The organism is Pseudomonas sp. BJa3 (assembly GCF_026343815.1).
Classification (GTDB): Bacteria; Pseudomonadota; Gammaproteobacteria; order Pseudomonadales; family Pseudomonadaceae; genus Aquipseudomonas; species Aquipseudomonas soli.
Genome location: NZ_JAOXMC010000006.1, coordinates 1 through 230,686, shown reverse-complemented (window position 1 = coordinate 230,686; position 230,686 = coordinate 1). Strand labels below are relative to the sequence as shown.

General features: G+C 63.5%; 191 protein-coding genes, 1 tRNA gene and 4 pseudogenes (1 of these 196 cut by a window edge). 92 read left to right on the top strand and 104 right to left on the bottom strand.

Translation table 11 applies throughout. The features are described 5' to 3' along the window. Positions 1-1,257, top strand: partial view of an OprD family porin gene (locus OH705_RS09345; protein WP_023630145.1) — the 3' portion only. It extends 63 nt beyond the left edge of the window; the window shows 1,257 of its 1,320 coding nt (coding positions 64-1,320); its start codon lies beyond the left edge, outside the window; the stop codon is at positions 1,255-1,257. 30 nt (positions 1,258-1,287) lie between these two features. Here OH705_RS09345 and OH705_RS09340 read toward each other — a convergent pair whose 3' ends face one another. The 15 genes from OH705_RS09340 to tssA form a co-directional block, all read right to left on the bottom strand. Continuing rightward, positions 1,288-2,955, bottom strand: a complete 1,668-nt coding sequence (locus OH705_RS09340) for an FMN-binding glutamate synthase family protein (protein WP_038707171.1) — start codon at positions 2,953-2,955, stop codon at positions 1,288-1,290. A gap of 164 nt (positions 2,956-3,119) precedes the next feature. Next, entirely contained in the window at positions 3,120-4,274 is a 1,155-nt protein-coding gene (locus OH705_RS09335; RefSeq protein ID WP_104444624.1) for an ankyrin repeat domain-containing protein, read from the bottom strand. Next, entirely contained in the window at positions 4,274-8,647 is a 4,374-nt protein-coding gene (locus OH705_RS09330) for an RHS repeat-associated core domain-containing protein (protein ID WP_267301979.1), read from the bottom strand. Before OH705_RS09330 ends, OH705_RS09335 begins: the two co-directional genes overlap by 1 nt. Positions 8,648-8,656: 9 nt before the next feature. Beyond that, positions 8,657-9,091, bottom strand: coding sequence for a DcrB-related protein (locus OH705_RS09325; protein WP_104444622.1), 435 nt, complete (start codon positions 9,089-9,091; stop codon positions 8,657-8,659). A gap of 12 nt (positions 9,092-9,103) precedes the next feature. Further along, positions 9,104-11,041 (bottom strand): type VI secretion system Vgr family protein, encoded by a 1,938-nt coding sequence (locus tag OH705_RS09320; RefSeq protein WP_038707173.1) that lies wholly within the window; start codon positions 11,039-11,041, stop codon positions 9,104-9,106. Between the two features lie 11 nt (positions 11,042-11,052). Then, complete coding sequence (gene tssH / locus OH705_RS09315; RefSeq protein WP_038707174.1) at positions 11,053-13,728, bottom strand: type VI secretion system ATPase TssH; 2,676 nt, start codon at positions 13,726-13,728, stop codon at positions 11,053-11,055. Then, a complete protein-coding gene (gene tssG / locus OH705_RS09310; RefSeq protein WP_038707645.1) occupies positions 13,721-14,770 on the bottom strand; it encodes a type VI secretion system baseplate subunit TssG in 1,050 nt (349 codons plus the stop codon). The genes tssH and tssG overlap by 8 nt, the downstream gene beginning before the upstream one ends. Beyond that, positions 14,734-16,596: a type VI secretion system baseplate subunit TssF gene (gene tssF / locus OH705_RS09305; RefSeq protein WP_267301974.1), complete on the bottom strand. Its 1,863-nt coding sequence runs from the start codon at positions 16,594-16,596 to the stop codon at positions 14,734-14,736. The genes tssG and tssF overlap by 37 nt, the downstream gene beginning before the upstream one ends. Beyond that, entirely contained in the window at positions 16,593-17,108 is a 516-nt protein-coding gene (gene tssE, locus OH705_RS09300; RefSeq protein ID WP_038707176.1) for a type VI secretion system baseplate subunit TssE, read from the bottom strand. Before tssE ends, tssF begins: the two co-directional genes overlap by 4 nt. Beyond that, positions 17,102-17,512, bottom strand: coding sequence for a hypothetical protein (locus OH705_RS09295; protein WP_038707177.1), 411 nt, complete (start codon positions 17,510-17,512; stop codon positions 17,102-17,104). Before OH705_RS09295 ends, tssE begins: the two co-directional genes overlap by 7 nt. Then, entirely contained in the window at positions 17,509-17,943 is a 435-nt protein-coding gene (locus OH705_RS09290) for a type VI secretion system amidase effector protein Tae4 (RefSeq protein WP_023632509.1), read from the bottom strand. Before OH705_RS09290 ends, OH705_RS09295 begins: the two co-directional genes overlap by 4 nt. Positions 17,944-18,018: 75 nt before the next feature. Continuing rightward, on the bottom strand, positions 18,019-18,507 hold the full coding sequence (locus tag OH705_RS09285; protein WP_023632508.1) for an Hcp family type VI secretion system effector: 489 nt from the start codon (positions 18,505-18,507) through the stop codon (positions 18,019-18,021). Positions 18,508-18,596: 89 nt separating this feature from the next. Then, the gene (gene tssC, locus OH705_RS09280; protein WP_023632507.1) at positions 18,597-20,090 is read right to left on the bottom strand and encodes a type VI secretion system contractile sheath large subunit; all 1,494 of its coding nucleotides are present in this window, start codon (positions 20,088-20,090) and stop codon (positions 18,597-18,599) included. Positions 20,091-20,101: 11 nt separating this feature from the next. Continuing rightward, positions 20,102-20,617 carry a type VI secretion system contractile sheath small subunit gene (gene tssB, locus OH705_RS09275; RefSeq protein ID WP_023632506.1) on the bottom strand — a complete coding sequence of 172 codons (516 nt, stop codon included), beginning with the start codon at positions 20,615-20,617 and terminating at the stop codon, positions 20,102-20,104. 72 nt (positions 20,618-20,689) lie between these two features. Then, positions 20,690-21,730, bottom strand: a complete 1,041-nt coding sequence (tssA, locus tag OH705_RS09270; RefSeq protein WP_160291015.1) for a type VI secretion system protein TssA — start codon at positions 21,728-21,730, stop codon at positions 20,690-20,692. Positions 21,731-22,126: 396 nt separating this feature from the next. On the opposite strand from tssA, the gene tagH reads away from it, so the two are divergent. The 15 genes from tagH (at position 22,127) to OH705_RS09195 (ending at position 41,129) form a co-directional block, all read left to right on the top strand. Next, complete coding sequence (gene tagH, locus OH705_RS09265) at positions 22,127-23,494, top strand: type VI secretion system-associated FHA domain protein TagH (protein ID WP_094011583.1); 1,368 nt, start codon at positions 22,127-22,129, stop codon at positions 23,492-23,494. A 49-nt stretch (positions 23,495-23,543) separates the two neighbouring features. Beyond that, a complete protein-coding gene (tssJ, locus tag OH705_RS09260) occupies positions 23,544-24,038 on the top strand; it encodes a type VI secretion system lipoprotein TssJ (RefSeq protein WP_094011582.1) in 495 nt (164 codons plus the stop codon). A gap of 15 nt (positions 24,039-24,053) precedes the next feature. Further along, the gene (gene tssK, locus OH705_RS09255; protein WP_094011581.1) at positions 24,054-25,388 is read left to right on the top strand and encodes a type VI secretion system baseplate subunit TssK; all 1,335 of its coding nucleotides are present in this window, start codon (positions 24,054-24,056) and stop codon (positions 25,386-25,388) included. 6 nt (positions 25,389-25,394) lie between these two features. Next, positions 25,395-26,711, top strand: coding sequence for a DotU family type VI secretion system protein (locus OH705_RS09250; RefSeq protein ID WP_038707182.1), 1,317 nt, complete (start codon positions 25,395-25,397; stop codon positions 26,709-26,711). Then, positions 26,708-30,214 (top strand): type VI secretion system membrane subunit TssM, encoded by a 3,507-nt coding sequence (gene tssM / locus OH705_RS09245; protein ID WP_267301965.1) that lies wholly within the window; start codon positions 26,708-26,710, stop codon positions 30,212-30,214. Before OH705_RS09250 ends, tssM begins: the two co-directional genes overlap by 4 nt. Beyond that, positions 30,211-30,867 (top strand): type VI secretion system-associated protein TagF, encoded by a 657-nt coding sequence (gene tagF, locus OH705_RS09240; protein WP_094011578.1) that lies wholly within the window; start codon positions 30,211-30,213, stop codon positions 30,865-30,867. Before tssM ends, tagF begins: the two co-directional genes overlap by 4 nt. After that, entirely contained in the window at positions 30,864-31,583 is a 720-nt protein-coding gene (locus tag OH705_RS09235; RefSeq protein ID WP_094011577.1) for a PP2C family protein-serine/threonine phosphatase, read from the top strand. The genes tagF and OH705_RS09235 overlap by 4 nt, the downstream gene beginning before the upstream one ends. Before the next feature lie 7 nt (positions 31,584-31,590). Then, positions 31,591-34,593 carry a serine/threonine-protein kinase gene (locus OH705_RS09230; RefSeq protein WP_267301963.1) on the top strand — a complete coding sequence of 1,001 codons (3,003 nt, stop codon included), beginning with the start codon at positions 31,591-31,593 and terminating at the stop codon, positions 34,591-34,593. Next, on the top strand, positions 34,593-35,297 hold the full coding sequence (locus tag OH705_RS09225; protein ID WP_038707186.1) for an ABC transporter ATP-binding protein: 705 nt from the start codon (positions 34,593-34,595) through the stop codon (positions 35,295-35,297). The genes OH705_RS09230 and OH705_RS09225 overlap by 1 nt, the downstream gene beginning before the upstream one ends. Beyond that, entirely contained in the window at positions 35,297-36,499 is a 1,203-nt protein-coding gene (locus OH705_RS09220; protein ID WP_160291016.1) for an FtsX-like permease family protein, read from the top strand. The genes OH705_RS09225 and OH705_RS09220 overlap by 1 nt, the downstream gene beginning before the upstream one ends. Continuing rightward, entirely contained in the window at positions 36,492-38,258 is a 1,767-nt protein-coding gene (locus OH705_RS09215; protein ID WP_038707188.1) for a formylglycine-generating enzyme family protein, read from the top strand. Before OH705_RS09220 ends, OH705_RS09215 begins: the two co-directional genes overlap by 8 nt. 78 nt (positions 38,259-38,336) lie before the next feature. Beyond that, positions 38,337-39,263 (top strand): type VI secretion system-associated lipoprotein TagQ, encoded by a 927-nt coding sequence (tagQ, locus tag OH705_RS09210; protein ID WP_267301960.1) that lies wholly within the window; start codon positions 38,337-38,339, stop codon positions 39,261-39,263. Positions 39,264-39,427: 164 nt separating this feature from the next. Next, the gene (locus OH705_RS09205) at positions 39,428-40,288 is read left to right on the top strand and encodes a hypothetical protein (RefSeq protein WP_052062269.1); all 861 of its coding nucleotides are present in this window, start codon (positions 39,428-39,430) and stop codon (positions 40,286-40,288) included. Beyond that, the gene (locus tag OH705_RS09200) at positions 40,285-40,719 is read left to right on the top strand and encodes a hypothetical protein (protein WP_094011574.1); all 435 of its coding nucleotides are present in this window, start codon (positions 40,285-40,287) and stop codon (positions 40,717-40,719) included. Before OH705_RS09205 ends, OH705_RS09200 begins: the two co-directional genes overlap by 4 nt. A gap of 23 nt (positions 40,720-40,742) precedes the next feature. Then, positions 40,743-41,129, top strand: coding sequence for a hypothetical protein (locus tag OH705_RS09195; protein ID WP_123902545.1), 387 nt, complete (start codon positions 40,743-40,745; stop codon positions 41,127-41,129). A gap of 7 nt (positions 41,130-41,136) precedes the next feature. Here the strand turns inward: OH705_RS09195 and OH705_RS09190 are convergent, their stop codons facing one another. Next, complete coding sequence (locus OH705_RS09190) at positions 41,137-42,501, bottom strand: GTPase/DUF3482 domain-containing protein (protein ID WP_094011572.1); 1,365 nt, start codon at positions 42,499-42,501, stop codon at positions 41,137-41,139. Next, the gene (locus OH705_RS09185) at positions 42,494-43,885 is read right to left on the bottom strand and encodes a DUF2868 domain-containing protein (RefSeq protein WP_094011571.1); all 1,392 of its coding nucleotides are present in this window, start codon (positions 43,883-43,885) and stop codon (positions 42,494-42,496) included. Before OH705_RS09185 ends, OH705_RS09190 begins: the two co-directional genes overlap by 8 nt. Before the next feature lie 54 nt (positions 43,886-43,939). On the opposite strand from OH705_RS09185, the gene OH705_RS09180 reads away from it, so the two are divergent. Next, positions 43,940-44,455 carry a dihydrofolate reductase gene (locus tag OH705_RS09180; RefSeq protein ID WP_038707192.1) on the top strand — a complete coding sequence of 172 codons (516 nt, stop codon included), beginning with the start codon at positions 43,940-43,942 and terminating at the stop codon, positions 44,453-44,455. Positions 44,456-44,488: 33 nt separating this feature from the next. Here the strand turns inward: OH705_RS09180 and OH705_RS09175 are convergent, their stop codons facing one another. Then, positions 44,489-45,880, bottom strand: coding sequence for an L-cystine transporter (locus OH705_RS09175; protein WP_038707193.1), 1,392 nt, complete (start codon positions 45,878-45,880; stop codon positions 44,489-44,491). Between the two features lie 244 nt (positions 45,881-46,124). Between OH705_RS09175 and OH705_RS09170 the strand changes: the two genes are divergently transcribed. After that, positions 46,125-47,183 (top strand): phosphorylcholine phosphatase, encoded by a 1,059-nt coding sequence (locus tag OH705_RS09170; protein WP_023629699.1) that lies wholly within the window; start codon positions 46,125-46,127, stop codon positions 47,181-47,183. 65 nt (positions 47,184-47,248) lie between these two features. On the opposite strand, the gene ilvD is transcribed toward OH705_RS09170, so the two are convergent. Continuing rightward, positions 47,249-49,090 (bottom strand): dihydroxy-acid dehydratase, encoded by a 1,842-nt coding sequence (gene ilvD / locus OH705_RS09165; protein WP_094011568.1) that lies wholly within the window; start codon positions 49,088-49,090, stop codon positions 47,249-47,251. Between the two features lie 461 nt (positions 49,091-49,551). On the opposite strand from ilvD, the gene OH705_RS09160 reads away from it, so the two are divergent. Further along, the gene (locus OH705_RS09160; protein ID WP_267301955.1) at positions 49,552-51,228 is read left to right on the top strand and encodes a DUF4153 domain-containing protein; all 1,677 of its coding nucleotides are present in this window, start codon (positions 49,552-49,554) and stop codon (positions 51,226-51,228) included. 55 nt (positions 51,229-51,283) lie between these two features. Here the strand turns inward: OH705_RS09160 and OH705_RS09155 are convergent, their stop codons facing one another. Next, positions 51,284-51,685, bottom strand: a complete 402-nt coding sequence (locus OH705_RS09155; RefSeq protein ID WP_023629701.1) for a lysozyme inhibitor LprI family protein — start codon at positions 51,683-51,685, stop codon at positions 51,284-51,286. Positions 51,686-51,959: 274 nt separating this feature from the next. On the opposite strand from OH705_RS09155, the gene OH705_RS09150 reads away from it, so the two are divergent. The 8 genes and pseudogenes from OH705_RS09150 (at position 51,960) to OH705_RS09115 (ending at position 61,323) form a co-directional block, all read left to right on the top strand. After that, positions 51,960-52,937 (top strand): dipeptidase, encoded by a 978-nt coding sequence (locus tag OH705_RS09150; protein ID WP_094011566.1) that lies wholly within the window; start codon positions 51,960-51,962, stop codon positions 52,935-52,937. A gap of 77 nt (positions 52,938-53,014) precedes the next feature. After that, the gene (locus OH705_RS09145; protein WP_012316656.1) at positions 53,015-53,545 is read left to right on the top strand and encodes a DUF5943 domain-containing protein; all 531 of its coding nucleotides are present in this window, start codon (positions 53,015-53,017) and stop codon (positions 53,543-53,545) included. 15 nt (positions 53,546-53,560) lie between these two features. Next, positions 53,561-55,621 carry a dimethylglycine demethylation protein DgcA gene (dgcA, locus tag OH705_RS09140; protein ID WP_038707195.1) on the top strand — a complete coding sequence of 687 codons (2,061 nt, stop codon included), beginning with the start codon at positions 53,561-53,563 and terminating at the stop codon, positions 55,619-55,621. A 176-nt stretch (positions 55,622-55,797) separates the two neighbouring features. Next, entirely contained in the window at positions 55,798-57,750 is a 1,953-nt protein-coding gene (gene dgcB / locus OH705_RS09135; RefSeq protein WP_267301950.1) for a dimethylglycine demethylation protein DgcB, read from the top strand. After that, positions 57,750-58,982 (top strand): electron transfer flavoprotein subunit alpha/FixB family protein, encoded by a 1,233-nt coding sequence (locus tag OH705_RS09130; RefSeq protein WP_267301948.1) that lies wholly within the window; start codon positions 57,750-57,752, stop codon positions 58,980-58,982. The genes dgcB and OH705_RS09130 overlap by 1 nt, the downstream gene beginning before the upstream one ends. Positions 58,983-58,992: 10 nt before the next feature. Then, entirely contained in the window at positions 58,993-59,763 is a 771-nt protein-coding gene (locus OH705_RS09125) for an electron transfer flavoprotein subunit beta (RefSeq protein WP_267301946.1), read from the top strand. A gap of 735 nt (positions 59,764-60,498) precedes the next feature. Next, positions 60,499-60,798, top strand: a pseudogene (locus OH705_RS09120) (RHS repeat-associated core domain-containing protein); the annotation flags it as partial. 21 nt (positions 60,799-60,819) lie between these two features. Continuing rightward, positions 60,820-61,323, top strand: coding sequence for a hypothetical protein (locus OH705_RS09115; protein ID WP_267302057.1), 504 nt, complete (start codon positions 60,820-60,822; stop codon positions 61,321-61,323). A 191-nt stretch (positions 61,324-61,514) separates the two neighbouring features. Here the strand turns inward: OH705_RS09115 and gbcA are convergent, their stop codons facing one another. After that, positions 61,515-62,807 (bottom strand): glycine-betaine demethylase subunit GbcA, encoded by a 1,293-nt coding sequence (gene gbcA / locus OH705_RS09110; RefSeq protein ID WP_267301944.1) that lies wholly within the window; start codon positions 62,805-62,807, stop codon positions 61,515-61,517. A 297-nt stretch (positions 62,808-63,104) separates the two neighbouring features. On the opposite strand from gbcA, the gene gbcB reads away from it, so the two are divergent. Continuing rightward, entirely contained in the window at positions 63,105-64,205 is a 1,101-nt protein-coding gene (gene gbcB, locus OH705_RS09105) for a glycine-betaine demethylase subunit GbcB (RefSeq protein WP_031314933.1), read from the top strand. Between the two features lie 87 nt (positions 64,206-64,292). Here gbcB and OH705_RS29255 read toward each other — a convergent pair whose 3' ends face one another. Further along, positions 64,293-65,156, bottom strand: coding sequence for a methyl-accepting chemotaxis protein (locus tag OH705_RS29255; RefSeq protein ID WP_371920989.1), 864 nt, complete (start codon positions 65,154-65,156; stop codon positions 64,293-64,295). After that, positions 65,148-65,903, bottom strand: a pseudogene (locus OH705_RS29250) (MCP four helix bundle domain-containing protein); the annotation flags it as partial. The pseudogene OH705_RS29250 and the gene OH705_RS29255, both read right to left, overlap by 9 nt. 291 nt (positions 65,904-66,194) lie before the next feature. Here OH705_RS29250 and OH705_RS09095 point away from each other — a divergent pair. The 4 genes and pseudogenes from OH705_RS09095 to OH705_RS29240 all read left to right on the top strand — a co-directional run bounded on the left by OH705_RS09095 (position 66,195) and on the right by OH705_RS29240 (position 68,798). After that, positions 66,195-66,425 (top strand): hypothetical protein, encoded by a 231-nt coding sequence (locus tag OH705_RS09095; protein WP_011536153.1) that lies wholly within the window; start codon positions 66,195-66,197, stop codon positions 66,423-66,425. Then, positions 66,422-66,724, top strand: coding sequence for a cell division protein ZapA (locus OH705_RS09090; RefSeq protein WP_023630184.1), 303 nt, complete (start codon positions 66,422-66,424; stop codon positions 66,722-66,724). Before OH705_RS09095 ends, OH705_RS09090 begins: the two co-directional genes overlap by 4 nt. A gap of 43 nt (positions 66,725-66,767) precedes the next feature. Continuing rightward, positions 66,768-67,934, top strand: a pseudogene (locus OH705_RS29245) (cache domain-containing protein); the annotation flags it as partial. Between the two features lie 126 nt (positions 67,935-68,060). Then, positions 68,061-68,798 (top strand): methyl-accepting chemotaxis protein, encoded by a 738-nt coding sequence (locus OH705_RS29240; RefSeq protein WP_371920594.1) that lies wholly within the window; start codon positions 68,061-68,063, stop codon positions 68,796-68,798. Positions 68,799-68,868: 70 nt separating this feature from the next. On the opposite strand, the gene OH705_RS09080 is transcribed toward OH705_RS29240, so the two are convergent. Continuing rightward, entirely contained in the window at positions 68,869-69,909 is a 1,041-nt protein-coding gene (locus tag OH705_RS09080) for a low specificity L-threonine aldolase (protein ID WP_094011558.1), read from the bottom strand. A gap of 294 nt (positions 69,910-70,203) precedes the next feature. Here OH705_RS09080 and OH705_RS09075 point away from each other — a divergent pair, with 294 nt between their 5' ends. From OH705_RS09075 to fdhA, 7 genes are all read left to right on the top strand, one after another. Next, on the top strand, positions 70,204-71,457 hold the full coding sequence (locus tag OH705_RS09075) for a serine hydroxymethyltransferase (protein ID WP_094011557.1): 1,254 nt from the start codon (positions 70,204-70,206) through the stop codon (positions 71,455-71,457). 15 nt (positions 71,458-71,472) lie between these two features. Next, positions 71,473-72,723, top strand: coding sequence for a sarcosine oxidase subunit beta family protein (locus OH705_RS09070; protein ID WP_094011556.1), 1,251 nt, complete (start codon positions 71,473-71,475; stop codon positions 72,721-72,723). A gap of 17 nt (positions 72,724-72,740) precedes the next feature. After that, entirely contained in the window at positions 72,741-73,076 is a 336-nt protein-coding gene (locus OH705_RS09065) for a sarcosine oxidase subunit delta (RefSeq protein WP_023631299.1), read from the top strand. Continuing rightward, positions 73,073-76,090 carry a sarcosine oxidase subunit alpha gene (locus OH705_RS09060; protein WP_267301934.1) on the top strand — a complete coding sequence of 1,006 codons (3,018 nt, stop codon included), beginning with the start codon at positions 73,073-73,075 and terminating at the stop codon, positions 76,088-76,090. Before OH705_RS09065 ends, OH705_RS09060 begins: the two co-directional genes overlap by 4 nt. A gap of 144 nt (positions 76,091-76,234) precedes the next feature. After that, the gene (locus OH705_RS09055) at positions 76,235-76,867 is read left to right on the top strand and encodes a sarcosine oxidase subunit gamma (protein ID WP_038707202.1); all 633 of its coding nucleotides are present in this window, start codon (positions 76,235-76,237) and stop codon (positions 76,865-76,867) included. A gap of 11 nt (positions 76,868-76,878) precedes the next feature. Continuing rightward, positions 76,879-77,736 carry a formyltetrahydrofolate deformylase gene (gene purU, locus OH705_RS09050; RefSeq protein WP_023631289.1) on the top strand — a complete coding sequence of 286 codons (858 nt, stop codon included), beginning with the start codon at positions 76,879-76,881 and terminating at the stop codon, positions 77,734-77,736. Positions 77,737-77,942: 206 nt separating this feature from the next. Beyond that, entirely contained in the window at positions 77,943-79,142 is a 1,200-nt protein-coding gene (fdhA, locus tag OH705_RS09045) for a formaldehyde dehydrogenase, glutathione-independent (RefSeq protein ID WP_046787516.1), read from the top strand. 326 nt (positions 79,143-79,468) lie between these two features. On the opposite strand, the gene OH705_RS09040 is transcribed toward fdhA, so the two are convergent. After that, positions 79,469-80,320, bottom strand: coding sequence for an RHS repeat-associated core domain-containing protein (locus tag OH705_RS09040; RefSeq protein ID WP_267301931.1), 852 nt, complete (start codon positions 80,318-80,320; stop codon positions 79,469-79,471). Between the two features lie 496 nt (positions 80,321-80,816). On the opposite strand from OH705_RS09040, the gene OH705_RS09035 reads away from it, so the two are divergent. Both OH705_RS09035 and OH705_RS09030 read left to right on the top strand, forming a co-directional pair. Next, positions 80,817-81,029, top strand: a complete 213-nt coding sequence (locus OH705_RS09035; RefSeq protein WP_267301930.1) for a hypothetical protein — start codon at positions 80,817-80,819, stop codon at positions 81,027-81,029. A 209-nt stretch (positions 81,030-81,238) separates the two neighbouring features. Beyond that, complete coding sequence (locus OH705_RS09030; RefSeq protein WP_267301928.1) at positions 81,239-81,808, top strand: DUF2780 domain-containing protein; 570 nt, start codon at positions 81,239-81,241, stop codon at positions 81,806-81,808. Positions 81,809-81,861: 53 nt separating this feature from the next. On the opposite strand, the gene OH705_RS09025 is transcribed toward OH705_RS09030, so the two are convergent. Both OH705_RS09025 and OH705_RS09020 read right to left on the bottom strand, forming a co-directional pair. After that, positions 81,862-83,211, bottom strand: a complete 1,350-nt coding sequence (locus tag OH705_RS09025; RefSeq protein WP_267301926.1) for an APC family permease — start codon at positions 83,209-83,211, stop codon at positions 81,862-81,864. 171 nt (positions 83,212-83,382) lie between these two features. After that, positions 83,383-84,270 (bottom strand): acyltransferase, encoded by an 888-nt coding sequence (locus OH705_RS09020; protein WP_023630859.1) that lies wholly within the window; start codon positions 84,268-84,270, stop codon positions 83,383-83,385. 182 nt (positions 84,271-84,452) lie between these two features. On the opposite strand from OH705_RS09020, the gene OH705_RS09015 reads away from it, so the two are divergent. The 4 genes from OH705_RS09015 to creD all read left to right on the top strand — a co-directional run bounded on the left by OH705_RS09015 (position 84,453) and on the right by creD (position 88,633). Then, a complete protein-coding gene (locus OH705_RS09015) occupies positions 84,453-84,953 on the top strand; it encodes an ATP-dependent zinc protease (RefSeq protein ID WP_023630860.1) in 501 nt (166 codons plus the stop codon). 108 nt (positions 84,954-85,061) lie between these two features. Continuing rightward, positions 85,062-85,742 (top strand): two-component system response regulator CreB, encoded by a 681-nt coding sequence (creB, locus tag OH705_RS09010; RefSeq protein ID WP_038707205.1) that lies wholly within the window; start codon positions 85,062-85,064, stop codon positions 85,740-85,742. Next, positions 85,742-87,175: a two-component system sensor histidine kinase CreC gene (creC, locus tag OH705_RS09005; protein ID WP_267301923.1), complete on the top strand. Its 1,434-nt coding sequence runs from the start codon at positions 85,742-85,744 to the stop codon at positions 87,173-87,175. Before creB ends, creC begins: the two co-directional genes overlap by 1 nt. A 129-nt stretch (positions 87,176-87,304) precedes the next feature. Beyond that, positions 87,305-88,633, top strand: a complete 1,329-nt coding sequence (gene creD, locus OH705_RS09000; protein ID WP_023632663.1) for a cell envelope integrity protein CreD — start codon at positions 87,305-87,307, stop codon at positions 88,631-88,633. A 177-nt stretch (positions 88,634-88,810) separates the two neighbouring features. Here creD and OH705_RS08995 read toward each other — a convergent pair whose 3' ends face one another. The 5 genes from OH705_RS08995 to aceE form a co-directional block, all read right to left on the bottom strand. Further along, positions 88,811-89,425, bottom strand: a complete 615-nt coding sequence (locus OH705_RS08995; RefSeq protein ID WP_038707207.1) for a glutathione S-transferase — start codon at positions 89,423-89,425, stop codon at positions 88,811-88,813. A 3-nt stretch (positions 89,426-89,428) separates the two neighbouring features. Beyond that, a complete protein-coding gene (gene msrA / locus OH705_RS08990) occupies positions 89,429-90,097 on the bottom strand; it encodes a peptide-methionine (S)-S-oxide reductase MsrA (RefSeq protein WP_023632108.1) in 669 nt (222 codons plus the stop codon). Positions 90,098-90,215: 118 nt separating this feature from the next. Further along, on the bottom strand, positions 90,216-92,909 hold the full coding sequence (locus OH705_RS08985; RefSeq protein ID WP_038707208.1) for a putative bifunctional diguanylate cyclase/phosphodiesterase: 2,694 nt from the start codon (positions 92,907-92,909) through the stop codon (positions 90,216-90,218). 253 nt (positions 92,910-93,162) lie between these two features. Beyond that, positions 93,163-94,794 (bottom strand): dihydrolipoyllysine-residue acetyltransferase, encoded by a 1,632-nt coding sequence (aceF, locus tag OH705_RS08980; protein WP_267301920.1) that lies wholly within the window; start codon positions 94,792-94,794, stop codon positions 93,163-93,165. Between the two features lie 13 nt (positions 94,795-94,807). Beyond that, positions 94,808-97,453 carry a pyruvate dehydrogenase (acetyl-transferring), homodimeric type gene (gene aceE, locus OH705_RS08975; RefSeq protein ID WP_023630463.1) on the bottom strand — a complete coding sequence of 882 codons (2,646 nt, stop codon included), beginning with the start codon at positions 97,451-97,453 and terminating at the stop codon, positions 94,808-94,810. 383 nt (positions 97,454-97,836) lie between these two features. Between aceE and glnE the strand changes: the two genes are divergently transcribed. From glnE to OH705_RS08935, 8 genes are all read left to right on the top strand, one after another. Then, the gene (gene glnE, locus OH705_RS08970; protein ID WP_267301919.1) at positions 97,837-100,770 is read left to right on the top strand and encodes a bifunctional [glutamate--ammonia ligase]-adenylyl-L-tyrosine phosphorylase/[glutamate--ammonia-ligase] adenylyltransferase; all 2,934 of its coding nucleotides are present in this window, start codon (positions 97,837-97,839) and stop codon (positions 100,768-100,770) included. Positions 100,771-100,987: 217 nt separating this feature from the next. After that, positions 100,988-102,037, top strand: coding sequence for a lipopolysaccharide heptosyltransferase II (gene waaF, locus OH705_RS08965; protein ID WP_094011546.1), 1,050 nt, complete (start codon positions 100,988-100,990; stop codon positions 102,035-102,037). Beyond that, a complete protein-coding gene (waaC, locus tag OH705_RS08960; RefSeq protein WP_038707212.1) occupies positions 102,038-103,096 on the top strand; it encodes a lipopolysaccharide heptosyltransferase I in 1,059 nt (352 codons plus the stop codon). Next, positions 103,096-104,220, top strand: coding sequence for a glycosyltransferase family 4 protein (locus OH705_RS08955; protein ID WP_038707213.1), 1,125 nt, complete (start codon positions 103,096-103,098; stop codon positions 104,218-104,220). Before waaC ends, OH705_RS08955 begins: the two co-directional genes overlap by 1 nt. Next, positions 104,217-105,023, top strand: a complete 807-nt coding sequence (gene rfaP, locus OH705_RS08950; protein WP_094011545.1) for a lipopolysaccharide core heptose(I) kinase RfaP — start codon at positions 104,217-104,219, stop codon at positions 105,021-105,023. Before OH705_RS08955 ends, rfaP begins: the two co-directional genes overlap by 4 nt. Then, positions 105,023-105,757, top strand: a complete 735-nt coding sequence (locus OH705_RS08945) for a lipopolysaccharide kinase InaA family protein (protein ID WP_094011544.1) — start codon at positions 105,023-105,025, stop codon at positions 105,755-105,757. The genes rfaP and OH705_RS08945 overlap by 1 nt, the downstream gene beginning before the upstream one ends. Beyond that, positions 105,754-106,506, top strand: coding sequence for a lipopolysaccharide kinase InaA family protein (locus OH705_RS08940; RefSeq protein ID WP_267301915.1), 753 nt, complete (start codon positions 105,754-105,756; stop codon positions 106,504-106,506). Before OH705_RS08945 ends, OH705_RS08940 begins: the two co-directional genes overlap by 4 nt. Continuing rightward, positions 106,506-107,948 carry a lipopolysaccharide kinase InaA family protein gene (locus OH705_RS08935; RefSeq protein ID WP_267301913.1) on the top strand — a complete coding sequence of 481 codons (1,443 nt, stop codon included), beginning with the start codon at positions 106,506-106,508 and terminating at the stop codon, positions 107,946-107,948. The genes OH705_RS08940 and OH705_RS08935 overlap by 1 nt, the downstream gene beginning before the upstream one ends. Here OH705_RS08935 and OH705_RS08930 read toward each other — a convergent pair. The 8 genes from OH705_RS08930 to OH705_RS08895 all read right to left on the bottom strand — a co-directional run bounded on the left by OH705_RS08930 (position 107,909) and on the right by OH705_RS08895 (position 118,934). Continuing rightward, entirely contained in the window at positions 107,909-110,695 is a 2,787-nt protein-coding gene (locus OH705_RS08930; RefSeq protein WP_160291025.1) for a dermonecrotic toxin domain-containing protein, read from the bottom strand. The genes OH705_RS08935 and OH705_RS08930 overlap by 40 nt on opposite strands. Before the next feature lie 65 nt (positions 110,696-110,760). Next, positions 110,761-110,937 (bottom strand): hypothetical protein, encoded by a 177-nt coding sequence (locus tag OH705_RS08925; protein ID WP_167335923.1) that lies wholly within the window; start codon positions 110,935-110,937, stop codon positions 110,761-110,763. Next, entirely contained in the window at positions 110,934-112,046 is a 1,113-nt protein-coding gene (locus OH705_RS08920) for a PepSY-associated TM helix domain-containing protein (protein ID WP_038707217.1), read from the bottom strand. The genes OH705_RS08925 and OH705_RS08920 overlap by 4 nt, the downstream gene beginning before the upstream one ends. A 75-nt stretch (positions 112,047-112,121) precedes the next feature. Then, on the bottom strand, positions 112,122-114,557 hold the full coding sequence (locus tag OH705_RS08915) for a TonB-dependent siderophore receptor (RefSeq protein WP_267301909.1): 2,436 nt from the start codon (positions 114,555-114,557) through the stop codon (positions 112,122-112,124). Between the two features lie 148 nt (positions 114,558-114,705). After that, a complete protein-coding gene (locus tag OH705_RS08910) occupies positions 114,706-115,650 on the bottom strand; it encodes a FecR domain-containing protein (protein ID WP_038707219.1) in 945 nt (314 codons plus the stop codon). Further along, on the bottom strand, positions 115,647-116,165 hold the full coding sequence (locus OH705_RS08905) for an RNA polymerase sigma factor (protein ID WP_038707220.1): 519 nt from the start codon (positions 116,163-116,165) through the stop codon (positions 115,647-115,649). The genes OH705_RS08910 and OH705_RS08905 overlap by 4 nt, the downstream gene beginning before the upstream one ends. A gap of 124 nt (positions 116,166-116,289) precedes the next feature. Beyond that, entirely contained in the window at positions 116,290-117,000 is a 711-nt protein-coding gene (locus tag OH705_RS08900; protein ID WP_094011537.1) for a PolC-type DNA polymerase III, read from the bottom strand. Further along, positions 116,997-118,934 carry a putative nucleotidyltransferase substrate binding domain-containing protein gene (locus OH705_RS08895; RefSeq protein WP_038707222.1) on the bottom strand — a complete coding sequence of 646 codons (1,938 nt, stop codon included), beginning with the start codon at positions 118,932-118,934 and terminating at the stop codon, positions 116,997-116,999. Before OH705_RS08895 ends, OH705_RS08900 begins: the two co-directional genes overlap by 4 nt. A 205-nt stretch (positions 118,935-119,139) precedes the next feature. Here OH705_RS08895 and OH705_RS08890 point away from each other — a divergent pair. After that, a pseudogene (locus OH705_RS08890) lies at positions 119,140-119,596 on the top strand (response regulator). A 67-nt stretch (positions 119,597-119,663) separates the two neighbouring features. On the opposite strand, the gene OH705_RS08885 reads toward OH705_RS08890, so the two are convergent. Further along, entirely contained in the window at positions 119,664-121,841 is a 2,178-nt protein-coding gene (locus OH705_RS08885) for a malate synthase G (protein ID WP_267301906.1), read from the bottom strand. 461 nt (positions 121,842-122,302) lie between these two features. On the opposite strand from OH705_RS08885, the gene OH705_RS08880 reads away from it, so the two are divergent. Further along, complete coding sequence (locus OH705_RS08880; RefSeq protein ID WP_023630882.1) at positions 122,303-122,821, top strand: glycine cleavage system protein R; 519 nt, start codon at positions 122,303-122,305, stop codon at positions 122,819-122,821. A gap of 252 nt (positions 122,822-123,073) precedes the next feature. On the opposite strand, the gene rarD is transcribed toward OH705_RS08880, so the two are convergent. The 4 genes from rarD to OH705_RS08860 all read right to left on the bottom strand — a co-directional run bounded on the left by rarD (position 123,074) and on the right by OH705_RS08860 (position 126,638). Beyond that, positions 123,074-123,961: an EamA family transporter RarD gene (rarD, locus tag OH705_RS08875; protein WP_023630883.1), complete on the bottom strand. Its 888-nt coding sequence runs from the start codon at positions 123,959-123,961 to the stop codon at positions 123,074-123,076. Positions 123,962-124,025: 64 nt separating this feature from the next. After that, on the bottom strand, positions 124,026-125,000 hold the full coding sequence (locus OH705_RS08870; RefSeq protein WP_267301903.1) for a serine/threonine protein kinase: 975 nt from the start codon (positions 124,998-125,000) through the stop codon (positions 124,026-124,028). A 78-nt stretch (positions 125,001-125,078) separates the two neighbouring features. Further along, positions 125,079-125,843 (bottom strand): TOBE domain-containing protein, encoded by a 765-nt coding sequence (locus tag OH705_RS08865; protein WP_267301901.1) that lies wholly within the window; start codon positions 125,841-125,843, stop codon positions 125,079-125,081. 57 nt (positions 125,844-125,900) lie between these two features. Next, on the bottom strand, positions 125,901-126,638 hold the full coding sequence (locus OH705_RS08860; RefSeq protein WP_094011532.1) for a ComF family protein: 738 nt from the start codon (positions 126,636-126,638) through the stop codon (positions 125,901-125,903). Between the two features lie 89 nt (positions 126,639-126,727). Between OH705_RS08860 and bioB the strand changes: the two genes are divergently transcribed. The 9 genes from bioB to OH705_RS08815 all read left to right on the top strand — a co-directional run bounded on the left by bioB (position 126,728) and on the right by OH705_RS08815 (position 137,125). Next, complete coding sequence (gene bioB / locus OH705_RS08855) at positions 126,728-127,786, top strand: biotin synthase BioB (RefSeq protein WP_094011531.1); 1,059 nt, start codon at positions 126,728-126,730, stop codon at positions 127,784-127,786. Positions 127,787-127,788: 2 nt separating this feature from the next. Then, complete coding sequence (gene bioF, locus OH705_RS08850) at positions 127,789-128,961, top strand: 8-amino-7-oxononanoate synthase (RefSeq protein WP_094011530.1); 1,173 nt, start codon at positions 127,789-127,791, stop codon at positions 128,959-128,961. Beyond that, entirely contained in the window at positions 128,954-129,685 is a 732-nt protein-coding gene (locus OH705_RS08845) for an alpha/beta fold hydrolase (protein ID WP_023633172.1), read from the top strand. The genes bioF and OH705_RS08845 overlap by 8 nt, the downstream gene beginning before the upstream one ends. Next, the gene (gene bioC, locus OH705_RS08840; RefSeq protein ID WP_038707226.1) at positions 129,678-130,502 is read left to right on the top strand and encodes a malonyl-ACP O-methyltransferase BioC; all 825 of its coding nucleotides are present in this window, start codon (positions 129,678-129,680) and stop codon (positions 130,500-130,502) included. The genes OH705_RS08845 and bioC overlap by 8 nt, the downstream gene beginning before the upstream one ends. A gap of 1 nt (position 130,503) precedes the next feature. Continuing rightward, positions 130,504-131,184, top strand: coding sequence for a dethiobiotin synthase (gene bioD, locus OH705_RS08835; RefSeq protein ID WP_267301897.1), 681 nt, complete (start codon positions 130,504-130,506; stop codon positions 131,182-131,184). A gap of 109 nt (positions 131,185-131,293) precedes the next feature. After that, entirely contained in the window at positions 131,294-131,590 is a 297-nt protein-coding gene (locus OH705_RS08830; RefSeq protein WP_267301895.1) for a pyrroloquinoline quinone biosynthesis protein PqqE, read from the top strand. Positions 131,591-131,840: 250 nt separating this feature from the next. After that, positions 131,841-133,646, top strand: a complete 1,806-nt coding sequence (locus OH705_RS08825; RefSeq protein WP_267301893.1) for a phenylacyl-CoA dehydrogenase — start codon at positions 131,841-131,843, stop codon at positions 133,644-133,646. A gap of 283 nt (positions 133,647-133,929) precedes the next feature. Beyond that, positions 133,930-135,216, top strand: a complete 1,287-nt coding sequence (locus OH705_RS08820) for a sensor domain-containing diguanylate cyclase (protein WP_267301891.1) — start codon at positions 133,930-133,932, stop codon at positions 135,214-135,216. Positions 135,217-135,346: 130 nt separating this feature from the next. After that, a complete protein-coding gene (locus tag OH705_RS08815; RefSeq protein ID WP_023629201.1) occupies positions 135,347-137,125 on the top strand; it encodes an acyl-CoA dehydrogenase C-terminal domain-containing protein in 1,779 nt (592 codons plus the stop codon). A 379-nt stretch (positions 137,126-137,504) separates the two neighbouring features. Here the strand turns inward: OH705_RS08815 and OH705_RS08810 are convergent, their stop codons facing one another. Further along, positions 137,505-138,428, bottom strand: coding sequence for a LysR family transcriptional regulator (locus tag OH705_RS08810; protein ID WP_023629202.1), 924 nt, complete (start codon positions 138,426-138,428; stop codon positions 137,505-137,507). A 210-nt stretch (positions 138,429-138,638) separates the two neighbouring features. On the opposite strand from OH705_RS08810, the gene OH705_RS08805 reads away from it, so the two are divergent. After that, positions 138,639-139,916 carry an aspartate aminotransferase family protein gene (locus OH705_RS08805; protein ID WP_094011525.1) on the top strand — a complete coding sequence of 426 codons (1,278 nt, stop codon included), beginning with the start codon at positions 138,639-138,641 and terminating at the stop codon, positions 139,914-139,916. 154 nt (positions 139,917-140,070) lie between these two features. Next, positions 140,071-140,229, top strand: coding sequence for a YqaE/Pmp3 family membrane protein (locus OH705_RS08800; protein ID WP_003177654.1), 159 nt, complete (start codon positions 140,071-140,073; stop codon positions 140,227-140,229). 93 nt (positions 140,230-140,322) lie between these two features. Here the strand turns inward: OH705_RS08800 and OH705_RS08795 are convergent, their stop codons facing one another. The 11 genes from OH705_RS08795 to OH705_RS08745 form a co-directional block, all read right to left on the bottom strand. Beyond that, positions 140,323-142,134: an alpha/beta hydrolase family protein gene (locus OH705_RS08795; protein ID WP_267301886.1), complete on the bottom strand. Its 1,812-nt coding sequence runs from the start codon at positions 142,132-142,134 to the stop codon at positions 140,323-140,325. Then, the gene (pqqE, locus tag OH705_RS08790) at positions 142,115-143,263 is read right to left on the bottom strand and encodes a pyrroloquinoline quinone biosynthesis protein PqqE (protein ID WP_038707229.1); all 1,149 of its coding nucleotides are present in this window, start codon (positions 143,261-143,263) and stop codon (positions 142,115-142,117) included. The genes OH705_RS08795 and pqqE overlap by 20 nt, the downstream gene beginning before the upstream one ends. Then, positions 143,235-143,510, bottom strand: coding sequence for a pyrroloquinoline quinone biosynthesis peptide chaperone PqqD (pqqD, locus tag OH705_RS08785; protein WP_023629204.1), 276 nt, complete (start codon positions 143,508-143,510; stop codon positions 143,235-143,237). The genes pqqE and pqqD overlap by 29 nt, the downstream gene beginning before the upstream one ends. Then, complete coding sequence (pqqC, locus tag OH705_RS08780) at positions 143,507-144,244, bottom strand: pyrroloquinoline-quinone synthase PqqC (protein WP_172670943.1); 738 nt, start codon at positions 144,242-144,244, stop codon at positions 143,507-143,509. Before pqqC ends, pqqD begins: the two co-directional genes overlap by 4 nt. A gap of 27 nt (positions 144,245-144,271) precedes the next feature. Then, a complete protein-coding gene (gene pqqB, locus OH705_RS08775) occupies positions 144,272-145,183 on the bottom strand; it encodes a pyrroloquinoline quinone biosynthesis protein PqqB (RefSeq protein WP_267301883.1) in 912 nt (303 codons plus the stop codon). A gap of 73 nt (positions 145,184-145,256) precedes the next feature. Further along, the gene (gene pqqA / locus OH705_RS08770; protein WP_003243383.1) at positions 145,257-145,328 is read right to left on the bottom strand and encodes a pyrroloquinoline quinone precursor peptide PqqA; all 72 of its coding nucleotides are present in this window, start codon (positions 145,326-145,328) and stop codon (positions 145,257-145,259) included. A 170-nt stretch (positions 145,329-145,498) separates the two neighbouring features. Continuing rightward, positions 145,499-147,814: a pyrroloquinoline quinone biosynthesis protein PqqF gene (gene pqqF, locus OH705_RS08765; protein ID WP_267301882.1), complete on the bottom strand. Its 2,316-nt coding sequence runs from the start codon at positions 147,812-147,814 to the stop codon at positions 145,499-145,501. A 52-nt stretch (positions 147,815-147,866) separates the two neighbouring features. Then, positions 147,867-148,649 (bottom strand): carbon-nitrogen hydrolase family protein, encoded by a 783-nt coding sequence (locus tag OH705_RS08760; protein WP_267301881.1) that lies wholly within the window; start codon positions 148,647-148,649, stop codon positions 147,867-147,869. Positions 148,650-148,665: 16 nt separating this feature from the next. Beyond that, on the bottom strand, positions 148,666-150,348 hold the full coding sequence (locus OH705_RS08755) for a flavin monoamine oxidase family protein (protein WP_094011520.1): 1,683 nt from the start codon (positions 150,346-150,348) through the stop codon (positions 148,666-148,668). A gap of 160 nt (positions 150,349-150,508) precedes the next feature. Then, entirely contained in the window at positions 150,509-150,823 is a 315-nt protein-coding gene (locus OH705_RS08750) for a helix-turn-helix domain-containing protein (RefSeq protein WP_267301878.1), read from the bottom strand. Then, complete coding sequence (locus OH705_RS08745) at positions 150,801-151,163, bottom strand: toxin (protein ID WP_094011518.1); 363 nt, start codon at positions 151,161-151,163, stop codon at positions 150,801-150,803. Before OH705_RS08745 ends, OH705_RS08750 begins: the two co-directional genes overlap by 23 nt. A gap of 453 nt (positions 151,164-151,616) precedes the next feature. Here OH705_RS08745 and OH705_RS08740 point away from each other — a divergent pair, with 453 nt between their 5' ends. Next, positions 151,617-151,907 carry a DUF3077 domain-containing protein gene (locus tag OH705_RS08740; protein WP_094011517.1) on the top strand — a complete coding sequence of 97 codons (291 nt, stop codon included), beginning with the start codon at positions 151,617-151,619 and terminating at the stop codon, positions 151,905-151,907. Positions 151,908-151,912: 5 nt separating this feature from the next. Here OH705_RS08740 and OH705_RS08735 read toward each other — a convergent pair whose 3' ends face one another. Continuing rightward, positions 151,913-152,374, bottom strand: coding sequence for an Lrp/AsnC family transcriptional regulator (locus OH705_RS08735; protein WP_094011516.1), 462 nt, complete (start codon positions 152,372-152,374; stop codon positions 151,913-151,915). A 146-nt stretch (positions 152,375-152,520) separates the two neighbouring features. Between OH705_RS08735 and OH705_RS08730 the strand changes: the two genes are divergently transcribed. After that, positions 152,521-153,216, top strand: coding sequence for a CatB-related O-acetyltransferase (locus OH705_RS08730; RefSeq protein ID WP_094011515.1), 696 nt, complete (start codon positions 152,521-152,523; stop codon positions 153,214-153,216). Between the two features lie 54 nt (positions 153,217-153,270). Here OH705_RS08730 and OH705_RS08725 read toward each other — a convergent pair whose 3' ends face one another. Further along, on the bottom strand, positions 153,271-153,642 hold the full coding sequence (locus OH705_RS08725) for a hypothetical protein (protein WP_094011514.1): 372 nt from the start codon (positions 153,640-153,642) through the stop codon (positions 153,271-153,273). A gap of 139 nt (positions 153,643-153,781) precedes the next feature. Here OH705_RS08725 and OH705_RS08720 point away from each other — a divergent pair, with 139 nt between their 5' ends. Beyond that, on the top strand, positions 153,782-157,804 hold the full coding sequence (locus OH705_RS08720; protein WP_267301876.1) for a hypothetical protein: 4,023 nt from the start codon (positions 153,782-153,784) through the stop codon (positions 157,802-157,804). 435 nt (positions 157,805-158,239) lie between these two features. Here the strand turns inward: OH705_RS08720 and OH705_RS08715 are convergent, their stop codons facing one another. From OH705_RS08715 to rpsU, 21 genes are all read right to left on the bottom strand, one after another. After that, positions 158,240-159,037, bottom strand: coding sequence for a hypothetical protein (locus tag OH705_RS08715; protein WP_253167843.1), 798 nt, complete (start codon positions 159,035-159,037; stop codon positions 158,240-158,242). Between the two features lie 433 nt (positions 159,038-159,470). Then, complete coding sequence (locus tag OH705_RS08710) at positions 159,471-159,677, bottom strand: hypothetical protein (RefSeq protein ID WP_125857202.1); 207 nt, start codon at positions 159,675-159,677, stop codon at positions 159,471-159,473. Then, positions 159,678-160,160, bottom strand: coding sequence for a hypothetical protein (locus OH705_RS08705; RefSeq protein ID WP_267301874.1), 483 nt, complete (start codon positions 160,158-160,160; stop codon positions 159,678-159,680). 252 nt (positions 160,161-160,412) lie between these two features. Further along, positions 160,413-160,775 carry a hypothetical protein gene (locus tag OH705_RS08700; protein ID WP_124214394.1) on the bottom strand — a complete coding sequence of 121 codons (363 nt, stop codon included), beginning with the start codon at positions 160,773-160,775 and terminating at the stop codon, positions 160,413-160,415. A 61-nt stretch (positions 160,776-160,836) separates the two neighbouring features. Continuing rightward, the gene (locus tag OH705_RS08695; protein ID WP_267301870.1) at positions 160,837-162,759 is read right to left on the bottom strand and encodes a hypothetical protein; all 1,923 of its coding nucleotides are present in this window, start codon (positions 162,757-162,759) and stop codon (positions 160,837-160,839) included. Continuing rightward, a complete protein-coding gene (locus tag OH705_RS08690) occupies positions 162,756-163,016 on the bottom strand; it encodes a hypothetical protein (RefSeq protein ID WP_043269324.1) in 261 nt (86 codons plus the stop codon). The genes OH705_RS08695 and OH705_RS08690 overlap by 4 nt, the downstream gene beginning before the upstream one ends. Before the next feature lie 162 nt (positions 163,017-163,178). Beyond that, positions 163,179-163,490 carry a hypothetical protein gene (locus OH705_RS08685; RefSeq protein WP_267301869.1) on the bottom strand — a complete coding sequence of 104 codons (312 nt, stop codon included), beginning with the start codon at positions 163,488-163,490 and terminating at the stop codon, positions 163,179-163,181. A gap of 90 nt (positions 163,491-163,580) precedes the next feature. Beyond that, on the bottom strand, positions 163,581-164,528 hold the full coding sequence (locus OH705_RS08680) for a phage integrase N-terminal domain-containing protein (protein WP_221903867.1): 948 nt from the start codon (positions 164,526-164,528) through the stop codon (positions 163,581-163,583). A gap of 9 nt (positions 164,529-164,537) precedes the next feature. After that, positions 164,538-165,548, bottom strand: coding sequence for a phage integrase N-terminal domain-containing protein (locus OH705_RS08675; protein ID WP_061303886.1), 1,011 nt, complete (start codon positions 165,546-165,548; stop codon positions 164,538-164,540). A gap of 1,536 nt (positions 165,549-167,084) precedes the next feature. After that, positions 167,085-167,360 carry a hypothetical protein gene (locus OH705_RS08670; protein WP_126589873.1) on the bottom strand — a complete coding sequence of 92 codons (276 nt, stop codon included), beginning with the start codon at positions 167,358-167,360 and terminating at the stop codon, positions 167,085-167,087. Positions 167,361-167,777: 417 nt separating this feature from the next. Beyond that, complete coding sequence (locus OH705_RS08665; RefSeq protein WP_043269318.1) at positions 167,778-168,698, bottom strand: XamI family restriction endonuclease; 921 nt, start codon at positions 168,696-168,698, stop codon at positions 167,778-167,780. Continuing rightward, on the bottom strand, positions 168,695-170,281 hold the full coding sequence (locus OH705_RS08660) for an Eco57I restriction-modification methylase domain-containing protein (protein WP_267301865.1): 1,587 nt from the start codon (positions 170,279-170,281) through the stop codon (positions 168,695-168,697). Before OH705_RS08660 ends, OH705_RS08665 begins: the two co-directional genes overlap by 4 nt. Continuing rightward, positions 170,278-170,445: a plasmid-related protein gene (locus OH705_RS08655; protein ID WP_267301864.1), complete on the bottom strand. Its 168-nt coding sequence runs from the start codon at positions 170,443-170,445 to the stop codon at positions 170,278-170,280. The genes OH705_RS08660 and OH705_RS08655 overlap by 4 nt, the downstream gene beginning before the upstream one ends. A gap of 246 nt (positions 170,446-170,691) precedes the next feature. Further along, complete coding sequence (locus tag OH705_RS29120) at positions 170,692-171,312, bottom strand: helix-turn-helix domain-containing protein (protein WP_323873487.1); 621 nt, start codon at positions 171,310-171,312, stop codon at positions 170,692-170,694. Then, positions 171,305-171,538, bottom strand: a complete 234-nt coding sequence (locus tag OH705_RS08645) for a DNA-binding protein (RefSeq protein WP_126589876.1) — start codon at positions 171,536-171,538, stop codon at positions 171,305-171,307. The genes OH705_RS29120 and OH705_RS08645 overlap by 8 nt, the downstream gene beginning before the upstream one ends. Before the next feature lie 124 nt (positions 171,539-171,662). Continuing rightward, positions 171,663-172,724, bottom strand: a complete 1,062-nt coding sequence (locus tag OH705_RS08640; protein ID WP_267301861.1) for a tyrosine-type recombinase/integrase — start codon at positions 172,722-172,724, stop codon at positions 171,663-171,665. Between the two features lie 474 nt (positions 172,725-173,198). Further along, positions 173,199-173,275: transfer RNA gene (locus OH705_RS08635), tRNA-Ile, on the bottom strand. Positions 173,276-173,292: 17 nt separating this feature from the next. Further along, entirely contained in the window at positions 173,293-177,036 is a 3,744-nt protein-coding gene (locus OH705_RS08630; RefSeq protein WP_104444582.1) for an EAL domain-containing protein, read from the bottom strand. 120 nt (positions 177,037-177,156) lie between these two features. Continuing rightward, positions 177,157-179,007: an RNA polymerase sigma factor RpoD gene (gene rpoD, locus OH705_RS08625; RefSeq protein WP_094011474.1), complete on the bottom strand. Its 1,851-nt coding sequence runs from the start codon at positions 179,005-179,007 to the stop codon at positions 177,157-177,159. A gap of 67 nt (positions 179,008-179,074) precedes the next feature. Further along, positions 179,075-181,063, bottom strand: coding sequence for a DNA primase (dnaG, locus tag OH705_RS08620; RefSeq protein ID WP_267301858.1), 1,989 nt, complete (start codon positions 181,061-181,063; stop codon positions 179,075-179,077). Positions 181,064-181,341: 278 nt separating this feature from the next. Beyond that, a complete protein-coding gene (gene rpsU / locus OH705_RS08615) occupies positions 181,342-181,557 on the bottom strand; it encodes a 30S ribosomal protein S21 (protein WP_003255575.1) in 216 nt (71 codons plus the stop codon). A gap of 205 nt (positions 181,558-181,762) precedes the next feature. On the opposite strand from rpsU, the gene tsaD reads away from it, so the two are divergent. Further along, positions 181,763-182,788: a tRNA (adenosine(37)-N6)-threonylcarbamoyltransferase complex transferase subunit TsaD gene (gene tsaD, locus OH705_RS08610; protein WP_267301857.1), complete on the top strand. Its 1,026-nt coding sequence runs from the start codon at positions 181,763-181,765 to the stop codon at positions 182,786-182,788. Positions 182,789-182,810: 22 nt separating this feature from the next. On the opposite strand, the gene plsY is transcribed toward tsaD, so the two are convergent. Beyond that, positions 182,811-183,380, bottom strand: coding sequence for a glycerol-3-phosphate 1-O-acyltransferase PlsY (gene plsY, locus OH705_RS08605; protein WP_023629254.1), 570 nt, complete (start codon positions 183,378-183,380; stop codon positions 182,811-182,813). A 74-nt stretch (positions 183,381-183,454) separates the two neighbouring features. Here plsY and folB point away from each other — a divergent pair, with 74 nt between their 5' ends. Continuing rightward, positions 183,455-183,811 carry a dihydroneopterin aldolase gene (folB, locus tag OH705_RS08600; protein WP_023629255.1) on the top strand — a complete coding sequence of 119 codons (357 nt, stop codon included), beginning with the start codon at positions 183,455-183,457 and terminating at the stop codon, positions 183,809-183,811. Then, entirely contained in the window at positions 183,802-184,311 is a 510-nt protein-coding gene (gene folK, locus OH705_RS08595) for a 2-amino-4-hydroxy-6-hydroxymethyldihydropteridine diphosphokinase (RefSeq protein ID WP_023629256.1), read from the top strand. Before folB ends, folK begins: the two co-directional genes overlap by 10 nt. Before the next feature lie 47 nt (positions 184,312-184,358). On the opposite strand, the gene OH705_RS08590 is transcribed toward folK, so the two are convergent. The 11 genes from OH705_RS08590 to OH705_RS08540 form a co-directional block, all read right to left on the bottom strand. Next, positions 184,359-185,453: a multifunctional CCA tRNA nucleotidyl transferase/2'3'-cyclic phosphodiesterase/2'nucleotidase/phosphatase gene (locus OH705_RS08590; protein ID WP_267301853.1), complete on the bottom strand. Its 1,095-nt coding sequence runs from the start codon at positions 185,451-185,453 to the stop codon at positions 184,359-184,361. A 60-nt stretch (positions 185,454-185,513) separates the two neighbouring features. After that, positions 185,514-187,082, bottom strand: a complete 1,569-nt coding sequence (locus OH705_RS08585) for a SpoVR family protein (protein ID WP_023629258.1) — start codon at positions 187,080-187,082, stop codon at positions 185,514-185,516. Continuing rightward, positions 187,079-188,350, bottom strand: coding sequence for a YeaH/YhbH family protein (locus tag OH705_RS08580; RefSeq protein ID WP_023629259.1), 1,272 nt, complete (start codon positions 188,348-188,350; stop codon positions 187,079-187,081). Before OH705_RS08580 ends, OH705_RS08585 begins: the two co-directional genes overlap by 4 nt. 125 nt (positions 188,351-188,475) lie before the next feature. Further along, the gene (locus OH705_RS08575) at positions 188,476-190,398 is read right to left on the bottom strand and encodes a PrkA family serine protein kinase (protein ID WP_023629260.1); all 1,923 of its coding nucleotides are present in this window, start codon (positions 190,396-190,398) and stop codon (positions 188,476-188,478) included. A gap of 282 nt (positions 190,399-190,680) precedes the next feature. Further along, positions 190,681-191,010 (bottom strand): thiosulfate sulfurtransferase GlpE, encoded by a 330-nt coding sequence (gene glpE, locus OH705_RS08570; RefSeq protein WP_094011470.1) that lies wholly within the window; start codon positions 191,008-191,010, stop codon positions 190,681-190,683. 13 nt (positions 191,011-191,023) lie between these two features. Next, positions 191,024-191,881: a symmetrical bis(5'-nucleosyl)-tetraphosphatase gene (locus OH705_RS08565; RefSeq protein ID WP_104444579.1), complete on the bottom strand. Its 858-nt coding sequence runs from the start codon at positions 191,879-191,881 to the stop codon at positions 191,024-191,026. Beyond that, complete coding sequence (gene apaG, locus OH705_RS08560; protein WP_023629263.1) at positions 191,881-192,261, bottom strand: Co2+/Mg2+ efflux protein ApaG; 381 nt, start codon at positions 192,259-192,261, stop codon at positions 191,881-191,883. Before apaG ends, OH705_RS08565 begins: the two co-directional genes overlap by 1 nt. A gap of 137 nt (positions 192,262-192,398) precedes the next feature. Next, positions 192,399-193,190 carry a 16S rRNA (adenine(1518)-N(6)/adenine(1519)-N(6))-dimethyltransferase RsmA gene (gene rsmA, locus OH705_RS08555; protein ID WP_094011468.1) on the bottom strand — a complete coding sequence of 264 codons (792 nt, stop codon included), beginning with the start codon at positions 193,188-193,190 and terminating at the stop codon, positions 192,399-192,401. Further along, positions 193,187-194,176 carry a 4-hydroxythreonine-4-phosphate dehydrogenase PdxA gene (gene pdxA / locus OH705_RS08550; protein WP_094011467.1) on the bottom strand — a complete coding sequence of 330 codons (990 nt, stop codon included), beginning with the start codon at positions 194,174-194,176 and terminating at the stop codon, positions 193,187-193,189. The genes rsmA and pdxA overlap by 4 nt, the downstream gene beginning before the upstream one ends. Next, a complete protein-coding gene (locus tag OH705_RS08545) occupies positions 194,173-195,492 on the bottom strand; it encodes a peptidylprolyl isomerase (protein ID WP_023630735.1) in 1,320 nt (439 codons plus the stop codon). The genes pdxA and OH705_RS08545 overlap by 4 nt, the downstream gene beginning before the upstream one ends. Continuing rightward, complete coding sequence (locus tag OH705_RS08540; protein WP_267301847.1) at positions 195,473-198,283, bottom strand: LPS-assembly protein LptD; 2,811 nt, start codon at positions 198,281-198,283, stop codon at positions 195,473-195,475. The genes OH705_RS08545 and OH705_RS08540 overlap by 20 nt, the downstream gene beginning before the upstream one ends. Positions 198,284-198,415: 132 nt before the next feature. On the opposite strand from OH705_RS08540, the gene OH705_RS08535 reads away from it, so the two are divergent. The 3 genes from OH705_RS08535 to OH705_RS08525 are packed head-to-tail and all read left to right on the top strand — an operon-like array spanning position 198,416 to position 200,869. Then, positions 198,416-199,435 (top strand): aminoglycoside phosphotransferase family protein, encoded by a 1,020-nt coding sequence (locus OH705_RS08535; RefSeq protein ID WP_267301845.1) that lies wholly within the window; start codon positions 198,416-198,418, stop codon positions 199,433-199,435. Then, the gene (murU, locus tag OH705_RS08530; RefSeq protein WP_267301843.1) at positions 199,432-200,103 is read left to right on the top strand and encodes an N-acetylmuramate alpha-1-phosphate uridylyltransferase MurU; all 672 of its coding nucleotides are present in this window, start codon (positions 199,432-199,434) and stop codon (positions 200,101-200,103) included. Before OH705_RS08535 ends, murU begins: the two co-directional genes overlap by 4 nt. 1 nt (position 200,104) lies before the next feature. Continuing rightward, positions 200,105-200,869 (top strand): TerB family tellurite resistance protein, encoded by a 765-nt coding sequence (locus OH705_RS08525; RefSeq protein WP_038707236.1) that lies wholly within the window; start codon positions 200,105-200,107, stop codon positions 200,867-200,869. 51 nt (positions 200,870-200,920) lie between these two features. Here OH705_RS08525 and OH705_RS08520 read toward each other — a convergent pair whose 3' ends face one another. Beyond that, complete coding sequence (locus OH705_RS08520) at positions 200,921-201,925, bottom strand: alpha/beta hydrolase family protein (protein ID WP_094011463.1); 1,005 nt, start codon at positions 201,923-201,925, stop codon at positions 200,921-200,923. A 95-nt stretch (positions 201,926-202,020) separates the two neighbouring features. Between OH705_RS08520 and OH705_RS08515 the strand changes: the two genes are divergently transcribed. The 9 genes from OH705_RS08515 to trpE all read left to right on the top strand — a co-directional run bounded on the left by OH705_RS08515 (position 202,021) and on the right by trpE (position 212,911). Further along, positions 202,021-204,423: a PAS domain-containing sensor histidine kinase gene (locus OH705_RS08515; protein ID WP_094011462.1), complete on the top strand. Its 2,403-nt coding sequence runs from the start codon at positions 202,021-202,023 to the stop codon at positions 204,421-204,423. Further along, the gene (locus OH705_RS08510) at positions 204,417-205,049 is read left to right on the top strand and encodes a response regulator transcription factor (protein ID WP_172670942.1); all 633 of its coding nucleotides are present in this window, start codon (positions 204,417-204,419) and stop codon (positions 205,047-205,049) included. Before OH705_RS08515 ends, OH705_RS08510 begins: the two co-directional genes overlap by 7 nt. Before the next feature lie 224 nt (positions 205,050-205,273). Beyond that, complete coding sequence (locus OH705_RS08505) at positions 205,274-206,386, top strand: ABC transporter ATP-binding protein (RefSeq protein ID WP_046857370.1); 1,113 nt, start codon at positions 205,274-205,276, stop codon at positions 206,384-206,386. Between the two features lie 40 nt (positions 206,387-206,426). Continuing rightward, positions 206,427-207,461 (top strand): ABC transporter substrate-binding protein, encoded by a 1,035-nt coding sequence (locus tag OH705_RS08500; RefSeq protein WP_023630660.1) that lies wholly within the window; start codon positions 206,427-206,429, stop codon positions 207,459-207,461. Positions 207,462-207,587: 126 nt separating this feature from the next. Next, positions 207,588-208,835 carry an ABC transporter permease gene (locus tag OH705_RS08495; RefSeq protein WP_094011460.1) on the top strand — a complete coding sequence of 416 codons (1,248 nt, stop codon included), beginning with the start codon at positions 207,588-207,590 and terminating at the stop codon, positions 208,833-208,835. Between the two features lie 11 nt (positions 208,836-208,846). After that, a complete protein-coding gene (locus tag OH705_RS08490; RefSeq protein WP_023630658.1) occupies positions 208,847-209,674 on the top strand; it encodes an ABC transporter permease in 828 nt (275 codons plus the stop codon). A gap of 195 nt (positions 209,675-209,869) precedes the next feature. Next, positions 209,870-210,544, top strand: a complete 675-nt coding sequence (gene rpe, locus OH705_RS08485) for a ribulose-phosphate 3-epimerase (protein ID WP_031315131.1) — start codon at positions 209,870-209,872, stop codon at positions 210,542-210,544. Then, positions 210,541-211,359 (top strand): phosphoglycolate phosphatase, encoded by an 819-nt coding sequence (locus OH705_RS08480; protein ID WP_094011459.1) that lies wholly within the window; start codon positions 210,541-210,543, stop codon positions 211,357-211,359. Before rpe ends, OH705_RS08480 begins: the two co-directional genes overlap by 4 nt. Before the next feature lie 70 nt (positions 211,360-211,429). Continuing rightward, the gene (trpE, locus tag OH705_RS08475; protein ID WP_094011458.1) at positions 211,430-212,911 is read left to right on the top strand and encodes an anthranilate synthase component I; all 1,482 of its coding nucleotides are present in this window, start codon (positions 211,430-211,432) and stop codon (positions 212,909-212,911) included. A 32-nt stretch (positions 212,912-212,943) separates the two neighbouring features. On the opposite strand, the gene estP is transcribed toward trpE, so the two are convergent. Next, positions 212,944-214,845, bottom strand: coding sequence for an esterase EstP (gene estP / locus OH705_RS08470; protein ID WP_094011457.1), 1,902 nt, complete (start codon positions 214,843-214,845; stop codon positions 212,944-212,946). A 373-nt stretch (positions 214,846-215,218) separates the two neighbouring features. On the opposite strand from estP, the gene OH705_RS08465 reads away from it, so the two are divergent. From OH705_RS08465 to OH705_RS08450, 4 genes are all read left to right on the top strand, one after another. Then, complete coding sequence (locus tag OH705_RS08465; RefSeq protein ID WP_023629300.1) at positions 215,219-215,812, top strand: aminodeoxychorismate/anthranilate synthase component II; 594 nt, start codon at positions 215,219-215,221, stop codon at positions 215,810-215,812. A 9-nt stretch (positions 215,813-215,821) separates the two neighbouring features. Next, positions 215,822-216,871, top strand: a complete 1,050-nt coding sequence (gene trpD, locus OH705_RS08460; RefSeq protein WP_094011456.1) for an anthranilate phosphoribosyltransferase — start codon at positions 215,822-215,824, stop codon at positions 216,869-216,871. After that, a complete protein-coding gene (trpC, locus tag OH705_RS08455) occupies positions 216,868-217,701 on the top strand; it encodes an indole-3-glycerol phosphate synthase TrpC (RefSeq protein ID WP_023629302.1) in 834 nt (277 codons plus the stop codon). The genes trpD and trpC overlap by 4 nt, the downstream gene beginning before the upstream one ends. A gap of 129 nt (positions 217,702-217,830) precedes the next feature. Then, entirely contained in the window at positions 217,831-218,535 is a 705-nt protein-coding gene (locus OH705_RS08450) for a lipoate--protein ligase family protein (RefSeq protein WP_267301834.1), read from the top strand. A 138-nt stretch (positions 218,536-218,673) separates the two neighbouring features. On the opposite strand, the gene crp is transcribed toward OH705_RS08450, so the two are convergent. Next, on the bottom strand, positions 218,674-219,318 hold the full coding sequence (gene crp, locus OH705_RS08445) for a cAMP-activated global transcriptional regulator CRP (RefSeq protein ID WP_267301833.1): 645 nt from the start codon (positions 219,316-219,318) through the stop codon (positions 218,674-218,676). Positions 219,319-219,508: 190 nt separating this feature from the next. Between crp and OH705_RS08440 the strand changes: the two genes are divergently transcribed. Beyond that, the gene (locus OH705_RS08440) at positions 219,509-219,931 is read left to right on the top strand and encodes an OsmC family protein (protein ID WP_023532673.1); all 423 of its coding nucleotides are present in this window, start codon (positions 219,509-219,511) and stop codon (positions 219,929-219,931) included. A gap of 20 nt (positions 219,932-219,951) precedes the next feature. Here the strand turns inward: OH705_RS08440 and OH705_RS08435 are convergent, their stop codons facing one another. From OH705_RS08435 to hemJ, 7 genes are all read right to left on the bottom strand, one after another. Continuing rightward, positions 219,952-220,377: a hypothetical protein gene (locus OH705_RS08435; protein ID WP_267301832.1), complete on the bottom strand. Its 426-nt coding sequence runs from the start codon at positions 220,375-220,377 to the stop codon at positions 219,952-219,954. Between the two features lie 2 nt (positions 220,378-220,379). Next, positions 220,380-221,417, bottom strand: coding sequence for a DUF2157 domain-containing protein (locus OH705_RS08430; protein ID WP_267301831.1), 1,038 nt, complete (start codon positions 221,415-221,417; stop codon positions 220,380-220,382). A 10-nt stretch (positions 221,418-221,427) separates the two neighbouring features. Further along, entirely contained in the window at positions 221,428-222,075 is a 648-nt protein-coding gene (coq7, locus tag OH705_RS08425; RefSeq protein WP_023629307.1) for a 2-polyprenyl-3-methyl-6-methoxy-1,4-benzoquinone monooxygenase, read from the bottom strand. A 66-nt stretch (positions 222,076-222,141) separates the two neighbouring features. Beyond that, a complete protein-coding gene (locus OH705_RS08420) occupies positions 222,142-222,480 on the bottom strand; it encodes a histidine triad nucleotide-binding protein (protein WP_003255518.1) in 339 nt (112 codons plus the stop codon). Between the two features lie 64 nt (positions 222,481-222,544). Next, positions 222,545-223,327 carry an SDR family NAD(P)-dependent oxidoreductase gene (locus tag OH705_RS08415; protein WP_023629308.1) on the bottom strand — a complete coding sequence of 261 codons (783 nt, stop codon included), beginning with the start codon at positions 223,325-223,327 and terminating at the stop codon, positions 222,545-222,547. Between the two features lie 51 nt (positions 223,328-223,378). After that, positions 223,379-224,335 (bottom strand): NAD(P)H-dependent flavin oxidoreductase, encoded by a 957-nt coding sequence (locus OH705_RS08410; RefSeq protein WP_094011452.1) that lies wholly within the window; start codon positions 224,333-224,335, stop codon positions 223,379-223,381. Positions 224,336-224,365: 30 nt separating this feature from the next. Next, a complete protein-coding gene (hemJ, locus tag OH705_RS08405) occupies positions 224,366-224,791 on the bottom strand; it encodes a protoporphyrinogen oxidase HemJ (protein ID WP_023629310.1) in 426 nt (141 codons plus the stop codon). Between the two features lie 140 nt (positions 224,792-224,931). Here hemJ and argC point away from each other — a divergent pair, with 140 nt between their 5' ends. Beyond that, positions 224,932-225,966 (top strand): N-acetyl-gamma-glutamyl-phosphate reductase, encoded by a 1,035-nt coding sequence (gene argC, locus OH705_RS08400; protein WP_023629311.1) that lies wholly within the window; start codon positions 224,932-224,934, stop codon positions 225,964-225,966. A gap of 145 nt (positions 225,967-226,111) precedes the next feature. Beyond that, complete coding sequence (gene erpA / locus OH705_RS08395; protein ID WP_023629312.1) at positions 226,112-226,462, top strand: iron-sulfur cluster insertion protein ErpA; 351 nt, start codon at positions 226,112-226,114, stop codon at positions 226,460-226,462. Positions 226,463-226,508: 46 nt separating this feature from the next. On the opposite strand, the gene OH705_RS08390 is transcribed toward erpA, so the two are convergent. Together OH705_RS08390 and OH705_RS08385 are read right to left on the bottom strand one after the other, a co-directional pair. Continuing rightward, a complete protein-coding gene (locus OH705_RS08390) occupies positions 226,509-227,600 on the bottom strand; it encodes an anhydro-N-acetylmuramic acid kinase (RefSeq protein WP_023629313.1) in 1,092 nt (363 codons plus the stop codon). Between the two features lie 4 nt (positions 227,601-227,604). Further along, the gene (locus tag OH705_RS08385; protein ID WP_267301826.1) at positions 227,605-229,020 is read right to left on the bottom strand and encodes a peptidoglycan DD-metalloendopeptidase family protein; all 1,416 of its coding nucleotides are present in this window, start codon (positions 229,018-229,020) and stop codon (positions 227,605-227,607) included. A gap of 213 nt (positions 229,021-229,233) precedes the next feature. On the opposite strand from OH705_RS08385, the gene tyrS reads away from it, so the two are divergent. Beyond that, entirely contained in the window at positions 229,234-230,433 is a 1,200-nt protein-coding gene (gene tyrS, locus OH705_RS08380; protein WP_023629315.1) for a tyrosine--tRNA ligase, read from the top strand. The last annotated feature ends 253 nt before the right edge of the window (positions 230,434-230,686 follow it).

Here is a 230,686-nt window from a genome sequence, read left to right as displayed (position 1 = left end):
AATGACCAGGCCGAGAGCAAGGGCTTCATCGAGGACAGCCACGCCAACGTCCTTCTGCGCAACGCCTTCATCAACCGTGACAAGAAGCATCACACCAACGACCAGTCTCAGTGGGGCCAGGGTGTCATCGCCAACTTCTCCTCCGGTTTCACCCAAGGCACCGTCGGTGTAGGTGTCGACGCCTTCGGCCTGTACGCCCTGCGCCTCGATGGCGGCAAGGGCCGTAACCAGGGTGGCGGTGTCGACTTCTTCAAGCGTTCCGATCCCACTTTCGATGGTGAAAAGACCAACGCTCCGCACAACCTGGCCCGTGGTGGCGCTGCGGTGAAGTTCCGTGTTTCGAACACCGTACTCAAATACGGTGACCAGATGCCGGCCCTGCCGGTCCTGCAGTACGACGACGGTCGCCTGCTGCCAGAAAGCTTCACCGGCACCATGATCACCTCCAAGGAGATCAAGGGCCTGGAAATCAACGCCGGCCGCTTCACCCAGGAAGCGCGCAAGAGCGCCGAGCGTCGCGATGGCGGCGGCCTGAAGTCGATCAACGTGCTCGGCGGCAGCTACAAGTTCACCGACAACTTCACCGCGTCGCTGTACACCGCCGACAACGAAGACGTGATGAAGAAGCACTACCTGGGCTTGAACTACGTCTTCCCGATTGCCAGCGACCAGTCCCTGACCCTGGACTTCAACGGCTACAAGTCGGACATCGACAACAAGTACGTGCGTGCCGCCAAGCTCAACGGCGACTCCAACACCATCTGGAGCCTGGCCGCCACCTACGCTTACGGCCCGCACTCGTTCACCCTGGCGCACCAGCGCAGCACCGGCAGCACCGGCTACAACTACGGCTGGTACCAGAACGATGGTGGCGTGGGTGACGGTGGCTCGACCATCTACCTCGCCAACTCCTACTGGTCCGACTTCAACGCAGAAGACGAGCGCTCCTGGCAGCTGGGCTACGGCCTGGACTTCGGTGCCTTCGGCGTGCCGGGGCTGACCTACAAGTTTGCCTATGTAGTGGGTGACAACATCAACACCCGTAAAGTCGGCGCCCCACAAGGCTTCGGTGAAGGTAAAGAGCGCGAGATCTTCAACCAGATCCGTTACGTGGTTCAGGAAGGCCCGGCCAAGGACCTGTCCGTCAAACTGCGTAGCTCCTTCCTGCGGACCAACAATGCTGTCCAGCAGAACGGTTACAACGACGACGGCAACGAAGTCCGCGTATTCGTCGAGTACCCGATCAGCATCTTCTGATCCTGATCCCGCGTCACCCGCAGCCCCGGCCTATGCCGGGGCTGTTTCTTTCCGGCGCACGTTAACCGACGCCGCCACCTCGATCTCCCCCGTCTCCGGCGCAAAGCTGTCACTGCGCGCCATCCGCCACATCCGTGCATAGAACTCGCTGTCGATCGCACCGCTGAGCAGCTCGCCCGGCTTGAGGAAGGTGTGCAGCTGCGAGAACAGGCTGATCTCGCTGGCGCTGATACGCCGCGCCAGGTGCTTGGGCTTGAGTTCAGAAGGATGGTCCAGGCCGGCAGCGGCAAGCATCTCGGCCAAGGCGTGCAGGGTATTGCGGTGGAAGCTGGCGACCCGCTCGGCCTTCTCCGGCACCACTAGCGCGCGCTGGCGCAACGCATCCTGGGTCGCCACGCCGGTTGGGCACTTGTTGGTGTGGCAGCTTTGCGACTGGATGCAGCCGATGGCGAACATGAAGCCCCGGGCCGAGTTGACCCAGTCCGCGCCGATGGCCAGCACGCAGGCTATGTCGAAGGCGCTGACCAGCTTGCCCGCCGCGCCGATGCGGATGCGCTCGCGCAGGTTCAGCCCCACCAAGGTGTTGTGCACGAACATCAGGCCCTCACGCAGCGGCACGCCCATGTTGTCGGAGAACTCCCGGGGCGCCGCGCCGGTGCCGCCTTCCTTGCCGTCGACGACGATGAAGTCCGGGGTGATGCCGGTGGCCAGCATGGCCTTGGCGATGCCCATGAACTCCCACGGGTGGCCCAGGCAGAACTTGAAGCCCACCGGCTTGCCGCCAGACAGCTCGCGCAGCCGGGCGACGAACTGCAGCAGTTCCCGCGGCGTGGCGAAAACACTGTGGGCGGCCGGCGAGATGCAGTCCTCGCCCTCGCGCACGCCTCGGGTGGCGGCGATCTCGGCGCTGACCTTGTGCGCCGGTAGGATCCCGCCATGGCCCGGCTTGGCGCCCTGGCTGAGCTTGATCTCGATCATCTTCACCTGGGCGGCACGGGCCTGCTCGGCGAAGCGCTCGGGGTCGAACTGGCCGTCCTCGGTGCGGCAGCCGAAGTAGCCGCTGCCGATTTCCCAGATCAGGTCGCCGCCGTGTTCGCGGTGGTAGGGACTGATGCTGCCCTCGCCAGTGTCATGGGCGAAGCGACCAAGGCGCGCGCCCTTGTTCAGCGCGGCGATGGCGTTGGCGCTGAGGGCGCCGAAGCTCATGGCCGAGATATTGAAGATCGACGCCGAGTACGGTTGGCGGCACTGCGGGCCGCCGATGCGGATGCGGAACGACGCAGGGTCGGGCATCGGCACCGGCAGCATCGAGTGGCTGATGAACTCGAAGCCCGGTTTGTAGGCATCATTGAGCGTGCCGAAGGCTTTCTCGGCACTTTCGTTCTTGGCCCTGGCGTACACCAGCGAACGCTGGGCGCGGGAGAACGGCAGCTTGTCGTCGTCGCCCTCGATCAGGTACTGGCGGATCTCCGGGCGGATGGTCTCGATCAGGTAGCGGATATTGCCCAGGATCGGGTAGTTGCGGCGCACGGCGTGGTGGCGTTGGCGCAGGTCGTTGAGGCCGACCAGGCTGAGCAGTGCGCTGGTGACGGTAAAGGGCCAGAGCCAGGTGTGGGCAAGCAGCAAAGGGGCACTGGCAATCGTGAAGACCAGACACAGGAACAGGCAGGCATAGCGGCTGGGGAGCGAGTCTTTCATGGGTCCATCGCAGGCGGGATGACCCGGCCTAGGATAGGCAAAGGTTGCGCAGGGAAAACCTGGGGTTTCGGTAAAAGACTGTTACTCGACGCGGATGCGCCTGGCGCGGACACCGGCTACCGCGCCGTACCTGCCGGTCCCTCGGCATACAGGTATCCATACCCCTACACAGGGGCTTCAGTCGGCCCCTCCAGCGCCAAGGCCTTCCAGCTCGCCTTGCGTTTACGTTCGATGAGCGCGGCCAGGGCCTTGGCGGTCGGAGCACCCTTGCCGGTGAACTTCACCGGTGCCAGGGTCAGCAGGGTGACCTTGTCACTTTCGGGAATCCGCTCGTCATCACCATGCTTGTTCCAGGGCTTGTCCACCGCCAACAGCGCATCCACCGCGCAAGGCCAGTGCAGGTCGGCAAATTGTGGATCGTCACGCTGGAACAGCATGCCCTCGGCCACCGGGCCGTGCTCGAAGGTTGTGGCGGCGAGGCGTGCCAGCATTCGTACTGGAAAACACCAGGCGTCTGGCACCGGCAATCCGGCCTGGGGCAGTGCCCAGTCACCTGGCAGGCAGAGGAACAACTCGGTCATCGGGGCAACCTGGTACAGGCCGCTGGTGAACAACAGCTTGTAGTCAGTCTTGCTATCGATCAGGCTGACATGCAGCGTGCTGCGGGGGTCTTCACTGGGGGGGCAGAACTCGGTGGGCAGGACCCACCCAGCAGTATTGTGCACGAAGGTGACAATGGCCTGTCCGGCGCCTTCGGCATCGGCACCCTCGACATCGTTGATGCTGCGTGCGCCGTGTTCGAGCAGCAGATCGACCGTGCGCTGATGCCCCCATTCACGCGCAGCGTCCAGTGCGCTGTCATTGGCGCGTCGGTGCAGGCGATTGACCTGTGCGCCTCGAGTCAGCAGCAGTGCGACGACCTCGTTGTGGCCCGATTGGGCCGCTGCGTATAGCGGTGGGCAGACGCTGAGCGGCAGGCCATCGACCCAGGCACCGGCATCGAGCAGGCAAACGCAGGTTTCAAGGTGCCCTTCACTGGCTGCCAGTTCGAGTGCACTGGCATGGCCCTCGTCTACATACGGCTGGTTAGGCGCCAGGCCCAGCTCCAGGAGCAGGCCACAGTTCGCAGTCTGTCCGGCCCGGGCGGCCATATGCAGCAGCCCTTCCTCGTCGGCCTCGCCATAGCGGGGCAGCACCAGCAGCTCGGGGTATTTCTGTGCGAACGCACGTAGCCGCTCCAGCTTGCCCTCTTCTACATCGTCATAGAGGCGGTCGAGCTTGGTCTCATGCTTTTCGTAGAGTTGTTGCCAGTCGATCATCAGATGAAAGTTCCCCGTTTGAAGGCCAGTCCCATGCGTTTTAATTCGCGCTCCACCGCTTTCAATCCTTTGGCATCGGCTTTCTGCAGACGCTCGAAGACTTTCTGGGCCGACGCGACAGTGTGGGTTTTGCCGCCATTGCGCGCCCAGGTGAAATTGCGTAAGTCGGTGTTCAGGTCGATTTTGTGCTTGGCCATGATCGCCTGCGCATTGAGGATGTAGTCACGGTTCTGCTGTTTCCAGTTGCGTGGCGCGTTTTCCCGAACGATGTGGTGCCGGTGCGGGTTTTTCATGTTTTTGGGCGCGCGGCCCATCTTCTTCTTGTCTGCGCTACTCAACCGGCAGACTTCCAGCCCTAGTGGGTCGATCCAGGTGGCGGGTGTCGGGGCGTATTGGTACAAGTTCAGCCCGCCCGCCAGGCCGATCGGATCCGGCTGGGTAAACCGACCCACATCCGGATCGTAGAAGCGGAACAAGTTGTAGTGCAGGCCGGTTTCCCTATCAAGGTACTGGCCCTGGAACCTCAGGTTCTGTTGCTCGACGAGTGCCGGCTCGCGCAGTTCCTGCACCGTATTACCCCAGACCTGATAGCGGGCCTGCCAAACGATGTTGCCAGCTTCATCACTCAGTTGCTCCGCCAGGCCATTGAGGTCGTTGTGGTAGTGATGTATCTGCTGGTACTCGCCCAGGCCGTCGACGCGGGCCAGGGGCTCATGGCTGTCGTCCTCATACAGGTAGAGGCAGCGTTGCCCATGGCGACGCTCTTCGAGCAAGCGGTAGCCGTCCCAGTCGAACCGGGTGAGGCCGAGGCACTGCCCCGTATCATCGTATTCGCTCTTGGCGATGCGTCTGCCAAGGGGGTCGTACTGCATGCGCACCACGCGCTCGCGTCCGCTGTGCTGGGAGCGCACTTCGATCAGACGGTGCTCGGCATCGTAATGCAAGCGCTGCACACCGCGCCGCGCGCTACGCTTCTCGATGAGTCGGCCAAAAGCGTCATAGCGGTAACGCTTGTCCTGGTAAGTCAGCACGCGATTGTGGCGGACCCAGCCACCTTGTGGGCCATCGAGCAGGTTGGCTGCCGCATCATAGGCGAAGGTTTCGCCCGGCTGCATACCGGTTGGCTGGCTGGCGATGATGCGTTCACTGGCATCGTGGCGCAGATGCTGTGCGTGCTGCTCGCCAGGGCTCTGCCGTAAGCGCGTTGTGAGGTTGTCCGCCAGGTCGTATTCGAAGTGCTGCTGCAGGGGGGCTGGCAGCTGCCTGGGCATTCCACGCGGTCGACTTCGACGCGAACGCAAGCGGCCGGATCGGTCGTACTCGCTGTGGGTATCGAGGTTGCCCTGGGTGCGCAGGACTTCGCGGTGCAGGCGGTCACGCTCGAAGTCGCAGATCACCTTGCCATCGAGATTCACCTGATGCAGATAGCCACTGCCGTAGTAAAGCTGGTTCAGCTCGCGGCCGTCCGGTAACTGGGTGCGGATGCGATTGCCCAGTTCATCGTAGTGATGGCGTAAAACACCCGATGTACCGTGCTCCTCGATCAGTCGACCCAGGGCATCGTAGGCAAAGCCAAGCTGTTGGCTATCGCCCTGGTTGTTGGTGAAGCGGACCATGAGCAGTTGGTCGAGTGCATCGTATTGGTGCTCGGTACGTCCGTCGTCGGTCACCTTGGCCAGGAGGCGACCACCGGCATCGCGCTCGAAGACGTGGCTGATCGGCGCCATCGGCGTGCCGGGTACCAGTGCCAGTCCCAAGCCATGGGGTGCAGGCATGTAATCAAGGCGCTGCAGACAGTCGAGGCGGTCGTAATGGTAGCGTCGGGCGCTGCCATCTAGATCACGCTGCTCAACCAACCGGTCGGCGGGGTCCCAGGTAAATCGATAGCTTTCGCCGTTCTCGTTGGCCAGGCTGAGCAGACGACCATAAGTGTCGTAGCGGTACGCGACGGTCCGCCCCAGGGGATCAACCTGCCGTTGCAGGCGGCCGCAAACGTCGTAGTGAAACTCATAGCCATGGCCGGTGGGGTCCTCACGTCGCACCAGCAGGCTGGCGGTATTGTACCGGTAGTGCTCGCTGCGACCATCTGGCGTGCGGACCTCCAGCAGTCGTCCCTGTGCATCATGGCGATAGTCGGTGCGTTCCCCTTGTGCGTCGACCACCGTGGCCAGGTAGCCATGGCGGTCATAGACGAGGCGCGTGGTGTAGCCGGAGCAATCGGTAAATGCACTGATCAGGCCCAGGTCGTTCCATTGCAGTTGTCTGGCTTTACCCATGGCGTCGACGATTTCGACCGTGCGTCCGTGTCCGTCATGGCGATAACGGGTTACCAGGCCTAGCGGATCAGTTTCCCGGACACAATTACCACGCTGATCGTAGCCGTATTGCCAGCAGTTGCCGGCGGCGTCGGTCCAGGCGCGGGGTAGTGCCCAGTGCTCCATCCAGTGTGTCGACTCACTGCGACCAAGAGGGTCGATAGTCTGTGCGAGGTTGCCAGACGTGTCGTAGTCGAACGTCCACAGCCCACCGTCCGGGTCGCTGGCGGCCAGCAGTTGGCGCTCGTCGTTCCAGTCGAAGCGCCAGGTCCGGCCAAGGGCATCAGTGTAGGCGGTGACCTGGTATTGGTTGTTCCAAATGCGGATGCTCTGGCGTTGAAGCCCATCGGTGATACGGGTCACACCTGCGGCTACATCGTACTCAAAAAGGTACTCGTCACCCTCGTCGGTCCAGTGCCGAGCCACGCGCCAGCCATCTTCGGTCAGCACCCACTCGTAATGGCAGCGCAGGCCGGTTGGTAGTTGGTGCTCGATCATCCTCTGGCCCTGGTCATAGGCGAAGCGTCGTTTCACCTGGCCCTGGGCGTCTCGCACCTCGGTGAGGTTTCCTCTGTCGTCGTAGTTGTAACTGACCAGTTGTTCGGTGCTGGTATCGGCGAAGCGGCGTTGCACATGGCTGACACGTTGAGGCCATTGCGGGCTGTAGTGCAGTTCCACCTCGACCAGGCCGAAGGTATCCCGCAGGCCGCGCAGGCGCCCGCGGTCGTCATAGTCCAGGTAGACACGATTGTCGTTGCGGTCGCCGATCTGGCTCAAGCGCAATTTGGCTGGGTTGCCGGGCACCTGCTCAAATAGACGATAGCGGCCATCACGATCTTCGATCAGTACCTCACCGTTGAGTGCTCGGCGCACGCTCAGGCCTTCGCCGGTGCTATAAAGCGCATCTCCCAGCGGAAGATGCCCCATGTCGATTGCTCGGGCCTGCTCATCGTTGAAGACCAGGCTTTCACCGCCATCGGCATGGGGTATGACGTCGATATGGACCTCGTAAGGTACGCTCCAGCCGCTGCCGAGCAGTCCTGCCTCACGCTCCCCATGGCTGTTGTAGTAGCGCTGCCAGTCCAGTGGGATCAGTGCCGGCAGCTCGAAATCCAACTCGGCCTCACCATTGAGGATCTTCGCACCAGTAGGCGCATGCACCGGGTTGGGTGAGCCGGCGATGGCCGAAGTGAGGGCACTGGTGACTTGGCTGGTCACCAAGCTGGTGACGCCCCCGATCAACATGCACCCAAACTTGCTGTAAAACTTTCCCCCCCGCCCTCGCAACATCATCAACGCCGTAATAGCCAGGCCGATCCCCGGCGTCTTGCCGCTGCGGATCTCGCGCACCACGATCGGCCCGCCGCCGATGCGCACGTTGTCCGACACCAGCCCGCCATCGACGATCACCGCCTCGCAGGTGCTACGGTCGCCGCTGCGGCAGGCCGGGTGGCCGTTGATCAGCACCTTGCTCGAACCCTCGGCCAGGTACTGCGGCGGCATCGGCGGGTGCTTGGTGCACAGCACCTTGTCGTCGGGAGCTTCCTGGGTGTTGGCCGCTGGGCTGGCGACGGTCGGCCGCCACATCTGTGAGAAGAAGCCCTTGGCCATGTCAAGGAAGGTCTCTTCCTGCTCCTCGGCCTGCGCGTCACCGCCCTCGCCACTGGCCGGGGCCGAGGGCGCGGTGACCACGCCGGCCGCGCGCGCGGCGCGCTTGCCGTTGGTCTTGGTGTTGGGCGAGCCACTGGCGATGGTGGCTTGCACGGTCGGCGGGAACAGGGCGTTGCCGATGCCTTCGCATAATCGACTGAGCCCGGTGTCGGCGCCGGTCTTGGCCATGACCACGCCGACCACCAGGCCCACCACCGCGCCAAGCACAAAGCAGCCCAGGCCGCCGGTGACCACGGTAATGCCCAGTGCCGCGCCCACCGCAGCGGTGGCCAGGGCGCCGATGGCGACGTTGGCGGCCACTTCCAGCACGCCGCCGATGATGTCGGCCATCACCGAGGTGTGCAGCAGCGCATCGCCTTCGCGGGCGGCCCAGAGTGCGTCGGACATGGTGCGGTGTCAGCCCAGGTTGTCGAAATCGAGGGACTGCTTGAGCGCCGCCCAGTGCGTCGCCTCCGTCTCGCCCAGGGGGGTGGGTTTGACATAGCTGAGGGCGAACATCTTGCGCGTGCCCGGCAGCACCAGCGCCAGCTGGTACTGGTAGACCTTTTCCTGGCCCTTGCTGAACTGGCTGCTCAGCTCGATCGCCTCGATCGGCTGCGCCGCGCCCACCTGGGTGGCGCGGGCCGGCTGGAACTGCAGGTCCTTGACCTGTTGCTGCAGGCGCTGCAACTGGCCGTCAAAGTTGCTCTGCAGCGTCTCGCCCTCTTCGAGCAGGCTGCGGCTGACGATCAGCGAGGTGCCCAGGGCTTCGAAGCGCAGGATGTTGATGCTGGTGTCGCGTACCTGCGCATCGGGCAGGGCGAAGCGGAATTCGTTGAGGCGGTAGCTCATGGTTTGGTCTCGTTACTTGCCGGTACCGGGGAAGAGGGCCTTCACCGCACCGTCGATGGCCGTTTTAACGCCCTGGTTGTTCGGGCCGGTCTGCGCGCCGCTGCCCACGTTCAGGTCAAGGGTGCCGCCAGTGTTGATCTCGGCGTCGGCGTTGGCGTGGAAGCTGAACTGCTCGCAGCTGATGTTGATCTGCCCGCTGGCGTTGAGCTCGATCACGCTCTTGCCGCAGACCAGGCGCAGGTTCTCGCCGACTTCGATCAGGTAGCTGGTGCTGACACTGTCGGTCTTGCTCGCGCCGACCAGCAGCATGTCGTCGCGGCGCACGGCGCGGATGCGGTCCTGGCCGATGGTGATGGTCTCGAGCATGCCGACGGTCTGGGTGCGGTTGATGCCCACCGACAGCGTCTCGCTCTGCTCGACCACGGTGTCCATGTTGCGTTCGGCATGCATGTACAACTGCTCGGCGCCCTTCTTGTCTTCCATGCGGATTTCATTGAAGTTGGCCGGGCTGCCGCCCTTGCTCGAACGGCTCTTCATGCCGCTTTGGGTGGCGCCGCCGGGCAGGTCGTAGGGCACGGTCTGTTCGGCGTTGTACACCCGCCCGGTGATGATCGGCCGGTCGGGGTCGCCTTCGAGGAAGCTGACGATCACCTCCTGGCCGATGCGCGGCACCTGGATCGAACCCCAGTTCTTACCGGCCGTGGCCTGGGACACACGGATCCAGCACGAGCTGTTCTCGTTGGACTGGTCGTGGCGGTCCCAGTGGAAGTGCACCTTGACTCGGCCGTACTGGTCGGTCCAGATCTCCTCGCCGGCCGGGCCGACCACCACGGCGGTCTGCGGCCCCTTGACGATCGGGCGCAGCGAGCTGCTCACCGGGCGATAGCTCTGCTGCGCGTCGATGCAGCTCAGGTTGCTCTCGAACTGCGCCGCACCGCTGCCCCCACCGCTTTCCAGGCGTTCCTGGTGCACGTAGTAGCGGGCGGCGACGATCAGGTACTCGCGGTTCTGGTCCTGACGGCTGAAGTTGCTCAGGCTGAAAAGATGGCCGCTGCCCAGGCCCCGGGCGTTGCCACGCAGCTCGACGCGCTCGTGCAGGCTTTGCAGCGATTCCAGGCGGGTGCGGGCGTAGTGCTCGCCATCCTGGGTCTGTTCATAGGCACCGGGGTAGTCGTACAGCGGGTAGTCGCCGGCCTGGTGCGGCCGGGGCATCGCCGAACGCACGTCGATGCGCGCGCTGGGGCGCTGGAAGTCGTAGTCGTTGAGCTCCAGCGAGCCCGGCTGGACTTCCTGGGCCAGGTGCCAGTCGTTGATATGGTCGCGCTCGCGGTGCTGGCCGTCCGGCGGGTAGTAGGGCACGGTCTCGTAGCCGGGGGCCTTCTGGTGCGCGCCATAGGCGTCTGCGAGCACCAGCACGTGGCGCTCCTGCTCGTGGCGGAAGAAGTAGTAGATGCCTTCTTCTTCCATCAGGCGGCTGACGAAGTCGAAGCTGGTCTCGCGGTACTGCACGCAGTACTCGCGCTCGCGGTAGTTGCGGCTGAGCAGGTCCTCGAAATCCGAGAAGCCCAGGTCGCGAAACACCTGCTTGATGATCTGCGGCGCGCTCAGGTGCTGGAAGATCCGGCAGTCGCTGGTGCGCGTCAGCAACCACAGCCACGGGCGCAGGGTGACGCGGTAGCTGGCGAACTGCCCCTGGTCCACCGACTGGCTGCAGCGGGCGACGATGCCGTGGAAGTGCCGCGATGTGCCGACGCTCTGCTGCACGCTCAGGCTCATCGGTTTGCCCAGCAGCTGGTTGAGGTCGATGGCGGGGTCGTCGCTGGTCAGCTGCAGCTCATAGTCGAACAGGCGGCCAAGCTCCTCGCTGCCGCCCATCTCGGCAAGGATCAGCTTGTCCGGCCCCAGGGGGCTGTTGATCTGCGCCAGGCGCGTGAACTGCTTGAACAGCATGGTCGGTCCTGTCAGTCGGCGGCGCCGAAGTCATAGTGCAAGTCGTTGTCGCGACGGCTGATGCTGACGCTGGCCAGCGGCTTGCCTTCGAGCAGGCGCGTGAGGAACTCGCGGCTCATGTCCGGCAGCAGGCCGTTGGTGAGGATGGCGTCGATCATGCGGCCACCGCTTTCGGTCTCGGTGCAGCGCGAGACAATCAGCTCGACCACCTCGTCGTCGTAGGCGAAGCCGACCTTGTGGGTACCTTCCACGCGCTTGCGAATGCGCTCCAGCTGCAGGCGGGTGATGGCCTTGAGCATGGTGTCGCTGAGCGGGTAGTAGGGGATGGTCACCAGGCGGCCGAGCAGCGCCGGCGGGAAGATCTCCAGCAGCGGCTTGCGCAGCGAGGTGGCCACGGCCTCGGGGTCGGGCAGGGCCTGCGGGTCCTTGCAGGTGTTGGCGATCAGCTCGGTGCCGGCGTTGGTGGTGAGCAGGATCAGGGTATTGCGGAAGTCGATCTGGCGGCCTTCGCCGTCTTCCATCACGCCCTTGTCGAATACCTGGAAGAAAATCTCGTGCACGTCGGGGTGGGCTTTTTCCACCTCGTCCAGCAACACCACACTGTACGGGCGGCGGCGCACGGCCTCGGTCAGCACGCCGCCTTCGCCGTAGCCGACGTAGCCGGGTGGCGCGCCCTTGAGGGTCGAGACGGTATGGGCTTCCTGGAATTCGCTCATGTTGATGGTGATCAGGTTCTGTTCACCGCCGTACATGGCCTCGGCCAGGGCCAGGGCGGTCTCGGTCTTGCCCACGCCGGAGGTGCCGGCGAGCATGAACACGCCGATCGGCTTGTTCGGGTTGTCCAGGCCTGCGCGGGAGGTCTGGATGCGCTTGGCGATCATCTTCAGCGCGTGATCCTGACCGATGATGCGCTTGGCCAGGTGCGAGTCGAGGTTGAGCACGGTCTCGATTTCGTTGCGCGCCATGCGCCCCACCGGGATACCGGTCCAGTCGGCGACCACCGAGGCCACTGCCTGGTAGTCCACGGTTGGCAGGATCAGCGGGCTCTCGCCTTGCAGCTGGCTCAGGCGCTGCTGCAGGTCGACGAGTTTTTCGCGCAGCTCATGGCTGCCCTGCACGTCCACTTCCTGATCGACCACGCCGACCTGTTCACGCAGTTGCGCACGGGTGGCCAGCAGCTCGTCGACCATGGCTTTCTCCTCGGCCCAACGGCTTTCCAGGGCGGCCAGGCGCTCGCGCTCCTCGGCCAGCAGGCTGTCGGCCTGGGCCTGACGTTGCCCGGTGTTGACACCGATGGCGGCTTCGCGGGCGATGATCTGCAGCTCGACTTCCAGCGCCTCGATGCGCCGACGGCTGTCGTCCACCTCCGCCGGCACTGCGTGCAGGCTGATGGCCACGCGGGCGCAGGCGGTGTCGAGCAGGCTCACCGACTTGTCGGGCAGCTGGCGCGCCGGAATGTAGCGGTGCGACAGCTTCACGGCGGCTTCCAGCGCTTCGTCGAGGATCTGTACCTGGTGGTGCTTCTCCATGGTCGAGGCCACGCCGCGCATCATCAGCAGCGCCTTGGCTTCGCTCGGCTCGTCCACCTGGACGACCTGGAAGCGCCGGGTCAGCGCCGGGTCCTTCTCGATATGCTTCTTGTACTCGGCCCAGGTGGTCGCCGCCACGGTGCGCAGGCTGCCACGAGCAAGGGCCGGCTTGAGCAGGTTGGCGGCATCGCCCGTGCCGGCCGCGCCGCCAGCGCCGACCAGTGTGTGGGCTTCGTCGATGAACAGGATGATCGGCTTGGGCGAAGCCTGCACGTCTTCGATGACCTGGCGCAGGCGCTGCTCGAACTCGCCCTTCATGCTGGCGCCGGCCTGCAGCAGGCCGACATCCAGGCTGCGCAGTTCGACGTCTTTCAAGGCCGGCGGCACATCGCCGGCGACGATGCGCAGGGCGAAGCCTTCGACCACGGCGGTCTTGCCGACGCCGGCCTCGCCGGTGAGGATCGGGTTGTTCTGGCGGCGGCGCATGAGGATGTCCACCAGTTGGCGAATTTCCTCATCACGGCCGACGATGGGGTCGAGCTTGCCGCTGCGCGCCTGTTCGGTGAGGTCGACGGTGAAGCGCTTGAGTGCCTCCTGCTTGCCCATCGCCGCTGGTGCCACCGCGCCGCTGGCTTCGCCCGGGGCGGCAGCGCTGAAGCCGTCGCTGGCAGCCAGGTTGTTTTCCGGCGAGTCGCCGACGTACTCGTCGAAGCGCTCGCTCAGGGCCTCGACCTTCAGCTTGGCGAATTCGCTGGACAGCCCCAGCAGGGCGTTGCGCAGGCTCGGGGTCTTGAGGATGCCGACCAGCAGGTAGCCGGTGCGCACCTGGCTTTCGCCGAACATCAGGCTGCCGTACACCCAGCCGCGTTCGACGGCTTCCTCGACCTGGGAGGACAGGTCGGTGATCGACGTCGAACCCCGCGGCAGGCGGTCCAGGGCGTCGGTCAGGTCGCGGGCCAGGCGCGCCGGCTCGACGTTGAACTGGCGGATGATGCGGTGCAGGTCGCTGTCCTGCAGCTGCAGCAGCTGGTGCAGCCAGTGCGCCAATTCGACATAGGGGTTGCCACGCAGCTTGCAGAACACCGTGGCGGCCTCGATGGCCTTGTAGGCGACACTGTTGAGTTTGCCGAACAGCGCGGCGCGGCTGATTTCACCCATGGTCCTGACTCCTTGTTGGCGGGGCGTTGACCGGCCGCTCGGCGTAGTACCGGGCAAGCTTCAGGTCGTTGGCATCGTGCGACGGCCGGCCGAGCCAGGTATCGAACCCCAGGCGTTGGCCGGCATTGAGTTGCAGCGCGGGCACCTGGCCCTGCGCGAGAATGAGGTTGAGGTCCCAGTCCAGTTCCTGGCCCAGGTACTCGGCGACCCACGCGGCCAGCTCGACGAACGCCTGCCCGCCGGGGAGCAGGGCGTGGTACTGGTCGAGGGTCAGCGGGCCCAGGCACAGGCGGAACTTGTGCTGGCGGTCCCAGACGTAGCGGCCCAGGCACAGGTCGACACCCAGGCGGTTGGCGCGCACGCCGAGCTGGCTGCGTTCAGGCAGCTCCAGCCACTGGCCGACGTATTCCTCGAGCTTCACCGGCACGCCGAAGTAGCTGGCCAGGATGCTGCACAGGCCATCCGGGTAGCGGGTCTGCGCCGCCAGGTGGCCGGACCAGTGCAGCTTGGCGGTATCGGCCAGCGGCCCCTGGCCTTGCAGCTCCGGTTGACCGCGGCCGCTGAGGGCGGCCAGGCGCGCGGCCCAGTAATCGTCGCCCGGGCGGTCATGGCTGACGGTCGGCCGGGCCTCGGCCCAGGCGCGATAGAACAGGCTCAGCAGGCGGTGGTGGAAGACATCGAGGAAGCGCTTGCTGGTCGGGTCGGCGTGGTTGCGCTGGCGCTCGCGCATGTACTCGGTCAGGTGCAGCGGCAGCGGGCCGTTGGGGCCGCCGAGGCCGAAGAAGAACTGCTCCAGGCGCGCTGGCTGGTCGTCGTTGGCCGTGACCGAGGCCAGCGTCGCCGGGGCGAAGCCGCAGTCCAGGCGCTGGCCCAGGCGCACCGGTTCGTCGGCCAGGCGCAGCGAGTGGCCGAAGCGGGGCAGCTCGGGGTTCTCCGCCTCGAGGCGACGCAGCGCCTGGAAGAAATCGTATTCCCAGGGTTCGGCCTGCATGGCCTGTAGCGTGTTCACAGGTTCGGCCTGCGCCCGGGCTTGGCTTTCCAGCGCATGATCTCGCCTCTTTCGCTGGTGCGCAGCACGGTTTCGGTGAAGCTGTTGATCGACACATAGCGGGTCAGGAAGCGCTCGAACACCGCGCCCAGCAGGAACACACCGGTGCCGCGGAAGGCGTTCTCGTCGAACGTCAGGGTGATCTCCAGGCCACGGCCGAAGACGATCGGCCCGGGCATCGGCAGGCGCCGCGTGCAGGGTTTGCAGCTGACTTCGCGCAGGCCGTCGATCTGCAGCTGCAGGGCGCTGTCCTGCTGGTCGCCGTACAGGCGCAGCAGCTCGCGCAGGGCGGCGGCGCCCTGGCCTTGCTCGGCCAGTGACAGGTAGTTCAGCGACAACTGGCTGATCAGGCGCCAGGCCCGGTTGTCGTGGGCGTGGCTGGCCTTCGGTCGGCTGGGGCCGGCCAGGCAGCGCACGGCGGATACCGGTGCGCTGTCGGCCAGGCTGAAGTCGCTGCGCCCGTCGCCGACATTCATGAACAGCGGCAGGTCGCGGTTGCTGCACAGCGCGCTGATGCCCAGCTGGCGCAGGTCATGGCGGTACGGCGCCTGGTTGCCATCGACCAGGCTGACGAAGGTCTCGCTGCCCATGTAGCTGGAGCGCGTACCGTTGCGCCGCTGCTCGCTGGAGAGCACGCGCGGTTCGCGGCGCACCAGGTAGTACGCCTGGTCACGGCCATAGCGCGACGGGTCGCGCACCGCGTAGAACGGCAGGAATTCCTGGTCCGGCCCGGTACCGTGGCCGGTGACCCGCTGCAGTGAGTGGATCTCGAAATCGGTGGGCCGGGTACGGTCGGCGATCACATGGTGCTCCTGGACCCGGTCGGTCAGGTGGATGCGATCCACCCGGCGCGGGAACAGGTTGATCGCCGGGGTGCAGAACGGCACGAACTGGGCGGGGCCCACGCTGCTTTCCAGCGCGGCGTCGATACGGTCGAACAGCACCAGCAGCTCCAGCTCCTGGCCGTCGCAGCGCTTGACCGCGCGTTCCAGCCCGGCGAAGTCGACGAACAGATAGCGCTGGGGCAGGGCGAAATACTCCTGCAACAGGCGATAGCCCTGGAAGGCCTGCGGCACCACCGGCAACGCTGCTTCGCGGTCATCGAAGCCACAGGGCAGCAAGGCGTCCTCGACGGGGATGCGTTCGACCCAGTCGGCGCCCGGCTGGCGCACGAACACCGCGCAGGCGCTGCCCAGCAGTTGTTCGTACAGGCGGAACGGGGTTTCGTCGGCACCGTTGAGGTACAGCGGCAAGTGCGTCAGCGGCAGGCTGGAGAACGGAATCTCGGCGCCGCTGCGCAGGGTCAGGCGCAGTCCGGCGCGGGCTTTCGGTTCGCTGGCGGCCAGGCGCCCGAGCACAGCCCCGGGGTTGCCGAAGTACTCGGCCCGGGCAACCTGCAACGGCCACAGGGTGACGTCCTGGGTGCTGCGAAATTCGCAGGGCGTCTGCGAATTGCGCCCAAGATTGGCGCGCAGGACGCTGTCACGGGGTAGCTGGAATCCGGCGGCCAGCGAGCCTTCGTCGGGATCGGTCTGCAGTTGCACCACGGTCATCGATGGCGTCGGCGCCAGGTAGTGCGGGTAGGCGATTTCCAGCAGGTTGTGGGTGAAGGTCGGGTATTCGGCGTCGAGCTTGAGCTGCACCCGCGCGGTGAGGTAGGCGAAACCTTCGAGCAGGCGCTCGACGTAAGGGTCGGCGCACTCGATCCCGGACAGCGTCAGGCGCCCGGCGATCTTCGGGTATTCCTTGGCGAACTCCGCGGCACCCTCGCGGATGTGCTGCAGTTCCTGGTTGTACAGTTCGAGCAGGCGCGGGTTCATGCGCGCCTCCGGCGGTCGGCGGGGGCCACACGCACGTGCCCGGATTCCAGGTCGACGTCGGTCTGGAGCAGCAGCGGCAGGGCTGCAGGCTGGGCCCACAGGTCGCCTTCGATCTCGAAGCTCAGGGCGTTGGCGTTCATCTCGCCGGGTGCGGCCTGGGCGCGTACCTTCAGGGTATGGGCGAGGATGCGCGGCTCGTAGGTGGCGATGGCCTGGTGGATGATGCGTTCGAGCGCGTTGAGGTCGATGTTCGACGCGCTGTTGCCGGCCAATGCCGGCAACCCGTAGTTGATTACCGAGGCGCCGGCCGGGGAGTTCAGCGTGGCGCCGGTGTCGAGCAGCGACGTGGTGTTGAGCAGCCAGGCCAGGTCGCGCAGTACCGAGGCCTTGAGCTGCTGCAGGCTGAGCACGCGCTTGTCGGGGGCTTCCTGTGGGTTGCCCGGGTCATCGTCGGTCAGGCGATCCAGCAGCGAAGGCTGCAGGCGGTCGCGGGTGGCGATTTCGGCTACCACTGGAACATCCCTGTGAACATTTTCTGGTCTTCGAAACCGGTGTCGCACGAGGCGCTCGGCGCCGGCGTTGAGGCTTCCAGGCCGGCCTGGGTCAGGCGCACGGCGCGCGAGGTCTTCAGGCATTCGCCCTTGAGCGTCGGGTGTGGCTGCACATGGGTCACCAGCACGATTGGCGTGCCATTGAACTGCTCGACCCGGGCCTTGCCGGCGCGGTCCGGGCTCAGGCCGCAGGGCCATTGCATGTCCAGCGCCAGGCGCTGTTCGCCGCGATCGAGCACACACTGGCCGGCATTCTCGCTCAGCGTCACGGTCTGCCCGCCCAGGTTGGCCTGGTTCAGCAGTTCGGCGTCGGCGCAAGCGCTCAAGGCCAACAGCAGGGCGCCGGCCAGGGCAGCGCGGGTCATGTGAGCTCCCAGAACCAGACTTGCTTCGACTGGTAGTTGTGGTCGGAGAAACCTTTGGTCAGGCCGCGGTTCCACAGGTCGATATGGTCGCCCGTGCGGTTCTCCTGGCTCTGCCCGGTGCGGGCGAAGCAGTCTCTGTAGAAGATGATCCCGGTCTTGGCCTTGAGCGCTTCGCGGGCCTGGGCGGTACCGGCAATCTTCAGCGGGTAGAACAATCGTGTCTCCAGCCAGTTGGCCAGGGATTCGGCGCCACGGGCATGCTCGTGGGCGCACTTGGGTTCGGTATAGGTCGATTTGTTGACCTTGAGGCTCATCTCGCCGTTGAGCGCGATGCTCATGCGGATGGCGCACTGGTTGTCCCACGGGCCGTCGCAGGGCGAGGACACGCTCGGGTAGGCATTCCACAGGTTGATGAAAGAAGGCTTGGCCATTATGTTCACCGTGAGCGGGTGACGCGTGGGGAGGTGCGCCCGCGCCGCGCCCAGGCGCGGCACGGGCGCGGTCGATCAGATCTTGACGTTCGAGCGGATGTTCCAGCCGTACTTGATCGGGCCGCCTTCCTTGGTGCCGTCGGCTTTCTGCGGCTGGTAGTCGACGGTGACCTTGGCGAAGTTCAGGGTCACGTTCTCGGTCAGGCGGTCGTCGCTGCCCGAACCGCCGGTGCTCAGCGAGCTGATGATCACCTCTTCGAGGTTGATGATCAGGTACTCGACCTGGCTTTCACCGCCGGCCTTGCGCACCGTCAGCTTGACCTTGTCGATGTGCTTGCCGCTGGAGCAGTGAGCCATCAGGTTGGGGCTGGACTTGTCGATGTACTTGGTGATCGACAGGTCCTGGATGTTGACCTTGCCCGAACCGCCGCCGCTGCCCAGGTGCATGTTGCCGGACTGGGACATGCCCCAGCTCCAGTTGAGCACGTCGATTTCGTCCTTGTGGGCCTTGTCGTGGGACTCGCCCTTGATGTCGCCGATCTTGATGAAAATATCTACAGCCATGATGTCCTCGGGATTTCGCGTCGGTTAGCGGTGGTATTGGCTGATCGCGGGGCCCGCCCCCTCTGTGGGCGCGGGCGGCCCCGCGATGATCAGGCCCCTTTGGCCGAAGGCAGCTTCGACACCAGGCGCAGCGACACGGTCAGCCCTTCGAGCTGGTAGTGCGGGCGCAGGTAGAAGCGCGAGTTGTAGTAACCCGGGTTGCCTTCGACTTCCTCGACCACCACTTCGGCGGCCGCCAGCGGGTGCTGGGCCTTGGTGGTCTCGGTGGAGTGCGCCGGATCGCCATCGACGTAGTTGAGGATCCAGTCCTGCAGCCAGCGCTGCATCTCGTCCTTTTCCTTGAACGAGCCGATCTTGTCGCGAACGATGCACTTCAGGTAATGGGCGAAGCGGCAGGTGGCGAACAGGTACGGCAGGCGCGCGGCCAGGTTGGCGTTGGCGGTGGCGTCCGGATCATCGTACTCGGCCGGTTTCTGCAGCGACTGCGCGCCGATGAAGGCGGCGAAGTCGGTGTTCTTCTTGTGCAGCAGTGGCATGAAGCCGTTCTTGGCCAGTTCCGCCTCGCGGCGGTCGGAAATGGCGATCTCGGTCGGGCACTTCATGTCCACGCCACCGTCGTCGGTGGGGAAGGTGTGCGCCGGCAGGCCTTCGACTTCACCGCCCGACTCCACGCCGCGGATGCGCGAGCACCAGCCGTAGTGCTTGAACGAACGGTTGATGTTCACCGCCATGGCGTAGGCGGCGTTGGCCCAGGTGTACTTGCTGCTGTCGGCGCCGTCGGTGTCTTCCTCGAAGGCGAAGGCCTCCACCGGGTCGGTCTTGGCGCCGTAGGGCAGGCGCGCCAGGAAGCGCGGCATGGTCAGGCCGATGTAGCGCGAGTCTTCCGATTCGCGCAGCGAGCGCCAGCCGGCGTATTCCGGGGTGGTGAAGATCTTGGTCAGGTCGCGCGGGTTGCTCAGTTCCTGCCACGAGCCCATGCCCATCACCGTCGGCGAGGCGGCGGAGATGAACGGCGCGTGCATCGAGGCGCAGACCTTGGACACTTCGCCGAGCAGCTCGACGTCGGGCGGCGACTGGTCGAAGTAGTAGTCGCCCACCAGGCAGCCGTACGGCTCGCCGCCGAACTGGCCGTATTCCTCTTCGTAGAGCTTCTTGAACACCGGGCTCTGGTCCCAGGCGGTGCCCTTGAACTTCTTCAGGGTCTTGTGCAGGTCGGTCTTCGAGATGTTGAGCACGCGGATCTTCAGCTGCTCGTCGCTCTCGGTGTTGTTGACCAGGTAGTGCAGGCCACGCCAGGCGCTTTCCAGTTTCTGGAAGTCATCGTGGTGGATGATCTGGTTGACCTGGGCGGTGAGCTTGGCGTCGATGGCGGCGATGATCTGCTCGATCGAGCCGATGGCATCGTTGGACACCAGGCTGGTCTGCGCCAGGGCCTGCTCGGCGAGGGTGCGCACGGCGCTCTCGACGGCTTCCTTGGCCCGCTCGGTCTTGGGCTTGAACTCCTGCAGCAGCAGGCTGGCGAACTCGCTCGGGTCCTGGGTGGCCGCCTGCGGGGCCTGGCTGTCGCGCAACGGATCGTTCATGGTCGGTCTCCTCAGGCCTTCGGCTCGGTGTCGGCGGGTTTCGGCGCGCTGGCCAGGGCCTGCAGCAGGGCCGGGTCCTTGATGGCCTTGAGGATGATGTCCTCGGCACCGGTCTTGCCGTCCATGTAGGTCAGCAGGTTGGCCAGCTGGGTACGGGCCTCGAGCAGCTGGTTCAGCGCGTCGACCTTGCGTGCCACGGCGGCGGGGCTGAAGTCGTCCATGCTCTCGAAGGTGATGTCCAGGCTCAGGTTGCCTTCACCAGTCAGCTCGTTGGGCACGTTGAACGCCACGCGGGGCTTCATGGCCTTGAGGCGCGAGTCGAAGTTGTCGACGTCGATCTCCAGGAACTTGCGGTCGGCCACCGCCGGCAGTGGCTCGGCGGGCTTGCCGGCGAGGTCCGAGAGCACGCCCATGACAAAGGGCAGCTGGACCTTCTTCTCGGCGCCGTACAGCTCGACGTCATATTCGATCTGCACCCGCGGCGCACGGTTGCGCGCGATGAACTTCTGGGAGCTGTCTTTCGCCACGTTGTTCCTCCTGGTCGCCGGTACGGCGGCGTTGCTTGTTGCGGGCGTCGGTGTTGATGCGGTGTCGAGGCGTCAGTTGTCGCCTTCGGGGCCGCGCAGGTTCTCGAATTGCGACAGACCCTCGGGGATCAGGTCGCGGACGATGGTCGCGAAATCGGCGTTGACCAGGTTCTTCGCCCGGCGCAGCAGCACCGGCAACGGGCTCGAGGGCTCGTGGCGGGCGTAGTACTGGAGCAGGCGTTCGAGGCTCTGCAGCACGTCGTCGCGGCTGTTCACTTCGCCGGGCCGCGCCGTCGGGCGGGGGGCGGCGGCGCTGGCAACGGGTTGCCGGTCGTCATCGCTGCTGCTGGCGGGTTGCTCTTCGCCGCTGCCCGAAGGCGGCGCTGCGCCTTCCGGGCTGTAGTCGGCCAGCACTTGCTGGACCTGGCGCAGCGGCTGGCGCAACGCAGACAGATCGACGCCGCTGGACGAGCCGACCTGGTCATTGACCCGGCTCTCGATGACGTCAAGGGCGTCGCGGGCCAGTTGCAGCGCCTGGCGGCACTGTTCGAGCTGCTCGGGGTCGGCATCGCGCAGGGCGGCGGCCAGTTCCTCGGCGCTCAGCTGTTCGCTGGCGAAGTGCTGCACACCGGCTGCATGCAGGGCGGCGCGCAGGGTCACCGGGCCGAACGCCCGGGAGCGCACCAGCACGGCGTCGCGCAGCAGGCCGATGTTGGTGTCGCAGGTAAGGCCGGCGAGGGCATTGATGCGTACGGTAGGGTCGTTGTCGTCGGCGGCGTCCAGCTGCGGGTGCAGGTGCAGCCAGTACTCGCCGAGCAGGTCGCGGATCAGCTCGAGGCTGGCGGCCAGGCCCGGCAGGCCGTGCAGGGCCAGGTTGGCCTGGACCAGGAAGTGGGTGATGCGCAGGTCCTTGCTGCGTTGCAGCAGGTCGGTGCAGGACTGTTCGATTGCACGCCACTGCGGCGGTTCGGCTGCTTGCACGGCATCGCCCATCACGCGCTCGGGGCGGCCCTGGGCATCGCGTTCCAGTTGCAGGAAATCGGCGTCGTATTCGAGGTCGTCGCCGCACGGGAAGTCTGCGGAAATAGCGGCGAGCAGCTGCGGTGAGTTCACCAGAAATCGATCTCCATATCGGCCCTTGGCGAGGGCTTCGTATGCGCCAAGTTACAAATGTGAATTGGCGCACAAACTTGTCAAAGAATGCGAAGTTGATATCACTGTGATATCACTTTGGCACTCTTAAGTTGCGCATTTATGGTTTATTTCCAAATTGCTGTCAAGGTAAGCTACGCGCCGCGCAAGGCGACTGTGAACCAGTTGGCAACCCTTGGCGTCCATTGGTCAGGTGCCATCAAAGTGCCTTGCCGATAGGGTTTAATACGACCTTCCGGGAAGCGTGTTTTGGCATCGGGCCCTTGATTTCAAAGGGTCTGGTCGAAATGCCAGGTCGGGCTCGTTTATCCACTCAAATGGATAGATGAGTGTTTCATATATATGCAAGGAGGCATGATGGCACTTTGCCTGACCATTACCAGTTATCACAAGATCACCCCGGGCCAGTGCCCGGAGAAGTTGCTGGAAAACGGTGCCATCAGCGTCGGTCGGGCTGCGGATAATGATTGGGTACTTCCCGATCCGGAACGCCTTGTTTCTTCGAAACATTGTGTGATCCAGTTCAAGGATGGTCGCTACTATTTGACCGATAACAGCACCAATGGCGTGGAGTTGGTGCATGCCGGTATTCGCCTGCGTCGCGGTAACAGTGAGCCGTTGATGGACGGCGAAGTTATTCGAATTGGCGATTACGAGATCCAGGCACGTATTGATTCCGGCCTGTCGATCCCGTTTGCCGGGCAGCCCGAGGCTCATAGTTTCGAGGCCTTGATGGCCAACCAGGGGGCCACCCCCAATGCGCCCATCGCCGGTGCGCCTGCCGCCTTCCTGCAGGGGGCGTCGAGCCACGACACCCTGCCGGATCTGTTCGATTTCCTCGGCCCTTCCAGCGTGGCGCCTGTCAGCCAGCCGGATCATGTCCCCGCGCAGCAGCATGATTTTCGACCGCCCACGCCGGTAGCGCCGCCGCCCGCGCCGTTACCGGCAGCCACGCCCGGCGCGCCGGGCGTGATCCCGGATGACTGGAACCTGTTCGATGAAACCCCGGCACCTGTTCTCCAGCCCGCCCCGGTACTGGCGCCAGCACCGCCACCGCCGCTGCCGGAGCCGCTGACCCCGAGCGAGCCTGTTGTTCGGCCGCAGCCCGTGGTGACGGCTGCCGCGCCTGCTGACAGCGATGCGCTGCTCCAGGCTTTCCTGCGTGGCGCAGGCATCGAGCACCTGCGCATCGACGCCGTCGATGCCGCCGCGCAGATGGAGGCCATTGGCCGCAGCTACCGGCTCATGGTCGAGGGCCTGATCGATGTGTTGCGCGCGCGCAGCAGCCTGAAAGGCGAGTTCCGCATGCAGCAGACCACCATCGCCCCGGTACAGAACAACCCGCTGAAGTTCGCTCCCAATGCCGACGAAGCGCTGTTGTTGTTGCTGCGCGAGGGCAACCAGGCGTTCATGGCCCCCGACCAGGCGGTACGCGACAGCTTCGACGACCTGCGCGCCCACCAACTGGCGGTGATGGCAGGCATCGAGGCGGCGCTCAAGCACCTGCTCAAACGCTTCGAACCCGCCCGCCTGGAAGAGCGTCTGGCACCTGCCGCCGGGCTGGCCAAGCTGTTCGGCGGTTCGCGCCAGGCCCACTGCTGGCAGCAGTTCACCGAGCTCTACAGCCAGATTTCCCGAGAGGCCGAAGACGACTTCCAGGACCTGTTCGGCCGCGAGTTCAGCCGCGCCTACGAGGCCCACAGCCAACGCATTCAACGTTCCTGAGGCCAGCGCCCGGGATACAGGAAGAACACAAGACGTCATGAGGACGAGGATGAGTGCAACAAGACTGATCGCAGCCCTGGCCATGGTGCTGCTCAGTGCCTGCAGCAAGGACACGCCAAGCGAGCCTGCCCCCGAGGCGGCGCCCGCCACGGGAGTCACCCTGTACTTCAGCGCCGCCGCCGGGCTCAACCCCGGTGCCAGCGGCATGCCCGCGCCGGTACGGGTGCGCATCTACGAGCTGAAGAACAGCGCCGCCTTCGCCCGTGCCGACTATTTCGCCCTGGCCGAACGCGCCCAGGCCACCTTGGCCGCCGACCTGATCGACCAGGATGAAGTCCTGCTCCAGCCCGGCGAGCAGCTGCGCCTGGAGCGCCCGCTCGACCCGGCCACGCGCCAGGTCGGCCTGGTGGTCGGTTACCGCGAGGTCGACCGCGCCCAGTGGCGCAGCGTGCTGCCGGTACCGCCCCGTGACTATCAGATCAGCCTCGATGTGCGCGCCGTGCGCAGCGCCGTGGCCACCCCACAACCTGAGCCTGCCCGCTAGGCAATCGGAGAAAGCATGTCCTGGAACAATCGCGTGGTCTGGTCGGAAGGGATGTTCATCACCACCCAGCACTTCCAGCAGCACGACCGCTACCTGGAAAACTTCGTCGATGCCCGCAGCCGGCCGCTCAGTGCCGCCGCCTGGGGCTTTTCCGAACTGCTGATCGATCAGGGCCTGCTGGCCCAGGGCAAGCTGGCGATCCTCAGCGCCCGTGGCCTGCTGCCGGATGGCACGCCGTTCGATATTCCCCGTGACGACCTGCCGCCCGCGCCGCTGGAGATTCCCGACGACCTGCGCAACGGTGTGATCCACCTCGGTCTGCCGCTCAAGCGTGCCGGCGCCCGCGATACCGTCGACGACGGCGAGGTGCCTGACGGTGCGCGGTACGTTAGCCGCGTCAGCGAAGTGCGCGACGACAACGCCCCGTTCGAAAACCGCGCGCCGCTTGCCCTGGGCAGCCGTGCCCTGCGCCTGCTGCGCGCCGAGGATGGCCTGAGCGACTATGCCGCGTTGGGCGTGGTGCGTATCCGCGAGAAGCGTGCCGACCGCGCACTGGTGCTGGATGACAGCTACATCCCGCCGCTGCTCGATGTGGCCACCAGCAACCAGCTCTCGGGCTTTCGTGGCGAGCTGCTGGGCCTGCTGCACCAGCGCGGCGAAGCCTTGGCCGGGCGCGTGGTCGCCTCGGCCAATGGCGGCGCCTCGGAGATCGCCGACTTCATGCTGCTGCAACTGGTCAACCGCGCCCAGCCGCTGGTCGAGCACCTCAACCAGCTGACGCCGCTGCACCCCGAGCGGCTGTACAGCGAGCTGGTGGCCCTGGCCGGCGAGTTCGCCACCTTCACCCGCGATGGCCGCCGTCCGGAAAGCTACCCGGTGTACCAGCACGACGACCTGGCGGCGACCTTCGCCCCGGTAATGGCCGCGCTGCGCGAGGCGCTGTCGATGCTGATCGACAGCAAGGCCGTGGCCATCCCGCTGGTCGAGAAGGCCTACGGCATCCATGTCGGCATGCTCGCCGACCGCAGCCTGCTCGACAGCGCCAGCTTCGTGCTGGTGGTGCGCGCCGACGTGCCCAGCGAGACCCTGCGCAGCCGCTTTGGCCAGCAGAGCAAGATCGGCGCGGTGGAGCACATCCGCGACCTGGTCAACCTGCAACTGCCGGGCATCGGCCTGCTGCCGCTGCCGGTGGCGCCACGGCAGATTCCGTTCCACGCCGGTTCCACCTACTTCGAACTCGACCGGGGCAGCGAACACTGGAAGCAACTGCAGCATTCCGGTGGTTTTGCCTTCTACGTCGCTGGCGAGTTCCCCGGCCTGAACCTGGCCTTCTGGGCCATTCGAGGATAAGCCGCGATGCAATCGGACGATCCGCTCGCCAACGACCGCACCCAGTTCATGCCGCGCCCCGGTGGCCGTGGCCCGCAACCGGCCGCGCCGGGGCCTGCGCAAGCTGCGCCGCCGCCACCCCTGAACGTGCCGGCCGAACCGCTGGCGCCGGGCCAGGCGGCGGGCCTGAACCCGCTGGAGCAGGCGGCCGGTCCATTGTTGGCGCTGCTCACGCGCCTGCGCAACACCATCGCCCATCCGGCCCCGGCGAGCCTGCGTGCGCAACTGCTGGCCTACCTGCGCCAGTTCGAAGAGCGTGCCGAGGCCGCCGGGGTGCCGCGCAACGAGGTGCTGCTGGCGCGCTATGCCTTGTGCACCGCGCTCGACGAGGCGGTGCTGAGCACGCCCTGGGGCAGCGCCAGTGACTGGGGCAAGCAGAGCCTGCTGATCACCGTGCACAACGAGGCCTGGGGCGGCGAGAAGGTGTTCCAGCTGATGGAGCATTGCCTGCAGAGCCCGCGTGAACGCCTGCACCTGCTGGAGTTGCTGTACCTGTGCACCAGCCTGGGCTTCGAAGGCCGCTACCGGGTGATGAACGGTGGTCGCGCCCAGCTCGAGGCCCTGCGCGAACGCACCGCCGCGACCATCCGCAGCGCCCGTGGCGAGTTCGAGCGCGAGCTGTCGCCGCACTGGCGCGGTGTCACCGTGGCCCGCGATCGCCTGGCGCAGTTCGTGCCGCCCTGGGTCGGCTTGGCGGTGGCCCTGGCGTTGCTGCTGCTGGTGCTGTTCGGCCTGCGCCTGAAGCTGGCGGCCGACGCGGAGCCTGTGTTCCGCGGCATTCATGCCCTGGGCGAGATCCCGGTGCAGGCCATGGATCGTCCGGTGGTGCAGCCCAAGCCCGTGGAGCGTCCGCGCCTGGCCGGTTTCCTCGCCGAAGACATCAAGGCCGGCCGGGTCGCCGTGCAGGACGCGGTGGACCGTTCGGTGGTGACCATCCGTGGCGACGAACTGTTCGCCTCGGCCAGCGCCAGCATCAAGGGCGACTTCGAGCCGTTGATGCTGCGCATCGCCGAAGCCGTGGCGAAAGTGAAAGGCAACGTGAAAGTCACCGGCCACAGCGACAACCAGCGCATCGCCACGCTGCGCTTCCCGTCCAACTGGGCGTTGTCCCAGGCCCGCGCCGAAGAGGTGAAGAACCTCCTCGCCGCCCGCACCGGCCAGCCCGAGCGCTTTACCGCGCAGGGCCTGAGCGACACCGAACCGCTGGCGTCAAACGACAGCGCGCAAGGCCGGGCGAAGAATCGCCGGGTTGAAATCACCGTTCTGGCGGAGGGCGTCGAGTGAAGGCGTTTTTCAGTTTTGTCATTCGCTGGGTAGTTCCGCTGCTGGGCCTGCTGGCCCTGAGCCTGATCATCTGGTTCCTCGGCCCGCTGCTGGACATGCTGGTGCCTGCCGCTCCGCGCCTGGTGCTTATCGGCCTGTTGTTCGCGGTGTGGGTCGCCTACCGCGTGTGGCGCATCGTCCAGGCCCGCCGTCAGGCGGCCAAGGTCATGCAGAGCCTGGCCGCAGAGACCGCGGCGGACCCCGCCAGCGTGGCCACCGCTGAAGAGCTGGCGACCCTGCGCCAGCGCATGGACGAAGCCCTGGTGCTGCTGAAGAAGGCACGCCTGGGTGGCGACGAGCGACGCAACCTGTATGAACTGCCGTGGTACGTGATCATCGGCCCGCCCGGCTCGGGCAAGACCACCGCGCTGGTCAATTCCGGCCTGCACTTCCCGCTGGCGGCGCAGCTGGGCGAGGGCGCCATCCGTGGGGTTGGCGGTACGCGCAACTGCGACTGGTGGTTCACCGACCAGGCTGTGCTGCTGGACACCGCCGGCCGCTACACCACCCAGGACAGTCATGCCCAAGTGGACAAGGCGGCCTGGCTGGGCTTCCTCGACCTGCTCAAGAGCCAACGCTCACGCCGCCCCATCGACGGCGCGTTCATCGCCATCAGCCTGTCCGACCTGCTGCTGGGCAGCGATGCCGAGCGCGCTGCCCACGCGGCGGCGATCCGTACCCGCATCCAGGAGCTGTACAGCCAGCTGGGCGTGCGCTTCCCGATCTACCTGATGCTGACCAAGCTCGACCTGGTGCCGGGGTTCATGGAGTTCTTCGACACCCTGAGCAAGGAAGAACGCGCCCAGGTTTGGGGCATGACCTTCCCGCTCGACGATGGCCAGCAGGGCGACGGGCCGCTGGCGCAGTTCGGCAATGAATTCGCCTTGCTGGAACAGCGCCTGAACCAACGCCTGGTCGAGCGCCTGCAGCAGGAGCGCGATCCGGCGCGGCGCGACCTGGTCTACGGCTTCGTCCAGCAGTTCGCCGCCTTGCGTGGCAACCTGAAAACCTTCCTCGACGGCATCTTCAAGCCCAACGCCTTCGAAGAGCGTGCGCTGCTGCGCGGTGTGTATTTCACCAGCGGTACCCAGGAAGGCAGCCCCATCGACCGCCTGATCGGCAGCATGGCCCAGAGCATGGGCCTGGACCGTGCCCATCTGGCGCGACAGAACGGCTCCGGGCGCAGCTACTTCATCGAGAAGCTGTTCAGCGCCGTGGCCTTCGCCGAGCGTGGCCTGGTTGGCAGCAACCCGAAGATCGAGCAGCGGCGCAAGTGGATCGCCCGTGGCGCCCTGGCCCTGAGCGTGGCCCTGGTGCTGGTGGTCGGTACCCTGTGGACACTGAGCTACCGCGCCAACCAGCAATACATCGCCGAGGTCGACAGCCGCCTCAAGCCGCTGGGCAAGAGCGTGCAGGAGCTGAGCCCGGCGCAGCGCAACGTGGTCGAGGTGCTGCCGCTGCTCAATGGCGTGCGCCGCCTGGCCGAGGATCCGCCCGGCTGGGCCGAGGGCCTGGGGCTGTACCAGGGCGACATGCTCGAAGGCGAGTCGGACAGCGTCTACCGCAAGCTGCTGATCGCCATCTTCGCCCCGCGCCTGGTCACCCGCATCGAGGAGCAGCTGTATGGCGGTGGTCCGTCCGACTACCTCTACGAGGGGCTCAAGGCCTACCTGATGCTGGCCGACGGCGAACACTATGACGCCGAGTTCATCAAGGCCTGGGTCACCCTCGACTGGGAGCGCAGCCTGCCGCGCGACCTGGCCCCGGACCTGCGCCAGGCCCTGGAGCAGCACCTGGCGGCGCTGTTCGACAAGCGTCCGCCGAACGCCCGCCTGGACCAGCGCCTGATCGACGATACCCGCCGCCAGCTGCAGCAACTGCCGGTGGCGCAACGGGTCTACGATCGGGTCAAGCGCCAGAAGCTGCCCGCCGGGGTCAGCGACTTCCGCGTCAGCGATGCCGCCGGGCGTGACGCCGCGCTGGTGTTCCGCTTCAAGGACGGCAAGCCGCTGAGCGAACCGCTGCCGGGCATCTTCACTGTCGAGGGCTACCGCAAGGCCTTCCTCGCCGCCAGCCTGGCCCACAGCGAGACCCTGGCCGAGGAGCGCTGGGTGCTGGGTCGCGAGGCCAGCGAATCGGCCGATGCCAAGCGCCTGGCCGACGATGTGCTGCAGCTGTATTACCAGGACTACATCCGCCATTGGGATGCCTTGCTGGCCGACCTGGACTTCGTGCCGATCACCAGCGTCGGCCAGGCCGCCGATGTGCTGCGGGTGTTGTCCGGGCCGACTTCGCCGATGAAGAAGCTGCTGCAGGCGGTCGCCAAGGAGACCAACCTGGCGCAGCCGACCACCCTCGACAAGGTCCAGGCCAAGGCTGAACAGGCGGGCGTCGATCAACTGCGCCAGCGCCTCGGCGGCCTGCTCGGCGATGCCCCGTTGCCCAGCGACAACCCGGCCGCCCGCGAGGTGGACCCGGTCACCGCGCACTTCGCTGAACTGGCCGCGCTGGTGGAAACCGGCGAAGGCCAGCCTGCGGCCATCGACGGCCTGCTTACCGACCTCAATGCCCTGTACGTTCAGGTCAGCGCCATGGTCGGCGCCACTGGCGATGCGCTGCTGGGCGAGGCCAAGAACCAGGCCCAGGCTGCGGCGCAGCGTGTTGCCCTGGGGGCCGCGCGTCAGCCGAAGGTGGTGCAGAACCTGGTGAGCTCGGTGCTTGGCTCGACCCACAACCTGGTCATGGGCGGGGTGCGCAATCAGCTCAACGCCGCCTGGACCAGCGAGGTGGTGAACGTCTATCGCCAGTCCCTCAGCGGTCGCTATCCGTTGGTGGCCGGCAGCTCGCGGGATGCGACCCTGGAGGACTTCGGCCTGTTCTTCGGCGTCGGCGGGGTGATGGACAACTACTTCCGCAAGTACCTGCAACCCTACGTCAACACCTCCAGCACCCCCTGGAGCTGGCAGCCGGGCGCGGCGCAGAAGCTGGGGATCAACAGCAACGTGCTGTACACCTTCCAGCGCGCGGCGAGCATCCGTGACGCGTTCTTCCGCAACAGCAACGGCGTGCAGCCGGGGGTGCGCTTCGAGCTCAAGCCGGTGGCGATGGACGCGACCATCACCCAGTTCCTGCTCGACCTCGACGGCCAGCAGGTGAGCTACGACCACGGCCCGAGCCGGCCGGTGGCGTTGCAGTGGCCGAACCCCAACAGCATTGGCGTGGTGCGCCTGTCAATCTCGCCGCCCTCGGCCAGCGGTCGTTCGGGGCTGACCGTGGAGGGGCCGTGGGCCTGGTTCCGCCTGCTCGACCAGTCCGACCTGGTGGCCGGTGGCTCGCCGGAGCGCTTCAACCTGCGCCTGCGCGTCGACGGCGCCAGCGTGTCCTACGAGCTGCGTGCCAGCAGCGCCTTCAACCCGTTCCGCAGCCGAGTGCTCAGCGGTTTCAGCCTGCCGGAGCATCTGTGAACGACGTGGGTTTCTACGGAAAGCTGGCCTGCCGCGGCGACTTTGTCAGTCGCGGCCTGCCGCACGGTTTCATCCAGCCCTGGGACCAGTGGCTGGCGGCGGGGCTCCAGGCGAGCCAGCAGGCCTTGGGCGAGCGCTGGCTCGAGGCCTATCTGGTCAGCCCCTTGTGGCGTTTCGCCCTGGCGCCGGGGCTTTGTGGGCCAGAGGCGGTGGTCGGGGTGCTGATGCCGAGCATCGACCGGGTGGGGCGGTACTTCCCGCTGACCGTGGCCCAGGTGCTGGAACCGGGGGAGCCGTTGGCGCCTGTGGTGGCCGGGGCCGAGGAGTGGTTCGAGGCGGTCGAGGAGAGCCTGCTGGCGACGCTTGAGCCGGGTGCCGCCTTCGAGGATTTCGAGGCTGCCTTGCAGCCTTTTCGCGGTGCGAGGCCGCTTGTGCAAGAGCCGCGTGCGACGGTGGGCGGGTTGCAGCGGTTGGATGCGACCACGCCGCAGGGGCGCGCCCTGGCCTTGGCCGAATGCGCCTGTGAAGGCAAGAGCCTTTGGTGGGGCAGGGGTTCCGAACGGATCGCCCCGGGGCTGATGCGCTGCGCGGGCTTGCCGCGCAGCGAGGATTTCGCCGGTTTTCTATTGGGTAGCGAGGCGCGGATCGGATGACCGGCATGCAGTACACAGCGGCCAGCTACAGCCATGTCGGCATGGTGCGCAAGATCAATGAGGACGCCTGCCTGGAGTTGACCTGGGCAGGCCTGTGGGCGGTGGCCGACGGCATGGGCGGCCATGCGGCGGGCGATTATGTCAGCAGCCTGGCGGTCGATAGCCTGCGCAGCCTGCCGAGGCTCGATTCCCTGGACGACTTTGCCGGCGAAGTGCGCGACGGCCTCGCCTGGGTCAACGGCATCGTGCGCGAGGAAACCGCGCGCCGTGGCGTGGCGATGATGGGCAGTACCGTGGTGGTGCTGGCCGCCCGAGGCGACCAGGCCATCGGCCTGTGGGCCGGCGACAGCCGCCTGTACCGCCTGCGCGACGGCCGTATCGAGCGCCTGAGCCACGACCACAGCTACGTCCAGGAGCTGCAGGACAGCGGCCTGCTCAACGAAGCCGAAGCCCGTGTGCATCCTCGCGGCAACATCGTCACCCGCGCCATCGGCGTCGAGAACCACCTCGAGCTGCAGGCCGTCGCCTTGCAGGTGCAGCCCGGCGACACCTACCTGCTGTGCAGCGACGGCCTGAACAAGACCGCCGAGGACCACGAGATCGCCGAGGTGCTCGGCCACGCCGATCCTTATGAGGTGGTGCGCAGCCTCGTACACCTGGGGCTGACCCGTGGCGCCCCCGACAACATCACCGCCGTCGTCGTGAAGGCCAGCTGAAGACATCATGGACATGCAGATTCCCGGATTCGACATCGACAGCGAGCTTGGCCAGGGCGCCATGGCCAGCGTGTACCTCGCTACCCAGCGCTCCCTGGAGCGCAAGGTGGCGCTGAAGATCATGGCGGCGAGCCTGGCCGCCGACCCGACCTTCTGCGAGCGCTTCCTGCGCGAGGGCCGCACCCTGGCGCGGCTGGCGCACCCGAACATCGCCACCATCCATGACATCGGCAATGTCGGCGAGCTGTACTACATGGCCATGGAGTACCTGCCCAGCGGCACGCTGAAGGAGCGGATCGCCGAGGGGCTGACGCCCGAGCAGGGCCTGGCCTACGTACGCCAGATCGCCCAGGCGCTGAGTTATGCCCATGCCCAGGGCCTGGTGCATCGCGACGTCAAGCCTGCCAACATCCTGTTCCGCGCCGATGGCACCGCGGTGCTGTCGGACTTCGGCATCGCCAAGTCGCTGGATGACCGCACCCAGTTCACCCAGGCCGGTTTCGCCGTCGGCACGCCGAGCTACATGAGCCCGGAACAGGCGCGCGGCATGGAGATCGACGGGCGCGCCGACCTGTATGCACTGGGTGTGGTGCTGTACGAAATCCTCGTCGGCAAGCTGCCGTACAACGGCACCGATGCGTTGTCCACGGCGCTGGCACACCTGACCGAGCCGCTGCCGGAGCTGCCCATCGAACATGGCCGCTACCAGGACATCCTGCGCGGTCTGCTGGCCAAGGATCCCAACGAGCGCTTCGCCGACGCGGCGGCGTTGCTGGCCGCGCTGGACCGTCTGACGGTCCAGGCGCCGGCCGAGGACAACGACAGCACATTGGTTCGCCCGCTGCCGATCCCGCCACCGGCCATCCCGCTGCCGGTGTCCATCGATGTTTCGCAGGCCGTTACCGCTCCCGTGAGCGAGCCTGCCCGGCGGTCCGAACCCAAGCCCGCGCCTGCTGTGAAGCCCGCCTCGAACAAGCCGGCCAAGGCCGTGCTGGCGGTGGCGATAGCGGCGGCGCTGGGTCTGGGGGGCGCGTTCTTCTGGTTGCTTGGCGGCAATGACGCGCCCGCGCCTGAAACGCCGGTGGTGCAGGCGCCCGCCGACAGCGTGGTCCCCACCCAACCCAAAGTCACGCCGGTGGCCGCCTCGGACGACGGTCGTCCACTGCTGATGCCCGGCAAGAAGACCCTGTTCCAGCGTGTGCTGACCAAGCCCGATGCCCAGCTGGTTGCCCAGCCCGGCGATGCCTCGGGCGAGACACTGCCGGCTTTCTCCGTGCTCTATGTCTACCAGCGCAAGGACGTCGGCGGCCAGGCCTGGGTCCAGGTCGGCGCCGCCAGCGACGGCCAGCGCGAGGGTTGGCTGCCGGCGGCGCAGACCAGCGACTGGAAACAGAGCCTGGTGCTCAAGTTCACCGAACGCTCGGGCCGCTCGCCGGTGATGTTCATGCGCCAGGTGGACGATGTGCAGCATCTGCTCGACGACACCCCGCTGGCTCGCGACAGCCTGCTCAAGGCGCAGAACAACCCCGACCAGGTGCCCCAGGTGATGGCCCTGGAACCGGCGGCCAGCGCCGTGCCGCAGAACCAGTTCTACCTGATGCCGATCTTCGACTACCGCGAAAGCTTCGACGCCGGTGGCCAGCCGGTGCAACTGCTCAACATCGCCTCCATCGACCCCGGTGCCAGCGCCCGCGACAGCGCGCCCCAGGTGGCCGGCGTCGCGGCGGTCGGCGACAACAGCTTCCGTACCGGCATCGTCCTGGTGGTGGACACCTCGGTGTCCATGCAGCCGTACATCGATCGGGTACGCCAGGTGGTCAGCGAGCTGCAGCAGCAACTGGCGGCCCGTGGCGAGCTGGACAGCGTCAGCTTCGGCTTGGTCGGCTTTCGCAACAGCGTCAAGCGCACCCCGGGCCTGGAGTACCTGAGCAAGACCCTGGTCAGCCTGGAGCAGGGCCGCGACCCGGCGCGTTTCCTCAAGGCCGCCTCGCAGGTCAAGGCCACCAGTGTTTCCAGCCACTCGTTCAACGAGGACGCCTTCGCCGGCGTGATGCAGGCGGTCGAGGGCATGGACTGGTCCGGCTACGGCGGGCGCCTGATCCTGCTGGTCAGCGATGCCGGCGCACTGCGCAAGAACGACCCGTTCAGCAGCACCCAGATGAACGAAGCCGAAGTGCGCCAGGCCGCGCTGAGCAAGCAGATCAAGATCTACGCCCTGCACCTGCGCACCCCCGCCGGGGTCAAGAACCACGGCGCGGCCGAGTCCCAGTACCGCGTGCTTACCGCCGACAGCAACCCGCAGATCGGCGACCTCTACGTCAGCGTGCCGGGCGGTGAAGTCGGTGCTTTCGGCGACCGCGTGCGCGAGATCGGCTCGACCTTCGCCGAGCTGGTGCACCAGGTGCGCAACCAGCAACCGCAACCCGTACCGCTGCTGACCTCGGCCTCGAGCCTGGCGGCCAAGTCGCAGGCCATCGGCTACGCCATGCACATGGACTTCCTGGGCCGCCATGGCGCCAGCCAGGCGCCGCAACTGGTCAGCGCCTGGACCGCCGACCGCGACCTGACCAACCCGACGCTGCCGACCCTGCAGGTGTGCGTGATGCTGACCAAGCTGCAGCTCAACGACCTGCAGCAGTCGCTCAAGCTGATCGTCGATGCCGCGCGCAAGACCCGCAGCTCGCCGGGCGACTTCTTCAACGAAATCGCCAGCGCCAGTGCCTACATGAGCCGCGACCCCGGCGCGTTGCGCAAGGGCGCCAACCTGGCCCAGGGCGGCGTGCTCGGCGAATACCTCGACGGCCTGCCGTACCGCAGCAAGTCCCTGAGCATGACCCAGGACCTGTGGCTGTCGCTGTCGGTGGCCGAGCAGGAGGACTTCATCGACGAGCTGGACTCGAAGATCCGCCTGTACGAAACCTTCCACAACGACATGGCCAACTGGGTGCGCTTCGGCAAGGCCGAGCCGGGCGACGCCCTGTACCGTGTCCCGCTGTCGACGCTGCCGTGATGATCCGTCTGGACGGGGTGCGCAAGACACGCGGGCAGGGTGCCCAGCGTTACAGCCTGGAGATTGACCGGCTGCATCTGGCGGCGGGCGAGCGGGTGGCGCTGGTCGGGCCCAGCGGCTGTGGCAAGAGCACCTTGCTCGACCTGCTGGCGCTGGTGCTGGCGCCGGACGCGGCGCAGGGCTTTGCCCTGGGCGGCGAGGATGTCGCCGGGCTGTGGCGTGCCCGGCAGCTCGACCGCCTGGCCAGCTGGCGCAGCCGTCACCTGGGCTATGTGCTGCAGGCCGGTGGGTTGCTGGGTTTTCTCGATGTGCGCGGCAATATCCGCCTGCCACGCCAGTTGCTGGGGCTCGGCGATGACGGCAGCGTCGAGCGTCTGGCCGAAGCGCTGGATGTGCACGACCAGCTGGGCAAGAAGCCCGCGACCCTGTCCATCGGCCAGCGCCAGCGGGTCAGCTGTGCCCGTGCCCTGGCCCATGGCCCGGCATTGTTGCTGGCCGATGAACCCACGGCGTCCCTGGACCCGGTGAACGCCGATAGGGTGATGCAATTGCTGTTGCGCGAAGCCGAGGCGTGCCAGGTGACCTGCGTGGTCGCCACCCATGACGAAGCCCTGGCTCACAAGGCCGGGCTGACGGTGCTGCGCATGGCCTGCCGGCGCGACACCGACGGCGGCGTCACGGCGAGCCTGGAGAGGGCCGCTTGATGCGCCCGCTGCTGATCGCCGGGCTGGCCTGGCAGGACTTCCGCAACGATGCGCGGTTGTCGGCGTGCGCCGTGCTGGCGCTGGTGGCGGTGATCGCGCCGTTGCTGGTGCTGTTCGGGCTGAAGTTCGGCCTGGTCGGCAGCCTGACCGAGCGGCTGCAGCGCGACCCGGGTGTGCGCGAGATCATTCCGCTGGGCGGTGGACGCTTTCGCGCCGAGTTCATCGAGGAACTGGCCCAGCACCCGCGAGTGGCCTTTGCCATTCCGCGCACCCGGCAGATTGCTGCCACTGCCGAGCTGTTGCTGCCGGCCCATGGGCGTGGCCTGACGGTGGAAATGCTGCCCACCGCCGAGGGCGACCCCTTGCTGGCGCAGGTAGCTCCGCCAGACGGCCTGCAACAGGTGGTGCTGAGCTTTACCGCCGCGGAAAAGCTCGGTGCCAGGGCCGGGGACGAACTGCAGGCCAGCTTCAGCCGCCAACAGGCCGGGCAGATGCAATGGCGACGCACGCGCCTGCAGGTCAGCAGCGTGCTGCCTCTGGCAGCGTTCGAGCGCGATGGCCTGTTTGCCTCGCTGCAACTGCTCGAAGCCGTCGAGGATTACCGCGATGGCCGCGCCGTGGCTGCGCTGGGCTGGCAGGGGGAGGAGCAAGGCAGCGCGTCAGCGCGGGTGTACCCGGCCTTCCGCCTGTATGCCCGCGAACTGAACGATGTCGAGCCGCTTCGCCAGTTCTTCGCCGAACGCAAGCTGCTGGTTTCCACACAGGCCGCGCAGATCGCCCAGGTGCAATCGCTCAGCCGCAATCTCGACCTGGTGTTCTGGATCATTGCCAGCCTGGCCGTGGCCGGCGCCGTAGCGGCAATCGCCGCAGGCGCAGTGGCGGCGGTCGAGCGCAAGCAGCGCGAGCTGGCAGTGCTGCGTCTGTTGGGCTTCGGCACGGCCGCACTGCTGTTGTTCGTGATGCTCCAGGCGCTCTACAGCGGGCTGCTGGCCGCCGCCGTGGCGGGGCTGTTGTACCTGCTGGCCGAACATGGCCTGAACCGACTTTTCATGCAGGTGCCCGGCGAGTTCGCCAGCCACCTGCTGCCCATGCACTACCTCGTTGCGTTGTGTGCCGTGCTGCTGGCCAGCACCGCCGCCGCCGCCTTGGGCGGCTGGCGGGTGGCGCGCATCGAGGCTTGCCAAGGAATACGTGATGTCTGATCGCCGCCTCGGGGCTGCCGCCCTGCTCCTGACCGCTTTGAGCCTGGGCGCCTGCTCCCCGGCCGATGGTGACGACAAAGCCAAGCCAGTTGCCCAGGCGCAGCCGGGGACTGAAAGCAAGTTCGACAACCCCAAGCCGTTGCCGGGCGATGTCAGCCTGCCGCTGCCGTGTGGCGGTGAGCTGGTGCTGCGCAGTGTCTATGTGTTGGCCCAGGGCAGCCTCGACGACCGCGAGGTCAACCTTGGCTACCCGTTCAGCGAAGGCGAGGCCGGCTACAAGCAGTCGTTCATCTCCGGTTACCGACGCGACTTCATCAATGGCCAGTTCAGCCTGCAGGACCTGGCGCCACAGTGGCAGAAGGCGGTTGCGCCAAGCCTGCCGAAGGTCGAGAAAGGTGGCCCGCTCACGCCGATGATGTACTTCATCGGCAAGTACGAAGTGACTGCCCGCCAATACGCCCAGGTGATGGCCCAGGCGCCGTCGCTGGCCGGTGGTGACGCGGCACCGGCCTGCGAGGCGAACAACGACGCGGCGGGGCGTCTGCCCAAGGTAAAACTGTCGCGCTTCGAGGCCGAACGCTTCGCCGCCGTCTACAGCGCCTGGCTGATGAAGCATCACCGCGACCTGCTGCCGGTCAGCGGCCGAGGCAGCAAGGCCGAGGATGGTGGCGTGGGCTTCGTGCGCCTGCCCACCGAGGTGGAATGGGAGTTCGCCGCCCGTGGCGGTTCGGCGGTCAGCCGCCAGGAGCTGGAAGGGCGGTTGTTCCCGCGTAAGGTCGAAGGCGCCGACAGCGAAGGGCCGCTGGGCGACTTCGCGGTATTCAACCAGGTCGCCGGTGGTACCGGGCAGGCGGCGCGGCTGATGCCGATCGGCACCAAACAGCCCAATCCGCTGGGCTTGTTCGACGTGATCGGCAATGCCGCCGAGATGGTCCAGGAGTCGTTCCAGCTGGTCAACGCCGGGCGCCTGCAAGGCGCCTACGGCGGCTTCGTGGTCAAGGGCGGCAACTACCTCGAAGGCGAGGGCACCTTGTTCACCGGCATGCGCCGCGAGTACCCGCTGTTCGGCGTCGACGGCACCGAGCAGCGCAACGAGACCACTGGTTTCCGCGTGGCCATCGGCGCCTTGTCGGCGCCGCGCTCGCGCTACCAGGAACTGTTCGAGCAGTGGCAAAAGGAAGGTCGCCTGGCCGGCCTGACCGACGACATCGACGCCGCCCAGGATCCGACCAAGCGCCTGGACAGCATCATCGCCGCCGCCACCGACCCGCGCCAGCAGGCCGAGCTGGGGCTGGTCAACGAAGAGCTCAAGCGCAATGTGTCGCTGATCGCCCGCCAGCGCGAGGAAGCGGCCGGCAACCTGATCCAGTCCGCCGCCCTGGTGGCCGAAACCGTCAATAACTACAACATTCGCCTGACCAACCTGCAGAACACCCAGGCCAAGGCCGAGGCTGCCGGCGACCAGACCAGCGCGCGCATGTACGGCGCGGCCATCGCCAATGGCCGCGCCGCCCTCGACGGCGCCGTGGCGATCTACATCGACAACCTGGCCAGCGGCACGCGCTACACCGACGCGGTGATCCAGGCGCAGTTCCAGCGGGTCAAGGAAGAGCTCAATCGCAAGCCTGTGCTGGGCAACAGCCTGGTCACCCGCGCCACCCTGTTCGTCCGCCACGTCGGGGAGTACCGCCAGAACCGGCGGGCCGATCCGGCGACGATCCTCAAGGAGCTGCTGGCATCGGCCGCCCCGCGACCCTAAGGACAGCTTCGACAGAAAGGACTCCCGGGTGGCACGAAGCCCCCGGTCACCCAGAAACCCAAGAAGAGAAACCAGACCATGTTCACCCGCAAACCCCTGATTACCGCATCCCAGACCCGTACCGCACTGCTGCTGGCAGCCGGTTTCAGCACCGTGCTGTTGAGCGGTTGCGCCAGCTCGCCGGCGTCCAAGGTTGGCGCCACGACCAAGGTCGAGTACTACCCCAACTGCTACGAGCCGGTGCAGCACCTGCGCTCCACCGACGGCGACATGACCCGCTCGGTCGCCACTGGCGCGCTGCTCGGCGCGGTCGGCGGCGCCCTCACCGGCGCCCTGGTCGACAAGGAAAAACGCGGCCGTAATGCCGCCATCGGTGCCGCTGGCGGCGCCCTGGTCGGTGGTGCCGCCGGTTACTACACCGAGCGCCAGAAACAGATCAGCGACGACAAGCAGCGCATCGCTTCGTACGCCACCGACATCAACAAGAGCGCGGCCGACATGGACCGCACCACTGCCTACGCCAAGTCGTCGCAGAGCTGCTACCAGCGCGAGTTCGCCAGCCTGATCCAGAACCGCAAGGCTGGCCGCATCAACGACACCGAGGGCCGCAAGCGCCTGGCCGAGATCGTCGCCGGCCTGCAGGAGTCGAACAACCTGCTGACTGCCGTGAATGGGCGTCTGGGTGAAAACCTCAACAACTACACCCAGGCCTACGAGCAGGACCTCAAGCAGGTGGGCGTGCAGCGCACCGAAGTGGTCGCCGTGGCCGAGCCGCCGAAGGTGGCGACCACCGGCAAGAAGAAGGATGTGAAGAAGGTCCAGCCGGCCAAGACCAACACCAAGGTGCCACAGGAAGCGGTGGCCACCGAGAAGACCCTGCAGAACGCCAACGGCAAGAAAGCCGAGGCCCAGCAGGTGGCCAAGGCGGGTACCGACCAGGTCAACGCCATGTGCCGCAACCCGGATATGGGTGACTGGGCGCCGGTGCCGTGCCCGAACGTGTGATACCGCAGCAGGGGGCGCTTTGCGCCCCATTCGCTGCGGTTCGTCGCCACGACAAGCCTCAGCGAATGGGCTGCGAAGCAGCCCCGAGGACACCGAGCATTGTGTAAGGAAAACGATTCGTGACAGACCTGCTCTCCAATCCCCTGGGCAGTACTTCGCAATTCATGGCGCGCCAGCGCATGCAGGGCCGCATCGATCAGCAGAAGCTGTTCAAGGCCATCGACGCCGACCCCGGCATCGTCGGCGCAGGTGTCGTGTACATCGATGCCGATTACAACGTCATCACCCTGCGCGAGTTCCAGCCTATCTGCAGCATCAAGCCCAAGCGCATCATTCTGCGCGAGGCGCCTCGCTACACCTCGCCCGAGCAGTTCATGAACCAGTTGCAGACCAACCCACGCGAAGCTCGGGTGGTGAAGGAAGCAGTCAACACCACATTATCCTGCGCCGGCGCCGTGCTGGGCTGGATCGTCATGTTCAGCGGCACCATCGCCGTGCCGTTTTCCGGCGGAGCCAGCTTGGCGTTGACTGTCGCAGGCTATGCCGCGGCAACCGCCAGTACCGCGCAATGCGGGATAGGCCTGGTGCGGACCGCTTTCGAGGCAACCGACCCTTCGCTCAATGACGCGCTGGACCAGGAGGCGTGGTACCAGGCGGCCACTCCTGTGCTCGATGCCGTGTCGCTGATGGGCGTGGGGGCTTCAGGGCTTACGACGCTGAAGTTTCTCCAGGTGCGCAAGGCGGCGACCGGCAACAGCTGGTATCAGCTGACCCGTTCGCTGAGTCGACAGCAACGCAAGGCACTCACCACGGAATTGCTGATGATCAAGCATCCGACCCTGACGGCCAAGCAGTTGAAGCTCCGCCAAAGTGCGGGTGAGCTGGTCAAACGTTTCACGCCTACGCAGATCAGTCATTCCACGCAGACGCTGATCAAGGACTCACTGGGTGGCTTCATTGGCCTTGCCGGCAGCGGTACTGTGCAGGGGATGGCCGTAGGGCTTTACGAGGAAATCACCGAATGACCCGGCATCCTGAGCTGAAGGGTTTTCTCCAGCGTTACTTCGGTGTGTTCATCGCTGCCTACTTTTCGTCGATCATCGCCGTCGCCTGGACCTTTGCATTGGTGTGGAGCACCTATTGCCGAAGCTGCTCGAAGGACGGGGTACTTCCCTGGAGCCTGCTGGCGACATTGACAGTCTTCATGCTGGGACACGGCGCCGTGGTTCGCGGGCGCGCATGGGGCGCGTGGTTGGTGGCAGGGCTGTGCGTGGGATGCATGGTGCTCACGCTTGCGACCTATGGGCATCGTCCCAACCTGTTCATCTACACCAGCAGCCTGTTGGCTGCGTTGGTGACCTTGCTGTTGCTCAACTGCCAACGATACCGGGAGATGCGTATCCGCCTGGCGGAGTATCGGGCGAAGAGACGCCTGGCGCGACAGGCGCGCCGATGAGCTCGGATAGCTCGGCACGGTTCATGGCCCGTTACTTTCCTGTCTTCTTGCTGGGCATTTTCATGTCGATCCTTCCGGTGGCCATGACGGCGACGCTTTGGTTCGACACTTACTGGCGTAACCATCCGGACAACCCTCTCTACACCGTGATGGTCACTGGTGGGCTGGTAGTGCTGTTGTGCCTGGGTCATATCGCGATGGTTCGCGGGCTGAATGGGGCACTGTGGATGATATTGCCAGTGCTGGCGGTTGCCTTGCTGACGGCGTTGAGCTTGATCGGGAGCAGTCTGCATACAGTGTTGCAGCTCGCGGCGCTGGTGCTGCCATTACTGGCAATGCTGGTGTTCAACAGCCAGCGGCATCGGGAGATGCGCCGGCTGTTGGTGGAACTGCGCAAGAAGAGGTGCTAGCCCGTTTCTACAGGTCCGCCGCAAGGGCGTCGATTTGCTCCTGCCGCTCGGCCTGGTTGACCCGTGCCCCGGGATTGAGCGTGGACCACTGCGGATGCGCCCGCGCCTTGCGCAAGGCCTCGGGCAGCTTGCCTTCGCGCCAGCCTTTGTCCTCCGGCGCCGCCAGGCGGATGCTGTCCTGCGCCGCGTGCCCGCGTGCCTCCAGGGCCAGTATCAACTGTTGCTGACGCAGGGCCAGCAGGCGCAGCACGGCGTCATCCACCGTCAGCTCGCGCTGGCCCTTGAGCTTGCCCATCAGGCGCGAGCCATAGTTGCGTGCGGTCTGCAAGGCGCCGCCGGCAATGGCCCCGGCGAGCGCGGCGGCACCCAGGGTGAGGCCGCCAACCAGCAGGTCGACGCCAGCACCTGCCGCCGCGCCCGCCGCCACGCCGCTGCCCAGGCGCACACCGAGCAGCTTCAGGGTCTCCGGATTGAACAGGTCGTCGCCCCAGCGCCCATCGAGCAGCGGCAGGTCGCCGGCATTGGCGTCCTCGCGCCGGAACGCATACAGCTTGAGCAGTGCCTCGACACAGCGTTGCTCGCGCTGGCGCACTGCCTGGCGCAGGGCTTCGACGGCCTGTGCTTCGGCGGCGGGCTCGGCCTCTACGCTGCGTCGGTAGGCGGCACAGTCGAGCAGCAGCTCAGCGACTAAACGCTTGCCACTGTGGCGGCGGGCTTCACGCTGAGCCTGCTGGTCATCGATCAGCCGTTGCAGGGCAGGGCGGGCCTCTTCCAGCAGCAGGGCCAGGCTTTCGTAGAGGCGGCGCTCGCCATCCTCGGGTGGGGCCACGCTGTCGAAACGCACCAGCGCATGCAGGCCCAGGCGCGCCAGGGCCTCGCGCCACTCGGGCTCGCGGTGCTGGCTGCTGGCAACGAAGTTGAGTACCGGCAACAGCGGCTTGCCGCAGCTGGCCAGCACCTCCAGCTCGTCGCGGTACTTGGCCAGCACCGGTTCGCGGGCGTCGATCACGTACAGCCCGGCATGGCTCGCCAGCAGCTGGCGCAGCACCTTGGCTTCCTGCTCGAAGCGCTGGCGCGCCTCGCTGCCCTGGAGGAAACGTTCAAGCCGAGCGGGACCGTCCAGGCGCTCGCCCGGGCGTTCGAGGCGCTCCAGGTAGTCGAGCAGGGCGATGGCGTCCTCCAGGCCAGGGGTGTCGTACAGCTCCAGCAACGGCTCGCCTTCCACCGACAGGCGGGCGCCTTCGACATGGCGGGTGGTGCTGGGGCGGTGCGAGACCTCGCCGAAGCCGACGTCGCGGGTGAGGGTGCGCAGCAGCGAGGTCTTGCCGACGTTGGTGTGGCCGACCACGGCCAGTTTCAGCGGCTCAGTCATGGCCATGCTCCAGCCAGGTCAAGGGCGAGGTGTCGGCATGGGACAGGCCCAGGCGGTCGAGGGCCTCGTGCCAGTCGCCCAGGCGTGCCGCGTCCAGGGCCTGTCCGGGTTGCGCCTGCAGCAGCCAGATGCGCGTGGCACCGGCGTTGCGCGCCAGTTCCGCAAGCAAGGCCAGGCTGCCACGGTCGGGCGAGCGACGCGGGTCGCAGGCAATGGCCAGACGCGCCGGGGGGAAGCGGCTGAGTTGCTCGAGCAATTTGTTGCGCGACTCGCGGCTGTCGAGCACGCCCGCGTGGGTGACCGATCCGGGCAGGGCCGGTGGCCAGGGGCGCTGGTCGTCCAGCTCCAGGCCGACCAGCAGGGCACCGCCGCTGTCACGCTCCAGCTGGCCGGCCTCGAAGCGGGGCAGGGTGTCGGGGGCTGGGTCCTGCACGCCGAGGCGCTCGCTACGCGGCATCAGCGCTTCGCGCAGCTGCGCGTAGCCGGGCAGGTTGAGGTCCAGCGCCAGGCGCTCGCGGCCTTGGCGCCAGCGCCACAGGCACAGCGCGGCCAGCAGCAGGCGGGGCAGCAGGCCGTAGACCAGGACCACGCCGAGCAGCCAGCTGGCCCAGGCCTGGCGCGCCAGGTCGAGTGCCGGCAGGGTGTCGCCGCTGGCGCGAATCATCGCCTCGTCCGGCACGGCGAAACCCAGCAGCGAGGGCAGTGCGCCCAGGGCCTGGGTGAGGCTGATGAAGGGTTCGGCGGCAAGTAGCGTGGTTTCCCAGACGAAGCCGTAGCGTCGGGTCGCCAGCAGGGCCAGGAGCATGCCCAGCGCCGCGAGCATCGCCAGCGACCACAGGCCATGCACCAGCAGGCCGAGCAGCCAGCGGTTCAGGCGCTGGCGCTGCAGCAGCACCAGCAGCGCGGGGGCCAGTTGCGCGGCCTTGGCGTCACGGGCAAAACGCTCGCTTAGCCACAGCCACAGGCGGCCCAGCGCCGCGCCATGCTCACCGGCGAAGAAGAAACCCACGGCCCAGCCGAGCAGCAGCACGAGGTTCAGCCCGAGCAGGCTGCCAAGGGCCCAGAACACGTTCACCGGCCGCTGGCCGTCGCCCAGGGCCGCCAGCCCCAGGCCGGCGCCACTGAACAAGGCCAGGACCATCAAGCTCAGCAATGCCAGCCGTGCGCCCTGCTTCCAGTGGTGCAGCGCCGTGTCCATGCCGTCGCGCTCGGCCAGCCACAAGGCGCGTGCCTCGATGCGCGTGGCCAGGTCGCCGCCTTGGTGGCGGGCGCGGCGGTTGGCTTCCTGGTCTTCCAGGGGGCCGGCGTGTTCCTCGCGCAGGCGTACCGCTTCGGTGAGCCAGCGCTTGTCGAGTGGAGTGGGTGCAGTCACAAGCTCTTCCATTGCACAGGTCTGGCCGCAAGCATAACCCACGCGCCCGGTGCTATCCTCGCCGGCATGAATACATCACTCCCCCTAAGCCTGATCGCGGCGCTCGCCGAGAACCGTGTGATCGGCATCGACAACACCATGCCCTGGCACCTGCCGGGGGACTTCAAGTACTTCAAGGCCACTACCCTGGGCAAGCCGATCATCATGGGGCGCAAGACCTGGGATTCGCTGGGCCGGCCATTGCCGGGGCGGCTGAATATCGTCGTCAGCCGTCAGCCGGGGCTGCAACTGGCCGGTGCCGAAGTGTTCGCCTCGCTGGAGGCGGCACTGGTGCGCGCCGAGCAGTGGGCGCGGCAGCAGGGCGTCGGGGAATTGATGCTGATTGGCGGTGCGCAGCTGTATGGGCAGGCGTTGGAGAAAGGGCTGGTGAGCCGGATGTACCTGACCCGGGTGGAATTGTCGCCGCAGGGTGATGCCTGGTTCCCGGAATTCGACAACGGGCAGTGGCAGTTGACCTCAAGCGAGGCGCAGTCCGAAGCGGACAAGCCGGCCTATCACTTCGAAGTCTGGGACCAGGTCTGAAAATGGGGCTGCTCAGCAGCCCCCGGTAATGTGTCAGGAGTGACTCAGCTCAGCATGTTGGTCCCCACTCAGCACCTGCTGGTCGGTCTGCTTCAAGAGCTGGCTCGTCACAACGCCGGCAGTCATCGAACCGTTCACGTTCAACGCCGTGCGGCCCATGTCGATCAGCGGTTCCACCGAGATCAGCAGCGCCACCAGTTCCACCGGCAGGCCCATGGCCGGCAGCACGATCAGCGCGGCGAAGGTCGCGCCGCCGCCGACGCCGGCAACGCCTGCCGAGCTGAGGGTGACGATGGCCACCAGCGTGGCGATCCACAGCGGGTCGAAGGTATCGATGCCCACTGCCGGGGCGACCATCACTGCCAGCATCGCTGGATACAGGCCGGCGCAGCCGTTCTGGCCTATGGTGGCACCGAACGACGCGCTGAAGCTGGCGATCGACTGCGGCACGCCCAGGCGCAGGGTCTGCGCCTCGATGTTCAGCGGGATGCTGGCGGCGCTGGAGCGGCTGGTGAAGGCGAAGGTCAGCACCGGCCAGACTTTACGGAAGAAGCGTAGCGGGTTGACGCCGGTCAGCGCCAGGATCACCCCGTGGACCACGAACATCAGGCCCAGGCCGATGTACGACACCACCACGAAGCTGCCCAGCTTGAGGATGTCGTCGAGGTTGGAGCTGGCCACTACCTTGGTCATCAAGGCCAGCACACCGTAGGGGGTGAGTTTCATCACCAGGCGCACCAGGCGCATGACCCAGGCCTGCAGTACGTCGATGGCCGACAGGGCGCGCTCGCCCTTGTCCTTGTCGTCCTTGATCAACTGCAAAGCGGCCAGGCCCAGGAACACGGCGAAGATCACCACGCTGATGATCGAGGTCGGCTTGGCCCGGGCCAGGTCGCCGACCGGGTTGGTCGGGATGAACGACAGCAGCAGTTGCGGGATGTTGAGGTCGGCGACCTTGCCCGCGTAGTCGCTGTGGATGGCCTGCAGGCGGGCGCTTTCCTGGGCACCGGCCACCAGCCCCTCGGCACTCAGGCCGAACAGGTTGGTCAGGGCGATACCGAGCAGCGCGGCAATCGCGGTGGTCAGCAGCAGGGTGCCGATGCTCAGCACACTGATGCGGCCCAGCGCCGAGGCGTTGTGCAGGCGGGCCACGGCGCTGAGGATCGAGGCGAAGATCAGCGGCATGACGATCATCTGCAGCAAACCGACGTAGCCATTGCCGACCAGGTCGAGCCAGCCGATGGTGGCCTTGAGCACCGGGTGCCCGGCGCCGTAGATCGTGTGCAGCACCAGGCCGAAGCCGACGCCGAAGGCCAGGCCCAGCAGCACCTTCTTGGCCAGGCTCCAGTCGGTGCGACGGGTTTGCGCCAGGCCCAGCAGCAGGGTCAGGAACGCCAGCAGGTTGAGTGACAGCGGCAGGTTCATTGAAGCTCCGGAAAAAGGCAAAAGAGGCATCGCCTCTGTGAGCGATTACGAACGGAAATGCTAACAGCCTGAAAACAAACGAATTTATACCTAAAAGGAATTTGCATAGTCGTTTATGGAATAACGCCTGGTCGTTTTTGGCAATACACATGGCGTTTGCGGTTGCTTCGAGGTCGGTGGCGCATGCCTGCCTGTCATAAATCAGGTCTAGGGTTGAGCGGCCACGTCCTTGGGAGAACCGCAGATGAAGTCAGCTCCGAAAATCCTTGCCGGCGGCCTTGCCCTGTTGCTCAGTGCCAGCAGTTGGGCGGCCACCGAGCTCAAGCACTGGCCGGCCGAAGCCGCGCAGAAGCTCGACGCGATGATTGCCGCCAACGCCAACAAGGGTAACTACGCGGTATTCGACATGGACAACACCAGCTACCGCTTCGACCTCGAAGAGGCGCTGCTGCCGTTCATGGAAAACAAGGGCCTGCTGACCCGCGACAAGCTCGATCCCTCGCTCAAGTTGATTCCGTTCAAGGACAGCGCCGAGCACAAGGAGAGCCTGTTCAGTTACTACTACCGCTTGTGCGAACTCGACGACATGGTCTGCTACCCCTGGGTGGCCCAAGTGTTCTCGGGCTTCACTCTCAAGGAACTGAAGCAGCAGGTCGACGAGCTGATGGCCTCGGGCAAGCCGATCCCCAGCACCTACTTCGAGGGCGACCAGGTCAAGAGTATCGAGGTGCAGCCGCCGAAGGTGTTCACTGGCCAGGCCGAGCTGTACAACAAGCTGATGGAGAACGGCATCGAGGTCTATGTGATCTCGGCGGCGTCCGAAGAGCTGGTACGCATGGTCGCCTCCGATCCCAAGTACGGCTACAACGTCAAACCACAGAACGTGATCGGTGTGAGCCTGCTGCTCAAGGACCGGGCCAATGGCCAACTGACCACCGCACGCAAGCAGATCAGCGCCGGGCAGTACGATCCCAAGGCCAACGAGGGCCTGGAGTTGACCCCGTACCTGTGGACGCCGGCTACCTGGATGGCGGGCAAGCAGGCGGCGATCCTGACTTACATCGATGAGTGGAAGAAACCGGTGCTGGTGGGGGGCGACACCCCGACGAGCGATGGCTACATGCAGTTCCATGGCGTCGATGTGAACAAAGGCGGCATCCACCTGTGGATAAACCGCAAGGCCAAGTACATGGATCAGCTCAACGGCATGATCGCGAAGAATGCAGCGGCCCAGGCCAAGGAAGGTTTGCCGGTGACGGCGGACAAGAACTGGGTGATTGTGACGCCGGAGCAGATTCAGTAGAGCAATCGCGGGGCTTCGCAGACATAAAAAAACCGGCGCACCAGGCGCCGGTTTTTTTCAGGCCATCACAGCCCCTCGAGCATTGCCTTGTTGCGCACCGCGCCCTTGTCGGCGCTGGTGGCCAGCAGGGCATAGGCCTTCAATGCGGTAGTAACCTTGCGTGGACGCACTTCCGCCGGCTTCCAACCCTTCTTGTCCTGCTCGACACGACGCGCGGCAAGCTCTTCATCGCTGACCAGCAGGTTGATCGAACGGTTGGGGATGTCGATCAGCACCTTGTCGCCATCGCGAACCAGGCCAATGGCGCCGCCTGCGGCGGCTTCCGGCGAGGCATGTCCGATGGACAGGCCCGAGGTGCCGCCGGAGAAGCGGCCATCGGTGAGCAGCGCGCAGGCCTTGCCCAGGCCCTTGGACTTCAGGTACGAGGTCGGGTAGAGCATCTCCTGCATGCCCGGGCCGCCTTTCGGGCCTTCGTAGCGGATGATGACGATATCGCCGGTCTTCACTTCGTCGGCGAGGATGCCGCGTACCGCGCTGTCCTGGCTTTCGAAGATCTTCGCGTTGCCCTCGAACACGTGGATCGACTCATCCACGCCGGCGGTCTTCACCACGCAGCCGTCCAGGGCGATGTTGCCGTACAGCACGGCCAGGCCGCCCTCTTGCGAGTAGGCGTGCTCGAAGCTGCGGATGCAGCCGTTTTCGCGGTCGTCGTCCAGGGTTTCCCAGCGGGTCGACTGGCTGAACGCGGTTTGCGTGGGGATACCGGCCGGGCCTGCCTTGAAGAAGGTGTGCACGGCTTCGTCATCGGTCTGGGTGATGTCCCACTTGGCGATGGCTTCTTCCATGCTGGCGCTGTGCACGGTCGGCAGGTCGGTGTGCAGCAGGCCGCCACGGGCCAGCGAGCCGAGAATGCTGAAGATGCCGCCTGCGCGATGCACGTCTTCCATGTGGTACTTCTGGATGTTCGGCGCCACCTTGCACAGCTGCGGCACCTTGCGCGACAGGCGATCGATGTCGCGCAGGTCGAAGTCCACCTCGCCTTCCTGGGCCGCGGCCAGCAGGTGCAGGATGGTGTTGGTCGAGCCGCCCATGGCGATGTCGAGCATCATGGCGTTCTCGAACGCCTTGAAGTTGGCGATGCTGCGCGGCAGCACGGACGCGTCGCCCTCGCCGTAGTAGCGCTTGCACAGTTCGACGATGGTGCGGCCAGCGGTAAGGAACAGCTGCTCGCGGTCGGAGTGGGTCGCCAGCGTGGAGCCGTTGCCCGGCAGGGCCAGGCCCAGGGCCTCGGTCAGGCAGTTCATCGAGTTGGCGGTGAACATGCCGGAGCACGAACCGCAGGTCGGGCAGGCGCTGCGCTCGTACTCGGCGACCTTCTCGTCGCTGGCCGAGGAGTCGGCGGCGATGACCATGGCGTCGACCAGGTCCAGGCCGTGGCTGGCCAGCTTGGTCTTGCCGGCTTCCATCGGGCCGCCGGAGACGAAGATCACCGGGATGTTCAGGCGCAGGGCGGCCATCAGCATGCCGGGGGTGATCTTGTCGCAGTTGGAGATGCAGACGATGGCGTCGGCGCAGTGGGCGTTGACCATGTACTCGACGGCGTCGGCGATGATCTCGCGGCTGGGCAGCGAGTACAGCATGCCGTCGTGGCCCATGGCGATGCCGTCATCCACGGCAATGGTGTTGAATTCCTTGGCCACGCCACCGGCGCGTTCGATCTCGCGGGCAACCAGCTGGCCCAGGTCCTTCAGGTGCACGTGGCCCGGGACGAACTGGGTGAACGAGTTGGCGATGGCGATGATCGGTTTCTTGAAGTCTTCGTCCTTCATCCCAGTGGCGCGCCACAGGGCACGGGCGCCGGCCATGTTGCGGCCATGGGTGGAGGTCTTGGAACGATAATCAGGCATATAGCGCTCCTGGCGGCTTAATCAGGTCACTGGCTTTGCGCGAAAAATGCCTGCGCGACGATCATGCTGCGTTGAAAACAGGCTCGGAATGCGCATTGACAACCAGTCAACTCCGCTTCCTCGCCTGTTCTCGCCTTGCCTGATCGCCGCTCGGCGACTTTTCGCGCAAAGCCAAATAAGGGAGTGAGCTTCTCTTGTCCTAAAAACGCCGAAGGCCGGTTGCCACAGGCACGGATGGGGGTCGAAGGACCGCGCGGGATCGCCGCAGGCTCGACCAGAGCTCATAAACCCGCCGGGGATGTCTGGCGATGAATAGCCCGATTCTACACCGCCGCGCTCGTGAGGGAATGGCGTTGTGATAATTGGCTTCCGCCAGCCCGCAAGGTAAAGGCCTTGGCGTGGTACGAGCCGGTTTCGGTAGACTTGCGCGCCTCCTACCTCACTGGCCAAAAGGATTTGCAATGCCAGCGCCAAGTCGCTCCTTATTGTTCTACGTCGTCATCGGCCTGATCCATGGCCTGGCGTGGCTCACCACCGTGAAGGGGGAGGGTCAGCTGCTGGGTTTCAGCCTGTCGGTAGCCCTGTGCGTCGCGGTGGCGGTAGCGGGCGTGAACCTGCAGTTGCTTGGCAGCGCGGTGCTGCAGCGTGGCACCGGCTGGTTGGTACTGGGCCTGACCGTGCTGCTCAGCGGGATCAGTGCCTGGCTCCTCGATACCGGGCATATGGACTGGCTGCAGCAGACCTGGTGCCTGGCCGCCATCGTGCTGGCCTATATCGGAACCGCGTTCATTCTCGCCTGGCCGACCGGCGAAGGGTTGCGCCCGCGCTACGAAGACCTGTTCCGGCATGCCTGGAACAACGTTTTCATCGTCTTCCTGGCACAGCTGCTGACCGGACTGTTCTGGCAACTGCTGTGGTTGTGCGCGCTGCTGTTCAGCATGCTGGGCGTTGCGCAGGTCAAGGACGCGGTGGAGTCACCGGTGTTCCTCTGGCTGGTGTTGCCGGTGGTGTTTTCGCTGGGCATGCGCATGGGCCGGGAAAACGAAAAGATCATCGGCCTGCTGCGCGGCATCCTGTTGACGCTGTGCCGCTTCTTGCTGCCGCTCAGCGCGCTGATCGCCGTGCTGTTCACCCTGACATTGCCGTTCTCCGGCCTGCAACCGGTGTGGGACACCGGCTATTCGACCACTCTTCTGTTGGTACTGGCGGGCATCAACCTGTTCCTGGTCAACGGCGTGTTCCAGGATGGCCGGCAAGGTAGCGTCTACCCCGCGCCGCTCAAGCGCCTGGTGGAGGCCAGCCTGCTGTGCCTGCCGGTGCTGGTGGGCCTGGCGGCCTATGCGAGCTGGCTGCGTATCGACCAGTACGGGCTGACACCGACACGGATCATGGCGTCGATGCTGGTGGCCGTAATGCTGGCGCATGGCCTGGCGGCGGTATGGGCGGTGCTGGGTTCGCGCCAGGCCTGGCTGCACAGCCTGCGGCTGAGCAATCCATGGATCGCCCTGCTCAGTGCGCTGCTGGTGGTGGTGTTCTATACGCCTCTGCTTGATCCGCAGGCATTGAGTGCGAGGAGCCAGGTGCAGCGCCTGGTCAACGGGCACACGCCGATCACCGAGTTCGACGCCGAGACCTTGTATCGCGACCTCGGCCAGCCGGGGCGTGAAGCCTTCGAGCAGCTCGAGCGGCGGCTGCAGACGGATGAGCTGTTCGATGCGGGCCGCCGCCAGCAGTTGCTGGCGCAGATGGCCCAGGTGCGTCAACCGACAGTGGCCGAAGACCATGGCCCGAAGTTCGAGTGGCTCGGGTCGGTGCAATCGAGCAGCGAGTCATTGGCCGACGCCACGCTTGCGCAAAGCCAGTGCGGTGGCAAGGGCTGCTACCTGTGGGCAGTCGACCTGGATGGCGACGGGCACAACGAGGTGTTGATGATCCCCCGGCACACCTATGCATCGCAGCTGTTCGTCTTCACCTGGGAGGACCGCGAGTGGCGTGAGGTGGGCAGCCTGAGCGGCAACATGGAAAACCTCGAAGGCCTGGCCAACGGTATTCGCGAGGGGGCGGTGAAGCTGGTGGCGCCGCGTTACAAGACGCTGAGCATCGATGGCCAGGAGCTGCGGCCTGACTTCAGGCGCTAGCGCCCGGCGCAGAAACTCCCCGGGGGCCGCTTGGCGGCCCGTCGCGGGCAAAAGGTCATTGCTGGCCGATGCCCTGCAGGTACTCAGAGCGCTCATCGCTACGCTGCGCCACGCAGGTGTCCCACGCCGCCTCGAACGCCTTGCTGCCGGGTTTCTCGGCCCAGGTCTCGACCTTGCAGTCGGCGTCACGCAGCTGCGTCCAGAGTTTCTCGGCGGCTTCCAGCTTGCCGCTCAGCGCCGCGGCCTTGTCGCTTTCATCCGCGTACTGGTCGCGAATGCGCTGCATGAGGTCGTCATAGGCCGCCTTCAGCTCGCGTTCGGCGGTCTGCTTGTTGTAGGCGGCGCAGGCATAGCCCTGCTGGTCGGTCTCGACGTTGTCGCAGGGGGTACTCTCCTCTTCGGCGGCGTGCGCGCCGAAAGCCACTGCCAGCAAGACCAGCCATGCCATTGATTTCATCGGGTTTCTCCTGAAGAGGCTGCGATTCGCTGGATTCTCGCTCAGCCCAGGCCCGCGCGATAGCTCCCCGAGAAAATGTTCATGAAACAGCGTTGTCGAGACTCGCTCTCATTGCCGAGGGGCGCGTTAGAGCGTGCCAGGTCAGCCATTGACGCTTTCGGCAAACCCCCTGTCGTTTTTGCATCGGGGCGCCTCGGGCCGCAGGCATATGCTGGCCCCAAAGCGTCGGCACAAGGTTCGGCGTCTGCAAACTTCAATAAAAGGGGACAGCCTGATGAGCCCAGCCGAACTTCACGCCGACAGCATCGTCATCGACGGCCTGATCATTGCCAAATGGAACCGCGAGCTGTTCGAGGACATGCGCAAGGGCGGGCTGACCGCGGCCAACTGCACGGTGTCGGTGTGGGAGGGCTTCAAGGCCACTGTCGACAACATCGCTTCCAGCCAGAAGCTGATCCGCGAAAACAGCGACCTGGTGATGCCGGTGCGTACCACCGCCGACATCCGCAAGGCCAAGGAACTGGGCAAGACCGGCATCCTCTTCGGCTTCCAGAACGCCCACGCGTTCGAGGACCAGATCGCCTACGTCGAGGTGTTCAAGCAGTTGGGCGTGGGCATCGTGCAGATGTGCTACAACACCCAGAACCTGGTCGGCACCGGCTGCTACGAGCGCGACGGCGGGCTGTCGGGCTTCGGCCGCGAGATCGTCGCCGAGATGAATCGGGTCGGCATCATGTGCGACCTGTCCCATGTCGGCTCGAAAACCTCCGAGGAAGTCATCCTCGAGTCGAAGAAGCCGGTCTGCTATTCCCACTGCCTGCCCTCGGGCCTCAAGGAACATCCGCGCAACAAGTCCGACGCAGAGTTGAAGTTCATCGCCGACCACGGCGGTTTCGTCGGTGTGACCATGTTCGCGCCGTTCCTGGCCAAGGGCATCGACTCGACCATCGACGACTACGCCGAAGCCATCGAGTACACCATGAACATCGTCGGTGAAGATGCCATCGGTATCGGTACCGACTTCACCCAGGGCCACGGCCAGGACTTCTTCGAGTACCTCACGCACGACAAGGGCTACGCCCGGCGCCTGACCAATTTCGGCAAGATCATCAACCCGCTGGGCATCCGCACCGTCGGCGAGTTCCCCAACCTGACCGAGACGCTGCTAAAGCGTGGCCATTCCGAGCGCGTGGTACGCAAGATCATGGGCGAAAACTGGGTCAACGTATTGAAAGACGTCTGGGGCGAGTAAGCCGCTCTCCAAGCCTGAAAGCCCCTGCCAGCAACGCCGGGGCACACCAATAAAAATTTGTATGGAGTTGAGTTTCCATGGCCAAGATCGCCCCGCAATTGCCAATCGAAGTCGACAGCGAGACCGGTGTCTGGACCAGTGACGCCCTGCCGATGCTCTACGTGCCGCGGCATTTCTTCGTCAACAACCACATGGGCATCGAGGAAGTGCTGGGCGCCGACGCCTATGCCGAGATCCTCTACAAGGCCGGCTACAAGTCCGCCTGGCACTGGTGCGAGAAGGAAGCCGAATGCCATGGCCTCGAAGGCGTGGCGGTGTTCGAGCATTACATGAAGCGCCTGAGCCAGCGTGGCTGGGGCCTGTTCGAGATCCAGGACATCGACCTGGATAAAGGCACCTGCAGCGTCAAGCTCAAGCACTCGGCGTTCGTGTACGTGTACGGTAAGTGCGGCCGCAAGGTCGACTACATGTTCACCGGCTGGTTCGCCGGCGCCATGGACCAGATTCTCGCCGCTCGCGGCAGCTCGATCCGCACCGTGGCCGAGCAGGTCTACGGCGGGTCGGAAGAAGGCCACGAAGATGGCCTGTTCGTTACAAAGCCGTTGTAAGCCGGAGATAGCGTCATGGCCTTCGAAGCAATGTTCCAGCCGATCCAGATCGGCAAGCTGACCATCCGCAACCGCGTGCTCAGCACCGCGCACGCCGAGGTGTATGCCACCGATGGCGGCATGACCACCGACCGCTATGTGAAGTACTACGAAGAGAAGGCCAAGGGCGGGATCGGCCTGGCGATCTGCGGTGGCTCGTCGGTGGTGGCCATCGACAGTCCGCAGGAGTGGTGGGCCTCGGTCAACCTGTCCACCGACCGCATCATCCCGCACTTCCAGAACCTCGCCGACGCCATGCACAAGCATGGCGCCAAGATCATGATCCAGATTACCCACATGGGCCGGCGCTCGCGTTGGGACGGCTTCAACTGGCCAACGCTGATGTCACCATCGGGCATCCGTGAACCGGTGCACCGCGCCACCTGCAAGACTATCGAGGTGGAAGAGATCTGGCGGGTGATCGGTAATTACGCCCAGGCTGCGCGTCGTGCCAAGGAGGGCGGCCTGGACGGCGTCGAGCTGTCGGCCGTGCACCAGCACATGATCGACCAGTTCTGGAGCCCGCGGGTCAACAAGCGTACCGATGAATGGGGCGGCACCTTCGAAGGCCGCATGAAGTTCGGCCTGGAAGTGCTCAAGGCTGTGCGCAAGGAAGTCGGCGACGACTTCTGCGTGGGCATGCGCATCTGCGGTGACGAGTTCCACCCCGATGGCCTCAGCCACGAGGACATGAAACAGATCGCCGCCTACTACGACGCCACCGGCATGCTCGATTTCATCGGCGTGGTCGGCTCGGGCTGCGACACCCACAACACCCTGGCCAACGTCATCCCCAACATGAGCTACCCGCCGGAGCCGTTCCTGCACCTGGCGGCCGGCATCAAGGAAGTGGTCAAGGTCCCGGTGCTGCACGCGCAGAACATCAAGGACCCGAACCAGGCCACGCGCATTCTCGAAGGCGGCTACGTCGACATGGTCGGCATGACCCGCGCGCACATGGCTGACCCGCACCTGATCGCCAAGATCAAGATGGGCCAGATCGACCAGATCAAGCAGTGCGTCGGTGCCAACTACTGCATCGACCGCCAGTACCAGGGCCTGGATGTGCTGTGCATCCAGAATGCGGCCACCTCCCGCGAATACCTGGGCGTGCCGCACATCATCGAGAAAACCACCGGGGTCAAGCGCAAGGTGGTGGTGGTTGGCGCTGGCCCCGCCGGCATGGAAGCGGCCCGCGTGGCAGCCGAACGTGGCCACGACGTGACCCTGTTCGAGAAGAAGGAGCAGATTGGCGGGCAGATCACCATCGCCGCCAAGGCCCCGCAGCGTGACCAGATTGCCGGTATCACCCGCTGGTACCAGCTGGAGCTGGCGCGTTTGAAGGTCGACCTGCGCCTGGGCACTGCCGCCGACGTGGCGACCATCCAGGACCTGCGCCCGGATGTGATCGTGCTGGCGGTGGGCGGGCACTCGTTCCTTGAACAGAACGAGCACTGGGGCGCTGCCGAAGGCCTGGTGGTCAGCAGCTGGGACGTGCTCGATGGCAAGGTCGCGCCGGGCAAGAACGTGCTGGTGTACGACACCATCTGCGAATTCACCGGCATGTCGGTGGCCGACTTCATTGCCGACAAGGGCAGCCAGGTCGAGATCGTCACCGACGACATCAAGCCGGGCGTGGCCATGGGCGGCACCACCTTCCCGACCTACTACCGCAGCATGTACCCGAAAGAAGTGATCATGACCGGCGACATGATGCTGGAAAAGGTCTACCGCGAGGGCGACAAGCTGGTGGCGGTGCTCGAGAACGAGTACACCGGCGCCAAGGAAGAACGGGTGGTCGACCAGGTGGTGGTGGAAAACGGTGTGCGTCCCGACGAGCAGCTGTACTACGCGCTCAAGGACGGTTCGCGCAACAAGGGCCAGATCGATGTGGAGGCGCTGTTCGCCATCAAGCCGCAGCCGATCCTCAGCCAGCCGGGCGAGGGCTACCTGCTGTACCGCATCGGCGACTGCGTGGCCCAGCGCAACGTTCATGCGGCGATCTACGACGCCTTGCGGCTGTGCAAGGATTTCTGAGCCCAGGACCAACGCGGTTCCTGTAGGGAGAACACGGTGGGAGCGGGCTTGCCCCGCGATAGCGCCAGCAGGTGCAACCTGATTGGCCGATCGGACGCTATCGCGGGGCAAGCCCGCTCCCACCGACCTCCGCCACAGGGACCGACGCACGCTTACCGCTGTTGTGGGAGCCTCCCATGTTGAACACCCTTCTACCCATCCTGCTGTTCACCGCCCTCGCCCTGGCGGTGCTCGGCGCCCTGCGCCGGGTGCGCATGTGGCGGCGCGGGCGGCCGAGCAAGGTCGACCTGCTTGGCGGCCTGCTGGCCATGCCACGACGCTACCTGGTGGACCTGCACCATGTGGTCGAGCGCGACAAGTACATGTCCAAGACCCACGTGGCCACCGCCGGCGGCTTCGTGCTCTCGGCCGTGCTGGCGATCCTGGTGCATGGCTTTGGCCTGCACAGCAAGATCCTCGGTTACGCCTTGCTGGTGGCCACGGTGGTCATGTTCAGTGGCGCCTTGTTTGTCTTCAAACGCCGGCTGAACCCGCCCTCCCGGCTGTCCAAGGGCCCGTGGATGCGCCTGCCCAAGAGCCTGCTGATGTTCGCGGCGAGCTTCTTCATTGCCACCTTGCCGGTGGCGGGAATCCTACCTGAAGGCACGGGCGGCTGGGTACTGGTGGCACTGCTGGGTATCGGTGTGCTGTGGGGCGTGTCCGAGCTTTTCTTCGGCATGACCTGGGGCGGGCCGATGAAGCACGCCTTCGCCGGCGCCCTGCACCTGGCCTGGCACCGCCGCGCCGAACGCTTTGGCGGTGGCCGCTCCACGGGCCTCAAGCCGCTGGATCTGGAAGACCCGAATGCGCCGCTGGGCGTGGAAAAACCGGTGGACTTCACCTGGAATCAGTTGCTCGGTTTCGACGCCTGCGTGCAGTGCGGCAAATGCGAGGCCATGTGCCCGGCGTTCGCCGCTGGCCAGCCGCTGAACCCGAAGAAACTGATCCAGGACATGGTCATCGGCCTGGCCGGTGGCACCGACGCGCGCTTCGCCGGCAGCCCGTACCCGGGCAAGCCGATCGGCGAGCATGGCGGCCACCCGCACCAGCCGATCGTCAACGGCCTGGTGGATGCCGAGACGCTGTGGTCGTGCACGACTTGCCGCGCCTGCGTCGAGGAATGCCCGATGATGATCGAGCACGTCGATGCCATCGTCGACATGCGCCGCCATCTGACCCTGGAAAAGGGCGCCACGCCGAACAAGGGCGCCGAGGTGCTGGACAACCTGATTGCCACCGACAACCCCGGCGGCTTCGCCCCCGGCGGGCGGATGAACTGGGCGGCTGACCTCAACCTGAAGCTGCTCTCAGAGGTGAAAACCACCGAGGTGCTGTTCTGGGTCGGCGATGGCGCCTTCGACATGCGCAATCAGCGCACCCTTCGCGCCTTCGTCAAAGTGCTCAAGGCGTCCGGCGTGGACTTTGCCGTGCTCGGCCTGGAAGAGCGAGACAGCGGTGACGTGGCGCGCCGTCTGGGCGATGAAGCGACCTTCCAGCAACTGGCCAAGCGCAATATCCAGACCCTCGCCAAGTACCAGTTCCAGCGCATCGTCACCTGCGACCCGCACAGCTTCCATGTGCTGAAGAACGAATACGGCGCCCTTGGCGGCGAGTACCAGGTGCAGCACCACAGCACCTACATCGCCGAACTGATCGCCGCCGGCAAGCTCAACCTCGGCCAGCACAAGGGCGGCAGCGTCACCTACCACGACCCGTGCTACCTGGGCCGCTACAACGGCGAGTACCAAGCCCCGCGCGACGTGCTCAAGGCCCTCGGTATCGAAGTGCGTGAGATGCAGCGCTCGGGCTTCCGTTCCCGCTGCTGTGGCGGAGGCGGCGGTGCGCCGATCACCGATATCCCCGGCAAGCAGCGTATCCCCGACATGCGCATGGACGATATCCGCGAGACCGAGGCCGAGTTGGTGGCCGTGGGCTGCCCACAGTGCACGGCGATGCTCGAAGGCGTGGTCGAACCGCGCCCACAGATCAAGGACCTGGCCGAGCTGGTCGCCGATGTACTGATCGAAGAAGAGGCCCCCGCCAGCGCAAAGTCGCCAGCGGCCAAACGTGAACCTGCGGAGGTGCACTGATGAGCGACATCATCCGCCGTGACCCACGCGCCGAGTGGATCGCCCGTAACCGCCTGCACCCGCTGCATGCGGCCATGCAGACGCAACAAACCAGCTGGATGGGCCCCAATGGGCTGATGCGCAAGAATCCCCATGCGATTGCTGCCGGCTTCATCGGCCCCAACGGCCTCAAGCGCATCGACCGCAGCGGCGCCCAGCAGGGCACCGGTGTGGGCGGCCGGCGCACAGCCGCCGCCGAGGTGCAGTTGCCGCTGCACCAGGTTGCCGCGCCTGTGTTCTATATCGCCGTGGTACCGGACATGGTCGGTGGCCGTCTCGGCAGCCACGACCGCGACCTGTTCGGCCTGGCCCACAGCCTGGCCGGTAGCGACGGTGCGGTGCTGGCCGTGGTGTTCGGCGAGCACAAGGAAAGCAACTTTTCCACAGCCGGCGTCGACCGCCTGCTGGTCATCGAGGGTGAGGCCTTCGAGGGTTATGCACCAGAACAACTGGTCCAGGGCCTGCGGGCTGTGGATAACCAGTTCGCCCCACGCCACTGGCTGCTGCCCGACAGCCGCAGCGGTGGCGGCGAGCTGGGCCGACGTTTCGCCGCAGCCTTGGGTGAGCGCCCGGCAACAAGGGTGTGGCAGGTCAAGGATGGCCAGTGCATCGGCCGTGCAGGCGCGGGCCAGCAGGATACCCAGCGTGAGGTGCCGCGACTGATCCTGGCCGCCGCCGAATGCGCCGAGCCGGTAAGCGAGACTCGCCATGAAGCCCTGCCGGTGGAGTTGTCCACAGGCGTGGCGCGCAGCCTGTCGCGCATCGAAGACCTCGGCTCGGTGGCCGTGGACCCGGCGGCCATCGCCATGGCAGAGGCCGAGTTCATCGTATCCGGCGGCAACGGCGTCAAGGACTGGGACCTGTATCACCAGGCCACCGCTGCCTTGGGCGCCACCGAAGGCGCCTCGCGGGTGGCGGTGGATGACGGCTTCATGCCGCGCAACCGCCAGGTCGGCGCTACCGGCACCTGGGTTACCGCACGGGTTTACGTGGCTGTGGGTATCTCCGGCGCCATCCAGCACCTGCAGGGCATCGTCGCCTGCGACAAGGTGGTGGCGATCAATATGGACCCGGGATGCGACATGATCAAACGGGCCGACCTGTCGGTGATTGGCGACAGCTCGGCGATTCTCCAGGCACTGATCGAGGCTGTGGATAACTTCCGCAGCGGCGGCCAGCGCGACGCGGCATAGGGGCACGCGCATGAGTACGAAAGTCATCAGCCTGGTTTCCATCGGTGCCCACCCCAGTTCCGGGCGCGCCCGTCGCGCCGAGCAGGATGCCCGCGCCGTCGAACTGGGCCTGCAGCTGGCTGGGGATAACTTGCAGGTGGTGCATGCCGGAGATCCCCACGAAGAGGCGCTGCGTGCTTACCTGGGGATGGGGCTGGATCATCTGGATGTGCTGGAACAGCCTGCTGGCGCCGATGTGCTGGGTGTGCTGGGCGATTACCTGCGCGATGCTGGCGCCCAGTTGGTGCTGGCCGGCAGCCAGGCCGAAACCGGTGAAGGCTCGGGCATGCTGCCATTCCTTCTGGCCGAGAAACTGGGCTGGCCGCTGGTGGTGGGGTTAGCCGAGGTCGAGTCCATCGACAACGGCACTGCCCAGGTGCTGCAGGCACTGCCACGCGGCCAGCGGCGTCGCCTGAAAGTGCGCCTGCCATTGCTGGCGACTGTGGATAACGCCGCGCCCAAGCCACGACAATCAGCCTTCGGCCCGGCCCGGCGTGGGGTGCTGGCGGCGCGCACTGTAGAGGTTGTGGACGATCCGTTGCTGGCCAAAGATGCCCTGCAACCGGCCCGCCCACGCCCCAAGCGGCTCAAGGTGATCAAGGCCAAGAGCGGCGCCGATCGCATGAAGGCCGCCACGGCCAAGGCCAGTGGCGGGGGCGGCAAGGTGCTCAAAGATGTCTCTCCACAGGAGGGCGCCGAGGCGATCCTGAAGCTGTTGGTCGAGGAGGGCGTCCTGCGTTGATGCCACCAGGGGCACGTCGTCTCCGTATAGCTCCGCTCCTACTGGCCTTGCGTATCGCCTGTAGGAGCGATCATTGCTTTTTGCCCACCGTTTCTGTTTGCCAAACTGTGGATAAAGTGTTCGCCATTTGCTGGAGAGCACGAAACTCAAGGCGCACGGGCAGTCGTTCGAAAATTGATCAGCCCAGGTTTTGGCGAATTGAAAGCCAGAAATCCGGATTGGATAGCTTAAGCAAGTATTTGCCCACAAATACTGTTGATCGACCTGTGGATAATTTGTAAAGAGTTGCTTGAAGCCCACGCTGTCGGTGCCTTGCATGCAGTTGATCAGAAAATGATCAAAGCTATGCAGCATGCTGTAGAGCCATGCATCGATAGGTCTGGCGCATGATATCCACAGCGGTGTGATGGTTGACCTGTTGTTTTCAACAGATGCTGTTGGCGTCCCTGTGGATAACGTGTTGGATGAACGCTACAGGCGTTAATTTACGTGGCGTCCATTTGGTTGATCGTTTTTTGATCAATCGGCTAGCGGCAGCCGCCACATAGGCATCTTATGGATAAAAGTGGGGCTGAAGGTTAAGAAGCTTGCCCTTGACCTGGCATTTTTACCAGTTATCACAATTTCGCGTCGGTGATAGCGTACTTCCAGTAGCCCTTCTACAGGGCTGTGCAGGCCTTCGCGGGGCAGGCATCGACCTTATCGGCTGTCATTTCCTCTTAGGAGTTCTAGTTAATGTCGAGCACGCTACTGGCAGTTGATCGCCTTCACAGTCCACTTGCCCGTTTTGGTGCATGCACTAGCACTGCCGCGTACTTGCCATATGGTTACAAGCATGGGCTCACCGCGAAGCCAAGTCTCGGTTTCACCGGCCAGCTATGCGAGCCCGCCGTAGGTTTTTACCTACTGGGTAACGGCCATAGAATTTACAATACAGTACTGAAGTGTTTTCACTCTCCTGACAGGCTAAGCCCTTTTGGCAAGGGAGGGATAAATACATATGCCTATTGTAGTCGTGATCCTGTAAATAGGACTGATCCTAGCGGTAGACTTCCAATGACTGCCCCTGTGACATCAGCGGTCAATGTAATTGTTTATGCTACAGGAGCTAAGATTACATTTGATGGTATAAATATGGGGCTTAAGCACTGGAGGTCTGAAGTCACTGGGGCGAAACGTCCGTGGACAGATCCGCTAAAGCTACCTGAGTTAGTCTCGCAATTCCTGAAAGTCTCAACTATTATTTTGTTAGGTGCAAGTGAGTTAAGAAAATTTTTTGCTTCTAAAGTTACAGATCCTGAAAACATGTTTCAGCAATCAAACCGGGACGATGATTTGACGCAGGCCTTGATTGTTAAGGCCGCAGCAGCAGCAACAGGGACCGCGACTGTTATAATTGAGACTTTTATCGCGGGCGTGGATCTGGATAGAGCAAGAATGAAGAATAATCTAAATAAGAATATGCGTAGTGGAGAGGATCCCGAGGCTGGACATGACTTCGGTGCTGCCGCGGATATTGCGATGTTAGATACGTCAAGTGGTGCGGATGCTGGTCTGTGAGTTTTCCTGAGATTCTGGTTGACCCAATTTTATTGGGTTTATGGAATCATGTGGTTGACCCATAGATAGAATGTGCAGGTACGTATTCCTGACGTATAAATGATGGCGACGCTTATACTTGTCGAGGATGGAGAAATTGCGCCCTGAACCGACCACGCCTTGGCTGGTGCGCCAGGCGTGGTCGATTTCTTTCACTGAGCGAGCACTTCCTTCAGGTAGGGTGCCGGCTCCGCCCCCAAGTTGTTCAACAACCGCTGACTATACCAATCGATAAAATTCACCACCCCAAACTCATAAGTCTTCGAATACGGCCCCGGCTGGTAAGCCGTGGAATTGATCCCCCGCTGGTTCTCCTCGGCCAACCGCCGATCCTGGTCATTGGTGGCATCCCACACCTTGCGCATCTCTTCAGGGTTGTAATCCACCCCCTCCACCGCATCCTTGTGCACCAGCCACTTGGTGGTGACCATGGTTTCCTGGGCGCTGATCGGCCACACGGTGAACACGATCATATGATCGCCCATGCAGTGGTTCCACGAATGCGGCAGGTGCAGGATGCGCATCGAGCCGAGGTCCGGGTTCTTGATGCGCCCCATCAGCTTCTTGCAAGCCACCTTGCCGTCCATGGTCATCGACACGGTGCCCTTGAGCAGCGGCATGCGCACGATGCGGTTACGCAGGCCATGGCTCTTGTGCAGGTAAGGGATTTTCTCGGCCTCCCAGGCGGCGGCCGAGGCGGCCACGTGGTCCTTGAATTCCTGGCTGGCCCGCGGGTCGTTGGTGTCGTCCCATTCCAGCAGGGTTTTCAGCAGCTCCGGGTGCGAGCCGTTGCAGTGGTAGCACTCGCGGTTGTTCTCCAGCACCAGCTTCCAGTTGGCCTTTTCCATCAAGGTGGTCTGCACCGCCACCTTGGTGTTCTCCATGTCGTACGGTTCCATGTAGTGGTCGAGGGTGGCGAGGAACTCGTCGATGGCCGGCGGATTCTCGGCCAGGCTGATGAAGATGTAGCCCCCGGCCACCTTAACGTTCACCGGTTTCAGACCGTACTGGTTCATGTCGAAGTCGGCGCCCATCTCGGTGCCGGCGAACAGCAGGCGGCCATCAAGTTCATAGGTCCACTGGTGGTAGTGGCAGACCAGCTTGGCCACCTTGCCTTTGTCGCTCACGCACAGGCGCGAGCCGCGGTGGCGGCAGACGTTGTGGAAGGCATGCACCTTACCTTCGGCACCGCGTATCACGATGATCGGGTTCTTGCCGATCTGCAGGGTGATGTAGTTGCCCTTGGTCGGGATCTCGCAAACCATGCCGGCGATCAGCCACTCCTTGTGGAAGATCTCCTGCATGTCGATCTGGAACAGGCGCTCATCGCAGTAGAACGGTTGCGGCAGCGAGTAGGTGCGCTCGCGGGTCTGCAGCATCTCGGCGGTGGCCTTGCGTGCAGGTTCCAGTGGATCGCCCAGGCTCAGGGTTGCGGTGACGTCCATCGTGTGGTCCTCGTGGCCGCGTGCGGCCGGCTGAAGTGGCTAATCGTTGTTGTAGTGCCGCAAGGCTGTTCTTTGGGATAAACAGCGTGTTGTTTTGCCGAGGAGTGTGCGTCCGGGCCGGGAAAGGACCATATCCACGGGCGACATGGCCGCATCGAATTCCGACGCGCCAGCCCTTGTAGCGCGGGGCTGGTCGCGATAAGCACGCCGATGTCGCGGATGGGAATGTACGTAGACGGCGCTATGCGCATTATCGGAGCCATAAGAAAGGCCGACAGTCGGCTGCTGGAGATGAACATGTCCGATACCTTCCTCAATCCGGTTACCACCCAGACCTGGGCCAATGGCCGCCACATCGTGCGTTGCGTCAAGGTCATCCAGGAAACCTGGGACGTGCGCACCTTCTGCTTCATGGCCGACCAGCCGATCATGTTCTTCTTCAAGCCCGGGCAGTTCGTCACCCTTGAGCTGGAGATCGAAGGCAAGCCGGTGATGCGTTCGTACACCATCTCCAGCTCGCCGTCGGTGCCTTACAGCTTCTCGATCACCGTCAAGCGGGTGCCGGGCGGGCTGGTCTCCAACTTCCTCCACGACACCATGCACGAAGGCGCCGAGTTGCCGGTGCACGGGCCGGTGGGGCTGTTCAACGCCATCGACTTCCCGGCCGGCAAGACCCTTTATCTGTCCGGCGGCGTCGGCATCACCCCGGTGATGTCCATGGCGCGCTGGTTCTACGACACCAACGCCAATGTCGACATGGTCTTCGTGCACAGCGCCCGCTCGCCGAAAGACATCATCTACCACCGCGAGCTGGAACAGATGGCCTCGCGCATCCCCAACTTCAGCCTGCATATCATTTGCGAGAAGCACGGGTTGGGCGAGCCGTGGGCGGGTTATCGCGGCTACCTCAACCAGCGGCTGATGGAGCTGATCGCCCCGGACTACCTTGAGCGCACCATCTTCTGCTGCGGCCCCACGCCCTACATGAGCGCGGTCAAGCGCATGCTCGAAGCGGTCGGCTTCGACATGAAGAACTACCACGAGGAATCGTTCGGCGCGACGCCGCCTGAAGCCAAGGCCGACGCAGTGGAGCACGCCGAAGCGGCGGCCGATGCGCCGGAAGTGGATGCAGCCGACCTCAACCTGGTGGAGTTCGTCGGCAGTGACAAGAGCATCCGCGTGGCCCCGGGCGAAACCGTGCATGCGGCGGCGGCCAAGGTCGGGCTGATGATCCCCAAGGCCTGCGGCATGGGCATCTGCGGCACCTGCAAGGTGCTCAAGCTCGGCGGCGAGGTGGAGATGGAGCACAACGGCGGGATCACCGAGGAGGACGAGGCCGAGGGCTACATCCTGTCGTGCTGCAGCGTGCCAAAGGGGGATGTGCGGATCGAGTATTGATCCTCGATCGGATGCGATCGCGGGGCAAGCCCGCTCCCACGCAGTGAGGCTGGTGGGAGCGGGCTTGCCCCGCGATGCGTTTGAGGATCAGGTACGGAATCGCGCCACCAACCCATTCAGATCCACCGCCAGCCGCGACAGTTCGGCACTTGCCGCGCTGGTCTGGTGCGCCCCGGTGGCACTCTGCACCGACAGGTCGTTGATGTTCACCAGGTTGCGGTCCACCTCGCGGGCCACCTGGGCCTGCTCCTCGGCGGCGCTGGCAATCACCAGGTTGCGCTCGTTGATCTGCGCCACCGCGCCGGCGATGGTGTCCAGTGCCAGGCCCGCGCCACGGGCGATGTTCAGGGTCGATTCGGCGCGCTCGGTGCTGGTGCGCATCGAGTCCACGGCCTGCTCGGTGCCACCCTGGATGCTGCCGATCATCCGCTCGATCTCGCTGGTGGACTGCTGGGTGCGGTGAGCCAGGGCACGCACTTCGTCGGCAACCACGGCAAAACCACGGCCTGCCTCGCCAGCGCGGGCGGCCTCGATGGCGGCGTTGAGCGCCAGCAGGTTGGTCTGGTCGGCCAGGCCGCGGATCACGTCGAGCACCTTGCCGATATCACGGGACTGCTCGGCGAGGTGTGCGATCAGCTTGGCGGTGGCCTGCACATCGCCGCTCATGCGCTCGATGGCGCCCACGGTCTCCAGTACCAGGTCGCGGCCATCGCCGGCCGAGCGGCTGGCTTCGCTGGAGGCTTCCGAAGTGCTGACCGCGTTACGGGCCACTTCTTCGACGGCACTGGTCATCTCGGTAACGGCGGTGGCGGCCTGCTCGATCTCGTTGTTCTGCTGCTGCAGGCCACGGGCGCTTTCGTCGGTGACGCTGTTCAGCTCTTCGGCGGCGGAGGCCAGCTGGGTGGCGGAGCCTGCGATCAACTGCAGGGTGTCGCGCAGCTTGTCCTGCATCTTGGCCATGGCCTTGAGCAGGCGCGCGGCCTCGTCGGTGCCGTCGGCGTGAATGCTGTGGGTCAGGTCGCCTTCGGCGATCTGCTCGGCGGCCTTGAGCGCCTCGTCGATGGGCTTGACGATGCTGCGGGTGAGCAGGAAGGCGAACAGCAAGGTCAGCACCGTGGCCGCTACCAGCAGGCTGATGACCAGGGCGAAGGCGCCGCTGTACTGCTCGGCCGCCTGGGCGTTGGTGGCGCTGGTCTGCTCGGTGTTGATGCGCACCAGCGCGTCCATGACCTTGTTGATCTGCTCGGAGTTGTCCAGCAGGTCGCGGTTGAGCAGTTCGCGCAGGGCATCGAGGTCGCCGGCCTGGCTCAGGCTGCGCATGCGCGCCTCGAGCTGGCGGTACTGGTTGAGCAGCAGGCCGTACTGGTCGAAGGCGGCCTTCTCGTCGGCGGCGGTCACCAGCGGCTCGTAGGCGCGGCGCGCCTTGTCGATCTGCGCGTTACGCTCGTCCAGCAGGCGCAGGGTGTCTTGCTGCGTGGCCGGCTCGCGGTTGAGCAGCAGGCGGTAGGAGAGGGTGCGCAGGCGCAGGTTCAGTGCGGTCAGCTCGTCGAGGGTCTTGATGCTGGGCACGCTGACTTCTTCGATGGTCACGCCGGCCTGGCGGATGTTGCCCATCTGGATCAGCGAGAAGATACCCAGGCCGAGCATCAGCACACCGATCACGGCGAACCCGAGCAACGCGCGGGGCGCGATATTCATATTGCGTAAGGACATGGAGGCGGTTTCCAAGGCAGAGGAGGTGCCGCGATCCATGCGACGGAAGAAGACCTGCCTGCCTATCGGTCGTGACCGGCCAGTCTTTAGGCTGACTTGATGAAATTGTGAGGCAGCTAACTATTTTCCTGACCAGCGGTTGACCTAGGTCGGAACAAGGGGGCTGATCCTGGGTCAACCTCAACCCGGCAAACACCTTTTGAATCCGATATTTAATGGCGGGGGCGCAGGTTTTTCCTTATCGTGTGCGCCCTTTGCAACAACCGAGATAGACGCATGTTGGAAACTTCCCTGAATCAACTCGAGCAACTGGTCAGCGACCTGATGCACAAGAACGCACAGCTGGCCGAACAGAACGCCAGCCTCAGCCAGGAACTGGCGCAAGCCAAGGAAGAGAACGACAGCCTGCAGTTGTCGCTCATGGAGCAGGAAGAGAAGCACGGCGCCACCGCCGCGCGCATCCAGGCCTTGGTCGAGCGCGCCAGCGCAGGTGTCGTGAACGCATGAGACTGCAAGCGCAGCCGGTCAACGTCGTGTCGATCCTGGGCAACGACTATTCGCTGAAGGCCCCCGAGGGCCAGGAAGAAACCCTGAACCAGGCCGTGCGCATGCTCAATGTCGCCCTGGCCGAGACCAAGCGCAGCTACCCGACCCTGATCGGCGACAAGCTGCTGGTGCTGGCAGCCCTGAACCTGTGCTCCAAGCAGATCGAACTGCAGCGCGAGCACGACCGCACCCTCGAGCGCACCCAGGCGCAGATCGACGCTACGGTCGATGCCATCAGCAAGGCCGTCTCCGACGTCTGACTGACGTCATCGTGCGCCTTCGTGAGAGCGAGCTTGCCCCGCGATGCGGGCGTCCAGTCTGTCGCAGATCACTGGAACAACTGGATACTTAAGTGTATACACTTCCCGAAAAACAATAATTATCGGGGAGTGGCACATGCGCATCTGGCAGCGGAGCATCCAGTGGCAATTGATCGCGAGCATGGGCGCCGCCCTGCTGGCGAGCATCCTGGTGGTGGTGGCGATCTATACGGTGGCGCTCAACCGCCTCACCGAGCGCTATCTAGTCGATACGGCCTTGCCGGCCAGTATCGAGGCCATCCGCAACGATATCGAGCGCATGCTCGGCCGCCCGCTGGTGGCGGCCGCAGATATCGCCGGCAACACCCTCCTGCGCGACTGGCTGGCTGCCGGTGAAGATCCCGCCGCGCTGCCGGCGTTCATCGAGTACCTCGACGCCGCCAAGCAGCGCAACCACGCCTTTACCACCCTGTTCGCCTCCACGGTGAGTGGCAACTACTACAACGAAAAAGGCCTGGACCGCACCCTCAGCCGCGCCAACCCCAAGGACAACTGGTTCTACGGCTATATCGACAGCGGCGCCGAACGCATGCTGAACATCGACATCGATGGCTCCACGGGGGAACTGGCGCTGTTCATCGACTATCGCGTGGAAAAGGCCGGCCAGCTGGTGGGCGTGGCAGGCATGGGCCTGCGCATGACCGAGCTGTCCAAGCTGATCCACGACTTCAGCTTCGGCGAGCACGGCAAGGTGTTCCTGGTGCGCAACGACGGGCTGATCCAGGTTCATCCCGACCAGCAGTTCAGCGGCAAGCGTCAACTTGCCGAGCAGCTGGACGTCGAGGCGGCAAACGCTGTGCTGATGGGCGGCGAGGGCCTGCGCAGCAGCCGTTTCCAACGTGATGGCGAGGACTACCTGGCCTTGGGCCTGCCCTTGCGCGACCTGAACTGGACGCTGGTGGCCGAGGTGCCGGAAACCGAGATCTACGCCCAGGCGCGCCAGGCCATCTGGCAGACCTGCCTGATTGGCGGCGCCGTGGCGCTGATCTCGTTGTTGCTGGTGGTGCTGCTGGCGCGCGGGCTGGTACGGCCGATCCGCCAGGTCACAGCGGCGCTGGTGCAGATCGGCGGTGGCGCGGGCGACCTCAGCCATCGCCTGGACGATGCGCGCCAGGACGAACTGGGCGATCTGGCCCGGGGTTTCAACCGCTTTCTCGACAGTCAACGCGGCCTGATTGGCGAGGTGCTGCGCACCACCGAACGCCTGCACCGGTCGGTGGAGCAGGTGACCCAGGTGGTGGACAACACCGCCGAGCGCTCGGGCCGCCAGCAGGAGATGACCGAAATGGTCGCCACCGCGGTGCATGAAATGGGCCTGACCGTGCAGGATATCGCCCAGAACGCCGGCTCCGCCGCCCACGCCTCGCAATCGGCGCGGGACGAAGCGCTGCAGGCGCGGGAGGTGGTGCGCCGCTCGATCCACAACATCGAGGGCATGTCCGGGGAGATCGGCCGCGCCGCCGAGGCCGTGACCCAGCTGGCCGACGAGGTTGCCTCGATCGATGAGGTGCTGGCGGTGATCCGCAGCATATCCGAGCAGACCAACCTGCTGGCGCTCAACGCCGCCATAGAGGCAGCGCGGGCCGGTGAGATGGGCCGGGGCTTCGCGGTTGTCGCCGATGAAGTACGCACCTTGGCGCGCCGCACCCAGGTGTCCACCGACGAAGTGCAGCAGATGATCCAGCGTCTCAAGCAGGGCGCAGGCATGGCGGTGGCGTCGATGCAGGCCGGGCAAACGGCCACCGGCAACGGTGTCGAGTCGAGCCAGCGCACTGGTACCTCGCTCGGCGCGATCACCGATCAGGTCGAGCGCATCAGCGGCATGAACGAGCAGGTAGCCACGGCCACCGAGGAACAGTCGGCGGTGACCGAGGAGATCAACCGGACGGTACAGGGCATTTCCGACCTGGCGCGGCAGACGGCGGCCGAGGTGCAGGATTGCCGCGAGGAGTGCCAGGCGCTGCGTGGTTTGGCCGATGACCTGGCGCGACAGATGGGTGGGTTCAGGCTGTAAAACAATCGCGGGGCAAGCCCGCTCCCACGACAGTTGCGTGGGAGCGGGCTTGCCCCGCGATTAGGGTCTGTCAGGCACCAACGATGGCGCGGATATCCGCCGCCAACTCCCGCACGCGGGATTCTTGGGTATCCCACGAGCACATGAACCGAGCACCACCGCTACCGATGAAGGTATAGAAACGCCAGCCTTTGTTGCGCAACGCCTCCAGCGCAGGTTCCGGCATCTGCAGGAATACCCCGTTGGCCTCAACCGGGAACATCAGCTCCACCCCCGGCAGGTCACTCACCAGCGACGCCAGCAGCTGCGCGCAGTGGTTGGCGTGCTGGCCATGGCGCATCCACGCGCCGTCTTCGAGCAGCCCGACCCATGGCGCCGACAAGAAGCGCATCTTCGACGCCAACTGCCCGGCCTGCTTGCAGCGGTAGTCGAAGTCCTCGGCCAGGTCGCGGTTGAAGAACAGGATCGCCTCGCCCACCGCCATGCCGTTCTTGGTGCCGCCAAAACACAGCACATCGACGCCAGACTTCCAGGTCAGCTCGGCCGGCGAACAGCCGAGGAACGCGCAGGCATTGGTGAAGCGCGCGCCGTCCATGTGCAGGTTCAGGCCCAGCTCCTTGCAGGTGGCGCTGATCGCCTTGAGCTCGTCGGGGCGGTAGACGGTGCCCACTTCGGTGGCCTGGGTAAGGGTCACCACCCGCGGCTTGGGGTAGTGGATGTCCTGGCGCTTGAGCGCCACTTCGCGGATCGACTCGGGGGTGAGCTTGCCGTTGACGCTAGGCGCGGTGAGCAGCTTGGAGCCGTTGGAGAAGAACTCCGGCGCGCCGCATTCGTCGGTCTCGACGTGGGCGGTCTCGGAGCAGATCACGCTGTGGTAGCTCTGGCACAGCGAGGCCAGGGCCAGGGAGTTGGCGGCGGTGCCGTTGAAGGCGAAGAACACTTCGCAGTCGGTCTCGAACAGCTTGCGGAAGTACTCCGAGGCCCGTTCGGTCCACTGGTCGTCGCCGTAGGCGCGTTCGTGGCCCTGGTTGGCCTTTTCCATCGCGGCCCAGGCTTCGGGGCAGATGCCGGAATAGTTGTCGCTGGCGAATTGCTGGTTGTTGTTGGTCATGACGCCTGTCCTTTTTACGACGCAGGCACGCACTCTAAACCATTGATTCGGCGGTTGCCTATACAGGTTGTCCAAAGGCAGCGCAGGCCTCGTGAGAGCGGGCTTGCCCGCGATGAGGCCATCCGGGGCAAGCCCGCTCCCGCGCTGTTTTCCACAGTGCCTTGAACAATGTCGTAAACGCGCCATTGCAAGGCGCGCGCAGGCATCTGTACCGCCGTGCCCGGTCATACCATCGCTGCAAAGGGTGGGAAAACCCTCACCAGACAAGAAACGATCGCTGCCGGGAGATACACGATGTTCAGCAAGCAAGACCAGATCCAGGGTTACGACGACGCACTGCTGGCGGCGATGAATGCCGAGGAACAGCGCCAGGAAGCTCACATCGAGCTGATCGCCTCGGAGAACTACACCAGCAAGCGCGTCATGCAGGCCCAGGGCAGCGGCCTGACCAACAAGTACGCCGAAGGCTATCCGGGCAAGCGCTACTACGGCGGCTGCGAGCATGTGGATAAAGTCGAGGCGCTGGCCATCGAGCGTGCCAAGCAGCTGTTCGGCGCCGACTACGCCAACGTCCAGCCGCACTCCGGCTCCTCGGCCAACGGCGCCGTGTACCTGGCCCTGCTGCAGGCCGGCGACACCATCCTGGGCATGAGCCTGGCCCACGGCGGCCACCTGACCCACGGCGCCAAGGTGTCGTCCTCGGGCAAGCTGTACAACGCCGTGCAGTACGGAATCGACACCGCAACCGGCTTGATCGACTACGACGAAGTCGAGCGTCTGGCCGTGGAACACAAGCCGAAGATGATCGTCGCCGGCTTCTCGGCCTACTCCAAGACCCTGGATTTCCCGCGTTTCCGCCAGATCGCCGATAAAGTCGGCGCGCTGCTGTTCGTCGACATGGCCCATGTCGCCGGCCTGGTCGCCGCCGGCCTGTACCCAAACCCCATCCCCTTCGCCGACGTGGTCACCACCACCACCCACAAGACCCTGCGCGGTCCGCGTGGCGGCCTGATCCTGGCCAAGTCCAACGAAGAGATCGAGAAAAAGCTCAACGCTGCGGTATTCCCCGGCGCCCAGGGCGGCCCGCTGATGCACGTGATCGCCGCCAAGGCGGTGTGCTTCAAGGAAGCACTGGAGCCCGAGTTCAAGGCCTACCAGAAACAAGTCATCGAAAACGCCCAGGCCATGGCCCAGGTGTTCATCGAGCGCGGCTACGACGTGGTGTCGGGCGGTACCGACAACCACCTGTTCCTGGTCAGCCTGATCCGCCAGGGCCTGACCGGCAAGGACGCCGACGCCGCCCTGGGCCGCGCCCATATCACCGTCAACAAGAACGCCGTGCCCAACGACCCGCAGTCGCCGTTCGTCACCTCGGGCCTGCGCATCGGCACCCCGGCCGTCACCACCCGCGGCTTCAAGGTCGCCCAGTGCGTGGCGCTGGCCGGCTGGATCTGCGATGTGCTGGACAACCTGGGCGACGCCGATGTCGAGGCCGATGTGGCCAAGAACGTCGCCGCGCTGTGCGCCGACTTCCCGGTCTACCGCTGAGTGGAGCAGAACACCATGCAACGTTATTCGGGCTTCGGCCTCTTCAAGCACTCGCTCAGCCACCACGAGAACTGGCAGCGCATGTGGCGCACGCCAACGCCGAAGAAGGTCTACGACGTGGTCATCGTCGGCGGTGGCGGCCATGGCCTGGCCACCGCCTACTACCTGGCCAAGGAGCACGGCATCACCAATGTCGCGGTGATCGAGAAGGGTTACCTGGGCGGCGGCAACACCGCCCGCAACACCACCATCGTGCGCTCCAACTACCTGTGGGACGAGTCGGCGCACTTGTACGAGCACGCCATGAAGCTGTGGGAAGGCCTCTCGCAGGACATCAACTACAACGTGATGTTCTCCCAGCGCGGCGTCTACAACCTGTGCCACACCCTGCAGGACATCCGCGACTCCGAGCGCCGGGTCAACGCCAACCGCCTCAACGGCGTCGATGGCGAGCTCATCCGTACCGAACAGGTAGCGGCCGAGATCCCCTACCTGGATTGCTCGAAGAACACCCGCTACCCGATCCTCGGGGCCACCGTGCAACGGCGTGGCGGAGTGGCTCGCCACGATGCCGTGGCCTGGGGCTATGCCCGTGCCGCTGACGCGCTGGGCGTGGACCTGATCCAGCAGACCGAAGTGATCGGCTTCCGCAAGGAAAACGGCGCGGTGATCGGCGTCGAGACCAACAAGGGCTTCATCGGCGCCAAGCGCGTCGGCGTGGTCACCGCCGGTAACTCCGGGCACATGGCCAAGCTCGCCGGCTTCCGCCTGCCGCTGGAGTCGCACCCATTGCAGGCGCTGGTATCGGAGCCGATCAAGCCGATCATCGACAGCGTGATCATGTCCAACGCCGTGCACGGCTACATCAGCCAGTCCGACAAGGGCGACCTGGTGATCGGCGCCGGCATCGACGGCTGGGTCGGCTACGGCCAGCGCGGCTCGTACCCGGTCATCGAGCACACCCTGCAGGCGATCGTCGAGATGTTCCCGATCCTCTCCCGCGTACGCATGAACCGCCAGTGGGGCGGCATCGTCGACACCACCCCCGACGCTTGCCCGATCATCTCCAAGACCCCGGTGAAGAACATGTTCTTCAATTGCGGCTGGGGCACTGGCGGCTTCAAGGCCACCCCGGGCTCGGGCAACGTGTTTGCCGCCAGCCTGGCCAAGGGCGAGATGCACCCGCTGGCCGCGCCATTCTCCATCGACCGTTTCTACAACGGCGCGCTGATCGACGAACACGGCGCCGCTGCCGTCGCCCACTGACCCCGGAGACAACCGTCATGTTGCACATCTTCTGTCCCCACTGCGGCGAGCTGCGCTCCGAGGAAGAATTCCACGCGTCCGGCCAGGCCCATATCGCCCGCCCGCTGGACCCGAACGCCTGCTCCGACGAGGAGTGGGGCACCTATATGTTCTTCCGCGACAACCCGCGTGGCATCCACCACGAGCTGTGGGATCACGTTGCCGGCTGCCGCCAGTACTTCAACGTCACCCGAGACACCGTGACCTACGAGATTCTGGAAACCTACAAGATCGGCGAGAAGCCTCAGGTCACCGCCGCCTCGAAACAGAGCAGCGCGCCAGCGACCGCCAAGGGCCAAGGGGAAAAAGTATGAGCCAGACCTATCGCCTCGCCAGCGGCGGCCGTATCGACCGCAGCAAGGTGCTGAACTTCACCTTCAACGGCAAGACCTACCAGGGCTATGCCGGCGACACCCTGGCCGCCGCGCTGCTGGCCAACGGCGTCGATATCGTCGGGCGCAGCTTCAAGTACTCGCGTCCCCGCGGGATCATCGCCGCCGGCACCGAAGAGCCGAATGCGATCCTGCAGATCGGCGCCAGCGAAGCCACCCAGATCCCCAACGTGCGCGCCACCCAGCAGGCCCTGTACGCAGGCCTGGTGGCGACCAGCACCAACGGCTGGCCGAACGTCAACAACGACATGATGGGCATCATCGGCAAGGTCGGCGGCAGCATGATGCCGCCCGGGTTCTACTACAAGACCTTCATGTACCCCAAGTCGTTCTGGATGACCTACGAGAAGTACATCCGCAAGGCGGCGGGCCTGGGTCGCGCGCCGCTGCAGAACGACCCCGACAGCTACGACTACATGAACCAGCACTGCGACGTGCTGATCGTCGGCGCCGGCCCCGCCGGCCTGGCCGCCGCGCTGGCCGCCGCGCGTAGTGGAGCAAGGGTGATCCTCGCCGATGAACAGGAAGAGTTCGGTGGCACCCTGCTCGATAGCCGCGAAACCCTCGACGGCAAACCGGCCGCCGACTGGGTCTGCGCCGTGGTGGCCGAGCTGGAGAGCCTGCCGGAAGTCACCCTGCTGCCGCGCAGCACGGTCAACGGCTACCACGACCACAACTTCCTCACCATCCACGAACGCCTCACCGACCACCTCGGCGACCGCGCCCCGATAGGCCAGGTGCGTCAGCGGGTGCATCGCGTGCGCGCCAACCGCGTGGTGCTGGCGGCTGGTGCCCACGAGCGCCCGCTGGTGTACGGCAACAACGACCTGCCGGGCAACATGCTTGCTGGCGCCGTATCGACCTACGTGCGCCGTTACGGCGTGGCCCCAGGCCGCAAGCTGGTGCTGTCGACCAACAACGACCATGCCTACCGCGCCGCGCTGGACTGGCACGACGCCGGCCTGCAAGTGGTCGCCATCGCCGACGCGCGCCACAACCCACGCGGTTCGCTGGTCGAAGAGGCGCGTGCCAAGGGCATCCGCATCCTCACCTCCAGCGCCGTGATCGAGGCCAAGGGCAGCAAGCACGTCACCGGCGCCCGCGTGGCCGCCATCGATGTGCAGGCGCACAAGGTCACCAGCCCCGGTGAAACCCTCGACTGCGACCTGATCGCCACCTCCGGCGGCTACAGCCCGGTGGTGCACCTGGCCTCGCACCTGGGCGGTCGCCCGGTCTGGCGTGAGGACATCCTCGGCTTCGTGCCGGGCGATGCGCCGCAGAAGCGCGTGTGCGTCGGTGGCGTGAACGGTGTCTACGCCCTCGGTGACGTGATCGCCGACGGTTTCGAAGGCGGTGTTCGCGCCGCCACCGAGGCGGGCTTCAAGGCCAGCGTCGGGACCTTGCCGAAAACCCTGGCGCGCAAGGAAGAAGCCACCGTGGCGTTGTTCCAGGTGCCCCACGACAAAGGCACCGCCCGTGCGCCGAAGCAGTTCGTCGATCAACAGAACGACGTCACCGCCGCGGCCATCGAGCTGGCCACCCGCGAAGGCTTCGAGTCGGTCGAGCACGTCAAGCGCTACACCGCGCTGGGCTTCGGCACCGACCAGGGCAAGCTGGGCAACATTAACGGCCTGGCCATCGCCGCCCGTTCGCTCGGGATCGGCATCCCGGAAATGGGCACCACCATGTTCCGCCCCAACTACACGCCGGTGACCTTCGGCGCGGTAGCCGGCCGGCACTGCGGCCACCTGTTCGAGCCGGTGCGCTTCACCGCCCTGCATGCCTGGCACATCAAGAACGGCGCCGAGTTCGAGGACGTCGGCCAATGGAAGCGCCCGTGGTACTTCCCCAAGCCCGGCGAAGACATCCACACCGCGGTGGCCCGCGAATGCAAGGCCGTGCGTGACAGCGTCGGCCTGCTGGACGCCTCGACCCTGGGCAAGATCGACATCCAGGGCCCGGACGCCCGCGAGTTCCTCAACCGCATCTACAGCAACGCCTGGACCAAGCTCGACGTGGGCAAGGCCCGCTACGGCCTGATGTGCAAGGAAGACGGCATGGTCTTCGACGACGGCGTGACCGCCTGCGTCGGCGACAACCACTTCATCATGACCACCACCACCGGCGGCGCCGCTCGCGTGCTGCAGTGGCTGGAGCTGTACCACCAGACCGAATGGCCGGAAATGAAGGTGTACTTCACCTCGGTCACCGACCACTGGGCGACCATGACCCTGTCCGGCCCCAACAGCCGCAAGCTGCTGGCCGAGGTCAGCGACATCGACCTGGACAAGGACGGTTTCCCGTTCATGAGCTGGAAGGAAGGCCTGGTCGGCGGCGTGCCGGCGCGGGTGTTCCGCATTTCGTTCACCGGCGAGCTGTCGTACGAGATCAACGTGCAGGCCAACTACGCCATGGGTGTGCTGGAGCAGATCGTCGAGGCGGGCAAAAAGTACAACCTGACCCCGTACGGCACTGAGACCATGCACGTGCTGCGCGCCGAGAAGGGCTTCATCATCGTCGGCCAGGACACCGACGGCTCGATGACCCCGGACGACCTCAACATGAGCTGGTGCGTGGGCCGCAACAAGGCCTTCTCTTGGATCGGCCTGCGCGGCATGAACCGTGAAGACACCACCCGCGACAATCGCAAGCAGCTGGTGGGCCTCAAGCCCGTGGACCCGAACGTGTGGCTGCCGGAGGGCGCCCAACTGGTGTTCGACCCCAAGCAGCCGATCCCGATGGACATGGTCGGCCACGTCACCTCCAGCTACGCGGCCAACTCCCTGGGCTATTCCTTCGCCATGGGCGTGGTCAAGGGCGGCCTCAAGCGCATGGGCGAGCGGGTGTATTCGCCGCAGGCCGATGGCAGCGTGATCGAGGCGGAAATCGTGTCTTCGGTGTTCTTCGACCCGAAGGGTGAGCGGCAGAACGTCTAAGGCTTCCGGCTGGCGACACCGGATACTGTGGGAGCGGGCTTGCCCCGCGATGCGATGGAGGCCTTGGCGCCCCCATAGCGGGGCAAGCACGCTCCCACGGTGCCGATGCCGCTCTGACCTACAAGAATTCAAGGCAGGTAAGAAATGAGCGCTATCAACGTCTTCCAGCAAAACCCAGGCCCTGAAGCCAAGGCTCAGTCGCCACTGCACCACGCCGACCTGGCCAGCCTGGTCGGCAAGGGCCGCAAGAATGCAGGCGTGACCCTGCGCGAAAAGAAATTCCTCGGCCACCTGACCCTGCGTGGCGACGGCCATGACCAGGCCTTCGCCGGCGGCGTGCACAAGGCCCTTGGCCTGGAGCTGCCGGTGGCCCTGACCGTGGTCGCCAACAGCGAGATGTCGCTGCAATGGGTCGGCCCGGACGAGTGGTTGCTGATCGTCCCCGGCGGCCAGGAGTTCGCCGTCGAGCAGAAGCTGCGCGATGCCCTCGACGGCCAGCATATCCAGGTGGTCAACGTCACCGGTGGGCAGACCCTGCTCGAGCTGCGCGGCCCCAACGTGCGCGACGTGCTGATGAAATCCACCAGCTATGATGTACACCCGAACAACTTCCCGGTCGGCAAGGCCGTCGGCACCGTGTTCGCCAAGTCGCAACTGGTGATCCGCCGCACCGCCGAGGACACCTGGGAGCTGGTGATTCGCCGCAGCTTCTCCGACTACTGGTGGCTGTGGCTGCAGGACGCGTCGGCCGAGTACGGCCTGGCCATCGAAGCCTAAGGAGCAGCACCATGAGTCGGGCACCGGACACCTGGATTCTCACCGCCGACTGCCCGAGCATGCTCGGCACGGTCGATGTGGTGACGCGTCACCTCTACGAGCAGCGCTGCTACGTCACCGAGCACCATTCCTTTGATGACCGGCTATCGGGGCGGTTCTTCATACGTGTGGAGTTCCGCGCCGCGGACGGCTTCGACGAGGAGGGCTTCCGTGCCGGCCTCGCCGAACGCAGCGAAGCCTTCGGCATGGCTTTCGAGCTGACCGCGCCGAATCACCGCCCCAAGGTGGTGATCATGGTGTCCAAGGCCGACCACTGCCTGAACGACCTGCTGTACCGCCAACGCATCGGCCAGTTGGCCATGGACGTGGTAGCGGTGGTGTCCAACCACCCCGACCTGGAGCCCCTGGCGCACTGGCACAAGATTCCGTACTACCACTTCGCCCTCGACCCCAACGACAAACCGGCGCAGGAGCGCAAGGTGCTGCAGGTGATCGAGGAGAGCGGCGCCGAACTGGTGATCCTCGCCCGCTACATGCAAGTGCTGTCGCCGGAGTTGTGCCGCCGGCTGGATGGCTGGGCGATCAACATCCACCACTCGCTGCTGCCTGGCTTCAAAGGCGCCAAGCCGTATCACCAGGCCTACAACAAGGGCGTGAAGATGGTGGGTGCCACCGCGCACTATATCAACAACGACCTGGACGAAGGGCCGATCATCGCCCAGGGCGTGGAGGTGGTGGATCACAGCCACTATCCGGAAGACCTGATCGCCAAGGGGCGGGATATCGAGTGCCTGACCCTGGCACGGGCGGTTGGCTATCACATCGAAAGAAGGGTGTTCCTAAACGCGAATAGGACTGTCGTTCTCTAAGCCGAAACCATCGCGGGGCAAGTCGCATCGCGATGGTTTTTTACGACAGATGGTGCGCCGCAAACAGGTATCCCCCTGTCGCATCCAGTCACCGCCCCATCCCCCATCAAGCCCACAATCCCTTCATTCCAGTAACACAGGCCGCCCACGGAAAGGCGGCGCTTTCCACCACCGCTGCATAAATACAAATCAAGCGAGGTAAGAGCATGTCTGGTAACCGTGGAGTGGTGTATCTCGGCGCGGGCAAGGTCGAGGTGCAGAAGATCGACTACCCCAAGATGCAGGACCCGCGCGGCAAGAAGATCGAGCACGGTGTCATCCTCAAGGTGGTCTCCACCAACATCTGCGGCTCCGACCAGCACATGGTCCGCGGCCGCACCACCGCCCAGGTCGGCCTGGTGCTGGGCCACGAAATCACTGGTGAAATCGTCGAGATGGGGCGTGATGTCGAGCGCCTGAAAATCGGCGACCTGGTGTCGGTGCCGTTCAACGTCGCCTGCGGTCGCTGCCGCTCGTGCAAAGAGATGCACACCGGCGTCTGCCTTACCGTCAACCCGGCCCGCGCCGGCGGCGCCTACGGCTATGTCGACATGGGCGACTGGACCGGCGGCCAGGCCGAATACGTGCTGGTGCCGTACGCCGACTTCAACCTGCTGAAACTGCCGGACCGCGACAAGGCCATGGAGAAGATCCGTGACCTGACCTGCCTGTCCGACATCCTGCCCACTGGCTATCACGGTGCCGTCACCGCAGGCGTTGGCCCGGGCAGCACCGTCTACGTTGCAGGTGCCGGTCCAGTCGGCCTGGCTGCCGCAGCGTCCGCCCGCCTGCTGGGCGCCGCCTGCGTGATCGTCGGCGACCTTAATCCGCTGCGCCTAGCCCATGCCAAGTCCCAGGGTTTCGAGGTGGTCGACCTGTCCAAGGACACCCCGCTGCATGAGCAGATTGTCGATATCCTCGGCGAGCCGGAAGTGGACTGCGCCGTCGATGCCGTCGGCTTCGAGGCCCGTGGCCATGGTCATGAAGGCGCCAAGCACGAAGCCCCGGCCACCGTGCTCAACTCGCTGATGCAAGTGACCCGCGTCGCCGGCAACATCGGCATCCCGGGTCTTTATGTGACCGAAGACCCGGGCGCGGTGGATGCTGCCGCCAAGATCGGCGCGCTGAGCATCCGCTTTGGTCTGGGCTGGGCCAAGTCCCACAGCTTCCACACCGGGCAAACCCCGACCATGAAGTACAACCGCCAGCTGATGCAGGCGATCATGTGGGACCGCATCAATATCGCCGAAGTGGTGGGGGTGCAGGTGATCAGCCTGGATCAGGCGCCCGAGGGGTATGGCGAGTTTGATGCAGGGGTGCCGAAGAAGTTTGTGATTGATCCGCATAAGACGTTTAGTGCGGCGTAGGTCGGAATAATCAGAGCCCCGTATATAGGGGCTCTGTTTTTTGTATTGCTCATGTTCGATAGGCACTTTAAGTGCGCGACTTTTTCGGCTCTGATGAATTTGCAGTTGGAGATGTTTCGTCTTTTTCAGAGAGCCTTTCGTAAAAAGTATTACGGTTTTTTTGGGAGGGATGACGGAGCACTGAGCCCTGCATATCAGTTGCTAGTAATGTCGTGGAGGTCATACGTATATGTGTCTGTGTCATACGGGAAACCTATGTTGAGAGACTTTGCGCCTGAAGCTGCTGTGAAGCCAGAAATTTGACGGTTTATTTATAATTAAAATTATTATTTGGTGTTGGTTCGCATAAGGTTTTGCGCGAAGTCAAGGTCGGCTTCAAGCTGCTTTAGATGAAGGGTGAGTAGAATAAGATCTTTTTTGGGGGCTGAATACTGTGCTGATAATTCTGTAAATATTATGCGATTTGTTATTATTTTGTCATCTATAGCAGAGATTTTGTCTAATATTGTGCCAAGGTCTTGAGTCCTTTTAAGTGACTCAACGTATTTTTTGCGCTTCGCGTTAAGGTCATCTATGGTGGCTTCCGCTTCAAGCATTTTTTTAATGCCGCGGCCATATTTTTTTTTGTAATCTTGAATGTTTTGGCTCGTTTTCTGAATTTCTTGCGTTTGTTCTTGACTGAAATTTTGTAGATGGATAGTTTCTGAATCGGTGAAATTAGGAGCTGGTACTAGTTTTGTTTGACCGCTGATTTGTGCATTTCTGTAGAGCTTCCCGTTTATATTGCTTTTATCGCCGATTAGCGTTAAGGCCGCTGGGCTTCGTAGCGGATTTTTCATGTGGCCGGAGGCGTCAGTATAATTTACCGGGTCATTAGAACAGTAAGCGTAAGCATTGATGTTACCGGCTCCGAAAGGACTTAAGCGATCGGGCGAGTGAAAACGCATCAGTATTGGATTGTAGGCTCTGTAGCTGCCAAGTAGGTAGAAACCTGCAACTGTGCGAAGTTCCGCGTTGAATCGGAGCTGGGGGCTGTCCGAGATTGCATGTGGGTCGAACCCGTAGGTCGCATACGATAGTGAAAGAGGCTCCTGTTTTGTATGCGCACGCAATATTGAACCTTGCATGTCTGTTGCCAGTAACGATGTTGCCGAGGGGGAGAGGTGCTTCGGTTGCATGACTGTCTCCAAATGATCTTGGGTCTCCTTCACAAATTTGCGGCAATGGAGCTAGGCCCGCTACTGGCAAAAATGCTAGGTCTCAAAAAGAATCCTACCCAGAATGAGGCTATACCCCACATACTGCTTGAGGTTGCAGGGAATATCCTGCGCGATATGTCGATGCACGTCTGATTGTCCGGGGAAATCCTGCCCACTAGGCTTTCCCGGTCGCTGTCGGTTCAGCGATCGGGTGTGGAAACCCGGATATGCGTCCTGGAACGTGTCGTTATGGCGGCTGTGCGCGGGAGGCTTAGTGCCTACCGGGTTTTCCTGAATGCATCCGAGTCCACCCCGTGTACAGCTGCAACCCTTTTGTGTGGAAACGAATTGTGCAGCATCACTGCATTCAGGTGACTGTCATGAAAAAATCGTCCCCGACCCACCCGAAGACCTCCACGCCAAATTACAACTCCCACCCGGCCAATCCCTTTCCACTGCCCTCCTCGAAGGCGCCGTGCCCATCGAGGAGGTGCTGATGAACGTCTGCCATTTCATGTTCATCGCCTATACCGACGGCTATCACGCCCAAGAGCTGGCGACCGACGGCGATGTGAAGCAGCTCCAGGCGTCGAGCCTGCTGCATCTGACTGTCGCCTGGGGGCAGTCAGATGCGCTGGTGGGGGCGTTGAAGCAGGTGCCTGCCTCGGGCTTTTATCAGCCGGGTTGAAATAGCCGGGGTCGCTGTGCGGCCCCTCGCCGGCAAGCCCACACACAGGTACAGCGCAGGCCTCAGGCTGTTGTGCAATCCACTGTGGGAGCTGGCTTGCCAGCGATTGGGCCCTGGGATGAACACCGATGGCCGGCCCGGAACAAACCTTCGGCACCCCAGTCCAACCCCTCGTTTCCCGGCCATTCCGGCCGACGAGGTCCCTCCCGATGAAAGCATTCACCCTGGCAACCCTGATGACCCTGGCCGTAAGCCCGGTGTTCGCCTTCAACCTCAGCGACGCGGCCAATGCCGTCTCGGCCATGCAGAGCCAGAGCCAGCAGGTCCAGGGGCAAGCGCCTGCCGCCCAGGCCAACCTGCTCAACACGCTGGGTAGCGAATTGAAGATCACTCCCGAGCAAGCCATCGGCGGCGCGGGGGCCATGTTGGGCCTGGCGCGCAACAACCTCAGCGGCGATGACTACGGGCAGTTGACCAAGGCCGTGCCGGGGCTCGACCTGCTGTCGGGCAACAATGCGCTGGGTGGGCTGAACGGCTTGGGGCAGTTGCTGGGCAATGACAAGAACAGCTCGGCCCTGAGCAATGCGCTGGGCGGTGAAGTCGAGAACCGCAATGACCTGGACAACGCCTTCAAGGCGCTGGGCATGGATACCGGGATGATCGGCCAGTTCGCGCCGTTGATCCTGCAGTACCTGGGGCAGCAGGGAATTGCCGGGTCGTTGCTGCAGAACCTGGGGAGTTTGTGGGGTAGCCCGGCGGTAAACACCCCGTCGGTCTGACCCCACCCTCTGAAGGAGCGGTGCACCGCCGCTCCTGCAGGAAACATGCGGGGCTACGCGGTCTCGGAGAAATCCACCAACCGCACCGGCCGACGGAAACCAGCCGTCAGCACCGCCAGGTACGCCAGCCCCAACGCAAACCAGCACAAGCCGATCACCAGCGTCAGCGCCGACAGGCTGGTCCACAGCCACAAGGTCAGGCCCAACCCCACCAGCGGTACCGCGCCATAGCGCAGCAGGCCCAGCGGCGTGCGCTGTCCCGCGTCATCCATCAGGTGCGTCTTCACCACCGCCAGGTTCACCGCCGAGAACGCCACCAGCGCGCCAAAGCTGATCAGCGAGGCGAGGGTGGCCAGGTCGATCACCAGTGCCAGCAGCGAGAACGCCGATACCAGCAGGGTGGCGAACAACGGCGTGCCGAAGCGCGGCGACAGGTAGCCGAAGCTGCGCTGCGGCAGTACGTGGTCGCGGCCCATGGTGAACAGGATGCGCGACACCGCCGCCTGCGAGGCCAGCGCCGAGCCCAGGCTGCCGGCAACGAAGGCAGCGGTGAAGAAGTTGGCGAGGAACTGCCCGCCGGCCTTCATCATCACTTCGTTGGCGGCGGCATCGGTGTTGGCGAAGGTGCTGCCCGGCAGCACCAGCTGGCTGACATAGGCCAGCACGGTGAACAGCAGCCCGGCGCCAAGGGTGGTGAGGATGATCGCTCGCGGCACGTCGCGGCGGGCGTCCTTGCATTCTTCGGCCAGGGTCGACACGGCATCGAAGCCGAGGAACGACAGGCACAGCACCGCAGCCCCTGCCATCAAGGCAGCGAAGCCCGGCGCGCTGCCATCACCGCGCAGCGGCGCCAGCAGGTCCACCGGCTGGCCGGCCAGGCCCTGCCAGGACAGGGCGACGAACACGCCGATGAAGACGATCTGCGCGCCGACGATCAGGTTGCTGGTCTTGGCCACCGAGTGGATGCCGACCACGTTGAGCACGGTCACCACGGCGATGGCCGCCAGCACGATGGCCCAGGCCGGGATGGCCGGGAAGGCGATGTTGAGGAACAGCCCGATCAGCAGGTAATTGATCATCGGGATGAACAGGTAGTCGAGCAGCAGCGACCAACCCGCCAGGAAACCCACGTTGGGGCCGAACGCCATGTTGGTGTAGGAGTACGCCGAGCCCGCGACCGGGAAGCGCTTGACCATGAAGCTGTAGGAGGTGGCGGTGAACAGCATGGCCAGCAGGGTGACCAGGTAGGCAGCGGCGGTGCGGCCACCGGTGAGTTCGGTGACGATGCCGTAGGTGGTGAAGATGGTCAGCGGGACCATGTACACCAGGCCGAAGAACACCAGGGCGGGCAGGCCCAGGACGCGGCGCAGTTGCGCGGGGGCGGAGCAGGGAGGGTTGGCCATCGATCGATCCTGGCTTTTCTTGTAGTTGTGGTTGATCGATTTTTATCCACTCAGGTGGGTGGTGACAAACAAAGAGTTCCTTATGTCGATTATAAATCTGGATTTTAATCGGGGTTTGGTGAGGTATTTGTAGGCCCTATCGCGGGCAAGAGCGCGACAGGGCCATTGGTTTCAGCGCATCTCTGCGCGCAACTGCGCGATCCGTTGGTCCTTGTCCAGCCACAGCTGGTTGACCCAGGCCTGCACCGTCTGGCGGAACGCCGGGTCGTTCTCGTAATCGCCCGCGCACAGCGCCGGGTCCAGCTCGCGCACGCGGATGTCGATGATCACCCGGCTGATACTGCCGTTGAGCAGGTCCCAGAACCCCGGCGCCTTGTCGCCCGGGTAGACGATGGTCACATCGAGCAGCGCATCCAGCTGCTCGCCCAGCGCCGCCAGTACGAAAGCCACGCCGCCGGCCTTGGGCTTGAGCAGGTGACGGTAGGGCGATTGCTGCTCGGCGCGCTTGGCCTCGGTGAAGCGGGTGCCTTCGAGGTAGTTGACCACGGTCACCGGCTGGCGCTTGAACAGCTCGCAGGCGGCCTTGGTGATCTCCAGGTCCTTGCCCTTGAGTTCGGGGTGCTTGTCGAGGAAGGCCTTGCTGTAGCGCTTCATGAACGGGTAATCCAGGCCCCACCAGGCCAAGCCCAGCAGTGGTACCCAGATCAGCTCCTTCTTGAGGAAGAACTTGAAGAACGGCACGCGGCGGTTGAGGCTCTCGATCAGCGCCGGGATATCCACCCAGGTCTGGTGATTGCTCACGCACAGGTACGAGGTGTCCTGGCGCAGCGTGTCGACGCCGCGAATGTCCCACTGGGTGGGGATGCACAGGGCGAAGATGGCCTTGTCGATTTCCGACCAGGTTTCGGCGATCCACATCACCGCGGCCGACGCGTAGTCGCGGCCACGGCCCGGCAGCACCAGCTTGAGCAGGGCGAAGACCAGCAGCGGGCCGATCAGCACCAGGGTGTTGAGCAGCAGCAGGGTGAGGGTGAGGATGCCGGTCAGCAGGCGACGCATAAGGGGACTCTTGTTGTGTGAAGTGAACGGTTGGCAATGATAAGCAGGGTATGGCCCTTAGCCAAACGTCGTACGTCCATTAACTGGGACAAATGTTTCACATTATGTTGTTTAACCTGTGGCGACGAACCTATCCTGCCCGCACAGTCTAAGCACTGACCCCTCTTAAGGAAGCCTGCCCTGTGAAACCCTTGCTTGCCCTGCTGTCCCTTCTGGCGCTGCCGGTAATGGCCGCCGAACCGACGCTTTATGGCCGTTACGAGAACATCAAGCTGCCGGAGATCGGCCAGACCCTCAAAGCCAAGATGGATACCGGTGCCTGGACCGCTTCGCTGTCGGCCAAGGACATCGAGATGTTCAAACGTGATGGCAACGAGTGGGTGCGCTTCCGCCTGGCGACCGAGGGCGCCAGCGACAAGCTCTACGAGCATGAAGTGTCGCGTATCAGCAAGATCAAGAACCGCGCCGAGGAAGATGACGAGGAGGAGTCGCCCGCGCTCTCGCATCGCCCGGTGATCGACCTGGAAATGTGTCTGGGCGATGTGAAACGCACCGTGGAGGTCAACCTGGTCGACCGCAGCAATTTCCGCTATCCGCTGTTGATCGGTTCCAAGGCCCTGCGCAAGTTCAAGGCGGCGGTGGACCCGCGCGAGAAGTTCACGGCAGGCAATCCGGGCTGCTGATGCAGCAGTTGCAAGCATAGAGCGACAAGCTGCAAGAAACGGCGGATCGGTGTAAGTTGCCGCGATTCGCTTTCACTTGAAGCTTGCAGCTCGAGGCTTGCCGCTCAGATGCCCCACATCCTCATCGTCGAAGACGAATCCGCCATCGCCGACACCCTCATCTACGCCTTGCAGGCCGACGGCCACAGCACCGAGTGGGTGACCCTCGGCAGCGCCGCCGTCGAGCAGCAGCGCCTGCGCCCGGCCGACCTGGTGATCCTCGATATCGGCCTGCCCGATATCAGTGGCTTCGAGACCTGCCGCCAGCTGCGCCGTTTCAGCGAGGTGCCAGTGATGTTCCTCAGTGCCCGCGACGCCGAGATCGACCGCGTGCTGGGCCTGGAGATCGGCGCCGACGACTACGTGGTCAAGCCGTTCAGCCCCCGCGAGGTGGCGGCGCGGGTGCGGGCGATCCTCAAGCGCATGGCGCCGAGGGTTGAAGTGGCCAGCGACAGCACGCCGTTCCAGCTCGATACCTTGGCGATGCGTATCAGCTACCGGGGCCAGGCGCTGGCGCTCACCCGCCATGAGTTCCGCTTGCTGCAAAGCCTGCTCGAGCAACCGCGGCGGGTGTTCAGCCGCGAGCAACTGCTCGACGGCCTGGGCGTGGCCTCGGACGTGGGCTACGAGCGCACCATCGACAGCCATATCAAGAGCCTGCGCGCCAAGCTGCGCCAGGTTGCGCCCGACGCCGAGGCGATCCAGACGCACCGTGGCCTGGGCTATAGCTACAGCCCGGAGCACGCCTGATGCGCCTGGGGATTCGCATCTTCCTGGTGTACTTCCTGTTCGTCGGCCTGGCGGGCTACTTCCTGCTCAATACGGTGCGCGAGCAGATCCGCCCGGTGGTGCGTCAGTCATCGGAAGAAACCCTGGTGGATACTGCCAACCTGCTGGCCGAGATCCTTCATGATGATGTGAAGAACGGCACCCTGACCCAGAGCCGCCTGTCGCAGGTACTGGCCTCCTATGGCGAGCGGCGCCCGAGCGCGCAGATCTGGGGGTTGGCGAAAAACCAGGTCAGCCACCGGATCTACGTGACCGATGCCAAGGGCATCGTCCTGCTCGACTCCAGCGGCCGGGACGTGGGCAAGGACTATTCGCGCTGGAATGACGTCTACCTGACCTTGCGTGGCCAGTACGGCGCACGTTCGACCCGCAGCGACCCGGATGACGAAAGCACTTCGGTGATGCATGTGGCGGCGCCGATCCTCGACGGTGGCCAGATCATCGGCGTGGTCACCGTGGCCAAGCCCAACAGCTCGCTGCAGCCATACATCGACCGCTCCGAGCGGCGCCTGCTGATCCTCGGCCTCGGGCTGATCGTGCTCGGCCTGTTGGTCGGTGCGGCGCTGTCGTGGTGGTTGACCCGTTCGCTGCGCCGCCTCACCCACTATGCCCAGGCGGTCAGCGAGGGCCAGCGCGCCGCGCTGCCGCACTACAAGGGCGGCGAGCTGCTGCAACTGGCCACGGCGGTGGAGCGCATGCGCACCCAGCTCGAAGGCAAGGCCTACGTCGAACGTTATGTGCACACGCTCACCCATGAACTCAAGAGCCCGCTGGCGGCGATCCGTGGCGCCTCTGAGCTGCTGCAGGGCGACATGCCGCAAGAGCAGCGGGCGCGCTTTGCCGGCAACATCGAGCGCGAGAGCGACCGCCTGCAGCAGATGATCGAGCGGTTGCTCAACCTGGCCCGGGTCGAACAGATGCAGGCCCTGGAGGACGAGCAGCAGGTGGCGGTGGCGGCGTTGATCGACGAACTGCTGCTGGCCCAAGGTACAAGGATCGACGGTGCCGGGTTGCAGGTGCGCCAGCGGATCCCGGCGGGCCTCAGGCTACTGTGCGATCCATTCCTGATGCGCCAGGCGTTGGCCAACCTGCTGGACAATGCATTGGACTTCACCCCGCAGCAAGGCGCATTGGCCTTCGAGTTGGAGCACGATGGCGAGCGGGTGGCCTTAAGCCTGTTCAACCAGGGGCAGGCGATCCCCGAATATGCCCTGGGCCGGGTCAGCGAGCGCTTCTATTCGCTGCCAAGGCCCGGCACCGGGCGCAAGAGCACCGGGCTGGGGCTGAACTTCGTGGCCGAGGTGATGCAGTTGCATGGCGGGGCGCTGGCGGTGGACAACGTCGAGGGTGGCGTGCGGGTGAGGTTGTGGCTGCCGGCGCGGCGACTTACCTGAGAGGCAAGTCGCCCACTCCCACAGACTTTCTGCTGACCGCTCCAATCTCCACACAATCTCCACATTCCCTCCCCAAGGGCTCCACGCAGCGGGCAGACACTGCCCCCATCGCAAACGGAGCCCAACCCCATGAACAAGACCCTAGGTTTCAAGCTCGGCCTGATTGCCGTGCTGATCCTGCTGCTGCTGATTCCCCTGCTGATGATCGGCGGCTTGATCGACGAACGTCAGCAACTGCGCAACAACGTGCTCGGCGAGATCGCCGCGAGCTCCAGTTTCGACCAGTTGGTCAGTGGCCCGGTCGTGGTAGTGCCCTATCGCAAGTACGAGCGCCGCTGGATCGACAAGGACGGCAAGAGCGTCCAGGAAACCAGCACGGTCCACGGCCAGCTGTATTTCCTGCCGGAAACCTTCGAAATGGATGTGGGCGTCGATACCGAGCTGCGTGCCCGGGGCATCTACCAGGCGCGCCTGTTCCATGCCAAGAGCAGGATCAGCGGCCGCTTCAAGCTGCCCGAGCGCTGGGGGATCGAGAAAGACTACGACGACTATCGCTTCGACAAGCCGCGGCTGATGGTCGGCATCAGTGATATCCGCGGCATCGAGAACAGCCTTGAACTGAAGTTGGACGACCAGCGCCTGCCGTTCCAGCCCGGCAACGGAGTCGATTGGTTGCCTGGCGGCGTGCATGTGGACCTGCCGCAGTTCAGCGAGCCGCAGGCCCGGGAGTTCACCTATGCCTTCGACCTGGACCTGCTGGGCACCGGGCAACTGGCCGTGCTGCCGGTCGGGCGCAGCAGTACCGTGGACATGCGCGCCAACTGGCCGCACCCGAGCTTCATCGGCAACTTCCTGCCCAGCCGCCGCGCCATCGACGAGAAAGGCTTCAGCGCCCACTGGCAGACCACGTTCTTCGCCACCAACCTGGAGGAGGCGGTGCGCCTGTGCGCCACTGCGCAGAAGTGCGCTGACTTCACCGACCGGGCTTTCGGCGTCAGCTTCGTCGACCCGGTGGACCAGTACCTCAAGAGCGAGCGGGCGATCAAGTACGCGCTGCTGTTCATCGCCCTGACCTTCGCCGGCTTCTTCCTGTTCGAGGTGCTGAAGAACCTCAGCGTGCACCCGGTGCAGTACATCCTGGTGGGCGTGGCCCTGGCGTTCTTCTACCTGCTGCTGCTGTCGTTGTCGGAGCACCTGGGGTTCGGCCTGGCCTATGGGCTGTCGGCGTCGGGCTGTGTGCTGCTGATCGGCTTCTACCTGGTGCACGTGCTGCGCAGCCTGGGACGCGGGGTGGGCTTTGCGGCGGGGTTGGCGGCGTTGTACGGCATGCTCTACGGGCTGCTCAGCGCCGAGGACTACGCACTGCTGATGGGCTCGTTGCTGTGCTTTGGCCTGCTGGGTGTGTTCATGGTGCTGACCCGCCGGCTGGACTGGTCGCGGGTGGGGAGGTTGGGATGAGGGAGGATAGAGAGATCGGGCGGTGGTTGGCCCAGCGGATCGGGCAGTTGTTTCCTGTACTGCCGAGGTGAGGCCATCGCGGGGCAAGCCTGCTCCCACGCAAATCCAGGTTTCGATCCAGATTTTGGCGTGGGAGCGGCGATGCGGCGGCCCGACTTGCCCCGCGATAGGGCCCGGTCAGGCTGCCGGTGCGGTGGCCAGCATCGACGCCCGCTGGCTGACCTCGGCGTACCACGCCGCCAGCCCCGGATACTCTCCGCGCCAGTCGAACTCCGGCTGGCGCAAGTCCAGATAACCCAAGGCGCAGGCCACACCGATCGCGGCGATATCGAAGCCGGAGATGATCTCTGCCAGGTGCTCGTGCTCCAGGCTCGCCAGCCCGCGGCGGATCTTCTCGCCCTGCGCTGTCACCCAACCGTCCCACTGCTTGTCCACCGGGCGCAGGAAGGTCTCGTAGCGCGTGGCCACGGAGGCATCCATGATCGCGTCGGCCTGCGCGGCCAGGGTCAGGCGCCGCCAGCGCGCCGAGCCCTCGCGGGGGATCAACGGCAGGCCGACATGCTGGCTGTCGAGGTATTCGCAGATCACCCGGCTGTCGTGCAGCACGCTGCCATCGTCCAGGCGCAGGGCCGGGATCTTGCCGATCGGGTTGTCGCGGTTGAGCTGCTCGTCGCCGTTCAGCGGGCTGATGTTCACGCCCTGCACGCTGACGCGCTCCAACTGGCCGGTCTCGTGCAGGACGATCATCACCTTGCGCACGAACGGTGACAACGGCGAATGGAACAGGATCATGGCTCAGTTGCCCTGCAGGCTGGGCGGCAGGCACACGCCGGTGCCGCCGATGCCGCAGTAGCCGTCCGGGTTCTTGGCCAGGTACTGCTGGTGGTAGGCCTCGGCGAAGTACACGGTCGGCGCCTGGGCGATCTCGGTGGTGATCTCGCCAAAGCCTGCCTTGCTCAGTTCGGCCTGGAAGGCGGCCTGGCTGGCCTGGGCTTCCTCGAGTTGCTGCGGCGAGGTGCAGTAGATCGCCGAGCGGTACTGGGTGCCGACATCGTTGCCCTGGCGCATGCCCTGGGTCGGGTTGTGCAGTTCCCAGAACATCGCCAGCAGTTCGCGGTAGCTGACCTTGTTCTTGTCGAACACCACCAGCACCACTTCGGTGTGGCCGGTCAGGCCCGAGCAGACTTCTTCATAGGTCGGGTTGGGGGTGAAGCCGCCGGCGTAGCCGACCACGGTGCTGACCACGCCTTCGCGCTGCCAGAAGCGCCGCTCGGCGCCCCAGAAGCAGCCCAGGCCGAAGATGGCGAAGTCGATGTCGCCTTCGAAGAACGGGCCGAGCAGCGGGGTGCCTTCGAACACGTAGTGGAACTCGGGCAGGGTCATCGGGGTTTCGCGGCCAGGCAGGGCCTGTTCCGCGGTGGGCAGGACATTTTTGTTCACCAGGATTTCCGAACGCAGGACCATGGCCGTTCCTCTGTGTTTTTTCAGTGGGATAGGTGTTGGACCCATCGCGGGGCAAGTCGCATCGGCGCACGCGATGGGGACCGAATGGCTTCTATAGTGCCCGAGCTTTACGCTGCTGTCAGTCCACCGGACCACGGGGATAGCGGCGCAGTTTTTCGCTCAGCTCGCGCCCCGGAATAGGGCGGTCGAACAGGTAGCCCTGGCCGACGTCGCAGCGGTGGCGGCGCAGGAATGCCAGCTGCTCGGGCGTCTCGATCCCTTCTGCGACCACCTTGAGCTTGAGGTTGTGGGCCATGGCCACCACCGCCGAGGTGATCTCCATGTCGTCCTGGTTGTCGGGGATCTCGTTGATGAAGCTGCGGTCGATCTTGATGATGTCGATCGGGAACTTCTTCAGGTAGCTCAGCGAGGAGTAACCGGTGCCGAAGTCGTCCATGGCCAGGGTCAGGCCCAGCGCCTTGAGCTCGTCGAGCTGGCGGTGGGTGTCTTCGGTGGCTTCGAGCAGCAGGCCTTCGGTCAGCTCCAGTTCCAGCAGGTGCGGTGGCAAGGCTTCCTCCTTGAGGATGCCAGCGATCGAGCCGACCAGCTCCGGGTCGGAGAACTGCTTGGGCGACAGGTTGATGGCCACGTGCAGGTTGCCAAGACCTGCTTCGCGCAGCTGCTGGCTCATGCGGCAGGCCTGGCGCACCACCCACTTGCCGATGGGGATGATCAGGCCGGTTTCCTCGGCCACGCTGATGAACTGGTCGGGGCGGATCATGCCGCGCTCGGGGTGGTTCCAGCGCAGCAGCGCCTCCAGGCCCAGCAGGCGACCGCTGCGCAGGCACAGCTTGGGCTGGTAGAACACCTCCAGTTCGTTCTGGGTCAGGGCGCGGCGCAGGTTGTTCTCGACGAACAGCTTGTAGCTGGCCTCGGCGTTGAGCACCTCGGTGAACACCTGGACCTGGTGCTTGCCGTTGGCCTTGGCCTTGTGCAGGGCCAGGCCTGCGTTCTTCATCAGCGTGGCCGGGTCGCTGCCGTGCAATGGCGCGCAGGCCAGACCCACGGAAGCGGTGACGTTGATCAGCTGGTTGTCGACGAACATCGGCTTGTCGAGGGTGCGCAGCAGCTGGTGGGCCACGCCCTGGCCGTCATCTAGGCTGGTGTCGTCGAGCAGCACGGCGAACTCGTTGCTGGCGAAGCGCGCCAGGCTGCCGCCGTTGGCCAGGCTGTTGCGCAGGCGCCGGGCCAGGCTGATCAGCAGCTTGTCGCCGGTCTGGTGGCCGAGGCTGTCGTTGATCCGCTTGAAGTTGTCGATGTCCACCAGCAGCAGGCAGATAGGGCTGTTGCTGTCGCGGGCGAAGCGCTCGTCGAGGTTGCGGATGAACGCCGGGCGGTTGCCCAGGTTGGTCAGGTTGTCGGTGTAGGCCAGGCGCTCGATGCGCTGCTGGGCCAGCTTGCTTTGGGTGACGTCTTCGTAGATGCCGATGTAGTGGGTCAGCTCGCGGTTGTCGCCGTACACCTTGGAGATCGACAGTTGCCCCCAGTAGGGCTCGAGGTTCTTGCGCCGGCTCTTGAACTCGCCCTGCCAGCTGTTGCCCATGGCCAGGCTCGACGGCGAGTCGAACAGCAGCTCGCTGAGGTTTTCCAGGGCCGGCAGTTCGGCCAGGTGGTGGCCCTGGACTTCCTCGGTGCTGTACTGGGTGATCGCCGTGAAGCTGGGGTTGACGTATTCCACCACGCCGTCGCGGTTGACCAGCAGGAAGGCGCTGGCGCTCTGCTCCACGGCCCGCTGGAAGAGGTGCAGGGCGCTGGCGGCGGTGCGTCGGTTGTGGTTGTTGATGACCTGGGCGAACTGGTCGGCCAGCTCGCCGGCGAAGGCGATCTCGTCCGACTGCCAGGCCCGCGGCTGGCCGGTCTGCTCCAGGCACAGCACGCCGACCACCTGGCCATCGATGCGGATACTGGCATCGAGCATCGCGTTGTCGTCGGTGCTGTACAGCGACTCGGCCATCTCGCGGGTGCGCGGGTCGTGGCTGGCGTTGTGGGCGTCGATGGCGCGGCTGGCGTGCAAGGCCTCGAGGTAGTCGGGAAAGCGGCTGGCGTCGATCGCCTCGGGCATGCGGTGCTGTTGTTCGCGGCGGTACCAGGCGCTGATCGGCTCCAGGCGCTGATCGTTCAGGTACCAGATGCTGGCGCAGTCGACCCGGTAGATCTCGCAGGCGCTGCGCGTGATCAGTTCGGCGGCTTCGAGCAGCGAGTTGCCGACGCTGTAGCGCTGGCGTGCCAGGCGCAGGATCAGGTCCTGCTGGGCGCGTACCCGATCCAGGTGCTCGAGCTGCTCCTGCTGGGCGCGCTGGTTCAGCTGTAGCGCCAGTTGCAGGCGATTGTTGCGCGATTCCAGGTCGTTCGCATCGAGGTCGGGGGCGTCTTGCGGGTGATCGTCGAACACCGTCAGGTAGCCACGCAGCAGTTGGCGGCTGTGCTGTTTGTAGCTTTCGCCGACTTCCAGCAGGCGCAGTGGCGCTGGGCTGGCGTGCAGGGTGTAGTGCACCCGGTAGTGGCCGCGCTGAGCCAGTTGCAGCTGGATCTCGTCGTGCAGCTTATAGCGGGCCTGAGGCTCCATGAGGCTGGCATAGGGCGAGCCGATCAGGGCGCAGAGCTCGGCAGCGGGCAGGCCGAATTGGCGGTCGCACGCCGGATCAAGGTAGAGCATCGCCCAACTGGCTTCGTTCAGCCGTTCGAAACGCAGCATGCCGAGCCGCGAGGGCACGGGGAGCTGCGTCACGACCTCGGCCGCCACACGGCTGGCGGCATCGGGTTGGCTTTTCATCGAAGACTCGCTTGAACTGGGGCGCGGCCTGAGGCACGGCGTATCGGGCAAGGTTGCATCATGTCCCGTGGGCTGGCAAGCGCCCATGCGGGATGCTGTGAACAGGTTGTCGGCCAACAGGATGAAATCTGAAGCGAGGTCCTTGGTGGGAGCGGGCCCAATAAAAAAAGCCCCGCCAATTGGCGGGGTTGAGGTACGAGCGTGGCAGCTCGAAAACGGTGCTGCCCCTCGCTTGAGGGGCAGCGTGCAGCGATTACAGCAGCATGGTGCGGATATCGCCCAGCACGTCGCCCAGGCGCTTGGTGAAGCGCGCGGCGGCGGCGCCGTTGATCACTCGGTGATCGTAGGAAAGCGACAGCGGCAGCATCAGCTTGGGCTGGAAGGCCTTGCCGTCCCAGACAGGCTGCATGGTTGCCTTGGAGACACCCAGGATCGCCACTTCCGGCGCGTTGACGATCGGCGTGAAGCCGGTACCGCCAATATGGCCGAGGCTGGAGATGGTGAAGCAGGCGCCTTGCATGTCGTCGGCCGAGAGCTTCTTGGTGCGAGCTTTCTCGGCCAGGGCGGCGGCTTCGGCAGCCAGTTGCAGCAGGCTCTTCTGGTCGACGTTCTTGATCACCGGGACCAGCAGGCCGTCCGGGGTGTCCACGGCGAAGCCGATGTGCACGTACTTCTTGCGGATGATCGCCTTGCCGCTTGGCGCCAGCGAGCTGTTGAAGTCCGGCAGTTCCTTGAGCAGGAAGGCGCAGGCCTTGAGCAGCAGCGGCAGCACGGTCAGCTTGACGCCAGCCTTCTCGGCCACGGCCTTCTGCGCAACGCGGAAAGCTTCCAGCTCGGTGATGTCGGCGGAGTCGAACTGGGTCACGTGCGGTACGTTCAGCCAGCTGCGGTGCAGGTTGGCGGCACCGACCTGCATCAGGCGAGTCAGGGCGACTTCTTCGACTTCACCGAACTTGCTGAAGTCAACAGCCGGGATCGACGGGATGCCAGCGCCGCCGGTAGCACCGGCAGCCGGGGCGTCCTTGGCCTTCTGCATCATGGCCTTGACGTAGACCTGCACGTCTTCTTTGAGGATGCGACCGTGCGGACCGGTAGCCGCGACCGCACCCAGGTCGACGCCGAATTCACGGGCCAGTTGGCGAACGGCAGGGCCAGCATGGACCTTGGCGTTGCTGCCGGCGGCCGGCGCGGTGGCGACCGGTGCGGGGGCGGCAGCCGGAGCAGCAGCGGCAGGTGCCGCGGCTGGAGCAGCCTCAGCCTTGGCCGGAGCGGCGGCTGGCGCTGGCGCGGCAGCAGGGGCAGCGCCGGCGGCTTTGATCTTGAAGATCAGGTCGCCGGTGCCGACTTCGTCTTCCAGCTTGCACAGCACGGCTTCGATCACGCCAGCGGCGGGCGACGGGATCTCCATGGAGGCCTTGTCGGACTCCAGGGTGATCAGCGACTGGTCGGCTTCGACGGTGTCGCCGACCTTGACCAGTACTTCGATGATCTTGGCCTTGCCCGATGAGCCGATGTCCGGCACGTGGATGTCCTGCACGCTGGCGGCAGCCGGGGCTGCGGCCGGAGCAGGGGCGGCTTCGGCGGCAGGCGCTGGGGCAGCAGCTGGCGCCGGAGCAGCAGCGGCAGGCGCCTCAGGTGCCGCGGCAGCGGCACCCTCGACTTCCAGGACCAGCAGCTCGTCGCCTTCTTTCAGGCGGTCGCCCAGCTTGACCTTCAGTTCCTTGACCACGCCGGCCTTGGGGGCCGGGATCTCCATGGAGGCCTTGTCGGACTCCAGGGTCAGCAGGCTCTGGTCGGCCTCGATACGGTCACCGACCTTGACGAACAGCTCGATGATTTCACCTTCACCGCTGCCGATGTCAGGTACGCGAATGAGTTCGCTCACTTAAAAATACTCCTCAGCAGTCCAGTGGGTTGCGCTTGTCCGGGTCGATGCCGAACTTGACGATGGCGTCAGCCACAACCTTGGGTTCGATCTCGCCACGGTCAGCCAGGGCTTCCAGGGCAGCCAGCACCACGAAGTGGCGGTCGACTTCGAAGAAGTGACGCAGCTTCTTGCGGCTGTCGCTGCGACCGTAACCGTCGGTACCCAGGACTTTGAACTCTTTGCTCGGCACCCACTGGCGAATCTGCTCGGCGAACAGCTTCATGTAGTCGGTGGAGGCGATGACCGGGCCCTTGCGACCGGCCAGGCACTCTTCGACGTAGGTCTGCTGAGGCTTCTGGCCAGGCTTGAGGCGGTTGGCGCGTTCCACGGCCAGGCCGTCGCGACGCAGTTCGTTGAAGCTGGTGACGCTCCACACGTCGGCGCCGACGTTGAACTCTTCACGCAGGATCTTCGCGGCTTCGCGGACTTCGCGCAGGATGGTGCCGGAGCCCATCAGCTGTACGTGGTGCGCGGCTTCGCGGGTGTCTTCTTCCAGCAGGTACATGCCCTTGATGATGCCTTCCTCGACACCGGCCGGCATGGCTGGCTGCTGGTAGGATTCGTTCATCACGGTGATGTAGTAGAAGATGTCCTGTTGCTCTTCGGTCATCTTCTTCATGCCGTCCTGGATGATCACCGCCAGCTCGTAGCCGTAGGTCGGATCGTAGGTGCGGCAGTTCGGGATAGTGCCCGCCATCATGTGGCTGTGACCGTCTTCGTGCTGCAGGCCTTCACCGTTGAGGGTGGTACGGCCGGCAGTACCGCCGATCAGGAAGCCACGGGTGCGGCTGTCGCCAGCGGCCCACGCCAGGTCGCCAATGCGCTGGAAGCCGAACATCGAGTAGAAGATGTAGAACGGCAGCATCGGCTGGTTGTGGCAGCTGTACGAGGTACCGGCAGCGATGAACGACGACATGGCGCCGGCTTCGTTGATGCCTTCCTCGAGAATCTGGCCCTTCTTGTCTTCGCGGTAGAACATCACCTGGTCTTTATCGACTGGCTCGTAGAGCTGGCCAACCGACGAGTAGATGCCCAGCTGGCGGAACATGCCTTCCATACCGAAGGTACGGGCTTCGTCCGGGATGATCGGGACGATGCGCTGGCCGATGTCCTTGTCCTTGACCAGCTGCGCCAGGATGCGCACGAAGGCCATGGTGGTGGAGATTTCGCGGTCGCCCGAACCGTCGAGGATCGCTTTCAGCGTTTCCAGTGGCGGGGTCGGCACGCTGAAGCTCTTGGCGCGGCGCTGAGGCACGAAACCGCCCAGGGCAGCACGACGCTCGGCCAGGTACTTGGCTTCGGCAGAACCTTCTTCAGGCTTGAAGAACGGCAGGTTCTCAAGGTCGGCATCCTTGACCGGGATGTCGAAGCGGTCACGGAAGTGACGCAGGCTTTCGACATCGACCTTCTTGGTATTGTGCGCGGTGTTCTTGGCTTCGCCGGCACCGGTACCGTAACCCTTGATGGTCTTGGCCAGGATGACGGTCGGCTGCTCCTTGTGGTTCACAGCCTGGTGGTATGCCGCGTAGACCTTGTACGGGTCGTGGCCGCCACGGTTGAGCTTCCAGATCTCCTCGTCGGACAGGTCTTCGACCATGGCCTTGAGCTCTGGGGTGTTGAAGAAGTTCTCACGGACGTACGCGCCGTCCTTGGCCTTGTAGTTCTGGTACTCGCCGTCGATGACTTCGTCCATGCGGCGCTGCAGGGCACCATTGGTGTCCTTGGCCAGCAGTGGGTCCCAGAAGCGGCCCCAGACGACCTTGTTGACGTTCCAGCCACCGCCACGGAACACGCCTTCGAGTTCCTGGATGATCTTGCCGTTGCCGCGAACCGGGCCGTCGAGGCGCTGCAGGTTGCAGTTGATGACGAAGATCAGGTTGTCCAGCTTCTCGCGGCCGGCCAGGGCGATCGCGCCCAGGGATTCCGGCTCGTCGCACTCGCCGTCACCCATGAAGCACCAGACCTTCTGCTTGCCGGCCGGGATGAAGCCACGGGCTTCCAGGTACTTCATGAAGCGCGCCTGGTAGATGGCCTGGATCGGGCCCAGACCCATCGAAACGGTCGGGAACTGCCAGAAGTCAGGCATCAGCCATGGGTGCGGGTACGAAGACAGGCCGTTGCCGTCCACTTCCTGGCGGAAGTTGTTCATCTGTTCTTCGTTGATGCGGCCTTCCATGAAGGCGCGGGCGTAGACGCCTGGGGAAGCGTGGCCTTGGAAGAAGATCAGGTCGCCGCCGTGTTCGTCGGTCGGGGCCTGGAAGAAGTAGTTGAAGCCGATGTCATACAAGGTGGCGCTGGAGGCGAAGCTGGAGATGTGTCCGCCCAGGTCCGAGTCTTTCAGGTTGGTACGCATGACCATGGCCAGGGCGTTCCAACGCACCATCGAGCGAATGCGGCGTTCCATGAACAGGTCGCCGGGCATGCGTGCTTCGTGGGTGACAGGGATGGTGTTGCGGTACGGCGTGGTGATGGCATACGGCAGCTGCGAGCCACTGCGGGTGGCCAGCTCGCCCATACGGGTCATCAGGTAATGAGCGCGGTCTTCGCCTTCTTTGTCGAGGACCGACTCCAGGGCATCCAGCCATTCCTGGGTTTCGATTGGATCGAGGTCTTGCATGGCTTGCTCCAGGGCGGAAAGGCCACCAGAATCGATGGCCTGAGTTTGCGACTGGCCTTATGGGCAGACGTCGTGAATTCTTGGATTACCGGACAGTCATCCGGCGCGGTGTAGTTTTACTACAAATGCTTTCGCATTTCATGCTTTTGCACGTTGGGCGTAGTAGTAAAACTACACAAATGCGACGTTTGGTCGCACCCTGGGTTGTGAGGAAAAACGTTCATGTTGGTTGGCGTTGTGTTGCTAACGGGTGGATCTTGATGTTTTTTGCCAATCTTTCGGTTTTTTCGGCTATTTCCAACTTTTGTACGACAGTCCAACCGTGGTCCAGCCTGCGCTTGACCCCCTCAACCCCTCTCATTCACGCCGATCAAGGATAGACCATGCGCCTGCCTTTGCCGCTCGATCTGCCTGCCGCTCTCCAACCACTGGTCGTTCGTAATCGACAGTTCCTAGCAGACGCACTGGTTGCGCACCCTGACCTGGCGACAAGCAGCTGGACAGAAGATCAGCGTCGGCAGTTCGACCAGGTGGCGGCGGCCAGCGAATTCGTGCTCACCCAGGCCCAACGCGAGCCGGCGATGCTGTTCGACCTGTTGGCCGGCGGCGAGATGGCACGTGCCTTCGCACCAGGCGAATTGCGTGCGCGCATCAAGGGCGCCGCCCAGGCCGCGCAATCCGAGGACGAGTTGGCGCGCAACCTGCGCCGCGAGCGCAATCGCCAGCAGCTGCGCATCATCTGGCGCGACGTCACCCGCCAGGCGGCGTTGGCCGAGACCTGCCGCGACCTGTCCGACCTCGCCGATGCCAGCATCGACGAAGCCTATCAATGGCTGTACCCGCGCCATTGCCAGCAGTTCGGCACACCCATCGGCAACCGCAGCGGCCAGCCCCAGCACCTGGTGGTGCTGGGCATGGGCAAGCTGGGCGCGGTGGAGTTGAACCTGTCGTCGGACATCGACCTGATCTTCGCCTTCCCCGAGGGCGGTGAAACCGAAGGCGTGAAGCGCTCGCTGGACAACCAGGAGTTCTTTACCCGCCTCGGCCAGCGCCTGATCAAGGCGCTCGACCCGGTCACCGTCGATGGCTTCGTGTTCCGTGTCGACATGCGCCTGCGCCCTTACGGCTCTGCAGGCGCGCTGGTGCTCAGCTTCAATGCCCTGGAGCAGTACTACCAGGACCAGGGGCGCGACTGGGAACGCTACGCCATGATCAAGGCGCGGGTAGTGGCCGGCGACCAGGCGGCCGGCGCGCAGTTGCAGGAGATGCTGCGGCCATTCGTCTATCGGCGCTACCTGGACTTCTCCGCCATCGAGGCGCTGCGCACCATGAAGCAACTGATCCAGCAGGAAGTGCGGCGCAAGGGCATGGCCGACAACATCAAGCTGGGGGCCGGTGGCATCCGCGAGGTCGAGTTCATCGCCCAGGCATTCCAGCTGATCCATGGCGGGCGCGACCTGAGCCTGCAGCAGCGGCCATTGCTGAAAGTGCTGACCACCCTGGAGGGCCAGGGCTACCTGCCGCCGGCGGTGGCCACCGAGCTGCGCGACGGCTACGAGTTCCTGCGTTACACGGAGCACGCGATCCAGGCCATCGCCGACCGCCAGACCCAGATGCTGCCGGACGACCCGACCGACCGCGCGCGCATCGCCTATATGCTGGGCTTTGCCGATTGGGATGGTTTCCATGCCCAACTGATGAACTGGCGTGGGCGGATCGACTGGCATTTCCGCCAGGTGATCGCCGATCCGGATGAGGATGAGGCCGAGGGCGAACTGGTAGTCGGTGGCGAATGGTCGCCCCTGTGGGAGCAGGCTCAGGATGAAGAAGCCGCCGGGCGCCAGTTGCAGGAGGCCGGTTTCCACCAGCCTGCCGAGGCGCTGCGCCGGCTCAATGCCTTGCGGGTCAGCCCGACACTGCGTTCGATGCAGCGCATCGGTCGTGAACGCCTGGATGCCTTCATCCCGCGGCTGCTGGCCCAGGCGGTCGAGCACGACAACCCGGACCTGGTGCTGGAGCGGGTGCTGCCCCTGGTCGAGGCGGTGGCGCGCCGCTCGGCCTACCTGGTGCTGCTCACTGAAAACCCCGGCGCGCTGCGCCGTCTGCTGACCCTGTGCGCGGCCAGCCCATGGATCGCCGAACAGATGGCGCGCTACCCCCTGCTGCTCGACGAGTTGCTCAACGAAGGCCGACTGTTCAGCCCGCCGCTGGCACCGGAGCTGGCCGCCGAGCTGCGCGAACGGCTCACCCGTATCCCCGAGGATGACCTGGAACAGCAGATGGAGGCCCTGCGTCACTTCAAGCTGGCCCACAGCCTGCGCGTGGCGGCCTCGGAGATCAGTGGCAACCTGCCGTTGATGAAGGTCAGCGACTACCTGACCTGGCTCGCCGAGGCCATTCTCGACCAGGTGCTGGCCCTGGCCTGGCGCCAGACCGTAGCACGCCATGGCCAGCCCAAGCGCAGCGACGGCAGCCTATGCGACCCTGGCTTCATCATCGTTGGCTACGGCAAGGTCGGCGGCCTCGAGCTGGGTCACGGCTCGGACCTGGACCTGGTGTTCATCCACGACGGTGACCCGAACGCCGAGACCGACGGCGCCAAGCCGATCGACAGCGCGCAGTTTTACACCCGCCTGGGCCAGCGCATCATCCACCTGCTGACCACCCAGACCAACTCCGGCCAGCTCTATGACGTGGACATGCGCTTGCGCCCGTCCGGCGCCTCGGGGTTGCTGGTGAGCTCGCTGGGCGCCTTCGAGCGCTACCAACAGAACGAGGCCTGGACCTGGGAGCACCAGGCCCTGGTGCGGGCCCGGGTGCTGGTGGGTTGTCCACAGGTGGCGAGTGCGTTCGAGAGCGTGCGGGCCAAGGTGCTCGGCCAGCCCCGTGACCTGGACAAGCTGCGCACCGAAGTGAGCGAGATGCGCGCCAAGATGCGCGACAACCTGGGCACCAAGGCCACCGCCGCGGGCACGGCGGGCAATGCCTTCGATGCCGGGCAACCCTTCGATATCAAGCAGGATGCCGGCGGTATCGTGGATATCGAATTTATGGTGCAATACGCCGCTTTGGCCTGGTCCCACGACCATCCGGCCATACTGCGCTGGACCGACAACATCCGTATCCTCGAAGAGCTCGAACAGGCCGGGTTGATGCCCGCCGCCGACGCCGTGCTGCTGCGCGAGCTGTACAAGGCGTTCCGCTCGGCCTCGCACCGCCAGGCCTTGCAGAAGCAGGCCGGGGTGATCGACGCGGCGCAGTTCGCCGAGGAGCGTCGCGAGGTGCGGCGGATCTGGGGGCAGTTGGGTTTGAGCTGAGATTGTCGGGGCCGCTTTGCGGCCTTTTCGTCGCGGTTCGTCGCCACGGCAAGCCGGCTCCCACAGGTGAATGCGGTCCATATGGAAGCCGGCTTGCCGGCGAAAAGGGCGCAGCGCGCCCTCGGTGGTACACTGTCCGCCACATAGCCTGAATATAAAGAGGGGAGGCCAGGTTGTAGCGCAGCCTGCAGCCTCCCCGAATGTTTCTGGATAAAGCATGAGAATACTGATCATTGGCCCCAGCTGGGTCGGCGACATGGTAATGGCGCAGACCCTGTTCCAGAGCCTCAAACAGCAGCACCCCGACTGTGTGATCGACGTGTTGGCACCCGAGTGGAGCCGGCCGATCCTCGAACGCATGCCCGAGGTGCGCCAGGCCTTGAGCTTTCCGCTCGGCCACGGCGCGCTGGAGCTGGCCACGCGGCGGCGCATCGGCAAGTCGCTGGCCGGCCAGTACGACCAAGCGATCCTGCTGCCCAATTCGCTCAAGTCGGCGCTGGTGCCGTATTTCGCCGGCATCCCCAAGCGCACCGGCTGGCGCGGCGAGATGCGCTACCTGCTGCTCAACGATGTGCGCAAGCTGGACAAGGCGCGCTACCCGCTGATGATCGAGCGCTTCATGGCCCTGGCCTACGCACCGGGTAGCGAACTGCCCAAGCCGTATCCGCGCCCGGCCCTGCAAATCGAGGCGGCCAGCCGCGAGGCCGCCCTGGCCAAATTCGGCCTTGAGCTGGACCGCCCGGTGCTCGCCCTGTGCCCCGGCGCCGAGTTCGGCGAGGCCAAGCGCTGGCCCGCCGAGCATTACGCCGAAGTGGCCGAGGCGATGATCCGCCAGGGCTGGCAGGTGTGGTTGTTCGGTTCGAAGAACGACCACCCTGTCGGTGAGCAGATCCGCGACCGACTGATCCCGGGCCTGCGTGAGGAATCCTGCAACCTGGCCGGCGAGACCTCGCTGGCCGAGGCCATCGACCTGATGTCCTGCGCCAGCGCGGTGGTGTCCAATGACTCCGGGCTGATGCACGTGGCTGCCGCTCTCAACCGTCCGCTGGTGGCGGTGTATGGCTCGACCTCGCCGGGCTTTACCCCGCCGCTGGCCGACCAGGTGGAAGTGGTGCGCACCGGTATCGAATGCAGCCCATGCTTCGACCGCACCTGCCGCTTCGGCCACTACAACTGCCTGCGGCTGCTGGAGCCGGCGAAAGTGATCGCCGCCTTGCACAGCCTGGGTGGTTCCGACCTGATCGCAACCGTGGCCGAGGTCGACTGAGTGCGGGTCCTGATCATCAAGACGTCGTCGCTGGGTGACGTCATCCATACCTTGCCGGCCCTTACCGACGCCGCCCACGCCATCCCCGGCATCCGTTTCGACTGGGTGGTGGAGGAAGGCTTCGCCGAGATCCCCAGCTGGCACCCGGCGGTCGATCAGGTGATTCCGGTGGCTATCCGCCGCTGGCGCAAGAATATCTGGCAGACGCTCAAGAGCGGCGAGTGGAAGGCCTTCAAGCAGCGCCTGCGCGAGCGCAAGTACGACCTGGTGATCGATGCCCAAGGCCTGGTCAAGTCGGCCTGGCTGACCCGTTACGTGAAAGCGCCGGTAGCCGGCCTGGACCGTTACTCGGCTCGTGAGGGCTGGGCCAGCCGCTTCTATGACCGGCGGCTGTCGGTCGCTGTCGGCCAGCACGCCGTTGAACGCGTGCGCCAACTGTTCGCCCTGGCCCTTGCCTACGACCTGCCGGAAGGGCTGGGCAACTACGGCCTTGACCTCAACCGCTTGCAACTGCCGCCCGCCGCGCCCTACGTGGTGTTCCTGCATGGCACCACCTGGGCCACCAAACATTGGCCCGAGGCCTACTGGCGCGAGCTGGCCGAGCGCATGGGCCGGCGCAAGCTGCAGGTGATGCTGCCGTGGGGCAATCCTGCGGAAAAAGCCCGCGCCGAGCGCATCGCCCAGGGCTTGAGCAATTGCCAGGTGCTGCCCAAATTGAACCTGGCGGGCGTGGCCCGTGTGCTGGCCGCCGCCAAGGCCTGCGTGGCGGTGGACACCGGCCTGGGCCACCTGGCCGCCGCCCTGGATGTGCCGACCATCTCCCTGTTCGGCCCCACCAACCCTGGTCTGACCGGTGCCTACGGACGCGCCCAGATCCACCAGGCGAGCGACTTCCCCTGCGCCCCGTGCCTGCAGAAGAAGTGCACCTATAAACCGAGTGCCGAGGACCTGCGCCGGTTCGATCTCAAACGCGAGTGGCCGCTGTGCTTCACTCGCCTGAATCCCGAGCATGTGGCGGGCCGCTTGAGCGCGCTGCTGCTGGCTGAGGATGTTCGTTGATGCAATTGGCTTTTGTGCTCTACAAGTATTTCCCCTTTGGCGGGTTGCAGCGTGACTTCATGCGCATCGCCCTCGAATGCCAGAAGCGTGGCCACCAGATCCGTGTGTACACGCTGATCTGGGAAGGCGATATTCCGCCGGGCTTCGAGGTGCTGGTGGCGCCGGTCAAGGCGCTGTTCAACCATCGCCGCAACGAGAAGCTCAGTGCGTGGATGGCGGCGGACCTGGCCAAGCGTCCGGTCGATCGCCTGATCGGCTTCAACAAGATGCCCGGCCTGGATGTCTACTACGCCGCCGATGGCTGCTTCGAGGACAAGGCCCAGACCCTGCGCGGCGGCCTCTACCGCCGCTGGGGCCGCTATCGCCACTTCGCCGAGTACGAGCGGGCGGTGTTCGCCAAGGATGCACGTACCGAGATCCTGATGATCTCCGAGGTGCAGCAGCCGCTGTTCATCAAGCACTACGGTACGCCCGAGGCGCGTTTCCACCTGCTGCCGCCGGGCATTTCCCAGGACCGCCGGCGCCCGGCCGACGCCGAGGCCATCCGCGCCGCCTTCCGCCAGGAGTTCGGCCTGGCCGACGACGAGTTGCTGCTGGTGCAGATCGGCTCGGGCTTCAAGACCAAGGGCGTCGACCGCAGCCTCAAGGCCCTCGCGGCGCTGCCGTCAGCCCTGCGCAAGCGTACGAAACTGATGGTCATCGGCCAGGACGACCCCAAGCTGTTCCAGGTGCAGAGCACGGCTCTCGGCCTGGGCGACCAGGTGCAGTTCCTCAAGGGTCGCAGCGATATTCCGCGCTTCCTGCTTGGCGCCGACCTGCTGATCCACCCTGCCTACAACGAAAACACCGGTACCGTATTGCTAGAGGCGCTGGTCGCCGGCCTGCCGGTGCTGGTGTCGCAGGTGTGCGGCTATGCCCACTACATCGCCGAGGCCGACAGCGGCCTGGTGCTGGACGAGCCATTCGAGCAGGACCAGCTCAACGCCTATCTGCAACGCATGCTCGAAGACGCCGCGGCCCGTGCATCCTGGGCGAGCAACGGCGTGGCGTTCGCCGCCACCGCCGACCTGTACAGCATGCCGCAGCATGCCGCCGATGTGATCCTTGGGCAGGAGACCGCATGAAGCTGATACTGGCCGAACCGTTCAAGCGCCTGTGGGCCGGGCGTGACCCCTTCGATGCCGTCGAGGCCCTGCAGGGCGAGGTATATCGCGAGCTGGAAGGCCGTCGCACCCTGCGTACCGAGGTCGATGGCGCGGGCTTCTTCGTCAAGATCCACCGTGGCATCGGCTGGGGCGAGATTTTCAAGAACCTGCTCAGCGCCAAGCTGCCGGTGCTCGGTGCCGGCCAGGAGTGGCGTGCGATCCAGCGCCTGCATGAAGCTGGCGTGCCAACCATGACCGCCGTGGCCTACGGCGAGCGCGGTGGCAATCCGGCCACCCAGCATTCGTTCATCGTCACCGAGGAGCTGGCGCCGACCGTCAGCCTGGAAGACTTCAGCATCGATTGGGTGAAGCAGCCGCCAGCGCCGCGCCTGAAGCGCGCACTGATCGCCGAGGTGGCGAAGATGACCGGCGGCATGCACCGCGCAGGGGTCAATCACCGCGACTGCTACATCTGTCATTTCCTGCTGCACACCGACCGCCCGGTGACGCCGGAAGACTTCAAGCTGTCGGTGATCGACCTGCACCGCGCTCAGACACGGGCGAAAATTACCCGCCGCTGGCGCGACAAGGACCTGGCCGCCCTGTATTTCTCGGCCTTGGACATCGGCCTGACCCGCCGCGACAAGCTGCGCTTCTTGCGTGGCTACTTCCAGCGCCCGTTGCGCCAGGTGCTCAAGGACGAGGCCGCACTGCTCGCCTGGCTGGAGCGCAAGGCGCAGAAACTCTATGACCGCAAGCAACGTTACGGGGACGCACTCTGATGGCGAGCTGGAACCTGGCGCCTGAGTATGCGCACCTGGCGGCCGATTTCGGCAGTATCGACGCGGTGTTCGCGATCAAGGGCGAGCGCCTGACCCGCGACCCGCTGAGCGAGGTCATCCGTATCGAACGGGACGGGGTCAACTACTACGTCAAACGCTACACTGGCGCCGGCAAGCACATGCGTCGCTACCTGGGGCGCCCGCGCGTCAAGGCCGAGTGGCAGAACCTTAAGCAGTTCGCCAAGTGGGGCATCCCCACCGCCGACGTGGTCGCCTGGGGCCTCGAGCGCCAGGGCCTGGCGTTTGGCCGTGGGGCGATGATCACTCGCGAACTGCCACGCACCGAGGACCTTTCGGCGTTGGCTGAGCGCAATGATCCGCGCCTGCGTGACGCGGCCTGGGTCGACCATGTCAGCCGCCAGCTGGCGCGGCATACGCGGGTGATGCACGACCATCATTTCGCCCATAACGATCTGAAGTGGCGCAACCTGCTGGTCGATGACCAGGGCACGCTGTTCTTCATCGATTGCCCAACCGGTGACTTCTGGCGCGGCTTCATGCTGCGCCATCGGTTGATCAAGGATCTGGCATGCCTGGACAAGGTTGCCAAATATCATTTGTCGGCGACCCAGCGCCTGCGCTTTTATCTGCAATACCGTGGACATGCGCGTCTGCATGGCCGCGACAAGAAGCGTATCCGTCAGGTCCTGGGTTTTTTCGAGGGAAGAGAATGACCGACTACCTGGCCAGTGCCGATCAGGCACTGCTGCAACGCCACGGACTGGGCGACTTCGAGGCGCTCTGGGCTTTGCAACTGGACGCTGTCGATGAACCCAACACTGGCCGTGGTGGCTGGAGCAGCGTTTTCCGTTTGGAGCTGGAGGGCAAGGGCTTCTACCTCAAGCGCCAGAGCGACTACTTTACTCGCAGCCTGCAGCGGCCATTTGGCGAGCCGACGTTCGCCCGCGAGTTCCGCAACATCAGCCGCTACCAGAAGCTCGACATCCCTGCCTTGCAGGCGGTGTTCTACGGCGAGCGCAAACAGGCTGGGCAGCATCGCGCGATTCTCATGACCCGCGCGTTGGACGAATGGATTGATCTCGAGCAGTTGCTTGCCCGCTGGTCGCAGATGGCTGCGCCGCAGCGCGAGGCGATTCTCCAAGCCTGTGGACGACTGGCCCGCACCCTGCACGCCGCCGGGCAGATGCACGGTTGCTTCTACCCCAAGCATATCTTCCTGCGTGAGCGCCGCGAGGGCTGGCAGGCACAGCTGATCGACCTGGAGAAGACCCGCCCGCTGCTGTTCGGCATGCGTGACCGGGTCAAGGACCTCGAGCCGCTGCTAAGGCGTGCCCGTGCCTGGAGCGAGGCAGACGTGCTTGTGCTGCTGGCCGCCTACCTGGAGCAGCCGGAAGACAGCGCCCTGGTTTCCACCTGGCTGCAACGCCTGACCCAACGCCGCCGTCACAAAGAGGCCCGCTGATGCGCCTGTCCGAATTGAAGGAGGCCGGGCGCAGCCCAAGCCTGCCCCTGACCATCACCCTCGCTGACGCGGCGGGCAGCGCCGACCTGCAACTGCTCAGCCTGCTGCGCGTGCTGCCGGGCCAGCGCTATGTCGGCGCCGGCATCTGGCGTGGCACCAAGGTCCTGGCCAAGTTGCTGGTCGGCGGCAACGCCGCCCGCCACTTCCAGCGCGAACGCGATGGAGCCCGGCTGATGGCCGATCAGGGCCTGACCACGCCGCGGCTGCTGGTCGATGGCCTCAAGGATGGCGAGGGTGGCTGGCTGTTGTTCGAATACCTCGATCATGCCGAAAGCCTGGGTGACGCCTGGGCCGAGGTGGAATCATTGCCGATGCTCGCCGACGAGCAGCACCTGGTGCTTGGCGAGGCGTTGACCGCTGTTGCGCACATGCACGCCAAGGGGTTGTGGCAGGAGGACCTGCACCTGGACAACCTGCTGCGCCAGGACGGCACGCTGTACCTGATCGACGGCGCCGGTATCAAGGCCGAAACCCCCGGCCAGCAGCTGTCGCGTCAGCGCGTGCTGGAAAACCTCGGGGTGTTCTTCGCCCAGTTGCCCAAGCGCCTGGAGCCTTTCATCGAGGAGGCGCTGGTGCACTACATCCTGGCCAACGCCGAGCATGCGCTGCCGCTGGAGGCGTTGCAAAAGCAGGTGGACAAGGTGCGCAACTGGCGCCTGAAAGACTACCTGGACAAGGCCGGGCGCGAATGTACGCTGTTCAGCGTCGAACGTAGTCTGTCGGGCCTGCGCGCCATCCGTCGCGGCGAAGTCGAGGCGCTGCTGCCGGTGCTCGAGAAGGCCGATGTACTGATTGACCAGGGCCACCTGTACAAGACCGGTGGGGCGGCCAGTGTGGCGCGTATCGAGGTGGGCGGCCGCACGCTGGTGCTCAAGCGCTACAACATCAAGAATACCGCCCACTGGTTCAAGCGCTTCTGGCGCCCCAGCCGGGCCTGGCATTCGTGGATCGAAGGGCACCGCCTTGAGTTTCTCGACATCGCCACGCCTCGCCCCCTGGCGGTGCTGGAGCAGCGGGTGATGGGGCTGCGCAGCACGGCCTATCTGGTGACCGAGTACGCCGACGGGCCGGACTTGATCGAATGCTTTGCACCCTACGTGCAAAGTGGCGAGGCGCCCGACGCGCAGGTCGAGGCCCTGGTGCTGGTAATGCAGCAACTGATCCGCGAGCGCATCAGCCATGGCGACTTCAAGGGCCACAACCTGTTCTGGCAGGACGGCCAATGGTCGCTGATCGACCTCGACGCCATGTGCCAACATGCCACCCAGCTCAGCTTCGCTCCGGCGTTTGCCCGTGACCGGGCGCGCTTGCTGCGCAACTGGCCGAGCGGCAGCGCCTTGCATCAGCGCCTGGACGCTGTGCTGCCTCGGCTGACAGCGTAAGCCTGCGGCAGCGTCAGCCAGGCGCTGCTGCGCCCGGCCTGGCGAACTTGGATACGCCACTGATGATCCTGCCAGCGTAACACTGCCCAAGGCTCCACGCCGGTGCTGCGGGTAGCCGGGATCGGCAGGTGGTAGCGGCCCTGAAGCAGATGGCGGCGCAGCGCCAGCTGGCCGCCGCGGGTTTGCAGGTACAGCTGCTCATGGGCCAGGTAAAGCCCGTCGATGTCGCCGATCGCTGTCCCGTCGAGCTCTTCGGGTAGGCGGCAGTCATCGAACAGCCGCTCCAGGTCTGGCAGGCCGTCATACCAGAGCAGTGGTGAGTCGATCACCCAACGGCCATCGGCCAGGCGCTTGAGCGGCTGTAGTTGGTAAGCATCCGGCTGGGCGGGGTCGATCACGCGCCAGCGCTGGCCATCGAAGGTGACCCGGTAGTGTCGCTGCTGTGCATCCTGGATGAAGTAGTGGCTCAGGCCTTCGAATTCCGAAGCTTTTTCGAAGACCCCCTCGCCATAGATGCCATCGATTCGATAGCGCAGGTGTTCGGCTGGGGCCGCGACGCTGTAGTGGCTGGGCATCGGCAACGGCGGCTGCGCCGGCATGCCGCGTAGCAGGCGGCGCATCAGGCCGGTGGTGGCCAGGCTGGTGGTCGCATCGTTGAAGTGACCCAGTGCGCTGTACACATGCTGCAGCACACCATTGAGGTCTTCGGCGCGATAGGCCTCCGCGCTGCCCCAGATCTCGATCGCCATGCGCCCCAGCGACATCGGGATCAGTAACCTCGACGGCAGTATCAGGCTGATCAGGTCGAGTACCCGCCAGGAGATGGCGACAGCTTGTTGCGCGTCTGCTTCAGCCGAAGTGCGGCTGTTGGCATCGGCGACTGCCAGCATGCCGTGGACTTCGGCCATGTAGTAGGCGAAGAACAGATCGTCGGCGATTGCGGGTGTACTCAGCACTGGGCCCAGGCGACCTTTGACCAATAATCCTTCAGTGGCGGCCTTGGAACGTTGCGCCATGCGACTGGTGACATAGCTGCGCAAGGCGGGTTTGTGCTTGAGCAGTCGTAGCAGTTCGCGTGGGCTGGCGAACGCACGCCAGGCCCTGCGGTCTGGCGCGTCGGGGGTGTACAGCACGAACAGGCCTACCCGAGGCGTGCTGCAGTTGATGAGCAATACGCCTTGCACAGTATGGCCACCGATCAACAATTGCCGCACGGTGAGAGAGTCGCCATCCACCGGTGGGCGCAAGGCGTTGTGAGGGTAGTCCAGCACCTGGCGTACCCATGCATAGCCACGTTCGCTGCCACCAGCGGCTAGATGCCCAGCATAGCGCGCCTTGGCCGCTTCGGCGCGCATCCGCGCACGGTTGATCCGGCAATGGGCATGCAGACGCCAGGCGCCAACCGTCGAATCGATCAGTTGCGCCCTCAGGTACTCGACATAGCTGCCCCCTACGCTCAGATGCCGCACCATGCGCTTGATGTAGCCTGGCGACAGTTCGGCTGGCAATGGCTTGCCAAGGCGGTGGACGATGCGGGCGGTGAGCCAATAGTCAAAATCGAACCAGGCCACGTTGCGCAGCGCCAGTTGATCAAGGGAGTAGCGCTCGTGGATGTTCTCGACGAGCTGGCCGCCGACCTTTTCCAGCCCGCGCCAGGTGATGTAGCTGGATGGGTTGAATGGATTCAGGTGGGGGCCGACCTGCCGGGTTTGGGTGACGTAGACCTCGATATCCGCAGGCGCAATGGTCAACCCCAGGTCATTGCGCAAGTGTTGTTGCACGCGCTGGCGTGCCCAGTCCTCGAGGCGGTTCTGTTCCTGGAACTGGCGCAGGGTGAGAATCCCGGGGGCGGCTACCTGCTGACCGGTGGCCACCAGTACTTGCAGGGTCTGCATGATATGCGCCAGGGCTTGCGGGCCTGCCTGGCGCAGCCAGTTGGGCAGGTGCTTTTCCAGCAGCAGGGCATAGCGGGTATCGAGCAGCGGACGCTTGCCACATTCATCGCCAAGAGCAACGGCCTTGCCGATGTCGGCCTGCGCATCTGCTGTCGCCCAGGCAGTGTGGAGACGCCGCCGTTGCGCCTCTATCAGGCTGTCCACCTGGGCCTCGATAGGGTCGTCTGCGTACCATTGGTAGCGCAGGCGGTCAGCGAGACGGGCGTTGGCGATCTGCTCAGGCTCGACCAGCAGTTGCAACAGTGGAGTGCTCTGGATCGGGTCGTCGAGCCGCTCGCACAGCTCCTGATGCAGCTCGGCCAGTGACGTGTAGACCTCGATGCCCTGGGGCAGGCCGAACAGGTACGCCGGCCCATGTGCTTGTGCAGGAACCTGGTTTGCGCCTTCCGCTGTGCCAGCCATGAGCACGAAGGTGCCAGGGAGTGCGGCCCGCCATTGGGGGCGGTCGCGGCTCAGGACCGGTCGGTACACCTGTACGCGCTGCGCCACCGGCTGGCGGTGGCGTTGCCAGGCGCAGGGCAGGTCGAGGCAGCTACTGACGAGCTGCGCCTGCTGCTCGCTCAGCGTCTGGTCGTGGATGCGCAAACCGAGCTCGGCCTGCATCAATGCCCTGCGCAGGTCCACCAGCCGCAGACGGCGTGAGCGCCCCTGGGTATCGGTAGCCGTCCAGAAACTGGCGATCTCATGGTGGAGTCGGGGCCTCGCCTGCGCGTGCCGGCCGGGTACGGGCATTGCGGCGAGCAGCGTGAGAATCTGTTGGTCGATGAATTCGATACGTTCCAGGGGACGCATGGCCGCTCCTTGCTGTGGGGAGCGTCCACGCTACTGGGCCCTTGCGGGCGGCCTGTGGTATCCGGCTATCGACCGCACAGGCTGCGCACGCCGAGCACGGCGGGGACGCCCAGACCCAGCCAGGCGAGCGCGTCCCAGGGCCCATCACCCAGCAGGGCGGCGAACAGCCCGGCGGCGCCCAGCAAGCCGATGAGCAGGGGCCAGGCGAAAATCCGCAGGGTTGGCTGTGACTTGTGGCTCATGCACGTGCCTCCCTGGCTTTGCGTTGCTTGCCCCACCACAGGTACAGACCACTGCCGAGCACGACGATGGTCAGCACGTCCAGCACCGCCCACAGAATCTGCATGGGGCGGCCACCGTAGTCACCAAAATGCAGGGGCTGGGACAGGCCCATGGCGTCCATGTACCAGGGCCGGGCGCCGACCGCGGTCACTTCCAGGGTGCGGGCGTCGATGAGTACCGGGGTAAACAGGTGGGATGTCAGGTGCGTGGCACCGTTCATGAATACCGCGTAATGGTGTTCGCTGGAGAAGCGCGTGCCGGGGAAGGCGATGAAGTCCGGACGCATGCCTGGCGCGGCCTGTTCGGCGATCTTCAGCAACTGCGTGGCCGGGGCGCGTTCGGTGAGCGGCGGGGCATCGCGGTAGGGGGCGACCATGGCCGCCAGGCTGTCATTGCGCCAGGCGGCGATCACCAGGTCGGACAGGGCGCTGATTACCCCGGTGACGCCGACCACCAGGGCCCAGGTCAGGGTCACCACGCCGATCAGGTTGTGCAGGTCGAGCCAGCGCAGGCGCCGGGATTTGTCGTGGCGCACCGTGGCGAACTCCAGGCGGCGCATGAACGGCGCGTACAGCACCGTGCCGGAGATGATCGCGATGATGAACAGCAGGCCCATGCAGGCCAGCCACAACTTGCCGGGCAGCCCGGCGAACATGTCCACGTGCAGACGCAGCATCAGCATCATGAAACCGCCGTTGGCTGCCGGCATGGCCACGGCCTCGCCGGTGCGCGCATCGAGCATGAAGGTGTGCGATTGGTCCGGGTGGGTGCCGGCGGTGGCGGCCATGATCGCCACCACGCCGTTGGGTTCGTCCTCTTCGTAGCCGAAGTACTGCATGACTTCGCCAGGGCGGTGTTGCTCGGCCTTGAGCACAAGTTGCTGCAGGTCTAGATGCGGGGTGCCGGCGGGCATCTCGCGCAGTTCGGGGGCATCGCCCAGCAGGTGTTCCAGCTCGTGGTGGAAAATCAGCGGCAGGCCGGTCAGGGCCAGCAGCAGCAGGAACAGCGTGCACACCAGGCTGCTCCAGGTGTGGATCGCTGACCAGCGGCGGATGGTTTGGCTTTTCATCACGGCTCCTTACACCATCGCGGGGCAAGCCCGCTCCCACGATCTGCGGGAGTAGGCTTGACCCGCGATGGCCACTCAGAACTTGTAGTTGACGCTGGCCATTACGTTGCGCTCGTCGCCGTAGTAGCAGTAGTAGCCATCGCAGGTCGACAGGTAGTCCTTGTTGAACAGGTTCTTGGCATCCACGGCAACCGTCACGCCCTTGAAGGTACCGTTCAGGCGGCCCAGGTCGTAGTGCACCGAGGCGTCGTACACGGTATACGAGCCGACGTGGCCCCAGTCGGTGTTTGTGGTGTTGCCATAGGTGTCACCTACATAGCGCACACCCACCCCGACGCCGAAGCCGTCCAGCGGGCCGCTGTGCCAGGTGTAGTCGGCCCACGCGGTAGCCTGGTTGCGTGGCACCTGGGCCATGCGCTTGCCTTTCTCCTCAGTGGTGCCCTTGACGATCTCGCTATCGTTGTAGGTGTAGGAGCCCACCAACTTGAGGTTTTCGGTTACATCGGACGTGGCCTCCAGCTCCAGGCCCTTGACCCGGACTTCACCCACCTGGCGGGTGACGTTGGCCTCGGTGACCGACATGTTCTCCTGGGTCAGGTCGAATACCGCAGCGGTGAACAGGCTCTTGCTGCCTGGCGGCTGGTACTTGATACCTAGCTCATACTGTTTGCCTTCGGTGGGCTTGAAGGCATCGGTGCTGTTGACCGAGGAGCCTGACGCAGGTTCAAAGGACTCGGCATAGGAGATATAGGGGGTCATGCCGTTGTCGAAAACGTAGCTCAGCGCCGCATTGCCGCTGAACTTCTTGTCACGCTGGGTATTGGTGGCATCGCTCATGTTGTGGAACGTGGTACCGGTGTGCACCCAGTCTTCGCGGCCACCCAGTGTCAGGCGCCAGTTGTCCAGGGCCATCTGGTCTTGAAGGTAGAGGCCGGTCTGCTGCGTTTTCTGGGTGTAGTCGTACATGTCGAAGTACTGGACGTTCGAGAAGTCCTGGCCGTACACCGGGTTGTGGATGTTGCTCGGCGGCACGCCGGCCGAGCCCCAGCGCCAGTGGGCATTGCTGCTGGAACGCTGGTGATCGAGCCCAAGCAGCAGGGTGTGGCTGACCACGCCGGTCTGGAAATCGGCCTGGAAGTTGTTGTCCACGGCGAACTGGCTGATGTCCTCCTCGACAATACCGGCGGTGCGTTGCACGGTGCCATCGGGGCTGACGGCTTCATCCGGGCCTTTGGGCCAGATCGAACCGCCAGCGGTGATCCCTTTGAAGTCCAGTTCGTTGCGCACGTAGCGCAGGTTCTGGCGGAACTGCCACATGTCGTTCAGTCGGGTCTCGAACGCATAGCCCAGGTGGTAGTAGGTACGGTCGTAGGATTCCCAGTCGGGATCGCCCAGGTTCTTGTGGTGGGAAATCTTGCCTGCCGGGCTGGCCAGCTTGGTGCCCTGCAACGGCAGGAACTGGCCGGTGATGCCGGTATCGTCGCGGGTATACTGGCTGAGGAAGGTCAGCTTGGTATCGTCGTTGATGTTCCAGGTCAGGCTGGGAGCGATGTTGTAGCGTTTGTCCGGAATATGATCGACTGGTGCGCCGCTGTCGCGCACGGTGCCGCTGACACGGTAAAGAAACTGGCCGGCATCGTCGACCTTGCCGGTGCTGTCGAAGTTGATCTGCTTATGGTTGTTGCTACCCACCTGGGCTTCCACTTCATGGCTGCTTTCCAGCTGGGGCCGACGGCTGGTCATGTCCAGCAGGCCACCAGGCGGGGTCTGGCCATAGACGGACGAAGCAGGGCCGCGCAGTACGGCAATACGCTCCAGATTCCAGGTCTCGATCTTGGGGGTGGCATAGTTGCCCTGAGGCAGTGGCAGGCCGTCGAGGAACTGGGTGGGCACGAAGCCACGCACCAGCAGCCAGTCATTGCGCGAGTCTGCGCCGTATCCGCTGCTCTGCACGCCTGCGGTGTAGCGCAAGGCGTCATTCAGGTTGAGGACCGGGCGGTCTTCCATCTGCTGGCGAGTGATCACGCTAACTGAGCGTGGCAACTCCGCGATGGCAGTATCTGTCTTAGTGCCCGCCGCAGTGCGGGTCGCGGTGTAGCCCTCTACCACGCCCCAGGCGCTTTCAAAGCTGCTGTTGGCGTCGATGTTTGTCTCCGGCAGTGCCAGCGTGCCCTCGCTTGCCGTTACCAGGCTATAGCTGCCGGCGCTGCTCTGCTGCAGTTGCAAGCCCGTACCACTTAGCGCGGCTTGTAGAGCGCCGACGGCGTCGAACTGGCCGCTTACCGGTGCCGAATTGCGCCCACTGACCAGCGCCGGATCCAGCGCCAGGGCGATACCGGCCTGGCTGGCGATCTGGTTCAGGGTGCTGGCCAGCGGTGCGCTGGGCAGGTTGTAGGCACGCATGGCGGACTGTTCGGCGGCGAACAGGGCGGTGCTGGCCAACGGGATGGCCAGGCCGATGGCCAGGGCCATCAGGCTGGGGCGAAGCAAAGCATCAACGGCACGGGACATTCAGCGGCTCCTCGACGAAATAGTGCTGACTGCTTCCTTGCCGAGCGAGAGTGGAAAAGTGACAGGGGGGCGTGAAAAAAAATACGACTGATTTGCAAAACCCTTTGAGAGGCGGCAAGCCGGCTGCCAAAGGGCGGTCTGGCTGGGGCTATTTGGCGGTAACGGTGACCCACCACGGCGTATGCCGTTCGATCTTCACCGGCAGCACCGGTTGCAGCGAGGCCAGGGCCAGGTCGGTGTCGGTCAGCGGGAAACTGCCGCTCACGCGCAGCTCGGCCACTGCGTCGCTGACGCCCAGGTGGCCGCTGCGGTACTGGCCGAGGGTGGCCACCAGGTCGGCCAGGCGCACGTTGTCCACCACCAGCATGCCGCGGGTCCAGGCGTCGCTGCCGACCGCCACGGGGCTGACACTGCCCAGGCCGTCGGCGCTCATCAGCACTTGCTGGCCTTCGCGCAGCACCTGCTCGTCGCCGCTGTGCTGGGGTTTGGCGGCTACCGATGCCTGCAGCACCTCCAGGCGTGTGCCGGCCTTCTCGCGCTTGACCAGGAAGCGGGTGCCCAGCGGGCGTAGGCGACCTTCCTCGGTGCGCACCAGCAACGGGCGGCTGTCCTTGTGGCCGGTTTCCACCGAGATCTCGCCCTGGTGCAGGACGATCAGCCGTTGTTCGCCCTGGAAGTCGATGTCCACCGCGGTCTGGCTGTTGAGGCTGAGCAGGGTTCCGTCTTCCAGGCGCAGGGTACGCAACTCGCCGGTGCTGGTGCTTTGGTCGGCCAGCCAGTAGGTGGGCGACAGTGACGGTGCGCCAGCCCAGGCCAGCAGACCGCCGAGTAGCAGCATGCCGGCCAGGCCGCCCAGGCGCTGGCGCAACCCGGCCCGGGATTGCAGCAGGGCGTGGCGTACCGGTCCGGCGGCAGCGTTGACGCGCTGGTCGAGCATGCCCAGTTGCAGCCAGGCGCGGGCGTGCTCCTCGTGGGCGGCGTGCCAGCGCGTGAACTCGCTGCGTTCGTCCGGGGTACCGCTACCTTCGTCGAGGCACAGCTTCCAGGCGATGGCCGCTTCCAGCACCTTGCTGGAAACCGGGGCATGCTTCATGTCGGCTCACCGTAAAGAGCGACATAGCACTGGCGCAGGCCTTGGGCGATGTACTGGCGCACGCGCGAGACCGACACCCCGAGGCGCTCGGCGATCTCGGCGTGCCCCAGGCCGTCCAGGCGGTTGTACAGGAAGGCTGCCCGGGCCTTGCTCGACAGCTTGCCCAGCAAGCGATCGATGGCCTTGAGGTCTTCGAGGATCAGGTGTTGCTGTTCCGGTGACGGGTGCTCGGCTTCGGGCAGCAGCGCCAGTTCCGCGAGGTAGGCCTGCTCGAGGGCGGCACGACGGAAGTGGTCGAACAACAGGCCCTTGGCCACGGCGACCAGAAAGGCGCGCGGTTCGCGAGGGGCGTCCAAACGCTCGCGGCCGAGCAGGCGCACAAAGGTGTCCTGGCTCAGGTCCTCGGCACGCTGGCGGCAGGCGGTGCTGCGCTGCAGCCAAGCCAGCAGCCAGGTGCGATGGTCGCGGTACAGCGCTCCGACCAGTTCGGCATGTGGACTGTGCGCAGACGTCAAGAAGCGTTCCCCGGGAAAGAATGCGTTAACTAACGATAATTATTCGCGATTGTGGCAGAGGCAGGGGGGAGGGCGCAATTGACGCTTATCGGATTGCCAGCATGTGAGGGGAGCGCGATAAAAGTCAGAGGCCGTGGTGCTGCGCCTTGCGTCGTCGCCACTGGCGCACCCGCTGCTCCAGCTGCAGCGGGCTGTCCAGTTGCTGGCGGCGCGCCTGGCTGAACAGGATCAACGCGAGTTCCGCGGTCACCTGGGCATCGGCGCTGGCATGGTGGCGGGCCTGGACTTCGAGACCGAAACGGGCGATCCAGTCGTCCAGCCCGGCCTCGCGCAGCACGGTGTCGGGGTTGAGCATCGGCGCCAGCTCCGCCACGTCGAGAAACGGATGCTGCAGGCGCAGGCCCAGGCTGTCCTTCAACGCCCGGGCCAGCATGCGCTGGTCGAACGGGGCATGGAACGCCAGTACCGGACTGTCGCCGATGAACGTCATCAGGTCGAGCAGGGCTTCGACCGGTTCGCAGCCGGCGGCCAGGGCGCTGGGGCCCAGGCCGTGGATCAGCACGCTGGCGTTGGTTTTCTGTTCGGGGCGGCGCAGGGTCCGTTCGAACGGCCGGCCGAGGTCGATGGCACCGTCCTCGATGGCCACCGCGCCGATCGACAGCACCTGGTCGCGATTGAGATTCAGGCCGCTGGTCTCCAGGTCCAGCACCACCCAGCGCTGTTCGCGCAGGGAGCACACGCCCAGGGGAGCAGGGCCGGGCAGCGCGTCCAGGCGCCGCTGCAGCGCCGCATCGAGTTCGGGGGCTGTGGGGCGCAACCAGGCGAACAGGTTCACAACTGGTACCGCAGGGCCAGGCTGCTCTGCAGGCGCTGGGCCTGGCGCAGGGACTCGCGCAGGATGCGCCGATCCAGGTGGTTGAGGCTATCGGGGTCGAGCCGGTTGGAGTAAGGCATGTTCTCGCGGCTCTGGCGCTGGTGCTGCTGCATGCGGGTCTGCTGGATGAAGTGGTAGGCCTCTTCATAGGCGGCGCCGTCGAGCGGGTCGATTACCCCCTTAGTAATCAGCTGACGCAGCCGTTCGAGGGTGTTGCAGGCCGTTATGCCATGGGCTAGGGCCAGCAGCCGAGCGCCATCGACGAACGGGGTCAGGCCTTGCACCTTGAGGTCGAGGGTGGCGGCCTTGTCGTCACCCTGGCGGGTCAGCACGAACTCGCGCAGGCGCCCGACCGGCGGACGCTGGCGCAGGGCGTTGTCGGCCAGCATGCGCTGGAAGATGCGGTTGTCCGCGACCTGCTCCAGCAGGCCCTGGCGCAGTTGCTCGCAGCCTTGCTCGTCGCCCCAGACCACGCGCAGGTCGAAATAGATGCTCGAGCGCAGCAGGTTCTCGGGGCTGGCTTCGCGTACGAAGCCGGCGAAGCGCCGCGCCCACTCGCCACGCGACAGGCACAGCTCGGGGTTGCCGGCCATCACGTTGCCCTTGCACAGGGTGAAGCCGCACTGGGCCAGGTTGTGGTTGATATGCTGGGCCAACGGCAGCAAGCGTGCGCGGATCGCCTCGGCTTCGGCGCCGTCACGGGCCTCGAAAAGAATGCCGTTGTCCTGGTCGGTGTGCAGGGTCTGCTCGCGGCGGCCCTCGCTGCCGAAGCACAACCAGCTGAAAGGCACGCCGGGGTCGCCGCGCTCGGCGATGGCCAGTTCGATCACCCGGCATACAGTGTGGTCGTTGAGCAGGGTGATGATCTGGGTAATCTGCGTCGAGGACGCGCCGTGGGCGAGCATGCGTTCGACCAACTGGCCGATTTCGCCGCGCAGTGACACCAGGCTGTCCAGCCGCGGTGCATGGCGGATGGTGCGGGCCAGGTGTACCAGGTCGACGCGTTGCAGAGAGAACAGGTCGCGCTCGGAAATCACCCCGCACAGGCGCTGGTTGTCCACCAGGCAGACGTGGGCGATGTGGCGTTCGGTCATCGCCATGGCGGCGTCGAACGCACTGGCCTGTGGGCTCAGGTAGAACGGTTTGGCGGTCATGTAGCGCTCGATGGGCGCGGTCAGTTCGGCGCTGGCGTCGGCCACCACCTGGCGCAGGTCGCGCAGAGTGAAGATGCCGATGGGGTGGCGCTGCTCATCGATGATCACGATGCTGCCGACCTGTTGCTCGTGCATCAGGCGCACGGCTTCGCGCAGTGCCAGGTCTGGCGTGCACACCACCGGGTGGCGCAGCGCCAGTTCGCCCAGCGGTGTGTTAAGCGAGTACTGCGTGCCCAGGGTTTCCACGGCGCGCTGGCGCACTTGCTGGTTGACCTGGTCGAGCAGGCTGCTGACGCCGCGCAGGGCGAAGTCGCGGAACACCTCGGACATGGAAAACACACGAATGAACGCGGCCTTGTCCAGTTGCAGGCAGAAGGTGTCTTCGCCGGCCAGGTGCTCGGTGCGGGTGGCCCGCTCGCCGAGCAAAGCCGCCAGCGGGAAGCATTCACCGCTGGTGATCTCGAAGGTGGTCTCGGTGCCTGGCCTGGTGACATGGTGACGTTCGCCAACCACGCGCCCCTGCTTGACGATATAGAAGTGCTCGACCGGGCCCTCTGCCGGCGTGATGATGCTTTCGCCGCCCGCGTAGAAGCGCAGCTGGCACTGTTCCACCAGGTAGGCCAGGTGGCTGTGTTCCATCTGGTTGAACGGCGGGAAACGCTGCAGGAACTGCAGGGTGCCCTGGATGTTTTGCAGTACCGCTGTCCTGCCGGCCTGGGTATAGGCGTCCTTTTTGCTCATGAAGCTGACCGTATCGCTACGCCGAACTATATATATCTATCTATAGGGGTCGGCTTTGTTGTTCTCGGCCCCCATGGTCGGCTGGCCGTACTGTGGTGCCCATTGGACGTAAGTCTAGAGCGAGGCTGTCAAGGATCCGACGAAAGGCGAACCGGGCTATGTAAATTTCGCGGTCCTAAGCTGTGAACGAGATTTTTTTGACGAGATGGGCCATGGCCGAGCATGAAGACATACTGAGTGACGCCGAGCGCGAGGCACTGGCCGGGGTGAGTGCGCCTGTCGCGGCTCGTCCCGTGGTACTGGTGGTGGACGACAATCCGGTGAACAGCGAGGCGCTGAGTCTGTACCTGAAGAGCCGAGGCATCGCCTGCATGACGGCAGACGGTGTGCAGGAAGCGATGTTGAAGCTGCATTACGAACCACGGATCGCGCTGATGATCACCGACCTGCGCATGGAGCCGAAGGATGGCCTGGAGCTGATTCGCCAGGTTCGCGAGTCCGAGCGGGCGGCGCTGTCGATCATCGTGGTGTCGGGCGACACCGATGTGAAGGAGGCGGTGGACGTGATGCACCTGGGGGTGGTGGATTTTCTGCTCAAGCCGGTGGACCTGGGCAAGTTGCTGGAGCTGGTGCGCCGCGAACTGAGGATGGATCAGGGCTGAAAACGATCGCGGGGCAAGTCGCATCGATGCTCCGATGCGACTTGCCCCGCGATGTGTTACTGGCGGCTTACAGCCCGTTGCGCGCCTTGAACTCGCGACGACGACGGTGCAGGACCGGCTCGGTGTAGCCGTTCGGTTGCTTGGCACCCTCGATCACCAGCTCGATCGCCGCCTGGAACGCGATGTTGTCATCGAAGTTCGGCGCCATCGGGCGGTACAGGGCGTCACCGGCGTTCTGCTTGTCCACCACCGCGGCCATGCGCTTGAGGCTTTCCAGCACCTGCTCCTGGGTGACTACGCCATGGCGTAGCCAGTTGGCCAGCAGCTGGGCCGAAATCCGCAGGGTGGCACGGTCTTCCATCAGGCCGACATCGTTGATGTCCGGCACTTTCGAACAGCCCACGCCCTGGTCGATCCAGCGCACCACGTAGCCGAGGATGCCCTGGGCGTTGTTGTCCAGCTCGTTGCGGATCTCTTCGGCCGACCAGTTGGTGTTGGCCGCCAGCGGGATGGTGAGGATATCGTCGACCGAAGCTGGGGTGCGCGAAGCCAGCTCGCGCTGACGGGCCTGCACATCGACCTTGTGATAGTGCAGGGCGTGCAGGGTGGCGGCGGTCGGCGACGGTACCCAGGCGGTGTTGGCGCCGGCCAGCGGGTGGGCGATCTTCTGCTCGAGCATGGCGGCCATCAGGTCGGGCATGGCCCACATGCCCTTGCCGATCTGCGCGCGGCCCTGAAGTCCGGTGGCAAGGCCGACATCGACGTTGTTGTTTTCGTAGGCGCCGATCCACTTCTCGTTCTTCATGGCGCCCTTGCGCACCACGGCGCCGGCTTCCATGGAGGTGTGGATCTCGTCACCGGTGCGGTCGAGGAAGCCGGTGTTGATGAACACCACGCGCTCGGCCGCGGCCTTGATGCAGGCCTTGAGGTTGACCGTGGTACGGCGCTCCTCGTCCATGATGCCGACCTTGACGGTGTTGCGTTTCATCCCGAGCAGATCTTCGACGCGGCTGAAGATCTCGGCGGCGAACGCCACCTCTTCAGGGCCATGCATCTTCGGCTTGACGATGTAGACGCTGCCGGTTCGGGTGTTCTTGCGGCTAGTGTTGCCGTTGAGGTTGTGCAGGGCGATCAGGTTGGTGAACAGGCCGTCCTGGATGCCTTCGGGGATTTCGTTGCCCTGGGCGTCGAGGATCGCCGGGTTGGTCATCAGGTGCCCGACGTTGCGCACGAACAGCAGCGAGCGGCCGTGCAGGGTCACGCTGCCGCCATTGGGCGCGGCGTATTCGCGATCCGGGTTCATGGTGCGGGTGAAGGTCTTGCCGCCTTTGCTCACGCTTTCAGCCAGGTCGCCTTTCATCAGGCCCAGCCAGTTGCGGTAGACGATCACTTTGTCGTCGGCGTCGACGGCGGCGACCGAGTCTTCGCAGTCCATGATGGTGGTCAGTGCCGATTCCATCAGGATGTCTTTCAGTCCGGCGGCGTCGGTGCTGCCGACAGGGGTGCTGGCGTCGACCTGGATCTCGAAGTGCAGGCCGTTGTGCTTGAGCAGCACCGCGGTCGGCGCAGCGGCATCGCCGTGGAAACCGATCAGCTGGGCATCGTCACGCAGCCCGCTGTTGCTGCCGCCTTTGAGCGCGACTACCAGCTTGCCGCCTTCGATGCGGTAGGCGGTGGAGTCGACATGGGAGCCGGCGGCCAGTGGCGCGGCCTGGTCGAGGAAGGCGCGGCCGAAAGCGATCACCTTGTCGCCACGGACCTTGTTGTAGCCCTGGGCTTTTTCAGCGCCGCCTTCCTCGCTGATGGCATCGGTGCCGTACAGCGCATCATACAGCGAGCCCCAACGGGCGTTGGCGGCGTTCAGGGCGAAGCGGGCGTTCATCACCGGCACCACCAGCTGCGGGCCGGCCATGACCGCGATCTCTTCATCGACGTTCTGGGTGGTGGCCTGGAAGTCCTCGACGGCTGGCAGCAGGTAGCCGATTTCCTCGAGGAACGCCTTGTAGGCCACGGCGTCGTGGGCCTGGCCTTTGCGGGCCTGGTGCCAGGCGTCGATCCTGGCTTGCAGCTCGTCGCGCTTGGCGAGCAGGGCTTTGTTCTTCGGAGCGAGGTCTTTAATGATCTCTGCCGCCCCGGCCCAGAACGCATCGGCCTTGATGCCGGTTCCAGGGATCGCTTCGTCGTTGACGAAGTCGTACAGGGCCTTGGCGACCTGAAGGCCACCGACTTGAACGTATCCAGTCATTGCTTGCCTCACCTCTGCTCAGCTATTTCGCTTTCGCTCTTCTGTATTAAGCCTGTAGCGCTTCTCTAAACACGGCACCAGTGCATGCCCGCGTGATCCGGGGCGGCTGGGTGCGGCTCGCCAGACGGGCCGGCGGGCGGTTGGCGTATTTTCACAGGCGCCTTGGCAGACATCGAAACGACGTTTTTGTAGTCCGCGCCGATGCATACTACATGAAGCAGCAGGCAGGTAAACATCAGACTAAAAGCGTCGCTCTGCGACCGATTGGTCGCATGGGGTCACGCTGGGAGACGATATGTTCGCAAAAAACAGGTGGATTGTTCCAGATAAATCTTGAAACAGTACACGATTAGTTGCCTTGACTGTCCTGCGGCAGGTTGCCGCGCCTTGCCTATACTGATTTGATCCCCGTATCGCCCCCATCTGCGGCGGCGCTTGCAGAGCAATGAAGGAGTGGCCCCGTGGACCATCTTGTACTGACCGTGATTGCCCCTGACAAGGCCGGGCAGGTAGAACGTATCGCCCAGTGCATCGCCGATCACAACGGCAACTGGCTGGAAAGCCGCATGTCACGCATGGCCGGCCAGTTCGCCGGGATCTTGCGGGTGGCGGTACCGGCGGAGAACTACGCCGAACTGGTCGAGTCGTTGCAGAAACTGGGCGACCACGGCATTCGCGTGTTGATCGCCGAAAGCGGCATAGAACCGTCCTGCACCTGGAAACCGATCGCGATGGAGCTGGTGGGCAACGACAGGCCCGGCATCGTTCGCGACATTACCCGCTTGCTGGCAGAGCTTGGGGTGAACGTGGAGCGTCTTAGCACCGAGGTGCGCCCGGCGCCGATGAGCAGCGAGCCGTTGTTCCAGGCCGATGCGCTGCTGGCGCTGCCGTTGACCCTGTCGCTGGATGATTTGCAGGCAAGGTTGGAGAGCCTGGCGGATGATCTGATGGTGGAGTTGAAGTTACGGTCGGAGGATTGATAGCCATAGCGGGCAATCGCGGGGCAAGACGGCTCCCACGGTTATCCCGATTTAACGGGGACGCCCCTGTGGATAACCTGGGGGCGTACCGCTACAGCCCAATAACCACGCTGGTTAGCCAGCATTGAGCAAAAAACACTCAGTAATCAGTCGCTTGTGCACAAACCACGGGGACGAGGGTGTGGATAACCTCTGGAGACCTCGCTACAGGCCACGAATTTCGTGGCGTGTAGCTGTTTGATTATTAATTGATCAGGCGCGCTTGCGCAAACTCAGCCAGGCATCGACGCTGTACACCGCCAGCCCCGCCCAGATGCACGCGAACGCCAGCAGGTTGCTGGAGGTCAGGTGCTCATCGAACAGCCACACCGCTTGCAGCAGCACCAAGGTCGGCGCCAGGTACTGCAGGAAGCCCAGGGTGGTGTAGGGCAGGTGGCGCGCGGCGGCGTTGAAGCACACCAGGGGTATCAGGGTGACCGGGCCGGCGGCGATCAGCCACAGGGCCTCGCTGCTATTTAAAAACGCCAGGCTGGCGCTGTTGGCCGTCGGGTGCAGCAGCAGCCAGCCGATCGCCAGGGGTACCAGCATCCAGGTCTCGACCACCAGACCGGGCAGCGCCGCTACCGGCGCCTGCTTGCGGATGAGGCCGTAGAAGCCGAACGACAGGGCCAGCGCCAACGATACCCAGGGCAGGCTGCCGACCTGCCAGACCTGTTGCGCCACGCCCAGGGCCGCCAGGCCCACTGCCAGCCATTGCAGGCGGCGCAGGCGCTCACCGAGCAGCAACATGCCCAGTAGTACGTTGATCAGCGGGTTGATGTAGTAGCCCAGGCTTGCTTCGAGCATGCGCCCGTTGTTCACCGCCCATACATAGGTCAGCCAGTTGCCTGCGATCAGCGTGCCGCTCAGGGCCAGAATGGCCAGGCGCCTGGGGTTGTCGCGCAGTTCGCGCCACCAGCCGGGGTGTTTCCATACCAGCAGCAGGAGCGAGCCGAACAGCGCCGACCAAAGCACCCGATGGACGATGATCTCCACCGCCGGGACGCTCTGGATCGCTTTGAAGTACAGGGGGAACAGGCCCCAGATGATGTAGGCGCCAAGGCCCAGAATATACCCGCGACGCGGGTTTGCGGCGTGCATGCAGAATCCTTGCTTAGGTAGCTAAATAAAGCGACGCCTATTGTAGACAGAGCGCGGCGCGCTTCTAGAACAATTTCAACGGTTGTTCATCCAGCGCGGCCATCTGTTCGCGCAGGGCAAGGATCTGGTCGCCCCAGTAACGCGGCTGGCCGAACCACGGGAAGCTCGGCGGGAACGCCGGGTCATCCCAGCGCCGTGCCAGCCAGGCGCTGTAGTGCAGCTGGCGCAGGGCGCGCAGTGGCTCGATCAGGGCAAGCTCGCGCGGGTCGAAATCGTGGAACTCGTTGTAACCGTCGATCAGCTCGGCCAGTTGGCCGAGGCGCTCCTCGCGGCTGCCGGCAAGCATCATCCACAGGTCCTGCACCGCCGGGCCCATGCGGCAGTCGTCGAGGTCGACCACATGGTAGACGTCGTCGCGGTGCATCAGGTTGCCGGGGTGCAGGTCGCCGTGCAGGCGGATCCGCTGGTGCGGGGTGCGGGCGTAGATATCCTCGACCCGCTTGAGCAGGTCGCGGGTCACGGATTCGAAGGCCGGCAGCAGCTCGCGAGGAACGAAGCCCCCGTCCAGCAGGGTGTTGAGCGAAGCATGGCCAAAGTTGTCCACAGTCAGCTGTTCACGGTGTTCGAATGGCCGGATGGCCGCCACGGCATGCAAACGCCCGAGTAACTGACCCAGGCGATACAGCTGGTCGAGGTTGCCCGGCTCCGGAGCATGGCCGCCACGGCGCGGGAACAGGGCAAAGCGAAACCCCTGGTGCTCGAACAGGGAGCGACCCTCGTGCAGCAGCGGAGCCACCACGGGCACTTCGCACTCCGCCAGCTCGGCGGTGAAGGCGTGTTCTTCGAGGATTGCCGCATCGCTCCAGCGCCCAGGGCGGTAGAACTTGGCGATTAGCGGTTGTTCCCCCTCGATGCCCACCTGATAGACACGGTTTTCGTAGCTGTTGAGCGCCAGCACCCGCGCATCGCTGAGAAAGCCCAGGCTTTCCACGGCGTCCAGCACGAGGTCGGGGGTGAGGGTGTCGAAGGGGTGGGACATGAAAGGCTCCAGGCGCGGGAACGGCGTGGCTGCATGTTACCCCAATCACATGGCAGGCCCCGCCCTTGTCGTATACGGTTAGACCGGCACCCCCAGCAACACGAACGACGGATGGAACTGCACCCGCATCATGCTCTGCGGCCCGACTTGATACTGCGCCAGCCAGTCAGCCTCGGCGAAAGCGCACAAAGTCTGTCCGTTACCCAGCGCCAGGCGCACCTCGACGGGACCGTCCTGCTCACCGACAAGCTCCTCGACCTTGGCCTGCAGGCAATTGCTGCCTTGCGCCGCCAGTTCGTCCGGCCCTAGCAACTGTACCCACCCCGCCTTCAGCAATGCCACGACGGTGCCGCCCAGCGCCAGTTCCAGGCGCTCGGTACTGCCACGGGTGATCAAGGCCTCGATCTCCAGACCGCCGCCCAAGTCCAGGCTGATGCGGTCATGCCGGCCTTCGCGGCGCAGCCCGCTGATCCGCCCTTGCAACTGGTTGCGCGCACTGGTGCGCAGCATCAGCCGGCCGAGCAACGCGAGGTCGTTGCTGTCCTCGGCGGATTCCAGGATCTCTGCCTGCAACGCCTGCAGGCGCTGGTACAGGCGCAGTACCCGTTCGCCTTCGGCGGACAGCCGGGCGCCACCGCCGCCCCGGCCCCCGGTGCTGCGTTCGACCAGGGGCTGTGCGGCCAGGTTGTTGAGTTCGTCGATGGCATCCCAGGCAGCCTTGTAGCTGATCCCCGCGGCCTTGGCGGCGCGGGTGATGGACCCCTGCTCGGCGACATGTTGCAGCAGGGCGATGCGCTGTGGGCGGCGGGCGATGTGCTGGGTGAGCAAGGCGGGCAGTGACATGGGCGGGCATCAGGCGTGGTGTAGGTCCCGCGACGTTGCCGCCGTCACCGGGGCAAGTCAAGCCTGGCCCGGGCGCGGTGTGCGCGCCAGGCAGTAGATATCCACCCGGCGGGCACCGGCCTTGCGCAGCAACCGAGCGATGGTCTGCGCGGTCGCCCCGGTGGTCAGCACGTCGTCGACCAGCGCCAGGTGCAGGCCTTGCAGTTCCCTGCCGGGGATGAGGGCGAAAGCCTGCCGCAGGTTGCGTTGCCGGGCCTTGGCGCCGAGCGCCTGTTGCGCCGTTGTATCACGCACCCGCTGCAGCAGGTGCTCGTCGCAGGGCAGGCGCAATTGTCTGCCCAGCCAGCGGGCGAGCATCGCTGCCTGGTTGAAGCCGCGCTGGCGCAGTCGTCGTCCGGCCAGGGGAACGGGCAACAAGCAGTCAGGCCGTGGCAAGCCTTCGTAATAGTGCTGGTTCAGGCTCTGGCCGAGCAATTGGGCCAGTAACCGCCCCAAGGGCCACTGGCTGTTGTGCTTGAAGCGGCTTATCAGGGTGTCGACGGGAAAGCCGTAATGCCAGGGCGCGATTACCCGTTTGAATGCCGGTGGGTGGCGGCTGCAGCTGCCACAGAGAAGGTCGTCCAAGGCCAGTGGCAGCGCGCATCGGCGGCATTGCTCTTGCAGCCAGGGCAGCGCCTGTTCGCAGGCGAGGCACAGGGAATAGGGCTGCCCTGCGGGCTCGTCGCAGAGCAAACAGGGTTGATCGATATTTGTACAGATGTAAACCAGTATGTTCTTGATTGGTTGACAGTTCATGGGCCTTCCGTGACTATGCGAGCTATCCGTGATGCGCTGGAAGGTTTTCCTGTCCCGGCGTCAGTCAGACCATAGATAAGGAAACGCCGATGAGCGCTAGCGCAATTGCAACAACCCGTCACGACTGGTCCCTGGCCGAGGTCAAGGCACTGTTCCAGCAGCCGTTCAATGACCTGCTGTTCCAGGCCCAGACCATGCACCGCGCGCATTTCGACCCCAACCGTGTGCAGGTCTCCACGCTGCTGTCGATCAAGACCGGCGCCTGCCCGGAAGATTGCAAATATTGTCCGCAGTCCGGCCACTACAACACCGGGCTGGAAAAACAGAAGCTGATGGAAGTGCAGAAGGTGCTGGAGGAGGCCGCCCGGGCCAAGGCCATCGGTTCGACCCGCTTCTGCATGGGCGCGGCGTGGAAGCATCCTTCGGCCAAGGACATGCCTTACGTGCTGGAGATGGTCAAAGGGGTCAAGGCCATGGGCCTGGAAACCTGCATGACCCTCGGCAAGCTCGACCAGGAGCAGACCCAGGCCCTGGCCCAGGCCGGCCTGGACTACTACAACCACAACCTCGACACCTCGCCGGAATTCTACGGCAGCATCATCACCACCCGTACCTACAGCGACCGCCTGCAGACCCTGGCCTACGTGCGTGACGCCGGCATGAAGATCTGCTCCGGCGGCATCCTTGGCATGGGCGAGTCGCTGGACGACCGCGCAGGCCTGTTGATCCAGCTGGCCAATCTGCCCGAGCACCCGGAGTCGGTGCCGATCAACATGCTGGTCAAGGTTGCCGGCACGCCGCTGGCCGACGAGGAAGACGTCGATCCGTTCGACTTCATCCGCATGCTTGCCGTGGCCCGGATCCTCATGCCCAAGTCCCACGTGCGCCTGTCGGCAGGCCGTGAGCAGATGAACGAGCAGATGCAGGCCCTGGCATTCATGGCCGGAGCCAACTCGATCTTCTACGGCGAGAAGCTGCTGACCACGGCCAACCCGCAGGCTGACAAGGACATGCAGCTGTTCGCCCGCCTGGGTATCCAGCCGGAAGCTCGCGAAGAGCACGCCGACGAAGTGCACCAGGCCGCTATCGAGCAGGCGCTGGTCGAGCAGCGCAGCAGCGAGCTGTTCTACGACGCAGCCTCGGCCTGAGCATGGCCTTCGATCTCGCCGCGCGGCTGGCCGAACGGCGTGCCGCGGACCTCTATCGTCAACGGCCGCTGCTGGAAAGCCCGCAAGGGCCGCAGGTGGTGGTCGATGGCCAGCCGCTGCTGGCCTTCTGCAGCAATGACTACCTGGGCCTGGCCAATCACCCCGAGGTGATCAAGGCCTGGCGCGATGGCGCCGAGCGCTGGGGTGTCGGCGGTGGCGCCTCGCACTTGGTGATCGGCCACAGCACGCCGCACCATGCCGTTGAAGAAGCGCTGGCCGAGTTGACCGGGCGGCCCCGGGCATTGCTGTTCTCCACCGGCTACATGGCCAACCTGGGGGCTATCACCGCGCTTGTGGGGCAGGGCGACACAGTCTTGCAGGACCGCCTCAATCACGCTTCCCTGCTCGACGGCGGGCTGCTCAGTGGCGCCCGTTTCAGCCGCTACCTGCACAACGACCCGGCCAGCTTGGCCAGTCGTCTAGAGAAAGCTACCGGCAATACCCTGGTGGTTACCGATGGCGTGTTCAGTATGGATGGCGATTGCGCCGACCTTCCGGCCCTGGCCAATGCCGCCTGCAGCCGCGACGCTTGGCTGATGGTCGACGATGCCCATGGCTTTGGTACCTTGGGCGTCAACGGCGGCGGCCTGGTCGAGCATTTCGGTCTGGGTGTCGATGATGTGCCGGTGCTGATCGGCACGCTGGGCAAGGCCTGTGGTACCGCCGGCGCCTTCGTTGCCGGCAGCGAGGACCTGATCGAGGCGCTGGTGCAGTTCGCCCGGCCGTACATCTACACCACCAGCCAGCCGCCGGCATTGGCGTGCGCCACGCTCAAGGCGCTGGAGCTGCTGCGCCGGGAGCGCTGGCGGCGTGAGCACCTGGCCGCGCTGGTCCGGCAGTTCCGTGCCGGGGCCGAGGCGATCGGCCTGACCCTGATGGATAGCCACACCGCAATCCAGCCGATCCTTATCGGCGATGCGGGGCGGGCGCTGGCATTGTCCCGCTTGCTGCGCGAACGCGGCCTGCTGGTCACAGCGATTCGCCCGCCCACCGTACCCGCCGGCAGTGCCCGTCTGCGGGTGACCCTGAGTGCTGCCCACAGTGAGGCGCAGGTGCAGCTATTGTTGAATGCATTGGCCGAGTGTTATCCACAGCTGGAGTCCGCCGATGCGTAACCGAATGATCCTTCTGCCCGGCTGGGGGCTGGGCACCGCCTCACTGGAGCCGCTGGCCGCCAGCCTGCGTGCCCAGGACCCGCGCCTGCAGGTCGAACTGATGCCGTTGCCGGATCTGCCTGACAACGACCCGCTGGCCTGGGTCGACTACCTCGACCGCAAGCTGCCCAACGACGTGTGGCTGGGCGGCTGGTCGCTGGGTGGCATGCTTGCCAGCGCCCTGGCGCACAAGCGCGGCGATCATTGCTGCGGCTTGCTCACCCTGGCCAGCAACCCCAGTTTCGTCGTTCGGCCGGACTGGCCGCACGGAATGGCGCCGGATACCTTCGGCACCTTCCTTGATGGCTGCCGCAGCCATACCCAGGTGACACTCAAGCGCTTTCGTACCTTGTGCAGCGACGGCGCGCTGCAACCGCGCACCTTGCTGCGCCAGCTGGGCGTCGGCGTGCCCGACACCGATCCGCTGTACCTGGCCACTGGGCTGGAGGTGCTGGCCAGCCTTGATACACGCGCTGCCCTGGAGCAATACGGCGGCCCGCAGTTGCACCTGTTCGCCGGTAGTGACGCGCTGGTACCGGTGGAGGCTGCCAAGGCCCTGAGCGACCTGTTGCCTGACGTGGAAGTCGGCCTGGTCGAAGACAGTTCCCACGCCTTCCTGCTGGAGTACCCGCAGGAGCTGGCGGCGGGCATCAAGAGTTTCCTGCATGAGAGTGGTGATGACTGATCTTTCCCAGCCCACCTTGCCCGGTGCCCTGCCGGACAAGCGCCAGGTGGCGGCTTCGTTTTCCCGCGCCGCGGCCAGCTACGACAGTGTCGCGGCCCTGCAGCGCGCCGTAGGCATGGCGCTGCTGGATAAACTGCCCGCAGGGCTAGCCCCAGCGCGCTGGCTGGACATGGGCAGTGGCACCGGCCATTTCAGCCGGGTCCTGGCCGAGTGCTTCAACGATGCCGATGGTGTGGCGGTGGACATCGCCGAGGGCATGTTGCGCCATGCCCGTGAGCACGGCGGCGCCCGGCACCATGTGGCAGGTGACGCCGAGCGTCTGCCGTTGCTCGATGGCAGTGTAGATCTGCTGTTCAGCAGCCTGGCGGTGCAGTGGTGCGGCCAGTTCGCCAGCGTGCTGGGTGAGGCACGGCGGGTGCTGCGCCCAGGCGGGGTGTTGGCATTCAGCAGCTTGTGCGTGGGCACCCTCGATGAGTTGCGTGCCAGCTGGCAAGCCGTCGATGGCATGGTGCATGTCAATCGCTTCCGGCGTTTCGAGGATTACCAGCGTCTATGCGGGGACAGCGGCCTGGAGCTGATCGACCTGGAGCGACGTCCCCATGTACTGCATTACCTCGACGTGCGCAGCCTGACCCACGAGCTCAAGGCACTGGGTGCGCACAACCTCAATCCGGGGCGCCCATCGGGGTTGACCGGACGCGCGCGGATGCAGGGCCTGTTGCAGGCCTATGAACAGTTCCGCCAGCCTCAGGGGCTGCCTGCCACCTATCAGGTGGTGTATGGCGTCTTGCGCAAACCGCTGGCCGGGGAGCAGTGACATGAGCCAGGCCTATTTTGTTGCCGGCACCGACACCGATGTCGGCAAGACCACCATCGCCGCGGGTCTGCTGCATGCGGCGATGCAGTCGGGGCTGAGCACGCTGGCGGCCAAGCCGGTGGCATCCGGGTGCATGGTGACGCCCAGAGGGTTGCGCAACAGCGATGCCTTGGCGTTGATCGATGAAAGCTCGGTCAAAATGCCGTATGAAGCGGTCAATCCTTTCGCTTTTGAGCCGGCCATCGCTCCACACGTGGCGGCGCACGAGGCGGGGGTGGTGTTGAGCGTACCGGTGCTGCGTGATGCGATGCAGCAGGTGCTGGCGCAGCACGCCGACTTCACCTTGATCGAAGGGGCCGGCGGCTGGCGGGTGCCGTTGTCCGACCATGCCAACCTGTCAGACCTGGCCATTGCCCTGAAACTGCCGGTAATCCTGGTGGTAGGGGTGCGGTTGGGATGTATCAACCACGCCTTGCTCAGCGCCGAAGCCATCGCCCGCGACGGCCTGCAACTGGCCGGTTGGGTGGCGAACATCGTCGAACCGCGGACATCGCGCCTGGAGGAGAACCTGTCGAGCCTGGCTGAGCGGCTGCCCGCGCCATGCCTGGGGCGCATACCCTGGTTGAAACAAGCGAGCGCCGCTGCGGTGGCGGAGCATTTGCACCTGGACCTGCTGGATTAGGCCTTTGCCTATCAGCTGGCACTAGGCTATTAGGGATTTAAACGGGCCTTTTTCCCGGTCTGCTGCTTTAATAAGGCCTGTTCATCATCCAGCGTCATGGAGTCCTGACATGGAAATCAATGCGAGTTCCGCCTTCTACGCGGGCCTGGGTGCCATCCAGAACGGGCAGAACCGGGTCGATCAGGCCGCCCAGCAGATCGCCAGCGGCGCCGTCGAGCGTGGCACCAGCGGGCAGTCCAGCGACTACCAGGCAGAGCGTCTGCGCAGCGTTGACCGCAGCCAACAGATGGATCTGGCCACCAGCACCGTGCAACTGGCCCTGGGCAAGCAAGAAGTCGAACTGGGTGCCAAAGTCGCCAAGGCTTCCGATGAAATGCTCGGCCGATTCATCGACACCTACGCCTGACTCGCTGAACCACATTCGCTTACTTCGCGGGGCAAGCCCGCTTCCATTCGTGGGAGCGGGCTTGCCCCGCGATACGTTTGAGGGTGTTTGGCCGAATTGTCATATTCCGCGGCATAAATGCCATTGTTAGCCCACCTTGACAGCGAGGCGTCCTAAACGTAAGTTTCAAACAACTGTTTGACCGAAAGCCGCCAAGAGCTGGTCGGTACCCGCGGTCTCCCTACCGAACTCATCACAGAGGTTCATCGCAATGCCTGATTACAAAGCCCCCTTGCGTGATATCCGCTTCGTCCGCGACGAACTGCTCGGCTATGAGGCGCATTATCAGAGCCTGCCGGGCTGCCAGGACGCCACGCCCGACATGGTCGACGCGATCCTGCAGGAAGGCGCGAAGTTCTGTGAAGAGGTACTGGCCCCGCTGAACCGCGTCGGCGACCTGGAAGGCTGCACCTGGAGCGAGGCGGGCGTGAAGACCCCGACCGGCTTCAAGGAAGCCTACCAACAGTTCGTCGAAGGCGGCTGGCCGAGCCTGGCCCATGACGTCGAGCACGGCGGTCAGGGCCTGCCAGAATCGTTGGGCTTGGCCCTGAGCGAAATGGTCGGTGAAGCGAACTGGTCGTGGGGCATGTATCCAGGCCTCTCCCACGGTGCAATGAACACCATCTCCGAGCACGGAACCCCAGAGCAGCAGGAAACCTATCTGACCAAGCTGGTGTCCGGCGAATGGACCGGCACCATGTGCCTGACCGAACCGCACTGCGGCACCGACTTGGGCATGCTGCGCACCAAGGCCGAACCTCAGGCCGACGGTAGCTACAAAGTGTCCGGCACCAAGATCTTCATCTCGGCCGGTGAACACGACATGGCCGACAACATCGTGCACATCGTCCTGGCCCGCCTGCCCGATGCGCCGGCCGGCACCAAGGGTATCTCGCTGTTCATCGTGCCGAAGTTCCTGCCCAACGCCGAAGGAGGCGTGGGCGAGCGCAACGGCGTGAGCTGCGGCTCGCTTGAGCACAAGATGGGCATCCACGGCAACGCCACCTGCGTGATGAACTTCGACAGCGCCACCGGCTATCTGATCGGCCCCGCCAACAAGGGCCTGAACTGCATGTTCACTTTCATGAACACCGCTCGCCTGGGCACCGCGCTGCAAGGCCTGGCCCACGCCGAGGTGGCGTTCCAGGGTGGTCTGAAATATGCCCGTGACCGCCTGCAGATGCGCTCGCTGACCGGCCCTAAAGCCCCGGATAAAGCCGCTGACCCGATCATTGTCCACCCGGACGTGCGCCGCATGTTGCTGACCATGAAGGCGTTCGCCGAAGGCAACCGCGCCATGGTCTACTTCACCGCCAAGCAGGTGGACATCGTCAAGTACAGCCAGGATGAGGAAGAGCGCAAGAAGGCCGACGCGCTGTTGGCTTTCCTGACCCCTATCGCCAAGGCGTTCATGACCGAAGTTGGTTTCGAGTCGGCCAACCACGGTGTGCAGATCTACGGCGGTCATGGCTTCATCGCCGAATGGGGCATGGAGCAAAACGTACGCGACAGCCGCATTTCCATGCTGTACGAAGGCACCACAGGCATCCAGGCGCTTGACCTGCTCGGCCGCAAGGTGCTGATGACCCAGGGCGAGGCGCTCAAAGGCTTCACCAAGATCGTTCACAAGTTCTGCCAATCCCAGGAAGGCAACGCCGCCACCAAGGAGTTCGTCGAGCCGCTGGCCGCGATCAACAAGGAATGGGGCGAGCTGACCATGAAGATCGGCATGGCCGCGATGAAGGACCGCGAGGAAGTGGGTGCCGCTTCGGTGGACTACCTGATGTACTCCGGCTATGCGTGCCTGGCCTACTTCTGGGCCGACATCGCCCGCCTGGCAGCCGAGAAACTGGCAGCCGGCACCAGCGAAGAGGCGTTCTACACCGCCAAACTGCAGACTGCGCGCTTCTACTTCCAGCGCATCCTGCCGCGTACCCGCACCCACGTGGCGGCCATTCTGTCCGGCGCCGACAACCTGATGGCCATGAGGGAAGAAGACTTCGGTCTGTCCATCTAAGCCCAGACGGTTGGATGAAGCCGCCTGCCCTCACCGGCAGGCGGTTTTTTTTGCCTTTGATTTTGGCTCCAGGAGCCTATCGCGGAGCAAACCCGTTTTCACACATTACGCACCGGCCCCGATGGACCTCGCCGATACGGCTATGTCGCATTCAGTTACGAGAAAGTCTCAAGCTGATCCCGGTCCGTGCCGTTAAACCTTCCGTTTATTCATCTATTCATGTGCGCTGCCGATGAAGTAGGGGCACAATGCCATTATTGATCTGCCGGGTCGGAGATTACCCTTGTTTCGTCTATCCGCTGTACGTGCGAGCCACTTCTTGCCATCACTGTTCCTTCTAATGGCGGGGCTCGCTGCAGCGTATGTGAGGGACCTCAGCGTCTTCTTCACATCGCTGTTCAATGTTTTGCCCACCTTGGTTCTGTTACTGGGTGGCGCCTACTGCGCCGTTTACCGCCGTCAGCGTGAGCTGTTTCTGATGGTCACGGTGTACATCGCCTATTTCCTGCTCGACACTCAGACCGACTTCTACCGCGACAACGGCCGGGTCCGTGACGATGCCGCGGTGATCTTCCACTTGGTTTGTCTGTTGTTGCCGGCGCTGTTTGGCCTGTATGGCGCCTGGCAGGAACGTACGCACCTGGCCCAGGACCTTCTGGCCCGTTTCGCCGTGCTGTTCGCGGTTAGCAGCGTGGCCGTGGCGCTGGAGCAAAGTTTCCCCGAGGCGCTACTTGGCTGGCTGGCCGAGATTCGCTGGCCCTCGTTGCATGGCCAGTGGATGAGCCTAATCCAGTTGGCCTATCCGCTGTTCCTGGCGGTGTTCATCCTGTTGGTGGCGCAGTACCTGCGTGAGCCCAGGCCGTTGCATGCCGCACAGATCATCGGCCTGGTGGGTATCTTCTGGATGCTGCCCAAGACTTTCATCCTCCCCTTCACCCTGAACATCATGTGCAGCCAGGTGATGCTGATGATTGCCGCGGCGGTGTCCCACGAGGCCTACCAGATGGCCTTCCGCGATGAGTTGACCGGCCTGCCGGGACGACGGGCCTTGAACGAGCGTATGCAACGCCTGGGGCGCAACTATGTAATCGCCATGACCGACGTTGACCACTTCAAGAAATTCAACGATACCCATGGTCATGATGTCGGCGACCAGGTATTGCGCCTGGTTGCAAGCCGCTTGTCCAAGGTGACCGGCGGCGGTCGCGCCTACCGTTATGGTGGCGAAGAGTTCGCCTTGGTGTTTGCCGGCAAGACTGCCGAAGAATGCTTGCCCCACCTGGAGGCGGTACGCGAGATGATCGCCAACTATGCGATCCAACTGCGTGACCAGAACAGCCGGCCGCAGGATGACTCAACCGGTCGCCAGCGTCGCGGGGGCGGCGCAAACACCACGGTGTCGGTGACTATCAGCATCGGCGTGGCCGAGCGCCAGGCCGAGCACCGCAACCCCGATGAAGTGCTCAAGTCGGCCGACCAGGCGCTGTATAGCGCCAAAGGCGCGGGACGTAACTGCGTCATGACCTTCGGCCAGCAGTCGCGTCGTGGTGCTGTGCGCATGGCAGGTTAGTGAGTGACTATGGTAGACCATTCGGTCGCATGATGACCCTATGTCTCGTAAAAGTTGTTCGGTTACACTGCGGTCATCCCAGTGCTGCGGCCCTCATCGGCCGCCCCGACCCCGATAGCGAGAGGTTGTCATGGCTGAATATAAAGCGCCCCTGCGCGATATGCGCTTCGTCCTCAATGAAGTCTTCGACGTGGCCACGCTCTGGTCGCAACTGCCCGGCCTTGCCGAGGCAGTCGATGCCGATACGGCCATGGCGGTGCTGGAGGAGGCCGGCAAGGTCACCGGCAAGACCATCGCGCCGCTGAGCCGTGCCGCCGACGAAGAGGGTTGCCATTGGGACAACGGCTCGGTGCGCACCCCGGCGGGCTTCATCGAGGCATACAACACTTATGCCGAAGGTGGCTGGGTCGGCGTTGGCGGCGATCCGCTCTTCGGTGGCATGGGCATGCCCAAGGTCGTTTCGGCCCAGGTCGAGGAAATGGTCAATGCCTCGAGCCTGGCCTTCGGCCTGTACCCGATGCTGACCGCCGGCGCCTGCCTGTCGATCAACGCCCACGCCAGTGAAGCGCTCAAGGAAAAGTACCTGCCGAACATGTACTCGGGTGTCTGGGCCGGCTCCATGTGCCTCACCGAGCCCCACGCCGGTACCGACCTGGGCATCATCCGCACCAAGGCCGAGCCCCAGGCTGATGGCAGCTACAAGGTCAGCGGCACCAAGATCTTCATCACCGGTGGCGAGCACGATCTCACCGAGAACATCATCCATCTGGTACTGGCCAAGCTGCCGGATGCACCGGCAGGCCCGAAAGGCATCTCGCTGTTCCTGGTGCCCAAGTTCCTGGTCAACGAAGATGGCAGTCTCGGCGCGCGCAACCCGGCCACTTGCGGCTCGATCGAGCACAAGATGGGCATCCAGGGCTCGGCCACCTGCGTGATGAACTTCGACGAAGCGGTCGGCTATATCGTCGGCGAGCCGAACAAAGGCCTGGCAGCCATGTTCACCATGATGAACTACGAGCGCCTGGGGGTTGGCATCCAGGGCCTGGCCTCGGCCGAGCGCTCCTACCAGAACGCCGTGGAGTATGCCCGCGACCGTCTGCAGAGCCGCGCCCCGACCGGCCCGCAGGCCAAGGACAAGGTGGCCGACCCGATCATCGTCCACCCGGACGTGCGCCGCATGCTGCTGACCATGAAGGCGCTGACCGAAGGCGGCCGGGCGTTCTCCACCTATGTGGCGATGCAGCTCGACAGCGCCAAGTACAGCGAAGACGCCGCGACCCGCAAGCGCAGTGAGGAACTGGTGGCGCTGCTTACCCCGGTGGCCAAGGCCTTCCTCACTGACCTGGGTCTGGAGTGCACGGTGCATGGCCAGCAGGTCTTCGGCGGCCATGGCTACATCCGTGAGTGGGGCCAGGAGCAGCTGGTGCGCGATGTGCGCATCACCCAGATCTACGAAGGCACCAATGGTATCCAGGCACTGGACCTGGTCGGTCGCAAGGTGGTGGCCAGTGGTGGCGCTTACTACAAGCTGTTCGCCGACGAGATTCGCGAGTTCATCGCCGTCAGCGCTGCTGACCTTGGCGAGTTCACCAAGCCCCTGGCAGCCTCCCTCGACCAGCTCGACGAGCTGACCAACTGGGTGCTGGATCAGGCCAAGGGCAACCCCAACGAGATCGGCGCGGCTTCGGTCGAATACCTGCACGCATTCGGTTATGTCGCCTACGCCTACATGTGGGCACTGATGGCGCGGGCTGCCAAGGCCGGCGAAGGCGATGCGGACTTCTATGGCGCCAAGTTGGGCACGGCACGTTTCTACTTTGCACGCCTGTTGCCGCGAGTCCATTCGCTGGCGGCGTCGGTGAAAGCTGGTAGCGAATCGCTGTACCTGCTGGACGCTGCGCAGTTCTGACCCCGAGCGGACTGCTTGATAACCTGATTGCGGCATGAGGCCGCCCCGCACCGGATACATCCGGTGCCGGGCGGCTTTTTGTTTTGCCGGCGGCACATGTTTGTGAACAAACCTCTTTTGTAAGCTTTGGCTTACACGACGTGGTGACGTTTCGCCTCTTTCCTGAGATTGGATCCACGGTTACTCTTTCTTACATGGACGTAGCGCAGGACGCGCAATGGACAGAGCAGGACGCCTTACAAGGAAGTTGCGCAGGAAGCGCGAAAAGATAGAACAGGGACAAGAAGGATTTCCTGCCAGGATGGCGGGGTGATAGGGATGTCGAAGGGAAACAGTCTGGAAAACCCCGCTTAGGCGGGGTTTTCTTTATGGGCGCGTTTCAGCCAAGCACGTCCAACGGTGAAATCCCCAGCTGGCGTGGGTCGGCTTCTTCCTCCAACAAGCTGCGCAGCAGCTCGACCGAGGCCTGTTGACGTTGTGCGTCACGAAACACCAGGCCTACCTTCAACGGAATACGTGGCTCGCTGAGAGGTTTCCACAGCAGCTCCTGGTCGTCCTGGGTGGCTTCCTTGGCCCGACCCGGCAGGATGGTCGCCAGCGCAGTGTGCGCCAGGCTGTCGAGGATACCCGCCATGTTGTTCATCTCGGCCTGCACCTGCGGCCTGCGCCCTTGGCTGGCCAGCTGCGCCTTCCAGATCTGGCGGATCTGGAATTCTTCGCCAAGCATCAGCATCGGTAACTCGGCAGCCTGACGCATCGAGACTTTCTTGAAGTCCTTCAACGGGTGGGCACGGGGAATGACCAACTGCAGTTCATCTTCGTACAGCAGCAAGCCATGCAGGCCAGGCTGGCGTGGCGGCAGGTAGCTGATGCCGATGTCCAGGCTGCCGTTGAGCAGGCGCCGCTCGATCTCTGACCCCGACAGTTCATAGATCTGTACCACCAGGTGCGGCTGGGCTTTGCGCACCCGCTCCAGAAGTTGCGGCACCAGGCTTGGCCGCACGGTCTGCAGTACCCCGATAGCCAGGGTGCGCAGTGATTGGCCCTTGAAGTTGCCCATGGCCTCGTGGGCCCGTTGAAGGCCTTCGAGCAAGGGCACGGCGTGGTTGTACAGGGTATGCGCGGCGAGCGTGGGCAGCAGGCGTTTGTTGCTGCGTTCAAACAGGCTCAGGTCGAGGCTGTGCTCCAGCTGGCGAATCTGTTGGGACAGCGCTGGCTGGGACAGCGAAAGGCGTTCGGCGGCGCGGCCCACATGGCCTTCTTCATAGACCGCGACGAAGTAACGCAGTTGGCGAAAATCCATAGGTGATACTTATCGAAAAAGCTGAGAAATCGAAATGGCCGGGAAACGACTAGAGCCCTAGTCTATCGCCGTATTCCAACGGGTTACAGCGCTCAACCCGGCGATTGTTACCGCAGCTGAGAAACACTTTTGATAGGCAAGGCAGAATATTCAATTCCGGCGTCAGACCGGAGCCTTGACCGCCCACCACCGTGATTGGCCGGAGTCCCGATGAACCTGTTCAACCTGCGCCGTTCGGCACCCGCCGTCGCCGAGCCCAAGGGTGCCTCGGTGAGCGTGCCGGCCGCCGCGCAGTGCTCCCGCGAGCGGCTGATGCCCAGCATCGAACGTGCGCCGCACGTGTTCGTGCGAGGCCAGGGATCGTGGTTGTGGGACGACGAGGGTCACGCCTACCTGGACTTCACCCAGGGTTGCGCGGTGAACAGTCTGGGCCACAGCCCGAGCGTGCTGGTCAAGGCCCTGGGCGACCAGGCCCAGGCCTTGATCAATCCAGGCGCGGGCTACCACAGCCGCGGCCTGCTGAACCTGGCCGAGTTGCTGTGCCAGCGCACCGACAGTGATCAGGCCTACCTGCTCAACAGTGGCGCCGAAGCCTGCGAGGGGGCGATCAAGCTGGCGCGCAAATGGGGCCAGCTGCACCGCAACGGCGCCTATCACATCATTACCGCCAGCCAAGGTTGCCATGGGCGCACGCTCGGGGCGTTGTCGGCGTCCGACCCGCTGCCATGCAACCGTTGCGAGCCCGGCTTGCCGGGCTTCAGCAAGGTGCCTTTCAACGACCTGGCGGCGCTGCATGCGGCGGTCGACTCGCGCACCGTGGCGATCATGCTCGAGCCGATACAGGGTGAGGCCGGCGTGATTCCGGCCACCCGTGAGTACCTCCAGGGTGTCGAGCGGTTGTGCCGTGAGCTGGGCATTCTGCTGATCCTCGATGAGGTGCAGACCGGTGTAGGACGTTGCGGCGCCCTGTTGGCAGAAGAAACCTACGGCGTGCGGGCCGACATCATCACTCTCGGCAAAGGCCTGGGCGGCGGTGTGCCGTTGGCCGCGCTGCTGGCCCGCGGACGCGCCTGCTGCGCCGAACCGGGCGAGCTGGAAGGCAGCCACCATGGCAACGCACTGATGAGCGCTGCCGGGATGGCTGTGCTGCAGACCGTGCTGGAGAAGGGGTTCTTCGAGCAGGTGATGGACAGTGGTCGCCACCTGCGCGATGGCCTCAGCCGCCTGGCTGGCCGCTATGGCCAGGGCGAAGTGCGTGGCCAGGGGCTGCTGTGGGGGCTGCAACTGCGTGAGGGGACCGCAGTGCCGCTGGTCGAGGCGGCATTGCAGGAAGGCTTGCTGCTCAATGCCCCGCAGGCCGATGTTGTGCGCTTCTCGCCGGCGCTGACCGTGAGCAAAGGCAACATCGACGAAATGCTTCAGCGCCTGGCCCGGGCGTTCACCCGGCTGCATGCCCACCAGCACAATCGCCGCGAAGTTCCGGCCTGACTTGGCACCGGCATAAAGAATTTCAACGAACCGTCTCGCGTTCCTGCGCATCGCCTCTGGTCTGAAATACATGGCCAGGGGCGTTTTTTTGCCCGGTGGAACCTCCGGGCGGTGCGACTAGTCTGTGTTGATACACTTTCAAGGAGCGCACCGCATGGACTTCATTCGCATCATCATCGCTATCCTCCTGCCACCGCTGGGCGTATTTCTCCAGGTGGGATTCGGTGGAGCGTTCTGGCTGAACATCCTGCTGACCCTGCTGGGTTATATCCCCGGGATCGTGCACGCGGTGTACATCATTGCCAAGCGCTGAGAGCAAAGACCGCTCTGCAAGCATGAACTGCGTGGGAGCGGCGCACCGCCGCTCCCACGCAGTTGCAGTTGAAGCCTGAAACTCTGTTTTGCCCTACCGGCCTAGCAACCGGCAGTAGAACTTCCACTCTTCGTCGAGCGCATGCGCCAGGTTCGCCGCCTGACGAAACCCATGCCGCTCGCCCGCATAAAAATGCCCCTCGGCTTGGATGCCATTGGCCTGTAGGGCCTCGAGCATCAAGCGTGTCTGCCCCGGTACCACCACCGCATCCAGCTCACCTTGGAAGAAAATCACCGGTACCTTGATCCGTCCGGCGTGCAGCAATGGTGTGCGCTGGCGATATCGATCGGCATCGCGTTGCGGGTCGCCGATCAGCCAGTCCAGGTAGTCGCTTTCGAACTTGTGGGTGGCCCTGCCCAGCGCTTCGGGGTCGCTGACGCCGTACAGGCTGGCGCCGCCACGGAACACATCCTGGAAGGCCAAGGCGCATAGGGTAGTGTAGCCCCCCGCGCTGCCACCGCGGATGAAGGCCTGGGCCGGGTCGATCAGGCCCAGCTCGGCAAGATGCCTGACTGCCCCGCAGGCGTCCTCGACGTCGCATTCGCCCCAGCGCAGGTACAGCGCCTGGCGATAAGCGCGACCGTAGCCGCTGCTGCCTCGGTAGTTGAGGTCGGCGACGGCGAAGCCGCGTTGGGTCCAATACTGGATACGCGAGTCGAGCACCGGGTAGCAGGCCGAGGTCGGGCCGCCATGGATGAACACCACCAGTGGGGGTAGGCCGGCCGTACCTTGCATGGCTGGGTAGAAGAAGCCGTGGGCCGAACCATCGCCACTGGCATAGTGGATCGGCTGGGGGCGGCTGATGTGTTCCACCGGTAGCACCTCGGCGCCGCCTGCCAGTACTTCGACTGCGTGGCTGCGCTGGTCGATGGCGATCACCGCCGCTGGGCTGATCGGCGAGGCGGCCACTGCATAGATGCGCTCGTTATCCAAGGCCAGGCCACGGAACCGCGTGTATGCACTGGCATAGCGTTCCACTTCGCCGCTGTCGCGGCGCAACCCCAGTTCTCCGAAGCCGTCCTCGAACCAGCTGGCCAGATAGCTGGCGGGGCCGAGGGCCAGCCAAGTGCTGGCGCCCAGCTGCCAAGGAGCGGCGGCGTGGTCTGCGGATGCGGCGGGCAGACGTTGCCAGTGTCCGTCGAGCTCGCCCCAGGGTTGCCAGAAACCGTCGCGATCGGAAAGGCAGTACAAGCGGCCTTGCTCATCGAAGCGGGGCTGCTGCAAGGATTCGTCCTGCGCGGCGACGCAGCGTACCGCGCCCCAGGCGCCAGAAGGTTCGCGTTCCCGGCACATCAGGCGGGTGACGGTCCAGGGTTGCGCCGGCCGGTCCCACTCGATCCAGGCCAGGCGGCATCCATCGTGGCTCAGTGTGGGGGAGGCATAGAAGTCGGCGCCTTCTGCCAGGATCTGTCGATGCTCTGCGGTGAGACCCACAAGGCGATGCTCGACCTGCTCCCCGTGGTGTTCCTCGACGGCCAGAACCAGGCCCGCATGCCACTGCACATCACCGTAGCGGCGGTCGTCAGCATGGGTGAGCCGGCGCGGCAAGCTGCCGTCCAGTGCCTGCAGATAGACCTGCTGGTCCTGTTCGTTGACGAACACCAGCCCTTCGTCGCTCAGGCAAAAACTGCCGCCGCCGTACTCGTAGACCCGGCTGCGCACACTGAACCCGTCCGGGGTCAGGCAACGTGCCTGGTGGTCGCGCCAATGCCAGATCCGACAAGCGCCATCGGCCGGCCGGAACTCGTTCCAGAACACACCTTGTTCACCGACCTTCAGTTCAGCGAAATCGGTACCGGCGGCCACCGCCTGGGTGGCGCTGAACTCAGCCGCGGGCAATGACATGGGAGTTGCGCTCGTTGCGGAAGGTCATCTGTTCAATCTCCAGCGTAGCGTGCTCGGCTTCTTCGCGGGCCTTGAGGATGATGCCGTGGTCCGGTGACTTGGCGCACACCGGGTCGGCCTTGCTGGCATCGCCGGTGAGCATGAAGGCCTGGCAGCGGCAGCCGCCGAAGTCCTTTTCCTTCTCGTCGCACGAGCGGCACGGCTCGGGCATCCAGTCATAGCCCCGGAAGCGGTTGAAGCCGAACGAGTCGTACCAGATGTGGCGCAGGTCATGGTCGCGCACATTGGGGAACTGCACCGGCAGCTGGCGCGCGCCATGGCAGGGCAGGGCGGTGCCGTCCGGGGTGATGGTCAGGAACAGGCTGCCCCAGCCATTCATGCAGGCCTTGGGGCGCTCTTCGTAGTAGTCGGGGGTAACGAAGATCAGCTTGCACGGGCTGCCTTCGGCCTTGAGCTTGTCGCGGTACTCATTGGTGATGCGCTCGGCCCGTTCCAGCTGGGCGCGGGTCGGCAGCAGGCCAAGGCGGTTGAGGTGCGCCCAGCCGTAGAACTGGCAGGTGGCCAGCTCCACGAAGTCGGCCTCAAGGGCGATGCACAGCTCGATGATGCGGTCGATCCGGTCGATGTTGTGCCGATGGGTGACGAAGTTGAGCACCATCGGGTAGCCGTGGGCCTTCACCGCCCGGGCCATCTCCAGTTTCTGCGCGAAGGCCTTCTTCGAGCCGGCCAGCAGGTTGTTCACCTGCTCGTCGCTGGCCTGGAAGCTGATCTGGATATGATCCAGCCCGGCCTGCTTGAACGCGGCGATCTTCTGCTCGGTCAGGCCGATGCCGGAGGTGATCAGGTTGGTGTAGTAGCCCAGGCGCCGGGCCTCGCCGATCAGCTCGGCGAGGTCCTGGCGCACCAGCGGTTCGCCGCCGGAAAAACCGATTTGCGCGGCGCCCATCTCGCGGGCTTCGGCCATCACCTTGAACCACTGCTCGGTGCTCAGCTCTTTGCCCTGCTCGGCGAAATCCAGCGGGTTCGAGCAGTACGGGCACTGCAGCGGGCAGCGGTAGGTGAGTTCGGCCAGGAGCCACAACGGCAGGCCGACCGGCACCTCAGGCGAGGGTGATCCAGTGTTCGGCACGGGCCACCTCCATGAACTGCTCGATGTCGTCGGCGACTTCGGGCACACCGGGGAACTGCTGTTGCAGCTCGCTAATGATCGCGGCGACGCTGCGCTGGCCATCGATCAGTCCGCCAATCAGGCCCGCGCTGTCGTTGAGCTTGATCATCCCCTCGGGGTACAGCAGCACATGGCCCTTTTGCGCGGGCTCGTACTGGAAACGATAGCCGGGGCGCCAGGCGGGCACTTGTTGACGGTCGAAACTCATAGGGCAATCCCCTTGTGCCAGACCCGCTCGGCGGTGACGCTGTGATACGGCGGGCGGTTCAGTTCATAGGCCATGCTCATGGCATCGAGCATGCTCCACAGGATATCCAGCTTGAACTGCAGGATCTCCAGCATGCGCTCCTGCCCTTCGCGGGTGGTGTAGTGCTGCAGGGTGATCGCCAGACCGTGTTCTACATCACGCCGGGCCTGGCCCAGGCGGGTGCGGAAGTATTCGTAGCCGGCCGGGTCGATCCACGGGTAGTGCTGCGGCCAGCTGTCCAGGCGCGACTGGTGGATCTGTGGGGCGAACAGTTCGGTCAGCGAGCTGCTGGCGGCCTCCTGCCAGCTGGCGCGGCGGGCGAAGTTGACGTAGGCGTCGACGGCGAAGCGCACGCCGGGCAACACCAGCTCCTGGCTACGCAATTGGTCCGGGTCCAGGCCCACGGCCTGGCCCAGGCGCAACCAGGCCTCGATGCCGCCGTCCTCGCCGGGTGCGCCATCGTGGTCGAGCAGGCGCTGGATCCACTCGCGGCGGATTTCGCGGTCCGGGCAGTTGGCCAGGATCGCCGCATCCTTCATCGGGATGTTGACCTGGTAGTAGAAGCGGTTGGCCACCCAGCCCTGGATCTGCTCGCGGCTGGCGCGGCCTTCATACATCGCCACGTGGTAGGGGTGATGGATGTGGTAATAGGCACCCTTGGCGCGCAGGGCCTGCTCGAACTCGGCAGGGGACATCGGCGTTGCGTCGCTCACAGGGCCTCCTTACAGCTCGATACTCATGCCATCGAAGGCGACTTCCACGCCCCGGCGCTGTACTTCGGCGCGTTCCGGCGAGTCTTCGTCGAGGATCGGGTTGGTGTTGTTGATGTGGATAAGCACCTTGCGCTGACGTGGGAAACCGTCCAGCACCTCGAGCATGCCGCCCGCGCCATTCTGCGCCAGGTGGCCCATCTCGCGGCCGGTGCGGGTGCCGACGCCGCGGCGCTGCATCTCATCATCCTCCCACAGGGTGCCGTCGACCAGCAGGCAGTCGGCGCCATGCATCATCTCCAGCAGCTTGGCGTCGACCTGGCCCAGGCCCGGCGCGTAGAACAGCTTGCCGCCGGTGCGGGTGTCCTCCACCAGCAGCCCGAGGTTGTCGCCCGGGTGCGGGTCGAAACGGTGCGGCGAGTAGGGCGGTGCGGCGCTGCGCAGTGGGAAGGGGGTGAAGCGAAGTTTAGGGCAGGCATTGATGACGAAGCTGCCAGCCAGCTCAATGCGGTTCCACACCAGCCCGCCGTTCCAGTGGCTGAGCATGTTGAACAGCGGGAAGCCGGTGGACAGGTCCTGGTGGACCATGTCGGTGCACCACACTTGGTGCGGGCAGCCTTCGCGCAGGCTGAGCAGGCCGGTGGTGTGGTCGATCTGGCTGTCGAGCAGGACGATGGCATCGATACCGGTGTCACGCAGGGCACGGGCCGGCTGCATCGGCGCGAAGGCCTGGAGCTGGGCGCGGATGTCCGGTGAGGCATTGCACAGGATCCAGTGCTCGCCGTCGTCGGACAGGGCGATGGACGACTGGGTACGCGCCGTGGCGCGCAGGGTGCCGTCGCGGTAGCCCCTGCAGTTGACGCAGTTGCAGTTCCACTGGGGGAAGCCGCCACCGGCGGCGGAACCGAGAATCTGGATGTACATGCGCGCCCTCGTAAACGCTGATCCGAAAAACGACAACGCCCCGGCGGGCCGAGGCGTCGTAACGCACTGCCGCTCAGCGGTTGGCGAAGTACATGGTAACTTCGAAGCCGATACGCAGGTCAGTGTATGCAGGTTTGGTCCACATGGGTTTGCTCCTTCCGGATGGGATTTGAGGTGGTCGGTTCATTATTGGGTTCTCTCAGGCACGAGAGGTTCCATTGACCGAGATTGCGCTATCTTACAAGAAAAAATTGTACCGAAAGGTTAATTATTCGAAATGTGCCCTTGCACAAACGGTAACAATCATTTCGGCCCTCACCGCCATTTGGCGTCCGGCGCGACGACATTGGCCAGGCAAAGCCAACCGTGCCTGGCGTCGATGAGTTGCTGCAGTAGTTCGTCCAACTGAACTTGCTCGACATTGAGAATAGACCGGCGCATCCGCGACAGGTCCGGATTGTGGGTCGCCATATGTGCCTGCCAGGCCCATTGAGCGACATCGGCATTGCTCATTGCCGTTTCGTCGAACTGATTGGCCAGTTGCGTGCGGGCATCGGCGTCCAGCGCGACGCCTTGACCCAGCAGATCCAGCAGGTGGCCAAGGATCTGCGCGTGGCTGGCGTGCGGGGATTGCACGCCGAACAGGAGCCCACCGTAGCCTTCGATCTGACGAAAGGCGCTGAACACCGCATAACCCAATTGCAGCTCAACGCGCAGGCGTTGATAGACGGGGCCTTGCAACAGATGGGCGAGCAGGCGGCCGGTGGGCTGCAGGTGCGCAGGCAATGGACAGAACAGCAACAGTGCGGGCTCGCTGCCCTTGGTCGGGATCTGCCGCCAGTGGCGCTCGTGGAACGGATGAGGCTCTGAGGGCTCGGCAGGTTGACCCATGAGGCTTTGCAGTACCGTTCCCAGCGCCCCCTGTTGCGCCGCGTCGAATCCTTGCGCCAACCCCTGCCACCGGGCCTGCTGCCAGAGTGAATCGAGCTGCGGCTGGTCCGGCGTGCAGGCCGGTAGTGGTTGCATTGCGCCCATCAGCAAGGTGTTCGGCAGTGCCTTGAGCAACGCGCGGATCGGTATCAAGGGGGCTTCGGCTGCCGTTGGTGCCTGCCAATGCTGCCTGGCAGGCGCGCGCAGCAACGCAAGCGCCTCCTGTGTGGCATTGATCACGGCCAGGGGATGCCCCGCCAGGTGCAACTGCCAGTACTCGCCGCAGGCCTCGAAGCCCAGGTGCAATGCCGCCTGCGTGGCACGCTCGCGCAACGGTCGAAGGCTGTGCTCGAGAACGGTCCACAGGCGTTGGCGCAGAGGTGACGGAACCTGCCAGCGCAGGTCCAGGGCCGCGAACTGGCGTGCTGGCGGCAGGCAGTGGCCGATAGCGAGCGCGGTTGGCAATGCACTGCCGATCGTGGGCAGGGCGTCTGCCAGCAGTGCTTCCTCGGGTGGCAGTTGCCAGTCCCCTGCAGCCATGGATGGCAGGTCGGCCAACAGTGCATCGAAGGCGGCCAGTCCTTGGCCCGACAGACCGCTGAACGACCGGCCGGCGCTGTCGCGCTGGGCCAGTTCGAGCGCGCTTCCAGCTTGTTCCCGGCGCGGCTGTAGTTGAGTGAAGCGCAGGTTCAGCTGTCCAGGATCCTGCTGGCGTAGAAAGCCCAGCCAGCCATGCAGCAGCGCCCGGGCCTCGGCCAGGCAGGCCTCGCCCGACAGCTGCAACTGGACATGCCAGAGCAGCTGCCCGGCATGGGCGTGGAGTTGTTGCGCCTTGCAGTCCTGCAGCCAGCCCCGTTTGCGCAAGGCATCCAGCCAACCGCCAGGCCGGCTGTCGGTGAGCTGGGCCAGTAACAATTCAAGCGCCTGCTCCGCGCCTTCCGGCATGCGGTCATGGGCGAACAGCCAGTCCTGACGGGCACCCCATGCGGTTGGCTGGCGCAAAGGCGCTTCGAGCAAGGCGGGCGGCGGATTGCGGACGGCGCCCGGACCCTGGGCGAACAACTTGCCGTATCGTCTGCCCAGTTGTGCCAGCTCATCCAGTGACTGCGGGCCGACCAGGCTCAAGGTGAGCTGCGTGCCTTGATAGTGGTGTTGATGGAACAGTCTCAGCCCTTGCTGGAAGGCCGGGCTTTCCAGCGGCAGGCTGTAGCGGTTGCCCGCATGGAAAGCGCTCAGCGGATGGCGCGCCGACACCGATTGCAACAGAGTGAACTGGCGTTGGGCTTCGGGGTTGCGCGACCAGGCGATGAACTCGGCATGAATCACCTCGCGTTCGCGGCGCTGGCGCTCGATGGCAAAGTCCGGTTCGGCGAGCATCTGGCACAGACGCTCCAGCCCGCCGGCCAGCGCCATGGGCGGCACTTCGAAGAAGAAGTCGGTGGTGCGCTCGCGGGTGCTGGCGTTGACCTGGCCACCCAGGCCCTGGACATAGCGCATGAGGCCGTCGTCCAGCGGGAAGCGCGCGGTGCCGAGGAAGAACAGGTGTTCGAGAAAGTGCGCCAGGCCCGGCCAGCGCGCCGGGGCGTCGTGGCTGCCTGCATGCACCCGCAGCGCTGCCGCAGCGCGCTTGAGGCGTGGGGCATGGCGCAGGGTCAGGTGCAGGCCGTTGGCGAGGGTGAGGTGGCGAATGGCGTCGGACATGACGCCATGCTAGCGCGCAATGCTGAGGTTGTCTGGTCTGGCCCTGCCGCAGTTAATGCAGATCCCGACGCAGGTCCGCCAGGTAGGGAAATGCTTCCCGCCCTTTCAATACCCGCTCGCGCTGCAGATCTGCCAGCAACAGTCCTTCTTCGTGGCCGGCTATTGCCAGCACATCCCCGTCCGGCCCAATGATGCTGCTCTGCCCGCAATACTGGATCTCGCCCTCGCTGCCGCAGTAGTTGGCGTACACCAGGTAGCACTGGTTCTCTTGCGCCCGCGAGCGCACGGTCACCTGGCAGACGAAGTCGTAGGGCGCCATGTTCGCCGTCGGCACCAGGATCAGCTCAGCGCCGTTCAGCGCCAGGCGCCGGGCGTTCTCCGGGAACTCGATGTCGTAGCAGATCAACAGACCTACCTTCCAGCCGTCCAGCTCGACTACCGGGAAGTGATCGGCGCCTGGGCTGAACATCGAGCGGTCGAGCTCACCGAACAGGTGGGTCTTGCGGTAGTTGCACAGGCTGCTGCCATGGGCGTCGATCAGTTGCACGCTGTTGTAGATCGCCCCGTCCTCGGCCCGCTCCGGATAGCCATAGACGATGGCGATCCGGTGCGCTTGGGCAATCTCGACGACGCTCATCGCCGAGGGGCCGTCCTCGGCCTCGGCCAGGCGTTCCACCTGGTCCAGGCCGATGTTGTAGCCGCTGAGGAACATCTCCGGGCATACCAGCAACTGCGCGCCGCGGGCAGCGGCCAGCTGGGCCTGGTGCTGCAGGCGCTCGAGGTTGCCGGGCACGTCCAATGGCTTTGGCGTACCCTGGTACAGGGCGATGCGCATGGCGCTACTCCTTCGCTCAGTCGGCCAGGGCGATCGGACCGATCTCGTGGAACACATCGCCTGGGCCGGGATTGTCCGGGTGGGTCTGGCCACCGAAGTGGTTGATGATACCCCACACGGCATTGAGCGACGTCTGCACCGCGCCTTCGACCCAGGCCGGGGTCCACGACACGTCGTCACCGGCGATGAAGATGCCGCGCTGCTCGGCGGGCATGTCGGCCTGCATGAAGTGTGCGTACATGCGCTGGTTGTAGCGGTAGTGGCCCGGCAGCGCGCCCTTGAAGGCGCCGAGGAAGTGCGGGTCGGCCTCCCACGAGATGGTGATCGGATCGCCGATGATATGCCCGGCGATATCGGTCTTGGGGTAGATCTTCTTCAGCGCGTCGAGGGCCAGTTGCACGCGCTTTTCGGTCGGGTGCGGCAGCATCTTCAGGGCGTCGCTCATCCAGGCGTAGGACAGGCAGATCACTCCCGGTTTGTCGTCGCCGTTGTCGAACAGGTAGGTGCCGCGGGTCAGACGGTCGGTGAGGGTCATGCTCATCAGGTCGCGGCCGGTCTGCGGATCCTTGTCCTTCCAGAACGGGCGATCGACCATGACGAAGGTCTTCGACGACTGCATGTAGCGGGTGCGGTCCAGGGCCATCCACATTTTCTGTGAGAACAGCGACTCCTCGCAGTCGATCTGGGTGGTCAGCAGCCAGCTTTGGCAGGTGGTGAGTACAGCAGCGTAGTGGCGCACGTCACCATAGTTGTCGGTGACCGCCAGGCGACCATCGCTGGCGCGGGCAATGCGCTTGACCCCGGTGCGCGGCGCGCCGCCATGCAGCGTACTGAGGCTGGTGCCGGCCGGCCAGTGGGCGCAGCGCTCCGGTACATGGCGCCAGATGCCCTGCGGCACCTGCTCGACGCCGCCGACCACCAAATGCTGATGGTCGTCGCAGTTGGTCATCACCACGCGGAAGATTTCCAGCATCGAATTGGGGAAGTCTGAGTCCCAGCCGCCGGTGCCGAAGCCCACCTGGCCGAACACCTCGCGGTGCTGGAAGCTCAGTTTGGCGAACGAGCGCGAAGTGGCGACGAAGTCATAGAAAGTGCGGTCGTCCCACAGAGGCACCAGCTTGTTCCACAGGTCTTTCAGGCGCGGCACGTCGCGGTCACGAATGGCCTGCTGAATGTCGGCGAACTGCGCGCCGCTCTCCAGGGCGTCCGCCCAGGCGTCGGCCACTTCGTGGAACAGGTGTGGCAGGTCGGCGTACTTCTCGGCGTAGTAGGTCTGGCCTTCCAAGTCGATCACCGTACTCCCCGAGGCCGGCGTCAGCGGGTTAGGGAAGGGCTTGGTCTCCAGGCCCAGCTTGTCGACGTAGTGGTAGAAGGCCGTGGACGACACCGGGAAGCGCATGCCGCCCAGTTCGGCGACGATGCCGTCGGTGCCGTTGAACACCTGCGAACGCAGCCTGCCACCCAGCTTGGAAGCTTCGTACACCACGGGCTTGAGGCCCAGCTTCATCAACTCGTAGGCCGCCACCAGCCCGGCAATACCGCCACCGACGATCGCCACCTCTTCGCCATGGCGCGCCTCGGGAATGCTGCCCAGGCCGGCCGGGTGCTCCAGCCAGTCGTCGAAGGCGAAGGGGAAGTCCGGGCCGAAGATGGTGATGGGTTTCTTGCCGTCGGCGGGGTGGCGGTTTTTCTTGTTCATGTAATGACCTTGCCAGGGGCTGCGCAGGGGGCGGAGCCTGAGTATAGAGAATGCCTGGTGGCCATTTTATGAAGCGGGGTGTTCGTTATTAAGGTGAAAACTGACGTCGTTATGTGATTTGTTTCGTCTTGATGATTGATGTTCATTAAAAAATGACGAATCAGCTCAATGATGCCAAGTGCTCGACGGTTTCAGGGTACTTCTGCACCAGCCGGATCAGTGCCACGGCCTGGGCGTTGGGCTTGGAGCGGCCTTGCTCCCAGCTCTCCAGGGTGCGGGCGTTGGTGCGCAGGTACGCGGCAAACACCGCCCGGGACATGTTCAGGCGCTGGCGCAGCTCGGTCAGTTCATTGGGGGCCAGCGGGGCCAGTTCCTCGAAGGTTACCTTGTGCGAACGCAGGGTCAGTTTGCCGGAGCGCTCATCGGCAAGGGCATCGAAACCTTCGGTGAGTTCAGTGAAGATGTTGCGTGGCATTGGTCGTCCTCATCAGGTATTCGCGTTCAAGCAGGTTCTTCAGGGCCTGGCGTTGCTGCGGTGTCAGGTCATCCTGGACTTCCTTTCCGTAAAGCGTGAAAAGCCAGAACTGCAGCCCAGCCTGCCACCAGTAGTAGATGATCCGGGTGCCGCCTCGCTTGCCTTTATGGCGTAGTGCATCGGCGAAACGCACCTTCCTGAGGCCGCCCGTTCCCTTGATGACGTCACCCGCATGGGGATGCAGAAGCAGTACGCGTTGCAGAGACCGGAAATCTTCATCGTCCAGATACTGGCTGCGAAAGCGCTCGAAAGCGGGCAGCTCGATAAATAGGGCATCCATTTTTTGTACGTGATCCGCGTATAGTTTGTGATGAGGTTTGTGCTACGTCAATAGGGCAGATGTCATCAGCCTAAACGTGGATCGAGGGAGTGCTGGCGGGGGAGAGTTGCCGGATATGTCATTGGGAGGATGCTAGGTTTTTGTTTGTCAGACCATTTCCTACAGACGTGAAATTTAACGAGACCTATCCTACAAGCCCTGTCGCTCCGGTCTGGCTGTGCGGGTAAACCTTCGCGGTTAACTTCAGCCGGTCACCGCATATTCGGTGATCGGGCGTGAGAACCCGGCGATCAAACTGGAGGCATGCTGTCATGGCAGCTGTGCGCGGGCAGGTTCTGCCTGGCCGGAATGTAGCCTCCAACTTCGCCGGTTCTCACCCCGCCCATGGCTGCCACCCATTCCCGTGAGAAGGTTGCGTGGTGGCCTGCTTGAGCCGGTAATGGAGGCAACACCATGAAAAAGGTCGTCCCCGACCCACCCCTCACTTTGAACCCAACCACCGAGCAGTCCTTCTGCTCCTGCCAGTCCAGCCATCCCCCTATCTTCACCGTACGCCCCGGCGTCGATGCCGCCGACGCCCTGGTCCACGCGAGCATGCTGGCCCAGGCCATCCAGGAAATCGCCGACGACTATGCCCAGCATCATGCCCCCGAGGCGGGGCGGGCGATGATCTGGTCGATCCTGCATTCGGCGGAAACGGTACGGGCGCTGCTGGAGGGGTTGCTCGACGCGATGGAGGCCTGAGGACCTCAGCCTGGCTGCCCGCGGTCCACCTTGCTGCTGAGGATGATCGACGTGGTGGTCTTCTCCACCCCGTCGAGGCTGCCGATCAGGTCGAGCAACTGGTCCAGTTGCTCCGGTGAGTCGCTGAGCAGCCAGGCCACATAGTCGAATTCGCCACTGACCGCGCACAACTGCTGGACCTGCCCCATGGCGCTCAGGTGGCGTACGATGTCCTTGCCTGAGCGCGGCTGCGCCTTGATCCCCACGTACGCCTGCAGACCGCCGCCGATCAGGCGCTGCCCCAGGCGCACGCCATAGCCGGTGATCACCTTGTTGCGCTCCAGGCGTTCGAGGCGCGAGTTCACCGTGGTACGGGCGATCCCCAGTTGGCGGGCGAGCGTGGCGACGCTTTCGCGGGCGTTGATCTGCAACAGGGAGATCAACTGGCGATCGATGGCGTCGAGGGTGATGGAGGAGGTGGCCGGCATGGTAGGTCTCTTTTGTCGAGCTGCTAGCCTATGCAAGCGCGACCGATTCGCGCAAGGCGCCCAAGGCTGGCATTACGTTGGCAAGGCGGTACGATAGCGGGCCGCTGCCGCTCGGCAGCCTGGACCATGGCAGGAGTGATTGACCCATGAAGTTCAAGGACTGGTACTGGCGGCGATGGATTCGCCAACACGGTTGCAAGGTGAGCACGGGCATTTCCAAGTTCGGCAAGCGCGCCAGGCTGGCGCTCGAGGCCGAGGTGCGCATCGGCGATGTGGCGGTCAGCGCCGCCACCCTGGATGTCTCGATCGGGGCTCACACCTATATCCGCAGTGGCGGCTCGCTGCAGGTGGTCGAGTCGATCGGGCGCTATTGCTCGATCGGCAGCGCGGTGGTCATCGGCCAGGAAAAATACGCTCATCCCACCGACTGGCTGAGTTCCCACCCTTTCCAGTTCACCGGCACCCAGTGGCAATACGAGCCGCCGAGCACGCCGGCACGCATTGGCCATGACGTGTGGATCGGCGAAGGTGCGATGATCATGGAGGGCGTCGAAGTGGGCACGGGCGCGATTGTCGCCACTCGCGCCCTGGTGACTCGGGACGTGCCGCCCTATGCCGTGGTGGCGGGCTTTCCAGCCAAGGTGGTGCGTTATCGATACCCGGAAGCGATGATCGAGCGTCTGCTCGCATCGCGCTGGTGGGAGCGCGATACCCGGCAGTTGCTGGAGCTGCCGCTGCACGACCCTGCCGCCTGTCTTGACCGGATCAGCGGGCTCGGTGAGGCAAGTTACACGAGGATCGAAATTTCGCGGCGGGGCTGCAAGGTGCTGGCGTCGGTTTGAATCGCCGAGAGACGTTTACGACCGGGGCTGCTGCGCAGCCCTGATCGGATTTGATCAACGTGACGCGCTGGTCTGCGCCGTGGCGCAAGGCGACTTCAGGCCAGCAGTCATGCTCTCGACATTGTCGAGCATCTGGTTGCCTTTGTTGACCTTCTGCGCGTTCTCCGCAAGCTGCATGCGTTGATCATAGGTGGCTGAAGTGCCATTCATGCTGTTCTTGGTTTCGAGCACGGAGTTGGCGATGCTGAGCAGGCTGCGGCCTGTGGAGATCAGGTTGTCGGTTGCGCTGGGCGTGCACGGGGCATTGCCGCCGGCCATCTGGCTGGGCTGCTGGCCCTGGTTATAGGAGCCCGGTGCCACGCAACCTGCGAGCGTGGCCAGCATCGGTACAACGAGCAGGGTTCCAAGCGTTCCTTGGATGTTCATGTGACGTTCCCTCGATCACTGGGCTCCGACCCGGTGCCGAAGCGATGGAGGGATTCTAGAAACGCGGCCGTGATGGCGAAATAGAACGGGTGTGCTAAAGGCACTTTGCCGCTGCGTTAAGCATTGTGCCGACGATGGCTTGACGCTGTACTATCAGGTGGTCACGTTTTTTCGAGAGTCGATGATGCTTGTCAACTGTTTTCCGAACAACTTTGATCCCAGCTCCTTACGTTGGAGTGGTCCGCGAGCGCAGGAGTTCGATGAACGCAGTGATGCGTTTCAACAACTGGTGGGTGATCTGCTTAGGGAAATGTTTGGAGACGGGGTCAGTGTAGCGCCTACATCGGGGCGTGATGGTTCGATCGATAGCTTCATTGAGTTCATCGCAGGGCCTGCTCTCGTAGGTCTTGATTGGCCACAGATCATCGAGTGCAAAGATCATGACGATCAGAAACCACGTGTTCAGCAGAATATAGAACAAGGCTGGTCGAAAGTTGAGGAAAAGCTACGCAGGCAGGCTGCTGCCGGCTGGCCAGGTCACTTTCAGCCTTGGCAGCGCGCAGTAAGTTATGTCTATTGTGTGAGCAGTGTCCTACCAAATCAGCAATCCCGTGACGACCTGCGGGGCAAGATAAAAGCCTTTTTTGATGGTTTACCGGCGGCCCAACGACCGCCATTGCAACAGGTGCGTGTACTTGACTGGAGTGATATACGGCATCTGCTGGACAAATCTACGCGCCTCGCAGGTCGGTGGCTGGCGCCGGAGTCGCTTTCGCTACTCACTCATGCGCAGTATTGTTCCTCTCTGCATGACTTTCGTCGTTACTTATTGAGTGCGAACCTGCCGTTTGTGCCACCACCCGTGGATGATCCGGCACATCCGGTGCAGCTCTTCAAAGTGCTGCAGCAGAGCATTGGTACTAAGGGTTTACTGCTTCAGGGGGTCGGTGGTGTTGGTAAAACCCGCACTTGTTTGGAGGTTGCAAATTTAGCGGATACGGCCGGTTGGCAGGTTGTGCATATATTACCGGCCGATCCACTTGTAAGCGTTGAGCAGCTCTGTCAGTTGCTCCAGGCTGGTGCGCCTCCATTGCTAATCTCGTTTGATTATCTGGATCAGATGCCGCAACTGGACTTGGCTGCGGTGCGCCGGCAATTGCTGGGGCGCGCGCAGGAGTTGGGTGTAAAAGTAGCTTTGCTGGCGAACGTGCGTCCTGCCGCATTAGTTCAGCGCAGTGTTGAGCGGGATCAGCTGTTTCAGCCCGTAAACCTCAGCCCTTCCACTCAGCACCGCCGTAGCATTACTCGCAGTGTATTGCGTCAACTATGTCCAGGTGCCCTGAAGCAACTGGGCAATGAGAAGGTTAGCGAGCTTTGTGGTCCGCGTCCGATCGTGGCGTTGCTGATTGCCACGGAGCTGGAGTCGATGGCTAAGGCTGGCCCTCTGTCGTTGGACTTCTCACGTTTGCGCCCAGGCGACCTCGTGAGTTGGCTGAAGCGAAGGCTGGAAGCGGACCAGTTGTTGGCAGTTATTCCAGCTCCAGACCCCTTTAGCTTTACCCAGACCTCACCTCAGTTGCTGGCTTCTGCATTGACCGTAGGGCTAGCGCCGTTGGAGGCGTCAGTGATGCTAGAGGCGATGAGTGCTATCGCTATTCAACACAAGTTACCACCTCCTGATCGGGTCCAAAAGGTACTCCTGGATATGGGCTGGCTAGAGCCTATTGGGTCGAATCTAGTCACACCGCATGATGTGGTAGCAGACGAGCTGCTGTTCCACGCTTTGTGGCCAGCCCCCGGCTGTTGGTCGGATATCGCTTTCACTGCTCTCATGTCCCTAGTCATGTTACGACCCAGATTGTTGGCGCGTTGTGTCTTGGCACTGGAGCGCCTTGCCGGGATACCCGATGTACAGGGTGTGCAGCAACTAAAAGATTCCATTGCCAATTGGCTAAACCACCACGCTTCGGCGTTGGGAGATGTACTTCAGCAAGCTGATCCAGATGAGGCCGCCTACGCCTTGGGGGCATTATTGGGTGCTTCCGACTGGCAGGTCCCCTCTCAGCAGGCTTGGCCGCAACTGATCGCCCCTTGGTTGAATATGCATGCGGACAAACTGGCGGCTAGGCACTTCTTGTATCGAGGCTTACGGGCACAGTCGGTGGAGATCTCATTGGATTTGCTGGACGCTTGCCGACGTTGGTTAAAGTGCCATGGCGCTTCAAAAGATGCTTGTTTTGTTCTTGGGCCTTTACTTTCCCACAACGAGCTGGTTGGAACACAAGCGTTAGAGGTGGTTGGAGTCGCGCGCGCATGGTTGGCTGTTTATGGTCAGGATCGCGATGCTCAATTCGTACTGGGGCCTTTGTTGTCATATAGGGAACTTTGTGGCAGGGATGCATTGGGTGTGATCGCCCATGCGCGTACATGGTTGGTGGCGCAGGGTAGAGAGCGTGATGCTCAATTTGTTTTGGGGCCGTTGCTGTCGCACGAAGGATTAAATGGCGAGAATGCTTCGGTGGTGTTTGAAATCGCATGCCTCTGGTTGAGGGAATATGCAAAGGAGCGCGATGCCGGATTTGTGCTTCATCCCCTATTGGCGCACGACGAGTTGGATGGTCTGATTGCATCAGAGGTGATTGGCAAGGCGTACGCATGGTTGGCTGAACATGGTCGAACCCTTGATGCTCGTTTTGTGTTGCGATCTCTGCTGACTGGAAACAAGGTTCGCGGTGCGGATTCGTTGCAGGTGCTCGCAACGACGCGCTCATGGCTTTTGGAACATGGGATGGCGCGTGAGGCGGGTCTTGTAATAGAGACGCTGTTGTCGTGCGATGAGTTGAGTGGCGCAGAGGCTTCAGAGGTGGTCACTCATGCATGTTGGTGGCTTTTGGAGCATGGTAAAGAACGTGAGGCCGGTTTTGTAATGGCACCGCTGTTGTCGCGCGATGTGTTGAGTGGTGCAGAGGCTTCAGAGGTGATCACTCACGCATGCCAGTGGCTTCTGGAGCACGGCAAGGAGCGTGGGGCCAGTTTTGTGCTAGCCGCTTTGTTGTCGCGCTGTGAATCGAACGCATCTCAGTTGCCCGAGGTGCTTGCCGGTACGCAAGTATGGCTGGCCAAGTATGGGCTGGAGCGCCAGGCCAACTGGTTGTTGGAGCACCTGCTGGAATGTGATGAGCTGATGAATCGAGAGGCGGCATCTGTAATCACCACGGCCCTGGGGTGGTTGGAGGCGCATGGGTCTGAGGTTGGAGCCGACTTCCTAACCAAGCGCCTTATGAAGTGCGTAATGTCAGATGAGCAGCGAGCAGCCTTGATAAAAATCGTAATCACTCGACTAGAACTTCAAATAAGCACTGCTGATGCTTCATATTTGTTGCGATCATTGTTGGATACTCAAGAGTTGACGGGGAACGATGCTGCGCGAGTATTTACTCTGGCAGAGAGCTGGCTGAGGTTGTTTGGGCTCAACGAAAAAGCTGATTTTGTGTTGAATCGTCTGTTGTACAGGCATGATGCGACCGACAAATTCTGGTGCGGTATAGCACTACTGGCTCGGCAGTGGCTGGAGCATCATGAAAATAGTGAAGGGAATGACAATACATTTGCTGGCATGTTGCAACGTTTGCATGTGCTGGCGCCCCCTGATCAACAGTGGCTTCGCTCGCAGGTTGAAATACGAATACCAAAGTTGTATAGAGAGCTGCCTAGTTCTAAACGGCTGCTCAGAGCTATGAATGATGTAGGGTGGAGTCAGGAGTTACAGCTGCCATACAAGGATGAAGGGATTATTGAACCGGCATTGGTCGATAGACTCTATCGTGCAGTCAACAAAGGTGAGCCGGCCTTGTCTGCAGAAGAACTGGAGCAGCTATTGTTCGCGATGGAGTGTTGTTGCCGTACTAATCGTCCTGCTCCCGCGTCGCGACCATTGGCTGGATTGTTGGTCCTTTGGCACGAGACAAAAGGAGTGCAGTGGGAGCGGTTGCTCGCCGTGGCTGTAGGTATTAGTCGGCACGAACGGCTGAAGTCTAATCAGCGGATGGGACTTATAAATGCTGTATGGGGAATGGTAGACCGCGGCCATTGGCCGCAGGAGAAGGCCGCTCCAGTGCTTGAGGAGTTAGGTTGGCAGCGCAACACCTCTGGAGATACCTGACCCGTGATCGCCGCCCGGCTGCTTTTCGTAGAAACCCTAAGTCATGGATCATCCGTCATGTTCGGAAGGGGCGATGTATAGAGTTTGTGAGCGCTTCGAGCTTACCAGTATGCAAAAAGGGTCATAAAGACAAAGCCGCACAATGCGCGGCTTCGAAGATGGTGGGCCCACACGGACTCGAACCGTGGACCAAAGGATTATGAGTTGTGACTTAATGCCGCAAGCCTAGGAAAGTTTAGGATAGGGGAGGCGAGGTTACAATAGGTCTAAGTACATGATTACAGGTAGTTTTTAATAGTTCTCGTCAGGTCCGCATAGCTGAGTACTGTACCTCTGCTGTACCTCGCCACCGAAGATTCAGATAGCAAGAAAGCCGCATGGATTCCCGCAGATGCCGCCCCCGACGCACTCGGAACGGAGGCGACTTGGATCGCATTACTGGCGGACTTCTTGTGGGTTCCCGGCGAGCGCGCGGGTGTAACTCAGATCGTTAACCTTGATGGGATCAGCTTTGAGCCAATAATTCTCCTCAGAACCGCAATTAGTGCATATTAGCTTTTTACCGTCTTCGCTGAGTGCGTACTTTGTCGACGAGTCAGTTGAGAGAAGTGCGAGTTCATCACCATCGACTTCAAATTTACGGTCTACTGCGATCAGCTTGGCTGCACTGCTGTAGTTGAATGCCCAGTGCTTTACACCTTTCTCAGGGCTTATCGACATGATGAGGAGCGAGTCATCTTTATAGTTACGTTTAGCCACCCAATCACCATTGAACTTAACCAGTTTTGCAGCCTCGGCTCTACGTTTCTCTTCTTCCCTTGCAGCCGCTTGACGCTTTTCTTCTTGCTCTTTCAGCATTGAGTCCACATCGTAAGGCTCAGGGCTAACCTGTGCCCACTTGGTGGGTAGCCGAATTGAGCGCTCATCGCAATTCAGACATTCCAGCCCACGTTCGTCTTCGGCACGTTTAAAGGTCAAATGGACATCCTCTTTGGAGGAGTCCAGCAGGAGCTTCTCGTTCTTAGAATCCACTGCGAAGTTGGTTACTCCGCTAATCTCTGCTGTGGATTTATTAACAAGGAAAATTTTGGCGTCGTCGCCAGCGATGTTCAGTACTACGTGTTTTCCATAGGGGCCATCTGTTCTGTAGGCGCCGCTGAAATCCTCTCCCCCGCATCCTGCCAGAGTTCCAAAGGCTACGAGTGCGGCTGCAAATTTCATCATGTGGTTCACAGATTAAGTCCTTTCATTGAGAGCTAAACGAATTAGAGCCCGGCCTGAATGAGCGGCCAGATTGGTAACCCTAATTCCGCACTTCGTGTGCCAGAAGCCGACCAGCACACAGGGCGAGGCAGCTCTTGTAGAGCTTGCGATGGCATTTTGACATCAAAAAATTGACTAGTGCTAGTCGGTAGAACGAACGACTAGGGATAGGAAGGAAAAGTAGGGGACTGAAGCGAAAAGAGGAGCCTGGGGGGCTCCTCATTCTTTACTCCCTATGGATAGGGAGAGCGGGGCTCTGAGGCCCCTTGCTAAAGGGAGGAGATCGTCTGTATTCAGATCGAACCGCCTCTCAGTACCTGCCACACGCAGCGACTACGCTGGATTTACCCCTCCGCCTCGTACGCTGGACCGGCCAAGCGAATAGAATCATAACGGCTACTTCTCAGGTTTCCAACCCAAATTGTGCAGCCAACTGCCGGCGTTGAATTTCCTGGTCGGTATGCAGGTCTTCTCCCCAGCAGGATTCAGTCAGATGCTGGCGCGCCTCGTCGAGGGTCTCTCCCAGGATGGCCAAAAGGGCAGCCCTAGCGATTTCGTCGGTGCTGAGAAGGGCGATCGCACGCAGTTGGTAACGTTCGGGATCTGTCATTTAGGGATTCTCCGAGAGACGTTCCAGGCGTCTCGCTTCTTGCTGTAGGAATGTCAGCTCCGCTATCTCCGGATCGTTTGTCAGTGGAGGGTAGTGACGTTCGCCGAATAGCCCCTTCTTCGTGTAGGCCTTCATGTGTCCAGCCCAGTCCTCTCTATTTATAGGGGGAATTCCCAAAGAATCCCTTTTCACTGCAACGTAGTAGCGGAGTTCTTTCAGGGCAAAACGGATTTCGTAATGATTAGGGGATGAGAAAAATCCAGACAGCCCATAGAACCGCTCTAGTCGGTCTAGGTAGCTCTCCTTTTTGATCCAGCAGTACCAGACGCAAACGCTACCTAGTTTGATGCGAGGATCTGACTTGTAGGTGCCATTTGGCTCTGCTCCTGGTGGGCTACAAGCACAGAGTGCTGCAGCTAAGCAGGTTGCTGATGCTAACTGAATAGCTTTCCTCATAATTATTTCTGTTTCCTTCTTACTCATGTCTTTATCAAAGAGATCGTAACTCCAATCGGTAGGCCGATTATCACGCATATAAATACCTTTGCTGCCTCACGTTGCCCGATAAGCCAGCAAAACAATGCGAGACATGCTGTATGTACCCAGGATATTGCCGCCCAGAACAAAACTGGTGGATATGGTAGAGGAATGTATGAGTTTGCCATGTTGATCAAAACAATTGTCGGAATGACCAAGCAAAGCCAAGCGGCTACTATCAAGAGCCGAATCTTCATCCTAGGCCCTCCCCAGATAGTCAACTGTTGGAGCAGGTAGTGAACTCATGCGTCGTTCCAGCTCGCGCTCATGCAACCGCTGAACTTCAATTCCGATTCCTAGGCGCGAATTCACCTCGCCTAGCAGCAACTCAAGTTCCAAGTCGTCCAGATCCGGAGCTGCAGGGCGAACGCCGGATAGACCTTGGCAGAAATACAGGGAGTAGCCGATTAACTGCGGGCGGAGGTATCTAGGGTCATCGTCCAGGGTCCAGTAGCGATGGCTGAGTCTCAACATGGCATCAAGTAGCCAACGCAAATCTCGCGGCGGGCTGTCTGCCAAGTCATGCTGTTGCTCTAGGAAATCGCTGTAAGTGGTACTCATGGTCAGGCTCCATTGGTTGGGAAGCCTGACCATCCCCCTGTTTGCGTTGTGCCAGAAGCTATCAGTCGTCATTTTTTTTCGGACGTTTTTTCTGGCTACGTGGAGTTCTCCCGGTGCTGAAACGCCCCTCGTTTGCTGCCACTCCTGGAACCAAAGGGGGGATAGACGAACGTGCTGAAGTGTTGCCTGTCGAGGTCCATCCTCCGCCGGAACTGACCTCCTGCGCGGTTCGTACTTTCTGTTGTGTCCCCTGGTCAGCCACGGAATTCTCTCCGCCGTCGCCTCCTCCCGAAGGGCCGCCAGGCTGTTTATTGTCGCTCTCCATTGCTGCGGACCAGCCTCGGGAAATGACGCGCATCGCGATCCCTGCCACTACGGAAGCCGCTTCGGGAATTGTGGTTGCTGCATTCTGGGCGGCAGCGCCCAGAGGCCCAACGACAACGCCTGTGATCTTCATCGCCATGAAGGCGCTCACAGGAAGGATTAGCGCGAATACCAGCAGCAAAGATCCTCGTACTAGATCTTGATCTGCACTGGCCCCTTGCCAACCGGCAACAGCAGCAGCCTGAGTTACAGCTACGCTGCCTATAGAGATCGACGCGGCGACGGTTACCAACTGGGCCATGATCACAAGTAAGACAGGGAACACCAGGAGGGACAGCCAATTGGTTAGGCTGGTAATGCCTCGGATGAGGGCCATCATTAGATAGATCGGCATTGTGGTGAGCACAAGCCAGAGGAGGGCGGCACAACCGGCGACGTACAGAGGTATGAGCGTATACAGGTCGATGTAGCTGGACATCGATTTGATCAGTTGCATGCCTGCAACTGAGCCAGAGACCAAATTCGACCACCAACTACCCTCTGCTTTTCCGCCATTGAGGCTACGGTCTATGGTCCTTTGCAGAGCTCGCGCAGCACCTACTACGCCGCTATTGGTATTTGCTAGCTGTCCGCCGGACGCCTTGCTTCCAGTCTCTACGAGGGCGTAATACGCCTGCTCGGCACCGAGTTGCGCAACCTGATACGCCTCATAGCAGTTGCTGGGCGAAAATCCCTGCGAGGCTGCTTTTCCCTCGGACTCTTTCCATGCCTGAGCTTGCTTCTCCATGGCCGATGCTAACGCACCTGGCGCATCGCCAATCGAGAGATAGCTGGGTGTGCTCCCTTCTTCGCCACGATACGTACCGAGCCAATATGCCTTTGTTGGCAGTTGGTATGGAGACTGACTTACGAATGGATCATTTTTTTCCTTTAGAGCTGCAACGCCTGCGGCTCGACGTCTCTGGATCGTGTTCAGATCGAGAACGCCCAGCCACTGAGAGGGGGTAAATCGGATCTGCCAGGCTTTGGATAACTGTGCCAGTAGGCCGATGTCGGCGTCTGGAATTCCTAGGCCGCCACCCCCCATGAGGCCGATAGCGTGGTAGGCCTCAATAGGCACCGCGTCCTCTGCTTTTTTGAACATTTCCGGTGACGGGTTGCACTGCGCATTGTAGTCCCGGATGAGTCTCGCCAGATCAGTATTCGCGAACTGCGATGCGGTCCGCTCAACAGCCGAGTCAGTGACACTTTGCGCCGGCAGAAACTGCCCCGCGTCGCTAAATCGTTCGTCCAGGGCGCGCTGCATGGCAGTGCTGAAAATTTTTTGTATGGAGAATGCCAGCGTTGCGCCGTGGGCGGTTAGGTTGACTGAGTCGACAACTGTTCCTGAGGGTAGTGTCAGCTTCTGAGGCTGCAGCCCCCAGCCAACGGCTAACAGCACTAGAGCACCAGACAGAACGCCTTGTCGCATTGTGTTCTGACCGAGCACTCCAATCAGCACCATGATGAGCATGATTGCGGCGCCACTGACAAACAGAGAGCCAGTGGCATGACCTATGGCGATCATCAGCGGGCTAGTGGCAACGATTAGCTGTTCTACGACGCCGCTGAATGTGGAGAAGATCCAGTCGAAATTTCGGAGTGACTCAGCGTCCATCATAGGGCCCTCCACTGCTCGGGTAGCAGCCAGCAGATCAGCGCCACGCCGAGCACGAAGGGGGCTACGACGCCTACAGTGCCCCAGGCCTCATATCCGAGCAGGGTTCCGGGCGCGAGGCCAAATGTGATCAGGTGTGCGATGCGCGTGCGGTTACGCCGCGAGAGCAGGCGGTCGGCATGGATACCAGGCTTGGTGCTAACACGATAAAGGCCCAGAGCGATCAGGGGCACCAGGATCAGTATTTGGAAATTGTCCATTGAGAATTCCTGCGAGGTTTGCGCGACCAGCAAAACGCAGGTGTTAGACGGATTCCAGCCAAAATGGGGGGCTGAATTTCGCCTATGGTAGGAGGGGTAGAGCTTGTAGGATTCTGACTTGGTGCACGGGCTTCCACGTTGCGAGAGCCCGTGCTGAGCGGATCAAACGAGCACCCTACCTACTAAAATGTCGATCAGATCAGGATCGAGGGGGCCCACGATAGGTATGGGAGTGGTGTCGAGCATCACCAACCAATATGGCGCCTGCTCGACGTTTACCTGATGGTGCTCCTCCCACGATTTCTGGGTTTCCTGCATGCCTACCTGGTTGACCAACCAGGCATCATTCAGATCGACCTCACCTTGCTTGTCCGCGATGGCGCAGAGCTTACTCGCCTCCGAAAGGAGACGACCTGCATCGGGTTGGTTGACCCCATATTGTGTGGCGATTTTCTCAACCTGAGTTTCATTCATTGGATGCTCCTATTGGCCCGTTGATACCCATGCCTAAAGAGCACGCTGGGGGATTGGACTCCAGTCAAACCCTAGGGCTGGAATTCCGACTTATCCGCGGGTAGATCCCAGATAAGAATTCGTGATTGAAATGCGGCCATGGCCGAGTTCCTCCGTGATGATTTGGCGGGCATCTCGATCATCAAGCCCTGCGGAAGTAAGCCCTTCTGGAAGCTGGGGTATTGGCCGTATCACTTGGCCAAACCACCCATTTTCTCCGCCAACAAGATGAGCCTGGGTCGATAGGGTTCGTTGTACGGCTGGGCACTGTCTCCCTGTCAATTGAAGGTATCGAGTCTGTGCGTAGAGGTGGCGCAATCCGTGGTTTTTATGGAGCCCGGCTGCATTGGTTTGGTATTCGTACCGTTTGAGCTGCTGCGCGTACGAGAGGTGAGCAGGGATTAGGCTCGAGGCTCCACAGAAGTCGTGCAACTCGCGGAGCAGTGCTTTCTGCTCTGGAGTCCGAATCAGGATTTCTCGAGCCCTGCCCCCTTTGCACCAGGAAGCCGCCAGAGCAATGCGATCGGTCCCTCTGTCTGCTTCCGCGACCCGAAATTTAATCGACTCCTCGCGACGCAGACCGAACTCGGCCTGTAGACGGAGGCTGAACTGGATATGGCGGTCATGTACCTGCTGTAGTGCCCCTACAGTCAACGAGGTAGCACGGGATTCGCGAGCAATGTACTGGCGACGTTCGATACCGAGGTCATCATTTCTCAAACCGGCAACGCCGGGTCGGCCGGCCTTCTCACAGGCCCAGCGCAGATGCGCCATCCGATTTTTTATCGTGGCGGGGCTTAGGCCGTCACCTTTCCATTTACCTACTAAGGCTCGTAGGTGCTTTTGGGCGACACGATCAGCACGTAGGTTCCGATAGCCAAGTTCACGGAGCTGTCGTGCCGATAGGCTGAGGGTGGCCCGTCGTGCTGACTGCGTGGAGAAAGAACCGTCGCGATTGTGTTTTTGTGTCTGCACCCAATCCCATTCGAGTTTGTCCATAACCATCGCTCAGTGAATATCTGAGGCAAGGTCATCACAATGCTCCGGTTCATTCCATTCAAAACCGGGGGCTGAAATTCCTCCCTGCTCTAGAGGGAGGCCGAGGTAGAAACTCATCTCTGATGTGCGTAGATGGCCGAGCTCCTCGGTGAGGATTTGGAGGGCTTCTCGGTCGCTGAGTCCTGCTTGTGGCGCGTTCTCCAAGCGCCATGAATATGAGCGAAGCAATTGGGCAAACCATTTATTCTCGCCATTGCAAGAGAGGGCATGGGATGACAGGGTGTGCTGTGCTGCAGGGGGTTGCTTACCGGTCAGTTGGTAATACCTAGTTTGCACGTAAAGCTGTCGTAACCCATGAATTGTATGGAGTCCGGCCGCCCTAATTTGATTTTTATAGTGTTTGAGCTGCTGCGAATACGAGAGGTGACTGGGGATTAGGCTCGACGTACTACAGAAGTCGTGAAGCTTCCTCAACAACGCTCGTTGCTCAAGCGTTCGAATTGGGATAGTCCTACTACGTCCTCCCAGTACCCAGGATGCATGTAGCACGATGAATCCGTTCCCTTTATCTGCCTCGGCAACGCGGAATTTAATCGACTCCTGACGCTTTAGGCCGAACTCAGCCTGTAAGCAGAGGCTGAACTGGGTATAGCGGTCATGCACCCGCTCCAAAGCTTCCACCGTCACATACGACGCTTGGCGGGGAGAGCGTTGCTCAATACCGAGGTCAGTCGCCGTCACTCCAGCAATGGCAGAGTGGCCGATCTTCATACACGCCCAGCGCAGAAGTGCTACACGGCTTCGAATTGTGGCCGAATGTATGCCATCGTTTTTCCATTTGGTCACCAAGGCGTGTAGATGTTCCTGAGCGATATGATCAGCGCGCAGGTTTCGGTAGCCGAGCTCTCGTAGCTGTCGCGCTGAAAGGCCGAGAGTGACTCGTCGCATCGCCTGGGTAGCAGAAGAACAGTCGCGATTGTGTTTTTGAGTCTCTAGCCAATCCTTCTCGAGTTTGTCCATAAAGCCTTCTCTCAGTGGATGTCTGAGGAAAGGTCAACACACCGGCCCTATCCGTTCCATTCAAAGGCGAGGGCTGAAATTCCGTCCAGATATCCGGAGCGGTCGCAACGTCGAGGATGAGCGGTAAGTGTTAGTTCCTGTCCCAATCACTGAGTGAAGGGAGCTGGCCAAGGCCAGGATCGGAACGACGTTGCTTATGACCTAAGGAGGTCGCCGTAACGAGCGGACTCGGAGAGTCGCGGTTACGGAAATGGTGCGCTCAATCCCAGGGGACGAGCTGCAGCCAACTGCACGCTGAGCCGGTGCAATGTCGTGTCCACGACGACGGCCTGACCGAGGTCAGTTGGAGGGGCACCCTACGGTGGACCACGTAGAGGCGGCTCGTCTGAGCCGATGTAGTTTTCGCGCCTACAACGACTCAGTTTTACGTCCAGAGCTGGACGACCCTCAATTTCACGAGCAACAGCCGAGGGCTCTGTTGATCGCCTGGCGTGACGCCGCCAGGAGTCGGGCGATGAATCATCGCTACCAGGTCGCCAACCCCGGAGCGTTTGCCGCCTCTGACGAGTGAATTCACAGATCAGAGGTGGCGACGATGCAGCACCAGAACTGCTGGCTGGCTGCATCATCTCCCGCAAGCGAAATCGAGAATTTCCGATCCTGCTTACGGTGAGAATTAGGGCCATCACTTGGCCGTCACCAGAAAAACATATCCAATAAGTCGAAGCAAGCCAAAAGACTGCTCTGGAAATAAAATTGGCTGTAAGCCCCGTGTAGCGGGGCTTACAGCCTGAAAGGCAAGCCTCAGCGGGTGCATTTATGCACCCGCGTTTGGGCCCGCTTTGCGGGCCTACGCTCTGCGTCACTACCTAATGGTAGTGACGCAGAGCTATCCCACCTCACTGCCAGACCCATGCAAAAAGCACCCAAAGCGCCCCAGGAATGCCCAAGAGATCCCCTTTCCTACCCTTTTGCGCCGTTGATCGTCTCAAAAAGGCTCGGTGAAAAATCCCCTTCTACGCCTTTTCCCGCCATTTGTTGCCTTAGAAAACACCCAAATATCCCTTTTCCCGCCCTAAGCCGCCCTGAGCCAAATCGGCGCTCTTAGGCTCTTCAAGGGATTTCAGCTGCCGGTTTTGGCTTGGATGTTGACCCATTCCCTTGCAGATTCCCTTTTCGGGTTAACTACTGGGAAGTCAGATTCATGAAACCGCTATGGCTGATGGCCGCATGCATTGTGCTAACCCTCGCAGGATGCATTGACACTCGACCGACAAAAGGCGTGTTCGCGAGTACCGCTGTATGGCGAGCAGGGTACGTTTTACTCGAGCTAGCTAATGATCATGCCGTTATGCGGTGGTTCGATGACCAAGGACGGGAGAACCGCCGCCAGGAGTTCACCGTTGAGTTGTGGAGTGGGAGAGGAGGGCTCCAATTGACTGGAGCAGATCAATTTGTGCTGAGATGGGATGGTACTGGAGGTTTTGGTTGTCTGGGATGCGCAAGGCATATCCCTTCAGAATGGGACCCTGTCAGTCAGTGATTGCATGATGGCGAATTGATGCTATTTTCTGGCGCCGTATTTTCGACGTACAGGAGAATAGATCGATGGAACATGTTGGATACACCCTGGCCCTCTGTGCCCTTGTCACTGGCGTAATGTCGGGCCTCTACCGGCAGTACGCTCTCATGCTGGTCAATGCCTGCGCACTTGCGTTCTTGGCCGAACGCGGAGAGGCCGCCCACCACTGGGTGTATAGTTTCGGCAGTGGGTTGATTGGACTCCTCATCTGTAGCCTGGTTGCTGCCCATGTTGGGTTCCTCGCGTCACGTTGGATTCCGTGGGCGCTGAAAGCTATGGGCGCAAAGAAAGCTGAGAGCCAAGAGACCTGACTCGCTTCGTTTTTCAGACTGGCTGCGCTACGGTGGCTAAGGCCTCTTTCGCTAAGCGCGCCTCGTGTCGTGATAGGTTGCTTGTCTCACCTGGAAATGGACGACGTTACCGCGCTCATCGGGACTACGTTTGCGAATAGGGGCCGTCCGGCATTTCAGTTGGATGGCGATCGAGTTGCCTGTCAACTTATCGAAGAAGAGCACATGTAGCCCGCCATCATCGGCAAGAGGTTGGAAGGGCGACAGGCGCCCTTTACTAGCCTTCATTACAGCATTAACTAGCAGATTCTCGCCGATTGTGCCGATTTGTGTTGAGGATAACGGCATCTTCGGCGCTCACTGCTCGGTGGATTGAATAAACGCACCAAGCTTGTCGAGATCATGTGACCAGAACAGGGAAAGCCCCCGAGTTTGGGCCTGTTCAAGGTTCAAGACTTTGAACACACCTGCCAGCGCTGCTGCAGGTACAACTTGTGCTGTTCCGAATTGCTTGATCCAGTACTCGGCCTTAACTGCAGCATCGTTGTTCAGGCGTTTCACGCTGTTGGTTGCGCTGTTTGACACCTTGCATTCGATAGCCATGAGCCGGGTGTCATGCAGGCGCACCACAACGTCGGCCTTGCGTTCGCCGAGCAGGCATTCTGCACAAAACTGCATGGCCTGTGGCCCTTTGACGATAGTATTGATCGCAACGGCTGGAACTTCGGTGAACCCTAAGCTACGAAGGTACTCTTTCACCTTTGTTTCTTGGTTTTCTTTGCCTTCGTTTCGTCTCTCAGTTGCGATGCGCTGAGCAGCCAATAGTACTGACGACGCAAGCAAAGCTGCCTCGCGCTGCTGATCAGTTGGAGAGCTACCGGCCTCCATCCACGGAAAACGATGCGGATCGATGACGCGCTCAATAACTGCAAACACCTTGCGGAGCGCTTCGGGATTCTTTTTGAGAATCCCCGGTGCAATGGAGTCGACATCGGCGATGACTTGGAGGTCATCATCGGAAATCGGAGGCCCGGCTAGATATCGCAGAGCTTCACCTAAGCCAAGGCCATACGCTTCAGCCAGATTTGCGTCGGTTATTGCCCCGGGGTTGAGGTCGCTCAGCTTCCCAAAAAGAAGCTCGAATTTACCCCTGGCTTGGTTGTAATGCGTTTCCCAAGAGCCAGAAACAGCGAGGCGTTCAGCCCGAAACTGCGCAGCAGAAGTTGATGCGTCTTCGGCAAGTTCATCTGCTGTCCATCGTGGTGGTGCGCTTGTCATGCAAGAAGTGCTTCCAGGCTTGGGATGCGCAGGCGCTCAATTTCCTTGGGCTCGAATTTGGTCAAGCCTCCGGCATAGGTTCTGCCGCTCCCTGTGTTGATATTTGTATTGAGCCACGTCACGAGGCGAGCCATAACTCCGTCATCCAATTGCTGGCGCGGATAGAGACCGTGTGCAATGTTGATGTGCCGAGCATCGCATGCATTAAGTGTGAACTGCGGTGGGCGACGTGCCATGTATGTGCACAGAATCGGGGCGGGGGCTTTGAGGCCGACTGACCACCAGGCTTTGCGATGTTGTGCGATGTAACTTTGATCCGCCCCGTTGAGTTTTGCCCAAGTCAGGAAGGCATTGATGCGCTGGCGCTCATCCTTAGTGAAGTCGTCGAGTTCGGCAGGTAGGTCGATAACGCGACGCAAGTCCTTAGCCGAGTGTAGATGCGCGCCTGCCTGGATTAAGTCCTTGGCTTTGGTAACAGCCGGCAGTTTGACTCGATCGGGCAGAGTCTTTGCGTGCTCGCCGGCAATCCATATGTCGTTTGCGCCCGTTACCTGACCCCGATGTACACGAAATAGTTCGCCAAGCTCAATGTCCCCGCTTGTGATCGGCTCTGATGGCCGGACAATAATGGACCATCGTGGCGTGGCATGCAGGTGCTCTCGGGGGATGTCGACTCCCTTGCTCAAGCCGTTAAGGCGTTGAAGTTTGTCGACTGCTCGCACCCGCACTGGGCCGGTTGTTTCTCCGACACGGAAGCATGTGATTGCGGCTGTGGTTGCTGTGCCGGGGAAAGCTTCAATTGTCGGCTCAAGCACATGTACGGCGGTTCCTCCCAGTTCATCAAGCAAGAGCCGGCGAAGCGCTGAACCGTAGTTCACATCCATCCACTCGGCCGATGTGATGAATGCACCTATGTCGCCCGCTTTGGCGAGCAAGCGCGTTTTTAGGAAAAAATGCAGGTGCAGGCCGGCAAGAGCGCTTGCCTTAATACCTAGGTCGGCGAAGTTAGAGGCGTACCATGATTTCCAGTCCTCGCCGATGTCGTGGTGTCGCACGTAGGGGGGGTTGCCGATGAAGGCGGTCATGCCAGAGCAACGTGGCAGTTTGACCTCCCGATAGTCCTTGACTAGCACTGTCACCCGATCGGTCCAGCCACGAGCACTCAAATTGGCTCTCAACATCAGTGCGGCAAGTGGGTCCATCTCTACGGCCACAAGTTGGGCGTTAGGAAAGGCGTCTCCTGCAGCCATGATGAAGCGGCCTGAGCCTGCGCCTGGATCGACTATGCGAGCCGGCGTACCTTGGCTGGACAACCAAGTCATCATTGAGCGAACGATTGGCGCAGGTGTATAGACCGCCCCGGCTGCACGACGATCAGTTGCAGAGCGGATCGATGAGAACGCTTCGCCAAGGGGGTCGCGCCCGCGCAAGATTGCCTTACGAGTGGCCTCGATATCCCGAGAATTGAACGCCAACGTCGGAGCGGTCTTCACAAGCTTACGTTCAGCCACAGACATGCGCCCCTGCTCCTCAATGAGGGCAAGGCACAAGGCCACGAGCTCCAATTCCGTCTGCACTTTCATTTTCGTTTTCTCTTGGGCCTTGCGAACAGGTCGGCCTGGCCTTGTAGCTGCTTTTCCGTAAAGGCGCGCATGAAGTCACGCAGCACATCAGAGGCGTGTCGGTCTTGGGCGCGGCAAGCCTGCACGAATGCTTCGCGCAACGCTTTTTCCACCCTGATGCGCATTCCGGAGTCTTTGAGAGTCATCTTGGTATGCTAGCAAGCGGATACACATTTGTGTATCCAAATCGACCTATCGCTCAGCCTAGCTCCTGTGAAGCTAGGGCATCGTTATCCACACATATCAAAAGCTATTTCTAGAATTTATCTCTAACGGGGTGACACCTATGGCACTTGTCAAGGGGCCTCATGGGACATGGGTGGCACCTATCACATCTTGAGATGCGTCAGCTATGACATGTGTCACTGATGTCAGGTGTCATGAGTGTCATCTGTTCTGTAGATACGCTCAACCCGCCGTGCGAGAGATCCAAACTGGGGCGGGAGTTTTGCTGCTTCCTTCAACGCAGCAGTGGAGGGCATTGGAGCCGGCTCAAAAGTAAGGTTCTCGCTGTTAACCTCATAGGTAATTTCCACCCGCTCTGTGCGCTCCACCGTAACGCTCAAGCGTCTCAGGCCGCCCTCTTGCTTAAATAGATCCATCAATTGGCGTACGCCGCTGGGGACGTACGGCCATTTCGCGATCATTTCCCCGGCGTCGTCGATTCGGAACTGCTCCTGCACCTGGTAGTGGTTTTTCCGTCCTGTGCGCCCCCGAGTTATCCATCCTTGCCTCTCTAGGGCGTCCAGGTCACGCATCACCTGTCGAGGGCTTCGACCAGAGAGTTGAGATAGTCGATCAATTCCTACATTGCATAGCCCGGTGTGGTGATGAGAGTGCGCTTTTACGCATAGAAGCGTGGCGACTGCTCCACTGGGAAGTTTTGCAAGCTCCCCCCTGTGGATACGTGATTTGAATACATGGAACCACCCTGGCGAGTCCCCGGTGGGCGAGATATTAGCGCTCAATTGTTCAGGACGATCATCAGCCATCATGACGGCTCCCGGCCATGATCGTGGCCATATCGCAGGTACGAAAGTAGACCCGACGCCCGAGCCGGATCTTGGTGGCATTGATCTGACGAGCGAATTCCGACTGGGTTGTCAGCGCGAATCTCAGTCCACCAGGGCTACGATGGAGCAGTTGTGCCAACTGCTCCAGAGTCAGCAGGGGACCAAAGGTTTCGAGGAGGTGTTGTTCGAGGGAGTCAGGTGTCATGGGACATATCCAGTTGATGGGTATGCCCTAACAGTGGAAAGTGAGTGCCCTCTTTTTCGTGGTCCACCAGTCCCGCAATGCAGTTGAAGCTAGTTTCGCATGCGAAACTGGCAGGCAACGGTAGTTACTGTTTGTTTATGCTATCCAGCCTGCCAACCAGATCCTCGGCGCGTAGATGCGTATAGCGCCGGAGCATCTGCATCGATTTGTGGCCGCTGATGGCTGAGACCTCCTGGTCGGATAGTCCGCCCTCAACCAGGCGACTAACAGCCTCGTGCCGCAAATCATGAAAGCGCAGATCGGCTAGGCCTAATCGCTTCTTGATCAAGCTCCAGGTTTTGGTGAACGCATAAGGACGGCGCTTTTGGTCCCTGCCAGGTTCACCGAAGAACACCAGGTTGCAGTCCTTTGGCCGGAGTGGATTGTCCAGAGCCAGGCTGAAAGCGGCTGTGGCGAGCCTGGTCAGTGGAACAGTGCGGGCGCTGTTGTTTTTGGTGTCGGAAAGGCGCGCTACGCGCTTTCTCAGATCAACTTGATGGCAAAGCAGGCCGGTGATTTCTGAGGAGCGCATACCGGTTTCCAGTGCGATGCACACGATCCAGCCCAGCATGGGATTGCTGTGATTGTTCACTGCAGTCAGAAGGCGTCGCTCTTCATCCTGGGAGAGACGCCGATCCCTACCTTCTCCCGGACTCGGTTTGCGGATGTTTAGGACTGGGTTGAAAGTGAGTCCGAGTCCCCATTCCTGGATCGCTACTGTGAATAGATGGCTAAGCAGGGCCAGTTCGAGCCTTACGGTATTGTTGCTGGTTGGGCGGCCGCGCTTGGTGATGGATGAAAGGCGAGTATCGCGGTAGTCGGCAATGATGTCGGCAGAGAGAGCTGCCAGAGAGTATTTGCCCAGATGCTGGATCAATTGCTGAGCCTTGGTGGTCTCGGCCTTCTGTGTGGATGCCTTCTTCGTTGGGGTGATCTCACGAAGGTAGCGTCCCAAGGCTTTCTCAAGTGTCATGCGCTCGGAGCCACTGCGCTGGATGTAGACACCGCGCACCATTTCATCCTCGGTGCGGCGCGCCCAGTCCTCGGCGTCGCGCTTGGTTCGGAAATTCTTTGCAGTGGTGGGCCAGCCGGTTTTGCGGATAACCGCTTTCCACGTGCCGGCATTAGTTTTGACGATGGTGGCCATCAGAATACGGTTCCAAAGTTAGGTTGGGGTAGCGGCTGCGCTGAGTAGCGGTATCGACGTTTCCGCTAAACGAGGTTCAGTGCTGCGTACGTCCTAACAGTGGAAAACGAGTGCCCCATACAGAGGCTCTGCGGGTTCTGTGAGGCCAGCTGACGAGGGGGAAAGGAACACTTCGACCCAATCTCGAAGCAAGACGAGTCGGTGCTGCTGTACTGGGCCGCACCATTCGTCTTTGAAGTGATGCGTCCGGGCAATGGGTTCGGAAGGCTTTGAAGGAGGTTGGATGGCCTTCTTTGGAGAGGAAGGCTTTCCGGATACAGGGGAGGGTTTTGACGATCGTGGCCATCTGAGAAGGACTCCAAAGGTAGGCTGGCGTGCCAGCGCTGTACCGTTTTCGTACCTTTGGACCAAAGGACTGATCCGGGTGCCACGACCGTAGAAAGCGCAAAGCCGCGCAGTGCGCGGCTTTGAAGGTGGTGGGCCCACACGGACTCGAACCGTGGACCAAAGGATTATGAGTCCTCTGCTCTAACCGACTGAGCTATAGGCCCTCAGCAGGAGCGCTGGATTATAACGAGGGTTTCGATAGCGTGCCATCCGAAAGATCCGTTTGTGCTATGCGAAGAAAGGTCGCCGCGAATTCGTCCGGCGGCAGGGGCAGGCTGACGATATAGCCCTGAATCTGCTCGCAGCCTTCGGCGGCGAGGAAGCGCTGCTGCGCCTGGTTCTCCACGCCTTCGGCAATGATCGTCAATTGCATGCTGCGGCCCAGGGCGATGATCGCGCGGGCGATGGCGGCGTCGTGGGGATCGTCGGGCAGGCCGCGGATGAACGACTGGTCGATCTTGAGGATGTCCAGCGGCAGGCGCTTGAGGTAGCTGAGCGAGGAGTAGCCGGTGCCGAAGTCGTCGATGGCCAGCTGCACGCCCAGCTGCTTGAGCTGATGGAGCACGCTCAGGGCTTCCTCGGCCTGGCTCATGATGAAGTTTTCGGTGATCTCCAGCTGCAGATCGCCCGCCTTGAGCTGGTAGTTGCGCAGCAGTTGCTCGATGCGCCGGGCCAGGTTGGGCTGGCGCAGCTGGGCTCCGGCGAGGTTGATCGAGAGCGGGCCGAAGGCGTGGTAGGTCTTCTTCCAGCTGTGCATCTGCCGGCAGGCCTGTTCAAGTACCCAGTCGCCAAGCTGGAGAATGGTGCCGTTCTCCTCGGCCAGGTGAATGAACTGCTCGGGGGGCACGTCGCCGAAGGTTGGATGGGTCCAGCGAATCAGGGCCTCGGCGCCCACCAGGCTCTGGGTCTTGAGGCTGAACTTGGGCTGGTAGCACAGGCTCAGCTCGTTGCGCTCGATGGCGCGGCGCAGTTCGTGCTCCAAGGCAATGCGCTCGCTGGCCTGGGTGGTCAGTTCGCGAGTGTAGGCCTCGACCCGGTTGCGGCCCTTGGCTTTGGAGCGGTACATGGCGGCGTCGGCGTTGCGGATTAGGTTGGCGACATCGGTGCCGTCTTGTGGGTATAGGCTGATGCCGATGCTGGCACTGGTGAAGAACTCGTGCTCGCCGGCCTGGAACGGTGCGTGGAAGCCGGCCAGCAACTTGTTGGCGATGGCGCTGGCATCGCTGGGCTTGTGCAGGCCGGGCAGCAGGATGATGAATTCGTCGCCGCCCAGGCGGGCCACGGTGTCGACATCACGCACCTGCTCCTTGAGGCGCTGGGCGATACCCTTGAGCAACAGGTCGCCCACCGGGTGCCCGAGGCTGTCGTTGATGTGCTTGAAGCGGTCGAGGTCGAGGAACAGCACCGCGCCCTGGCGGTTGGAGACCTGGGCGCAACTGAGTGCGGCCTGCAGGCGGCTTTCGAACAGGGCGCGATTGGGCAGGCCGGTCAGCGGGTCGTGGTGGGCCTGGTAGTCGAGCTTGGCCTGGGCGTGCTTCAGACTGGAAATGTCGGCGAACACGGCGACGAAGTGGGTGATCTCGCGTTCGTGGTTGCGCACGGCGCTGATGGTCAGCCAGCCGGGGTAGAGTTCGCCGTTCTTGCGCTTGTTGTAGATTTCCCCCTGCCAGTGACCTTCGGCGGTCAACTGGTGCCACATGGCGACGTAGAAGGCGCTGTCATGTTGGCCGGAGGCGAGCAGGCGCGGGGTCTGGCCGAGGGCTTCGATTTCGCTGTAGCCGGTGATTTCGCTGAACGCGCGGTTGACTGCGCTAATGCGCTGGTCGGTGTCGGTGATCAGCACGCCTTCGGCGGTGTTCTCGAACACCGTGGCGGCGAGTTGCAGTTTCTCCTGCATCAGGTGGCGTTCGGTGATATCGCGGGCGATGGTCAGCATGCAGTCGACGCCGCCAATGGGCAGTGGTCGGGCGGACAGTTCGCAGAGGCGGATCTGGCCGTCGCTGCGGCGGATGTGGCAACTGAAATCGCGCACGAAACCGTCACGCTGCAGTTGATCGACCAGGCGCTGGCGCTCGTTGAGGTCGACCCAGATACCCAGGTCCAGCGAGGTCTGGTCAACCGTTGGGCTGATGTCGTAGCCGGTGAGGCGGCAGAAGCCTTCGTTGACCTCCAGCAGCAGGCCATCGCTCTGGCGTGACAGCAACAGGCCATCGGGTGAGGCATGGAAGGCCTTGGCGAACTTCTCCTCGGAGGTCTGCAGTTGCTGCTGGGTTTCCTTTAACTGACTGATATCGCGGATCGCCACCACCAGCGCCGGCATGCCGTCGAGGTCGAAGGTCTCGGCCGAGGTCAGCCCGGTGAACAACTCGCCGTTGTTGCGGCGGAAGGTCATTTCCAGGTTGCGGATGCCGCCGCGATGCAGGCGTTCGAGCAGGGCCGGGCCGGTACCGGCCACGCCCCACAGGCCGAGCTCGGTGGCGGTGCGGCCGATCACTTGCGCCGGGCTCAGGCCGATCAGTTCCTCGAAGGCTTCGTTGACCTCCAGCAGGCAGCCGTCGCTGTGTCGGGCGATGATCAGGATGTCCGGGCACTGCTGGAACACCGAGGCGAACTTCTGCTCCGACAGGCGCAGGGCATCTTCGGTGTGCTTGGTTTCGCTGATGTCGATCATCAACCCACGCATCAGCGACTTGTGGCCGTGTTCGATCATGCTGACGATGTTGCGTACCCATAGCGTATGGCCGTCGGCGCGGATCACTCGGTAATCGAGGCTGTGGTCGCGCCCGGCGGCTGTTTCGCTGTCGCAGTAGGCCTGCGCCCACAGGGCATCTTCCGGGTGCAGGATGCTGCGCCAGAAGCCCGGCTTGAGCCATTCTCCCGTCGGGTAGCCGAGCAGGTCCTCGGCGTGCGGCGATACATAGCTGTAGCTGAAGTCGTTGGCATCGGCTTCCCAGGCCACCGCTGACAGGCTCTCGATCAGGCCGCGGTAGTGGTACTCGCTGCTGCGCAGTTCCTGTTCCAGGGCGATGCGCCGGGAAATCTCCGAGCTCAGCCGGCGGTTGATACGGATCACCACTGCCAGAATCGCCATGAGCACCAGCATGGCCGGCAGGCCGTAGAGCAGCACGTCGTGCCAGAAAGTCCTTTGGTCGACGACGTTGCCTACCCAGCGCTGCTGTATGTGGCTGACTTCGCTACTGCTCATGTCGGCGATGACCTTGTCGAGGATGCCAACGAGCATCTTCTGTTCCCGCGGCACGGCCATGGCCAGCTGGTAGCGGTATGGCGTTTCACCGCTTACATACAAACCATCCAGCTTGAGTTGGCGAAGGCTCCAGATGCTCGAAGCGAGGTCGCCGACCACGGCGTCTACCTCATCAGTAGCCAGGGCCTGCAAGGCGGAGCTGACATTGGGCATGGCCACCAGGTTGAGGTCCGGGTGGTGGGTGCGCAGCAGCTCATGAGGGGCATAGTTCTCCACTACGGCGATCTTCAGGCCATAGAGGTCCTTGAGGTTGCGCGGTTGCGCGCCGCCGGAGTGGGCGAGGATGACGATCGGGAAGTCCAGGTAAGGACGGGTGAAGGCCAGGTAGGCTTGCCGTTCCGGGGTGGACATGATTCCGGGGAGCAGGTCGAGCTGGTTGCTACGTGCCTGTGCCAGGACTTCGGTCCAACTGCTGGGCTCGATCGGCTTGAGGGTTATCCCCAGGCGTTCCTGGATCAAAGCGATGTAATCGGCGGCCAATCCCTGGTAGCGACCTTCCTGGTCGCGGAATTCGAACGGCGGCCATGAAGCATCGACGCCCAGGCGCAGCTGCTGGTGGGCGCTGAGCCAGGCTTGTTCCTCGTCGGTCAGGGTCAGGGCGCCGGCCGTTGTGTTCCAGGCGAGCAGGATCAGCAACAGGAAGGCCGGCATCAGGGGCATAGCGGCCTCTCGATCAGGGGGTCTGATTCGAGTGTAGACGGGCTTGCCGCCCGCTGGGTAGACAGGGGCCACGACCTTCTGTCACATAAGAAAAACCCCGGCCTGGGCCGGGGTTTTTCTTTACTCGTCGAGGAAGGAGCGCAAGTGCTCGCTTCGCGTCGGGTGGCGCAGCTTGCGCAGCGCCTTGGCTTCGATCTGACGGATCCGCTCACGGGTCACGTCGAACTGCTTGCCGACTTCTTCGAGGGTGTGGTCGGTGTTCATGTCGATGCCGAAACGCATGCGCAGCACCTTGGCTTCGCGTGCGGTCAGGCCCGAGAGCACGTCACGGGTCGCTTCCTTGAGGCTTTCGACCGTGGCCACGTCGATCGGGGACTGCATGGTGGAGTCCTCGATGAAGTCGCCCAGGTGCGAATCTTCGTCGTCACCGATCGGGGTTTCCATGGAGATCGGCTCTTTGGCGATCTTCAGGACCTTGCGGATCTTGTCCTCAGGCATCTCCATGCGCTCGCCCAGCTCTTCCGGGGTCGGTTCGCGACCCATTTCCTGCAGCATCTGGCGGGAAATACGGTTGAGCTTGTTGATCGTCTCGATCATGTGCACCGGGATACGGATGGTGCGCGCCTGGTCGGCGATCGAGCGGGTGATCGCCTGGCGGATCCACCAGGTGGCGTAGGTCGAGAACTTGTAGCCGCGACGGTATTCGAACTTGTCCACCGCCTTCATCAGGCCGATGTTGCCTTCCTGGATCAGATCGAGGAACTGCAGGCCGCGGTTGGTGTACTTCTTGGCGATCGAGATCACCAGACGCAGGTTCGCCTCGACCATTTCCTTCTTGGCGCGGCGAGCCTTGGCTTCACCGATGGACATGCGGCGGTTGACGTCCTTGATCTCGGCGACGGTCAGGCCGGTCTCGCTCTCGAGGTCGATCAGTTTTTGCTGGCAAGCGACGATGGCGGCGTTTTTCTCACCCAGGGCGGCGGCCCATTTGGTGTTGCGTTTGGCCAGGTCACCGGACCAGGTCTGGTCGGTCTCGTTGCTCGGGAACAGGCGCAGGAAGTCGGCACGCGGCATGCGCGCGTCACGCACGCACAGTTGCATGATGGCACGTTCTTGCTGGCGCAAGCGATCCAGGGCACTGCGTACGCGCTCAACCAGAACGTCGAACTGCTTGGGCACCAGCTTGATCGGCATGAACAGGTCGGCCAGCGCCTGCATGGCGCTGATGCTGTCTTTATGGCCTCGACCGTGTTTCTTCAGCACTTTGAGGGTATCGACCAGCTGATCCTTGACTGCACCAAAACGCTGGGCGGCAACGACCGGATCCGGACCGCTTTCGGCCTCTTCCTCGTCGTCGCCATCGGCGTTTTCTTCGTCTTCTTCGTCGCTTTCTTCCTTCGCGGCAGCGGCCTTGGCACCCGGGATTGGTACTTCTTCGGTCGGTGCGGCGATGTTGTCGTCAGGGTCGATGTAACCGCTGAGGACGTCGGAAAGACGGCCGCCTTCGGAGGTGACACGGTCGTATTCGCCGAGGATGTAGTCGACAGTACCCGGGAAGTGAGCGATGGCGCCCATGACTTCACGGATGCCTTCCTCGATACGCTTGGCGATTTCGATCTCGCCTTCGCGGGTCAGCAGCTCGACGGTACCCATTTCGCGCATGTACATGCGCACCGGGTCGGTCGTGCGGCCGATATCGGTCTCGACAGCCGCCAATGCGGCGGCGGCCTCTTCGGCTGCGGCCTCGTCAGTGTCGGCTTCCGCCAACAACAGGGCATCCGCATCCGGAGCACTCTCGAATACGTTGATCCCCATGTCGTTGATCATGCGGATGATGTCTTCCACCTGCTCCGGATCTGAAATATCCTCTGGCAGGTGGTCGTTGACCTCCGCGTAAGTCAGGTAACCCTGCTCACGACCGCGGGTGATCAACTCTTTGATACGAGATTGCTGTTGCGCTTTTCCGGACATAACACCCTATCCACTGAAGGTCTTGGCGGGCAAAAAACAAGCCGAGGATTATACCCGAGCATGGACCTCACGCGCCAGATGAGGTCGGGTTTTGTGCGGGAACATTACGGCTCAGCAGGGTAAGCAGCTGAGATTTTTCCTCTGTACTCAGTTCACTTAGACGCGCTTTCCTGAGCAGATGTTCCAGGCTGCGCTCGCGCTGGCGAGCGGACAAGCTAGTTATAGTGTCGAAAAACTGTTGTTCAAGGTTGTCGGCATCGATCAACCATTCCTTTTCCGCCAGGGCGCGCAGCAGGCGACCCTGTTCGGTCCCGTGCCAGCGTGCGATCAGCTGCATTGAGCTTAGCTTAGGATTCTTCTGCGCGGCCTCGATGAGGGCTACCAGCAACTGGCTGTACAGTTGCTCTTCGTCGGCGAAGTGGCTGGCATCCTCGACCTTGCCGGCCAGCAGCGGGTGATGCAGCAAGGTGCGCAGGGCCGAGAGCGTCGGTGGTTCCACTGGCGCGGGCACCCGTGGCGGCGCTTCGCCGCGCTGGCCATCGCGCTGCCATGGCTTGCCACCTTTCTTATCCCAGGGTTTGGCGTCCCACTGCTTCTTGCCGCCACCTTTGTTCGGCGTCCAGGGGCGTTGCTCCTGTTGTGGCGCCGAGTAGTCGGGCTGGTAGTGCATGTCGCCATGGTCAGGCACGTAGCTTGCCATGGCGTCGTAGTCGTAACCGGGGTCGTAATCAGGCGCGCTGGGTGCTGGCGCGCTCTGGGCCAGTTGCTCCATCTGCTGCGGGTCGAGGCCGGTGATGTCTTTCAGGCGGTTGCGCATCAGTTGGCGCAGGTTGGCGCCCGGGACCTTTTCGATCAGCGGTGCGGCCAGCGTCACCATGTGCGCCTTGCCTTCCAGTGAGCGCGGGTCGGCCTCGTTGCTCAACTGCTCGAAGAAATAATCGGCCAGTGGCTGGGCATGCTGGTTGATGCGGGCCTGGAAGGCATCGGTGCCTTCGGCGCGCACCAGGCTGTCCGGGTCTTCGCCTTCGGGCAGGAACAGGAAGCGTGCGCGGCGACCGTCCTGCAGGCTCGACAGGGTCGCCTCCAGGGCACGCCAGGCGGCCTTCCGGCCGGCCTGATCGCCGTCGAAACAGAACAGCACGCTTGGTACCACGCGGAACAGGCGCTTGAGGTGTTCCTCGCTGGTGGACGTGCCGAGGGTGGCCACGGCGTTGCGCAAGCCCTGCTGGGCCAGGGCGATGACGTCCATGTAGCCTTCGACGACGATGATCTCGTCGAGGTTGCGGTTGTGCTTGCGTGCCTCATACAGGCCGTACAGCTCCTGGCCCTTGTGGAACACCGGGGTTTCCGGGGAGTTCAGGTATTTGGGCTTGTCGTCGCCCAGTACCCGGCCGCCGAAGGCGATGACCCGGCCGCGGCTGTCGCGGATCGGGAACATCACTCGGTCGCGGAAGCGGTCATAGCGCTTGCCGCTTTCGGCGTTCTCGATCAGCAGGCCGGCGTCGATCATCACTTTCTGTTGCAGCGAGTCGGCACCCAGGTGCTTGAGCAGGTTGTCCCAGCCCGGCGGCGCGAAGCCCAGGCCAAAGTCGCGGGCGATCTCGCCGGACAGGCCGCGCCCCTTGAGATACTCCACTGCCGCCTTGCGGGTGGCGTGGCTGCGCAGGGCCTGGCGATAGAACTCGCTGGCCGCCTCGAGCAAGGGGTACAGCGGCGAGTCTGTCGGCTGGCGCGGCTTCTGCCCGCGGCGGCCTTCCTCGCGGGGGACTTCCATGCCGGCCGCGCGGGCCAGCTCCTCGACTGCCTGGGGGAAGTCCAGGTTATCGTGGTCCATGACAAAGCCGAGGGCGTTACCCCCAGCGCCGCAACCGAAGCAATAGTAGAACTGCTTGTCGGGGCTGACAGTGAAGGAGGGGCTCTTTTCCTTGTGGAAGGGGCAGCAGGCGGAAAGATTCTTGCCGGTCTTTTTCAGCTGGATGCGCGAACTCACCACATCGACGATGTCGGTGCGGTTGAGAAGGTCATCGATAAAGCTCTGGGGAATCAGCCCGGCCATGGCAGCCTCGTCATCTGGCAACTGGCAAGTCTAAACGCTTGTGCGCGGGTTTGGCGTGGGGTGTCGCAGGAAGAGGTGTGTGCTCGTCGGTAGCCGGTGAAGGCTCGTCAGAAAAGACGTGCACGCCTGGCCAAAGACCAGTTCTGACGCGTTGAGGCAGGTTGCCCATGGCTTTTGCCGGGGCACCCCAGGCGCATGGCCAAGGGTTTCAAGCAACCGCTACCATAAGCCCGGCACGAGGCCGGGCATGGCAGAAGCTTTGCGTAGAACGGCTGTACTTAGTACAGACGAACGGCGCGGCGCTGTTCGCGCTGAACTTTCTTCGCGTGACGCTTAACAGCGGCAGCGGCTTTGCGCTTACGCTCGGCGGTCGGCTTCTCGTAAAACTCGCGGCTACGAACTTCAGCCAGTACACCGGCTTTTTCGCAGGAGCGCTTGAAACGACGCAGAGCTACGTCGAAGGGTTCGTTCTCTTTAACTTTGACGGCTGGCATCCAGGGCTACCTTAATTCATTACCGGGGTAGACGTGCTCCTGGCAAAACATAAGGTGTGCTGGAGAACGTCGGTTTTCAAGGGTTGCGGATGTTAACCCTTAGCTGGCCGGAATGCAAAGCCTCTGATCGAAAACCGCTGGTCGGCACCGGGCACGGAGACTATCATGCGCGCCTTCGAATTCAGCCTCCACAAGGCACGGACCCATGCTAGTACTGGGATTGGAAACATCCTGCGACGAAACTGGCGTCGCATTATATGACAGTGAACGCGGCCTGCTGGCCGACGCGCTGTTCAGCCAGATCGACCTGCACCGCGTCTATGGCGGCGTGGTGCCCGAGCTCGCCTCGCGCGATCACGTCAAACGCATGTTGCCCCTGATTCGCCAGGTGCTGCAGGAGGCCGACTGCGTCGCCACCGAGATCGACGCCATCGCCTATACTGCGGGCCCGGGCCTGGTCGGCGCGCTGCTGGTGGGCGCCTCTTGCGCCCAGGCACTGGCGTTCGCCTGGGATATTCCGGCGATCGGTGTGCACCATATGGAGGGCCATCTGCTGGCGCCGATGCTCGAAGAGCAACCGCCGCAGTTTCCGTTCGTCGCTTTGTTGGTTTCAGGTGGCCATACCCAGCTGGTGCGGGTCGATGGCATCGGCCAGTACGAACTGCTGGGCGAGAGCCTCGACGACGCCGCCGGCGAGGCGTTCGACAAGACCGCCAAGCTGATCGGCCTCAATTATCCGGGTGGCCCGGAGATCGCCCGCCTGGCCGAACAAGGCACGCCCGGGCGCTTCGTGTTCCCGCGGCCGATGTGCGACCGCCCCGGCCTGCAGTTCAGCTTCAGCGGCCTCAAGACCTTTGCCCTGAATACCTGGCAGCAATGCCGCGATGCCGGGGACGACAAAGAGCAAACCCGTTGCGACGTGTCGCTGGCGTTCCAGCAGGCGGTGGTGGAAACTCTGACCATCAAGTGCAAGCGCGCCCTCAAGCAGACCGGCCTCAAGCGCCTGGTCATCGCCGGCGGCGTGAGCGCCAACAAGGCCTTGCGTGTTTCGTTGGAAGAGATGCTGACCAGCATCAAGGGCAACGTCTACTACGCCCGCCCACGTTTCTGCACCGACAACGGTGCGATGATCGCCTATGCCGGTTGCCAGCGTCTGTTGGCCGGGCAGCAGCAGGACCTGGCGATCAGCGTGCAGGCGCGCTGGCCGATGGAGCAACTGCCGGCTGTATGAGGTGGGCTGGGCCTGTGGATGCTCAGAAGTGGCGTTCGCGCCCGGCGAACAGGTCACGCAGGTTGCTGCGGTGGCGCCAGACGATCAGCACCGTCAACACGGTCATCGGCAGCAGGGCTTCGGGCTCGCGCCAAGCCAGCAAAGGCAAGGTCAGTGGTGTGGCGATCAGCGCCGCGAGCGAACTGGTGCGGGTCAGGTAGAAGGTCAGCAGCCAGGCGCCAATGGCCAGCAGGGCCGCTGGAAAGTACAGCGCCATCAGCATGCCGGCGGCGGTGGCCACCCCTTTGCCGCCTTTAAAGCGGAAGTACACTGGGAACAGGTGACCGAGCACTGCGCAGATGCCCACCCAGGCCTGCTCTTGCTGGTCGAGTCCGGCCAGGCGAGCAAGCAGCACAGGCAACATGCCCTTGCACAGGTCGCCGAGCAGCGTCAGGATCGCCAGTTTGCGGCCCGCCAGGCGTAGCATGTTGGTGGCGCCGGCATTGCCGGAACCGCTGGAGCGCGGGTCGGGGCTGCCACTGAGGCGGCTCAGGACAATGGCGAAGGACAGAGAGCCGAGCAGGTAGGCAAGCAGCGCCAGTGACCAAAACATGCTAACTATTCCGGGCGAGGACGCCCTGATTCTAACGGCGCCCGTCGCCCTTGTCGTGCTGTGGAGAGAAGTGCTTGGACAGAGTGTTCATCGAAGGCCTGGAAGTCGATACCGTGATCGGCGCCTATGACTGGGAGCGGGATATTCGCCAGTGCCTGCGCCTGGACCTGAGCTTCGCCTGGGACAACCGTCCGGCGGCGGCCGGTGACGACCTGTCGCTGGCACTGGACTATGCCAGTGTCTCGGCACGTATCCAGGCGTTCGCCGAACAGGCCCGTTTCGAGCTGGTCGAGACCTTCGCCGAGCGCTTGGTCGCGGTGTTGATGGCGGAATTCAAAATTCCCTGGATGCGCCTGAAACTCACCAAGCCGGGCGCGGTACCGGCGGCCCGTGGTGGTGTTGGCGTGGAGATCGAGCGCGGATGTCTCTGAGCACGGTATACCTTGGGCTGGGCAGCAACATCGAGCGTGAGCGGCACTTGTGCGCCGGGCTCGATGCCCTCGCCGGCATCCTCAAAGACATGCAGTGTTCCGCGGTGTTCGAGAGCCAGGCCGTGGGGATCAAGAGTGGCCCGTTCTACAACCTGGTGGTGCGCGGGCGCACCGAACTGCCGCTGCTGGAACTCGATCGCCGGCTCAAGTTCATCGAGGCCGACAATGGCCGCTACGCGCCGGACCGCAAGGGGCTGCCACTGGATATCGACGTACTGATGTTCGATGACCTGTGCGGGACCTTCGATGGCCTGGTGCTGCCGCGCGCGGAGATCCTGAAGAACGCCTTCGTGCTCTGGCCGCTGTCCTTGCTGGCCCCGGAGTTGGTGCATCCGGGCGAGGGCAGGTCCATGGGGCAGTTGTGGCGGGAAGCGCGCATCGAGCAGGTACTGGCGCCGGTACCGTTCGAATGGCGCGGGTTGCAGTTGACCCCCGCTTAGCCTGCCCCGGCCTCTTCGCGGTTCTACCTGCGAAGAGGCCGGGCAGATCAAGCAGCCTTGTAGGCTTCGAGCGCCTTCAGTCGCTCACCTTTGAGCGCTTCACCCAGGCCCTGGCCGGCAAGCCCGGCTTCAAGCAACGGCTTGACATCCACGGCGCGTGCAGCTTCAGCGGCCCCGCGCAAATACTCGCCTTGTGGATACTCTGAACCCAGCGCCGCCATCTCGCAGGCGGCGATGAAGTCCTCGAAGCGCTGCGGCCGTCGGTACACATCAAACTTCTGCAGCATCTCCAGCAGGCTTGCAGGTTCCAGCTGCGGAGCCTGGTCCGCTCGCTCGGCAAACTCCCCCACCAGCATCGCCAGTTCCTGGCATTCACGCGGGGCCTTGAAGCGCTGGTTCAGCGCCTTGAGCGCGGCAGGCTGCAGCCCACGTAGCAGGCACGCCCAGCGCACCGCCAGCGGCTGCTGGTGCCTTGCCGCCTGGTGCAGCGCGGCCAGTGTACTGGCGCCCTCAAGCTCGGGCATCAGCTCGCTCAGCCCGCCGCAGCTGCGCAGCACCTCAATGAACACCTGCGGCTCGCTTTCCATCAATGCGCGCTCGATCTCCTTCCAGCTGCGCTCGGCGGTCAACGCCTGCAGTTCGCCTGATTCGGCGATCTGGCGCATCAACTGCAAAGTCTCATCGGCTACACGAAAGCCCAGGGGCGCGTAGCGCGCGGCAAAGCGGGCAACGCGCAGCACCCGCAGGGGATCTTCGGCGAATGCCGGAGAAACATGGCGCAGGAGGCGCTGCTCGAGATCTGCCTTGCCATGGTAGGGATCGTGCAGGTTGCCGTGCTCGTCCTCTGCCATGGCATTGATGGTCAGGTCGCGACGAACCAGATCCTCCTCGAGGGTGATTTCGGGGCTCGCGTGGAAGGTAAAACCACCATACCCGCGCCCGCTCTTGCGTTCGGTACGGGCCAGGGCATATTCCTCGCCCGTCCTGGGGTGAAGGAATACCGGAAAATCGGCACCGACCGGACGAAAGCCCTCGGCCTGCATTTGTTCGACCGTGGCGCCGACCACCAGCCAGTCGACGTCGCTGACCGGACGGCCGAGCAGACGGTCGCGCACGGCGCCGCCAACCTTGTAGATCTGCATGTGAAACCTCCATTACTGGCGACAGGATACCTTGTCGACGGCAATGGAGGTGGGCTGCCGCTAGAGGTGGTGCACCACGGCCAGGTCCATGCGCCCGTAGTCGCCGGCCTCGCTGTGCTCGCCCCGTGGCGGCATGTGGTGGGTCTTCATCACCTGGTCGCCCTGAACGGTTTCCAGGTGGATATCGAAGCCCCACAGGCGGTGCAGGTGCTTGAGCACCTCTTCGGTGGAATCACCCAGGGGTTTGCGGTTGTGCTGCTGGTGGCGCAGGGTGAGCGAGCGGTCGCCGCGGCGATCAATGCTCCAGATCTGCACGTTGGGTTCACGGTTGCCCAGGTTGTACTGGGCGGCCAGTTGCTCGCGGATGGTGCGGTAGCCGGCTTCGTCATGGATTGCCGGGACCAGCAGGTCGTCACGCTGGTCATCGTCGAGGATGCTGAACAGCTTGAGGTCGCGCATCACCTTGGGCGACAGGTACTGCAGGATGAAGCTTTCGTCCTTGAAGCTGCTCATGGCGAACTTGATGGTCGAAAGCCAGTCACTGCCGGCGATATCCGGGAACCAGCGGCGATCTTCCTCGGTGGGGGCCTCGCACATGCGACGGATGTCGGTGTACATCGCAAAGCCAAGGGCGTACGGGTTGATGCCGCTGTAGTAGGGGCTGTCGAAGCCAGGCTGGAACACCACGCTGGTATGAGACTGGAGGAACTCCATCATGAAGCCCTCGGTGATCAGGCCCTCGTCATAGAGGTCGTTCATCAGCGTGTAGTGCCAGAAGGTCGCCCAACCTTCGTTCATCACTTGGGTCTGGCGTTGTGGATAGAAGTACTGGGCGATCTTGCGCACGATGCGCACCACCTCGCGCTGCCAGGGTTCGAGCAGCGGGGCGTGCTTCTCGATGAAGTAGAGAATGTTCTCCTGGGGCTCGGCGGGGAATCGCGCATCGTCCCTGTCGCCGCCTTTTTCCACGCCTTTGGGAATGGTCCGCCAGAGGTCATTGATCTGTCGTTGCAGGTGCTCTTCACGCTCCTTCTGCCGGCGCCGTTCTTCTTCGGCGGAGATGGGGTAGGGGCGTTTGTAGCGATCCACGCCATAGTTCATCAGCGCATGACAGGAGTCGATCAGGTCCTCGACGGCGTCGATGCCATGACGCTCCTCGCACTGGGCAATGTACTGCTTGGCGAACACCAGGTAGTCGATGATCGAACTGGCGTCGGTCCAGGTGCGAAACAGGTAGTTGCCCTTGAAGAAACTGTTGTGGCCATAGCAGGCGTGGGCGATCACCAGTGCCTGCATGCACATGGTGTTTTCTTCCATCAGGTAGGCGATGCACGGATCGGAATTGATAACGATCTCGTACGCCAGGCCCATCTGGCCCCGACTATAGGACTTCTCGGTGCTGAGGAACTGTTTGCCGTAGGACCAGTGGTGATAGCCCAGTGGCATGCCCACCGAGGCGTAGGCGTCCATCATCTGTTCGGCGGTGATGACTTCGATCTGGTTGGGGTAGGTATCCAGGGCGTAGCGGGCGGCCAGGCGACTGATCTCGCGGTCGTACGTCTGGATCAGCTCGAACGTCCATTCGGAGCCGGTGGAAATGGGTTGGCGTCTCTGCTCTCTGGCGGTCATGTGGCTAACCTGCGCTGGAAGAGTTCACGGAAGACCGGGTAGATATCGCCGGCCGATACCAACTGCTGCTGGGCGAAGGTGTCGGGAAATGCTTCGCCGATGCGCTCGTACTCATACCACAGCGCCTGGTGTTCGCGTGGGGTGATCTCGACGTAAGTGTAGTACTGCACATGCGGCATGATCTGGTTGGCGAGGATGTCGCGGCAGATCGGCGAATCGTCGTTCCAGTTGTCACCGTCCGATGCCTGGGCGGCATAGATGTTCCAGTCGCTGGCCGGGTAGCGCTCGGCCATGACTTCCTGCATCAGCTTGAGCGCGCTGGAGACGATGGTGCCGCCGGTCTCGCGGGAGTAGAAGAACTCTTCCTCGTCCACTTCGCGGGCGCTGGTGTGGTGACGGATGAACACCACCTCGATGCGGTCGTAGTTACGCTTGAGGAACAGGTATAGCAGGATGAAAAAGCGCTTGGCGATGTCCTTGGTAGCCTGTGTCATGGAGCCTGAGACATCCATCAGGCAGAACATCACCGCCTTGGAGCTGGGGTTGGGTTGCCTGACCAGGAGGTTGTACTTGAGGTCAAAGGTGTCGAGGAAGGGCAGGCGATTGATGCGCGCCTTGAGGCGCTCGATCTCGGCCTCGGTATCCTGGATGTCGGTGAAGTTGTCCGGCTCCTCGACCTTGAGCCGTTCCAGTTCCTTTTGCGCCTCGCGCAACAGCGCGCGGCTGCTGCCGGTCAGGGCGATACGGCGGGCGTGGGCCGAGCGCAGCGTACGCACGATGTTGATGCGCGAAGGATTGCCCTCGTTGGCAATACCGGCGCGCACGGTCTTGAAGGTGTCGGCACCGGTAAGGTGGCGTTTGACCAGGTTGGGCAGTTCCAGGTCTTCGAACATGAATTCGAGGAATTCTTCCTGGGTGATCTGGAACACGAAATCGTCCATGCCCTCGCCGGAGTTGCCGGCCTTGCCGCGCCCGCCGCCACCGCCGCCACCTTGGGGCCGGGCAATGTGTTCGCCAGCGGTGAACTCCTTGTTACCTGGGTGAACGATGGTCTGCTTGCCGCCGCGGCCGTGGTGCAGCACCGGTTCGTCGATGTCACGCCCCGGGATACTGATCTGCTCGCCGTGTTCCATGTCCATGATGGAGCGGCGGCTCACGGCCTCTTCGACGGCTTTCTTGATGTGCTCACGGTAACGCCGCAAGAAGCGCTGGCGGTTGACCGTGCTCTTGTTCTTGCCGTTCAGGCGTCGGTCGATAACGTAGCTCATGGGCCCTCCGGTAGCTGGGTACAGCTGCAAGCTTCAAGCTACGAGCTGCAAGTAAAAGCAATCGCTGCCGCCACAGGCCAGCGGTGTGCCGGGGCACACCGCCAAGCGGCCGGTGCGTGCCGCTTTTACTGCGATTTCCTGACCCGCAGGTACCATTCCGACAGCAGGCGTACCTGTTTGTCGGTGTAGCCACGTTCCACCATCCGGGTGACGAAATCGTTGTGCTTCTGCTGGTCTTCCTTGCTGGCCTTGGCGTTGAAGCTGATGACCGGCAGCAGGTCTTCGGTGTTGGAGAACATTTTCTTCTCGATCACCACCCGCAGCTTCTCGTAGCTGAGCCAGCTGGGGTTCTTGCCATTGTTGTTGGCACGGGCGCGCAGCACGAAGTTGACGATCTCGTTGCGGAAGTCCTTCGGATTGCTGATACCGGCCGGCTTCTCGATCTTCTCCAGCTCCTCGTTGAGGGCGATACGGTTGAGGATTTCGCCAGTCTCCGGGTCGCGGTACTCCTGGTCCTGGATCCAGAAGTCGGCATACAGCACGTAGCGGTCGAAGATGTTCTGGCCGTACTCGCTGTAGGATTCCAGATAAGCGGTCTGGATTTCCTTGCCGATGAACTCGATGTAGCGCGGCGCCAGGTACTCCTTGAGGTAGCGCAGGTAGCGCTCGCGTACTTCGGCAGGGAACTGCTCCTGCTCGATCTGCTGTTCCAGCACGTACAGCAGGTGCACCGGGTTGGCGGCAATCTCATGCGGATCGAAGTTGAATACCTTGGAGAGGATCTTGAAGGCGAAGCGGGTCGACAGGCCGTTCATGCCCTCGTCGACGCCGGCGGAGTCGCGGTACTCCTGGATCGACTTGGCCTTGGGGTCGGTGTCCTTGAGGTTCTCGCCGTCGTAGACGCGCATCTTCGAGTAGATGTTGGAGTTCTCCGGCTCCTTGAGGCGTGAAAGCACTGTGAACTGGGCGAGCATCTTCAGTGTGTCGGGCGCGCAATGAGCCTTGGCCAGCGAGCTGTTGATCAGCAACTTGTCGTAGATCTTGATCTCGTCGCTGACGCGAAGGCAGTACGGCACCTTGACGATATAGATACGGTCGATGAACGCTTCGTTATTCTTGTTGTTGCGGAAGGTGTGCCATTCCGATTCGTTGGAGTGGGCCAACAAGATACCGGTGTAGGGGATCGCCCCCAGGCCTTCGGTACTGTTGTAGTTGCCCTCCTGGGTAGCGGTGAGCAGCGGGTGAAGCACCTTGATCGGCGCCTTGAACATCTCGACGAATTCCATCAGGCCTTGGTTGGCCCGGCACAACGCGCCCGAGTAGCTGTAGGCGTCGGCGTCGTTCTGCGGAAACTCCTCGAGCTTGCGGATATCCACCTTGCCGACCAGGGCAGAAATATCCTGGTTGTTCTCGTCACCCGGCTCTGTCTTGGCGATGGCGATCTGGTTGAGGATTGATGGATAGAGCTTTACCACCCGAAACTTGCTGATGTCGCCGCCGAACTCCTGCAGGCGCTTGGTGGCCCAGGGCGACATGATGGTGTTCAGATAGCGGCGTGAAATGCCGAATTCTTCCTCGAGGATCGCACCGTCCTCGGTGGCGTTGAACAGCCCGAGTGGCGACTCGAAGACCGGCGAGCCCTTGATGGCGTAGAACGGTACCTTTTCCATCAATTGCTTGAGTTTTTCGGCCAGCGACGACTTGCCGCCGCCCACCGGACCCAGCAGGTAGAGGATCTGCTTCTTCTCTTCCAGGCCCTGAGCGGCGTGGCGGAAGTAGGAGACGATCTGGTCGATGCACTCTTCCATGCCATGGAAATCGGCAAAGGCCGGATAGCGGCGGATTACCTTGTTGGAGAAGATCCGCGACAGCCGGGAGTTACTTGAGGTGTCGATCAGCTCTGGTTCACCGATGGCCAGCAACAGCCGCTCGGCCGCCGAGGCATAGGCGCTGCGATCCTCTTTGCACAGCTCAAGGTACTCCTGCAGCGAAAGTTCTTCCTGGCGGGTGGACTCGAAACGTTGTTGGAAGTGGCTAAAAATGCTCATGACGTCACCTCGCTCGATACGTGGAGACGACGCCGGATCAGTCAGCCGATGCTGGCATGCAACCGGTTTTGTCGGTTGCTGTATACCCCCCAGAACACCCTGTAACGCTACCGATGACCCGCACGCCGGTGTACCGGCTCTCCCCTTTTTTGGATGGCCTGGGCTTAAGGATAGTTGGTTATACGAGAGGTCAAGGGCGGGGAGCGGGGAAGACGCCTACGACCGTTCGTCAGGTCGGGCCCTAGCCCGCGCCAAGCGCGGGCTGCAGGAAAAATGAAAAAATTATTCGGCGCTGCCCTGGGCGGTTTCCCCCGGGTAGGTGTTACGCCACAGTTCGAAGCCACCATCGATGCTGTAGACGTTGGAGAAGCCCTGGCCGACCAGGTAAGCGGCGGCACTCTGGCTGGAATTGCCGTGGTAGCAGACTACCAGTGTAGGCGCGTCCAGGTCGGCGCTGCGGATGAAGTCGGCTACCGAGTGATTATCCAGATGAGTGGCGCCGGCGATATGGCCGGCGGCAAACGCCTGTGGGTCGCGGATATCGACAACGATCGCACCTTCGGCACGCAGGGCGAGGGCTTGTTCTGGGGAGATACGCTTGAATTCGCTCATGGGTGCGGTTCCTTCATGGCTGATCGTTGAGAGATGCCGGCGGGCGAGGTGTGCCTTCGCGGGTGCAGTCGCAGCGGTGGAATTCGCCGCTGTCGACATTGTACAGGGTCATCGCGCCCCCCCAGACACAGCCGGTGTCCAGGGCAATCACACCGGGGACGTCGACCCGGCCTTCGAGGGCTGCCCAGTGGCCGAAGATGATCTTCACATGGCGCGAGCGGCGGTCCGGGTGAGCGAACCATGGTTTATAGCCTTTGGGCGCGCTGTCGGCGCCTTCCTTGCTCTTGAGGTCGAGCTTGCCGGTGGCGGTGCAGAAGCGCATGCGGGTGAAGTAGTTAGTGATCACTCGCAGGCGTTCGACGCCGGCCAGATCCTTGCTCCACTTGTTCGGCTCGTTGCCGTACATACCGTCCAGATACAGTTTCAGGCGACTGTCGTCGCGCAGCACCTCCTCGACCTCCGCCGCCAGCTCCAGCGCCTTGCCCAGGGTCCACTGCGGCGGGATGCCGGCATGGGCCATGGCGATGCCGCGGGCTTCGTCGTAGTGCAGCAGTTTCTGCTGGCGGAGCCAGTCGAACAGCTGGTCGGCGTCCGGGGCTTCGATGACTTCGCGCAGGGTATCGCTTTTCTTCAGGCGCTCGACATTGTGCCAGGCGGCCAGCAGGTGCAGGTCATGGTTGCCCAGCACGCAGACCAGCGCATGGCGGATCGAGTAGAGATAACGCAACGTCTCGAGGGACTCTGGGCCACGGTTGACCAGGTCGCCCACCAGCCACAGGCGATCGACAGCCGGGTCGAAGCGCACGCGCTCGAGCAGGCACTTGAGTGGTTGCAGGCAGCCTTGCAGGTCCCCGACGGCATAGGTGGCCATCAGTGCAGCGCCCCGGGCACGGCCAGGCGGAACGGGGCGATCTGGGCATCGAAGCGTTTGCCGTCTTCGGCGAACATCTGATAGCTGCCCTGCATGGTGCCGACGCGGGTGCTGATCACCGCACCGCTGCTGTAGGTGTGGCTCTGGCCTGGCTCGATCAGCGGCTGTTGGCCGATCACACCGGCACCGCGCACCTCCTCGACTTCGCCGTCACCGTTGGTGATCAGCCAGTGGCGGGACATCAGCTTGGCCTTGAGCGTGCCGTTATTCTGCACGGTGATGGTGTAGGCGAAGGCGAAGCGGCTGCTTTCGGGGTCGGATTGTTCTTTGAGATAGCGGGTCACGACGCTGACGTCGATCTGGTAGCGGGGGTCGGACATGCAAGGGCCTTGGGCGAACTGACGCAATAACGCAGTCTAGGCCATTGGCGGGGGTGGAGGCCAGTCATGCCTGAGCGCGGGGCAAGCCCACCCCCAGGGTGGGACGGGCTTGTCCTGCGCAGGCTCGGTCAGGCCTGCTATTCGGCCAGCTTGTCGGCCAGGCGCACGAAGGCGGCGAGGTCGAGCTGCTCGGGGCGCAAGCTGCCGTCGACGCCAGCGGCCTCGATGGCCTGGCTGTCGAGCACGCCCTTGAGCGTGTTGCGCAGGGTCTTACGGCGCTGGTTGAAGGCTTCGCGCACCACGTGCTCCAGCAGCTTGGGGTTCTTGGCCGGGAAGGGCAGCACTTCGTGGGGCACCAGGCGCACGATCGCCGAATCCACCTTGGGTGGCGGGTTGAAGGCACCCGGGCCGACGTTGAACAGGTGCTCCACGCGGCAGTGGTACTGCACCATGATCGACAGGCGGCCCCAATCACCGCCGCCAGGACCTGCGGCCATGCGTTCGACCACTTCCTTCTGCAGCATGAAATGCATGTCGCGGATCAGGTTGGCATGGGCCAGGAGGTGGAAGATCAGTGGCGTGGAGATGTTGTAGGGCAGGTTGCCCACCACCTTGAGGCTGCGCTCGGGCACGCCCAGCTGATTGAAGTCGAACTTCAGGGCGTCACCCTGGTGCAGGCGGAAGTTGTCGCGCCCAGCGAACTTGTGTTGCAGGATCGGCACCAGGTCCTTGTCCAGTTCCACCACGTCCAGCTGTGCGCCGCTACCTAGCAGGCCCTCGGTCAGGGCGCCCTGGCCCGGGCCGATCTCCAGCAAGTGTTCGCCGGCCTTGGCGTTGATCGCCCGCAGGATACGGTCGATGATTCCGGCGTCATGCAGGAAGTTCTGGCCGAAGCGCTTGCGCGCCCGGTGTTGGTATTGCTCGGTCATGGTCGGTTCTCGGCCATCTGGTAGGCGGTTTGCAGGGCGACGCGCAGGCTGCCGGTGTCGATCCGGCCGGTGCCGGCCAGGTCCAGGGCTGTGCCGTGGTCGACCGATGTGCGGATGATCGGCAGGCCCAGCGTCACGTTGACCGCGGCGCCGAAGCCCTTGTACTTGAGCACGGGCAGGCCTTGGTCGTGGTACATCGCCAGCACCGCGTCGCAGTGCTCCAGATATTTGGGGGTAAACAGGGTATCGGCCGGCAGTGGGCCGCGCAGGTCCATGCCTTCGGCACGCAGGCGTTGCAGCGCCGGCTCGATGATGTCGATTTCTTCGCGGCCCAGGTGGCCGCCTTCTCCGGCATGCGGGTTGAGCCCGCAGACCAGGATGCGTGGGTTGGCGATGCCGAACTTGTCGCGCATGTCCGCATGCAGGATGCGGGTGACGCGCTCCAGGCGCTCGCCAGTAATGGCCTCGGCAATGTCCCGCAGTGGCAGGTGGGTGGTCACCAGTGCCACACGCAGCCCGTGGGTGGCCAGCATCATCACCACTTGCGTGGTGTGGGTGAGGTCGGCGAGGAACTCGGTATGCCCGGAAAAGGCGATACCGCTTTCGTTGATCACGCCCTTGTGCACCGGCGCGGTGATCATCCCGGCGAAGTGCCCGTCCAGGCAGCCTTGCCCGGCACGGGTCAGGGTTTCCAGGACGAATGCGGCGTTGGCCTTGTCCAGCTGCCCGGCTGTCACCGGGCGGGCCAGGGGGGTATCCCAGATATACAGGCTGCCGGCGGCAGCCGGTTGCTCCGGCCAGGCGGTCGGCACAACCGTGATCAGCTTGACGTCCAGGCCCAGCTGCGTGGCCCGCTCGGCGAGCAGGTCACGGCTGGTGATGGCGATCAGGGGGTAGGGCTGTACCTCGGTGGCGAGCAGCAGGCACAGGTCGGGACCGATGCCGGCAGGCTCGCCGGGGGTGACGGCGAAGCGCAGGGGTTTCACTGGGCGGCCTGGTCGGCGCCAGGCAGCTTGATTTCAACGTAGGCTTCGTCGCGGATCTGGCGCAGCCAGTTCTGCAGCTCTTCGTCATACTTGCGGTTGCGCAGGACGTTCATGGCCTGCTGCTCGCGAGCCTGTTCGGTGCTGTCGGTGGCGCGGCGGCCAAGCACTTCCAGCACATGCCAGCCGTACTGGGTCTTGAACGGCTTGGTCACCACGCCTTGCTCGGCATTGGCCATCTGCTCGCGGAACTCAGGTACCAGGCTGTTCGGGTCGACCCAGTTGAGATCGCCGCCGTTGAGTGCCGAGCCCGGGTCTTCCGAGAAGCTCTTCGCCAAATCGGCGAAGTTTTCACCGTTCTGGATGCGGTCGTACAGGCGCTCGGCCAGTTGCTCGGTGGCGGCTTCGCTGCGGATTTCGCTCGGTTTGATCAGGATGTGGCGAACATGCACTTCGTCGCGCAGCACGCTTTGGCTCCCGCCGCGCTTCTCTTCCAGCTTGAGGATGATGAAACCGGTGGGGATGCGGATTGGCTGGGTGATATCGCCGACCGCCATGCCGCTGAGCATCTTGGCGAAGTCTGGAGGCAGTTGGCCTGCCTGGCGCCAGCCCATTTCGCCGCCTTCCAGGGCATTTTCACTGCGCGAGCGGGCGATGGCCATCTGGCCGAAGTCCGCGCCTTGACGGAGTTGCTGGTAGACATCACCTACCTGACGCGCTGCAGCCTGGATTGCCTCCGAGTTGGCACCTTCCGGGGTCGGGATGAGAATGTTGGCCAGGCGGTATTCTTCTGACAATTGCATCTTGCCCAGGTCCGAGTTGAGGAAGTTCTTCACTTCTTGCTCGGACACCTGAATGCGCTCGGCCACGCGGCGCTGGCGCACACGGCTGATGATCATCTCGCGCTTGATCTGCTCGCGGGCGTCATCGTACGACAGGCCATCATGGGCCAGGGCTGCACGGAACTGTTCCAGCGACATGCCATTGCGCTGGGCAATGGTACCGACGGCCTGGTTCAGTTCTTCGTCGGTGATGCGGATGCCTGAGCGCTCGCCGATCTGCAGTTGCAGGTTCTCGACGATCAGGCGTTCCAGCACTTGCTGTTCCAGTGCGCTGGTGGGCGGCACGCCGCCGCCACGTTTGGCGATGGTCTGCTGCACTTCGCGAACGCGCTGGTCCAGTTGGCTCTGCATGACCACGTCGTTGTCGACGGTGGCCACGATGCGGTCGATGGGTTGTACCGCGGCATGCACCGCGCCACTCAACAATGCGGCGCCCAGCATCAGCGGGCGCAGACGATCAATAAGCTTGCTCTTCACGGGTACGGTAACCTTGAATGCCTTGGTCCAGGAACGATTCGACCTTGTTGCCGACTACACCACCGAGCCCTTTGAGCACGATCTGCAGGAAGATGCCGTGGTCGCCCTTTTCGTTGTTCGGGACGGCCTGGCTGAAATCGTCGTAATCCATCCAGTAGCGGTTGATCAGGCGCAGTTTCCAGCAGCAGTTGTCGTACTCGAAGCCGCCCATCGCTTCCAGGGTGCGGTTGCGGTTGTAGTCATGCTGCCAGCGAGCGATCACGCTCCATTGCGGCACGATTGGCCAGATGACCGAGAAGTCGTGCTGCTGGATCTTGTAGTAGTCCTTGATATAGCCCGGTGTGCCCGGTGTTCCGTAGTCGCCACCGCCGACTCTCCAGTTACCGGTCTGCGAGTCGTAGGTGATCAGGTCGTTACGATAGCGATAACCTAGGTTGACGACCTTGTTGGGGTTGTCCTCAGGCTGATAGTGGAACATTGCGCTGCCCGAACGCGGGCTATGAGTGTCCGGGTCCCAGTTGTATTCCGAGTTGAAGCGCCAGTCGCGGTTGAAGGCGTATTCGTATTCCAGGGCATATGGTGACACATCCGACTTGCTGTCCATCCGAGTGCGATAGTCGATACCTGGAAGCTGGACTTTGCGATCCTTGAAGTAGAACGCCTGGCCAATGCTGAAACGCTGGCGCTGGAAGCCGTTATCTTCGATCCAGCGGTTGGTCACGCCCAGCGACAACTTGTTCTCGTCGCCAATACGATCACTGCCATAGAAGCGGTTTTCGCGGAACAGCGTCGAGTAGTTGAACGTCCCCTCGCTGGTGTCGAAGAGAGGGATGTCGGTCTGATCCTTGTACGGCACATAGAGATAGAACAGGCGAGGTTCAAGCGTCTGGCGATAGTTGGTACCGAACAGTTGGGTGTTACGGTCGAAATACAAGCCGCTGTCAACGCTGAAAATCGGGATGTCGCGGTTCTGGTTGCTCTTGAAGTCGCCATACAACCTGGTCATATCCGGGTTGTCGATCAGGTCTCGCTTACCCTTGCCATCAAGGTCGAGGTCGTAATGTGTATAGACGTACTTCAACTTCGGCGTGATGTAACCGTAGCTGGCCTCGAGCGGCAGACTCATCGATGGTGCAAGGTTGAGGCGAGTACCATTGGAGCGAGCGACGCCAAAGATGTTTTCGTCCAGGCGACGACCTGCGGTGCCAGCCGAGGTATCAGGATTGCCATCCTTGCCGAGGACAAAGTCGTTCTTCAGGTCGCGATCGAAGCGTACCGCTTCGGTTTCGTACCCAAAGTCCAGGCCGCCTGGGTGGAATGGCAGCATGCCATTAAGGGTGAGTTGCGGCAAGCGATCATACGGGGTGATCTGCGAAATGGTTGCCATCTCATAGGCATGCAGGTTCAACGCGGCGGTATAGCCGTCGCCACGATACGTGAGCGTGCCACGTTGGTTGACCACATCTAGGCTTTCCACGCCAATCTGGTCCGACTCCAGATCCTGGAAGTAGAACGGATCACTGATATCGGTGTAGTCAACCTCGGCCATCAGGCGGTCGTCCAGGCCGCCCTTGTGCTGCCAGTTGACCATCCAGCGATCTTTCTTGTAGTCCGTCTGCAGCTCGCGGTCGTTGTCCTTGTCGTTCAGGAAACCACCACCGAACTGCCCTTCGCTGGACTTGGTCAGGTAGCGGAACTCGCCTTCCATCAACATGCCGCGCTTGGTCATGTAGCGCGGGTACAACGTGGCATCGTAGTTCGGTGCCAGGTTGAAGTAATACGGCGTGACCAGCATGAAGCCGGTGTCGCTGCTGGAGCTGAACGACGGCGGCAGGAAGCCGGACTGGCGACGGTCGTCGATCGGGAAGTAGATGTACGGTGTGTAGAACACCGGGAAATCCTTGACCCGCAGCGTCACGTTGGTCGCGGTGCCGAAGCCGGTGGCCGGGTTCAGGGTGATGTTGTTGCCCTTGAGTTGCCACGCGTTGCTGCCCGGCTCACAGGTGGTATAGGTACCGTCCTTGAGGCGGATGATGGCGTTTTCCGCACGCTTGGCGTACAGCGCGTTGCCGCGGATGTGCGACTTGTGCATCACGTATTCGGCGTTGTCGACCCGGGCCTCGCCGGTATCGAGCTGGATCTGCGCTTCGTCACCGACCACCAGCGAGCCGTTGTCGCGGATCTTGACGTTGCCCTTGAGCTCGCCGCGGTTTTCGGCCTGGTACAGGTTGGCTTCGTCGGCTTCGGCCTGCATGCTGCCCTGGCGCATGACCACGTCACCGGCGAGGGTGGCGATCTGCTGCTCCTGCTGGTACTTGGAGACCTTGGCGTTGATGTAGGTCGGCGACTCGTCCTTGGGCGTGGAGTCGTTCATGCCCGGGCGGGTCGGCTCGATGTAGGCGCCGCCGCAGTACGGGCCGGTCTCGGCCAGCTGCGCGGCAGTGAGCTTCTCGCGCGGGACCCAGTCCAGATGGCTGTAGTCTTCGCTGCGCGACTTCAGGCCGCGGCCCTTGGCCTCGGTGACCAGCATCGGCTTGTCGGCCTCGGTCGCGGCGACTTCGCCGGGTGCCTCGGCACCCGTGCTGGCCGCGGCAGCGCCCGGGTGTACCGGGCGCGGAGGCAAGTTGGCAGCGGTCTTGGGCTTGCAGTCCCAGCCACCGGAAGCGGACACTTGGCAGTCGAACTGCTCGGCCGCTACCACGTACGACGTGGCCAGGGGTTGCAGGGCCAGCAAACCGCCAGTCACGAGCAACGGAAACTTTCTACGAAACGCGGGGGATTTCAATGCCATCTTATTAGTCCGGGCTTCCTGCGTGCCATCTGCCCGCGTGTGGGGGCCGCACGCCTCTCGATGGTCTGAAAAAGATGCTGGATAATAAAGCATGACCCGCTTGACGGCTAGGGCCGTCGGAGAACCCTTGTAATGCCCGATCACGATGTACGCCTGCAACAACTGACCGCCTGGCTTGCCGGGCAACTGGAGAACCTCTTCCGTACCAATGCCTGGGGCGAAGTGCCCGCCGGCAGCCTGACCGCCGCCAGCAGCGATGCGAGTTTCCGCCGCTACTTCCGCTGGGAGGGCGCCGGGCACAGCTTCGTGATCATGGATGCGCCGCCGCCCCAGGAGAACTGCCGCCCGTTCGTCGACATCGACCATTTGCTGGCCACGGCCGGCGTGAACGTGCCGGTCATCCATGCCCAGGACTTGGAGCGCGGTTTCCTGCTGCTGGGGGATCTCGGCCGGCAGACATACCTGGACATCATTGATCAGGGCAATGCCGATGCCCTGTTCGCCGACGCCATCGATGCGCTGCTGGCGTTCCAGCGCTTGCCGATGGACGCGCCACTGCCCAGCTACGATGTCGCCCTGCTGCGCCGTGAGGTCGAGCTGTTCCCCGAGTGGTACGTGGGCCGCGCGCTTGGCCTGAGCTTCAGCGACGCGCAACAGGCCATTTGGCAGCGGGTCAGCCAGCTGCTGATCGACAGTGCCCTGGCCCAGCCCAAGGTACTGGTGCACCGCGACTACATGCCGCGCAACCTGATGCACAGTGCGCAAAATCCAGGCGTGCTGGATTTCCAGGATGCGGTCTATGGCCCGGTCACCTACGACATCACCTGCCTATTCAAGGACGCTTTCCTCAGCTGGCCCCAGGCCCGCATCGAGGGCTGGTTGCGTGATTACTGGCGCAAGGCGCAGGCCGCCGGGATTCCGGTACAGGCAGACTTCGAAGCCTTCCAGCGTGCCAGCGACCTGATGGGGGTGCAGCGCCACCTCAAGGTGATCGGTATCTTCGCGCGCATCTGCCACCGCGACGGCAAGCCACGCTACCTGGCCGACGTGCCGCGTTTCTTTGCCTATATAGATGAGGTGATCAGCCGCCGGCCTGAGCTGGCCGAGCTGGGCCAGCTGATTGCCGAACTCCAGGCCGGGGCGCGTTCATGAAGGCGATGATCCTGGCGGCAGGCAAGGGCGAGCGCATGCGCCCGCTGACCCTGCACACGCCCAAGCCGCTGGTGCGAGCCGCCGGCAAGCCGTTGATCGAGTATCACCTCGAGGCGCTGGCCCGTGCCGGTATTGGCGAGGTGATCATCAACCACGCCTGGCTTGGCCAGCAGATCGAGGATCACCTGGGCGATGGCAGCCGCTTCGGCCTGGTGATCAGCTATTCGCCGGAGGACGAACCGCTGGAGACCGGTGGCGGGATCTTCAAGGCGCTGCCGTTGCTGGGTGATGCGCCGTTCATCCTGGTCAATGGCGATGTCTGGACCGACTACGACTTCGCCGGCCTGAATGCGCCGTTGCACGGCCTGGCGCATCTGGTGCTGGTGGACAACCCCGGCCACCACGGCCGTGGCGACTTCCGCCTGGCGGACGGGCAGGTGAGCGATGGCGATGACGCCCCGGGAACGCTGACTTTCAGTGGTATCTCTGTACTGGACCCGGCGCTGTTCGCAGGTTGCCAGCCCGGCGCATTCAAACTGGCCCCGTTGTTGCGCAAGGCCATGGCCGACGGTCGAGTGAGTGGTGAGCACTACCGTGGCCACTGGATCGATGTCGGCACCCTCGAGCGTCTGGCCGATGTCGAGCGCCTGATCGGGGAGCGTGCCTGATATGTGGTGGCCGAGCACAGTGATTGGTGCCGGTGCCGGTTTCGCCGTGGCCAGCATCCCCGGCGCGTTGCTGGGGGCGCTGCTGGGCCAGGCCATGGATCGGCGCCTGCGGCTGCAGGGTTGGGAAGACGTGCGCGAGCGCCTGGGCGGGCGCCCGGCGCTGCGTGACGAAGAGTTGTTGTTTGTGTTGCTCGGCCGCTTGGCCAAGAGTGATGGCAGGGTTGTCGAGGGTCACATCCAGCAGGCGCGACAGGAGATGTCCCGTCTGGACCTGGCGGAACCTGCTCGGATGCGAGCGATTGCCGCGTTCAACCGCGGGAAGTCGGGCAAGGAGCGCCTGGGGCACTACCTGCGCCGTATCAGGGTGCAGCCCCACGGCGCCGAAGGTACCTTGCGCGCCTGCTGGCGCATGGTCTGGGCCGACGGCAAGGCCGGGCGGCAGGAACGCGACCTGTTGCTGGGCTGGGGCCAGCAACTGGGGCTCAGTCGCAACCAGGTGCAGGCCTTGTCGCTGGAGTATGAGCCTCGCCGGTCGTCGATAGAAGGTGGCGTCATGACCTATGCGGCGGCGCTGAGGTTGCTGGGGGTGGAGCCGGACACCGAGGCCGACCGGGTCAAGCAGGCCTATCGGCGATTGCTCAGCCGGCATCATCCGGACAAGCTGGTGGGCAGTGGCGCCAGCGAAGCGAAGGTGCGCGAGGCGACCGAGCTTACCCGCGAGCTGCATCAGGCCTATGCCATGATCCGCAAGCGGCGGGGCTTGTAACGCCATTGTGGGCAAGGTCGCGCCTGCCGGAGTAGGCAGGCGCGGTCACTCTTACTCTGCCTTCGGCGTCAGCCAGCCGCGTACCCGACGCAACAGTTGTTCCTGCTCCGCCGATTTGTTGCCAGGCACGGCCATCAGCGAAAGCTGTCGGTACAGGCTGCTCTTCTGCCGCTTGCTAGCTTGCAGGCGCTGCTGGGCCGCGAGCCGATCGGCTGTGCGGGTGGCGTAGTAGAGGTCGGCGGTCGGCACCTTGAGGGTCGGCGTCAGGCTCAGCAGGTCATGCTCGACCCGCGCCGGTGTCTGCGCGGCGACCATCACCAGTTTCTGCACTTGAGGCGGCTGCTTCTCGCTGAGATAGCGCGCGGCCCAGTATGCGCCACTGCCGCTGCCCAGCAGCACGATGCTGCGCGCCTTCTGCTGCTGGGCATAGGCCACGGCGGCGTCGAGGCGGGCGAAGATACGCTCGGCGTCCTCCTCGCTGGTGTGTTCGTCGGCTTCGACCGCGTCGGTGCTCTCGGCGGTATCCGCTTCCGGCGCGGTCGCCTGGGCGACGTTGGCGTTGGCATCGGCAGGCGTGTCCTTGGCCGGAGCCGACTCGCCGTCCTCTTTTTTCGGTTCGACTGCAGGCTTGGCCTCGACCCGCGCCTGCGGGCGCTCGGCCAGCAGGTCGGGCATGCTCAGGCTCAAGGTGCCCCAGCCGACATCGGGGAAACCACGGCGCAGCGGGCCAACGGTGGTCGGCCAGTCGGCGCTTTCGCCCGCGCCAGGGACAATGATCACCGCGCCTTGCGGGTCGCTGTCGTTGGCCGGCTTCCACAGCGCCAGGAAGTTTTCACCATTGGCCTGCAAGGTCTGTTGTTCTGCCTTGGGTACCTGGCGCTCGAGGGCCAGTGCATCGTCCTGGCTACGCTCGAGCAGCGGTGGGCGCGGAGCGGGGGCGGAGGCGGCCGCCTCGACGGGCGCTTCGGGTTTCTCGGCGTCGTCGGCCTGAGCCGCGAACGGCAGGGCCGAAGCCAGGCAGAACATTGCCAGCGTCGTGCGATAAAGTGTGAACATCGATCAATCCAAGGCCAGAATCATACCGGCAGCCTAATGGTATTTGCCCGCGACGGCCACGCCAGGTGGCCGTCATTGCCAAGACGAGCGTAGAGATGAAGCGAGTGCGTTGCCTGTGGGTTATCGGCTGGTTGTGTCTACCCTTGATCGCCCTGGCCAAGCCGCCGGCGCCGCCCGCAGTGGTACTGGATCCAGCCCAGCAGCAATGGTTGGACGAACACCGCGGCTTGCGCGTCGGCCTGGTACTGCAGGCGCCCTATGCCCAGTTCGACCGCCGCCTGCAGCAATTCTACGGGGCCAACGTCGAACTGGTCGGCGCCCTGTCCCAGGCGTTGGGCCTGGATTTGACCTGGCGCGGCTTTGCCGATCAGGCCGCCCTTGAGCATGCCTTGCAGGCGGGCGAGATCGATTTCGCCCCAGGCCTTATGCAAACGCCGACCAGCCTGCGGCTGTGGCTGTTCAGTGACCCTTACATGCGTGTGCCGCAGCTGGTGGTGGGGATGCGCAGCGGCGCGGTAGCCGTGGAACTGGAAAAACTGAACGCCAATGACCGCGTGGCGGTACGCATGCCCGGTACCTTGGCGGATTACCTGCGCGGCAACTACGGCAATCTGAACCTGCAGGGTGTACCCGACGAGCGCGAGGCCCTGCAGTTGGTGTTGGGCGGGCAGGCCAGCTTCGCCGTGCTGGACGAGGCGCAGCTCAGCCGGCTGTCGCGCGAAGGCGAGTTCGCCGACCTCGCGGTGGTGGGTGATATCGGTCTGCCGCAACTGCTGCGGGTCGGCTCACGGCGCGATTGGCCAATGCTGGCCGATATTCTTGAGCGTGCCTTGCAGGTCCTGCCGGCCAAGACTCTGGAGCAGATGCACCAGCGCTGGTTGCAGCCCAGGTATCCACGGTTCTCCGAATCCGCCGGGTTCTGGCAGAACCTGGCCTTGCTGTTCGGCCTGCTGCTGCTGTGCGCCTTGGCCACCCTGGCTTGGCAGCGTCGTCAGCAGCGCGGCCTGGAGCGTGGGTTGCTGGCGGCCCGGGAGAGCCTGGTCGAGCGCCAGGTGCGTGAGGAGGCTTTGCGTCTGAGTCAGTTTTCCATCGACCAGAGCACGGTGGGCATCCTCTGGGTCAACTGGGACAGCCATGTGCGCTACGCCAACCATGCCGCCGAGCGCATGCTGGGCTTTGCCGAGGGGGCGTTGCTGGAGCTGCCACTGGTCGTTATCGAGCCGAACCTGAAGATGGATCGCTGGCTGGAACTGTGGAAGCGTGCCCGTACCGGAGATGGCGGCGAACAGCAGTTCGAAAGCCAGTGTCGGCGCGCCGATGGCAGCCTGTTCCCGGTCGAGTTGTCGCTGTCGTTCCTGCGTTTTCGCGATGCCGAGTACCTGGTGGTGTTCCTCGCCGACGTCACCGAGCGCCGGCGCGACCTGGCCGCGTTGCGCGAAAGCGAGGCGCGGCTCAAGGGGATCGCTGGCAACGTGCCGGGGCTGGTGTTCCGCCTGGAGCGCGATCCGGCCGAAGGCGACCCGGAATTTCCCTACATCAGCGAAGGCAGCGAGGCGCTGGTCGGCTACACCCCGGCGGCGATCCAGCACCCGCAGATGGGGCTGCGCAACCTGGTCCACCCGGAGGATCGCGCCGACTACCATCGGGTCCAGGACCTGGCCTTGGCCAGCGACCGGGACTGGTCCTGGCAGGGGCGTATCCTCACCCGCCAGGGCGAGCAGCGCTGGGCCGACATCAAGGCGACCACTCGCCGCCTGGCCGATGGGCGCATGGTGTGGGATGGCGTGGTCTGGGACATCACCCAGGGCAAGCAGGCCGAGCTGGCGCTGGCCGGGTCCCAGGAGCAATTGCGCGAGTTGTCGGCGCACCTGGAAAGCGTGCGCGAAGAGGAGAAGGCGCGGATTGCCCGCGAAGTCCACGACGAACTGGGGCAGATGCTCACGGTGCTCAAGCTTGAGGTGTCGATGTGCGAGCTTGCCTTCGCCGAACTGGATCCCGCCCTCAACGAGCGCCTGGCCAGCATGAAGCGCCTGATCGCCCAGCTGTTCCAGCTGGTACGCGACGTGGCTACGGCCCTGCGCCCGCCTATCCTCGACGCCGGCATCGCCTCGGCCATCGAGTGGCAGGCGCGGCGTTTCGAGGCTCGCACGCAGATCCCCTGCCTGGTGCAGGTACCGGACAATCTGCCACCCTTGAGCGATGCCAAGGCCATCGGCCTGTTCCGTATCTTGCAGGAGGCGCTGACCAACGTCATGCGCCATGCCCAGGCGCACACGGTGCAGATCGAGCTGGTTCACGAGGCCGGGCAGTTGCGCATGACCGTGATCGACGACGGCGTGGGGTTTGCCATGGAGGCGGCGCGGCCGACTTCGTTCGGCCTGGTGGGTGTGCGTGAGCGGGTGCTGATGCACGGTGGCAGCATGAGCCTGGACAGCGAGCCGGGCGAGGGCACCAGCCTGAGCGTGGCGATTCCTTTGAAGCAGGAGAAACAATCGTGATTCGAGTGCTGGTGGCGGAAGACCACACCATCGTCCGGGAAGGCATCAAGCAATTGATCGGCCTGGCCAAGGACATGCAGGTGGCGGGCGAGGCGGGCAATGGCGAGCAGTTGCTGGAGACCCTGCGCCACACGCCCTGCGAGGTGGTGCTGCTGGATATCTCCATGCCTGGGGTGAATGGCCTGGAAGCGATCCCGCGGATCCGCGCGCTGAACAACCCGCCGGCGATCCTGATGCTGTCGATGCATGACGAGGCGCAGATGGCGGCGCGGGCGCTCAAGGCCGGAGCGGCGGGCTATGCGACCAAGGACAGCGATCCGGCGCTGTTGCTCACGGCCATCCGTCGAGTGGCGGGGGGAGGGCGCTACATCGACCCGGCCCTGGCCGACCGCATGGTATTCGAGGTGGGCCTGACCGAAACCCGGCCGCTGCACACCCTGCTGTCCGAGCGTGAGTTCTCGGTGTTCGAGCGCCTGGCCCAAGGCGCCAACGTCAACGACATCGCCCTGCAACTGGCGCTGTCGAGCAAGACCATCAGCACCCACAAGGCGCGGCTGATGCAGAAGCTCAAGGTCAACTCGCTGGCGGAGCTGGTGAAATACGCCATGGAGCACAAGTTAGTGTGAGTGTTCTGGTTACGACAATGGCTTTTACGCGATCTCACCGCAGGAGCGGCTAAAGCCGCTTCTGCAAAGCTCGAGTTACCTGAAAACGCCATCCTTGTAGGGCGATCCCTACAACAAGTCTTCCATCCGGATGATGGCATTCTCTCAGCGCCCCCGATTTCCGGGGCTTTACGCGTCTTCTACGCTTTTGCCTACGCAGTCATTCCAACAAGAAGGTGCAGGGCATGAGCGAGGCGAATTCGAACGAGACGCTGGTCAGCTTCCGAGGTGTGCAGAAGAGCTACGACGGCGAATCGCTGATCGTCAAGGACCTCAACCTGGACATCCGCAAGGGCGAGTTCCTGACCCTGCTCGGCCCTTCCGGTTCGGGCAAGACAACCAGCCTGATGATGCTGGCAGGTTTCGAGACCCCCACCGCCGGTGAGATCCAGCTGGCCGGGCGCTCGATCAACAATGTGCCGCCGCACAAGCGCGATATCGGCATGGTGTTCCAGAACTACGCACTGTTCCCGCACATGACCGTGGCCGAGAACCTGGCCTTCCCGCTGACGGTGCGCAACCTCAGCAAGACAGACGTCAGCGAGCGGGTCAAGCGCGTGCTCGGCATGGTTCAGCTTGATGCCTTCGCCAAACGCTATCCCGGCCAGCTTTCCGGTGGCCAGCAGCAGCGCGTGGCGCTGGCACGCGCCCTGGTGTTCGAGCCGCAACTGGTGCTGATGGACGAGCCGCTTGGCGCCCTCGACAAACAGCTGCGTGAACACATGCAGATGGAGATCAAGCACATCCACCAGCGCCTGGGCGTGACCGTGGTCTACGTGACCCACGACCAGGGCGAAGCGCTGACCATGTCCGACCGGGTGGCGGTGTTCCATCAGGGCGAGATCCAGCAGATCGCCGACCCGCGCACCCTTTACGAAGAGCCTTGCAACACCTTCGTCGCCAACTTCATCGGTGAGAACAACCGCATCAACGGCACCCTGCTGGCCAGTGACGGTAATCGTTGCCAGGTGCAACTGGCCCGTGGCGAGCGGGTCGATGCGCTGGCGGTGAATGTCGGCCAGGCCGGTGACCCGGTGACCCTGTCGATCCGCCCCGAGCGGGTACGCTTGAACGGCCACAGCGAGAACTGCGTCAACCGCTTCTCCGGTCGTGTCGCCGAGTTCATCTACCTAGGTGACCACGTGCGGGTACGCCTGGAGGTCTGTGGCAAGGCCGATTTCTTCGTCAAGCAGCCGATCGCCGAGCTCGACCCGGCCCTGGCTGTGGGCGACGTGGTACCGCTGGGCTGGGAGGTGGAGCACGCCCGCGCGCTCGATCCGATTGCCGAGGCCCATTGATGGTTTGCTTCACCAACCCTGAACTGTGGAGAGAATAATAATGCGCAAGCAGTTGAAACTGACCGCCCTGGCCCTTGGCCTGTTCGCCGCCGGCCAGGCCATGGCGGCCGACCTGACCGTGATTTCCTTCGGCGGCGCCAACAAGGCGGCCCAGACCAAGGCGTTCTACGAGCCTTGGGAAAAGGCGGGCAAGGGCAAGATTGTCGCCGGGGAGTACAACGGCGAGATGGCCAAGGTCAAAGCCATGGTCGACACCAAGAGCGTCAGCTGGAACCTGGTCGAGGTGGAGTCGCCGGAGTTGGCCCGGGGTTGCGATGAAGGCATGTTCGAAGAGCTTGACCCCGCACTGTTCGGTAATGAAGGCGACTTCGTGCCCGGGGCCATTCAGCCGTGCGGCGTGGGCTTCTTCGTCTGGTCCACGGTGCTGGCCTACAACGCCGACAAACTCAAGAGCGCGCCTGCCAGTTGGGCCGATTTCTGGGACACCAAGAAATTCCCGGGCAAGCGCGGCCTGCGCAAGGGCGCCAAGTACACCCTCGAATTCGCCCTGATGGCTGACGGCGTCGCACCCAAAGAGGTGTACAAGGTGCTGGCCACCAAGGAAGGCCAGGACCGCGCCTTCAAGAAGCTCGACGAACTCAAGCCGAGCATCCAGTGGTGGGAAGCCGGTGCCCAGCCGCCGCAGTACCTGGCCTCGGGTGACGTGGTCATGAGCTCGGCATACAACGGTCGTATCGCCGCGGTGCAGAAGGAAAGCAACCTCAAGGTGGTGTGGAACGGCGGCATCTACGACTTCGATGCCTGGGCCATCCCGAAAGGCGCCAAGGATGCGGAGGAGGCGAAGAAATTCATTGCCTACACCGTCCAGCCCGAGCAGCAGAAGACTTACTCCGAGAACATTGCCTACGGCCCGGCCAACTCCAAGGCCGTCCCGCTGCTGGCCGACGCGGTGAAGAAGGACATGCCGACCACCCCTGAGAACATCGCCAACCAGGTGCAGATCGACGTGGCCTTCTGGGCCGACAACAGCGAACAGCTGGAGCAACGCTTCAACGCCTGGGCGGCGAAGAAGTAAACCATCTGGAGCCTTCATCGCCGGTAAGCCGGCTCCCATAAAACCTGTGCAGTACTTGTGGGAGCCGGCTTGCCGGCGATGGGCTGCGCAGCAGCCCCAATTTCAGCCTGTATCGCGGAGTTCGCCATGGCCATTGCAGTGCCCCTCAACGAAGGCGCGGGTAAAAGCCTCAAGCAGCGCCTCAAGCATGCCGAGCGGGTCAACCGCTGGAAGGCCCAGGCGTTGATCGCGCCGCTGGCGCTGTTTCTCCTGCTGGTGTTCCTGGTGCCGATCGCGGCGCTGTTGTACAAGAGCGTCGGCAACCCCGAGGTCGTCGCCGGCCTGCCGCGCACCGTCGAGGCAGTGGCGCAGTGGGATGGCAAGAGCCTGCCGGGTGAGGAGGTCTACAAGGCCCTGAGCCAGGACCTGGCCGAGTCTCGCAAGAACCAGACCCTGGGCGACCTTTCCAAGCGCCTGAACATGGAGCTGGCCGGCTACCGCAGCCTGTTGGCCAAGACCGCGCGGGCGCTGCCGTTCAAGGCCGAGCCTGCCTCCTATAAAGAAGCCTTGCAGACGCTCGACGAGCGCTGGGGCGATCCTGCCTACTGGCAGGCGATCCGTCGCAACACCAGCAGTGTCACGCCGTTCTACCTGCTGGCCGCGCTGGACCACCGTATCGACGACCTGGGCGAATTGGCCAAGGCCACCCCCGATCAGGCCATCTACCTGGACATCTTCGCTCGCACCCTGTGGATGGGGGTGGTGATCACCGTGATCTGCCTGGTGCTGGCGTATCCCCTGGCTTACCTGCTGGCCAACCTGCCGACCCGGCAGAGCAACCTGCTGATGATCCTGGTGCTGCTGCCGTTCTGGACCTCCATCCTGGTGCGGGTGGCTGCATGGATCGTGCTGTTGCAGTCAGGCGGGCTGATCAACAGTGCGCTGATGGCCGTGGGCATCATCGACCAGCCGCTGGAACTGGTGTTCAACCGTACCGGCGTGTACATCTCCATGGTGCACATCCTGCTGCCGTTCATGATCCTGCCGCTGTACAGCGTGATGAAAGGCATCTCGCCCAGCTACATGCGGGCGGCGATCTCCCTCGGCTGCCATCCGTTCGCCAGTTTCTGGCGGGTGTACTTCCCGCAGACCTACGCCGGTGTCGGCGCCGGCTGCCTGCTGGTGTTCATCCTGGCCATCGGCTACTACATCACCCCGGCGCTGCTGGGCAGCCCGAACGACCAGATGGTCAGCTACTTCGTCGCCTTCTACACCAACACCAGCATCAACTGGGGCATGGCCACCGCCCTGGGCGGGTTGTTGCTGCTGGCCACCGTGCTGCTGTACCTGATCTATAGCTGGCTGGTCGGCGCCAGCCGCCTGCGCCTGAGCTGAGGAGCCTTGTCATGCTGAGCCCTTACATGTCGCCCGTGGAGCGGGTGTGGTTCTACAGCCTGCGCATCCTGTGCGGCCTGATCCTGCTGTTCCTGGTGTTGCCGGTGCTGGTGATCATCCCGCTGTCGTTCAACAGCGGAAGCTTCCTGGTCTATCCCCTGCAAGGCTTTTCGTTGCACTGGTACCAGGACTTCTTCGCCTCCGCCGAATGGATGCGCGCCCTGAAGAACAGCATCATCGTTGCCCCGGCAGCCACGCTGCTGGCCATGGTGTTCGGCACCCTGGCGGCCATCGGCCTGACCCGTGGCGACTTCCCCGGCAAGTCGCTGGTGATGGCGCTGGTGATCTCGCCGATGGTGGTGCCGGTGGTGATCATCGGTGTGGCCAGCTACCTGTTCTTCGCGCCGTTGGGCATGGGTAACAGCTTCACCTCGCTGATCCTGGTGCATGCGGTGCTGGGTGTGCCGTTCGTGATCATCACCGTGTCGGCCACGCTGCAGGGGTTCAACTACAACCTGGTGCGGGCGGCGGCGAGCCTTGGGGCCTCGCCTCTACTGGCCTTCCGTCGGGTGACCTTGCCGTTGATCGCCCCTGGGGTGATCTCCGGTGCGCTGTTCGCCTTCGCCACGTCGTTCGATGAGGTGGTGGTGACCCTGTTCCTTGCCGGGCCCGAGCAGGCGACCCTGCCACGGCAGATGTTCAGCGGCATCCGCGAGAACCTGAGCCCGACCATCGCGGCGGCGGCCACCTTGTTGATCGCCTTCTCGGTGATCCTGCTGCTGACCCTGGAGTGGCTGCGTGGGCGCAGTGAAAAACTGAGGACCCAGCAGCCAGGTTGAATCTTCGGCGCGGGTGACGTAGGAGCGGGCTTGCCCCGCGATGGCATACCGAATTCGCGATCGCAATCGCGGGGCAAACCCGCTCCCGCGCCATCCGTTCGACCATCTGCTGCGCCGGCGTTGATACCAATCAGCCCCGATTCGCTTCCCTGAGTTACAATGCGCGCCACCGTGATTCTGCCCAACAGGTGCGCCATGCAGCCCTACGCTATTGCCCCCTCCATTCTGTCCGCCGACTTCGCCCGCCTGGGCGAGGACGTCGACAAGGTCCTGGCCGCCGGGGCCGACATCGTCCACTTCGATGTCATGGACAACCACTACGTGCCCAACCTGACCATCGGTCCGATGGTCTGCAGCGCCCTGCGCAAGTACGGCGTGACCGCACCCATCGACGTGCACCTGATGGTTAGCCCGGTCGACCGCATCATCGGTGACTTCATCGAGGCCGGCGCCACCTACATCACCTTCCACCCGGAAGCCTCGCAGCACATCGACCGCTCGCTGCAACTGATCAAGGACGGCGGCTGCAAGGCTGGCCTGGTGTTCAATCCGGCCACCAGCCTGGATGCGTTGAAGTACGTGATGGACAAGATCGACATGGTCCTGCTGATGAGCGTCAACCCGGGTTTCGGCGGCCAGAAGTTCATCCCCGGCACCCTCGACAAGCTGCGCGAAGCCCGTGCCCTGATCGACGCCAGCGGTCGTGACATCCGCCTGGAGATCGACGGTGGCGTGAACGTCAACAACATCCGCGAGATCACCGCCGCCGGCGCTGACACCTTCGTCGCCGGCTCGGCGATCTTCAATGCCCCGGACTACAAGGAAGTCATCGACAAGATGCGTGCTGAAATGGCGCTGGCACGCGCATGAGCGGCTTCGAGCAGCTGTTCCCGGGGACACTGCCCAGGCTGGTGATGTTCGATCTGGATGGCACCCTGATCGATTCGGTACCCGACCTGGCCGCAGCCGTCGACCAAACGCTGCTCGAACTCGGGCGACCGCCTGCAGGCCTTGAGGCCGTGCGCCACTGGGTCGGTAACGGTGCCCAGGTGCTGGTGCGCCGGGCGCTGGCCGGTGGTATCGACCACGCCGCAGTGGACGACGAACTGGCCGAGCGCGCGCTGGCGCTGTTCATGGAGGCCTATGCCGACAATCATGAACTCACCGTGGTCTACCCCGGTGTGCGCGACACCCTGCGCTGGTTGCGCAAGCAGGGTGTGGAAATGGCGCTGATCACCAACAAGCCCGAGCGCTTCGTTGCCCCTTTGCTCGACCAGATGAAGATCGGGCGCTACTTCCGCTGGATCATCGGCGGCGACACCCTGCCACAGAAGAAGCCCGACCCTGCGGCGCTGCTGTTTGTCATGAAAATGGCCGGCGTCAGCGCCGAGCAGGCGCTGTTCGTCGGCGATTCACGCAGCGACGTGCTGGCCGCCAAGGCCGCGGGGGTGCAGTGCGTCGGCCTGAGCTATGGCTACAATCATGGCCGCCCCATCGACGAGGAGTCGCCCAGCCTGGTGCTCAGCGACCTGCGCCTGCTGCTGCCCGGTTGCTTAGTCACCGACACTGGGATAACGTTGGCGGACCTTCAAGCCCCGCAAAGCAGAGACAACGACGTGGTGGTTACTGGCAAATTCTGGATGAAAGTCATCAAGGCCCTGGCCCGCTGGCGCTGGCGCGCCTGACTCCCGCCCGCCGGCGCCTGCCGGTACATCCGTTTGCCCGACCCCATTGCTGCTTGCCCCGAGGCTACACATGACCCGCGAAGAATTCCTGCGCCTGGCCGCTGCCGGCTACAACCGCATCCCCCTGGCCTGCGAAACCCTGGCTGACTTCGACACGCCGCTGTCGATCTACCTGAAACTGGCTGACCAGCCCAACTCCTACCTGCTCGAGTCCGTGCAAGGTGGCGAGAAGTGGGGCCGCTACTCGATGATCGGCTTGCCGTCGCGCACCGTCATGCGTGTGCATGGCTACCATGTGAGCATCCTGCAGGATGGCGTCGAGGTCGAAAGCCACGACGTCGAAGACCCGCTGGCTTTCGTCGAGGCGTTCAAGGACCGTTACAAGGTCGCTGACATCCCAGGCTTGCCGCGCTTCAATGGTGGCCTGGTCGGTTACTTCGGCTACGACTGCGTGCGCTATGTGGAAAAACGCCTGGGTGCCAGCCCGAACCCCGATCCGCTTGGCGTGCCGGATATCCTGCTGATGGTCTCCGACGCGGTGGTGGTGTTCGACAACCTGGCCGGCAAGATGCACGCGATCGTGCTGGTCGATCCGGCCGAAGAACAAGCGTTCGAGCAGGGCCAGGCCCGCCTGCAAGGTTTGCTGGACACCCTCCGCCAGCCGATCACCCCGCGGCGCGGCCTGGACTTGAGCGGGCCGCAGGCGGCCGAGCCCGAGTTCCGCTCCAGCTACACCCGTGACGACTACGAAAGTGCGGTGGGCCGGATCAAGGAATACATCCTGGCCGGCGACTGCATGCAGGTGGTGCCGTCCCAGCGCATGTCCATCGACTTCAAGGCCGCGCCCATCGACCTTTACCGGGCGCTGCGTTGCTTCAACCCGACGCCGTACATGTACTTCTTCAATTTCGGCGACTTCCATGTGGTCGGCAGCTCGCCGGAAGTGCTGGTGCGGGTCGAAGACAACCTGGTGACCGTGCGCCCGATCGCCGGTACCCGCCCGCGTGGCGCCACCGAAGAAGCCGACCGGGCCCTGGAAGACGACCTGCTGTCGGACGACAAGGAAATCGCCGAGCACCTGATGCTGATCGACCTCGGGCGCAACGACGTGGGCCGTGTATCGTCCACCGGCAGTGTGCGCCTGACCGAGAAGATGGTGATCGAGCGTTACTCGAACGTCATGCATATCGTGTCCAACGTCACTGGTCAGCTGCGGGAAGGCCTGACCGCCATGGACGCACTGCGGGCGATCCTGCCGGCCGGCACCCTGTCGGGTGCGCCGAAGATCCGCGCGATGGAAATCATCGATGAGCTCGAACCGGTCAAGCGCGGTGTCTACGGTGGCGCGGTGGGCTATTTTGCCTGGAATGGCAACATGGATACCGCCATCGCCATCCGCACTGCGGTGATCAAGGACGGCGAACTGCATGTGCAGGCCGGTGGCGGCATTGTCGCCGACTCGGTGCCGGCGCTGGAGTGGGAAGAGACCATCAACAAGCGCCGGGCGATGTTCCGTGCGGTGGCGCTGGCCGAGCAGAGCTGCTCCAAGTAGATTGATCGGGGCCGCAACGCGGCCCCGACAAATCAGAAGTCCAGGCTCAATGCCACGCTCACTCCCTGCTGGCGCAACTCATCACTCTTGCGCCAGTTGTAGTTCCCCCGCAGGTTCAATCCCGGCACCAGTTCATGGCTCACCCCCAGGCTGGCCCGCGTCAGGTTGCTGTGTGGTGTATAGCCGGTGAGGGTGAAGTCGTTTGCCGGCAGGCTGGTCAGATGCATGCGCAGGTCCTGCTGGTCATCCTCGAACTCATGCTCGCGGGCCACCTCGGCGAACAGCTTTGTCGTCGGCAGCACTTGCACGCTACCCAGCAGGCCGGCTCCGAGCCGGCGTGACGTACGTTCCTGGTCGTCGAAACCGAGCGCTGTGGAGCGGCCGCTCTTCTCGTCGTAGCCATCGACCTTGACCCGCGCGTAGTCGGCACTGATGAACGGCGCCAGTTGCCAGTGGCTGCTCTCGGGCGCCAGGTTGTAGCCCACCCGGCCGGTGACGGCCCAGGCCTCGCCATCGGTGTCGCCTTTCTCGCTGCGGTCGTTCACACCCAGGGCGAAGGTGCGCTTGAGGTCGCGGTAATCCAGGTGACCGGCGGTCAATGCCGCATCGGCCCACCAGCGATCCTGGCGGTACTGGGCGAAGGCGCTGGCCAGGTAGCTGTCGAGCTTGTAGTCCGAGTCATCCTGGCCCGCCTCGAGTTTTTGCCGGTACACGCCGGCCGCCAGCCCCACGCGCCAGGCGTCGTCGAGCCGGTAGCTGCCGCCGAGGGTCAGGTTGTAACCGCGCCCGTCACCACTGGCGGCGCTGCGCTGGCTGCCGAAGTCCAGGTCCTGGCCGCCGGTGGCGACGAAGGCCTGCCATTGACCGACGGCCTGCCAGGGTGTTTGCCACTGGTTGCGCAGTTCATCCTGGTGGGCGCGGATACTGGCGTGGGCGATTTCCGGGAGCAGGGTCAGTTCCCACGGCGCGGCCAGGATCGAATAGGCATAGTCGGCGATCAGCTGCTGGCCGGCGATGGTCGGGTGTACCGAGTCGTTGAACAGCAGCCGGGTCGGGTCCGGGGTAGTACCGTTCAGCCCGTAGACCGGGTTGCCCACGCAGCCGTCGCCGCTGTAGCAGGTGCCGACCAGGTTCTGGTCGGCGGCCAGGCCGAACTGGGCGGGGCTGGTGAGGGCCTCTTGCAGCAGGGTTGGGATGTTGAGCGGAATGATCTCGGCGTTGATCTGCCCCAGCTGGCTGACCAATGACTGGTTGAACACGCCGGACAGCTGCGACAGCGGTCCTTGCTGGGGGGTGCCGCTGAAGTTCGGTGTCTGTCCCAGGTCTGGCAGCAGCCAGACCATGATGTAACGCGCGCCGCCCTGTTGCAGCGCCTGGGCGCTGGCCGCCAGGCGGGCACCTGCTGCGGCTGCGGTCGCGGGGCTGTTGACCAGGCCTTGGAGGAAGTCGTTGCCGCCACCGGTCAGGTAGTACAGGGCATTGGGGTCGGCGCGCAGGCCGTTGGCCAGGTAACCGTCACGCTCGCGCAGGACCACCCCCGCGCCAGGGCGCCCGGGCGGGATGACGGCTTTCGAGGTGTCGGTGATCGAGTCGAGGATCTGCTGGGTGGTGTAGCCGCCCACGGCCCAGTTGTTGCCGTCGGGCGTGCCTTGCAACTGGTTGGTGAGTGATGTCGATGGTCCCAGGGCAGTTCCCGAAAAGCCCAACCTGCCCCCCAGGATCATCGGCGAGACGGGCGCGTAGTTGCCATCGGCATCGCGGTTGGTGAAACGCATGCCTGGCGTGCCGCCGGTCAGGTCGGGAAACTGCCCGGCATCACTGAGGCTGTCGCCAAAGACGATGAGCGATGAATAAGGGGAGGGGCCGGCCATCGCCTGGCTGCAAGCCAGGGCGAGGATGCCGAGGGCGGAGTACAGGAAGGGAGTCTTGCGCATGCATGAATATCCTTTTCGTTGTTTTTATCGAAGCAAGCCGCATGACCTTAGCAAATCGCCGGTCTTCGCCCACCATCGCATTGGTTTCCCAGTGTTTACGGGCGTATTGCGCCCGTCGCCCCGGTAGGCTACTGTGCCCTGACGTATGAACGAGACCTACCCCGTGTTGATCGTCAGCAAACTCTTGATGCGCGTTATCAAGGCCGTCGCCCGTTGGCGTTGGCGCGCCTGACTTTATCTCTTGCCGGCATGCCCGGCCCGCTCCTGTTTGCCTTCCCTTCGCTTTAACCGCCGCCCACCGCGGAATTTTCCCGCGCCCACGGCAGCAGGGAAGGCTCGAATCAAAAGTCAGTATTCAAGAGGTTCGTTCCAGATGTTACTGATGATCGACAATTACGACTCCTTCACCTACAACGTCGTGCAGTACCTCGGCGAGCTCGGTGCCGAGGTCAAGGTCATTCGCAATGACGAAATGACCATCGCCCAGATCGAAGCCCTGAACCCCGAACGCATCGTCGTCTCCCCGGGCCCCTGCACGCCGAGCGAAGCGGGTGTGTCCATCGAGGCCATCCTGCATTTTGCCGGCAAGCTGCCGATCCTCGGCGTGTGCCTGGGTCACCAGTCCATCGGCCAGGCCTATGGCGGTGACGTGGTGCGTGCCCGCCAGGTGATGCACGGCAAGACCAGCCCGGTGTTCCACCGCGACCTGGGTGTGTTCTCGGGCCTGAACAACCCGCTCACCGTGACCCGCTACCACTCCTTGGTGGTCAAGCGCGACACGTTGCCCGACTGCCTGGAAGTGACCGCCTGGACCGCGCATGAAGACGGCTCCGTCGACGAGATCATGGGCCTGCGTCATAAAACCCTGAACGTGGAGGGGGTACAGTTCCACCCGGAATCCATCCTCACCGAGCAGGGACACGAGCTGTTCGCCAACTTCCTCAAGCAGACCGGCGGACGCCGTTAAGGACCGATCATGGAAATCAAGACCGCTTTGAGCCGCATTGTCGGCCACCTGGACCTGTCCACAGAGGAAATGCGCGACGTCATGCGCCAGATCATGACCGGCCAGTGCACCGAGGCGCAGATCGGCGCCTTCCTCATGGGCATGCGCATGAAGAGCGAGAGCATCGACGAGATCGTCGGCGCGGTGTCGGTGATGCGTGAGCTGGCCGACAAGGTCGAGCTCAAGACCCTCGACGGCGTGGTCGACATCGTCGGCACCGGCGGCGACGGCGCCAACATCTTCAACGTGTCCACCGCCTCGGCCTTCGTGCTGGCGGCTGCGGGCTGCACGGTGGCCAAGCACGGCAACCGCGCCGTTTCCGGCAAGAGCGGCAGCGCCGACCTGCTGGAAGCCGCCGGCATCTACCTGAACCTGACCCCGGTGCAGGTGGCCCGCTGCATAGACAGCCTCGGCATCGGCTTCATGTTCGCCCAGACCCACCATACCGCGATGAAGCACGCCGCCGGCCCGCGTCGCGAGCTGGGGCTGCGTACCTTGTTCAACATGCTCGGCCCGCTTACGAATCCGGCCGGTGTGAAGCACCAGGTGGTCGGCGTCTTCACCCAGGCCCTGTGCCGCCCATTGGCCGAAGTGCTGCAGCGCATGGGCAGCAAGCATGTGCTGGTGGTGCACTCCAAGGATGGCCTGGACGAGTTCAGCCTGGCTGCGCCAACCTTTGTCGCTGAACTGAAGAACGGCCAGATCACCGAGTATTGGGTCGAGCCGGAAGACCTCGGCATGAAAAGCCAGAGCCTCCATGGCCTGGCGGTCGAGGGCCCGCAGGCCTCGCTGGAACTGATCCGCGATGCCCTGGGCCGACGCAAGACCGAGAACGGCCAGAAGGCCGCCGAGATGATCGTGCTCAACGCTGGCGCGGCGCTGTATGCCGCTGATCACGCGATGACCCTGGCCCAGGGTGTCGAGCTGGCTCACGATGTCCTGCACACCGGCTTGGCCTGGGAAAAACTCCAGGAACTGGGCGCCTTTACCGCGGTATTCAAGGTGGAGAACGAAGCATGAGTGTACCGACGGTGCTGGAAAGGATCATCGCCCGCAAGTTCCAGGAAGTGGCCGAGCGCAGCGCGCGGGTCAGCCTGGGCGAGCTCGAGCGCCTGGCCAAGGTGGCCGATGCCCCGCGTGGCTTTGCCAATGCCCTGATCGAGCAGGCCAGGCGCAAGCAGCCGGCGGTCATCGCCGAAATCAAGAAGGCTTCGCCGAGCAAGGGCGTGATCCGCGAAAACTTCGTGCCGGCGGAAATTGCCGTCAGCTACGAGAAGGGTGGCGCGACCTGTCTGTCGGTGCTGACCGACGTGGACTACTTCCAGGGCGCTGACATCTACCTGCAGCAGGCGCGTGCCGCCGTTTCGCTGCCGGTGATCCGCAAGGACTTCATGGTCGATCCTTATCAGATCGTCGAGGCCCGCGCCCTGGGTGCCGACTGCGTGCTGTTGATTGTGTCGGCGCTGGACGACGTGAAGATGGCCGAGTTGGCGGCCACGGCCAAGGACGTCGGCCTCGACGTGCTGGTCGAAGTGCATGACGGCGATGAACTGGAGCGTGCGCTGAAGACCCTCGACACACCGCTGGTCGGGGTCAACAACCGTAACCTGCACACCTTCGAGGTCAGCCTGGAGACCACCCTCGACCTGCTGCCGCGCATCCCGCGTGACCGTCTGGCGATTACCGAAAGCGGCATCCTCAACCGGGCCGATGTCGAGCTGATGGAAATCAACGAGGTATATTCCTTCCTGGTCGGCGAGGCGTTCATGCGCGCGGAGCAGCCAGGGTTGGAGCTGCAGCGGTTGTTCTTCCCCGAACAGGTGAAGAAGACCGTTCAGCAACTGGACTGATCGAACAGAGAGCCGGCATCGTTTGCCGGCTTTTTTGTATTCGAGAGCTTTATCGCGGGGCACCGTCCCAACGTGGGAGCGGGCTTGCCCCGCGATGAGGGCGGTGAACATCACATCAAAGGTGGATCAATGACCGATCAACCCCTGGCCCTTACCGTCGAACAGGGTCTGCACGCCGAACAGGACCTGCTGGCCGCCGTCTGCCGCGGCGAACGCGAATCCGGCGTGCTGTTCTGGCGCCCGACCGACCATGCCCTGGTCATGCCCCGACGCATGAGCCGCCTGGACAACTTCGAGGCCGCCTGTGCGGAACTTGCGATTGCCGGTTGGCCGGTGCTGCTGCGCGAAACCGGCGGCGAGCCTGTGCCGCAATCCCATGCAGCCGTGAACGTGGCACTGGTCTATGCTGCGCCGCGCAGCGAAGGCGACCATGGCCGCATCGAGAACGCCTACGAGCGTCTGTGCCTGCCGCTGTGCGATGTCTTGCGCGAATGGGGCGGAGTCGCCTCGGTGGGCGAGATCGACGGCGCCTTCTGTGATGGCCGCTACAACGTCAATCTCAATGGCCGCAAGCTGGTCGGCACGGCCCAGCGCTGGCGCCAGGGCCTGGGCGGCAAGCGCCCGGTGGTGCTGGTACATGGAGCGTTGCTGCTGGACAACGAACGCGAATCGATGGTGGCGGCGGTCAATCGCTTCAATGAATGCTGCGAACTGGAGCAGCGCTGCCGCGCCGACAGCCATATCGCCCTGCACGAAGTGGCGCCCGCCGCGCCGTGGTTCGAGCGTCTGAACCAGGCCTATGCGCAAGTGCTCGCGGCGCTACCTACGGACTAGGGTCTGTACGAAATTTGTCTGCGCGAAGGCCAGACAAGGCGAAACGGGGGGAGGAAGCGGAATGTACTGGAGTACATGAGCATTCCGAGCCCCGTTTCAACGCAGTATGGGCGAGTGCAGATACATTACGTACAGAGCCTAGCGGGTGCCGTAGACCACCATGGTCTTACCCTTGACCTGCACCAGGCTGCGTTCCTCGAGGTCCTTGAGGACGCGGCCGACCATCTCCCGTGAACAACCGACGATACGACCGATCTCCTGGCGGGTGATCTTGATCTGCATGCCATCGGGGTGGGTCATGGCATCAGGCTGCTTGCACAGGTCGAGCAGGCAGCGGGCGACGCGGCCGGTGACGTCGAAGAACGCCAGGTCGCCAACCTTGCGCGTGGTGTTGCGCAGGCGCTGGGCCATCTGGCTACCCAGGGCATAGAGGATGTCCGGCTCCAGACGCGCCAGCTCCCGAAACTTATCGTAACTGATCTCGGCCACTTCGCACTCGGTCTTGGCGCGGACCCAGGCGCTGCGCTGATGTTCCTGGCCGACCGGTTCGAACAGCCCCAGCTCGCCGAAGAAGTCACCGCTGTTGAGGTAGGCGATGATCATCTCGTGGCCGTCGTCGTCCTCGATCAGGATGGTCACCGAACCCTTGATGATGAACGACAAGGTCTCGGCCCGGTCACCGGCGCAGATGATGTTGCTCTTGGCGGCGTAGCGGCGGCGTTGGCAGTGGGCCAGCAGCTTGTCGATGTTCTTGATCTTGGGTGGCAGGGCTGAGGAGACCATCACGAAATCCTGTTCGATGCGACGCATTGACTTTTTATAGAGGCTGCCTGGCAGTACGCGCCAGTCATTTGGCGCCAGCTTATCAGACGCTTCAACTTGAATCGGCACAAAAGCGACGCGGCTTGAGCTTTTCCGACAGCCTCGCAAGGTCTAAGCTGACACCCTTTTACGAGATCGGGAGTCCGGATAGATGAAGGCACGCATCCAGTGGGCCGGTGAAGCGATGTTCCTTGGCGAGTCGGGGAGTGGCCACGTCGTGGTCATGGACGGCCCGCCCGAAGCCGGAGGCCGCAACCTGGGCGTGCGCCCGATGGAAATGCTCCTGCTTGGCCTGGGTGGCTGCAGCAGCTTCGACGTGGTCAGCATCCTCAAGAAATCCCGCCAGGCCGTGGAAAGCTGCGAAGCCTTCCTCGAAGCCGAGCGCGCCGGTGAAGACCCCAAGGTGTTCACCAAGATCCACATGAACTTCGTGGTCAAAGGGCGAGGGCTGAAAGAGGCGCAGGTCAAGCGCGCAGTGGAACTGTCGGCCGAGAAGTACTGCTCGGCGTCGATCATGCTCGAGCGTGCCGGTGTGGAGATCACCCACGGTTACGAAATCGTCGAACTCGGTTGATCGAAGGCAGCGCCTGCCGGTCAGGCGCTTTGCTTGTGCAGGCGTTCGACACCTAGCAGCAACGCGAGCCCCGGGATCAGCGCAAGCACCAGCCAGGGCGTATTCACCCCGAGCAGGATGAGGATTTCGCTGCTGCTCCAGGTGGTGCCGAAGTGTTCGGCAAACACCTGGCACTGCAGCCACGCAGCCAGCGTGCCAGCGAGCACGAACGTGCCGCTCAGCAGTTGGCGGCTGGCTAAAAACACGCTGAGCAGCAGGAACAGCAATTGCGCGGGCAGTGTGCCGAGCATCAGCTCAGCGGTGCTGTTGCTGTCAGGGTCGGTAAGCGTCGGCAGTTCCAGGCTGAAAGTGCTGTGCCCGACACTGGCGACCATCAGACAAACGAACAGATAGGCGACCGGGATCAGGCCAAGGCCCTGCAGCAGCCGGGTGAGCGATCGTCCCATGTTCAGCGACGCAATGCCGGCAGCAGTTGCAACAGGCGTTCGGGTAGCTGTGCCCGAAGCTGCTCGCTCAATGCCTCACGTCGCTTCTGGTACAGCATGCCGAGACCGATCACGCCGAGGCCGATCAAGGTCAGTATGACCGGGAACAGCAGGGAGTCGGCGAACACCTCGTAGGACAGATAGCCCAGATAGGCCGCCACCCCCATCGCTCCGAACACCATGAACACGGGGCGGCGCAGCAGGACGGCCAGGCACATCAGTCCCAGGTTGATCAGGCAGTACAGCGCCTTGCCCCACTCGCTGCCGCTGTCCGTCAGCGTCAGCCCGCCCCAGAACGCCGCCAGGCCGGCGAGATAGCCCCAGAAGGCATAGTCCCGGCGGGTGCGTCCGTCGATCACCAGAAATACCAGCAGCAGGCCCAGGCCGAACCACAGAGAGACCGTGCGCCGTTGCTCCCAGCTGAACAGGTCGCCATGGAACCACTCGCTCAGGTCCATGGACATGAACCACAGGGCCACCGCGATCGGCATGACGATGAAAGGGAAGGGAATCAGGCGCAGCATCAGCAGTCCAGCCAGTACCGTCGCTGCCTCCATCGCCAACCAGCCACCCTGCACGTAGGTGTAGTACTGGTGGTAGTCGCCCTGGGCGTCGTCCAGCGGCCACCAGCCTGCCAGGCGCTCGATAGCGAACACCGCCAGCGGCACGATGCTGACCGCCACGGCGGCCAGCACGCCGGCGGCGACAGGCTGGTTGCGTCGTTGCAGCGACAGGGCGAACAGGGTGATTCCGGCGATGTAGAGCAGGGCGATGGCCAGCAGTGCACCGTCGCCTATACGCATCCAGGCCTCGGTGAGCAACCAGCCCATGGCACCCATGATCAACAGTGCGCCGAAGTAGAACGCCACATGGGCCAGCTGGAAGCTGGCGCGGCTTTCCGGCTGCTGGCGCAGGAAGGCCAGCAAGGCCTGGTCCTGCCCCGGGTGCAGCACGCCGGCGCTTACGGCGCGTGCCAGGTCCCTGGCGTCGAAACGTTCCATGGTGCACGTCTCAGATTCGGTAGGTGCTCTTGGTCATGACCTTGGCCAGCAGGCTCATGCCAAATCGCACGGGCGCGGGGAAGCGGTAGCCGCCGGCTTCCAGCGCGGACTCGGCATGGTGTTCCTCGTCTACGCGCATCTGTTCGAGGATGGCGCGGGACTTGCCGTCGTTCTCGGGGATCTGCTCAAGGTGCTCGTCCAGGTGCTTGCACACCTGATGCTCGGTGGCGGCGACGAAGCCCAGGCTGACCTTGTCGCTGACCAGCCCGGCGAGGGCGCCGATGCCGAACGACAGGCCGTAGAATACCGGGTTGAGCACGCTGGGGTGGCTGTTGAGCTGGCGAATACGCTGCTCGCACCAGGCCAGGTGGTCGATTTCTTCTTCGGCCGCATGCTCCATGGCCTTGCGTACCTGGGGCAGCTTGGCGGTCAGGGCTTGGCCCTGGTACAGCGCCTGGGCACAGACTTCGCCGGTGTGGTTGATGCGCATCAGGCCGGCGATATGGCGGGACTGCTGCTCATCGAGCTCGGCGTCCGGCTGGACGATGGCCGGCGAGGGGCGGGCGGGTTGGCCGCTGAAGGGCAGCAAGGTGCGCATGGCAGTATCGGCCTGCAGCAACAAGCGGTCGAGCGGCGAGTAGTGACGTTCGGTAGCCATCGGGCACCTCCGCTGAAGTGATGCCCGACAGTCTACCTCAATCCCCTTGGGCGGGCTTGCCTTGGATCAGCCAGGTGGCCAGTTCATCTGGCGCTGGCCAAGCACGTGCATGTGGATGTGGTAGACGGTCTGGCCGCCTTTCGGGTTGCAGTTCATGACCACGCGGAAGCCTTCCTCGCAGCCCTGCTCGACGGCCAGGCGCTGGGCGGTGAACAGGATATGGCCGGCCAGGGCCTTGTCCTCTTCGGTCAGGTCGTTGAGGGTGCGGATGTGTTTTTTCGGAATGACCAGAAAATGCACAGGTGCCGCTGGGGCAATGTCCTTGAAGGCCAGGATCTGGTCATCTTCGTAGATGATATCCGCCGGGATTTCCCGGTTGATGATTTTGAGGAATAGATCGTCCACAGCACGTGCTCCATGGTGAGTGTCGGGGCTGAGTGTACTGAGCCCGACGCTGCTCGCCCAGTGGCTATTCCATGCCGACCGGGCAGTAGCGCCGATGGATAACGCCGGCCAGCTTGCGCGCCAACCAGCGCGGTAGCAGGCGTGGGGCGAAGGCCAGCCAGCGGTTGCGCCTGCCGGGCAGGATCAGGGCGCGGTTCTTGTCCAGGGCGCGCACCGCATACAAGGCGATTTCCTCGGGGCTCAGGCAGCGGGTGTTGCCTTCCAGCCGGGGAATGCGACGTCTGGCTGAGCGCACCGGTCCCGGGCACAGCACCGACACCTTGATCCCGGTGCGTTTCAGCTCTTCGCGCAATGCCTCGGAAAAACTCAGCACATAGGCCTTGCTGGCCGCGTAGGCGGCCATCCACGGCCCGGGGGCGACGCCGGCAAGTCCCGCGACATTGAGGATCTGCCCGCCACCCTGGATCGCCATCAGGTTGCCGATGGCATGGCACAGGCGACTGAGCGCGAGGATGTTGACCTCGAGCAGGTCCTGCTCATCGGCCCATTCATGCGCCAGGAATGGCCCGTAGGTGCGCTGCCCCGCGCAGTTGACCAGAAGGTCGATACGCCGCTCGCCTTCCTCCAGCTCGAGCACGAAGCCCGAAAGGCGCAAGGGTTGGCTGAGGTCGCAGGCACGGAACAGCACTTCCACGCCAAAGCGTTGGGTGAGTTCGATGGCCACCGGCTCCAGCGTTTCACGCTGGCGTGCCACCAGGATCAGGTTGCGCCCGCGCCGCGCCAGAGCCTCCGCCAGGGCCAGGCCCAGGCCGCTGGAAGCACCAGTGATCATGGCGTAACGGGTCATGCAAGGCTCCTGGGGCGAAAGGGGCGCCTAGTGTACAGCGTGGCCGTTTTGCTACAAGGCGTTGCTGCGCAGCTGCTGGCTGCGTTCGAGGGCCGCTCGGTATTCGTCCTGCAAGCGCGCGATCAGGTCACCGGCAGTGGGCAGGTCATGGATTTCGCCGACACCCTGGCCGGCCGACCATACCGTCTTCCAGGCCTTGGCTTCCTCGTCCAGCGGCTTGAGCTTACCGGCCTCGTGGTTGCTCTTGAGCGCGGCCAGGTCGTAACCGGCCTGTTCGAGGCTCTGGCGCAGGAAGCTGGCGGGGATGCCGGACACCGCCGGGGTATGCACGATATCGGCCGCACCCGCGCCCAGGATCATCTGTTTGTAGGCGTCCTGGGCCTGGCTCTCGCGGGTGGCGATGAAGCGTGTGCCCATGTAGCCCAGGTCCGCCCCCAGCAATTGTGCGGCCAGCAGTTCGTGGCCATGGTTGAGGCAGCCCGCCAGCAGCAGGGTCTTGTCGAAGAACTGGCGGATCTCCGCAACCAGGGCGAACGGGCTCCAGGTGCCGGCATGGCCCCCGGCGCCGGCCGCCACGGCAATCAGCCCGTCGACACCTGCCTCTGCGGCCTTTTCGGCGTGGCGGCGGGTGGTCACGTCATGGAACACCAGGCCGCCATAGCCGTGCACCGCGTCGACCACCTCCTTCACCGCGCCAAGGCTGGTGATGACGATGGGGACCCGATGCTCGACGCACAGTGCGAGGTCGGCCTGTAGACGCGGGTTGCTCGGATGCACGATGAGATTGACCGCATAGGCAGCGGGTGCCTGCAGTTCGGCCAGCCCTGCTTCGATCTCCTCCAGCCAGGCCTTGAACCCTGCACTGTCACGCTGGTTCAGGGCCGGGAAGCTGCCCACCACGCCATTGGCGCAGCAGGCCAGCACAAGCCGGGGGTTGGAGATCAGGAACATCGGCGCCGCGACCAGAGGCAAGCGCAGGTGTTTTGCGAGCGAGGCGGGCAGGGACATGGCGAAACTCCTGTAGGCGGGTGGATATCGTCAGAACGGTTTGACCACCACGAGGATTACGACGCCCAGCAGCATCAGTACCGGTGCTTCGTTGAACCAGCGGTAGTAAACGTGGCTGCGGGTGTTGGTGCCGGCGGCGAAGCGTTTGCGCTGGGCGCCGCACATGTGATGGTAGACGGTGAGCAGCGCGACCAGGGTGAGCTTGGCGTGCAGCCAGCCCTGGCTCAGCCAGCCGGGGTTCAGGTACAGCATCCAGCCGCCGAACACATAGGTGGCGATCATCGCCGGGTTCATGATGCCCCGGTACAGCTTGCGCTCCATGGTGACGAAGCGCTCGAGGCTGATGCTGTCCTGGCTTTGGGCGTGATAGACGAACAGCCGTGGCAGGTAGAACAGGCCGGCGAACCAGCAGACCACGCTGACGATATGCAGCGCCTTGATCCATAGATAGAGCATGGGGAGTTCCTTCAGGTTTTCACGGTCGTCAGATAGTAGAGGCCAAGGGGCCGAAGGGTCATCCCAAGAGTTGTTACAGGCGCCTTGGCCCCCTATTATCGTGCGCTTTCCAGTGGTCTCGTTGATAAGGGGCAAGCGTCATGATCAAGGTCGGTATCGTCGGCGGCACGGGTTACACCGGTGTCGAACTGCTGCGTCTGCTGGCGCAGCATCCACAGGCCGAAGTGGCGGTCATCACTTCGCGCTCCGAGGCGGGCGTGGCGGTTGCCGACATGTATCCGAACCTGCGGGGCCACTACGACGGCCTGGCGTTCAGCGTTCCGGACAGCAAGACCCTGGCGGCCTGCGATGTGGTGTTCTTCGCCACGCCCCACGGTGTCGCCCACGCCTTGGCCGGTGAGCTGCTGGCCGCCGGGACCAAGGTCATCGACCTGTCCGCCGACTTCCGCCTGCAGGACGCTGTCGAGTGGGGCAAGTGGTACGGCCAGCCCCATGGTGCACCAGAACTGCTCAAGGATGCGGTCTACGGCTTGCCCGAGGTGAATCGCGAGAAGATCCGCCAGGCGCAGCTGATCGCAGTGCCGGGTTGCTACCCGACCGCCACCCAGCTCGGCTTCCTGCCCCTTCTGGAGGCTGGCCTGGCCGATCCGTCGCGCCTGATCGCCGACTGCAAGTCGGGCGTCAGTGGCGCCGGGCGTGGCGCTGCGGTAGGTTCGCTGTTCTGCGAGGCTGGGGAAAGCATGAAGGCCTACGCGGTCAAGGGGCATCGTCACCTGCCGGAGATCAGCCAGGGCCTGCGCCAGGCAGCCGGCAAGGACATCGGCCTGACCTTCGTGCCGCACCTGACGCCGATGATCCGCGGCATCCATGCCACGCTCTATGCGACGGTCGCCGACACTTCTGTCGACCTGCAGGCGCTGTTCGAGAAGCGCTATGCCAATGAACCGTTCGTCGACGTGATGCCCGCCGGCAGCCACCCGGAAACCCGCAGCGTGCGCGGTGCCAACGTCTGCCGCATCGCCGTGCACCGGCCGCAGGGCGGTGACCTGGTGGTGGTGCTGTCGGTGATCGATAACCTGGTCAAGGGCGCGTCAGGCCAGGCGGTGCAGAACCTCAACATCCTGTTCGGCCTGGATGAACGCATGGGCCTGTCCCACGCGGGCCTGCTGCCGTAAGCCAGCGTACGTTGCCAAGTCCCGCCGTGTGCGGGCCTTTTTCGTGGGGCCGACTAAAGCCGCACAATTCTTGACCGATTTTCTCGGACAAGCGGATAATACGCCCCATCGAGTTTTATGGCGGCACTGCGCCGGGAGAATCAACATGAGCGTCGAATCCTTCACCCCCACGGCTTTGGAGTTCACCCCCGGGGCTGCGCACAAGGTGAAGACCTTGGTCAGCGAAGAGGGCAACGACCGGCTGAAGCTGCGTGTGTTCGTGACCGGCGGCGGTTGCTCGGGCTTCCAGTACGGCTTCACCTTCGATGAGGACGTGGCCGATGACGACACCATCGTCGAGCGCGAAGGCGTCGCGCTGGTCGTCGACCCGATGAGCTACCAGTACCTGGCCGGCGCCGAGGTGGATTACCAGGAGGGCCTGGAAGGCTCGCGCTTCGTGATCAAGAATCCGAACGCCACCACCACCTGCGGTTGCGGTTCGTCGTTCTCGATCTGATCGGGTCGGGCATAAAAACGCCGCGCATTTGCGCGGCGTTTTGCATTCAGGCGGGGTAGATCGCGCCGAGGATGCGCAGGCCTATGGCGGCGGTCACACTCGGCCGATTGGCGGGAATGCCTTCCAGGCAACAGTGGGCCAGCCAGGCGAAGGCCATGGCCTCTACCCAGTCGGGGTCCACGCCATGCGCGGCGGTGCTGGCAACCTTTGCCCCAGGCAGCAGGGCGGCCAGGCGAGCCATCAGGACGCCGTTGCGGGCGCCACCACCGCAGACCAGCAGGGCTTCAGTCCCTGACTGAGCCTGGCGTAGCGAGTCGATGATGGTGTGGGCCGTCAGCTCCAGCAGCGTGGCTTGGACGTCTTCGTCGCGATAAGCGGGTAGCCGGGCCAGGTGGGCATCCAGCCACGGCAGGTTGAATACCTCGCGCCCGGTGCTCTTCGGGCCGCTGCCAGCGAAGAACGGATCGCTCAGCAGCGCCTTCAACAGATCGTTCTGCACGCAGCCGCTGGCCGCCCAGGCGCCGTTGGCATCAAAGGCCTGGCCTTGCTTGCGCTCGATCCAGGCATCCAGCAACACATTGCCCGGCCCGCAGTCGAAACCATGTACCGGTTGATCCCGCTCGATCAGGCTGAGGTTGCTGAAGCCGCCTACGTTGAGGATCGCCAGGTTGTGGCCAAGATGGCCGAACAAGGCTTCGTGAAATGCCGGTACCAGGGGGGCGCCCTGGCCGCCTGCCGCCACGTCGCGGCGGCGGAAGTCGCCCACTACGCAGATGCCGGTGAGCTCGGCCAGCAGGGCCGGGTTGCCGATCTGCACGGTGAAGCCGCGAGCCGGTTCATGGCGAACGGTCTGGCCGTGGCTGCCGATGGCGCGAATGGCCTCGGGTGCCAGCCCTTGAGCGTTCAGCAAGTTGTTGATGCCTTGGGCGGCCAGCGTGGCCCAGCGATTCTCTGCCAGGGCGGCACGCGCGATCTCATCGGGGCCGCTGGCGCAGAGGCCGAGCAGGTCCTGGCGCAGGTCGACGGGCATGGGGATGTAGTGGGTGGCGAGCAGCCGCAGCTGCTCGTCTTGCTCGATCAGGGCGATGTCCAGGCCATCGAGGCTGGTGCCGGACATCACCCCCAGGTAGAGCGCCATGGGCTCAGCGCTTGTTGGCTGCGAGCAGAGTGGCCTTTTCCTGATCCATGCGGGCGATCAGGGGCTGGCTCTGCTGGTTGAAGCGCTGGCGCTCGGCCTTGGCGATCGGATCGGCCATCGGCACCTTCTGGCTCAGTGGGTCGACGTGCACGCCATTGACCTGGAACTCGTAGTGCAGGTGCGGACCGGTCGAAAGGCCGGTGGTGCCGATGTACCCGATGATCTGCCCCTGCTTGACGCTGGAGCCGGTCTTGATGCCCTTGGCGAAGCCCTGCATGTGGCCATAGAGCGTCTTGTAAGAATTGCCGTGGGCGATGATCACGGTGTTACCGTAGCCGCCACGGCGGCCGGCGAGCTCGATGCGACCATCGCCTGCAGCCTTGATCGGCGTGCCGCGTGGCGCGGCGTAGTCCACGCCCTTGTGCGCGCGGATCTTGTTGAGGATCGGGTGCTTGCGGCCGGCGGAGAACCGCGAGCTGATGCGGGCGAAATCCACCGGGGTGCGGATGAACGCCTTGCGCAGGCTGTTGCCGTCGGCGGTGTAGTAGTTGGTGTTGCCCTGCTTGTTGCTGTAGCGCACGGCGGTGTAGGTCTTGCCGCGGTTGGTGAAGCGGGCGGAGAGGATGTTGCCGGTGCCGACCACCTTGCCGTCCATCATCTTCTGCTCGTAGACCACGTCGAATTCGTCGCCCGGGCGGATGTCCTGGGCGAAATCGATGTCGTAGCCGAGGATACGCGCCATGTCCATGGTCATGCTGTGGGACAGGCCGGCGCGCTGGGCGGAGGCGGACAGCGAGCTCTTGATCACGCCATGGGCGTAGGTAGTGCGCACCACCGGCTTGCTGACCTCGCGCTCGAAGGCGAAGCCCTTGTCGGTGCGGTTCAGGCGGATGGTCTCGAGGTTGCTGACCTTGCTGTGCAGGCTTGCCAGCTGACCGTCCTTGTCCAGCTCGAATTGCAGCACCTGGCCATGCTTGAGCTGGCTGAACTGCTTGGCCTGCTTGTTGCTGGCCAGCACGTCGTGAACGACGTTGGCAGGCAGGCCGACCTTGTTGAACAAGGTCGAGAGCGTATCGCCGCGGCTGACGACCACTTCGCGGTGACCCGGGGCCTTGTCCTCCGGTTTGGCCGCAGGGGCTGGAGCGGGTTCCGCCTTGGCCGTTTCGGGTTCTGCACCTTCGATCTGGGCGAAGGGCGAGTCGCTGTTCTGCTCGGCCTGTACCAGCGGGGCGCCGCGGGACTCGTCCTTGAGCTGTTCGGCCGGGCTTTCCAGCTCCAGGCTGAGGGTGGTTTTCTTGGCTTCCACTTCGCTGGACGGGAATACCAGCAAAGCCAGACTGAGAAGGGCGGCGATGCCGCTGGCGGCCAACAGATGGCTTTTCGGATAAAGCGGGGGCGCTTTAGGCGTTTCGTTGGTCATAGGTAAGGTGACTTTGAAAAAGGTGAAATGGAAAAGATGAATGACATGATGAAGATGAAATAACTGTATAAAATATAACCAAATCCATTCTCACGCAAGGGCGCATAGACGTTGCGGTGCGCCGTTCGGGTCACAATCCGTTGCGAAACTTGTATTTGATGGCCGATCTTGTATGGTTGGCTCCCCTTGAATCCTAGCGTTGCGGGTCTGTCTATGAAGTCGGTTGAAGAGCAGCTGGCGCTTATCAAGCGCGGTGCGGAAGAGGTATTGGTCGAGTCGGAACTGGTGGAGAAGCTCAAGCGCGGCCAGCCGCTGCGCATCAAGGCGGGCTTCGACCCAACCGCGCCCGACCTGCACCTGGGGCACACGGTGCTGATCAACAAGCTGCGTCAGTTCCAGGAGTTGGGCCACCAGGTCATCTTCCTGATCGGCGACTTCACCGGCATGATCGGCGACCCCAGCGGCAAGAGCGCTACTCGCCCGCCACTGACCCGCGAGCAGGTGCTGGACAACGCCGAGACCTACAAGCAGCAGGTCTTCAAGATTCTCGACCCGGCGAAGACCGAGGTGGCGTTCAACTCCACCTGGATGGACACGCTCACGCCTGCCGACTTTATTCGTCTGGCCTCGCAGTACACCGTGGCGCGCATGCTCGAGCGCGATGACTTCGACAAGCGCTACACCACCAACCAGCCAATCGCGATCCATGAGTTTCTCTATCCGCTGGTCCAGGGTTACGACTCCGTCGCCTTGAAGGCCGATGTCGAGCTGGGTGGCACCGACCAGAAGTTCAACCTGCTGATGGGGCGCGAGCTGCAGCGCGCCTATGGCCAGGAGGCGCAGAGCATCGTCACCATGCCGCTGCTTGAAGGGCTGGATGGCGTGAAGAAGATGTCCAAGTCGCTGGGCAATTATGTCGGCATCCAGGAAGCCCCTGGGGTGATGTATAGCAAGCTTGTGTCGATTCCCGATACCTTGATGTGGCGTTACTTCGAGCTGCTGAGCTTCCGTTCGATGGAAGAGATCGATCAGTTCCGGGCGGATGTCGAGAACGGTGCCAACCCGCGTGACATCAAGATCAAGCTGGCCGAGGAAATCGTGGCGCGTTTCCATGGTGAAGAGGCCGCGGCCAATGCGCACCGTGCTGCGGGTAACCGCATGAAGGAAGGCGAGCTGCCAGAAGACCTGCCGGAGATCGAAGTGGCCGCTGCTGAAAATCTGCCTATCGCCGCCGTGCTGAACCGGGCTGGCCTGGTGAAGAACTCGGCGCAGGCGCGGGATCTGCTCGGCGCTGGCGCGGTCAAGGTGGATGGTGAGGTGATCGACCGTGACTTCATGTTTGTGCTCGGCGCGACCCACGTGTGCCAGGCGGGCAAGAAGGCGTTTGCTCGGGTTACCCTCAAGGCTGAGTGATTGCCTGCAGGTGTAGCTATATAGAAGCGGGGAGGCCGGTAGGCCTCCCCGCTTTTGTTTTAGCGCTGCTTACTATAGGTGTCAGGATGGTAGGGCGTCGGCGAGCACCTGGTGCGATCTTTTTGATTTTTATGAAATTAACGGTTGACGGGCTTTCAGATCCCCTTATAATGCGCCCCACTTCCAGCGACATCGGAACGAAAAACTCCTTGAATATCAATGAGTTGATCGATCAAGAGGGTTGCGGAGGTGC

What these genes read in the sequence shown, in the direction of transcription:
- OH705_RS09340 (WP_038707171.1), bottom strand. Translation starts at nt 2,955, where the DNA reads ATGAAAGACTCGCTCCCCAGCCGCTATGCCTGCCTGTTCCTGTGTCTG.
- OH705_RS09335 (WP_104444624.1), bottom strand. Translation starts at nt 4,274, where the DNA reads ATGATCGACTGGCAACAACTCTACGAAAAGCATGAGACCAAGCTCGAC.
- OH705_RS09330 (WP_267301979.1), bottom strand. Translation starts at nt 8,647, where the DNA reads ATGTCCGACGCACTCTGGGCCGCCCGCGAAGGCGATGCGCTGCTGCAC.
- OH705_RS09325 (WP_104444622.1), bottom strand. Translation starts at nt 9,091, where the DNA reads ATGAGCTACCGCCTCAACGAATTCCGCTTCGCCCTGCCCGATGCGCAG.
- OH705_RS09320 (WP_038707173.1), bottom strand. Translation starts at nt 11,041, where the DNA reads ATGCTGTTCAAGCAGTTCACGCGCCTGGCGCAGATCAACAGCCCCCTG.
- tssH (WP_038707174.1), bottom strand. Translation starts at nt 13,728, where the DNA reads ATGGGTGAAATCAGCCGCGCCGCGCTGTTCGGCAAACTCAACAGTGTC.
- tssF (WP_267301974.1), bottom strand. Translation starts at nt 16,596, where the DNA reads ATGAACCCGCGCCTGCTCGAACTGTACAACCAGGAACTGCAGCACATC.
- OH705_RS09295 (WP_038707177.1), bottom strand. Translation starts at nt 17,512, where the DNA reads ATGACCCGCGCTGCCCTGGCCGGCGCCCTGCTGTTGGCCTTGAGCGCT.
- OH705_RS09290 (WP_023632509.1), bottom strand. Translation starts at nt 17,943, where the DNA reads ATGGCCAAGCCTTCTTTCATCAACCTGTGGAATGCCTACCCGAGCGTG.
- OH705_RS09285 (WP_023632508.1), bottom strand. Translation starts at nt 18,507, where the DNA reads ATGGCTGTAGATATTTTCATCAAGATCGGCGACATCAAGGGCGAGTCC.
- tssC (WP_023632507.1), bottom strand. Translation starts at nt 20,090, where the DNA reads ATGAACGATCCGTTGCGCGACAGCCAGGCCCCGCAGGCGGCCACCCAG.
- tagH (WP_094011583.1), top strand. Translation starts at nt 22,127, where the DNA reads ATGGCACTTTGCCTGACCATTACCAGTTATCACAAGATCACCCCGGGC.
- tssJ (WP_094011582.1), top strand. Translation starts at nt 23,544, where the DNA reads ATGAGTGCAACAAGACTGATCGCAGCCCTGGCCATGGTGCTGCTCAGT.
- tssK (WP_094011581.1), top strand. Translation starts at nt 24,054, where the DNA reads ATGTCCTGGAACAATCGCGTGGTCTGGTCGGAAGGGATGTTCATCACC.
- OH705_RS09250 (WP_038707182.1), top strand. Translation starts at nt 25,395, where the DNA reads ATGCAATCGGACGATCCGCTCGCCAACGACCGCACCCAGTTCATGCCG.
- OH705_RS09235 (WP_094011577.1), top strand. Translation starts at nt 30,864, where the DNA reads ATGACCGGCATGCAGTACACAGCGGCCAGCTACAGCCATGTCGGCATG.
- OH705_RS09230 (WP_267301963.1), top strand. Translation starts at nt 31,591, where the DNA reads ATGGACATGCAGATTCCCGGATTCGACATCGACAGCGAGCTTGGCCAG.
- OH705_RS09225 (WP_038707186.1), top strand. Translation starts at nt 34,593, where the DNA reads ATGATCCGTCTGGACGGGGTGCGCAAGACACGCGGGCAGGGTGCCCAG.
- OH705_RS09220 (WP_160291016.1), top strand. Translation starts at nt 35,297, where the DNA reads ATGCGCCCGCTGCTGATCGCCGGGCTGGCCTGGCAGGACTTCCGCAAC.
- OH705_RS09215 (WP_038707188.1), top strand. Translation starts at nt 36,492, where the DNA reads ATGTCTGATCGCCGCCTCGGGGCTGCCGCCCTGCTCCTGACCGCTTTG.
- tagQ (WP_267301960.1), top strand. Translation starts at nt 38,337, where the DNA reads ATGTTCACCCGCAAACCCCTGATTACCGCATCCCAGACCCGTACCGCA.
- OH705_RS09205 (WP_052062269.1), top strand. Translation starts at nt 39,428, where the DNA reads ATGGCGCGCCAGCGCATGCAGGGCCGCATCGATCAGCAGAAGCTGTTC.
- OH705_RS09200 (WP_094011574.1), top strand. Translation starts at nt 40,285, where the DNA reads ATGACCCGGCATCCTGAGCTGAAGGGTTTTCTCCAGCGTTACTTCGGT.
- OH705_RS09195 (WP_123902545.1), top strand. Translation starts at nt 40,743, where the DNA reads ATGGCCCGTTACTTTCCTGTCTTCTTGCTGGGCATTTTCATGTCGATC.
- OH705_RS09190 (WP_094011572.1), bottom strand. Translation starts at nt 42,501, where the DNA reads ATGACTGAGCCGCTGAAACTGGCCGTGGTCGGCCACACCAACGTCGGC.
- OH705_RS09185 (WP_094011571.1), bottom strand. Translation starts at nt 43,885, where the DNA reads ATGGAAGAGCTTGTGACTGCACCCACTCCACTCGACAAGCGCTGGCTC.
- OH705_RS09180 (WP_038707192.1), top strand. Translation starts at nt 43,940, where the DNA reads ATGAATACATCACTCCCCCTAAGCCTGATCGCGGCGCTCGCCGAGAAC.
- OH705_RS09175 (WP_038707193.1), bottom strand. Translation starts at nt 45,880, where the DNA reads ATGAACCTGCCGCTGTCACTCAACCTGCTGGCGTTCCTGACCCTGCTG.
- OH705_RS09170 (WP_023629699.1), top strand. Translation starts at nt 46,125, where the DNA reads ATGAAGTCAGCTCCGAAAATCCTTGCCGGCGGCCTTGCCCTGTTGCTC.
- ilvD (WP_094011568.1), bottom strand. Translation starts at nt 49,090, where the DNA reads ATGCCTGATTATCGTTCCAAGACCTCCACCCATGGCCGCAACATGGCC.
- OH705_RS09160 (WP_267301955.1), top strand. Translation starts at nt 49,552, where the DNA reads ATGCCAGCGCCAAGTCGCTCCTTATTGTTCTACGTCGTCATCGGCCTG.
- OH705_RS09155 (WP_023629701.1), bottom strand. Translation starts at nt 51,685, where the DNA reads ATGAAATCAATGGCATGGCTGGTCTTGCTGGCAGTGGCTTTCGGCGCG.
- OH705_RS09150 (WP_094011566.1), top strand. Translation starts at nt 51,960, where the DNA reads ATGAGCCCAGCCGAACTTCACGCCGACAGCATCGTCATCGACGGCCTG.
- OH705_RS09145 (WP_012316656.1), top strand. Translation starts at nt 53,015, where the DNA reads ATGGCCAAGATCGCCCCGCAATTGCCAATCGAAGTCGACAGCGAGACC.
- dgcA (WP_038707195.1), top strand. Translation starts at nt 53,561, where the DNA reads ATGGCCTTCGAAGCAATGTTCCAGCCGATCCAGATCGGCAAGCTGACC.
- dgcB (WP_267301950.1), top strand. Translation starts at nt 55,798, where the DNA reads ATGTTGAACACCCTTCTACCCATCCTGCTGTTCACCGCCCTCGCCCTG.
- OH705_RS09130 (WP_267301948.1), top strand. Translation starts at nt 57,750, where the DNA reads ATGAGCGACATCATCCGCCGTGACCCACGCGCCGAGTGGATCGCCCGT.
- OH705_RS09125 (WP_267301946.1), top strand. Translation starts at nt 58,993, where the DNA reads ATGAGTACGAAAGTCATCAGCCTGGTTTCCATCGGTGCCCACCCCAGT.
- OH705_RS09115 (WP_267302057.1), top strand. Translation starts at nt 60,820, where the DNA reads ATGACTGCCCCTGTGACATCAGCGGTCAATGTAATTGTTTATGCTACA.
- gbcA (WP_267301944.1), bottom strand. Translation starts at nt 62,807, where the DNA reads ATGGACGTCACCGCAACCCTGAGCCTGGGCGATCCACTGGAACCTGCA.
- gbcB (WP_031314933.1), top strand. Translation starts at nt 63,105, where the DNA reads ATGTCCGATACCTTCCTCAATCCGGTTACCACCCAGACCTGGGCCAAT.
- OH705_RS29255 (WP_371920989.1), bottom strand. Translation starts at nt 65,156, where the DNA reads ATGCAGGACAAGCTGCGCGACACCCTGCAGTTGATCGCAGGCTCCGCC.
- OH705_RS09095 (WP_011536153.1), top strand. Translation starts at nt 66,195, where the DNA reads ATGTTGGAAACTTCCCTGAATCAACTCGAGCAACTGGTCAGCGACCTG.
- OH705_RS09090 (WP_023630184.1), top strand. Translation starts at nt 66,422, where the DNA reads ATGAGACTGCAAGCGCAGCCGGTCAACGTCGTGTCGATCCTGGGCAAC.
- OH705_RS29240 (WP_371920594.1), top strand. Translation starts at nt 68,061, where the DNA reads ATGACCGAAATGGTCGCCACCGCGGTGCATGAAATGGGCCTGACCGTG.
- OH705_RS09080 (WP_094011558.1), bottom strand. Translation starts at nt 69,909, where the DNA reads ATGACCAACAACAACCAGCAATTCGCCAGCGACAACTATTCCGGCATC.
- OH705_RS09075 (WP_094011557.1), top strand. Translation starts at nt 70,204, where the DNA reads ATGTTCAGCAAGCAAGACCAGATCCAGGGTTACGACGACGCACTGCTG.
- OH705_RS09070 (WP_094011556.1), top strand. Translation starts at nt 71,473, where the DNA reads ATGCAACGTTATTCGGGCTTCGGCCTCTTCAAGCACTCGCTCAGCCAC.
- OH705_RS09065 (WP_023631299.1), top strand. Translation starts at nt 72,741, where the DNA reads ATGTTGCACATCTTCTGTCCCCACTGCGGCGAGCTGCGCTCCGAGGAA.
- OH705_RS09060 (WP_267301934.1), top strand. Translation starts at nt 73,073, where the DNA reads ATGAGCCAGACCTATCGCCTCGCCAGCGGCGGCCGTATCGACCGCAGC.
- OH705_RS09055 (WP_038707202.1), top strand. Translation starts at nt 76,235, where the DNA reads ATGAGCGCTATCAACGTCTTCCAGCAAAACCCAGGCCCTGAAGCCAAG.
- purU (WP_023631289.1), top strand. Translation starts at nt 76,879, where the DNA reads ATGAGTCGGGCACCGGACACCTGGATTCTCACCGCCGACTGCCCGAGC.
- fdhA (WP_046787516.1), top strand. Translation starts at nt 77,943, where the DNA reads ATGTCTGGTAACCGTGGAGTGGTGTATCTCGGCGCGGGCAAGGTCGAG.
- OH705_RS09040 (WP_267301931.1), bottom strand. Translation starts at nt 80,320, where the DNA reads ATGCAACCGAAGCACCTCTCCCCCTCGGCAACATCGTTACTGGCAACA.
- OH705_RS09030 (WP_267301928.1), top strand. Translation starts at nt 81,239, where the DNA reads ATGAAAGCATTCACCCTGGCAACCCTGATGACCCTGGCCGTAAGCCCG.
- OH705_RS09025 (WP_267301926.1), bottom strand. Translation starts at nt 83,211, where the DNA reads ATGGCCAACCCTCCCTGCTCCGCCCCCGCGCAACTGCGCCGCGTCCTG.
- OH705_RS09020 (WP_023630859.1), bottom strand. Translation starts at nt 84,270, where the DNA reads ATGCGTCGCCTGCTGACCGGCATCCTCACCCTCACCCTGCTGCTGCTC.
- creB (WP_038707205.1), top strand. Translation starts at nt 85,062, where the DNA reads ATGCCCCACATCCTCATCGTCGAAGACGAATCCGCCATCGCCGACACC.
- creC (WP_267301923.1), top strand. Translation starts at nt 85,742, where the DNA reads ATGCGCCTGGGGATTCGCATCTTCCTGGTGTACTTCCTGTTCGTCGGC.
- creD (WP_023632663.1), top strand. Translation starts at nt 87,305, where the DNA reads ATGAACAAGACCCTAGGTTTCAAGCTCGGCCTGATTGCCGTGCTGATC.
- OH705_RS08995 (WP_038707207.1), bottom strand. Translation starts at nt 89,425, where the DNA reads ATGATCCTGTTCCATTCGCCGTTGTCACCGTTCGTGCGCAAGGTGATG.
- msrA (WP_023632108.1), bottom strand. Translation starts at nt 90,097, where the DNA reads ATGGTCCTGCGTTCGGAAATCCTGGTGAACAAAAATGTCCTGCCCACC.
- OH705_RS08985 (WP_038707208.1), bottom strand. Translation starts at nt 92,909, where the DNA reads ATGAAAAGCCAACCCGATGCCGCCAGCCGTGTGGCGGCCGAGGTCGTG.
- aceE (WP_023630463.1), bottom strand. Translation starts at nt 97,453, where the DNA reads ATGCAAGACCTCGATCCAATCGAAACCCAGGAATGGCTGGATGCCCTG.
- glnE (WP_267301919.1), top strand. Translation starts at nt 97,837, where the DNA reads ATGCGCCTGCCTTTGCCGCTCGATCTGCCTGCCGCTCTCCAACCACTG.
- waaF (WP_094011546.1), top strand. Translation starts at nt 100,988, where the DNA reads ATGAGAATACTGATCATTGGCCCCAGCTGGGTCGGCGACATGGTAATG.
- OH705_RS08955 (WP_038707213.1), top strand. Translation starts at nt 103,096, where the DNA reads ATGCAATTGGCTTTTGTGCTCTACAAGTATTTCCCCTTTGGCGGGTTG.
- rfaP (WP_094011545.1), top strand. Translation starts at nt 104,217, where the DNA reads ATGAAGCTGATACTGGCCGAACCGTTCAAGCGCCTGTGGGCCGGGCGT.
- OH705_RS08945 (WP_094011544.1), top strand. Translation starts at nt 105,023, where the DNA reads ATGGCGAGCTGGAACCTGGCGCCTGAGTATGCGCACCTGGCGGCCGAT.
- OH705_RS08940 (WP_267301915.1), top strand. Translation starts at nt 105,754, where the DNA reads ATGACCGACTACCTGGCCAGTGCCGATCAGGCACTGCTGCAACGCCAC.
- OH705_RS08935 (WP_267301913.1), top strand. Translation starts at nt 106,506, where the DNA reads ATGCGCCTGTCCGAATTGAAGGAGGCCGGGCGCAGCCCAAGCCTGCCC.
- OH705_RS08930 (WP_160291025.1), bottom strand. Translation starts at nt 110,695, where the DNA reads ATGCGTCCCCTGGAACGTATCGAATTCATCGACCAACAGATTCTCACG.
- OH705_RS08925 (WP_167335923.1), bottom strand. Translation starts at nt 110,937, where the DNA reads ATGAGCCACAAGTCACAGCCAACCCTGCGGATTTTCGCCTGGCCCCTG.
- OH705_RS08920 (WP_038707217.1), bottom strand. Translation starts at nt 112,046, where the DNA reads ATGAAAAGCCAAACCATCCGCCGCTGGTCAGCGATCCACACCTGGAGC.
- OH705_RS08915 (WP_267301909.1), bottom strand. Translation starts at nt 114,557, where the DNA reads ATGTCCCGTGCCGTTGATGCTTTGCTTCGCCCCAGCCTGATGGCCCTG.
- OH705_RS08910 (WP_038707219.1), bottom strand. Translation starts at nt 115,650, where the DNA reads ATGAAGCATGCCCCGGTTTCCAGCAAGGTGCTGGAAGCGGCCATCGCC.
- OH705_RS08895 (WP_038707222.1), bottom strand. Translation starts at nt 118,934, where the DNA reads ATGAGCAAAAAGGACGCCTATACCCAGGCCGGCAGGACAGCGGTACTG.
- OH705_RS08885 (WP_267301906.1), bottom strand. Translation starts at nt 121,841, where the DNA reads ATGACTGGATACGTTCAAGTCGGTGGCCTTCAGGTCGCCAAGGCCCTG.
- rarD (WP_023630883.1), bottom strand. Translation starts at nt 123,961, where the DNA reads ATGCACGCCGCAAACCCGCGTCGCGGGTATATTCTGGGCCTTGGCGCC.
- OH705_RS08870 (WP_267301903.1), bottom strand. Translation starts at nt 125,000, where the DNA reads ATGTCCCACCCCTTCGACACCCTCACCCCCGACCTCGTGCTGGACGCC.
- OH705_RS08865 (WP_267301901.1), bottom strand. Translation starts at nt 125,843, where the DNA reads ATGTCACTGCCCGCCTTGCTCACCCAGCACATCGCCCGCCGCCCACAG.
- OH705_RS08860 (WP_094011532.1), bottom strand. Translation starts at nt 126,638, where the DNA reads ATGAACTGTCAACCAATCAAGAACATACTGGTTTACATCTGTACAAAT.
- bioB (WP_094011531.1), top strand. Translation starts at nt 126,728, where the DNA reads ATGAGCGCTAGCGCAATTGCAACAACCCGTCACGACTGGTCCCTGGCC.
- bioF (WP_094011530.1), top strand. Translation starts at nt 127,789, where the DNA reads ATGGCCTTCGATCTCGCCGCGCGGCTGGCCGAACGGCGTGCCGCGGAC.
- OH705_RS08845 (WP_023633172.1), top strand. Translation starts at nt 128,954, where the DNA reads ATGCGTAACCGAATGATCCTTCTGCCCGGCTGGGGGCTGGGCACCGCC.
- bioC (WP_038707226.1), top strand. Translation starts at nt 129,678, where the DNA reads ATGACTGATCTTTCCCAGCCCACCTTGCCCGGTGCCCTGCCGGACAAG.
- bioD (WP_267301897.1), top strand. Translation starts at nt 130,504, where the DNA reads ATGAGCCAGGCCTATTTTGTTGCCGGCACCGACACCGATGTCGGCAAG.
- OH705_RS08830 (WP_267301895.1), top strand. Translation starts at nt 131,294, where the DNA reads ATGGAAATCAATGCGAGTTCCGCCTTCTACGCGGGCCTGGGTGCCATC.
- OH705_RS08825 (WP_267301893.1), top strand. Translation starts at nt 131,841, where the DNA reads ATGCCTGATTACAAAGCCCCCTTGCGTGATATCCGCTTCGTCCGCGAC.
- OH705_RS08815 (WP_023629201.1), top strand. Translation starts at nt 135,347, where the DNA reads ATGGCTGAATATAAAGCGCCCCTGCGCGATATGCGCTTCGTCCTCAAT.
- OH705_RS08810 (WP_023629202.1), bottom strand. Translation starts at nt 138,428, where the DNA reads ATGGATTTTCGCCAACTGCGTTACTTCGTCGCGGTCTATGAAGAAGGC.
- OH705_RS08805 (WP_094011525.1), top strand. Translation starts at nt 138,639, where the DNA reads ATGAACCTGTTCAACCTGCGCCGTTCGGCACCCGCCGTCGCCGAGCCC.
- OH705_RS08800 (WP_003177654.1), top strand. Translation starts at nt 140,071, where the DNA reads ATGGACTTCATTCGCATCATCATCGCTATCCTCCTGCCACCGCTGGGC.
- OH705_RS08795 (WP_267301886.1), bottom strand. Translation starts at nt 142,134, where the DNA reads ATGTCATTGCCCGCGGCTGAGTTCAGCGCCACCCAGGCGGTGGCCGCC.
- pqqD (WP_023629204.1), bottom strand. Translation starts at nt 143,510, where the DNA reads ATGAGTTTCGACCGTCAACAAGTGCCCGCCTGGCGCCCCGGCTATCGT.
- pqqC (WP_172670943.1), bottom strand. Translation starts at nt 144,244, where the DNA reads ATGTCCCCTGCCGAGTTCGAGCAGGCCCTGCGCGCCAAGGGTGCCTAT.
- pqqB (WP_267301883.1), bottom strand. Translation starts at nt 145,183, where the DNA reads ATGTACATCCAGATTCTCGGTTCCGCCGCCGGTGGCGGCTTCCCCCAG.
- pqqF (WP_267301882.1), bottom strand. Translation starts at nt 147,814, where the DNA reads ATGTCCGACGCCATTCGCCACCTCACCCTCGCCAACGGCCTGCACCTG.
- OH705_RS08760 (WP_267301881.1), bottom strand. Translation starts at nt 148,649, where the DNA reads ATGCGCATCGCCCTGTACCAGGGTACGCCAAAGCCATTGGACGTGCCC.
- OH705_RS08755 (WP_094011520.1), bottom strand. Translation starts at nt 150,348, where the DNA reads ATGAACAAGAAAAACCGCCACCCCGCCGACGGCAAGAAACCCATCACC.
- OH705_RS08750 (WP_267301878.1), bottom strand. Translation starts at nt 150,823, where the DNA reads ATGCCACGCAACATCTTCACTGAACTCACCGAAGGTTTCGATGCCCTT.
- OH705_RS08745 (WP_094011518.1), bottom strand. Translation starts at nt 151,163, where the DNA reads ATGGATGCCCTATTTATCGAGCTGCCCGCTTTCGAGCGCTTTCGCAGC.
- OH705_RS08740 (WP_094011517.1), top strand. Translation starts at nt 151,617, where the DNA reads ATGAAAAAGGTCGTCCCCGACCCACCCCTCACTTTGAACCCAACCACC.
- OH705_RS08735 (WP_094011516.1), bottom strand. Translation starts at nt 152,374, where the DNA reads ATGCCGGCCACCTCCTCCATCACCCTCGACGCCATCGATCGCCAGTTG.
- OH705_RS08730 (WP_094011515.1), top strand. Translation starts at nt 152,521, where the DNA reads ATGAAGTTCAAGGACTGGTACTGGCGGCGATGGATTCGCCAACACGGT.
- OH705_RS08725 (WP_094011514.1), bottom strand. Translation starts at nt 153,642, where the DNA reads ATGAACATCCAAGGAACGCTTGGAACCCTGCTCGTTGTACCGATGCTG.
- OH705_RS08710 (WP_125857202.1), bottom strand. Translation starts at nt 159,677, where the DNA reads ATGACAGATCCCGAACGTTACCAACTGCGTGCGATCGCCCTTCTCAGC.
- OH705_RS08705 (WP_267301874.1), bottom strand. Translation starts at nt 160,160, where the DNA reads ATGAGTAAGAAGGAAACAGAAATAATTATGAGGAAAGCTATTCAGTTA.
- OH705_RS08700 (WP_124214394.1), bottom strand. Translation starts at nt 160,775, where the DNA reads ATGAGTACCACTTACAGCGATTTCCTAGAGCAACAGCATGACTTGGCA.
- OH705_RS08695 (WP_267301870.1), bottom strand. Translation starts at nt 162,759, where the DNA reads ATGATGGACGCTGAGTCACTCCGAAATTTCGACTGGATCTTCTCCACA.
- OH705_RS08690 (WP_043269324.1), bottom strand. Translation starts at nt 163,016, where the DNA reads ATGGACAATTTCCAAATACTGATCCTGGTGCCCCTGATCGCTCTGGGC.
- OH705_RS08685 (WP_267301869.1), bottom strand. Translation starts at nt 163,490, where the DNA reads ATGAATGAAACTCAGGTTGAGAAAATCGCCACACAATATGGGGTCAAC.
- OH705_RS08680 (WP_221903867.1), bottom strand. Translation starts at nt 164,528, where the DNA reads ATGGACAAACTCGAATGGGATTGGGTGCAGACACAAAAACACAATCGC.
- OH705_RS08675 (WP_061303886.1), bottom strand. Translation starts at nt 165,548, where the DNA reads ATGGACAAACTCGAGAAGGATTGGCTAGAGACTCAAAAACACAATCGC.
- OH705_RS08670 (WP_126589873.1), bottom strand. Translation starts at nt 167,360, where the DNA reads ATGGGCAGCAACCAGGCTACAGATGAGGAGTCCAATCAACCCACTGCC.
- OH705_RS08665 (WP_043269318.1), bottom strand. Translation starts at nt 168,698, where the DNA reads ATGACAAGCGCACCACCACGATGGACAGCAGATGAACTTGCCGAAGAC.
- OH705_RS08660 (WP_267301865.1), bottom strand. Translation starts at nt 170,281, where the DNA reads ATGAAAGTGCAGACGGAATTGGAGCTCGTGGCCTTGTGCCTTGCCCTC.
- OH705_RS08655 (WP_267301864.1), bottom strand. Translation starts at nt 170,445, where the DNA reads ATGCGCATCAGGGTGGAAAAAGCGTTGCGCGAAGCATTCGTGCAGGCT.
- OH705_RS29120 (WP_323873487.1), bottom strand. Translation starts at nt 171,312, where the DNA reads ATGGCTGATGATCGTCCTGAACAATTGAGCGCTAATATCTCGCCCACC.
- OH705_RS08645 (WP_126589876.1), bottom strand. Translation starts at nt 171,538, where the DNA reads ATGACACCTGACTCCCTCGAACAACACCTCCTCGAAACCTTTGGTCCC.
- OH705_RS08640 (WP_267301861.1), bottom strand. Translation starts at nt 172,724, where the DNA reads ATGGCCACCATCGTCAAAACTAATGCCGGCACGTGGAAAGCGGTTATC.
- OH705_RS08630 (WP_104444582.1), bottom strand. Translation starts at nt 177,036, where the DNA reads ATGCCCCTGATGCCGGCCTTCCTGTTGCTGATCCTGCTCGCCTGGAAC.
- rpoD (WP_094011474.1), bottom strand. Translation starts at nt 179,007, where the DNA reads ATGTCCGGAAAAGCGCAACAGCAATCTCGTATCAAAGAGTTGATCACC.
- dnaG (WP_267301858.1), bottom strand. Translation starts at nt 181,063, where the DNA reads ATGGCCGGGCTGATTCCCCAGAGCTTTATCGATGACCTTCTCAACCGC.
- rpsU (WP_003255575.1), bottom strand. Translation starts at nt 181,557, where the DNA reads ATGCCAGCCGTCAAAGTTAAAGAGAACGAACCCTTCGACGTAGCTCTG.
- tsaD (WP_267301857.1), top strand. Translation starts at nt 181,763, where the DNA reads ATGCTAGTACTGGGATTGGAAACATCCTGCGACGAAACTGGCGTCGCA.
- plsY (WP_023629254.1), bottom strand. Translation starts at nt 183,380, where the DNA reads ATGTTTTGGTCACTGGCGCTGCTTGCCTACCTGCTCGGCTCTCTGTCC.
- folK (WP_023629256.1), top strand. Translation starts at nt 183,802, where the DNA reads ATGTCTCTGAGCACGGTATACCTTGGGCTGGGCAGCAACATCGAGCGT.
- OH705_RS08590 (WP_267301853.1), bottom strand. Translation starts at nt 185,453, where the DNA reads ATGCAGATCTACAAGGTTGGCGGCGCCGTGCGCGACCGTCTGCTCGGC.
- OH705_RS08585 (WP_023629258.1), bottom strand. Translation starts at nt 187,082, where the DNA reads ATGACCGCCAGAGAGCAGAGACGCCAACCCATTTCCACCGGCTCCGAA.
- OH705_RS08580 (WP_023629259.1), bottom strand. Translation starts at nt 188,350, where the DNA reads ATGAGCTACGTTATCGACCGACGCCTGAACGGCAAGAACAAGAGCACG.
- OH705_RS08575 (WP_023629260.1), bottom strand. Translation starts at nt 190,398, where the DNA reads ATGAGCATTTTTAGCCACTTCCAACAACGTTTCGAGTCCACCCGCCAG.
- glpE (WP_094011470.1), bottom strand. Translation starts at nt 191,010, where the DNA reads ATGAGCGAATTCAAGCGTATCTCCCCAGAACAAGCCCTCGCCCTGCGT.
- OH705_RS08565 (WP_104444579.1), bottom strand. Translation starts at nt 191,881, where the DNA reads ATGGCCACCTATGCCGTCGGGGACCTGCAAGGCTGCCTGCAACCACTC.
- apaG (WP_023629263.1), bottom strand. Translation starts at nt 192,261, where the DNA reads ATGTCCGACCCCCGCTACCAGATCGACGTCAGCGTCGTGACCCGCTAT.
- rsmA (WP_094011468.1), bottom strand. Translation starts at nt 193,190, where the DNA reads ATGACCGAGCAATACCAACACCGGGCGCGCAAGCGCTTCGGCCAGAAC.
- OH705_RS08540 (WP_267301847.1), bottom strand. Translation starts at nt 198,283, where the DNA reads ATGGCATTGAAATCCCCCGCGTTTCGTAGAAAGTTTCCGTTGCTCGTG.
- OH705_RS08535 (WP_267301845.1), top strand. Translation starts at nt 198,416, where the DNA reads ATGCCCGATCACGATGTACGCCTGCAACAACTGACCGCCTGGCTTGCC.
- murU (WP_267301843.1), top strand. Translation starts at nt 199,432, where the DNA reads ATGAAGGCGATGATCCTGGCGGCAGGCAAGGGCGAGCGCATGCGCCCG.
- OH705_RS08525 (WP_038707236.1), top strand. Translation starts at nt 200,105, where the DNA reads ATGTGGTGGCCGAGCACAGTGATTGGTGCCGGTGCCGGTTTCGCCGTG.
- OH705_RS08520 (WP_094011463.1), bottom strand. Translation starts at nt 201,925, where the DNA reads ATGTTCACACTTTATCGCACGACGCTGGCAATGTTCTGCCTGGCTTCG.
- OH705_RS08515 (WP_094011462.1), top strand. Translation starts at nt 202,021, where the DNA reads ATGAAGCGAGTGCGTTGCCTGTGGGTTATCGGCTGGTTGTGTCTACCC.
- OH705_RS08505 (WP_046857370.1), top strand. Translation starts at nt 205,274, where the DNA reads ATGAGCGAGGCGAATTCGAACGAGACGCTGGTCAGCTTCCGAGGTGTG.
- OH705_RS08500 (WP_023630660.1), top strand. Translation starts at nt 206,427, where the DNA reads ATGCGCAAGCAGTTGAAACTGACCGCCCTGGCCCTTGGCCTGTTCGCC.
- OH705_RS08495 (WP_094011460.1), top strand. Translation starts at nt 207,588, where the DNA reads ATGGCCATTGCAGTGCCCCTCAACGAAGGCGCGGGTAAAAGCCTCAAG.
- OH705_RS08490 (WP_023630658.1), top strand. Translation starts at nt 208,847, where the DNA reads ATGCTGAGCCCTTACATGTCGCCCGTGGAGCGGGTGTGGTTCTACAGC.
- rpe (WP_031315131.1), top strand. Translation starts at nt 209,870, where the DNA reads ATGCAGCCCTACGCTATTGCCCCCTCCATTCTGTCCGCCGACTTCGCC.
- OH705_RS08480 (WP_094011459.1), top strand. Translation starts at nt 210,541, where the DNA reads ATGAGCGGCTTCGAGCAGCTGTTCCCGGGGACACTGCCCAGGCTGGTG.
- trpE (WP_094011458.1), top strand. Translation starts at nt 211,430, where the DNA reads ATGACCCGCGAAGAATTCCTGCGCCTGGCCGCTGCCGGCTACAACCGC.
- estP (WP_094011457.1), bottom strand. Translation starts at nt 214,845, where the DNA reads ATGCGCAAGACTCCCTTCCTGTACTCCGCCCTCGGCATCCTCGCCCTG.
- OH705_RS08465 (WP_023629300.1), top strand. Translation starts at nt 215,219, where the DNA reads ATGTTACTGATGATCGACAATTACGACTCCTTCACCTACAACGTCGTG.
- trpD (WP_094011456.1), top strand. Translation starts at nt 215,822, where the DNA reads ATGGAAATCAAGACCGCTTTGAGCCGCATTGTCGGCCACCTGGACCTG.
- trpC (WP_023629302.1), top strand. Translation starts at nt 216,868, where the DNA reads ATGAGTGTACCGACGGTGCTGGAAAGGATCATCGCCCGCAAGTTCCAG.
- OH705_RS08450 (WP_267301834.1), top strand. Translation starts at nt 217,831, where the DNA reads ATGACCGATCAACCCCTGGCCCTTACCGTCGAACAGGGTCTGCACGCC.
- crp (WP_267301833.1), bottom strand. Translation starts at nt 219,318, where the DNA reads ATGGTCTCCTCAGCCCTGCCACCCAAGATCAAGAACATCGACAAGCTG.
- OH705_RS08440 (WP_023532673.1), top strand. Translation starts at nt 219,509, where the DNA reads ATGAAGGCACGCATCCAGTGGGCCGGTGAAGCGATGTTCCTTGGCGAG.
- OH705_RS08435 (WP_267301832.1), bottom strand. Translation starts at nt 220,377, where the DNA reads ATGGGACGATCGCTCACCCGGCTGCTGCAGGGCCTTGGCCTGATCCCG.
- OH705_RS08430 (WP_267301831.1), bottom strand. Translation starts at nt 221,417, where the DNA reads ATGGAACGTTTCGACGCCAGGGACCTGGCACGCGCCGTAAGCGCCGGC.
- coq7 (WP_023629307.1), bottom strand. Translation starts at nt 222,075, where the DNA reads ATGGCTACCGAACGTCACTACTCGCCGCTCGACCGCTTGTTGCTGCAG.
- OH705_RS08415 (WP_023629308.1), bottom strand. Translation starts at nt 223,327, where the DNA reads ATGACCCGTTACGCCATGATCACTGGTGCTTCCAGCGGCCTGGGCCTG.
- OH705_RS08410 (WP_094011452.1), bottom strand. Translation starts at nt 224,335, where the DNA reads ATGTCCCTGCCCGCCTCGCTCGCAAAACACCTGCGCTTGCCTCTGGTC.
- hemJ (WP_023629310.1), bottom strand. Translation starts at nt 224,791, where the DNA reads ATGCTCTATCTATGGATCAAGGCGCTGCATATCGTCAGCGTGGTCTGC.
- argC (WP_023629311.1), top strand. Translation starts at nt 224,932, where the DNA reads ATGATCAAGGTCGGTATCGTCGGCGGCACGGGTTACACCGGTGTCGAA.
- erpA (WP_023629312.1), top strand. Translation starts at nt 226,112, where the DNA reads ATGAGCGTCGAATCCTTCACCCCCACGGCTTTGGAGTTCACCCCCGGG.
- OH705_RS08390 (WP_023629313.1), bottom strand. Translation starts at nt 227,600, where the DNA reads ATGGCGCTCTACCTGGGGGTGATGTCCGGCACCAGCCTCGATGGCCTG.
- OH705_RS08385 (WP_267301826.1), bottom strand. Translation starts at nt 229,020, where the DNA reads ATGACCAACGAAACGCCTAAAGCGCCCCCGCTTTATCCGAAAAGCCAT.
- tyrS (WP_023629315.1), top strand. Translation starts at nt 229,234, where the DNA reads ATGAAGTCGGTTGAAGAGCAGCTGGCGCTTATCAAGCGCGGTGCGGAA.